Below are 224,888 nucleotides of genomic sequence, written 5' to 3' on the forward strand. Positions count from 1 at the left end.
ATGAGCGGAATGTGTGGGTCGAGTTTCAACAGTGCCGACCCGATACCGAGGAACGCGACGAGTCCGACGACCGGAACGAGCGCCTCGACGAAACTCGGGCGCTGTTCCGGAGAGAGGTCCTCGAACGACCGTGGCGTGTATCTATCAGTTCCCATCGTATCCGGAAAGATAACTTTGGAGCATAAAATATTGACGTATTATGATTCAAGTGTATTGTTATGCATTGTCGTATTCGTGGTTGACAAGAATATGCTCGAAAGTAATTTTATTGGCGGTGTTCGAGACAGAACCACTGACTATCACGTGAAAATGTCAATCAGAGAAACATCCATACTCGTAGGCGACAACAGTTCAGCATGGTCCTCGAAGAGTTCTTCTTGTCTTCCCTCGGCCTCCTGGGCCTCCTGGGTGTAGTCCCACTCATCATCCTCTATCTGTTGCGCCCAGAACCGGCCCGCCGGACGCTTCCCACGTATCAGTTCCTCATAGAGACTGCCGGACGAAACGCGTCGAACCCGCTCTTCGACCGACTCCTCCGCAGTTTTCTCCTCTTCATCCAACTGCTCGCAATCGTCGCTCTCGTCGGGTCGCTCGCGACGCCATACGTCCTCGTCCCGGAGTCTGAGACGGTCAGTGAGACCGTGTTAGTCGTCGATACCAGCGCGAGCATGGGTGTCCGCGACAACGGTGGAACGCGATTTGACAGCGCATTGACTGCTGCACGTGGCGAAGTGACCGACACCACGTCGGTCGTCGCCGCCGGCGCGAGTGCCGACGTCGTCCTCACACGCGGGAGTAGTACAGACGCGCAACTGGCCCTCGAAAGACTCCGCCTGACTGCGACGCCCGGCGACCTCCGTGCGGCAGTGACGACGGCTACAGCCATCGCAGGAGAGAACGCACGCATCGTCGTCCTCAGTGACTTCGCGGACGATTCACCGTGGGCAGACGCAGTTCGTGAAGCCCGCGCGAGAGGGCTCATCGTCGAACTCCAGCAGTTCGCCGGTGGTGGTACTGGTAACGTCGGCATCGTCGACCGCAGTTTCTCCGGAACGAACGTCACTGTCACCGTGAAAAACTACGGCGACACCACAGCGACACGGCGGGTCCAACTGGTCGGGAGCACTCGAGTACTCCAACTTGGCCCAGGAGACGTGGCGACGGCGACGTTGCCAGTGCCTCCAGGTGGGGGGCGCGTCTCGTTGACGACCGAAGACGCATTCCCGACCGACGATACGCTATACGTCGCCGCACCAGAAGACGAATCGATAGACGTACTGGTCTTGACGAACGACGAGAACCGGTTCCTCACGTCGGCGTTGTCGGTCATCCCCGAGGTGTCGCTGACGGTGGACAACCCTCCGACGACCATCCCCGATACGTACGACGTCATCGTCTACAGTAACGTCAATCCAGACCGCCTGCTCGCGAGTAATCTCGATGCCGGAACCGACCTTCTCCAAGACGGCGGTGGCGTGGCGATTCAGGCCCAAGAAGACGGGCCAGAGTACGGGTCGCTCCTCCTCGTCTCCCAAGAGCGAATCGATACCACGCCGACGGTTCGGTCGATAGAAGACCACGACATCACCCGCGGGATAACGTTCCCCCCACCGACCGAGTACGTCGTCGGTGACCTCGAAGACGGAACGTCGCTCGTGACACTGAACGATGGGACGTCGCTCCTCGCCATTTCAGAGCGTGAGCAGGGCCGACTCGTCTACTACGGCTACATCGAAGAGCAGTCGGCGTTCAAATACAACTACCAGTACCCGGTGTTCTGGAAGCGAACCGTCTTCTATCTCGCCGGGCGCTCGACGCTCGCCGAACTGAACCGAGAGACAGGTGACTCACTCTCGGTCGGTCCCAACCAGACTGTCGAGACTCCCACTGGGAGTGTATCCGGTCCGGAAGTTCGTCTCGCCGACACCGGATTCTACGTCGTCGACGGCCAGCGGTACGCCGCGTCACTCCTCAGCGAGTCCGAATCCGACGTCGTCGCCCCACCGTTGTCCGGCGAGAACGTACCGGCAGAGTTCCCCACGCGGGTCGAAGAACGACTCGTGCCCGATTCGTTGACCGAGTGGGCAGTCCTCGTCGCACTCGGTATCACGTTCGTGGAACTCGGCTACCTGCGGCGACGAGGTGACCTCTGATGACACCACTCGTGTGGACGACCGAATTTGGCGACGTCACCGTCGGTCTGGCGCGACCAGTGTTCCTCCTCGTCGCTCCGGCGGCCGCCATCCTCCTGTGGACGATTATCTTCCGTGGTGCGACGGGAACTGCAGGAACCCGGTCGCGGCGGCTCTTGCTCGCGTCGCGGCTGTTCGTCGTCCTCCTGTTGGTCGTCGCCGCTGCGGGGCCGTACACGATAATGACGCGACAGACAGACGGCGACCCACGGGTGACACTCCTCGTCGACGACTCTGACAGCATGGCCGTCTCGTCGTCCGTCGCGTCGAGACTCGCGAGCGACATCGAAGACGAAGGAGTTCCGGTGGTCGTCTCCACCGTCGCCCGAGGCGACGAGTCTGCACTCGGAGAGGCACTCGCGGCGAACTTACGGCCCGACGGGACGGTCGTCATCGTCTCCGATGGGCAGGTGACACGGGGGCGGTCGCTCACCTCTGCGGCCACGTTAGCCCGCGACCTGAACGCGACGGTGAGCGCCGTTCCACCGACGGCGACGGATACCGAACAGTACGTCTCTATCAGCGGCCCGGCGAAGACGAGTGCAGGCGTCGAAAACGCGTTCCTCGCACAGGTCGATGGCGTCTCTCGAGACGGGTCGACGACGGTCGAGATGGTTCTCGAAATCGACGGCGAAGAGGTCTCTCGGGAGACGTTCCAGTCGCCAGGGAGAGTCGAGTTCACCAAGACGTTCGAAGAGACCGGTGTCCACCGAATCACGGCCCGTATCGACACCGACGACGAGTTCGACCGGAACAACGTCTTCCACAAGACGGTCCGCGTCGTCGACCCACCGAAAGTCCTGTACGTCTCACGTGGGACCTACCCGTTCCGGGCGTATCTTTCGGAGTTGTACGACGTCGACACCGCAGACCGCGTTCCAACCGACCTCTCGCGGTATCACGCCGTCGTCCTTCAGGATATGGACGTAGACGACGTTGGAAACGTCGACGCACTCCAGCGGTTCGTCATCGACGGCGGTGGCCTGCTCGTCGTCGGTGGTCGAAACTCGTTCGAAAACGGAGATTACGACGGGTCGAGTCTCGCCTCGATGCTCCCCGTCACGACCGGGGAAGGTGCGTCACAGACGACGAATCTCGTCTTCGCTATCGACGTCTCCGGGAGCGCCGAAAGCGGGATGCGCGTCCAAAAGAGCGTCGCCCTCGACGCCCTCGACCAACTCGGTGACGAAAACCAGGTGGGCATCGTCGGGTTCAACTACCTCGCATACGAGGTCGCGCCACTCCGGGCAGTCGGTCCGAACCGCGAGTCGACCGCCGACCTCATTCGCCGACTCGAATCCGGTGGGGCGACCGACATCGCCGTTGGACTCAGAGGTGCGGCACAGCAACTCGGGGACCGCCAAGGGACGGTCATCCTCATCAGCGACGGGCACGACCGGTTCGAAGACGCGGCCTCTGTTGCGAACCAACTCGGTCGCAATGGTGTTCGCGTCATCACGATTGGGACCGGCCCCAACCCGAACGAAGAGACGCTTCGCGCAATCGCCCGCGCGTCCGGCGGGAACTACCTCCGGGCGGACGAGACCAATCGCCTGCGGATTCTCTTCGGCGGGGCGAACCGCCAGTACGCTGGCGACGGCCTGACCATCGTCAACCAGAACGACTTCGTCACCGCCGGCGTCGAGTTGACCTCCAACCCCGGAAACGTCAACGACGTCGCCATCAGGCGCGGCGCGAACTTCCTCGTCGCGGCAGACGATGGGACGCCTGCGGTCGCCACGTGGCGCTATGGGCTTGGGCGGGTGGCGACGATTACGTCCTACGGCGGCGACGGGTCGCTCGATGGCCTCCTCGTCCGTCCTGACTCGTTGCTACTGACGAAATCGACGAACTACGTCATCGGTGACCCCGAACGAAAAGCGTCGGGGGTGACCGACGTACGCGACACTCGTGTCGGGTCGCCTGTGACCGTCGTCTACCGCGGCGAGAGTCGGCCTGCCGAGACGGACAACCTCTCGTTCTCTGCGGTCGGACCCGGCGTCTACGAAGCGACGGTCGTACCGACAGAACAGGGGTACAGTGACGTTCTCGACACCTCGTTCGCGGTTAACTACCCAACCGAATACGGTGGCTTCGGAACCTCGACAGACCTCGAGGCGGCCGTCTCAGACACCGGTGGGCGTCTGTACGGTCCGAACGATGCCGCCGAAATAGCCACGTCTGCACGCGACAATGCATCTGGTGTGAAGCCAGTTCGAGACGAGTGGGGGATGTATTTCGTCCTCGGTGCCTTCCTCGTCTACTTCGGAGAGGTGGTTCTCCGGCGAGTTCAAGTGTATCGGGGACGAACTCAAAGTGAAGGTGGTTTGATATGAGTTCCCTCGGTCGGTCCCTGAATATCGGTCTCGTCGCCATCGTCGTCCTCCTCACCGCTGGAACCGTCGGTGCGACGATGTTCTACCAGTACTCCGTCGACTCGCTCGACGACCAGAACGAGCAGTTGCGCGAGCAAAACGAGGCGCTGGAGTCCGACCTTTCCCAGACCAGACAGGAACTGTCGTCGGCCAACACCGAACTGTCCGAACTGAACACCACACTCGAACGAACACAGGGTGACGTCTCACAGGTCTCTGCGGACCTCGAAGCGACCGAGGCGAGACTTGAGGCCACCCAGACAGAGCTGGCGGATACTCGGACCAGACTCGTCGAGACGGAGACGCAACTCCGCCAATCTCGGAGTCGCATCGACGCCCTCGTCGCCGACCTCAACGACCGGGCGTTGATACAGGCACGTCTCGAAGAAGAACTGGAAGACCTCGAAGCGATAAACGAGGAACTCGACGACGTGAACTCCGACCTCGAAGTACAGATCAATAACCTCGAAACCGATATCAACACGCTGGAAGACGAAGTCGATGACCTCAGACGCGACGTAAACAGACTCGAATCCGACCTTCGAGCAGCGTGTTCGGCAATCGAAGGCGACAAACCCCCCGCATGTGATGGCATCTAACACCACCTCCCCCAGAAGCGCCGATACCGTCCGTACAGCGACTGAGGACGAGCGTCACGGCGAGATGGCCGCTGCCGTCACCGAGGTTCGGCGCGAAGTCCAGAAAGCAGCACTCGTGCCCAGCGTCGTAGACGGTGCAGTCGTGACGCTTTTGCTGAACGTGGCGTTGCGAATCGTCGACTTGCCGTTCCCCGAAATGATTCCCCTCTCTCGCCTCCCTGGCGTGGATGCCGTCGGAACGTTTCACGTGGCAATTCCGGTTGCACTCGTGGTCGGTATCGTCGTCGCTGTCGTCGAATACTCACTCCGCATGGAGGAGTCGCCAATCGACCAGTTCGAGCGTGTGAACCCGTCTGTGGCCGAAGCGCTTCGAACCGCACGCGACGCAGTCGAGGCCGACCGCACCTCGAAGATGGCGGTCGCGCTCTACGACGACGTTCTCGCGCGATTGAAGTCGACGTCGTCCGTGGAGTTGCTCCCGACACGGCGCGTCTTCGTGACGCTGTTTCTCGCGCTGTTGCTCTCTGTCGCGAGCATACAGGTCGCGATTACAGACCTCCAAATCGACGTTCTCAACGGAAACGGGTCGAACGGGAACGCCGATTTCGACGATTCAGACCAGATGACGGAACTGCAAAACGGGAGCGCAATCCTCGGCGACCCAGAGGACGTTACCGCCGGGTCAGAGGAGTTGAACGCGACACTCTCGGGGGTTTCGGGCGGTGGTGACGAACCGAGTTCGTCCGCCGACGCCTACGACTCCAGTGGGTTCGCCGGCGACCCAGGCGTCGAAAGCCAACGCGCCGGTTACCTCGCCGACGAGACCCTCGAAGAGGCCGAACTGATTCGTGACTACACGCTCAAGATACGTGACCAAGACGATGACTGATAAACACACCTGGAACCCCGGAGACGACGCCGACTCGATGCTATCGACCGACCCCGAATCAGAAGAGTTCGACCTCTCTGACCTGCGTATCGAAGACCTCCAAGAGAGCGTCTCGGCAGTTCGAGACGAGGTCGGAAAACGCATCATCGGACAGGACGACGTGGTCGAACGACTCCTCGTCTGTGTTCTCTGTGACGGAAACGCACTCCTCGAATCGAACCCTGGTCTCGGGAAGACGACACTCGTTCGCACCCTCGCGGCAGCGACCGACCTGCAGTTTTCACGCATTCAGAACACGCCCGACTTGATGCCATCCGACATCACCGGGACCGAGATTATCCGTGAGACGACCGACGGCCGTGAGTTCGTCTTCGAACGCGGGCCAATCTTCGCGAACGTCGTCCTCGCGGACGAAATCAATCGGGCGACGCCGAAGACCCAGTCGGCGCTTCTCGAAGCGATGCAAGAAAAGCAGGTCACTGCCGCCGGGCAAACCTACACGCTTCCGAAACCGTTCTTCGTCCTCGCGACGCAGAACCCAATCGACCAGGGTGGCACGTACCCGCTTCCGGAGGCACAGACCGACCGCTTCCTGATGAAAATCGTCGTGGACTACCCGTCGTTCGAAGACGAACGGACCATCGTCAAGAAGTACGCCGAAGGCGAGAAAGTCCCGGACGTCGAGCGTGTCCTCTCTCACGAACACCTGTTGGCGGCACAGCAACTCGTCCGGCAAGTCCCCATCGCAGACGACATCCGCGACGGCGTCATCGAACTGGTCCGTCGGACGCGCGAAGACGAAGCCATCGAGTTCGGTGCCAGTCCCCGAGCGAGCATGGCGCTCGTCCTCGCAGCGAAGGCGCGCGCGTTCGTCCACGGTCGCACACACGTCTCGTGGGAAGACGTGACCGAGATGGCCGCCCCGGTCATTCGCCACCGCATCATCCTCGACTTCCGGGCGGAACGAGAGGGACTCACACCCGACGACGTCGTCGCACGACTCCTCGAATGATAGACCCCGAGTTTCTCGACGAACTCGACCGGTTCGACACCTCGTTGAAGCGTGCGTCGAACGCTCCGGTCGAAGGCGACCAACAGTCCCAAGACGTGGGTGAGGGACTCACCTTCAGTGACTACCGGCGATACGTCCCCGGCGACGACCCGAGACTCATCGACTGGCGCGTCTTCGCCCGGACGGAAGAACTGTTCATCAAGCGGTTCGAAGCAGAGCGAAACCTGACAGTCCACGTCCTCCTCGACGCGACGGCGTCGATGGACTTCGGCGCAGACGAACAGAACAAATTCGAGTACGGTGCCAAACTCGGACTGGGCTTTTGTCACCTGACCGCCGAAGACCACAACGACTTCAAATTCTCACTCGTCGACGAGGAGACGACTCGAATCGACATCGACACCTCGACACAGGGAGAGGTCCTCCGACTCGTAGACTACCTCAACGAGACGACACCGTCCGGTGACGGTGACTTCAAAGCGGCACTCGAATCGTACGCCGACACGATTCACTCGCGGTCGCTCGTCTTGGTCATCAGCGACTTGCTGTTCGACCCCGACGAGATTGCCGACGGACTCGGTGCGCTCGCTCGCAACGACGTCCTCGTCGCCCAGGTGTTGACACCCGAAGAACTCGGGCCGTCGACGACGGGAGACGCCATCTTCGAAGACCCCGAGTCCGACGCGACTCGACGGACGTACTTCGGAGGGACCGCCGCAAGGCGGTACGACGAGCGACTCCGGAACCACCTCGACGCTATCGACGACCGATGTCGCATCCTCGATGTCGAGCGAGAACTCGTGAACACCGGCGACGACTTCTTCGACTCGTTCGCGACGCTGTGGCTGGGAGCGCGCCTCGGTGGGGAACGTCGCGGCCGGCGGTAACTGTCGAGTGCTGGCACCGAGACGGTGTGACTCGCCGCGGACGGCGTGCTTTTCACGGTTGACTCAGAGTACTCAGTCGTGACGGAGACGCAGGAACGTCGGGTCGTGGGCCTGGTCGCCGGGTCCCACGTCGTCAATCACGCATACCTGGTCGCGCTCGCGCCAGTCATCGGCGCAGTCGCCGCAGAGTTCGACGTGAGCATCGCTGCAGTCGGTCTGGCTATCGGCGTTCAGGGGGCCGTCGTGACGCTCCTGCAACTCCCATTTGGCTACCTCTCGGATACGAGGAGTCGGACGGCCGTCCTCACTATCTCGCTCGTCGTCGGGACGCTCGGAATCGCCGCGACGGCCGTGGCCCCCTCGTACTACTGGCTTCTTGCCTCTCAGGCGCTTCTCGGCGTCGGAATCGCAGGCCACCATCCTGCACACTATCCACTCCTCGCGACGGCGTCTTCGGAGACGAACCGCGGCCGCGCCTACTCACTGCACGCGCTCGGTGGGTCGCTCGGGTTTGCCGTCCCGTACGCCATCGCCGCCGGACTCGGGGTGCTTGGCCTCGACTGGCGTTGGGTCGTCGGTATCGTCGCCGTTCTCGGGGCGGGGTTCGCAGTCGTCGCACTCCCGACCGCTCGTGGATTCCCGTCGGCAATCGCCAAACCAAAAGAATCAGACCGGCCGACGACTCGACCATCGCTCACAGGCATCCGCCGCGGTGCTCTCGAACTCGTCCGCGCGTCCGGGTTGATGGGCCTCGCAGTTCTCTCGTTTCTCACGTCGGCCGCGGCGTGGTGCATCAGAACGTACACCCCACAACTACTCACCAATGGCTACGGTCTCACGCCGGGAACAGCCAACCTCCTCGTTTCGGGCATGCTCGTGACGGGTGCCGGAACCATCCTCCTCGGAGGGTCGCTCACCGACCGAATCGGCCCCGGAGACGTCGCACTCGGTGGATACGCGGCGCTCGCCGGTGTTGCCACGCTTCTTGCCAGTGGGTCGCTCCCGCTCGCACTGCTCGTCTTGGTGCTCCCGTTCAGTGGGACCATCAGCGTCTCTCGACCGGCACGCTCGACGCTCGCAGACCGTCTCTCTGAACGGAGTGACCTCGGAAAGAACTTCGCCGTCGTCACCATCGGTATCTCACTCGGCGGTGCCATCGCCCCACCTGCGTTCGGTGCGCTCATCGACCTCGCGAGCGTTCAGGTGGCGTTCGGTGTCGTCGCCATCCTCGGCGTCGTCTCGCTCGGACTCACGCAGTGGCTTCTCGCGCGAGTCGATGGGTCGGCACGGAACCCGAAGGCGACGGCAGGGGACTGACGGTGAACCGGCGACCGAGCACAGTGAGATTGTCCAGGAATACCCCGCCGACGTTTCCCCGTGTGTTTGTGCACCCCCACACCGTGATAGTCACTGACTGCTATCCCGTGGCTACTTATCTCCTCCACCGACATTCTTGACAAAAATAAAACATAACTAAGCCGCTCTCTCCCGTTCTCTCTAGTGGTGGTCGAGATGGCGACAATAACCGAAAGAGAACAACAGAACCGAGAGGCAGCGATTCGAATCGCAGAGAGACTGTGGAACAAGAGAGAGTACGAACTCGTCGACGAGGAGTACGACCCACTCGTCGAGATGCACACGTTCTCCGACCCAGATATCGTCGGGACGAAAGCAGTAAAAGAGTTCGTCCAACGGTACCACGAAGCGTTCTCTGACTTCCACGTGGAACTGTTCGACGTTCAGGCAGTCGACGACCGCGTCTTCGCACGGTATCGTATGACCGGGACCCACGACGGGCCGCTCGAGAGCCCGCAAGGTGACGTGCCACCAACCCACCGAAAGATGGACATGTGGGGCCTCGTCGAAGCCCGCTACGAAGGAGGGCTCTGTGTGGAAGAGTGGAACGCGACTGACCAGATGACGCTGATGCACCAGCTCGGACTCGCACCCGAGTGAGCGACTCTTTTTCGGTGCTCGCGTCGTGGGTCTCGTGATTCACGTAACCGGTCGACGAGCGGGTGTTCAATTCGTCGGGGACGTTCTTGACTGCAAGAATCGATAACTAAGCCATCGTCCCGCCTACGTCTCAGTGGTGAGAAAGATGGCCGCAACGACTGACCAAGAACGACAGAATAGAGACTCGTGCATCCGAATTGCAGACGAACTGTGGAACAAGCGGAACTACGAAATCGTCGACGAAGAGTACGACCCACTCGTCGAAATCCACGCGAACGCCATCGAAGAGACCGTCGGAACGCAGGCAGTCAAAGACTGGGCGCGAATGCCTCACGACGCGTTCTCCGACTTCCACGTCGAACTGTTCGACGTGACGGCGAAAGACGAGTTCGTCTTCGGGCGATACCACATGACTGGAACCCACGATGGAACGATGCGGGCAACTGTCGGAGACATCCCGGCGACACACCGGAAAATCGATATGTGGGGCCTCGTGGAGATGCGGTTCGACGGTGGCCTCGTCGTCGAAGAGTGGAACACCACGGACGGCGTGGAGATGCTGGCGCAACTCGGCGTTACTCCCGAGTGAGTACGTCTCTTTTTGAAAAATCAGTCGTCGGACGTGGAGGTCAGACTCAGCCAGACCACTCGCCGCCAACGTCGTCGGCAACGGCGTCACGCCACATGCCGAAGCCTTGCCGACAGATTGGACTCTCGTCGATGTGGTCGATGAAGCCAGCACCTTCACTCGCTAACTCGGCGAGGCAAAACGGACACCGGGTCGGGTCGTCCCACGTGTGTGCGATGACCGAGGGGGATACTTCCTGGGACATGTCTATCTATATGCGGCAATACTTGATAAAGATATGTCCCGAGACAGATTGTTTGGATATACAATTTGGTAAACAGCGTATTTGAATGCGTGCGTCCAATACGCGGCCGCTCGCGGTATCGAACCGTAACCCTATACACAGTACGTACCGGGTACTGGAATGGTGACCTATCTGTGAACTATATCTCGTGGGCCGTCGTCGCGCTCGGTGCATACTCCCTCGTCGCACCGTTGATGAAGATCGCGACGACCGGGCAGGGGAAGATTCCGAGTGACGTGGCCGCGCTCATCGCAAACAGTATTCTCGTCGTTGCGACACTCGGGGTCATCCTCGTCTCTGGACAGAGCGTCTCTGACTCTGTCGTCAGTTCGAAACTCCCGTACGTCCTCTTCGCCGGCGTCTGTCTGGCAGTCGGTATCCTCTCGTACTACCGAGCGTTGGCACTCGGCCCCGTCTCTATCGTCGCACCAATCTTCGGGATGTTTCTGGCTATCTCGTCGCTCGTCGGCATCGTCGCACTCGGGGAGCCGGTCACGGTTCGAAAGGTAGCCGGTATCGGGTTTGCAGTGCTCGCCGTCTTCCTCGTCTCTGTCGAATAACTCCCGTCGCGTGCCGCGGCGGATGGCGAATGGATTCCGCGGGCCAACGGCTTTTGTCTCTCGCGGGCCAACACCGACGCATGGTACTACTCGAATCCGACTCTGAACTCGAAACTGGTGACGAAGCCCCCGATTTCGAGCTTCCGGGAACCGACGGCGAAACCTACTCACTGGAGTCGTTCGCGGAGTACGACGCCCTTCTCGTCGTGTTCACGTGTAACCACTGTCCGTACGCGAAGGCGAAGTTCGACGAACTGAACTATCTCGCGGCGTCGTACGACGACCTGGCCGTCGTCGGCATCAACCCGAACGACGCCGAGTCCTATCCCGACGACTCGTTCGACCGGATGAAAGAACTCGTCTCCGATGGGACCATCCAGTACACGGCGTATCTGTACGACGAGTCGCAAGAAGTCGCGGCGGAGTACGGTGCAGTCTGTACGCCGGACCCGTTCCTCTTCGAGAACACTGGCGACGGGTTCGAACTCGTGTTCCACTCTCGCATCGACGACGCGATGAGTCCCGACGACGACGTGTCGGCCTACGAGATGCGCGAGGTAGTCGACGCACTCCTCGCTGGTGAGGAGATTCCACTCGAGGAGTATCCCTCTCAGGGCTGTTCTATCAAGTGGAAAGACGAGTAACGCTGGCGTCCGGGTCGACGCTGCTTACTCGTCGCCAAGAAGTGCTTCTCGGGCGTTCTTCACGGCCGCCTCTTTCTTCGCAGGATAGGCTTCGACCTTCGCCCGAAGCGTGATTCCGCCACCACGACGCGCTTCGCCTTTGAACGCCGCCTGTTTGTCGAGTCGCAAGAAGAACTCGGTGTTATCGGTGACTCGGTCGTCGAGTTCGTCGAGGAGGCCCTCGAAGTCGGGGAGTTCCCGAATCTTCGAGAGGATGTGCCGAACGTCGTCGGCGCGCTCGGCACGCGCCGAGAAGACGACGATGCGGTCGCCGTGGTGGCCGGTACTCTCTATTCGGTCTACCTCGAAGTCGTCGGGGAGGAAGGTCCGAAGCGCCTCCTCGACCCGCTTTTCGTCTTCTGTCTCGTAACAGAACGTTCGAAGGTCGATGTAGTGAAACGGAACGCGTGGCATTGTGAGGGTCTTCTCGGAGGCGGCGGTGTCGTCGAGTTACTCTTCGTCTTCTTCGACAGCTTCGAGCTGGTCTTCGGCGATGCCGACTTCCTGGCCTTCGTCGAAGCTGATGGTGTAGGTCGGTTCACCGAACATGCTCTCGATGACCTGCGTGACCGTTCCGGTCTCGCCGTCGAACTCACTGTGCTGGTCGTGCAGGACGACTTTGTCGTCTTTCTCGAAGCTCATAGCCACAGGTTCCGCGCGGCCGAATAAAAGGGCGATGGTTGGCCGCGACGCCGAAATCACTGACCGATACCTGCGCGTAGAGGCTTGTGAACCAGTACCGTCCCGACGCAGTGTCGAAGCCGATTAGTGGCGGTGCGTCTAACTCCCACTATGCCGAGGCGTCCGCGTGCAAACCGACCGGCCGACGGAATTCGATGACGGTCGATAACTTGTGGTTTCTTGCTGACCAGGCACGACAGCGGGCCGAACAGACGTATCACCGCCTTCAGCGGACGCACACTGACTTCCTCGAACCGGTCCACACCCGACACGTCTCTCGGGAGCGGTTCAGAACGTTGGCGTCGCGCGTGAAATCGACCGGGACGCCGTACGGCGCGCACACCGTCGTCCGCCGCGACGACGACGAAATCCTCCTCGTTCGGCACGAAGGCGTCGACCTGTGGGTCTTGCCCGGCGGCGGTGTCGACGAAGGCGAGACCTTTCGGGATGCCGCCCGCAGAGAACTCGACGAGGAAGCAGGAATCACCGCGACGTACGACGGTCTCGCGATGGCGACCAAGGTCGAACTTCGGTGCGACGGCCACCGGACGTGGGGAGTCATGCCGATTTACCAGGCTCACGCTGACGACGATTCGACTCCCGTCGCCGACGACCCGGACGGTGAAGTGTCCGCAGCGCGGTGGTTCTCTGTCGACGACATCCCCGACGACACTCGTGACCGAGCGGACCTTTTCGCGTGGTTCGACTCCGTCGCAGACGAGTAACTCAGAGTCTGTCTACGTTGCAGACGAGTAACTCAGAGTCTGTCTACGTTGCAGACGAGTAACTCAGAGTCTGTCTACGTTGCAGACGAGTAACTCAGAGTCTGTCTACGTTGCAGACGAGTAACTCAGAGTCTGTCTACGTTGCAGACGAGTAACTCAGAGCCTGTCTACGTTGCAGACGAGTGACTCAGAGCCTGTCTACGTCGTAGACGGGTAGCTCAAAGTACGTCTCCATGCCTACCGGCGGTGCCGTCGTGTACCGACTCAGTCCGCTGGTTCTTCGCCGACGTGTTGGCCCCAAAACCCCGGATACTTCTTCACGGTGAGGTCGCCCAACACGAGCGTCTGACACGCCAATCGGAGCTTCGAATCCGGGTCGTGCGGCGGTAATCGCAGACGCACCCGTTCTTTTCTCGTCCGGTAGGTTACCGGCCCTTCGACCCAGACAGCGCAGGTTCCACACGACCCGCCACCGCGACAGTTGAACCACGTCGAGTGTCCGTTGTGAGGAGACTCACCGGCCGCTCGGAGCACGTCACGGAGGACCGCTCCTCGCTCACAGTATATCTCACGGCCGCGGTAGTGGACGGTTGGCACGCTTCAGAGGACGCACCGCGCCTCTTAAGTCGTATTGTTCTGCGTGGGACGGAAACCTATCCACCGGTCCCCGGTGAGTCTAAGTACGACACATCCCTCCGTCAACGTATGCGACAGACTCGACGCGCGTATCTCGCCTCCACAGTAGGTGCGTTGACGCTCGGAACCGCAGGTTGTCTCGGCGGTTCTGACGGCGGCAGCGACGGTACCGTCGAAGACCTCGGCTGTAATGTCCCCGAACGTGAACCAGTCGATTCCCTCCCGTCCCCGGCGATTGGCCCCGAAGACGCCACTGTCGTCGTCGATGGGTGGGAAGACTTCGCGTGCCCCCACTGTGCGACGTTCAGCCTCGAAGTCCTCCCGAAACTCCAAACCGAGTACGTCGACGAAGGAATCGTCCGCTATCGACACCACGACTTCCCGCTCCCGGTCGACGAGTGGTGGTCCTGGCGGGGGGCGTCTGCCGCACGGCAGGTACAGGACGAAGCAGACGACGAGACGTTCTTCCAGTTCTCGAAGACGCTCTACGAGAACCAGTCTACGTTCCGTCGCGGTGACACAGACGAGAGACTCTCGACACTGCAAAGACTCGCAGACGACGCTGGACTCGACGGCTGTTCCATCGCTGCTGCCGCCTCTCGGGACCGCTTCCGGCCACTCCTCGAAGCAGAACGGACGAACGCGGCGGACGAACGCGGGTTCCGTGGCACGCCGACCATCCTCGTAAACGGCAACCAGGTCAACCCGACGTGGGACGCCCTCGAATCCACCATCGAAAACGTCCGGTGAACCGGATTCGACTCGTAAACCATCTCTCGCGCACGTTCGGCGCACGACACCAGCGCTTCTATAGGTCGAGATTCTCCTATCCATACGTATGAAACCGACGCGGCACTCTCCGGCGGCCTGTGAGGTGGTGAGTAGTGAATAGGCGCGACGCACTCGGTGTTCTCGCAGGCGCAGGCATAACCGGCCTCGCTGGCTGTCTCGGGAGCGATACGTCGGGGTCCAACAGCGACGTCACGACCACTGACACGACCGAGCAGTCTACTGAATCGTCCGATACGGGCGACCTCCCGCTCGTCGTCGAGACGCTCGACGCACAGGGGTCGTCTGCGGGCGAGACGCACATCCCGGTCGAGGGGACGCCGACCGTCCTCGACCTCTTTGCGACGTGGTGCGCCCCCTGTGTCGCGCAGATGGAGTCGCTCCGGACCCTCCACGAGGAGTTCGGTGCCGACGTCGCCTTCGTCTCCGTGACGAACGAGCGACTCGGTGGCGGCCTCACGATGGACGACATCCGTGGCTGGTGGACAGAACACGATGGAAACTGGACCGTCGGCCACGACCCAGAGAGCAGTTTGATGCGTGCAGTCCGGGCGGGCGGGCTCCCCTATCTCGTCGTCTTCGACGCCGATGGAGAAGTGACGTGGACCCATCGCGGACTCGCGAGCGAAGCGAACCTTCGTGAGGCCATCGAGGCCGTTCGCTGATGCTCGGCCTCGACCCTGCCTTCGCCGGAACACTGGCGTTCGCTATCAGCGCAGGCGTCGCCACGTTCTTCGCACCCTGCGCGTACCCACTCCTTCCGGGTTACGTCGGGTACTATCTCTCCCGTGACGAGGCCGACCTCGGAGGGGCAGTCACCCGTGGCAGTGTCGCCTCTCTCGCCGCACTCGTCGTCCTCGCGGCTACCGGTCTCGCCCTCGCACTCGTCGGCGGGCGAATCGCCTCGCAACTCACTCTCCTCGAACCAATCGTCGGCGCTGCACTCGTCGTCTTCGGCCTCCTCATGTTCTCTGGGCGAGCACCGAGTCTGCACGTCGTCCTCCCCGAATATCGGTCTTCGGTGACTGGGTTCGGTATCTTCGGCGCAGTGTACGGCCTCGCTGCTGCAGGGTGCGTCGTTCCAATCTTCCTCGGCGTCGTCGCGCAGTCGTTAGCACTCCCGGCGGCACAGGCCGCTGTCTCACTCGGTGCGTACGCCGCCGCGGCGGCCCTTCCACTCGCGCTCGTGACGGTGCTTGCCGCCCTCGGTGGTGACCGAATCCGGTCGCTGTCAGGCTACGTCGGGTCGGTGCAGAAAGTCGCCGCCGTCGTGATGATTCTCGCCGGATTCTGGCAGATTTGGCTGGCGCTGTCGTTCATTGGGTACGTCTGAACTCGGAAGTCTCGATTTCTCCCGTTACTCGTCCAGAATCGGTACCTCACCGGTCGGCGTCGGCAACGCTCGAATCCGACGCGGTGGGACGAGGAAGTTACCGCGGTGTTTGACGAAGAGATACTCCAGAATCCCGTTGCTCACCCGCTGGCGGATGGTCGGGATGTCGGTCAAGTCGGTGCCGTTCATCGCCTCGCGGACCGCTTCGAACTCCGAGATTCCGCGCTGGAGCGACGGGAAGTGCAGGCTAGCGATGCCGTCGTCGGCCGATTCGAAGTGCCGTCGAAGGAGTTTGACGTTTCCATCTTCGTCGCGGTTGGCACGGGCCGCCTTCTGTGCGTGGCCGACGTGTCCAAACTGCTCGGCGTCGTCTCGGATTCGGTCGACCATCGCGTCGATGCCGCTGTCGTCACCGAGATTCTCACCGATGCCTTCGACCAATCCCTGTTCGGCGTGTCCCGGCGAGAACAACTTCATGATGCGGTGGTACTGGTCTTCTTCTTCGTACCAGTCGGCGAGTCGCTGGCGGATGGTAGCGACGTGTTTCGTGGTCGCGCCGGCGAACGGCCCGTCGTCGATAGTGACGTACTCCTCGGTCGCCTGGTTCTTGGCGAACCCGGCTTTGAACCCCATGAACAGTGGTGATTCTTCTGGAACTGGATTCCCGTCCGGGATACCGTTGATATCCGATTGGTGCTCCGCTGGAAGGCCAGCACCGACGAATCCAGTTCGCCGTGAATCGACCGTGAACACGCCCGAAAGGTCGGAATCGACTTCGACGCCGTTCGCTTCGTCTCTCTCACCGAAGAGTGCCTGTTCGGCTTCGAGCACGACGTCCGCTCGGTCCGACGCGAGGTGGACGAGTGCGTCCTGTCGGTCGAAATCGGGCGTCTCGAACGGTGAGAGTGCTCGCGGTTCGGGCAGGTCGATGGAGTCCGGAAGCGGGTCGTCGAACCGCTGGAAGTAGCGCGGAGAGTACCCAATCGACCAGAGCAGTCCCTCGTGACTTCGCTCGTACGCCCTGTCGAGGACGCGGAACGCGGTTTCGACGGTCGAGCGGTCGGACTCCGTCGGTGGCCCCTCGCGGGTCAACTCGACGTAGAGAAGCACCTGATGGCGAGGCAGTTCGACGTTCCCGTACTCGTCGGTCTGGCAGGCGTCGTTCCACGCGTGCTGACTCGCCGGAAGCGAGTCGAAGTCGTCGGTTCCGGCCGGTACGGGTTCGTCTGGTGCGCTGTCGAGGCAGGCCGAGAGCGCCGCTGCTCCGCCCGTCGCGACGGCGGCTTTCAGAAACTCCCGGCGGGACGGAGACCCGTCGAACATACCTCGAGTTAGGACTTCTGCGGCAAGTCCGTTCTGATGTTCGTGCCGTGAGAGTGGTTCACCTCTCGAACCGAAATCGAACGGCTGGACGCACTGAGCGCACACCAAACGGCATTTTACCTTGTAACTGATAGAGTCGATGATGAAGCGACGAACCTATCTCCGCGCTGTCGGTTCGGGCGCGGCAGTCGGTCTCGCAGGGTGTCTCGGCGGCGGTAATCCAAACGTCTCGCTCTCCAAACCAGACCGCGAAAACGACGTTTCGAGTGAGGACCTCCCGTACCCTGCCTGGGGACAGCAAGTCCCCGACGTGACGCTCACCGACCCGCTCTACGGCACCGAGGTTGCGGTCCGCGATATCGACGAGCCACACTTCCACACGTTCTTCTTTACGAACTGTATGACCGTCTGTCCGGTCCTCATCAGTGCCCTCCGTGAGGTGCAGATTCACTCCATCACCGAAGGCTACGCAGACGACGTGTCGTTCTACCCCATCACGTTCGACCCCGCCCGCGACGACGCGGCGGCCTTCGAGAAGGAAGCAGACCAGATGAACGTCGATATGGACGCCGGCAACTGGCACTTCCTTCGAACCGAAGACGAGGCCGAAGCGAAATCCGTGGTCGAAGACCAGTTCGGCGTCTTCTTCCAGAAGAACGAACCGAACGAGGAGGGGAACTACATGTTCACCCACCTCGGCCTCGTGATGCTCGTCAACGGCGACGGCTACGTCGAGCGAACCTATCGTGGCAACCAACCGGACGAACAGACGCTCATCGACGACTTGACTGCCCTTCGAGAGGCCTAACGCCCCGTTACCGGACGCTCCACACTCGCCGGGTGTTCTCGAGTCTGGCGACCCCACAGAGATAGTGCTATTTCGACCGAGTTTCTACGTCCTGTATATGGATGCGACACGTCGTGAGCGAGTGACGCTCGCCCTCGCCGTCTGGGGCGTCCTCATCTCGCAGGTGTTACTCTACCCAGGCGTCGCTGACCTCGTCTCGGCACTCGGCGGCAGTGGCGACATCGCAGCGGGGATGCTGTTCCTCGTCGCGGAGTTCGCCGCCTTCGTCGCCTTCGCCAGCGTGTGGGGTGCCGCGTCGGACGCACTCGGCAGGCGGACCTCGCTCATCGTCCTCGGCGCACTCGGCGGCGCAGCGAGCTATCTGGTACTCGCCGTGCTTCCGACTCTCACCACGTCGTTTGGTGTCGCGCTCGTGGTCCGACTGTTCGGTGGCGCGATGACCATCGGTGCGTTCTCGCTGTCGATTACGATGCTCGCCGACCTCGCGGGTGGGAACGGCCGAAACATGGGTGCGGCGGGAATCGCCATCGGACTCGGTGCCGCCATCGGGTCTGTCGTTGGTGGCCGACTCTCGACGCTCGACCCACTCGCACCACTCTACGCTGCTGGGGCCGTCCTCGTCGGCGTCGCTATCCTCGTTGCTACAGTCCCAGACAGAGCGCCCGACACGGTTCGCGTGAGTATCTCGACGGTGCTCCGAAAGCTGGTCGCGCGACCGGTGTTCGGAATCCCCTACGCCTTCGGCTTTATCGACCGGATGACTGCCGGCTTCTTCGCGCTCGTCGGCGTCTTCTACTTCCGTGAGACGTTCGGTGTCGATGCTGCCACCGCGGGCGCAGTGCTCGCACTCTTTTTCGTCCCTTTCGCAGTCCTCCAGTACCCGTTCGGGTCGCTCTCTGACAGAATCGGGCGGTTCACCCCCGTCGTCGTCGGGTCGATAAGCTACGGAATCGCTATCGTCGCCGTCGGCCTCGCACCGACGCTCGAACTCGCGGCAGGATTGATGGTCGTCGTCGGCGTGTTCGGTGCGCTGGTTGCCCCGGCGACGATGGCGCTCGTGACCGACCTCGCACCTGCTGGAGAACGGGGTGCCGCACTCGGCGGGTTCAACGTGTTCGGAAGTCTCGGCTTTCTCACTGGATTCATCGTCGGTGGCGTCGTCGCCGACGTGGTTGGCTACCTACCGTCGTTCCTCGTCGTCGGATTCGCAGAGGTTGCAATCGCACTCGTCGCGCTCCGGGCGGTCAAACGTCTCGACTCGTCACGTGAGACTCAGACACCACTGAGTGCAGACTGAAGTTCGGCGTCGACGACCCGCCACATCCCCCGAAGACAGACGATGACCGCGAGGCCGACGCCCGCGAGGACGAACGCGAGAAAGAGGCCGACCGTCACGCCACCGCCACCTCGTGGGTTCGGAACGTCCTGTGCGTACTGTCCGAGGTGTATCGCGAGCGCGACGATACCAGCGACGAAGAAGGCGAACATCACTTCGAGCATCCGCCAGAACGACTCGATACTCAGGCCGCCGCGCCCGGTGACGAGACGGACGATTCGTCGCGACCCCGCCAGCAACGACGTGACGGTCAGAACCGAAATCGAGACCATCGCAATCGGAAGGCCGACATCTACGAGCGACCGCGATTCGACGAGCGGTGAGACGAGTGTCAACGCGACGCCGAGCAACGTCGCCGCCGCGAGGACCAACTCGAATCCGAGGACCGCCCGTTCGGGGTCGTCTCGGGCGACGGTGACGAGTCGGGAGTGCACGGTCGAATCTCTCTATCGGGCGTAAAGTGTGTTCCCCTATTCGTGACCGGAGACGCGGACTGGTTCGTAGGGCTCTTCGAGGTAGTCGATATCGGAGTCCGAGAGTTTGATATCGAGGGCTTCGACGGCGTCTTCGAGGTGTTCGATGCTCGTCGTTCCGACGATTGGTGCGTCGACCCAGTCTTTGTGCAGCACCCACGAGAGTGCGATTTGGGCCATCTTCACGCCCTTCTCGTCGGCCAGTTCTTGCACGCGCTCGTTTACTTCTCGCCCGCCGCCCTCGAAGTAGGGGTGGCCCATGGCGAGTTGGTCGGTCTCGCCACGTTTCGTCGCGTCGAACTCCTCGTGTGGGCGAGTGAGATAGCCACGGGCGAGCGGCGACCACGGGATGACGCCGACGTTCTGTTCGTCACAGAGCGGGAGCATCTCGCGTTCCTCCTCGCGGTAGAGCAGGTTGTAGTGGTTCTGCATGGTCGCAAAGCGGTCGAGACCGAGCGAATCCGCAGTGTGCTGTGCGTCGGCGAACTGGTGGGCCCACATCGACGACCCGCCGACGTATCGGGTCTTCCCCCGTCGAATCGCGTCGTCGAGGGCGCGCATCGTCGTCTCGATGGGTGTGTCGTAATCCCAGCGGTGAATCTGCAGCAAGTCGAGCGTGTCCATCCCGAGACGGCCGAGTGAGTTGTCGAGTTCCTGCTCGATTGCCTTCCGCGAGAGGCCACCCGAGTTCGGGTCGTCGTCGTCCATCTGGAAGTAGACTTTCGAGGCGACGACCATCTCGTCTCGGCGTCCCTCCAGTGCCTTCCCGAGGACGCGTTCGGACTCGCCGTCTGAGTACATGTTCGCCGTGTCGAAGAAGTTGATACCGAGGTCGATGGCGCGGTCCACCAGTTCGAGTCCTGCGTCTTCGTCTAAGACCCACTCGCGCCAGCCTGACGTGCCGAAACTCATGCACCCGAGGCAGATACGCGAGACTTCCATCCCCGTGTCACCAAGTGTCGTATACTCCATGGCGAAGCCCACACTGGGAGGAGGCAAAAAGGTGAACGAACCGGAAGGTTCGGTGTTCTCTGAATCGGTACGTTCCCGTAATCTGGCCGATTCTCCCTGTTAGAGACCTACTATGCCTGTTTATGCTCTCACGAGTTGTATCATAAATTTGAGGCAAAGCCTCGGTGATTCCGATGTTCAGTAGAACCAAACTCGTCGCCATCGTCCTCACAGTCCTCGTAATTGGGTCTGTCGCGGGCGTGGTGACTGCACAACAAGCCCCGCCGACTGGCGGTGCTATCGTCATCGGTGAAGGCGAGACCTACACCGGTGATTTAGAAGCGACCGGTGGCTCGGTCATCATCGCCGGGACGGTCGACGGCGACGTATCCGTTGCAGCAGGTAGCGTCGTCGTGACGGAAACCGGCGAGGTGACTGGAATGCTCGAAGGCGTCGCAGGGAGCGTGACTATCGGCGGGACCGTCGGTGGTGACGTGAACCTCGCCGCAGGTGCCATCCTCGTCCGCGACACCGCCACTATCGGCGGGACGATGGAGGCCGCAGGTGGGGAAGTCAGACTCGACGGAGCCGTCGTCGGTGACGTGAGAGTCGGAGCAGAGACGCTCATCGTCGGCCCCACCGCCCAAGTCGGCGGTGCGATGGAGTACGACGCAGCGTCGACGACTATCGACTCTGCCGCAACCATCGCTGGCGGTGCGACGCAAGTCGACGACCTCAACATCGTCGGCCCGCCCGTCTTTGGCGTCCCAGTTAGCCAGTTCGAAGGCCCGGTAATCCCCGCATGGGTGTTCACGGTCTACTGGCTCCTCGCCAACTTCGTAGTCGGCGCAATCATCGTCCTCGTCGCCCCCAACTTCGCTCGTCGCGTGACGGGTCTCGGGACGAAGAAAGCCGTTCGGAGTGGTGGCGTCGGACTGCTCCTCGTCTTCGCCATCCCAATCGTCTTGCTCGTCTTGCTCCTGACCATCATCGGCATCCCGCTGTCGTTCGCTGGCGGCGTTGGATTCCTCCTGGTGCTCTGGGTAGCGAGCATCTACGGTGCGCTCGTCCTCGGGACGTGGTTACTGTCGCTCGCGGACTACGAAAACCGCTGGGTGGCGCTGTTCGGTGGCCTGTTCATCCTAGCGCTCTTGGACTTCGTCCCACTCGGCGGCGTCATCGACTTCGTCGTCCTCCTCGTGGGGCTCGGCGCGTTCGCGCTGGCCCTGCGCGGTGAATCCGCTGACGAAGGCGACGAGAGCATGGCCGCTCCCGACGAAGGACCGCAAGAAGGCTCTCCGATGGCCTGACAGCGGTCAGACACTCCGTACAAACGCGGACGAACTATTATTACAGTCTACTTTGTCTGTCGAGTCATGGAAGTCGATTACGAGGCTGAATTGGAATCGTTCGAGTGGGATATTCCCGAGGAGTACAACATCCCCGCAGTTATCGAATCGCACGCAGACTCGTTCGGTGACCGCGTCGCGCTGAAGTTCCGCGACGACGAGGGTGGACGGGACGAACGGACCTACGACGACCTCCGACAGGACATGAACCGATTCGCGAACGCGCTCGAATCGATGGGCGTCGACAAGGGTGACCGCGTCATTCATCTTCTCCCGCGACACCCCGACGTCTTCGCCGTCCAACTGGGTGCGCTCAAGCGCGGCGCACTGCTGGTCCCGAGTTCGTCGATGCTCAAGCCGAAAGATATCGAGTTCCGCGCCAACGACTGTGCGGCGACGACGGCCGTCGTCCACCAGTCGCTCGTCGATATGGTCGACGACGTCCGCGACGACACCCCGCTCGAGAACTTCGTCGTCGTCGGTGGTGAGGCCGACGGCTGGACCCAATTTTCCGAACTCGTCGACGGGGAGTCGGGTGAACACGACGGCCCCGAACTGAAGGCCGAAGACCCGATGTCTATCAACTACACCTCCGGGACGACCGGCCAACCCAAACCAGTTCGCCACCGCCACCGCTGGATGCGCTGCTTCGAACTCATCAACGCACCCTACTGGTGGGGCGTCACGGCCGACGACGACCTGTCGGACGAACTCCTCTGGGCGACGACCGGAACCGGATGGGCGAAGTGGTTCTGGAGTCCCGTCGGCGTCGGCCTGACCACGGGTGCGACACAGTTCGTCTACCGCGGCGACTTCGAACCCGACACCTTCCTCGAAATCATGGAAGAAGAAGGCGTCACTCGCCTCTGTGCGGTCCCGACGCAGTACCGGATGTTCGCACAGCGTGACCTCGGCTCGTACGACCTCGCGCTGAAGGAAGTGCTCTCTGCCGGCGAACCGCTCAACCGCGAACCCATCGAAGCGTTCCGCGAAGCGTTCGACGTCATCCCCCGCGACGGCTACGGCCAGACCGAGACGGTGGCGCTCCTCACGAACTACCCCGGAATCGACGTGAAGCCTGGCAGCATGGGCAAGCCAACACCGGGTCTCGGCACCACCATCATCGACGAAGACGAGAACGAAGTCGCCGACGGCGAAATCGGAGAAATCGCCATCCCCGTCGGTTGTCCGGGTATCTTCGACGGCTACTACAACAAGCCGCACCTCGACGAGAAGACGTTCTCCGGCGACTACTACCGCACGGGTGACCTCGCCTCCCGAGACGAAGACGGCTACTTCTTCTTCGAAGGCCGCGCCGACGACATCATCATCTCGTCTGGCTACCGCATCGGCCCGTTCGAAGTCGAAGACGCACTCGTCTCGCACGACGCGGTCGCAGAGGCCGCCGCCGTCGCCAGTCCGCACGACGAACGTGGCAGCATCGTCAAGGCGTTCGTCGTCCTCGTCGACGGCTACGAGGGTTCTGACGAACTCGTCGACGAGTTACAGGACTTCATGAAACAGGAGACGGCACCGTACAAGTACCCGCGCGAAATCGAGTTCGTCGACGAACTGCCGAAGACGTCGTCGGGGAAGATTCGCCGTATCGAACTGCGCTCCCAAGAGAAGTAACTCCTCTCGGCTCTCGTCAGACGGTTTACTTTCTTTACGTGTCGCCCCCTCGTGACCTGCATGTACATCGCGGACCAGACGTGGCCGGAACTCGGTGAGTACGTCGCAGAATCGTCGCTGGCCGTCGTTCCACTCGGTTCGACAGAACAACACGGGCCACACCTTCCGCTCGCCACCGACCACCTCATCGCCGAGTCGTTGGCACGCGCCGCGACCGAGCGAACCGGCCATCTCTGTACCCCGACAGTGAACGTCGGCGTGAGTCCACATCACCGCCAGTTCCACGGGACGATGTGGGTAGACGCCCCGCAGTTCCGCGACTACGTCGAGTCGATGACGCGAAATCTCGCGTACCACGGCATCGACCGCGTCGTGTTCGTCAACGCCCACGGCGGCAACGTCCAGCACCTCCGAGAGGTCGGTCGGCGACTCCGCGACGACGGGACGATGTACGCCATCGAGTGGATGTGGGACGAGTCGATTCCGGACCTCGTCAGAGAACTGTTCGACCACCCAGGTCCACACGGCGGACCGAAGGAGACGGCGATGATAATGCACATCGCACGTGACCTCGTCAGAGACGACCGATTGACGGACGCTCGGGATGGCGGCGTCGTCGACCTCTCCAGCGACCACCTCCGCGAACACGGGGCACGAACGTTCTACGACGCAATCGAGAACTCGGAGAACGGCGTCTTCGGTGACCAGACCGACGCGACTCCCGAAGCGGGCGCGAAACTGTTCGAGGCGGCCACAGACCAACTCGTCCACCTCGTCGAATGGCTCGACGACCGACCGATTTCGAACCTTATGGCCCCTGCACACGTCGACCCGCAACCGGGCGAACGCAGATGACCGTCTGGGTCCTCGGTGACCAACTCAACCCGGAGACGACGCCACTCCAGCACGAGGACCACGTGCTCATGATAGAGGCGCACAACTTCGGTGAGCGACTGCCGTATCACCCGCAGAAACTGGTGCTGGTGTTCTCCGCGATGCGCCACTTCAGAGACGAACTTCGAGAGCGGGGCTACGAGGTGACGTACATCCAAGCCGAGACGTTCGCCGCCGGCCTGGACCGATTCTACGACGCTGTACCCGGTGCAGACCTCGTCGTGATGGACCCGCCGAGTCACGGTGCAGGCGAACGATTTCGACACCTCGTCGAATCCCGTGGCGGGTCGCTCACGCTCGTCGAAAACGACCTGTTTCTCACGACACCTGCCGAGTTCGACGCCTGGGCGGGCGACACGGAGTCCTATCGGCAAGAACACTGGTACCGACACGTCCGCCGGGAGACGGGTATCCTGATGGACGGCGACGACCCGGCCGGCGGTGAGTGGAACTACGACGACCAGAACCGGGAGACACCACCCGGCGATTGGACACCGCCCTCTGCGCCGCGGTTCCTCCCTGACGACGTAACCGAGGAGGTCGTCGAATTCGTCCAAGAACGGTATCCCGATGCGTGGGGCTCTGCCGACGAGTTCGTCTGGCCGGTGACCCGTGACGAGGCCAGACGGGCCCTCGACCACTTCGTCGAGAACCGACTCGCCGACTTCGGTCCGTACCAGGATGCGATGGTCGGCGGCGAGTGGGCGCTCTGTCACTCACTGCTGTCGGCCGCCATCAACCTCGGCTTGCTCACTCCCCACGAGGTCGTCACCGCCGTCGAGACTGCGTACAGAGACGGGAAGGCACCGCTCAACAGCGTCGAAGGCTTCGTCCGGCAAGTCGTCGGCTGGCGCGAGTTCATGCGACACGTGTACCGGCGGTCGATGCCCGAGTTGGCGGAGGCGAACCAACTCGACCAGACAGCATCGCTTCCAGCGGCGTATTGGACCGGCGAAACGGAGATGCGCTGTCTCTCGGAAGCGGTGGGCCACGTCTACGACCACGGCTACGCCCACCACATCGAACGCCTGATGGTGCTTTCGAACTTCGCACTCGTCTACGGCGTCGACCCACAGGCGCTCAACCGATGGTTCCACCTCGGGTTCGTGGACGCGTATCACTGGGTAACGACGCCGAACGTCGTGGGTATGGGGTCGTTCGCCACCGACGTGCTCTCGTCGAAACCCTACGCTTCGTCCGGAAACTACGTGAACAGGATGTCTGACTACTGCGCGTCGTGTCCCTACGCCGTCTCGAAGACGACTGGTGAGAACGCGTGTCCGTTCAACGCGCTCTACTGGGACTTCTTGAAGCGACACGAGGCAGTGCTTCGAGGGACGGGTCGGATGGGGCTCATGTACTCACACGTCGACAGGAAAGACGACGACGAGTGGGAGAAAATCGAGGCGCGTGCGGCCGAACTTCGGCAGATGGGTCGAGACGGCACGCTCTGAACGTCCCGGTGCAGTCGCTCACCGTGTGAAAATGGAAAACTCTGTTTTCGGTCTCGTCTCTCGGGTCGGAACGTCGCAGACTTAGAGTCGTTTTACGTTGACCGCTCGGGGACCTTTGTCGGCCTGTTCGATGTCGAATTCGATCTCCTGACCCTCTTCGAGGTCGGGACCACCGATATCTTCCATGTGGAAGAACACGTCGTCGTCGTGGTCTTCGGTTTCGATGAATCCGTATCCGCCGGAGGACTTGAAGAATGCAACCTTGCCTTTCGCCATTGCGTGTCACAAGTCGTCTGTGGAGGCCATAAGGGTTCCGCCAGTTGACAACATACCCCACAGGGCGAGTGGTGAAAACGCTGTGCGCGCGCTCAGTCGTCGCGTCGCTCTCGACCCAGTGTGTGGAACTCTTCGTTGGGTCGCATATCCGCGAACATCGCCATGCGATTGCTCAGGTTGAAGAAGGCGGTGACGGCACCGATGTCCCACACTGCTTCCTCGGAGAACCCTACGTCTCGGAGGCGCTGGAGGTCGTCGTCTCCAACTTCCACGGGTCGCTCGGTGAGTTTGACCGCCACGTCGAGCATCGTCTTGTGTTTCTCGGAGATATCCGCAGACCGGTAGTTGGCGACGAGTTGGTCGGCCAAGAGCGGGTCTTTGGCGTAGATGCGGAGGAGTGCGCCGTGGGCGACGTTGCAGTAGTAGCAGTGGTTGACGCCCGAGACAGCGACGATTATCATCTCGACTTCGTGGCGCTCCAAGTCGGTGTCTTCGACGAGGGCATCGTGGTAGTCGAAGAAGGCACGCCAGTGCGAGGGTTTGTACGCGAATCCGGCGAAGACGTTGGGCGTAAAGCCCGCGCGTTCGGTCTCCGATTCGATTCGCTCGCGGAGGTCGTCGGGCAGTTCGTCGAGGTCGGGAACCGGGAATCGAGTCATTGCGTCGTCGTCCATGCGTCGGTGGACTCTCGGACGGACCTTAACGATTCCTCAGATTCGAGAACTGATACGCCCGTCCGAGTACGGTCGAATCAGACCAGCACCGAGAGATACGTCGCCGCCGCGACCGCGAAGAGGCCCAGTGCGAACAGGCCGTGGTTGGCGATGGTGTTGTCGGCGGTCCACAGCGAGAGCGTGAACTTCCGTGAGGAGACGGGCCACAGCGGGCGGATCCCGGCGGGCGTGAGAACGTCCCCGAGCAGGTGTGCGACGATGGTGAGCGTCCCAACGGCGAACCCGAACGCACCGACCATCACTGCCGTGGAGTCTGTCTGGCCAGCGTTGCTCGCGAGCAGGTATGCTCCGCCACCGCCGACGCCGCCGACGAGCACCGCGAACAGGAGTGTGTGCGTCGGCCCGCGGTGAGAGAGACCGGGGACGCGCATGTCGTAGTCCGGAAGCATCGCCAACCAGCACATCACCGCTCCAGCGACGAACGTGAGTTCGGGATAGCCCGCTTGCAGGAGGGCGAACCCGAACGGGGCGAACACGAGGAGCGAGACGCCCCAGTGACCGGTTCGATACATTCACTCGTTGTGGTGGCGGTATCGTACATAATGTTTCGCTCCGTCTTTTCGCCTCGTCTCTGTCAGGTAGTCTCTCGCCCCGTCTCTGTCAGATAGCCACTCGCCCCGGCGTCTGTCCGCGCAGACAGAGTGTCACCAAGCCGGAACAATGGTTAACCGCGCTGGCCGCGACGTGCACTCCATGAGCCAGCACTTCTCTGAACTTCTCTCGGGACTGTCGGCAGTGGAGGCGACGCTCCTCGTGTTGCTCATCTCTGTCGGCGGGGCGTTCGTGATGGAGGCCGTCGTCATACGCCTCTTGTTGCAGTACACGAGGCGGACAGAGACTGCCCTCGACAACATCGTCATCCAAGAAATCCGGTGGCCAATCGTCGTCACCGTCTCGCTGGCCGGTATCTATCTGTTCGCTCAGACCCCGTCGGTCGCGACAGCGCTCGTCGTCGACGACGCAGTGCTCGACCGGTTCTTCGGCCTTCCCTCCATCTCCGTCGGTATCGTCGTCTGGGCGTGGGCGCTGAACCGCCTCGTCAACCGTCTCGTCGAGTCGGTCAAGGACAAAGGGAGTCGGTTCGACTTCGCGCCGGTGTTTTCGAACATCTGGACCCTCGTCGTCTCTATCGGGACTATCGGTGCGCTGTTGTACATCTGGGGCATCGAAATCACACCACTGTTCGCCGGCGCGGGTATCGCTGGCATCGCCGTGGGGTTCGCCGCGAAAGACACCGTCGCCAACTTCTTCGGTGGAATCGCACTCTACTTCGACGACACGTACAAGATAGGCGACTACGTCGTCCTCGACTCCGGTGAAGCGGGGACGGTCGTCAAAGTCGGGATTCGCTCGACGACGCTCCTCACCCGCGACGAACTCCTCGTCACCGTTCCGAACTCCGTGCTCAACGCCGCGAAGATAATCAACGAGTCCGCGCCGGACCGCCGTCGCCGGATGAAAGTGCCTATCGGCGTGGCGTACGGAACCGATATCGACCAGTTCGAAGATATTCTCGTCGAGTTGGCTCTCGACGAGCCACTCGTCCTCGACACGCCGCGTCCCCGCGCACGGTTCCGCACATTCGGCGCCGACGCACTCGAATACGAACTCGTCTGCTGGGTCAACAGTCCACTCAAGCGCGGGAAAGCGACACACAAGCTCAACCGAGAGATATACAAACGATTGAACGAGGCGGACATCGGGATTCCCTACCCACAGCGCGACGTTCACGTCCACACGGCCGAACCGGCTTCGGCGACCCGTTCCGTGATGAAGGAACTGTCGAACGGTGGAACGACCCGCACTCGAGAAGACGACGGTTTCGACGAAGACGACGCCGAAGACAGCGACTACGACGAGTTGCTAGACGACGAGTGACTGGCGGGAACGTTAACCCTCGAGAGGCCTACGTTCTGGTATGCTTCAACTCGGACCGCTGGACACGCTCATCCAGACGTTCGGTCCCTTCGTCATCCCGGTGCTTCTCTTCGCCGCCGGTCTCGTGGGGTATCTCGTCTTCGTCGCGCTCGGACAACTTCGGGTGGGTGACGACTGACCACCGCCGCCTCGCCCAGCGGGTATTCCTGCGGGTGTGAGTGCTGGCTAGTCGACTACTCCTCGACGACGACGACGCCGGTCATTCCTCCAACCTCGTGCGGGACGCAGAAGTACGCGTGTTCTCCCGCAGTCTCGAACGTGTGGACGTAGGACTGGCCGGACTGGACGGCACCGTTCAGTTCTGTCCACCCGTCTTCGGCCGCCTCTTGGGACTCGAACCCACCGGATGCCCAGTAGGCCGCGCCTTCGGGGGTTTCGTCGGCGTCGGCGGTTACCGTGTGGGCTTCGCCCTCAGCGTGTTCGAAGACGACCGTATCACCGACGCTCACGGTGAGTTCGGCCGGTTCGAACGAGACGGCTTTCATCTTCACCACGTGGTCGGCGTCTTCTGGGACTCCTTCGACGACGTTCGGGCCGCCCGTGTAAGACGATTCAGCGTCACCGTGACCGTGGTCGTGTGCCGAGTGGTCGACCGGTGCCTCGTCGATAGCACCGGCGACGGCGAACTGCGCACGAGTCGTCGCGGCCGCGTAGGCGTTCGCAGCAGAATCGACGTCTTCGCCCTCGTCGAGCGCCTCGATGTAGGACGACAGCGCCTCCTCGAACCGTTCGTAGGTGTCGTGGTCCGCTTCTTCCACCAGCTCGTGGACTTCAGCGTCCTCGAACGTCTCGAAGACGGTGCTCATGCGGTCTGAAGCGACACCCGACAGGCCGGCGTCCGCGGCGGCCGTCGAGACGACGGCGTACATCGAGTCGACCGTCTTCTGGTTGTAGGTCTTCGCCGCTCCGTAGGCGTCACCGTCCGATTCGGCGGCCGACCCGATTCCTTCGAGCGCACCTTCGAACGACTCGTAGAGGTCGTGGTCGGCGTGTTCGAGGGATTCGTGATACCCACCTGCACCTTCCTCGAAGAATCCATAGGCTGACTCGACGACGGTTCCTGCACGGGCGTTCGCACCAACCTGTGCGAGAGCGGCGGCGTCGAATCCACGGGCACCGAAGAACGCCGCTTCGGCCGCAGAGACCTCAGCAGTCGTACCGACGGCAGTCTCGAACTCGAAGAGGGCGTCCATCGCGCCTTCGGCGTGTGTTGCGGCGGTTTCGGCGTCGTCTGCCTCCGCGGCGTCGGCCAGGCCGGCGAGGTGTTCCTCCTCGAACCGGTGATAGAGGTCTTCGGACTCGTGTTCGATGGCCTCGTGGAGGTTCGCTTCGTTCTCCTCGAACCGTTCGAAGAGGCGTTCGGCGATGGCTTTCGCGCGGTCGGTCTCGCCGACAGCAACGAGTTCTCGGGCGTCGCCGAGTCGGGCGCGGAAGAACGAGGCTTCGAGGATGGCCGCGGATTCGCCGCCTGCGAGCGCAGAGACGCCTGTGAGGAGGTTCTCGTCGACGGTAGCGAGCGCTTCTTCGGACGCCGCGAGGTCACCGGACTGAGCGGCCTCTTTCAACGATTCGAGACCTCCCTCGAAGCCTTCGTAGGCGTCGTGGTCGGCTTCTTCGAGGGCTTCGTGAGCGCGTGCGCCTTCGAAGTGCGCGTAGATGTCGCCGGCGAGCGTCGCGGCGTAGTCGGTCTGCTCCTGTTGGACTAGCCACGCGACGTCGGCAGTGCGAGCGCGGTAAAGAGTGAGTGTGGAAGCGTGTGCGTACTCGTCACCGGGACCACCGAGGCCGGTGAGGACCTCGGCGTCGAACCCGACGGCCTGCATGAGCGCGAAGTGGGCCGCACCTGCGGCGGCCTCCGGGGCCACTTCGAAACTCGCGTCGACCATCGCAGTTGCGGCAGTGCGGGACGACTGTCGAATCGTCTCCGCGTCCGTCGCCTCTGCTGCGCCTTCGATACCCGCTTCGAACGTCTCGTAGAGTTCGTGAGACGCTTCTTCGATGACTTCGTGTTCGGGTGCTTCTTCGAACGATTCGTAGACGCTGTGTGCGAGTTCTGCTGCGGCATCGACTTCTCCAGCGGCGGCGAGCATCTCGACGTCGCGGGCGCGGGCGGCGAACGTGAAGAGACCGAACGCGTCGACGATTGCCGGGTCGGTCCGTCCGCGCTGGGCCGCGAGGAGGTTGTTCGCCGCCTCCATCGCGAGGTCAGTTCCCTCGCCAGACTGTCCGTCGGAGAATGCGTGTGCCGCGCCGCCGAGGTTCTCCTCGAACGATTCGTAGTTCTGTTCGTTCGTCGCTTCCAGTTGCTCGTGGACGCTCCACTCGCCAGACGACTGTTCGAACCGTTCGAAGACGTCTTCTGCGACACGGCCAGCAGTCCCGAGTCGCCCTGCAGCGGCGAGTGCGACAGTGTCGTGCAGTCGCGCACGCATCGCGTTCCACTCTGCTGCGACGGCCGTCGAAGCATCGACGCTCCCCGACGCCGCCTCCGACGTGGAGGCTTCCGCCTCCGCCGATTGACCAGTAGGCGCATTACAACCCGCGAGGCCGGCGGTTGCGATTGCCAGCCCGGTCGTCTTCAAGAGAGTCCGTCGAGAGTACGTCATCAGGTTTTAGGCTCGCCTAAACCAATAAAAGTGCTTCGATTTTTAGGCCGGCCTAAAACGAGTGGGTCAGTTGCGACTCGGATTGTCCCTAGTTTTTGGTCACCCTAAACGTGTTTAACTCCGTCGGTCGTTCGGCTACTGGTCTACTCAGTACCCCGGTTTGCGCATACCTCTCCGCGAAATCGAGGTCGTTAGCAGGAGAGGGGGTAGGGTAAGGTGAGGTGAGGTGAGGTGAGGTGAGGTGAGGTGGAGGAGGGAGAAACCAGGTTCAGTCGAAACAGTCGAGTCGTCTGAAAAAACGAGTGGACGGAACCGAAATCGGGTGGTCGAAACCGAGTGTTGCGAGTCGTCGTTCGGAAGACGGCGTCGTCGATTAGTCCGCCGTGGTCGAATCGTCGCGGAGGCGGTCGAACATCGACGTAAACTCGCCGTCTTCTTCGACGGTGTCTTCCCACTCTTCGAGGCCGCGTTCGACGCGAGTGCCCTCGATGGTGTTGTCGAAGAAGAACGCGAACAGCCCGCCGACGGCCATCCCCGTCGAACCGATGACGAAGATGGTGTCTGCGACGAGTTGCGTGCCGAGAACCTCGCCGACGATGGCGACCTGACTCATTCCCTGACGGAACGCTTCGGCACTGCCGACGTTACCCATGTACGCCGGAATCGCGAGGCCGGCGAACATGGCGACGCCGATGATGAAGATGTTCCGCGAGGAGTCGAGGTCCACGTACTTCAGGTTCGACAGGCCGACGGCGACGATTTGGCCGAACATGGCGATGTAGAGCCCACCGACGATGGGGCCGGGAATCGTCGCGATAAGCTGACCGAAGTAGCCGACGAAGCCCATGACGAGCATCAGTGCGGCACCGACCTGCACGACGTAGCGAGAGGCCACGCCCGTGAGGCCGATTGCGCCGATGTTCTCGGAGTAGGAGGTCGAACCGCTTCCGCCCATGGTGGCCGAGAAGATGTTCATCAGGCCTTCCATGCCGATGCCGTGGTTGATGCGACGCTTCGACGGTGCACCGACGCCCGACAGACGCGCGACGGCGTGGTAGTCACCGAAGGATTCGACCATCGAGGCGGCGACGCCAGCGAGCATGCCGATGATGAACGAGGTGGTGAACTGCGGGATACCGAATGCGACTGTGCCCACGACGGGGAGTGCGACTTCCATCGTGCCCGCGCCGCCCGCGAAGCCCCACTGGAAGGGGTAGATGGGCATGAACGCCGGCGCGCTGGCGACGGACTGCAGGTTCACGAATCCGGGTGCGCCGGCGGCGATGACGCCCGTGACCGAGAGAACCGCCGCGATGACGTACGAGACGATGACGCCGAGGAGCACCGGGAACAGTTTGAACGCCGGGTGAGCGGTGTCGAGGTACTGCGAGAACAGGACGATGAGTGCGAGCGTCAGGCCGAGGAGCCACCAGTTGTTGGTGGCCGACGTGACTTGTGGGACGCTGAACAGCGACAGACCGATGAGTGCAATCGTCGGGGCGATGACGACTGGCGAGATGAACTTCCGGACGCGTCCGAGCAGTCCGAAGTAGCCGACGAGCACTTCGACGGCCGCCGCGACGATGATTGCACCTTGCAGTTGGAGCAGCGCCGTCTGCCACGCGGGCCCGACGGGGTCGGTCGCTTGCACGACGCCGATGACGGCGATTGCCGGTGCGAGCATCGAGAACGGTGCACCCTGAACGATGGGGTAGCGGTTCCCGAACGTCGTCTGCATCAGCGTCGCGATACCGGAGACGACGAAGAACGTCCCGACGAATCGCGGAACGACGTCGCCGGGCATACCCAACACTCCAGCGAGGATGAGAGGAACGGCGATGTTTGCGCCCACCATCGTGAGATAGTGTTGGGCGCCGAGAAGGAGAGCGGTTGGAAGGGGTGGTTTGTCGTCGATACCGTACTGCACGAATGAAGAGGGTGATGAGTCGTCCGTCACGACCATCCCCCCGTATATGGTGGCTCTCTGCCGAGCATGGTTGTTCCAGCATTCCATTGGTAGTATATATGTCCTACTAATTCGCAAGTGTCGGTGGGGTAACGATTTTGTCACACCGGTCTGACTCGTCTCTCGTGAGCAGACTCCCATCGTCACCCCCGGCGAGACGCGACAGGTGGCTCGTCGGATGGGCCCTCGGATACGCAGCAGTCGGGGCGTCCTCGCTCGTCGTTCCGCTCTACGCAATCGAGTTAGGTGCCAACGCGCTGTTCGTCGGTCTCATCGCAGCAACCGCCGCGTTCGCCGGTGCACCCGGTGCGATTATCTGGGGCCGACTCGCCGCGCGAGCGAATCGGCGCCGTCCATTCGTCCTCGTCGCACTTGCCTCGACAGCTGGTTCCCTCCTCGTCGTCGCGAGTGTGAACTCACCGATGGCTGTACTTGCTGCGAACACACTCTTGTGGTTCGTCGTCGCCGCCGCCGCACCGGTGTTGAATCTCATCGTCGTCGAGGGCGTCACACCAGACCAGTGGGACCGACGATTCGGCGTCCTCAACCACTATCAGGGCTACGGATGGCTCGGTGGGCTCGTCGTCGGTGCACTCTGGTCTGCGCTCGCACCTCGCGTCTTCGCACTCGACGCACTCGCCGTGCAACGGTGGTTCCTCGTCGCGTCGGGGGGCGTCGCCGCCCTTGGTGCGATTGTCGTTCGCGTGTGGTATCCCGACCGACCCACCGTCTCCAGTCGGCGGTTCGCACGGCTCTCGGCGGGAATCCGCCGACAAAGCGGGCTCATCGGTCGATCGGTACGGGCGGTCCCCTACGGACCATCTCGAATGTACTGGGCACTGCGAGAACTGGACGTCGCCGACTTGCGAGCACGGGCGACTCCCGTCTTGCTCAACTATCTCGCCGCGGCGACGCTGTTCTTCGTCGGCTTTTCGGTCTTTTTCGGCCCGCTGCCGGCGTACCTCGTCTCTGTGGGACGGACCGCCGACGAGGTGTTCGTCCTCTTCGTCCTGTCGAGTCTCGGGTCCGCACTGAGTTACGCCCGCGTCGGTGCGTTGGCGGCGACGTACGATTCACGACGATTACAGGTCGGAGCGTTGGCGACACGTGGCTTCGCGTTCCCACTCGTCGCCGTCGCTGGGACGTATCTCGCTGGCCAGACGAGTCTCGTCGTTCTCGGTGCGACGTTCCTCGTCATCGGTGTCACGTGGGCGGTCATCGCCGTGACTGCTACCGGGCTGGTCACCCGACTCGCACCGGACCTCATCCGCGGCGAAGCACTCGGTGCGTACACGGCACTGGCGAGTATCGGCGGTGGTGTCGGCTCTGCACTCGGCGGTGTCGTCGCGACCGAACTCGGCTACGTCTCGGCGTTTGGACTCGCCGGAGTAATCGTGGTGGCGGCGCTCGTCGTCGTGTGGTCGTCGGGTGAAAACGTCGTGCGGGGCCGGTTAGCGTCGACCGAGTAGTTACTCGATAGCGTGGACTGGAGAGATCCAGACCACGAGGTCGCCGTCGCGTTTGATGACGCCCTCGATGGAGTCGTCTTTCTCTAACGGCGGGTCTTCGACGTCGTTCATCGAGACACGGACGACCTGATACACTTCGTCGACGAGCCAGCCAGTCGCCGCTTCGTCTTCGAACTTGTTGGGGTCGAAGATGACGATGCGCTTGGAGTCGCCCTCGTCGTCGATGCTGAACAGCGACTTGGGGTTGATGATGGACGTCGTCCGACCGCGTAGGTCCATCACGCCTTCGACGTAGTCGGGAGCGTTCGGCACGCCCGTGAGTTGACCTTTGTCGACGATTTCGCTCACGTACTCGATATCGACGCAGTAGGTCTCCGGACCAAGTTGGAACTCGAGGACTTGGACCTCTTCTACGGAGTCCGCCTCGGCGTCGTCCTCTGCCACCTCGGTTGTGATTGCATCCTGTCGCATGGTAAAATCCGGCGGGGGAACACCACCGCCTGTCTACCTCAGAGTGCAGCGATTCGGTCCATAAAGCTACGTACCCGATTATCACGCCTGATTCCTCCCGCCAAGCGTTTATATACCCAATTTCCGAACCTCGGAGGTAGATGAGCGGTCAACGAAACGGCACGCTAACGACTCCAACGAGCCATCGGCAGGCGGCGCGTTCGACGCCACCGAGGAACCCTTGGCAGGTAGCCGAACGAGCTTCGGCCACGCTGTTGCTAACTCTCTCCCCAAGTCGCCCCTGTGGGTGGGGCCGATGAGTTCGTCCGCCGTCGGGGGACCGACACGTGCTGTCGTCGTCGACGACTCACGGTTCATGCGGATGCTGATTCGAAAACTCCTCGAAGACGCAGACGTGGAAGTCGTCGCCGACGCAAGCAACGGTCGTGAGGCGATTTCGGTGGTCGATGAACACCGTCCCGACGTGGTGACGATGGACATCGAGATGCCCGAGATGAACGGTCTCGACGCGGTCGAACGTATCATGGACGAGTGTCCGACGCCCGTCCTCATGCTCTCGGCACACGCCGAGGAGGACGCAGACGTCACGTTCGACGCACTCGACAGAGGGGCAGTGGACTTCGTAACCAAACCGGGTGGCGAAGTCACCTCCGAGATGCCACGCGTGAAACGCGAACTCGTCGAGAAAGTGCAGTCCGCCGCAGCGGTGGACCTCAGCGCGACACAGCGTCGGTCCCGGCCGCCAAAGGCCGACACTGGCCGGCAAAGGAAGACCGACTCGACGACGTCGGTGTCCTCGTCGTCCTCGTCGTCCTCGACGTCCAAACAACTCCCTCCCGAAGGGTCGACGATTATCGTCGGGGCCTCGACGGGCGGCCCGAACGTCGTCGAGCGCGTTCTCGCGGGGCTTCCTGCGGACGCTGGGCTTCGTGTACTCGTCGTCCAGCACATGCCGAAAGGATTCACGAACCGATTCGCCGCACGTCTCGACGGCAGATGTGAGTACGACGTTCGCGAGGCAGAAGACGGCGAGCGAATCGGCCCTGGGCAGATTCGCGTCGCACCGGGCGGGTCACACCTCCTCGTCACCGCCGACCGCGCCGGCAGACTCCGACTCGAACTCTCCGACGACGACCCGCTACACGGCGTCAAGCCGGCTATCGACCTCACGATGGCGTCGGCCGCCGAAGTGGTCGACGCGCCCCTCGCGGGTGTGTTGTTGACCGGGATGGGTCGTGACGGCGTCGAGGGAATGACGCGAATCGAACGGGCGGGCGGCCACACCGTCGCACAGGACGAAGAGACATCAGCAATCTTCGGGATGCCGAAGCGTGCCATCGAGGCAGGGTGTGTCGATACCATCGCACCCGACGGGCGCATCACCGACGAAACACTCCGCGGTATCACTACCTGACTATGGACGAAGAACTCTACCAAGCGTTCATCACCGAGAGCGAAGAGAGCATCACCCAGTTGAACAACTCGCTGTTGTCCCTGGAGTCGAATCCAGAGGACACAGACGCCATCGACGATATCTTCCGACAGGCACACACCCTGAAGGGGAACTTCGGTGCGATGGGCTTCGACAACGCCGCGACGGTGGCCCACGCCGTCGAAGACCTGCTCGACGAGATTCGACACGAACGGCTCGACGTCACCGCAGAGCGGATGGACCTCGTCTTCGACGGGATGGACCTCATCGTGGACATCCTCCACGACATCGAAGAGAACGGCGAATCGACGACCGACCCGACAGAGACAGTCGAAGAACTCCGCGCCGCCGTCGAACCCGAGAGTGACGCGGGAAACTCGAATCCGGCGGCGTCTGACGACTCCGACCGCGACGATATCGACGTCGCCTCGCTCGCCGCCGAAACCGTCGACGTCGACGCCATCGACGCGACCGTACTCACACACGCCCACGTCGAACTGAACGCCGGGCAGATGAAAGGCGTCGACGCGGGCATCTTCCTCAGTAGCATCCCCGACCACGTCGACGTCGTGGGTGCGAGTCCGACACGCGACGCCATCGAAGCAGGCGAGTTCGAAAATGGATTCGACCTGTTCGTCAGCAACCTCGGTGAGAACGCCGTCACGATGAAACTGAGCGACCTCTGGAAAGTCGAGTCGGTCGAAGCGACCGACGTGACCGACGTACTCACCGGTGGGGCGTCGGCCGACGAATCAGTGGACTCTTCGGAGGGACCCGACACAGACGGCGCGTCTTCGGACGGGCCCGACGCGGAACCAGCCGAGACGACTGCTGACGACCCACCCGCAACCGACGCCGACGGGTTCGAGCAAGCGACTCCGGAACCGAGAGACGCCGACGAAGTAGTCGACTCCGTACTGGCAGCGTCCGATGTCGCTGAACTGGCAGACGCCGTCGATACCGCCGGACTGACAGAGTCCGATACCGCCGGACTGACAGAGTCCGATACCGCCGGACCGACAGAGTCCGATGCCGCCGAACCGACAGAGTCTGATACCGCCGAACCGACAGAGTCCGATACCGCCGGACCGACAGAGTCTGATACCGCCGAACCGACAGACGCCAACGCCACCGACTCGGAGGACGACGAACAGAAGGACGCACGGTCGATTTCGGCCGTCAAGTCTGTTCGCGTGGACGTCGACCAACTCGACGAACTCCACGAACTCGTCGAACAACTCGTGACGAGTCGAATCAAACTCCGGAACGCCATCGACGAAGAACAGAACACCGCACTCGACACGCTCGACGAACTGGACAAAATCTCGAGTAACCTCCAGAACACCGTCATGGACATGCGACTCATCCCGCTGAAGAAGGTGTTCGACAAGTTCCCGCGCCTCGTCCGTGACCTCGCACGCGAACAGGACAAGCGCGTCTCGTTCAAGGTGGAAGGCGCAGACATCGAACTCGACCGGACCATCCTCGACGAGATATCCGACCCGTTGATGCACGTCCTTCGGAACGCCGTCGACCACGGCATCGAAGACCCCGACGTGCGCGAGTCGAACGGCAAATCGCGAACGGGGACTATCAAACTCTCCGCTCGTCGCCAACACGACACGGTCATCGTGACCGTCGAAGACGACGGGGGCGGCATCGACGCCGACGCCGTCCGCGACAAAGTCGTCGCAGAAGGCGTCGAAACTCGCGAAGAGGTGAACAAGATTCCCGACTCGGAGATATTCGACTACATCTTCCACCCCGGCCTCTCGACCAACGACGAGATTACCGACGTGTCGGGTCGCGGTGTCGGGATGGACGTCGTCAAGACCACCGTCGAATCGCTCGACGGGGCCGTTTCGGTCGAGAGCGAACCGGGCCAGGGGAGCAAAGTCAAGATTCGCCTCCCCGTCTCCGTCGCCATCATCAAAGTCCTGTTCGTGCAGGTCGACCACCGGGAGTTCGGCGTCCCCATCAAGTACATCGACGAGATTAGCCGCCGTGACCGCGTTCAGTCGGTCAACGGTGCGGAAGTCATCGTCCACGAAGACACCATCTTCCCACTCATCCGTCTCCGCGAGGCACTCGAAATCGACTCGCCAGAACCCGACGACGGAATGGTCGTCCGTATCCGACCCGACGACAGACAGGTCGCGCTCCACTGCGACGGCGTGACGAAACAGGAAGAGGTCGTCGTGACGCCGCTTCAGGGACCGCTGTCGGGTGTCGGTGGACTCTCCGGAACCGCCGTCATCGGCGATGGAAACGTCATCCCCATCCTCGACGTGTCCACGCTGGAGATGCCCAGCGACGGCAAACAGGCGATTCGAGAGTTCGACCCGAGCACGCTCCCCGAAACCACAGAGGAGGCCGCAGACTGATGGCCTCGTCAGACACTACCGACCCAGCGTTCGCCCACCTGTTGACGTACATCGAAGACTCGCTGGCGTTCCAGACGAGTTCGTACAACGACGCCTACCTCGACCGGCGTATCTCCGCTCGGATGCGACGACGCCGCGTCGACGAATACGAGGCCTACGAGGAGCTGTTACGCGACGACGAAGAAGAACAGCAAGCGCTTCTCGACGCTCTCTCGGTCAACGTGACGAGTTTCTTCCGAAACCCAGACGTCTGGGAGGCGCTCCGAGACGTCCTCCGTGACTTGAGTTCGCGAGGGGGCAGACGCGACCCAATCACGGTGTGGAGCGCCGCGTGTTCCGACGGACGGGAAGCCTACTCACTCGCGATGCTCGCCCACGACGACGACCAAGTGGACGAACGGCGTATCGAAATCGTCGGCACCGACATCAAACGCGAGATTCTCCGCGCTGCCCGTCGCGGCGAGTACCACGCGTCGGAGACGAACGATTTGGCCGAACAACTCGAACCCATCGGTGACTGGGAGCGCTACATCGACCGCGACGGCGACGTCTTCCAGGTCAAAGACAAGCTCACCGACATGGTTCGGTTCAAACGCCGCGACCTGATTCGCGAAGACCCGCCGGGGACGTTCGACTTGGTCGTCTGTCGGAACCTGTTTATCTACATCAACGCCGAGTCGAAGCGAGCGGTGTTCGAGACGCTCGGGTCGGCACTCGAAACTGGAGGCTACCTCACGATTGGGATGACAGAGACGATTCCTCCGGAGTGTCGAGACCAGTTCGACCCGGTAGAGAAACGGCTTCGAATCTACAGCGCGAGCGACGCCGCCGCACAGAGGTGAACGATGAAGCCCGGTGAACACAAACTTGGAGACACCCGTGGGCGATTCCTCCAGGTTGTCAAAAACGGCCGGGAGATACTCGACGTCGATTGGACGAGTGGCCGGATTCTCCTCTCGAACAAGCGACTCATCCTCGCCGGGACGGGCGGAAAGCGAACGATACAACTCCCGGACATCGAGAAACTCGGTGGTCGATTCGACGTCAACCAGCGAATCGCCACCGTCTCCGACTACTTCAGTATCCACATCCCGTCTGGGGTCGTCCTCCTCGCACCAGTCGATTACGACGAGTTCGAGATGGACTTCTTCGGTGCGCTCCTCAACTCCGAGCAGTTCCTCGCTCGCCACCCGGCAGTCGCGGGCGGTGTCGTCCAGAACACCGAGTGGGAGAACTCCCGACTGAAAGTCGAAGAGGAGTCTGTCAGTATGGCGACGGTCGGTGGCAAGTTCGTCGAGATTCGACTCGACGACATCGGCGCCATCAAAACTGGCGAGCGAAAGGTCGTCGACGACGTCCGGAACGTCATCGAAGTCGAACACTCCGACGACGAGGGGACGAGCCTCCAGACGTATATCTCGGGGTCGGAGCGAGCGATTACGTTCCTCTACTCGCTGTTGCGCGAAGGCGAAGAGCTCGCAGAGACCTCCATCGAGTTGAGCGAGACGGACAAACAGGTTCTCACTGCACTCTACTCTGGGGTCGCACCGTTCGACATCCCCGATTTCCTCGGCCTCGACGTCGACGAAGTCGAGGAACTCTTCGAACGCCTCATCGACCACAGAGTCGTCGAGGAGGTCCGCATTCGCCACGAAGTGCAACTCAACGCCCGTGGCCGAAACATCGCCTCCGACGCCATCAACGAGCAGTAATCTTCGGTCTGTCCTGTCGCCACCATCCGCCGTCTCTCGGTGGGTGTTATTACCCGGACGAGCACACGTAGTGCTATGACTGAGAGCAACGTGACCTCCAACGATGACTGAGAGCAACGTCACCCTCTACATCGCGACGAGTGTCGACGGCTACATCGCCGACGACGATGGCGGTGTCGGGTGGCTCGACGAGTTCGAAGAGGACACGGAGAACGACGACATCGTCGAAGCCTACGAGGAGTTCTTCGACTCGGTCGAGTGCCTCGTGATGGGGGCGACGACGTACGAACAGATACTCGGATTCGGCGAGTGGCCGTACGGAGACCTCCCGACGTACGTCTTCACCCACAGAGAACTGCCGCAGGCGACAGACACGGTCGAGTTCGTCGCCGGAGACGTCGATTCCGTGGCGACCGAACTCGAAGAGCAGTACGACCACTGCTGGTTGGTCGGCGGTGCACAACTCGCCCGAGAGTTCCTGCGAACGGGTCACGTCGACGACCTTCGCCTCTCACTCATCCCCGTTCTCCTCGGGAGCGGCATTCCGCTGTTTACTGCGACCGACGAGACACGTCGATTACAGCACCTCGACACGCAGACGTTCCGCTCGGGAATCGTCGAACTCCGCTACTCGGTAGAAAAACACCACCACGACGAGTGAGCAGTTCCAGCGCGTTCAGACGTTGACGTCTTCGATCTCTTCGTTCACGACGAACCGCCCCTGTGGCGTCAGCGACGTCGGAAGCGTGTCGTCGCCGATGAGGTCTTCGTCGTGGAGCGTCTCCAGTGCGTCGTCGAGAACCGCCTGTTCGACGCCGAGGAGTTCGCTGAAGTCCACCTCTGCGGCCATCTCGCCCGCAGAGTAGAGTCCGACCAGCACTTCGAGACCCTGTTCTGTGACGTCTACGTCGCGCACGTTGGACTTTATCCAGTGGTAGACGAGACGGAGGTAGCGGCCGAGGATGTTCATCTTCCGCCGGGATTTGAGCGATATCTCGGTCGTCACCGTCTGTCCCTGTTTGACGTGTTGGACCGAGAGGACGAGTCGTTTCTCGTCTTCGACGGTTCGTTCGAGGACTTCGAAGAAGATGACGCTCGCTAGGTCGATGTGGAACGGGTCGCCGTTCTCGGTGAGCGGGCCGTCGTCGTCGGGGAACGTGACTGCTTCGTAGTCGAGGTGGAGGCCGGTCGGTCTGCGCGGCGTGTCGAGGACGCGACCACCGATTCGGGCGGGGTGTGTGACCATCGCGCGCGAACCGTTGAGGACGGCACGGAACAACAACAGTGTGAACTTCTCGATGGTCTCGCGGTCCCCACCGACGACGGTCGTCCGGCGCTGGTTCCCGATGATGTAGCCGACCATCACCGTGTAGTCGAAGAACTCCTCGACTTCGGGCGGGACCTGACCGACGGCGATGTCGAAGATGGAGGTGATTGGGATGTCGGTCTTGGAACTCGACGTGGCGAGGATGAGTCGTCGCTGACTCATCAACACGCGGCCCTTGACGGGTTCGAACGACGCGTTGCCCCCGGCGACGAAACTCGCGACGAAATCGACGACGATGGACTCACCGTTCGGGGTCCGTTTTTGGGTCCGCTTTTTCGAGTGCTCCCGCTCTTTCTTCTCACGGTTGTCCGCCGGTTCGGACTTCTGTCTTCTGTAGGCTTGCAGAATCTTGCTGTTGGCGACGTCACCACCCTCCGGCGTTCGGGACCGTGCGTTTTCGACCATCTGGTCGTCCGACTCACCTGACTCCGACGTTGGTGGCTGTTCGTTCGTCATATGTTTATCAGTGCTCCTGCGAGCGACGACGTCGCGACGGCCATGAGCGACCCGACCCAGACGAGTGCCACGAAGTGGAGGTAGGCGTTCGCCTTGTGGCCGCCGTCGACCATCCGAATCATCAGCGACGAGAGGAGGGCGTTGAACAGGATGATGAGCGTGAGCATGTACTCGATGAACGGCACGTCGTAGACCCCCGCGTAGATGAGCGTCCCGAACTGGAGGCTATCGAGGTTCATCTGCGTCGAAAAGGACGCGAGAATCTCGACGACTTCGAGGCCGATGAAGAACGCGAACGACGCCGACGCCGTAATCCCGTAGAGGACGCCGATGAGCGTAACCGTCGACTGCTTGCGCTGCCGGCGGAGTTTGATAATCTCGTTCATGTTCCGACTGATGAGTTCACCCAACTGTTTCGGCTTCCCACCCATCGCCCGGCCAGCGTTGTACATCTCACTGAACTTCTGGATGAGGTAGGAGTTCGACTCGGCGGTGAAGAAGAACCACGACCGGTCGGGGTCGAGGCGCATCCGAAGTCGCGTGTGCAGTCGACCAATCTCGCGAGAGAGGTAGCCGAAGTCTTTCTTCCGAAGCGTCTCCAAGACGGCAGTCGTCGTACTCTGTTTTGCCGTCTCGGACGCACCCAGCGCGCGGATGAACCCAGGGTACTCCTCGTCGCGCTCGCCGATTCGCTTTTCGTGCCGTCTGGCGACGATACCGGGAACGGCGAGGGGGGTAAGCGGCGTCGAGATGAGGAGTGGAATCGGAAGGTCGGCCATGATGGGGCGGACGACCTCCCCGATGATGGTCAGGTTGAACGTCCCCATCGCGAGGACGAACACCATGGCGATAGAGAGGCCGACAGCGCCGTAGAGTGTGATGTCTATCTGCCGGTCGGCCTTCGTGCGGTACTCACGCTGGTGGTACCACAGCGGGTCGTACGGAGACATCGTCCGGATGACGAAGTAGAAACCCATCTGGACGAAGACGAACAGCACGATGACCGCGCCGATGGTCATCGTCGCGTCCGTCCCGGTGAGAATCGGGAGGACGATGGCGTTGATGATAGCGAACGTCATCGACAGAATCATCGAGAGGTAGAGGTCTTTCATGACCTCGAGGTTCCCGAGGGCGCTCTCGTAGACGGTGATGTACTTCTGAATCATCGCGTTCTGTTCACCGAGCAGGAAGTCGTCGATACTCTGCCCGGCGTTGATTGCGTACGCGAGGCGGTCGAGAAAGTCCGACAACGGTTTCGACGGTACTTCTCGCGCACGTCGGACACACGCGTCGTCGAGCGACTGGTTCCACGTATCGACCAACTGGACGATACGGTTCATCTCGGTCGCCAACTCCCCGTACTCTTCTTCACGCGCGAGCGTTCGGAAGACGGCGACGCGGTCGATGTTCGTCGTCGAGAGGACCGTCATGTGCGTGATGAGGAGGTGAATCTGGTTTTCGAGGCCGCGTCGCGTCTGCTCGACGAGGAGGCGTGGGTAGAGCACTGCACCCCCGAGGAGCAACGAACCGAGGAGGAAAATCGGAATTCGAACCAGTACCGGGAGGGGAAGTGCAACCGTGCCGGCGACCGTGAGGAGGAAGAACACGATGGCTGGCCCGAGGACCAACAGGAGATACCGCGAGAGCGCCATCGGCATCTTCTCGTACGACTCGATGACGTCGCCGAGGAAGTCTCGGACCTGAACCGCTTGCACCGACGTACTCGTCTCCCCTGCCATCTGCTTACACCCTCGCCATGTCGAACGGCAGTCCCTCGGTGCCGTCGCGGTAGTAGTCCTCGATGAGTTCGTTCACTTCGTGGTAGCCGAGGACGTTCTCTTGAATCGCCCGGCGGATGAGCTCTGCGCGGAACTTGATGTCGTCGTATATCTTCCGGGTGTCGTCGTACCCGAGCAGGGTCGCGACTTTCTGCTCCATGATGAACGAGTTGTTCATCCCCTGGAAGACGATGTCGTCGTTGACGGGGTCCCAGTAGAACACTTCGCGGGTGACGACACCACCCATCTCTTTGGAGTAGCCTTCTATCTCCTGGACACTCGTGACGCGACGGAGGATGTCGTTGCCACGTTTCACGCGGTTTTGGAACAGCGCGATGTCACAGTTCGACATGAACGTCTCGGGGACGTTGATGGGGTCACCGGTGAAACGCTGAATCATAGAAACGATGTCGGACGCGTGGAACGTGAGCATGACCGGGTGGCCCGTCTGGGCCGCCTGGAACGCCATCCGACCTTCCTCACCACGGACCTCTCCGACGATGATGTAGTCGGGGCGAGAACGCAGTGCTGCGGCGACGAGGTCGAACATGTCGACTTCGGAGTCTGACCCGCGGCCCTCACGCGTGAGGAGTTGCTGCCAGGTGTCGTGTGGGGGGAGCACCTCTGCGGTGTCTTCTGCAGTGTAAATCTTCGAGTCCTGCGGGATGAAAGAGAGAATCGCGTTGAGCGTCGTCGTCTTCCCGGACGCCGTCTCACCGACCACGAACACCGTCCGTTCGTTCTCCAGTGCGATCCAGAGGTACGCCGCGAGTTCTGGCGAGAGCGTCCCCCACTTCGTAATCTGGAGGATAGAGAGGGGCACGTCGTCACCCTGGCGAATCGTGAGTGACGACCCCTTCAGCGAGACGTCGTCGGAGTAGATGATGTTGATACGCGACCCGTCGGGGAGCGTCGAGTCGACGATGGGGTGTGCGTCTGAGACGGGGTCACCGATGCGCTCGCCCATGTTGCGAAGCCAGTTGTCGAACTGCTCGTTGTCGTCGAACTCGACGCTCGTCTCGAGCAGTCCGAAGGTCCCGTGGTCGACGTCGACCTGGCGGGGACCGATGACGTGAATGTCCTCGTTCTCCGGGTCGCGCATGATGGGTTCGAGCGGTCCGAGCCCCACGATGTCGCGGATGAGACGGTACTCGATTTTGTCGTAGGTCACCTGCGGAACTTCGATTCCGACGACGTCGAGATGTTTCGCCACGGTCTCGAGCGGTCCGTGTTCTTCGCCCTCGACGCGGACGATTTCTTCGAGGAGCTCTTGGATGCGTTCTTCGTAGTCGGTGCTCTCTTCTGGTGCCGGTTTCGAGACACTGCGTTCGAGCAGTTTGTCTTTGACTCGCGCGAACACCTCGAGTTCGTCGTCGTCCATCTCCGGTTCGATGACGTAGTACTTCGTCGTCTCACCGAAGTTACCGTAGATTTGGCAGAACACGGGGCCACCGAGGTGGTAGAGGATGTTCGGACGACGCGACTCGTAGTCGCCGGGTTCGTCGACGAGCATCGGGAACTCACCGGTAATCTGCCGGAATCGCTTGAGGTGGTCCCGAAGGTGGGGCCACTTCATGGCGAGGCGTTTGAGGTCGTCCGAGAGTCTGGCAGAGCCGTGTTCGGTCGCCATCTATGCCACGCTCCTCGACTCGATGACGAGGCCGATTCCCGACCGGACCGAAAAGCCGACGCGGTCACCGACCTGCTGGCCCATCCCCGCGAACCGCTTTACGAAGATGTTTCGGCGGACGTCGTTCCCGACCTCGACCATCTCGAGTTCGAAGTAGACGTCGGCGATAGAACGGAACGGGCCGATAGAGCCCTCGTCGACCGACGACGGGTCGACGGTGAGGATGATGGTCTTACCTTTCGTCGTCAACTCCCTGAAGAAGGAGATGATTTCGAGTGCGGCCTGTCGCTCTTCGTTCTGCCGGACCAGCGCTTCGAACTGCGGGTCGTTACGGAGGATGGCGTCGAACGTGTCGATGATGATGACGTCTGCGTCCCAGAGCGTCTCGGCGTCCATCAGTCGTCGAAGCAGTTGCTTGCGCTCTTGTTGCCCACCAGAGAGCGCCCCACTGCTGTCGATTTCGGCCTGTAAGAACAGGATTTCCTCGTTCAGCAGGTGCTTGACGACGTCGTACGACAGCGAGTGCATCTGGTCGAGGAAGCCACGGACGCCCAACTCCGTCGAGACGAGTGTCGTGACGGTGTCTTCTTGACAGAAGCCGTAGCTGAACCGCTGCGATAGCACACTCTTTCCAGCACCGTAGTCGCCTTCGATCAGGACGATCGCGCCCTTCGGCATTCCACCACCCAGTTCCTTTTCGAGACGGTCGTGTCCCGATAATCCGAGAGAGTATTGACTGCTCATGATACGTAGAATTCGAACACCTCTTCGTCGCCGTCGACGACCACTTTCAGTCGGTGGTCGTCCGGTGACGTGAGGTCGAGGTTGGTTATCTCCAGTCTGACGACGTTACTCGGGCGCCACTCTGCGCCGTCGACGACGCTCGTGGTCACGTCAGTCTGGTACTGTGCATCGACGATGATGTCGAACCCTCCACTCGTCGCTGGGAGGGTCCTGAGCCCGGTGTTTTTCACGTACACCGTCAGCGTGTCGCTCGTCTCGTTGTAGACACTCGCGTCGGCGTCGCTGATGACTTCGATATCGGTTCGAATCTCCGTGCTCACGTCGCCGCCGCGTTGGTCGACGGAGTTGCTGATTCCGGTAACCGTGTCGATGAGGACACCGGAGACGCCCGCCGCGACGACGATGCTGGCGATGAACAAGATGAGACTCGGAACGGAGATGTCTGCCATCTAGCTCACGACCTCCGTGGCGGCGACGCCGGTTCCAGTGACGACTTTGACACGGTCTGGTTGTGTCTCGTTGCTCACTTCGATGGTGAGGTTCCCACCGGAGTGCCACAGGTTCGTCGCCTGACTGCCTTCGACAGTCGTCGTCTCCGGTGCGGCGTAGACGTTGTCCACGAGCACGGTCGTCTCGTCGACTGCCAACGTCTGCGCACCGGTGTTCGTGACGTTCACGACGAGCGTCGTGTTCCCCGAGTAGTACGTCGCATTGGTGACCGAGATGTCGGTGTTCTTTCGTTCGAGAGCCAGTTCAGAGCTGTCGTCTTGCGCCTCGAACACGTTCTCTGTGGCGTTAGATGTCGCTGTGTAGAGTGTCCCCGTCGCGATGAGGACGCCCAGGAAGATGATGGCTGTCGAACCACTAACACCGAAGCCCATCGAACTCCCCTCCGTAGGCGACGAGCTCTTCGAACAGTCGTCTCTCGGGAGCGTCCTCGGCAAGTCGACAGACGTATGCGAGACTCGTCTGGTGGTCGTCGATGCGAAGTTCGGTGTCGTCTTCGTCGTCTATCGACGCAGCAACCTGCCCAACGTGAGCGTTCAGTTCGTTCTGGACGTGGCGCGATATCCAGCCCTGTTCGCGGTACTGCCGGAGCGCCCGCGAGGCACCGAGTGCGCCACCGACGGCGACGAGATGTTCGACCCATTCGAGGACGAGCACTTCGGAGACGTAGCTGGCGGGCAACTGTGCGAGGTAGGCGTCGGAGTCTTCGACGTCGGTGACGTAGGCGGTCGATTCGTCGGTCGCCTCGGCTGGCTCCTCGATGGTCTGAGTCGATTCGACGGGCTCGACGTCTTCGGCACCGAGTTCGTCTTTCGCCATCTTCGCGGAGGCGTACTCCGCTTCTAACTCGTCGAGCGTCTGTTCGATGTCGTCGGATTCGTCGTCAGACGCGGAGATATCGGATCGCAGTTCGTCGAGTTCTTCCGCCTCGTCTCCTGCGACCACGTCGGGGTCGTCGGTAGCGACGTCCTCGTCCGCAGCGTCGTCGAGGAGTTCGTCGGAGTCGACTCCGTCGAGTGGTTCGTCCACCACATCCTCGTCGGCACTGTCTTCGTCGTCCCAGCCGCCGGACTCCTCGTACTCCTTTTTGAGGTCGTCGAAGCTCGCGCCGCCCGCGCTTCCGGTGTCGGGTTCGTCGGCCGGTTCGTCGGCGGGTTCTTCGGCCGGTTCGCCGAGTCCGTCGTCCAGCCCCTCGGCCGGACTCTCACGCTCCGCCTCTACGAGTTCGTCTTCGGCGGCGAGTTCGGCTTCCTTTTCGCCGGATTCGGCGTCCAGTTCGCCGAAGTCGTCGTCGAAGAACGTCTCTGCGTCGGCGTTGGCGACTTCGGGGTCGAGGTGCTCTTCGTCCTCTGCTTCTGCTTCGAAGAGGCCGAAAGAGCCACCGCCGTCGAGGCCGCCCATCTCGCGGGCGTCGTCGACGAACGGGTTGATACCCCTGGTGACCATCTCGTAGATGTCGAGTAGCTTCCGAATCGTATCTTCGAGTTCTTCGACGGTTCCGCCGATCTGTTTGTTCTCTTCTCGGACGGTGTTCATCCCCGACGAGATGGCGCTCACTTCGTTCTCGAGTTCACCTACGCGGTCCTCGAGCTCTGCGATTTCCTCGTTGTTACCGTCGTCGAATCCGCCGAAGTCGTCGTCGAATCCGTCGTCGAGGTCGTCGCCGAAGTCACCAAACTCGTCGGAGAGATCGTCCACTCCCTCCTCGAATCCAAGTCCATCGTCTGATGACATATGTTGGTTTTCCGTGTCAGCTTCGTCCCCGGCGTCGGCCGTCTCAGTGTCGTTCGTCCACTCCATCATGCTCGGGGTGAGCACCTCCGTACTGCACGGGCGATGGTCACGTCGAGCGACTGCCTGTCACCCGCCTGGTCGTTGGAACGGCCGGGGAGGTCCAACAGACCCGGGCGAGCAGGTAACATTAGTGCATGGTACTCTAGTCGATACAAGAAAGTTCCCGTCCCGTTATCAGACACGATATTCGGCCGTGTGAGAATTTTACATTGTTCGATTCCGCTAACAGGCTGACGGTGGCGTAGCGTCGGTAAGAAGAATTATCCGGCGGGAGAACCGATGAGCGTTCGACAGTCAACACTCGTCGCAATCAAATTATGACAGAACTAGTCAAGACCGGTGTCGAAGGACTCGATTCCATCCTGAACGGCGGTATCGTGAAGGACGCCGCAGTGCTCATCAGCGGCAACCCAGGTACCGGAAAGAGTATCCTCGGGTTGCAGTACCTCTACAACGGCGTCGACCAGTTCGACGAAGGCGGATTGTATCTCACGTTCGAGGAGGCAGAAGACGACATTCGGGAGGCGGCCGAATCCATCGGGTTCGACCGCTGGCACGAGTACGTCGAATCCGGGAAGATCAAAGTCTACGACAAGCGGACACTCCTCCGCGACGGTGACTTCTCTTCGACCCTCGACCGCATCCTCGACGACCTGCAGGATACGAACTACGACCGGTTGGTCCTCGACTCGCTGACGATGTTCCAGCTCTTCTTCGACGACGAGAAGGAACAACGACAGTACCTCCTGAAGTTCATCGACATCCTGAAAGACAGTGGCCTCACGTCCTTGTTGACGACAGAACAGTCCGCGATCTTCCCCGAGACGGACATCGGCCTCGAGAACTTCCTCACAGACGGGAACATCTACCTCATCCAGAGTCCCGCCGGCGCGACGAGCAACCGGTACATCTGGGTCGCCAAGATGCGCAAACAGAGCATCAAGAACTCTATGTTCCCACTGGAGATCGAACAGGGAGGTATCAAAATCTACGAGCAAGCGGCGGGCTTCTCGATGGTCGGTGAGTCGCCGCCGTGGTTCGGCGAAGAGACAGAGTAACGCAGTCTTCGTTTTCGCTTTGCTTCGACGTGGAAGTCGCGTCGTTCTCACACCCCTTTGGACGACTCGACGCAGTATCTTCTGGTGATTCGAGTCGGGCCACGACACTGAACGGCGTCGAGGGAAGTGAGTCGTACAAAAACCGTAGTGCTGCCGCTCTGCACGAGGTGAGATAAGGTGAAAATTGGTAGGTGCCGAGGTTACAGCTCGACGGGTTCGCCTTCCTCTTTACCCGCGAGTTGCTGGGGCATCGTCAGGATGACTTGCGTCGTGCCGCCAGTCCGTGAGGTGATCTCGAGGGTGAGCTTGTCGCCAGTGTCGAGGCCAGCGCTGCTAGTACCATCACCTTCGATGGCAGAGGCGTTTATCTCCACTTCGTACCGGTCGTTCATGCTGTTGAGGACGCCGAACGAGTTGTCGTCGTCGGTGACCTCAGTGAGGTTGAACTCCGTCGCACTCGCGTAATTGCCCGTACTACTGTTATTTGTCAGTGTGGTAACCTTCTCGCTACTGAGGTACTTGATCGACGTCTCGTTCATGTCGACTGCGTCTGACCCAGCGGCGAGACGGACGGTCATCGTGAGATTCGCGATGTTTGAGTCACTACCGACGGTCCCGTGGGTGTTGAGAACCTCCACACGGTTCGTCACTTTGTTCACACTTTCTTGTCCAGCGTCTTCAGCCGTCGCCTGCAGGAATCCTGCGGTGTTCACGAGGACACCCGCCGCAATCGCAGCGACGAGGACCATCGCGATGAAGACGATGAGGGTCCCGATACCGACCTGACCGCGGTCTTCTTCGTTGAATATTTCGAACATTTGTATCACTCCTTAGAGGGCCACAGGGTTGTCGTCCTGCTTACCTGCGAGTTGCTGGGGCATCGTCAGGATGACCTGCGTCGAACCGCCAGAACGGCTCGTGATTTCGAGCTTCACCGATTCGCCGGTCGAGATGCCTTCACCGTTCTCCTCGACCACCGACGCGTTGATGATAATCTCGTAGCGGTCTGCCTGGTTGTTCAGAACGGGGAACGAGGTGTCGCCGCCGTCGTCGAGTTTACGCGCGGTGAACTCGGTGCTGTTGAGGCCATCGTCGTTGTTGGTCAGATCGCCTGCGTACTTGGTAACATTCCCAAGGGTCGAACCGGTTGCATCCGTAGTTGCGTTGTCGTAGACGAGGTTCTCTGCCGTCTCGTCGCTCAGGTACTTGATGGACGTATCTTCTAACGAGACACTACCGGAACCTGCTGCGAGCCGGACGGTGAGGTTGATGCTGTCGACCGCGAGACCGTTCCCGCTTTCGTTGACCATCCCGTGGACACTGACGACGTCGAGTCGGTTCGTGACCTTGTTTACACTTTCCTGTCCTGCGTCCTGTGCTGTGGCTTGCAAGAAGCCTGCCGTGTTCACGAGGACACCCGCCGCGATTGCGGCGACCAAAACCATCGCGATGAAGACGATGAGGGTCCCGATACCGACCTGACCCCGGTCTTCAGTAATGTTATCGAACATGGGTTGTCGTGGGGGCTCTACCCTAGCGAGCAGAGACCTTCGACCGTTGACTTGAGCAGGACGTACATAACGGTACGGACCTCATTATCAAGACTGATATCAGGTTACGGTAGCGGATTACTGGATAATTCTTTGCGTGCCTACACGCGCATGGCATAGTAAACAGTTCAAAAATTATAGGGGTAGCTACGAGAGACGACAAGAGGAGAAAACGGAGTCGAGGAGCGTCAGTCTTGTGCGATCTTTCGCCAGACGTCGTCGAGTTTGTTCTTGACTTCGGGGCGTTCGGTCACGCTCACCGTGTAATCGTCTCGGTCGAACCGAACGACGATCTCGTCCACCTCTCGGCGATAGACGTTCGTCCTGCGGTGTTCGTCAGAGAGAACTCGGTCGTGGAGTTCGAGAAGTCCGGCTGCCGTCAGTTCCTCAATTCGGCGGTAACAGGTTGCGATTGGGATATCCAACATCTCGCTGAACTCCTGTGCCGAGTGTGGTTCATCTGCGGCACGGAGGATATCGGGATTGTATTCGTTTCCCAGTGCTGAGAGTGTCCTGTCAGACTCCATAGATGGAGTTGAATCGGGACGCACGGCTTGTTAATATGTTGGTTGCCGAGTTGGCACATTCTCAATTGTAGTATTGAATACACAATTTCGGTTCCCCGTGCTGACGATGGAATTATATGTGGACACTCCGACCATCCGCCGATGGACGACGACGACGAGCGTCCAAGTAATCGACCGCGAGAACGGGGCGTCATCGACACCGACGACCTCGACATCAGTCACGACGAGCGTGTCGCTCGAATCGACTCCGGGAGATACGTTATCACGACTGGAAACACTCCGCCGCGACCCAAAATCGACGAGCCTGATGACGGTGGCGAGGAGTCGGTCGAGAACCGCACCAGCGACGGAGCGGACGACGCCAACGACGACGACATAGGACCGGACCAACAGGACGATAGACCGGAGGTCGTCCTTCCTCGTGACCCCCGAAAACGGGCACTTATCGCTCGCCGACTCCTTGCCGAACGCGTCGGGGCGATTCAAGCGGACCACGCACTGGTCGCGACGGCACTCGTCGACGGAAGCGTCGAGAAGCACGAATCTGTCTCGAACGACGTGACCGAAGTCTTTCACTCGCTCGTCACGTGGTACGCGGACGCCGTCGGGAGTGGAGAGACGCCCGTCGACGAAGTACTCGGTATCTTGCTTCTGGCCTCGGAAGTTCAGGTCACCTATCCGGGTCGTGCTGTCGCGGCATTGGCTGCTGCCCATGGTCTCGACCGGGACGACTCTATCGGGCAACTGCTAGACGCAGTCGACGAGTCTGGCGCGTCGTTCCCCCCACGCCGGCAGAAGTAGTCCTCACGCAATTGTCAGGAGGGCAGTTCACTCCGGAGAGCCCGTATCAGGCTTGATAATGGGGTGGAAGGGTTTATGGTCTGATTTTCGAAAAATTCGAGGCATGGCAAGCAAGGTACTGGTCGTGGACGACTCTGCGTTCATGCGGAACCTCCTCAAACAACTCTTAGAGGGTGAACACGAAGTCGTCGGCGAAGCCGAAAACGGTGTCGAGGCGGTCGAACTCTACCGAGAACTCGACCCAGACGTCGTCACGATGGACGTCGTCATGCCGATTCGAAACGGCATCGAAGCGACGTCCGAAATCAAGACCGAAGACCCCGGCGCGTCGGTCATCATGTGTACGTCGGTGGGACAAGAAGAGAAGATGCGCGAAGCAGTCGAGGCTGGCGCTGACGGGTACATTACGAAGCCCTTCCAGAAGCCCAACGTTCTCCAGGCTATCGCAGACGTCATTCAGGCAGAGGCATGAATCTCGACGTACGGTCGCTTCGCACGTTCAGTCGACTCGCCCACTCAGGTGCTGAGAAGGCGGCTGGGTCGTTGACGACGCTCGTCGGTATCGACACGTACGTCAACGTCACGAAAGTCGAACTCGGAACGAAAGCAGACGTCGAAAGCGAGTTCTCCGAACGCGACTTGGTGAGCGTCAACATCGGGTTCAACGGTGGGTTAGACGGCCGGACCGTGTTGGCGTTCTCACCCGAATCTGCAGAGCGATTGGTCGAGTCACTGATGCCGGGAATCGACGCGACCGACGCAGATGGTGAGCTCGCAGCGAGTAGCCTCAAAGAAGTCGCGAACATCATGCTCGGCGGGTTCATCGACGGGTGGGCGGATTACCTCGACACCTCCATCGACATCACGACGCCGACCTACGTCGCCGAAGGCGGTGACGGACCGCTCGAGGACGTCGACCCAGATGGCTTCGAACACGAAGACGAAACCGAGCGAATCCTCGTGTTCAGGAATCAGCTCGAAGCGGCAGACGACGCAATCGGATTCGACCTCTATATGATTCCGTCGCCCGAGTCCATCCAGACGATCGTCGAAGCTAGCGGCGACGACGGAGCGCTCCCCGTGGAGTCCTTTGCGGCGTTCTCCGAGATGATTAGTGACGGTGCGGCACAGGCGTCCGACGACATCTCCGCGATGACGGGCATCGAGACAGATGTCGAAGTGAGTCGTCTGAGTTTCGTCCCGATAGAGGGCGTCCCGATGTCACTGACCGACGCCGTCCGTCGAGGTGTCGTCTTGGAGTTTATGGGCACACCGAGCGGGTACATCGCCATTCTCTTCGACGAACCCTCTGCCGAGAACATCGCGAGTTCACTCCTTCCTGGCATGGAAGACGACGAGGCGATGCGGCAGAGTGCAATCCAGGAGATTGGCAACATCGTCACCTCGGGATTCCTCGACGGGTGGGCGAACGCGCTCGAAACGACCATCGAGATATCGCCGCCGAAACACGTCCACGACATCGGGTCCGCTATCGTCGACCCACTCGCGACTGACCTCGCACAGTCTCAAGAGTACGCGTTCCTCATCGACTCGACCATCCGGACAGACGACGACGAGTTCACGTGCGATATCTACGCACTTCCGGACGAAGCGGAGTTGCGGAAGGCACTCGAACAGTTGGCCCCCGCAGCCTAATCCAGTCTCGAAACAACCCACGTCATGCAAGTCTACACCACGGACACACCCACTTCGACGTCAGGTCGAATCAAAGTCGGAATCGCCGAGTTTGCCGTCGATACCGACGGGAACACCCTGACGACGAGTGGATTGGGTTCCTGTATCGGCGTCGCACTCTACGACCCGGTCACGAACGTCTCCGGACTCGCCCACGCGATGCTTCCGGAGGCAAACGAGGGTGGAAAGCCAGCGAAGTTCGCCGACACGGGCATCGAATCGTTGCTTGCAGAGATGCAAGCGAGTGGTGCCGACCCAGATCGGGTCGTCGCGAAGTTAGCCGGCGGCAGCAACATGTTCGACTTCACGTCGACCAACGGAGGGATGAGTATCGGTGAGCGAAACGTCGACTCCGCACGGAAGACGCTCGACCGACTCGAAATCGACGTCGTCGCCGCGGACGTCGGCGGCGACCACGGCCGGTCCTTAGAGCTCGACTCTCGGTCCGGAGACCTCCGTGTACGCAGCGCCAACGCTGGCGACCAAACCCTCTGACGGACCACGTTCTCTATCGAGTTTCGACTGCGGAGCATCGCCTTTTCAACCGGCAGTATCATATTTGATAATAGCTCGGGTAGATTTATGGTATCTCCTTCGAGTGTTCTCATCGAAACGGTACGATATTCGCGTGTGACATCTCGATAGCGTTCTGCGCTACCAACCCAAGTCGGGGGACTAGGGAGAGTCGTGCCGTCCCGAAACGAGGAGACCAATGTATTTGGACCCGGACGATTACGACCCAGACGAAATTCGACGCATCGCTCGCGACACGCCGAAACAGCGACGGAACGGAGACTCCCGTCTCGACGACCGGAGTCCGTTCCGCTTCAACAACCCGCTGTTCGACCGGAGTTCACAACCAGCGTCGGAAGCCCTTCGTTCGAGTCAACTCGAGCACCTGCTCGTCCACCAGTCTCGTGACGAGGACGACGCAGTCGAGAAACCGTATCTTCGCTCGCTGCCCGACAAATACGGCGCCGAACGCGTCGTCTTCGACTGGTTGGAGTTTCTCGTCCTCAAGGGCGGGTTCAAACGGGCGATGGACGCGCTCCAGTATTACAAGACGGTCGGATGGGTCACCGCAGACGTCGAAGAGACGCTTCGAGACTACTTACTCGGCTTCTCTGCAGACGTCGAAGACCCCACAGAGATCGACGTGGACGACCACCTCCTGAGTCTCGTCTACGTCGCCCGACTCTCCTCTATGGTGTGACGCGCGACGACGTATCCTAACATCGGTCTCTCCTCCACTCAACGACGCTCAGACACACATGACTCACCGCATCGACTCGCAGTACGGGTGGTAACGAATGACAGACACTGCCGCCGATTTAGACGCGGCTGACGCTCACAGTGAGCCGACGCCAATCGGCGTCAAACTCGGGAGCAACCGCACCGTCGTCGTCTACCGTGACGAAGATGGCCAGCGAGAGACAGCCCACACACTCACCCGTCTCGCGACGTCAGCCAGCGCGGAGTCCGACGACCACACCAGAACCGGTGAGGTGGCCGTTCAGCAGTACTCGGACAACACGGGCACGCTCCTCCGTTCTGGCGTTCCCAGGGACGCACGCCGTGCTGAACAGACGGAGCGATTCTTCGAGGAACTCTGTGCGGAACACGACCTGCCAGAAGACAGCGCCGTCGTCTACGCGATTCCATCTGTAGACGACGAATGTGGTCTCGCCAACCTCAACACCGTCGTCGAACAGAGTTCCATCGGGGAGACGCTCATCCGTGGCTATCCTGAATCCCTCTGTGGGGCGATTCCTGCGCTCGGGGACAGGCTCGAAGCCATCGACCAGATATTCGTCGCTGTCAACCTCGGCGCGACGAAACTCGAAGCCTGCGCGTACCGACACGGCGACCGACACACGCCGTTTTCGACGTCTGCAGTGACGGGTGTCGACGTCGACGAGGCCATCGTCGATGCCGTAGCGGACGAGACTGACGGGTCGGTGACGCTGGACCGAGACACTGCCCGTGCGTACAAAGAGACGCACGCCGACTTCGACTCGTACGAACCGTTCTCCGAGACGGTCGAACGACGAAGCGGACACGAACACGAGTTTACCGTCGAACACGGTGTGATGGGCCCGCTCGACGCATACCTCGACGACGTCGTCGAAGCACTGACCACTGAGTTCTTCTCGCAGTTAGCGAACAGAGAGATGAAGACGTACCAACTCGCACTCACACGACCGCTCGTCGTCACCGGCGGGATGGCGTGTATCCCTGGATTGGTCGACGAGTTAGCCGCACGACTCGGAGACGAACTCGACCGAGACGTCACAGCAGTCACCTCGAACCGACCCGCCGTGGCGGCCGCCGAAGGGGCGTATCGAATCGCGACGCGTCTCACGGCCACCGACTGAACGGCGGTCGCGGCGTCCTGTTTTTGTTCTGCAGTCTCTCGGTAGTCGTCAGTCACGCAGGAGCAGGCAGTCAATCACGCAGGAGCAATCCGTCAGCTACGCAGGAGCAATCCGTCAGCTACGCAGGAGCAATCCGTCAGCTACGCAGACGCAATCAGCGACTAGTCTGTCTGGGTCTCAGCGGGCGCTTGTCGACCGCTGGACAGCGACTGTTCGTACTCTTTGAGTCTGACGGTCGCGGTCGTCCCTCTGGGTTCGTTTTCGGTGAAGTGGAGTCGCCCGTTCGACCGGTCGATTATCCAGTGGACCAACCAGAGACCGAGCCCACTGATGTGTTGCAGCGGTGTCTCCGTTCCCGATTCGAGGACGGCGAGTTCTGCGTCGGGAATTCCCGGTCCGTTGTCGGAGATACGAACTTCGACGAAGTCGGTCGAAACCGGAGTCTCGTCTATCGTGACGCAGACTTCGGGGAGGATTCGGTCGTTGTGTTCGAGCGCGTTCTCGAGGAGATTCTTGAGCGCCGACTCGACTAAGTCGTCGGCGTAGACCCACTGTTCGTCTGGGAGGTCTCGACTGATAATCGCTCGGGGATAGTTCGACTCGATATCGTCGAGTTGGGCGTCGATTCGCTCGACGAGTTCGACCGGGGAGAGGTCGCTCGACTGGCGGTCGAGCGTCGTATCGATTTGCCGTGTCTGTTCTCCCAGTTCGACGAGCGAGTGAGCTTTTCGTTTGATCGTCGTCGCGTGGTCTTTCGCCTCCGCCGGGATGCGCTCGTCGAGAAGCAAGTCTGCGTGGCCGAGGATGACGTTCATGTCGTTTCGGAGGTCGTGACGGAGCACACGGTTGAGGACCCGAAGCCGCTGTTCGTACCGATAGCGATTGGTCACGTCACGAGAGTTCAACACGAGGCCTTCGATAGCTGGGTCGTCGAGGAGGTTGACACCGACTGTCTCGAACCACCGCCACGACCCATTCGTGTGTCGAACTCGACACTCGGTTCGAACCGGGTCGTCGCCATCGACGACTTCTGATAGCCGGCGTTGGACTCGCTCTCTATCGTCTGGGTGGACGAGGTCCAAGGCCGGTTGTTCGACGAGTTCCTCCTGGGTAAACCCGAGTACGTCTTCCATCGACGGACTCGTGTACTTGCGGACTCCCGCTTCGTCGAGTACCGTGATGATGTCCCTCGAGTTCTCGATGAGTGCACGGAACTCCTCTTCAGTCTGTCGCCGTTCGGTCACGTCGTGGAAGACGAGGAGTTTCGCGCGGTTTTTCGTCTGCTCGGCGATGGGACTGCACCGAATCTCGAAGTACCGCCGAGAGTCACCGTCTTCGAGGATGGTCTCGATACGGTCACGCTCTTCGAGTACCGTTCGGACGCTAGCCGTCTGCCGAACGACGTCCAGGACTGGTTGACCGATACACTCGCCGGGAGGGTATTCGAGGAGGTCTGCGGCCGCCTCGTTCGTCTCGACGACCCGGTCGTAACTGTCTAAGACGACGACTGCGTCCCGCATCTCTGAGAGAATCGCGTCGCGGGCGACGGGTGTAATATCGAACAGTCGGTATCTCACCAGTGCCCACAGGACGACCGTCGAACTGAGTGCAAACGAGACGGGTGTCGGGTCGACGGGAATCACCGGTTGGAAAAACACCGTCATCGCGAACGACACACTCGGAATACCACCCATGATGGTGAGCAGTGCTGCTTGTTGCCTGTGGACCCCACTGCTGTTGAGTGTGGCCTTTGCGAGGACGCTCAACCCCGCGATAGAGATGCCACCCGTGTAGACGATGTGAAGGCTAAATAGCGGAGTTCCGCCGGCCGCGAGACTCTCTGAGATACCGGTTTGGAGCACCGTCGCCGGGACGAAGAGACCGTGATACTGATTCGTCAGTCCGAGTGCAATCGCGACGGCCGGTTCGACAGTGAGCAACGAGAGCGCCTGGCGGGTGACGTGCTGGTCCTCACCGGCGTAGACGAGCGAGAAGACGAGCCAAATACTGGGGAGCGAAACCGCGCCGACCCACGCGAGGCGCGAGTAGAACAGTTCTGTACTAGCAGTCGTCGCGAGCAGAGAAAATCCGTATGCAGTCGCCCAGATGGCCGCAGATAACGAGAGTAACGCGAATGGTAACCGAACGCGGCGAGAGTAGAGTCGGAACCGCCCCAGAACGACGATAGCGACGATACCCGAGAGGATGCCAGCGGTAAACAGCGCGTAAACGTACGGCAACTGGTCGGGGGCGGTCATAGATGGGGCCTGGTGCGCATGTGTAACTCTCCTCCGTCCGATTATCTCCGATGAATGTCACATCGGGTCGATAGTACTCGTGTCTCGACTCTGTCCCTTAAGACGTTCGTTTTGAGTATCTAATTTGATACTGATGTCGGGGACGAGTGGAATCTGTCGGCGGATTCGACTGCAGCGGTTGCCTGTCTCGAAGTCGAAAACTCCGTGTGGGTGTGGAGGTCGAACCACTCCGAGAACACTCGAGAGCGAACCACTCCGAGAACACGTTTCGTTCGGTGGTATCACCGTACCCGAGAACACGTTTCGTTCGGTGGTATCACCGTACACTTGTCACCCGGTACACATCCGCCAGAACGCTTAATTCCGAAGGATACAGACAAACCAGTAGATGCCAGTCGGTCCGGAACACCACGACCTTTCGAGACTCCGCCACGCCGCCGACGCGAGGAGCGACGGGTCGTTCGATTGGGTCGACGAACCAGTGAATCAGTCGTGGCGCGAGACGGTCTACGAGCGACTCGTCGAGACGACGGCGATGCTCACGTCCGACGGAGACGCGTATCTCGAATCGATACCACGGAACCCACGAGCGGAACGGGTCCTCCTCGACTGGTGTGTCCACCTCGTCGAACGTCTCGGTGGTCGCGGTGCCCTCATCATGGTCTCGTACTACCGCGACATCGGGTGGGTTGGCGACGAGGCACGTGACACGATTCACGAGCGTATCGTCTCCTTTTCTGCACCGTCGGAGTTCGAAGACGCGCCGACGGAAGAAGACCACCTCCGAAGTTTCTCCTATCTCGTCCGTCTCGCGTCGATGGACGACGACGACTGAACGGTGGCTGTCGGCTATCGGAAGTAGCCGGCACCACGTCGAAAACAGAGTTACTCGGTTCGTCGAGCGAGTGCGTTACGGGACGCCTGGCGAATCACCAGCGCGTAATCTGCCCTCATCTCGTCGGTCGTCATCGGTAGCGTGTACGTCTCCTGGGGTTGCGTTCGGATTGCCATGGTCTCCCTTACGCCCCATCGAACCATCATGATACCCACTGGTACAGTTCCAACTCGTGGCAGGATTTCACCACGTAAGGTTCTCTCGGCAGACGGGCTATGGCAGGCTGTTTTCGACCAGGGAGACCGAGACTACAGTTGCCTCCGTTCGATACCGGTCGATGGTGTCTCTCACCCACCTGCGCACCGATTTGTCGTCGGTTTGGACGAACCCAACTGGGATTCCACGTTCGTCGACGGCACCGATACCGACGTGGTGCTCGTCGCCGATTCCCATGACGTAGGGGAAGGCTCCATCGAACGAGTAGATGTCCGCACGTCCAGACTCGAGGATTTCGAGGAGGAGCCGCGACTGGGCCGGGTCCGAAAGAAACTCGTCGAGCGCCGCACGCGTGAGTACGACTTCGAGGTCCTGGTTTCGCTCGACGACTGCTCTCCTGTGGTCTTCGAGGGCCGTGTCGTATCCAACGTGTGTGATGAGTCGCAGCGTATCGGCCGATTGTACCATCCTGACCATCCGATGAATCACGACCGTTACCCCATCGGCAGTCGCCGTCGTGATACTGGCTTCCTTCAAACACCGATGGTCGAACTCCATCTCCGCAACCGGGAGAAGGTCGATGATGTCTGTTAGTTGATGGACCACTCCCATCGCGTCCAACATAGACGAAAGCTCTGTGACGAGTATCTCCCCGAGGAGCGTGAGTTCGTACACGTCCGCGTCACGGCGAATCCAGACCCGTTCTTGGAAGTCGCCGAGAATCCGCCCGAGGGTCGACTGTGGAATCCCCAGTTCCGAGTGTAAATCGTGTCGCACACAGGGAGAAACTGCGAGACGTTGCAGTACTGCCACGCGCTGGTTCGACCGAATCAAGAACTCCAAGTCCTCGAGTTCGACACTCATCTCAGCTATGTAATATATTCTCTAGTGACATCAACCCCTTCTGTTAGGCTTCTGAAACTCAGTCGGAGCGGACGGTCACCACGTCACTCCGAGGGCTGACGAAGAAGAATCCGACCGGGCCGACCGCTTAGAGTCCGAGTTGTCGGCCGATGACGAGATGCTGAATCTCGCTCGTGCCTTCGCCAATCTCCATGAGTTTGGCGTCGCGGTAGAACCGCTGGGGTGCGAAGTCCGTCGTGTAGCCGTATCCACCGAGCACCTGTACGGCGTCTTCGGCGACTTCGCGTGCGGCCTCTGAGGCGTCGAGTTTGGCCAGTGCGGACTCCGTGCTGACTCGTTCGCCCTTGTCGTACATCGTCGCCGCCTTGTGCGTGAGGAGACGGGCGCGTTCGGTCTTGCGGTACATCGAGACGAGTTTGTCGCGGATGGCGTCGAACTTCGAAATCGGTTGTCCGAACTGTTCGCGCTGTCCGGCGTACTCTTTCGCGTGGTCGTACGCACCCTGTGCGAGTCCGACCGACAGCGCGGCAATCGAGATTCGGCCGCCGTCGAGCGTCTTCATCGTCTGTTTCCAGCCTTCGCCTTCTTGGCCGAGGAGGCGGTCTTCTGGCACCCACACGTCGTCGAAAGAGAGTTCGCACGTCGGCGAGCAGTTCAGTCCCAGTTTGTCCCACACCGTCGTCACTTCGAACCCGTCGTCGTTCTTCGGGTCGACGATGAACGTCGAGATGCCGTCGTATCCCTCGCCGGGGTCGGTGACCGCTTTGACCAGGACGGAGCCAGCGACGTTCGCGTTCGTGATGAACTGCTTCGTCCCGTTGATGACGTAGCCGTCGCCGTCTTTCTCGGCGATGGTGTCCATGTCGCTGGCGTCACTGCCAGAACCCGGTTCGGTGAGCGCCCACGCACCCATGTGCTCGCCCGACGCGAGGGGCGTCAGCCAGCGTTCTTTCTGTGCGTCGGTGCCGAACAGTTCGAGCGGTTTCGACGCGAGACTGACGTGGGCCGCATACGAGAGGCCGATTCCACCCGAGACGCGACCGAGTTCTTCGACCACCAGCGAGTACATCAACTGGTCGCCGCCGAGGCCGCCGTACTCCTCGGAGATGGGGACACCCATCACGTCCAGTTCGGCCAACTGGTCGAAAATCTCCGCCGGGAAGCGGTGTTCGTCCTCGATGTCCTGCGCGATGGGGGCAATCTCCTCCTCACAGAACTCTCGGACGGAGTCGCGAATCATCCGGTGTTCGGCCGGAACGTCGAAATCCATGAGAGCAACTATCGCCGTCCGAGACATAAACCAATCGAACGACCGTGAAGAATCTCGACTCCCACTCTATGGGAACGTCCACCGACTTCTTTCATCGGACGAAACAGAGTCTCTCGTATGTACTCACACATCCTCTTTCCGACGGACGGGAGCGAGTGTGCAGACGCTGCACTGCGTCACGCCCTCGACCAGGCCGAACGCCACGACGCGACCATCCACGCACTCTACGTCGCTGACGTTCGGGAGGTCGGGCACGCCGCACCTGCAGTCTCGGCCACTCGGGTTCGTGAGGCCCTCTACGACAGTGGGGAGGAGGCACTAAAGCGAGTCGCGGACAAAGCACACGACGCCGGCATAGATATCGAGACGACGGTCGCAGAGGGGACGCCCGAAAGCGAGATTCTCGAGTTCGCAGACCGCGACGATATCGACCTCGTGGTGATGGGGACCCACGGTCGAAGCGGCCTCGACCGGTATCTCATCGGGAGTGTGGCCGAACGAGTCGTCCGAAGTTCACCCGTCCCGGTGTTGACCGTTCGACACGACGGCAACTGAGCCCACGACGTTAAGCCATCCCTCGACATACGGTGGGTCATGGACCTCCGCCGGCTTGTCCGCGGCCGTGTCGAGTGGCCTCGTCTCGAGGCAGTCGTCCGTGAACTCGTGCGGCGATACGACCGTGAGACACTCCACATTCGCTTTCTCGAAGCAGACAACTGGCTCTCTACTCCGATGGTCGTCGACGACCAGTGGTTCGTGAAAGTCATCTCTCGGCAGAACTCACTCGTCCACGCACTCTTTACGACCGGGCGAAATATCGGGGCGTTCTCCAGTGGGACCGAGGGATTCTTCGAACACTTCGGGACGCCACTGCAGATGGCAGAACACGAACTGGAGGCGACGAAACATCTTCGCGAAATCGGACTGAACGCTCCTGCTCCCGTCGAAGCCTTCGAAGTCGAAGGTCTCGGCGTCCTCGTCTTGGAGTACCTCCCGGACTTCCACACACTCGACTCCGCACCGCGTGAGGAAGTTCGCTCACTCGCGCCCGACCTCTTTGCCGCCCTCCACAAGATGCACGACAACCATCTCGCTCACGGCGACTTACGAGCAGAGAACGTCCTCGTCCGCGACGATGGCATCTACTTCATCGACGCGACCAACGTCAACGACGAGGGGATGCACGACGCTCGCTCGTACGACCTCGCGTGTGCGTTGGCGGCACTCGAACCGCTCGCGGGTGCAAAAGAGGCGGTCGCTGCTGCAGTGACGTCGTACGAACCCGACGAACTCTTGGAGGCGGTCGACTTCCTCGACTTCGTCAACATCCGGCCAGACCACGATTTCGACGCTGCTGCGCTCAAAGGCGAGATAGAAAAACACGCGGTGTAACCCTCAGACGGCTTCTTCGGTCGAACACGGCCCCTTCCGGAGTCGAATCTCGAAGATAGAACCGGTCGGGTCGTTCGGGCGGACGTCCACGTTCCCCCCGTAATGTTCGACGAGCGATTGGACGAGATAGAGTCCAAGTCCGGTCCCGCTGCTTTCGAGACCTCGTTCTCCTTTTCCGAAGACTTCGCTACGCTGTATCTCCGGGATTCCTGGGCCGTTGTCTTCGATGTGGACGACCAGGTGGTCTTCGTCTTCGTCCACCTGCACGACGACTTCGGGGTCGTCCGACCGGTTGTGTTGGACGGCGTTGTTCAACACGTTCCTGAAGACGGATTCGAGCATCTCGTTCGCACACACACGGGTGGATGGAATCTCTCCCTCGATGCGGACGTCTGCGTCGGGGTATCCGTGTGCGAGTGCCTCGACTTCGGCTTCGAGAAAGTTCTTGACCGAGATGGCTGACGACCCATCGGGTTCGTCTCCCAGAAGCGCCGTCATGAGTTCACCGACGGTTTGGGTGAGCTCGACGACGTGGTCAGATTTCTCCGTGATGGAGTCTAACATGTCGCGGCAGTCTTCGTCGTCGACTCGTTCTTCCAGGAGTTGACTCATTCCGAGGACGATTTGCATGTCGTTTCGAATGTCGTGGCGGACGATTTGATTGAGCAGTTCTAACTGTTCGTTCCGCTCTTCGAGGCGTTTTTCGTTCTCCTTGAGTGCAGTGATGTCACGGTGGATAGCGACGTACTGCACCACCTCGTCGTCGATGACGATCGGGGCAATCGTCTGGTCGATGTAGAACTCCGTCCCGTCTTTCCGCAGGTCTATCATCCCCTCGTAGTGCCACTTGTCGCCGCCCGCAATCGTCTCCCAGAGCTCCGTGTAGAACTCGTCGCTGTAGTGGCCCGAATTCAGCACTGCCGGTGTCTCACCGATGATGTCCGAACCGTCGTATCCGGTCTGTTCTTCGAACGCCGGGTTGACGTACTCGACGACACCATCGGCGTCGGTGATGTAGATTGCGTGTCCGGCGTGTTCTATCGCTTCCATGTAGGTCCGAAGCGACCGGAACTGCTTTCGGCGAGTCGTGATGTCGCGTGCGAGTGCGAGCATCGCCCGTTCTCCTTCGTACCGAATCGGGACGGCGCTCACTTCGACTGGGACCGTCTCGCCGTCGTCAGTGCAGAACGACGATTCGAACACTGACTGTTCGGTGGGGGCGTTCTCACGGAACCAGTCGTCGGCTTCGACTGCTTCGACGAACGAGTCGAGACGCCGCCCGACGAGTGCCGTCGCCTCGACTCCGAGTCGGTCGAACGTGGTCTGGTTCGCGTCGAGTATCCGTCCGGTATCGACTGCGTAGACCAACACCACGTCGTCCATACTGTTCAGCAGTTTCGACTCACGATGACGAGTCTCACTCGCCGCAATCGAGTTCGCCAGCGTCACACCCACCTCCTCGAGGACGGCGCGTTCACGACCACCGAATGCGTCTGGCCGGTCGGCGTAGATGGAGAGAACACCGTAGAGCGTCCCCTGAACGGCGAGTGGAACCGCGATACTCGACTGGTAGCCTCGCTCGCTCGCTGCGTCCCGCCACGGGCCGAACGAGGTGTCTTCCTGGACGTTTTGCATGACTGCGGATTCGTGTGTGCGTGCGGCCGTCCCCGTCGGCCCCTCGGAGGTGTCACCGCCCGAGACGGTTATCGTGATACTGTCGAGATAGCCGTCGTCGACGCCAGCAGACGCGGTGGGGACGATTTCGTTTTCTTCGACCGTGCCAATCCACGCGAAGACGTACGGGTCAGCAGCGGCGAGAGTCTCACAGACGGCTTGTTCGAGTGTCTCACGGTCGTCTATCGTCGCGATTTGCCTGTTGAGCTCTCGAACCGCGTCGAGAATGTCCGTCGTCGTCGCGAGTTCCCTCGCTTTCACCGTTCGCATGAGCGTCGTGTACCCGAGAAGTGAGGCGATGGCAGCACCACCCGCAACCGAGTTGACGACGATGTAATTCGCGTGGATGAGCGTCCCACCGTGTGTATCCTGGTAGACCAAAAAGAGTGAGGCTATCGCCCCACCGACGAGCGCACCTGCAATTAGCCACGCGTCGAACTTCCACACCATCCGCGTCGAGAGCGACGACCGGTGGACGAACCGGCCAGCAAAGACGAACCCGACACCAATCGACAACAGCGGGAAGACACTCAGCAGTAACCCCATGAGTGGTTCACCACCGTGGGCGTGTTCGATGCTTTGCGAAAATGCGAAGATACCGAAGACGACAGGGACTACAGCAGGCGTTACTCTCGAAAGTCGTTCGTGAAGTGTGTCCATCAGAGCCGTGAAATAACCGTGTTTTATCTCTATTCGAGAAAGAGTATCATACCAGAATTATTAATTTCTTTGGTTGTCGTCTAGATTGAAATGAATTTCAAAAAACAGGTCCTTCGGCGAGTTCCAATTCGTGTCCGAAGTGCAAGGAACGAGAGGGAACGCCGAATATATACGGCGAAAATAATCGACGACGATAATCGGCGAACATAAACGCCGAAAGAGAACGAACCTGACGGCGGTTCGGCTTACTCTCCTTCGACGCCTTCGTAGTCTGCGCCACCCATGTAGAGACGCGAGACTTCTGGGTCGTCGAGGAGACTGTCGGCGTCACCTTCGTAGGCGACGGTTCCTTGGTCTAAGACGTAGCCACGGTCGGAGATGGCGAGGCCCTCGCGGGCGTTCTGTTCGACCATCAACACGGCCGTGCCGAGTTCGTTTACCTTCTGGACGTCTTTGAACACCGACTGAACGATGTTCGGTGCGAGACCTGCCGACGGTTCGTCGATGAGAAGCACCTCGGGGTCCATGACCAGTGCGCGAGCGAACGCGAGCACCTGTCGTTGACCGCCAGAGAGCGTCTTCGCCTTCGCATTCCGCTTTTCGTCGAGGATGGGGAACTGGTCGTACAGTTCGTCGATTCGGTCTTGAAGCCCCTCTTTTCGGGCGACACCGCCCATCTTGAGGTTCTCGTCGATAGTGAGCGACGAGAACACGTTGTCGACCTGTGGGACGTATCCCATGCCGATGCGGACGAGGTCCTCGGGTTCTTCGCCGGCGATGTCGCGTCCGCCGAGTTCGACCGTTCCGGTCCACGGTTTGAGGAGACCGAAGACGGTCTTGAGGACGGTGGACTTGCCGGCACCGTTCGGGCCGATGATGCAGACGATTTCGTCGTCGTCGAGGTGCAACGAGAGGTCACGGAGGACCTGCACCTCGCCGTACCCGCTGTCGACGCCTTCCACGTCGAGTGCTCGGTCGCTCATGGACCGGCACCTCCGAGGTAGGCCTCGATGACGCGTTCGTCGGTTTGAACCTCCTCCGGCGTGCCTTCCATGAGCACCTTCCCCTGGTCGAGGACGATGATGGGGTCGGCTAAGTCCATGATAAACGGCATGTCGTGTTCGATGATGAGGAAGGTCTGGCCCTCCTCGTTGAGTTCGCGGATGAACCGCTTGATGTCGTTCGCCAGCGTCGGGTTGACCCCGGCGACTGGTTCGTCGAGGAGCAAGATGTCTGGATTCGTCGTGAAGGCGCGCGCCAACTCGACGAGTTTCAACTGCCCGCCCGAGAGTTCGGTCGACGGTTGGTCGATGAGGTGTGCAATCTCGAATCGTTCGAGGAGTTCTCTCGCCTGTTTGATGTTCGCCCGTTCTTCTCGCGTGACTTCGTCCGCAGAGAAGAACAGCGAGAAGATGGACTCTCCGGCCTGTGGGCCGGGGCCGACGAGCATCGCCTCGCGGACGCTCATCCCTTCGAGTCGCCGAGGCGTCTGGAAGGTCCGCACGAGGCCCTTGCGGGCGCGTTCGTACGGTTCGAGGTCGGTCACGTCCTCACCGTTGACCATCACTCGGCCGGCGTCGTTCTCGTAGAACCCGGAGACGAGGTTGAACAGCGTGGACTTGCCAGCGCCGTTCGGGCCAATCATCCCCGTGATGGTTCCGCGTTCGACTTCGAAGGAGACGTCGTCGGTGGCGACGAGGCCACCGAACGCCTTCTCCAGGCCGGACGTCTTCAACACGGCGTCGTCTTTGCCGAGGTTCGCACCCTCGTAGACGTCACCGTCCATCAGTCGTCACCTCCCTCTGCTTGTGCGTTGGGACCGCCACTGCCCCCACCGCCGGCAGCCGTGGTCTTGTCCTTCGCGGCCGGCCAGATGAGTTCGTCCTTCGGTGGAAGGAGTCCGTCCTGCCGGAAGCGCATGATGAGGATGATGAGGATGCCGACGAACAGGAGTCGAAGCGGTGCGAGGTCGAGGCCGAGCGTGTTGATTGCCGGCACGTCGTTGAGGAAGCGAGTCCCCTCGCGGATGGCGATGACGACGGCCGCACCGACGACTGCACCTCGGTTCGACCCGGTGCCGCCGAGGATGACGGCGATCCAGATGTAGAACGTCGTCAGGGGGACGAGGTCCGACGGGTCGATGTAGAGGTTCAAGTGCGCGTAGAACGCGCCCGCAATCCCCATGATGACGCTGCCGACGACGAACGCCTGCATCTTGAACTGGTAGGTGTTTTTCCCGAGCGCCTTCGCGAGGTCCTCGTCGGACCGGATGGTCCGCAAGACGCGTCCCCACGGCGACCGGTGGACGCGCCGGAGGAACAGGAAGACGACGATGCCGAGAACGACGACGACGCTCGCCGTCGTCGCGGCGCTGGTCAGTGGTAACCACTCGAGGAGCGACGGAATGCCGCTGATACCGCTCGAACCGGCGGTCCACTGGCGTTCGTTCAGGATGATGACACGGATGACCTCTGCCAGTCCGAGACTGGCGATAGCGAGGTAATCTTCGCGCAGGCGGAGCGTCGGGATACCGATGAGTATCGCGACGAGTGCGCTCACGACGATGGCCGCGAGGAACCCGAATGCTGGGTGCAAGTCGAGTCCGAGCGGCGAGTTGGGCGCTGTTAGAAGCGCGGCACTGTACGCCCCCAGTCCCCAGAACGCGGCGACTGAGAAGTTGATGAGGCCGGCGTAGCCCCACTGGACGTTCAGTCCGAGCGAGAGCAACGCGTACATGCCGACGAGCGACACCTGGAACAACAGGAACCGAATTCCGATGACGCCGGTGAGGACACCGACGACCAGCAGTGCGGTGACGATGCCCAGGATGGTGAAGATGCGTCGCTCTGTCGGGTCGCGTACGACCGTCTCGTTCACCCACGAGGTGACGCTCATCCGCTCTCACCTACGATTCCGCTCGGTCTGATGAGCAAGATTACAACCATGATGACGAACGCGACTGCGGCGGCGTAGCGTGACCCGACCGGCAGGATTCCCCACTGGTTGAACAACGGGACGAGTTCGTGGACCATCCCGATGACGAGTCCACCGAGCATCGCACCGTAGACGGACCCGATGCCGCCGAGGATGACGGCCGCGAACACGATGAGGAGGATGTCGAACCCCATCCGTGGGCGGACGAGTTCCTCGAGGCCGAGGAAGACGCCCCCCGCCGCGGCGAGTGCCCCACCGATGAGCCACATCGCGAGGATGACCTCGCTGGTTCTGATTCCGCTGACCCGTGCGAGGTCGGCGTTGTCTGCGGTCGCACGCATCTTCCGTCCGAGCGTCGTCCGCGTCAGCGTCAGGTGGAGTGCGACCACGAGCACCGTCGCAAGAAAGACGACGACGAGGTTCCGAGGCGTGACGGCGATACCGAACGTCTCACGAACCCACGGAATCGGCCCCTGTCGGGTGACGCCGTATCGGTCGGACTCGGAGCCAAACGACAGGAACACCATGGCACGGTAGACGAGTGCGACCCCGATACTCGTGATGAGGAGTCCGATAGACCCCGAGTCTTTCACCGGTTCGTAGATAATCCGGTCTGTGATGACCGCGATGACCGCCGCCGAGAGCATCCCGAACGCGAGAGCCAGGAAGAACCACAGCGGCAGGCCAAAGACGCCGACGTCTCCGAGCAGTGGCTGCAGGAACGACACCGAAAACAGCGCCGAAAACGCACCCACGGTCATCAGGTCGCCGTGGGCGAAGTTCGCGAAGTCCGCGATGCTGTAGACTAACGACAGGCCGATGGCCGCGAGCACGATGATGCTCGAGAACACCACCCCGTTGACGACGTACTGGAAGGGGCTAATCTGGAGCGGAATCACCGCTTTGCCCCCTGCCCAGTCGTCGGATGGTGCCCGGTCCGTGCGTGCATGATTAGCTGGTGATGTACTCGCCGAAGGAGTACTCGTGGTTCGCGACGCTGTAGACCTGGTAGAACCCCGGCGGGTCACCGTTCTCGTCTAAGTCGACAGGACCACTGACACCCTGATAGTTGATGTCGCTGGGCGAACCGCCGTCTCTGAGGACTGCTGCGGCCTCTTCGAAGGTGAACACTTCCTGGCCCTCCGGACGGGTCACGTCGCGGACGACGCTCGCCAGCGCTTCGCCGGTGAAGTCGTCGGCCGCCTCGATGGCGAGTGCAGCGACGGTCACGGCGTCGTAGGCGTATGCAGACCAGACGGTCGGCGTCTCGTCGTAGGCCGACTCGAACTCAGAGACGAAGTTCTGGTAGTTCTCCTGGTCCTGCGGTGCAGACTCGGTGATACCCTTCATGCCGTCCATCGCGCCTTCGGGCGTGTTCTCGATGATGGAGTCTGCGATGGTCGATTCCGCACCGTAGTAGTCGACTGCCGTGTTGTAGCCCTGGTCGAACCCTTCGTTGACCATCACGGTGTACTCGTTCGCGTAGGTGATGAAAATCCACGCAGAGGCATCCGTCGAGGCCATCTCCGTGAGGATACCACTGTACGACGATTGGCCCTGGTCGTGTGGTTCGTTGTACGAGACGGTGCCGCCGAGAGAGGACTCGAACGTCTCTGCGAACACGTCGGAGAGACCGGTCCCGTAGTCGTTGTTGATCCAGGTCACGGCGACGTTGTCGTGTCCGTCGTCGTAGACGAGGTTTGCGAGTGCCTTCCCCTTGGCCGCACCGGACGGACTCATGCGGTTCAGTTCCGGACGCGTCGTGAGTTCGGGACTCGTACTGTTCTGGCTAATCTGGACCACACCAGCGTCCTTGGTGACGCTGTCGTGGATGGCGATAGAGACACCGGACCCGACAGACCCGATGAGGAGCGGAACATCGTCTTGATTGACGAGTTTCTGCGCACCGTTGACGCCCCCTTGGTTCGTACTCTCGTCGTCCTCGACGGAGATGTCGAGCGTCGCGCCATTGTCACCGATACCGACGGCGTTGACGGCTTCGAGCGCGAGGTCTTTGCCACGGGTGTTGCGCTCGCCGTACGGTGCGAGCGACCCGGTGAGCGAGTCGACCATCCCGATCGTGTACGAGGAAGCCCCGCCGCCACCACCGTTGGACTCGGTGGTCGTCGTCTCTTCTCCGCCGCCACCGCCGCCTCCACCACCGTTAGATTCGGTGGTGGTTGGTTCTTCTCCATCTTCGCCTTCGAGACAGCCTGCGGTCGCTCCGAGGAGCGACAGACCCGACAGCTTCAACAATGTTCTCCGGTCGATGTCTTGTGGTGGCATACCATGGAAGTCTCGCGGATTGTGGTAAATATACCTGTAACCGTCCATGGTCGGGACACCCCCGGTTTTCGGCATCCCCCAGCAACACACAACATATTTTCGAGTCAATAATCTCAGAATTATATGGTAGGGTTCCCATTTAGGGTGGGTGTCTCACAACACCGGACCGATGATACCCCCCATCGCGAACAAGTTCGTGGCGGGCGAGACGGCAGATGGTGCGGTCTCGTACGCTGAATCGTTGAACCGCGACGGTATCTCGGGGATACTGAACCTTCTCGGAGAACATTACAGCGACAGAGGCGGCGCAGACGCCGACGCGGACGCGTACATCTCGTTGGTCCGCGACATCGCTGATGCAGACCTCGACGCCTGCATCTCGGTCAAACCGTCTCAAATCGGACTCGACATCGGTGACAGTGTCTTCCGCGAAAATCTCGACCGCATCGTCGATGCCGCCGACGACGAAGGCGTCTTCGTCTGGGTCGACATGGAAGACCACGAGACGACCGACGTGACGCTCGACGCCGTCTGTGACCTCGGCACGCAGACCGACGGAAACGTCGGTGTCTGCGTCCAAGCCAACCTGAAGCGAACTCCCGACGACCTCGAACGGTTGGCGTCGGTCCCCGGCAAGGTCAGACTCGTCAAAGGCGCGTACAACGAACCCTCGTCCATCTCGTACAAGAAGAAGTCGAAGGTCGACGACGTCTACCGAGACCTGCTGGAGTACATGTTCGCGGAGTTCGACGACGGCATCGCCGTCGGCAGTCACGACCCGAAAATGCTCTCGTACGCCCGTCAACTGCACGACGAGTACGGGACGCCTTACGAGGTGCAGATGCTCATGGGTGTCCGCGAAGACGCACAACGTGAACTCGCCGACGACGACGTCGAAGTCTGGCAGTACGTCCCCTACGGCGACAAATGGTTCCTCTACTTCTACCGTCGCGTCCGCGAACGCAAGGAGAACGCGCTGTTTGCTCTTCGAGCGGTCGTCGGGGTCTGAGTTCGGTTTTTTTGGCTCTGTTGCGTTTCTTTGTAAAGTGATATGGTTTTCGTGCAACAGACAGAGGGTGCGTTCAGCGATTTGGGTTCGTTTGTACCGAACAGATTGTACCAATAGAATTTCTCCTGGCCGGAGTCGCCCCAAGCGGTGAGGCAGTTTTGACATTATAGTGAATCAACTCTTGAGGATTGGGCTGGAGTTCCTATCAACCTCCAGTCGATAGAACCAGGTCCTATCTGTTCCCGGATTACTCCGTCAGTGGTGGTGGATAATCCGACTCTGTGAGCATCTGAACGAGCTCTGTGCCGTCAACGAGTCGCATCTTCCGCCCGAATTCATCTACATACTTCTGGGCGGTCTGAGTGAAATTACTACTGGTCACGACGATTGCTCGGTCAGCGTCGCCCTTCGCAATAGTGCTGGCGAGTTTCTGTAGCGTTGGACGGCCGACACGATTGCTGGTGTCGAACTGCTTGACCTGGAAGGCGATTCGGTCTCCCTGATGGTATGCCCAAATATCGACCCCCTCATCGAGTGTTGATGGCGTCACGCGGGTCTCGTATCCCTTGGACTCGAAGGCCGCGGCAACAACCTGCTCGAACTCTTCCCACGAGAACAGGTAGAGATGGCGTCGCTCCCAAAGATTCTCACCCATACGGTCGACGAGGGACGCCACCGGCCGAACGAGTTCTGGCGAGACGCTCTTCAGGCCAGTATGGATGTTCTCTCGCCACACATCCGGCTGGATGCTCGGATGCTCTGTGTCGACGCGGTCAAGGAACTCAATCACATTAGTCGCACTCTCAATTAACTCGACCAATTCATCGAGCTCATCGTCGAATGTTCCCGTTTCGAGTTCTGCACAAATGTGAGCCACCACCTGACCGAAGGGATAAGAAGGATACCGCCGGTGTGCGTCACAGGCAGTCTCTACGACTTCAAGGGTTGCTGCTAGTTGGTTGATGCGTGTAGCGCTGATATCACGCGCTCCTAAGTATCGGCCAAAGGCTTCGGGTAGTCCGTCCAGAACTGCTGCTTGGTACTCCTTTTGTGCCGTCTCAACCGCGGTCGCAAGCGAAAGGACCTGTTCGGCTGTCTTCAATCCGGACTCAAACTGAGAGAGGGATGGTTCACTGGAGTCGGAGTCGGTGAGTTGGTCAACTACGGCGACTTCCAAACGCAGATGCTCCCCAGCGGTTGCCGGCCACTTCTCACGTATTTCGGCACGCCACGACTGAAGATCGATGCGATGGACACGCTCGTCAATCCACGACTGGATGTCGTTGAATCGAGCGGCCAACGCCTTCGAATCCGCTTCGTACTCACCGGCGGTCACGTCGGAGTAAACAGTGTCAAGTTGGCTTTCGAGCTCTGCAACGCCATCATCGTCACCCTTGACGACAAGGGATTCGTATGCGTCGAGGAAATTGCTGGCAGCACCGACTAGTTCCCGATTATCTTCAGGGTTCGTCGGAACGTCCGGATGTCTCGCCTCAAGTATGGCGCCGAGCAGCTCCATTACTACAGTAGGCTCACCGGTTTCTGCGGCTGCTGAGGCGAGTTGGTGTTCGAATGACCCGAGTTCGCGGTAGTAGGTAGTAATCGCATCAACGAGGTTCGGGTCGAACGGTGGAGTGTACACAACCTCGTCGGGCTCGTCGGCCATCTCTGTGTTGGCCGCAGCGCATCGATAGGGGAGCTCAAACCCGTGTCGTGCCAGCAACTCTTGGTTGAGCTGTCGAATCGCAGTGTTAAGCTCTTTTATCGACTCGGTGACCGCGTTGGCGCGACGGGCACGGTTGCTGGCCCATGCTTGGATGTCATCAACGTAGACGGCCAGCGCTTCTGTATCTTCACACCTACAGGCGACCATGTCGGAGTAAACAGTGTCAAGCTGGCTTTCGAGCTCTGCAATGCCATCATCGTCGCCCTCGACAACAAGGGACTCGTACGCTTCAAGGATGTCGACCGCAGCACCGACTAGTTCCCGATTATCTTCAGGGTTCGTCGGAACGTCCGGATGTCTCGCCTCAAGTATGGCGCCGAGCAGCTCCATTACTACAGTAGGCTCACCGGTTTCTGCGGCTGCTGAGGCGAGTTGGTGTTCGAATGACCCGAGTTCGCGGTAGTAGGTAGTAATCGCATCAACGAGGTTCGGGTCGAACGGTGGAGTGTACACAACCTCGTCGGGCTCGTCGGCCATCTCTGTGTTGGCCGCAGCGCATCGATAGGGGAGCTCAAACCCGTGTCGTGCCAGCAACTCTTGGTTGAGCTGTCGAATCGCAGTGTTAAGCTCTTTTATCGACTCGGTGACCGCGTTGGCGCGACGGGCACGGTTGCTGGCCCATGCTTGGATGTCATCAACGTAGACGGCCAGCGCTTCTGTATCTTCACACCTACAGGCGACCATGTCGGAGTAAACAGTGTCAAGCTGGCTTTCGAGCTCTGCAATGCCATCATCGTCGCCCTCGACAACAAGGGACTCGTACGCTTCAAGGATGTCGACCGCAGCACCGACCACATCACGACTATCTTCAGGACTCGTGGGGGCGTCCGGATGTCTTGATTCGACTATGGCGCCAAGTCGATCCGTAACTGGAGTGGGCCCATCGGTTTCTGTGGCTGTCGCGGTGAGTTGGCGTTCGAACGGTCCGAGTTCGCGGTAGTAGGTGATAGCCGCGTTGACAATGTCTGGGTTAAGCGGTGGCGTGTACACGACTTCAACGGGGTCGTCGACTGTCTGTGGGTCGGCTGCCGCGCGGCGATAGGGGAGCTCGAACCCGTGTCGTGCTAGCAACTCTTGGTTGAGCTGTCGGGTAATGACGTCCAGTTTTTTGAGCCGTCGTGCAGCCTGTCTTTTTTTTGGGCGGGCTTTCCGCATATAGATGTCAATTTCAGATTCCAGCCGCCTTCTAGTGTGACTCGGCAGTTGTTGGTCGGTTATTTCTCTCGCTTCACGATAACACTCAATCGCCTCACCGTATTTACCGGCATTCTGCAAGCGGTTGCCCGTCACGATTCGCTTACGCACGTCTCGAAATATCCGCTCCTCTTCATTTTTCACCCCCGTATGCCAATCTATGGTGTCAAATCCCTCATTGATACGTGTCTCGTCGAAAACCTCGTCAATATCTCTAGCGTTGGAAAGGGGTCGCTCATCAATCAGCATCCGCCCGCGTTGATTTGCACACCTCAATAACTCATCAACAACCTCGTCAACCTGGGCCTGGTTTCTTCGGCGTACACTCTTCAATTGGGTAATCGCCTCAAGATACCTGTCGGCCGCAAGCTTTCGCTTCCCCGATTCAGCCAGCTTATCTCCCTCCTTTACATTTAAAATAGCTGAATTTATCTCTGAGATTACTGAACCAGCTGAGTCATCACCTGAAACCATTGAATTGAGCACTCCCCCTGTGGAGACTACTCAATATCAATGGTCATCATGGAATAAGATTGGGGTCCTGATTCAAATTCGATAACGCAGACAACAGCCGCTGCACGACCGACCGGTGGCCTGTATTAAGCACGCCGGCTGAAACCTATAAGACACAAATATTTCGACAGAATCGGATTCCCGTTTCGAGTCGTCTACTGTGGGTCGAGGAGCTTCGATTCGGCCTTTCGTAAGTGTTCGAGCAGGGTCGTCTTCGAGATGTCGAGCATCGACGCGAGTTCGCGGGTCGAAACCTCGCGCGGCCAGCGGTAGTATCCTTCCTCGCGGGCCAGTTCGAACGCCTGTCGCTGGCTCTCGGTGAGCGTGTCGAGTCGACGTTCACGTTCGGGCTCGGCACTCTCTGCCGAGGTGATTGATTCGACGTGGATATCTGCCCCGCTGTTGTCCATGACGGCTTGAATCCGCTCTCGTATCTCTCCGCGTTCGCCGGGGAACCAGACCTGCCACTCCTCTCGTCCGTCTTCTATCCGTGTCGGGGCACTGTGGACGAACCCCTGCTGGAGCAGATGTGGGTTGATCATATCTCCGGGGTCGTATTCGAGGAAGAACTCTCGGGCCACCGACCCAGGGGTCGCCTGCCGACCCCGAGTGTCGAAACGCTCCTGCAGTTCGAGGACGTCCCCGGTCAACGCCGAGTCGGCGATTACGTCGAGAAGTTCCTGAACTTCCTCGATGGAGTCACCGTATGCAGTGAAGAGACCATTCGTCCGTTCGATACCCGCCGTCGGCGCGTCGTAGATTGCGTGTGCAAGGATGCCGCCGGAGTAGTCACTTGTCGCCTCTATTGCCCAACAGTTCGGATGCCAGAGGTCGAGCGTCAGGCGCGTGCCTTGGCCTGCCATGCGCTCGCTCATGGTGCCGGGTAGTATGTGCGAATGTAAGACGTTGTCTATGGACACGACGAACGTGTCAATAGAATCTGTCCGAGCGAAGGTGTCGATTCTGGCCTCCATATAGTGGGTCCACCCTCCCATGGGAGGTGCCTGGGTTATTAATGGTAGTTCCGCAACTACCACCACATGACGCAGGATGTTTATCAGCACTATATAAACGGAGAATGGACAGACGGCTCCGGGTCGGAGACGTTCGAGAGCGAGAACCCAGCGACCGGCGAGACGCTGGCAACGTTCCGACGCGGCACTCCCGAAGACATCGACGTCGCTGCTGACGCGGCAGACGCAGCGTACGAAGAGTGGCGCGAACTCTCGCACATCGACCGCGCAGAGTACATGTGGGAGATTTACCACGAACTGCGTGACCGCACCGAGGAACTCGCAGAGGTCGTCACCAAAGAGTGTGGGAAGGAGATTTCCGAAGGCCGCGCCGACGTCATCGAGGCGTACCACATGGTCGAGTGGGCCGCTGGCGACGCCCGTCACCCCAAGGGCGACGTGATTTCCTCCGAAATCCCTGCGAAAGACGCCTACATGCGCCGCAAGCCCCGCGGTGTCGTTGGCTGTATCACGCCGTGGAACTTCCCGGTCGCCATCCCGTTTTGGCACATGGCCGTCGCACTCGTCGAGGGCAACACCGTCGTCTGGAAACCCGCCGAACAGACGCCGTGGTGTGGCCAAATCATCGCCGAGATGTTCGAAGACGCCGGTATCCCGGACGGCGTGTTCAACATGGTACAGGGCTTCGGTGACGCCGGTGCCTCCATCGTCGACGACGAACGCGTCGATACGGTCCTCTTTACGGGGTCCGCAGAGGTCGGTCACGAAGTCGCGAGCAAGGTCGCCCAGCAACCCGGCAAACTCTCCGCGTGTGAGATGGGTGGCAAGAACAACATCGTCATCACGGAGAAGGCGGACCTCGACATCGCCGTCCACTCCGCCGTGATGTCGTCGTTCAAGACGACCGGCCAGCGCTGTGTCTCCTCCGAGCGCCTCGTCGTCCACGAAGACGTCTACGACGAGTTCAAAGAGCGTTACGTCGCCCTCGCGAAGGAAGTCTCCGTCGGCGACCCACTCCGCGAAGACACCTTCATGGGCCCCCTCATCGAGGAAGGCCACAAAGAGAAGGTCAAAAGCTACGCCGAACTCGCCAAGAAAGAAGGCGTGAACGTCCTCGTCGACCGGACCGAACTCGACGACGACGAGATTCCAGACGGCCACGAAGACGGTCACTGGGTCGGCCCGTTCGTCTACGAAGCCGATGCGAAAGAAGACCTGCGTTGCACCCACGAGGAAGTCTTCGGTCCTCACGTCGCCCTGCTCAAGTACTCCGGTGACATCGAGGAAGCAGTCGAGATTCAGAACGACACCGACTACGGCCTCGCCGGCGCGGTTATCTCCGAGGACTACCGCCAGATCAACTACTACCGCGACAACGCCGAAGTCGGCCTCGCCTACGGGAACCTCCCGTGTATCGGTGCAGAGGTCCACCTGCCGTTCGGCGGTGTGAAGAAGTCCGGTAACGGCTACCCCTCGGCCCGCGAAATCATCGAGGCTGTCACCGAGCGCACCGCGTGGACGCTCAACAACTCCAAGGAGATTCGCATGGCACAGGGTCTCTCCGCGGACATCAAGACGAAAGACGACGAGTAAGCTCTCTCGTTCAGCCGCTCGACTGAGCGGTCACGACCCACTTTTTTGCCGTCTCGGAACTGCCCATCCTGAGTCGAAACGACGAACTGCCACGCTTGGTCCCAGACGTGCGTGTCGCTCTCGAAGTATATCGTTGCGTCCGGGTACACTGTTCGTCTGAAGCATTGAAGCGCGAGATTTTCGGTATCCTACGTCGAAAATCTCTTGCTTCGTCCAAAGGTGAGACTCCGGCGTTGAAAAACCCGTCGTAACCATCGGTACAGAACTCGTCAGACGACGAGTGTCTCGACTCAGAAGCGTGAAAGTGTGCGAAGGGAGCGGCCCTTCGCGAATCTCGTATCACCAGTTGGCGAAGTGAGACGAGGGGAGTGCCCCCTCCGGGCTTGGGGGCGGGTAACGACGTGGCCACGTCGTTAGGCGCCACAACGGACCCCGATACGTTGCAGCGAGTGCGGCGGATGTGGAGTCGCCGACGTCTGGCGAGAAAAGCGCCTATTGCGTCGGCGATTCACGCTAAGGAGTGGTGGTGTATAAACCCACCGTAACACTGCATACCGTGCGTCGAACCAGTCTAACTGACAGGTTTACGCCGTCGGTTCGAGTTCTCGTCGAAGGGCCGCTTCGAGGTTGTCGAGTTCTCGGTCGAGGTTGCGCTCGAAGAACGTCTCGACGCCTGGGAGTCGACCATCGACGACGAACTCGTTGACGAGTCGGCATCCGTCGCCGGCCGGTTCGATCGTGTGCTCGCCCGTGACGCGCATCACCCGTGACCGGCCGACGAATTTGACGTGTGTCGGCTCGTCCACGGCGACGTCTTCGGTCTCGACTTTGGCAGTCGACCGGATGAGTGGAATCGGCAGTTCGAGATACCACGTCGCCCGGCGGCCGTCTGCAGCGACGTCGAACCGTTCGACGACACTAATCGCTCCCGCTCGCTTTGCTGGGTCGGCGATAAACTCCCAGACATCTTCGACGGGAGCGTCGAACTCGAACGTTCGTTTCACGCGGACGGTCATGAGAGTACGTCACACCTCGGTAGTAAAAACCCGCGGAATCGGTTTAGCTCAGGGTGACACGCCACGTCGTCGAGCGCGCGCGACCCCACTTTTCGATTTCGACGTCTTCTGATTTCTCGGCCAGATGCGGGAGACGAGAGCCAACTTGCTTTGCGGTGAGACCGATAGCTTCCGCGATATTCTTTGCCCGGAAGTACCCCTCTCCGCGGCTAACGCTATCGCGGAGGTATGCGATAATGCGTTGTTCCTCGTCGGTGTACTCGGTCATTCTCGAACCGTCTAGGGAATGTGCGCTCTTAACGGTTACTTGTGTTCTTGACTACTGGAACAGGTGAGCACCGGAGACGGCCAGCGAAGCGGCGATGATTGCCACGGCGAAGCCGAGTGCCTGCGTCAGTTGGTCTGGTCCCGCAACCATCAGGCCGCCGCCGACGACCGTGAGGACGCCGAACAACGCGGTAAAGCCGATGGACTTGTCGGATTGTACGGTCTCAGTTTCCATATCTGAGCATGTTTCGGGTGCGCACTTAGTTTATTCGACAGCGGTTGCCGTGAGAGACTGTCACATCGGGGGTGACCCGAGCACGATACGCCATTGGCGCGTGAACCAGCCCCGAATTGTGTAATGCGCACACGTGTCACTGTCGTCACAGGCCATTCGACATTTGTACTAGTAGCCTGTGCCACAGGACGATGGGACTTACAAGTCTACTGTTCGGCAGTCGACTCCGAACCGCCCTCCTCTTGTTCCTCGTGGGTGCAGGCGCTCTCGGTGGTGCCTTCGCCACGGGCGTTCTCGGCGCACCGAGCGTCGAGGGCGTAGACAACCAGTTTGCCAGCGTCAACGAGACGTCGACAGTCATCGAGTCTGAGGTCGACGTCGAAAACCCGAACCCGATTTCGGCGAATCTCTCGGGTGTCAGCGTCGACTACGCGGTGTACATGAACGGCCTGGGTATGGCAGATGGAGACAAAGACGGTGTCTCTGTCGGAACAGGAGACACCGCAATCCCACTCCAGACGACGCTCGCGAACGACCGCATCCCGGCGTGGTGGGTCTCACACATCCAACACGGTGAGCACACGACACTCACAGTCGATGCGTCGGTCACCTCCGAGACACTCGGGAAGACCTTCGACGCGCCGGAGATAACCCGCAGTATCGACACCGACCTGCTCTCTGCGTTCAACTCCACCGAGACCAGAGAGGTGAACGCAAACGCCACAGTCGTCTCAGACCCCGTCCTCTACGTCAACGAGACGAGCGCAGAGTGGGGTGCGTCGACCCAGAACCGGACGGCACTGGAACTCACCTTCGTCGTCCACAACCCCAAACCGTACCCCGTCGCCGTCTCGGAACTCGGCTACGACATCTCGATGAACGACGTCGACGTCGGCGAAGGGACGACCGACTCCGAATACGTCATCCAGCCCCACTCGACGAAGACCATCGAGGCGACGACGTATATCGAAAACGAGAGACTCGACGAGTGGTGGGTCTCACACCTCGAACGGAACCAGACGACTGACCTCCGCATCGACTTCTACGCAAAACTCGACGCCGGAGGCACGACGTTCACCGTCCCGCTGGACCCACTGACCTACGAGAAGACGTTCGAGACGGACATCTTCGGCACCAAGTCGTCGAGTTCCGACTCGGCCGGGGAGACGACCACCCAGTCGTCTGAGACGACGGAGTCGGACACAACGACGACCGAATCAGAGACGACGACGGAGGCGGGCACGGCAACCACGACGACCACCGCTGAACCAACCACGACCTCCGAACCGACGACCACAGACACGACCACGACGACAGACGACGGTGGCGAGACGACCACAGACACGACCACGACCACCGACGACGGTGGCGAGACGACCACAGACGACGGGTTGTTGTAGTTCAGCGGCCACACATCGTCGGCGATGGTGAATCCTGTCCAAGCCGACAACTCTTTACCTCGTGCCACGATAGCACTGAATATGACACGGAGTACCCACGCTCCTGATCGAGTTCTTCTCCCGTGATGAGAACCCTGTGACCGTCGAAAGCGACGACGAAGCCATCGTCCTCACTATCGGCGGCCAGACCTGTGAACTGTCTCGTGACGCTGCTGCCGACCTGCAGGAAGCGATTGGTTCGGCACTCACTGAAAAACGCGAATTCTTCCGGACGGCCGGCGAGTACCGGCAGGACGGGAGTTACGTCGTCTCCAGGCGCGGTGCAGATTCCACCGGAAACGCGAAAGTGTTCACCAGTTTCGAGGAACTGCGACGCCTGTACCATCGACTCCCGGAGGAGTTTACCGCAGAAGACGTCGGGCGGACCGGCATCACCGGGTCGCGGCGACACATGATAATCCGCCATCTGGGTGAGCACCCGGCGTTCGACTGCCGAATCGCCAGTCGGAACCCACTGACCGGCGAGAAAGAATCCAAGCGCGTCGAAAGCAGAAGCGAGAGAAAGGAAGTAGAGATAGTCGCCGACTGAGTCGCGTTCTCAGTCGAGCGTGACGTGTTCTGACTCTTCGTTGAGCGCCAGGTTCGCCGCGATTTCGGCGTTCCGCATCGCGTACTGTGCCGTCTGCTGGAGACTGACGAGGACCTCGCGAATCTGGAGGAGTTTCTCGTTTTCCATCTCGGGGAGGTCGTTGAGGATGTCGCGCTCGCGGTCACCGATCTCCCGGTAGAGTTCTCGGCACTCGATAGTGAGGTCGTAGTCGCGTTCGACGACGGCACGAACTGCGGTGTTCGTAATCTCGTCCACGTGGTCGGTGAACTCACGGATGCGCCGCATCGTCGATTGGTCCACGTCGATGGTGTGTCCATCGGCGTCCATGACGATGTTGGCGATGTCTTCGGCGTTGTCGGCGGTGAGTTCGAGGTTCTTCGCCACCGCGCGGTAGCCGATGAGGGGGAACCCTGAGTCGAGTCCGACGGCCCGTGCGAGGTTCGGGTTCTGGTACGAGGTGAAGATGAGGCGAAGCAGGAGGACGAAAATCTTGTTCGCCTGCCGTTCGCGGTTGAGTGCTCGCTGTGCGAGGTCGGGGTTGCCGTGTGCGAGCGCCTTGATGGCCTCTCCGCGCATCGTACTGCCCGTGTTCTCCAGTCGTTCGAGGAGGTTGTCGAGGGTGAAGTCCTCGGCGTCGACCGAACAGCGAATCGCGATTCGTTCGGGGGTCTCCTCTATGACACCGAGACCCATGAGTTGTGTCTCGGCCTTGTAGACGGCGTTGATGTGGTCGGAGTCGAGCGCGCCTTCGCTCTTTTCTATGTGAATGACACGCCGCCCGAGCACGTACTGTGCGACGATTGCCCGTTCGAGTGCCTCCGCGTTGAGGTTGTCCGCTCGAATCGTTGCTTTCGAATCTTCGTTGCTCACTGACTCGGGGAGGACGGTCAGTGTTCCTTTTCCACTTGTGCGAATGGACACTTCGTCGCCCTTGTCGACGTTGTGTTCTTTGGCCCACTCCGCTGGGAGCGTCATCGCCAGCGTAGAGGGTCCCAGACGCTGGACTTTCCGGGTCTCCATGGTGGTTCTCACCCTTTCAATGACCTTAAATCCCACTATATGCCAACCTTAGTGAACAATGATGTTCATCTCTCCTTACACAGCATAACATGTACTAGAGTGATTCTCGAAACAAGGCCCCCTGTACGCGACAGAGAGGCCGGTAAATCGCTCACTCGATTCGCATCATTCGCCGTTCGACCCGGCCAACCCGGACTTTCGTCCACCCACGGAGTTCTTCGTCCAGGACGGTGTCGTCGGTATCGACGCGGAGGACCGGGATGGTGTCGAGTTTCGACCGTGAGGCGACGACGGAGACGTCACACCGCCGAATTACGTCGGGGGAGAGTTGCGGGTTTCCACGCCCGAAGATGAATCCTTGTCCGCCGATCGGCGTGACGACGATGACGTTCGTCTCACCGAGCTGTTCGAGAATCTCGGCTTCCGTCGCGTCGCGGACGAGGAGTTCGCCGTCGCGATAGACGTCGACACCGAGTGGTGACCCGTCGATGCCGAGTTCGTCTTTGACCGCGCCGACGGTACTTCCGGGACCGAGGACGTACGTGACGCCCGTCTCGGCACGGATATCGTCTGCGACACCCGCGGCGAGTGCTTCGACGGTTCCGGTGCTGGTCTGTTTCGACGATTGGAGGTCCTCGGCGACGGGGACCTGCGCGACTGCACGGAGTTCTGGATGAATCTCGCCAGCGCGGTAGTCGTCTTCGTCGATGTCCATGACCTCTCGGGGTTCGGTTCGCTCGAACGTGGTCGCAATCACGGCGGCGTCTTCGGGCGAGACGGCGAACACAGACGAGTAGACTTTCACACCGGCAGGGACGCCGAGCATCGGAACCTCGCTCCCGTCGAGTGCCTCGGCGACGTCGGCCGCGGTTCCGTCACCACCGACGAACAACACGAGGTCCACTCCTGCATCGACGAAGGCTTCGACGGCGGTGATGGTGTCTGTGGCGTCGGTCTCCTCGTCACTCGGTCCTCCGAGAACCTCGGGGTCGAACCCGACGCTCCTGGCGAGCGACGCACCCATCGGGTCACCCCACGCGAGGAGTTCCGTCTCGGGCGCGGCGTCGTACAACTGGGCGAGTGCTCGTTCGGCACGGCCCGGTGCCCGAGGCTCTGCCCCGCGCTCTCTGGCCTCTTGGACCTTCCCGTCGGTTCCTTTCAACCCGACGCGACCACCCATTCCCGCCACGGGGTTGACGACGACACCAATTCGCATATCGAAACGAATCCTCGCCCGCGTCAAAAGCACCGCGATGGGGATGTGGCACACGGCACTCTCTCGGCGTGTGGTCTTGGACGGCCCCACGAGTGCCTCGTCTCGACTCGACTGCGCGAGACCACGTATTCAGCGACTCCTGAGTTTCGCCAAAACCTCATTGTTTAAGGACGGGTCGGGGCAATTGTCATCTATGATTCCGTTAGAAGCAGCCGAGCAGGTTCTTCCGATGTCTGAGACGGCCGCGACCGTGCTCATCGTGGGTATCCTGATGACCGTCGGGTGGCTCTGGTACCTCCAGCGCTGACCGGTCTACGCCTCGCTACGCCTCGTACCGCTCGACTCGTTTTTCGAGCCACTCCGCCGCCTCATCGACGGTAGCCTCGTCTGCCGCCGAGAGTTTCACACGGACGTGGTCGCCGGGGTAACTGCCGACGGTCACGTCGAACTTCTCTCGAATCTCCTCGAAGCGTTCGATGAGTGAACTCTCGGGGTCCGACGTGTGGACGTATCTGACGTGTGTCGCCTCCCCGGCGAACTCGTCTGCGATTCGTTCGAACATCGTCTTCATCTCTCGGGGGACGCCCGGCAGGACGTAGACCGACCCGACGACTGCACCGGGAGCGACGCCTTCGTCGTTCGGGAGCATCCGTGCGCCTGCAGGGAGGTCCGTCGTCCCTTCGACCAGGTCGTTCGCCGAGTACCCACCGTTCGTCTCTAACCAGACGGCAGCCTCCTCGTTTCGTTCCATCGAGCGGCCGAACGCCGCGGCGACGGCGTCCATCGTCACGTCGTCGTGTGTCGGTCCGAGTCCACCGGTGACGACGACGCTGTCGAACTCCGCGTGGTACTCGTTGACGACGCGGGCGATGTCGCCGATGCGGTCCGGGACCGTCGTCACTCGTTCGACGGAGACGCCGCGGTCGGTCAGTTGTTTACACAACCACGTCGCGTTCGTGTTCTCTGTGTCGCCTGCGAGAAGTTCGTCTCCCACGGTGACTACGGCGGCTTGCATATTCCAGGATAGGGTCGTGACAGGCAAAAAGGCGTCCGCACCGGAAACCCGCGGGCAACGGGCCTATCGGTTCTTCCCGTCGCCGCCTTCGACGTCGAGGCCGAGCTCTTCGCGCCGTCTCTGAAGCTCCTCGACTTGCCGTCGGTAGTAGAGAATCCCCGCACCACCGACGAGTATCGAGATGGCCGCGATGGCGGCGAAGATTCCGAGGTCGCGCTGGAGGTAGAACTGCACGACGATACTCCCGTCTGAGACGTTGGGCCACGTGATGTGTAGCTGGTCGTCGACGATTTCAGTGTCGTACCCGGACGGGCGGACGGACCCGAATATCGGGAAGTTCACGCGTCGGTCCGGTGGCAGGACGACTTCGTACGACCCTTCGACGAAGACTGGAAGCGAGAACCGCTTCGGCGTCGACGACGAGGTGAACGCGACTTTTCCGTCGCTGTTCGCGTCTGCCGGGAGCGTGACGTTCGTGACTCGTCTGTTCTGGGTGACGCTCCCACCACGGGCTTTCAGTTCCGAGCCGTTAATCACCGTTCCGTTGGCGTACCGATAGCGCAGCGATTCCACCTGCAGAGGTGTCCGACTGCCGAACCCGTCGAATCGGTAGAGTTCGAGAGAAGACTCGTTCACGTCGTAGACGGCACGGAACCGGCCGTTCTCCTGAACGGTGATGTGTGCGTCCGTGTCGGCAGCCCACCGGTACGATTCGGCGGGGTCGGTGTCGAGTCGGTCGTCCGAGACGGAGGACGTGCCACCGAGACACCCTGCGGTGACGAGGAGGAGGGCGAGTCCAACAATACCAACGAGGAGTCGCCTGTTCATCGTCTTACTGGCCGATGACTGCCTTGAGTTCCGAGGGCAGGTACGACCCGATGCTGGCGAGGAGCCCCGGCGGGTCGGTCTGGTCTTTGCAGACGATACTCTGTTCGAGGAGACCGAGTCGTTCGACCGTGACGATGTCGTTTGCGTGGCCGGCGCGGTTCACCGTCGCACGAACTTCGCCGCGAGTGGCGCTGTTGACGTTGACGCGACCGCTCCCACGTGTCCAGTCGTATAGCATGTCGACCGTCTCGTCGGCCAGACGAGATGGCTCGTCGTCGCCGCCGTAGACGAACGAAAGCGGCATGTGCTGGACGAGGCCGAACCGGTCACGAATCTGCACTGCAGACCCGCGACCCAGACCGAGTTCCTCGGTCGGAATGCGGACTTCCTGTCCGGCGTCGAGGACGAACCCGTCGTCGTCCCAGTGTTCGAGCGTTCCGACGTACGTCTCACCGGCAGAGAGGTGCGGGGTAACTTCGCCCCACTCCTCGCGGAGGACGTTGCGCGCGACGTTTTCGTCGTCGCCCGTGACGGTCACAGAGATGAAGTCGTCGTCGCGGATACCGATGTCGTAGTCTACGTCGAGGCTCCCGATGTCGTTCGCGACGAGCGACGTGAGGCTGTCGAGGGCGCGGTCACGCGCTTCGCCGTCGATGTAGCACTTCGTTGCGAGTACAACCATCGATTAGTTCGTACCCGTCACTTCGACGTTCAGTTCGTCTCGGAGTTCGTCGATTCGGTGCTCCATCGCGTTGACGAGGTCGGCGTTGTCCATCGGTTCGAGCGGTGCGCCGGTCTCGGGACACTGGAAGCCCAGTTCCATCGCTTCGGAGAACTCGAAGCGGATACCGGCGGGTTCAGAGAGATAGAACTCGTGGTTTCGTTCGTAGTCGAGACGCTCTTCGAGCGCCTCCAGAAGCCGGTACATCTCTTCTTCGAGGTTCTCCGGGATGTTTTCGTAGTGGAACGTCCAGAGATAGGTGAGCCATCCAGAGTCCTCGTCGCGGACGCGACGATACGACGCGAGGTCGTTCTCGTAGAGGATGAAGAGGGCGCGACGAACGTCGTTGAGCTCTAAGCCGAGCTCTTCTGCGAGTTCTTCGTCGGTGACCTCGCCGTCCGGGGGTGCCGCTGCGACTGGCATCCCCGTCGGCCCAACCAACTCGTGGAGGTACTTCTGGATAACAGGGTCGTTCAGTAACTCCTCAAAAGCCATTGTCGAAAATGGCGTCAGGAACGCCATTAAGTCTTATTACTCTCACGCACATGGAGAACCGCCCGCAGAGGCGTCGATTCCCGCTCCCTACCCGGAAGTTTCCGGAACGACGTTCACTTTTCGTCCTTCCGTGCCGGTCACTCCACGTCCCCGTGCCGGTCACTCCTCGTCCCCGTGCCGGTCACTCCTCGTCCGCTGGAACGACCTTCTTCCCAGTCTCCATCGGTACGACCGTATTCTCGGCGTCTTTCCATTCACGGTCGAGTTCGCGCCCGTCGAACAGTCGGTCTAAGAAGACGGCGAGCCCTGCGACTTCCGAGTGCGGTTGGTTCGTCACGCCGACGTTCCAGTCTGCTTCGTCGTACACTTCGAAGGGGACTTTCTCGCCACCGACGACGACGAGGATGGGTTCGTCGGCGTGCGCCTCGCGGATGTCGGCTTCGACGTCCTGGACGCGCTCGCCGTACATCGTCAGGTGGACGATTTTCCCGTCCCAGTTGCGGATGACGCCGTTGAGCGCCTCGGTGAGTTCGACGGTGAACGGTCCACCGAACCGGCCGGTGATGTCTTCGACGGTCTCCAGCGACTGCCCCGCGTTGTCGGGGAAGATGACCCGGTCCGCACCGAGCGCGCGGGCGGTGAGTCCGACGTGCGTGGTCATCCGGTCGTCTCGTCCCGGTCGGTGTCCGTACCGAAGGACGGCGACTTCGGGTTCGTCTTGCATGCTTCTCCGAAGACCACGGGGGAAAGTGGTGCTTTCGGAACGTCGGCGCCGCTTCGACACCTTCGCTCACGCGTCTCATCACACGCCTGAGGTTTATTACCGATGGCGACCCACCGCAGACTATGAGTAACACCCCGGAGGCTGGCGCCGGCGTCGAGTGGGTCGACCTGTCGGACCGAACTGCACTCGTCACCGGGTCCACCTCGGGTATCGGTCGCGAGACGGCACTCGCACTGGGCCGACTCGGCGCGACTGTCTTCGTCCACGGTCGCGACCGAGACGCTGGCCGACAAGTCGCGTCGGCCATCGACGACGCCGGAGGGGACGCCATCTTCTTCCGCGCCGACCTCTCGGAAGTCGAGACAGTTCACCGCCTCGCTGCCGAGATTCGAGCCCGAACCGACCGTCTCGATATCCTGGTGAACAACGCCGCCGCGAACTTCTCGGAGGGGCGGTTGACAGACGATGGCGTCGAACGGACGTTCGCAATCAACCATCTCGCACCGTTCGTCCTCACACTCGACCTACGGGACCTGTTGCCCGACGATGGTCGCGTCGTCACCGTCTCGTCGGGCGTTCATCCACGCGCAGACGGTTCCTTCGACGTGACGACAGTGGACGACTACGACGGCCTCGACGCCTACGCCCGGTCGAAACTGGCGAACATCCTCTTTACCGTCGAACTCGCACGCCGGTTCGACGGCCCGACGGCGAACTGCTGTCACCCCGGATTGGTACCGGCGAGTCAACTCTGGCGCGACGCGTCCATCCCCATCCGTCTCGCAGTCGGTCTGCTCGAACGCCTTCCGGAACCGCTCACCCGCCGCGTCATCGACACACCGGCGACTGGTGCTGAGACGTCAGTCTACCTCGCCGCATCACCCGACGTCGAGGGCGTCACTGGCCAGTACTTCTCCGACTGTGCGCCCAAAGAACCCGCACCGATAGCGACCGACGACCGACTCGCCAGTGAACTGTGGAAGATGAGCGAGGACCTCACGGGAGTCACGTGGTCGTGACGTCTGCTGGGCCGGCCACCGAGTGACCGTCGTCGAAAGTGAGGGGAAACGGACTTACCGATAGGTAAACTCATCTGAAATATGTCTCTCGAACTCTCCGACAAACGCGTCCTCGTAACCGGGGGTGCAGGTCTCGTCGGCTCTCACATCGCCGCCTATCTCGCGGACGACAACGACGTCGTCGTCGCGGACGACCTGTCGAAAGGGACCCGCGAACGCGTCCCAGACGGCGTCGAGTTCGTCGAAGCCGACATGACGGACGAAGACGACGTGGCCGGCGTCGTGACCGAAGACCTCGACATCGTCTTCCACTTCGCCGCCTACACGGACACGAACTACCACGACCCTCGACAGTTGTTCGAGGAGAACACCGAGATGACGTACAACATCCTCGAACGCATGCAAGAGGTGGGCGTGACGAACATCGCCTTCACGTCGTCTTCGACCATCTACGGCGAGGCCCCACGGCCGACGCCCGAAGATTACGCACCACTCGAACCCATCAGCATCTACGGGTCTGCCAAACTCGCAGACGAGGCGCTCCTCTCGACGTTCGCCCACTCCTACGACTTCACCGTCTACATGTACCGCTTCGCCAACATCGTCGGGCCGAAACAGCGCGGCAACGTCATCCCAGACTTCATCGAGAAACTGCTCGAAGACCCAGAGACGCTCGAAATCCTCGGCAACGGCCGCCAGGAGAAGTCCTACCTGCACGTCGAAGACTGCATCGAGGCGATGTGCCACGTCGTCGAACACGCCGAACGCGACTACAACGTCTACAACCTCGGCACGCGGACGACGACGTCGGTGACGACAATCGCGAACATCGTCGCCGACGTGATGGGACTCGACCCCGACTACGAGTACACCGGCGGTGACCGCGGATGGACCGGCGACGTCCCCAAGATGCGCCTCTCCGTCGAGAAACTCTCCGCACTCGGGTGGGAACCAGACGGGTCGAGCGACGACGCCGTCCGCCGAGCGACGGAAGAACTGTACGAAGAACTGTCCTGAGTCCCGGACGGTACGACCGTCCGGTCGCCCCTCAGTTGTTCCCACTCACCGCTCGGTTGTTCCCACTCACCCCTCAGTTGTTCCCACTCACCCCTGTTCGGGAACCACGACTGTCATCGTGGCGGACGCGTCGGCGTCGGTGGCCGAAAGCGACCCGGTGACCTCGTACTCGCCGGCGGGTGGTGACGACCACTCTGCTTCGTAGGTGACCGACTCGTCGGGCGCGAGCGTCTCCCTCCCGAGCGCCATCGCGAACATCCGCCCGTCGCTCCAGCGCCACACCTCCGACCCCTCGTCGTCGACGGCGACGAACTCCGCGCGTTGGCCGTCCGCGAACGAGAGGTCCTGTTGCTCTCGTCCAGTGTTCTCGACCGTCAGAATCAGCGTCAGCGACACGTCCTCGGCCATCGGAGCGACTGTCAGCGTGGCGACGAGTGGGTCACTCATACGTTCGCCTGTGGGGGCCACGAAAAAGAAACTACAGGTCGCCACCGAGACCTGGGAGAGTCAGTTGTCGCTCGAATCGTAGCCGAGTGCGGCGGCCGTGTCGAGCAGTCCGCTTCCCTGTTCGTTCGACGCGAGTCCGATATCCTCTGCTGTACTCTTGAGTCGCGAGCGAGCGTCGGCGTTCGTGTAGCCGTTGGCCATCAACTGTCCGGCGGCACCGGCGACGTGCGGCGTCGCCATCGACGTGCCCGAGAAGGTGTCGTAGCCGCCGGGAACCGTGGAGTAGATGTCCGTTCCGGGTGCGACGATTTCGACCTCGGGACCAGTCGAAGAGAACCCTGACAGCGAGTCGTCGCTCGCCGAGGAGGACACCGCCATGCACTCGCTGTACGCGGCGGGGTAGCCCACACAGTCCGTACACGGCCCAGAGTTACCCGCCGCAGCGACGAGGAAGACGCCGCGGTCGTCGGCGTACGTGCAGGCGTCCTTCACCGTCTGGGAACCCGAGGAGGCCCCGAGGCTCATGGACGCCACGTCCCAGCCCTGGTCTGCGGTGTACTCGATACCGGCGGCGATGTCGGAGAAACTCCCCGACCCGCGCTTGTCGAGCACTTTCACGGCGTGCAGCGTCGCCTCGGTGGAGACGCCCTTGACGCCCTGACTGTTGTCGTCTGCGTTGGCGATACCCGCGCAGTGGGTGCCGTGGTCGTTGTCGTCGTCCCACGCCTCCGCGTACGGCCCCCGTGACTTGACGAACGCCTTGCCCGCGCCGAGGTTCGCCTGCAAGTCCGGATGGTCCGAGTCGATTCCGGTGTCGAGGATAGCGATGTCGGCGCCCGCCCCGGTGTCGCCGTTCGCGTGGGCGACTTCTGAGTCTGTGCGGTCGATGCCCCAGGTGAGTTGCTGGGCCAGTGCGTGCATCGTTCCGTTGACCTCGACGTAGCGCACGTCGGGGCGCTTGCGCAGGCCTGCGACCGCGTTCTCGTTGACCCGGACCGTCACCGCGTCGAAGTTGAACTCTCGGACGACCTGGTCCGCCTCGGCCACCGCCGCGCGCTTGCCGCTGTCGTCGCTGTAGCCGACGTTGACCTCGACAGTGCCCGGCGTTGCCGACGCCATTCCAGCGAGCCCGGTTGTCGCGACGGCCGCGCCCGCCGCTTTCAGTACGTCACGTCGTGTCTTGGGGTCACGATATACCATGACGAACAAGAAAGTGTGACACGTTGACATAATTCTGTTGGCCAACTATCCAACTCAGCGATGTCTCGGTAGAGTCAGTCACCACGAACTACGGACCCAGCTCCCGAAAGAGCGACCGAGGTCGGTCGGAAGCGCAGTCGAACGGCCGACCACGGGTAGCCGTACCCGGTAACGAGACACCTTTCTACCACCGATTCCTACCACGATTCGTGCAGGTCGTCGGCTACGATACTGGGACGCCCGCGCTCTACGTTTCGACGAGCGACGGCCTCGACTCGGTCGAACTCGCCCCCGGAACCGAACTCGACTATCGCCTCGAATCCCGGCACTGCGCCGGGACCATGCACGACGGGACTCACATCTCGTGTCCAAACACCCGTGCGCCGTACTGCGACGACCACCAGAGCACGTGGGTCTGTGCGAAGTGCACAGGGACGTGCCTCAAAGACGAGATGGACTGCTACGAAGACCACGCCGTCTACCTCGCGGCGTTCGCCCCCGACACGTTCAAAGTCGGTGTCACCCGTCTGTGGCGACTGGAGACACGACTCCGTGAGCAGGGTGCGGACCTCGCGGCACACGTTCGGACCTTCTCGGACGGCCGAATCGCCCGCGAGTACGAAGCAGAACTCGCGACCCGACTCACTGACCGGGTCCGCGTGCCGACGAAAGTTTCGGGGTTCGGCCGCGACGTGGACACCGAGGCGTGGAACCGCCTCCTCTCCGAATTCGACCCCATCGACACGTTCGAGTTCGACTACGGCCTCGGCCTCACGGATAGCCCAGTCGCAGAGACCATCGCGACGGGGACGGTCCGCGGCGTGAAAGGTCGTGTACTCGTCGTCGACCATCTCGGAACCACCTACGCCGTCGACATGCGCTCGCTCGTCGGCTACGAACTGGAGGATGGTGGGACCGACCGGAATCTGCAGTCGAGTCTGGGTGCGTTTTCGTAGCGAAGCACTCAGCGCTCGTCTCTTTCGTTCTTCGCTGTGGGCACGGTGAGGCTATGGTGTGTCCTCTCAGAGACCGTCAGCACTTTCCGGGTGGACGGCTAATCCGCGACTATGGCTGACGAAGAACCCGCAGACGAGACGCAGGCACCCGACGAATCTGAATCCGACGACGGCGAAGAGAAGTCGTTCCGTGAGCGGGTCGAAGAGATTCGCAAGCGACGCGAAGAAGAACGAGAAAACGGCGAGCGACCGTCACCCGAAGAGATGATGGGCGGCGGTCCCGGCGGCATGGGTGGCGGCATGGGCGGCGGCAACCCCTTCGCACAGATGATGAGCGGCATGATGGGCGGCGGTGCCGGCGGCCCCGGCGGCATGGGCGGCGCTCCCGGCGCTCAGCGCGAAGAAGAACAGCGTGGCGGCGACAACGAAGCACTCGTCCGCGAAGTCCGACAACTCCGCGACGAGGTCCGCGACGTGAACCGCGAACTTCGGCGCATCGCCGACGCGCTCGAGAACCGCGACTGAAGCGGTTTCACAGTCGGTCTATTTCTGTCACCCGAGTCGGTCGTAGAGCGCCGCGAGTCTATCGACCGAATGTTCGACGCTCACCTCGTCACGGCGCTCCAGACACTGAGCACTGAGTTCGTCGCGTTCGGCGAGTGCTCGCTGGATACCGTGACGGAACCCATCGATATCACCTGACTCGTAGTGATAGCCCGTCTGGCCATCCACGACCGTATCTTCGAGGGCTCCGTCGTTCACGCCGACGACTGGCGTCCCGCAGGCGTTGGCTTCCAGTGCGACGAGGCCTTGCGTCTCGACCGGACTTGGGAAGCCGAACACGTCGAGCGCGGAGTAGAACGCCGGGAGTTCCTCTCGGTCCAGAAAGCCGAGGAACCGAGCGTCGACGTCGAGGTCTGCGGCGAGTGCTTCTAACTCGTCACGCGCGGGGCCGTCTCCACCGAAGACGAGTGTCGCGTCGAGGTCGGCAGCGGCACGGACGAGTTCGCCGAGGTGTTTTTCGTAGCCGTGTCGTCCCGTGTAGCCGACGAGCGGACCGTCACCGAGTTCGTACCGCGCGCGGAACTCGTCGCCGTCGACCGGAGCGAACTGTTCGATGTCGATGCCGTTCGAGAGGACGACGATTTCGGTGTCGACGCCGACTTCGTTTCGGAGGCGTCGCTTCGCGTCCTCGCTGGGGACGATGACGGCGTCTGCGCGGTCGAAGAACCACCGTTCGTATCGTTCGGCGGTTCGTTCGACGCCGCGTTCGATGACCTCTACCGAACTGAGATACTCTGCGTACTCGCCGGTCGGCGTGTGATAGGTTGCGACGAGCGGGAGTTCGTGCCGACGAGCGAGGCGGAGGCCTGCCAGTCCGAGGCCGAAAGGCGTGTGCGCGTGGACGATGTCGACGTCGTCGACGTCGCTTGGAACTCGAGGTGCACCGACGCGCATTCCGTCGTAGAACGGGAACGGAAGGCTCCTGACTGGGTATTCTCCGACCTCTGGCGAGTAGGCGTCGTCCTTCGGGAAGACGACGTCCATGCGGCCACCGCGGCGTTGCCACCGCTCGCGCCACGTCTGAATCGTGTACGTGACGCCGTTGACGGTCGGCAGATACGTGTCGGTGAAGGCGGCGACCGACTGCATGGCCAGTGCTGTGAGGCGAACCGGATAAACTGTTGTGACTTTCCGCTGGTATGCGAGGCAGTCTCGAAGTTACGCGTCGAGTTCCCCAGCGAGTGCGTCTTCGTACGTCTCGACGAGTCGGTCACCGACGCGGTCCAGACTGTGTTCGGCGGCCGTCTTCCGGGCGTTCTCACCGAGTCGCTGGCGCAGGTCGGGGTCGTTTTCGAGCAGTTCGAGCGCGCGAGCGAACTCCTCGTCCGTCTCGCACTTCAGACAGTCGTAGCCGTGGGTGTAGAACTCCTCGAAGACGGGGATATCGCGGAGGACGACTGCTTTCCCACAGGCCATCGCTTCGAGGACGGCGATGCCCTGGTTCTCGTTCTTCGTGGGGAAGAGGTAGACGTCTCCTGCGCCGTATGCGCCGCGGATGTCGTCTATCCACCCGGTGAAGGTGACGTTCTCCGGAGCGTTTTCGACCCAGTATTTGACCTTCTTCGACGCGTGTGGGCCCGTGTCGTACGGTCCGAACCACGCGAAGTCGTAGTCGGTCGCCTTGGCGACGTTGCAGAACGTGGTGAGGCCCTTCCGTTCGAAGACGTTGCCGACGAGGAACACCGTCATCCCGTCGAGGTCGTACGCCTCTCGATACTCGTCGCGGAACTCTTCGAACCCTTCGAGAGCCTCGGCGTCGACACCGTTCGAAATCGGTCGAATCGGTGCATCGACCGGATACGATTCGAGGATTCGCTTGGTGTAGTTGGACGGACACAGAACCACGTCTGCCTGCGAGTAGAACCACTTGAGATACTTCCCGAGCGCGGGTGCGATAGCGTTGGACCCGCGGAAACTCTCGGCGAAGTCCTCGCGAGTGACGTGTGAGTGGAGGACCAGTGGAATATCGTTCCGCTTGGCGTGTCTGGCGACGGCGACAGAGCCCGGCCCGATGAGGTTGCAGTGGGCCACGTCGTAGTCGCGGAAGACGCAGTCACCTCCGAGGAGTTCGCTCACGCCCGCCGAGACGGACTCCGGCCACGGCGAGGTAATCACGTCCACGTCGGTGGTAGAGAGGGCCGCCCGCTGTTGGTCGGTGGAGGTTCCGATACCGCTCCGTTCGAGTTGCGAGGCGAACTCGAGGTAGTTCAAGACGCGCACGTTCGTGCGTTCTTGTGGGTGGGATTTGACCCTACCGGCTTTCGAGTCGGAGGGCTCTCCAGTCGTCCCAGTCGCGTGGTCTGTTCGGCGTTCCGGTCGCGTGGTTCTCTCCGACAGTTCGGAACGCCTATGCCTCGGCCACTCTCCCCACCTATCATGAGCATCGCGGAGGAGCGTATCGACCGACTCCACCAGTTGGCCCACGACGCGGCCGCCGAGGGTGACCACGAACGTGCCCGCGAGTACGTCCGTCTCGCCCGCCGCGTCGCAGAGCGGAATCGCTGTGGTCTGCCGAAGAAGTTCCGCCGCTTTACCTGTGACAAGTGCGATGCGTATCTCATTCCGGGCACCAACGCCCGCGTTCGGACGCAGGCCGGTGGCCACGTCGTCGTCCGATGTGACTGCGGTGAGACCAAGCGATATCCGTACTGACGGCGGTGTCGGCCGGGAAAACGTGTGAGTCACCGACAACCCGCCGGTAAATCCTTACGGTTGAAGTCCTTTCGCACGTAGTGGAGTCCACGCATGAACACGCAGGACCTACGAAAGGAAGCCCACGACCTCGACGTGACCGTCTGGGTAGGCAAAAGTGGTATCGAGGCAGTTGCCGGCGAGTTGAACGACCAGTTGGCCGAACGTAATCTCGTCAAAGCGAAGTTCCTCCGTGCTTCGCTGGGCGGGACGACCGTCGACGAAGCGGCCGAAGACCTCGCAGAGCGAGTGAACGCCGAACTGATAGAGACACGGGGGAAGACCGCAGTGTTCCACCGATGAACGCACTCGTACTTCCACTTCAGTTGCAGAGTGACGGTGGTGTGATTGGCCGAATCCTCGCACAGCAGAACATCCCATACGCGGGGACGCTCGGAACAGTTCTCGGCTTCATCATCGCGTTCGTCGTCGTCTACATCGTCGGCAAGGCGGTGTTGTCGTCCGTAGTCGGGCGCATCCTCGACAAGCGCGGTGCTGACGAACACGCCCAGAAACCGCTGATGAAGCTCGTGTCGCTCGTCACGGGGTTCGTCGCCGTCGCCGTCGGGTTCGGATTCGCCGGCCTCGGGAGCTTCCTGCAGTCGCTGGCGACCATCGGTGCTGCGGCGACACTCGCGATTGGTTTCGCGATGCAGGACGTCATCGCGAACTTCGTCGCGGGCATCTTCATCTTCACCGACAAACCGTTCCGTATCAACGACTGGATCGAGTGGGACGGCAACTCCGGTGTCGTCGAGGACATTTCCTTCCGCGTGACGCGTGTTCGGACGTTCGACAACGAACTGCTCACCGTGCCGAACTCGCAACTCACCGACGGCGTCATCAAGAACCCCGTCGCGAAGAACAAACTCCGTCTGCAGGTGCCGTTCGGAATCGGCTACGACGACGACATCGAACTGGCGACCGACATCATCATCGAAGAGGCCGAAAAGCACGACGGAATCATGGACGACCCCGCCCCGTCGGTCCGATTGACCGAACTGGGTGACTCGTCTGTCACGCTCAAGTCGCGTATCTGGATTGCAGACCCCAGTCGCGCCGACTTCGTCAAGACGCGTGGCGAGTACGTGACGGCAGTAAAACGTCGGTTCGACGAGGAGGGAATCGACATCCCCTACCCGAACCGGACGCTCAGTGGCGAACTCTCCATCGGCGGGATGGACCGCCTCGTCCAGTCGAACGACTGAGTTCGGCTATCCAGACCTCGTTTTTGTTCTGTCTCGACTCGTGACGAAGAGCACTCGTTGTCGACGTTAGAGTTCGATACGCTCGACGAGTTGGTCTTCGGACCGCGTGTTGACAGCGACGATTTTGACGTGGTCTTCGAGACCCGACCCGTCGAGTTTCGCCTTCAGGAGGTTGTCGACCTGGTAGACGCCCGCCGCGTTCACCATCTCGATTTCGACGAGAACGGCCTTGTCGTCGCCCTCTTTCAGCGACACGTTGCGAATCGCCCGACTGGAGAGCGTGTTGATTCCTCGCCCACCTTTCTCGTAGGGGATACGTGACCGGCCACGTTCCATGTCGAGGGCGTCGGCGACGCGAATGACGCCTGCTTCGAGCGTGAGCGGGTCTTCTTCGCGGTGGTGTGTGAGAATCGCGTGGAGAACCTCGGCTTTCATTCGAACCGTGTCGGCGACGTCGTAGAACTGCGGGAGGAACCGGTCGAGAACGTCCGACGCGAGTGGGATAGAGTAGTAGGCGTGGTCGTCGCGGTGGACGATGTGCCCGATGTCGTGTAACTGCGCCGCGAGTGCGACGATGACTGCTTCGTCTGCTTCGTCGAGTCCTTCGTCTGCCGCGCCGTTGAACTCACAGCCACCGCGCTTGAGCAGGTCGTAGAGACGGAGCGCACGGTTGCGGACGATTTCGATGTGCTTCGGTCCGTGGTCGTTGTAGCCTTTCCGCGTGACCGCGTTGACGTTCTGGGCTTCGAGGAGGGTTCGTATCTCTTCGTCTTCGAGGAGGACAGGGAGTATTTCGTTGAGTTTCTCGTCGGGGAACGAGTGGTCCGCGTCGGGGTCGTAGACTCGGCCACCGTTGAGACTATCTTCAGAATCTGCCATGCGTCAGATGGTGGTTCCAGCGAGAAAAAAGGTCTGGGCAGTGCGGTCTGGTCGCAGACCGACCTCGATTTATGCCGCTTCGGAAGGCTCTTCGAGTGCCTTGGATGCGGCGGCTTCGACTGCGTCGTAGTCGGGTTCGACGCCGGGGTCGTCGCTGACCCACTTGTAGGTGACTTCGCCGTCGGCGTCGACGACGAAGACCGAGCGCTTCGCGACGCTGTAGACGCCGAGGTCAGCGAAGTCCATCTCGACGTCGAACGCGTCGATGAGGTTGCGGTTCGTGTCGCTGATGAGGTCGAAGTTGAGGTCGTTCTTCTCGGCGAACTCAGAGAGCGTAAACGGCGTGTCGATGCTGATGCCGTAGACCGTCGCACCGACGTCGTCGAAGTTAGCCATCTGGTCGCGGAAGGTGCACATCTCCGTGGTGCACACGCCAGTGAAGGCAGCAGGGAAGAACGCGAGGACGACCGGCGCGTCGTCGAGGTTCTCAGAGAGCGTGAACGACTCGATGTCGCCTTCGATGTCCGTCTTCGGTGCGGTGAAGTCTGGAGCGGCGTCTCCAACAGATACCATATACCCTCGATATTGTGGGCGACACTTTACTTCACGGGAATCGGAACGATTGGCCCGCGACGTCACCGTCTCCCGAAAGATATCAGTCTGTTTACTCGAAATCCCTCTCTGCTCCTCTCACGATTCACCGCATCGTCCAGTTCGGGACGTATCGGGGGCTGTACAGCGTGTTCTCGAACATCCACTACGTGCGACAGTCGTCGATTCGTGAATCCATTGAAGGCAAAAAGCCTATAATTGCGACTGGGTAACGCAGAAACAGCGATGTTCGAGACTATCACCCCCCTGTTCCCGGGGCTCCCGGGCGGGCCGGAGCTGCTCATCGTCCTCCTCGTGCTCGTCCTGCTGTTCGGCGCGAATAAGATTCCGAAGCTTGCGCGGTCTACCGGGCAGGCAATGGGCGAGTTCAAGCGTGGACGCAGCGAGATCGAAGAAGAGCTTTCAGAAATGCAAGGCGACGAAGACGACGAGGAATTCGTCACGGAGACGTCCACGTCGGCCAAGGCGGAGAACTAATCGCAGCTCCACTTTCTGTCACTTCTATCGGCCCACCGGGGTCGAACCACGCGATTTTTGACGAGTCCTGAGAGATTTCTCCGCAGGGCGTGTGGCCTAGCGGACAGGGCGAGAGGTTCCTAACCTCTCGATCGCGGGTTCGAATCCCGTCACGCCCGTTCTGTGACGAACGTATGTGAGGAGCGAACGGGCTCCGGGATTCGTAACCCTACGAGGCGAGCGAAGCGAGTCTCGGTTCGGTTCGAGTCCCGTCACGCCCGCTTCTCTCACTTCGTTCGGTCAGCGTTCGCGACGTACTCCCACTCGCTCCGCTCGCGGGAGTCCCGTCACGCCCGCTCAGTCGCTTCGCTCCTTCGCGGACGTGACGAACATCGCGAATCCGTTGGATTCGCTCAATCCCGTCACGCCCGTGCAGTGAGGAGCGGAGCGAGTCCGATAACGCATCGTACGGGATTCGAATCAGGGAGCACCTCGTTGCGACCGAGGTTCGAATCCGTTGGATTCGCTCAATCCAGTCGCGCGCGTCCTGCGACGAACATTCGAACCAGGTTTTGTGCCACTATCTACGACCTCCGCGACAGTCTGAGACGTATCCTGGCCAATCTCCTATGGAGACACTACTGTCGCTTGTTCAGTCGAAAACCAGCGAGCCGTGGCGTACCTGGCCCACAGCGTCATCCCGACGACCGGAATCACGCCGACCGAAAACACGAGTCCATACAGCACTTGCGTTTCGACCGACGCCGTGGCCTGTACGTACCAGGTAATCGACCCGACGAACGCGTTCCCGAGGTAGTGGACAAGCATCGCCGGGAGAAGGCTGTCGGTTCGGAGGACGACGTACCCGTAGAACAACCCGATGAGGAAGGACCAACCGACCTGACCGAGCACCCAAACGACGTCGGAGCCGGTTCCGAGGGGGATGTTGAGAAGGTGAATCAAGCCGAACGCACCCGCAGACACCACGACTGCCTTTCGCTTCGTGAACGTCTGGAGGAGAGTGAACAGGAGGACCCCTCGGAACGTCACTTCTTCTAACGCGGAGGGCAACGAGACCAACAGACTCCACGACTCGGGAGGAACGAGACTCGAAATATCCACGACTCCGAGTACGAACTCGGCCGTGAGCGGTTCGCCCAGTGTCAGTCGGTAGACGAGCACGCCGGCCGCTTGACTCACCACGAGAATCAGGGAACAAGAAAGCCCGAGGAAGAAGAGACGACCCAGTGGTCGGATTCGCGTGAGTCGAATCTCGTCCAGGTATGCCGAGAGCGGTTGGCGGCCACTGGGGAGACGCAGAACGTACGGCGCAAAGAGAAAAATGAACAGGAAGTGGAACGTGGTCGGTTGTAAAACCGACCGCAGCGGAGACTCTGGAACGTTGGCGACAGTAAACACCAGGATGACGAGTACGATTGCGAGCGTCTCGAACGTCAGAACTGCTCCCACCGAAAGCCACGGGTGTTCGTGAAGTCGAAATCCGGTGTGACTCGCGTCGCGTCCTCCGGCGGTTGTCTCGTCTTCACCGACGAACGGGATTCGCATCGAATCGCTCCTGACCGGAGTTCACCCGTTTCGCCAGTGGTAGACGATAGCGCCGACACCGACGGAGTTGACGATGAAGTTCGTGAGGCCGCCGATGAGTGGGAGTGCCGCGAGGACGGTTGCGACGAACGCACCAGCGACGAGGTGGCCCCAGCGAGATGTCTCGACGTTCGCGGCCTCCAAGAGGCGCTCACCCACGTAGATAAAGACGATGGCCCCGCCGACGAGCGAGACGACGAACATCACGAAGCCGATCGGGATGGCGAGGAGGATACCGATGAGCGTGATGACGAGGACGAAGAGTACGACGATGAGCGCGATGAAGATACCCAGCCCCCAGAGGAACGAAGGGATGGGTTCGTCCTCGATGGTGTCGATAATCTTCTCGGTGTAGTCGGGGACGATAGCCAGCAACAGCGCGCCGACGACGAGCGTCCCGACGAACGTGATTCCCGCCGATATCGCTGAGCCAAAGAAACGTGCGAACACGCTCGGGTCTGGGTTCTGCGATATCGGCCCTTGTTGGAGAATAATTTGTACGAGAGGGTCCATGATGTAGACATATTTGGGAGTCAACAAATATATTGGCCCCCATCCAAGCACGCCCTTCGTGGTGATTCGACGTTCGAACTTTCAGTCACCGGCCAAGTCTTCCATTCGCCGGGATAAATGGCCGGTTTATCGATATCTCGATTAGGGTCGAATTTCGACTAGCATATAAACAGGTATAAAAACGCCGTTTAAACCCGCCCTATAATGTAAATAGTCTGGGAAAAAGACTTTTCCAGTAACCCGAATATCCGGATGACAATGGCAAGGCAAGACGCCGACGGATCCGGGCCAAAGGCGATAGAGGGTGACGCGGAGTCACCGGTGGAGGGCGACGTCGCCCCGGACCAGGCGTCAAACGCCCGTAGAGGTGAGTATTCGTGGGCTGACTTCCTCGAAGAGTATGGGGAAGACGGCGACATCGAGGCCCTCTACGGCTTCGACCCGCGAACCCGCACAGACACGCCGGGCAGCTCGCGATGGGGTAAAGACGAAGAACAACCGGTTCCGACTCCCGACCGAACGGACTGGGAGAGCGTCTCGCTCGACCCAGAGGAGTATCTCGACTTCCATCCAGTCGACGTCGCCGAGTTCGTCGGGAAGCGAGGTGCGCACGCCACGGACATCGACGAACAGTTCGAGGCGTTCTGCGACCCCGAGACGACGCCCGTCGTCAAAGACGAGTGGATGTGGGAGCACTACAAACGAGAGTACTACTACGAAGCCGATGGCTCCCGCCCTCGCGACGCATCCGGCGAAATCGAACGATTCGACGCCGAGGAGGCCCTCGGATTCGACCCAGACCACATCGAGAACGTCATCGCCCACGCCGGAGCGCGTGCCGAGGAACTCGACGAAGTCGTCGATACCCGAACCGTCGACGTGCAAGAAGACTTCGACGAAGACGAGTTCTTCTCGCGTGCTGATGGGACGACGACGCTCGCGAACCGCTACGACCTCGAAAAGGCGGTTCCGATGGAGAAGAAGACACACTTCCGCGAGATCGAGCGCTACTGGGTGAACAAACCCTACGCGTTCGTCGTCATCTTCCACTCCGTCAAGGAAAACGAGAAGAAGTACTACGTCGTCGAGCCGCACCTCAACCGCGCCGAGGACGACCTGACGGAGTTTCTCACGAGCAAACTCCGGACGGCAATCAAATACAGCGAAGAGAGCGTCGTCCAAGACGGAGAAGACAACCGCGGGACGGTCATCGAATCACAGACGTACGAACTGTTGTCGCGATACGACCTCTACGACGGTCCGACTCCGGAGAATCTCGACGTCGACGAAGAACCCGACGCTCCGGGGCTGTTGGACCGCCTCGGACTCGGTGGGTTGTTCGATGACAGTAGCGACTCCAAGTCGACACCGGCGACAGACGGCGGTAGTTCTCTCTTCGGTGGCATCAGTTCCCGACTCGGCATCGGGAGTGAGTCGAAGAGACGACAGAACGATTCGCCACTCGGCGGTCTCGACGGAATCGCCGCCCGCCCAGAACCTGCAGTCCTCGCGGACGACGACGCCGACTTAAACGAGTATCAGGTACAGAAGCTACAGTACTACCTCCAACGTGACTTCATCGGCTACGAGCGCATCGACGGAATCAAACACGACATCAACGTGGAGGACATCTCGTGTGACGGCTACAACTCGCCGGTGTTCGTCTATCACTCGGACTACGAGCAGATTATCTCGAACGTCTACCACGGTGAAGACGAACTCGACGACTTCGTCGTGAAACTCGCACAGCGCTCCGGCAAGGGTATCTCGAAGCGGCGACCACAGGTCGACGCGACGCTCCCGGACGGGTCGCGTGCGCAACTCACACTCGGTCGAGAAGTGTCCGACCACGGGACGAACTACACCATCCGTCAGTTCAAGGACGTGCCGTTCACGCCGATCGACCTCATCAACTGGTCGACGTTCTCGTTGGAGGAGATGGCGTTCTTGTGGCTCTGTATCGAGAACGACAAGAGCCTCATCTTCGCCGGTGGGACGGCATCCGGGAAGACGACGTCCCTGAACGCGGTGTCGCTGTTCATCCCGTCGAACACCAAAATCGTCTCTATCGAGGACACGCGTGAGGTCGAACTCCCACAGCGCAACTGGATTGCGTCTGTCACTCGTCCGTCGTTCTCCGACGACGACAAAGGCGACGTCGACGAGTTCGACTTACTCGAAGCGGCACTCCGTCAGCGTCCCGACTACATCGTCATGGGTGAGATTCGTGGGGAAGAAGGGCGGACGCTCTTCCAGGTCATGTCCACCGGCCACACCACGTACACGACGTTCCACGCCGACTCCGTGGGCGAAGTCCTCAAACGCTTCACGACGGCACCCATCAACGTCTCGAAGACGATGTTCACTGCCCTCGACCTCGTCTCGATTCAGACGTCGACTCGGGTCGAGAACAACAAAGTGCGGCGGAACAAGTCGCTCACCGAGATCAACCACTACGACCCCGAGAACGACGAAATCAACGTTCAGGACGTCTACCAGTGGCAGGCCGAGACGGACGAGTTCCTCCAGATGGGTTCGTCGAACACACTCGAAGAGATCAAGTTCGACCGCGGGTGGGACCACGAGACGCTCGAACACGAGATATTCAAACGACAGGTCGTCCTCGCGTACCTCATCGACCGTGGACTCAACACGTACACGCAGGTCGCAGCGACGTTCCAGGCGTTCATCAACGACCAAGACACCATCATCGGGTTGATGGCGACCGACCGACTCGAACGGAGTCTCGAAGACCTCCGCGAGATGGAGTCGGTCCACATCAACATCGACCCCGAGAGCGAGGCGATGGTTCCACGCCCAGACCCACCGGAACACGTCAGAGAACTCGCCAAGGAGATTCTCCGCCGGGCCGAAGAAGAACTGTTCCCCGACTACCGCGACAAGGAGGTCGGCGACGTCGCAGACGCAATCCCACACACGCACCAGGAACCGGACGTCGAAGCGACCCCCGGCGAACGGAGCGAACTCGACGCGCTCGAGGAGTCCACGAGCGACCCCGCTCTCGACGAAGGGACCGAGCGGTCGGAACTCGACGCGGGTGACGAAACCCCCGAACTCGAAGGTGACGACGGCCCGTCCGAACTCGAGGGCGACGAAGAGACGCCAGCGCTCGAAGCGAGTGACGACGCTCCAACTGACGAGCAGGCCCGGCGAGAGGCCGCCGAAGACTTGTGGGAATCACTGCTCGACGCCGACGTCGACGAGCAAAGTTCGTCGGACCGCCAGACACAGTTCGGCGACGTCGACGGTGAACTCGACGAGTTCGGCTTCGACGAAGAGGGCGACCCGACCTTCCCAGACCCGAACGACGACGACATCGACCTCGAAGACTTCTTCGGCGCGTTCGGTATCGACGGGTCGGGTGAACCCGAACCCGAATCCGGGTCCGACGCTGACCCGGCCCAAGAGGACGACGACGGCGACGAAATCGACGACGAGTCGTGGGGTGGGTTCCGGGCCGCTGAGACCGACACACCAGACGAGACGAAGACGGAGTCACAGTCCGTCGAGAGCGACGAGGACGATTAGATGAGCAACATCGACTCCGAAAACACGGCGGGCCTCGACCGGAGCAACGACACGCTCGGCGACGCGTTCTATCCGCTGTTTCAGATACTCTTCGACGAAGACGGTGAGTTCGTCTCGGACGTCGGAGAGAAACTCGAACAGGCACGGATGCCGAACACGGTCGAACTCTACCTCTCTCGCGCGCTCGCGGTGGGCGTCCTCGTCGGTCTCTCGCTGTGGATACTCGGGATGGCTATCGGCTACGGTATCTTCGCACTCGGACTCGTCTCGTCCGAGGCGATAAGTCTCGGCATCCCCGTCTCGAACGAATCGACCGCCGAACTGCTCCGGTCGCTCGTGATGCCGGCCGCCGTCACCGTTTCAGGCATCGTCTTCGGGTCGCTCGGATTCGGACTCGGATTCGGGACGCTCGTCGGGATACCGTACTCGAAGGCGTCGGCCCGAAAGCGCGAGATTAACATGCTCCTCTCGGACGCCATCTCGTTCATGTACGCGCTGTCCGTCGGGGGACTGAACCAACTGGAGATTCTGGAGGCGATGGCCCGCGCCGACGACACGTACGGCGAGGTCTCACGAGAGTTCCAGAGTATCGTCCAAGAGACGGAGTACTTCGGAACCGACTACCGGAACGCCATCCGTCAGCAGGCGCTTCTCACGCCATCCGCCGAACTCTCGCAGTTCCTCACCGACATGCTCTCTATCGTCAACTCCGGTGGTGACATGGAGGGGTTCCTCAAGGACAAGAAGGACAAACACCTCCGGACGGCCAAACAGGAGCAAGAACAGACGCTGGATACGATGGAACTGTTCGGCGAGATGTACATGACGCTCTCGCTGTTCCCACTGCTCCTCATCATCATCCTCGTCATCATGAGCATGCTCGGACAGGCACAGCAGGAACTCCTCTACGCCACCATCTACGGTCTCATCCCGCTGGTCGGCGTCGGATTCCTCGTCCTCATCTCGACGGTCAAACAGGACGAAATTGGCGACGGGTATCTCTCTCCGAGCAACGGAAGCGCCCGTCTCGAGGGGCAACAACGCGAAGGCCTCGTTCACATGGGACTCATCGAGTCGTACGTCGGCGAGTTCTCGATGTTCTCGCGCATCAAAGCCCGAGAAGGGACGTACAAGACGCGAGAACTCCTCAAACAACCCCACGTCTTTTTCAAACGACATCCGCTGTACACGCTTGCACTCTCGGTTCCCGCGTCGATGGTCATCCTGGCCGTCGCAGTCATCGGCGGGTCTGCTCCGACGTCGTGGGACGGGATGGTTTCCCAGCCAATCTGGGGGACTGTCATCTGGTTTTACGTCCCCGTCTACCTCCTCACGATTCCGCTGGCGGTGTTCCACGAGTGGAACGTTCACTCCCGCTCCGCGATAACGGGGAAACTCTCGGACAACCTTCGCAAACTCTCGAGTGCGAACGACACCGGGCAGACCCTCCTCGAATCGTTCGACACCGTCGCCGACACGTCCTCGGGCAAACTCGCAGACGAGTTCGAGGTTATGTACGCGAAGGTCAACTACGGGATGAGCCTCAGAGAAGCGCTCGTAGAGTTCAACAACAAGTACCACATTCCGCGCCTCGCCCGGACGGTCAAACTCATCACGAAAGCACAGGAAGCGTCGAGCCAGATTACGGAAGTTTTGACGACGGCAGCGCAGTCCTCTGAGAACCAAGACGACATCGAACGAGAGCGTATCGCGCGAACCCGAATGCAGGTGGCGATTATCCTCATGACCTACGTGACGCTCCTCGCCGTCATGGCCATCCTGAAGACCCAGTTCCTCGACGTGATGGCCGGCCTCTCGTCGCAGGCGTCGGGAAGCGGTGGAGGTGTCTCCGGTGGGCCGAGTTTCGGCGGCGCTCTCGACCCCGACTTGATGTCGCTTCTGTTCTTCCACGGCGTCACCCTCCAGGCAGTGTTGTCTGGATTCATCAGCGGATACATTCGTAACGCTGACCTCCTCGCGGGGGTCAAGTTCGTCGTCATCCTGCAGACGCTCGCACTCGCAGTGTGGATGGTGGTTGGCTGATGCGACGTCGTGACCGCACGACTGACTCCGGGCGCAGTCGCGCGCAGACCACCATCGACTACGCCGTCGGTGTCGGTATCTTCCTGCTCGCTATCGCGTGGGTAATCGGAACCGTCCCCCAAATCGTCCAACCGTTCGACGACGCACAGGACCAACCGCTCGTGGCCAACCGCGCAGCAGACCGACTCGCGAGTGACGCACTCTCACCACCGGACGAACAGACCGCCCTCGCGACGGAGTGCGTCGACGGCTTTTTCCACAACGACACGCCCCCTGGCGACTGTGAGTACGACAAGGAACCGATCGGAGACGCGATTGGTGTCGGCGGCGACTACGACGTGAACGTCACCCTCCTCCACGACGGGACAGTTGCAACACTCTCAGATGGGTCGGACGCGACACGGGGAGACCCAGTTCCGGCGTCCGGACAGGTCGTCGCCGCTCGCCGCTCGGTCCTCGTCGGTGGCGAACTCCACCAACTTCTGGTGAGGGTTTGGTAACGATGTCCCGTGGACAAGCCCACACGTTAGAGGCGTTCGTCGCCGCGACTGTGCTGTTGGCGAGCGTCACGTTCGCACTGCAGGTGACTGCAGTCACACCGCTGACGGCGAGTACGTCGAGCCAGCACATCGAAAACCAGCAAGCGTCCGTCGCGCAGGGACTTCTCGACGCCGCCGCCGAAAACGGGACCCTCGAACGGACGGTGCTGCTGTCGAACATCAGTTCGTCGCAGGAAGATAACTACGTGGACGGTGGCCCACCGACGGCGTTCGGGCAGATGCTCAACGACACGTTCAACGACCGTGGTATCGCGTTCAACGTGGACATCTACACGGTACAGGCCAACCAGCAAGGGAAGTCACTGAACCGAATTGGCCTCGTCCACATGGGTAAACCGAGTGACCACGCCGCGTCGGCGTCACGCCTGGTGACGCTCATGGACGACGACGTCCTCCACGAACCAGCGGGACAGGTTGCAGTCCCGACGAACACGACCCTCGATTCGGCGTCGTCGTTCTACCTCGAAGAACGACACGACGGAGACCCAGTGTGGACCGTCCTGAAGGTGGAGGTGGTCGTATGGCGGATGTAAACCCCGTCTCGCGTCTCGTCGGCGACGACCGTGGCCAACTCTTCCTCGTCACGGCGCTCGCTATCGCCGTCTTGCTGGTGAGTCTCGCGTTGATTCTCAACACGGCAATCTACACCGAGAACATCGCCACGCGGACGACCGACACCCAACTCGACGACGCGGTCACCGAACAGCGTGCCGTCGTCGCCGCCAGCGAGACGATGCTGGACGCAGAGAACCGCAACGGTGGCAGCGAGAGCGAAATCGGGACTCGGTTCGAGTCCTCACTCGCGAACTGGAGTGAGACCGCGGGCACGTTGGAGGCGGCAAACGGGTTCACTATCGACGTCTCGTACACCGGGACGAACACCACTGGAATTCGAGTCCACCAGGACGACCCGGCGAGAAACTTCACAGACAACTCGCTAGACGACTCGTGGGAAGTCGTCGACAGTGGTCGTGTTCGCGGCATCCGATTCGACGTCTCTCGAGACAACCTCTCGACGACGGAGTCCAACGCGTTCAACGTGGAAGTCGACGACCAAGATGGGGTGGGTGACGAGGCCACCGTCTCGATGTACACCGACGGAACGAACGTCGTAGTCACTGTCGAAAACGATACGGAGTCGCTCTCTTGTTCCGTCGAACCGACAGACGGTGAATCACTCGTCGTCGACATCGGCAGCGAGACCGTCGGGACACGGTACTGTCCCGCACTCGAAATCGTCCACGACGAGGCCGATGGAGAGGTCGATATCTGGTTCGATAACGCCGAGAACGCCACGGGGACGTACGAGTTGTACACGACCAACGACGACGACGACCTCGACGACCTGTTCAGCGATGCCGACTTCGCGTCGGTCGGGAGCGGAGAGTGGCCGGTCAAACAACCGGCACTCTACGACGTCACCGTGCGGTTCGTCTTCCAGTCCAGCGGAACGACGGTCGAAAAAGAGATTCGAATCACACCGGGTGACCTCTGATGTCGGAACGTGCAGTCTCCACGACGCTTGGATTCGTTCTGACGCTCTCGATAACCACTATCCTCATCTCGGGAATCATGGTTGGCGCAGGCGGCTACGTCTCGACCGAACACGAGCGCGTAACCGAGACTGAACTCGAAGTCGTCGGGCAACGACTCGCCGCCAACATCGAGTCGGTCGACCGTGTGGCGTCGTCGTCCGGGGACGAAACGGTGAGGACAGTCAGTACGCGTCTCGAACTCCCGAACCGTGTCGCCGGCACGACCTACCGAATCAGCGTCGACCCCGCCTCGAGCGAACTCGTCCTTCGGTCGGTCGACCCCGAGGTGACCGTTCGAATCGCAGTCGAGACGACCGTGCCACTCGAAAGCGGGTCGGTCGACGCCGGCGTCGTGACCGTCACGTACGACGACGCAGACGGCAAACTGGAGGTGGCCCATGGTTGACCGACGTGCAGTGAGCGATACACTCGGGTTCATCTTCGTGTTCGCGCTCGTTCTCTCGACGGTTGGTGTCGTCACGGCCGTCGGCATGGGCGGACTCCAGGACACTCGTGACGTCGAGCGACTCAACAACGCGGAACGCGCATTCGACATCCTCGACGACAACATGGAAGACATCGCAGTTCGTGGCGCACCCAGCAGAGCGACCGAAATCAAATTGGCTGACTCGGCGCTCTCGTTCGGAACTCCGGTGTCGATGACCGTCGAGTGGGAACAAAGTGGGGTAGTCGACAACGCCACCGTGACCACCCGCCCGCTCGTCTACACGTCAGAGCTTTCCGACGAACGACTCGTCTACGCGTTCGGGGCGGTCTTCCGTGGAACCGACGACGCGATGACCATCGTTCGCCACCCTGCGTTCGTCCTGACGAACGATTCCGTCGTCGTCTCTGCGGTGTCTACCCGTCGCTCGTCGTCGAGTGCGAACGCAGTCGGTGGGTCGGGAACGTATCTCGTCCGTGCCGAGATGACCGATTCGGGACCGAAGTATCGTGGTATCGCGTCTGACACCGGAACCTACGACGTCACGGTCAACGTCACGTCGACGGAATCGAGAACCGAACTCTGGAAGTCGGAACTCGAGTCCTACGACGGCGTCTCCTGTTCGATGGTGAACACCACAGTGGTCTCGTGTGACATTACGGATGTCGACTCCGTTCGAGTCGTCGAAAAACAAGTCGACGTGTCGTTGGTCGACTGACGCAGTCAGCGGAAGCGGACTTCGACGCGGTTCTCTGTGATGTGGAGGAACGTGATGTATCGGCCACCGTCCGCTTGTTCGTAATCGAGATTTCCACTCGAAGCCTGTTCGTTCACGCGCTCACTCCCACCCGGACCGTCCGTCACGGTCAGTTTGAACTTCGGAGAGAGAAGCGACATGTAGTGGTTCGTGACGTGTTTGAGTGACTCGTTGTCTCCCTTCTCGTACCGTGCGACTCTGTCCACGTCGTGTTCGGTGAAGTTGGTCGTCGTGTTCGCGCTGTTTTCTTTGATCTCCGGGCCGAAGTACCACTTGTTGTCGCTCCCCGTCATCGTGATATCCCCGTAGGTCATGTTCGTCGAGTCGTGTGTGAGGTTCAGCGTGATGGTCGCGGGGTCGGTGCTACAGTCCACCTGTGCCATCGAACTCGGGTCTTCCGGGTCGATGTTCGAGTTTTGCCACCCCTGATACGTGCCCGACTGGTTGGAGTAGTAGATACTCATGTCGATGTCGCCGTCGAAACTCCCGTCTGTCTTGCACTGCCCATCGGCGTAGACGTGGAACTCGACGTCCTCTTCTGACCCGTCTTGGTACATCGACCAGTGCATGTTCTGGAAGTTGTTGTCTGCGGTCAGATTGAGCGTGTACGAGGAGACAGTGTGGTTATCTGCCATCCCTCTGACCTCGATTGACCCACCTTCGTTCGGCATCCTGAAGTTGCCGACGACGCCACCGATTGCCTCTAACTCGACACTCACCGACTCGTTCGTGTGGTCGAGCGACATGTTACCTTCCGTCCGTTCCTCGAAGAACTGGGCCCACCCGCGGTAGTGCGGACTGTAAATGGTGACTTCGACAGTCCCGTTCTCGACCGGATTGACGTACTTTTGGGAGCTGTTGTCGTAGTATTCCGATGGTTTCGGATAGATTCGGTTGGCCTGCTGTTTTTCGAGAATATCGACGGTCGGGCTCCGTGCCGTTCCGCCGTCACCTGTCACCTGAATCACCGGGAGGGTGAGCGTCTTATCGCGGTAGTGGAACTCCGGCGGAGACACCATCGATGTGCCGTTGTCCTGTGTTCGCCAGACACCTCCACCCTCGTACGCGATAGTCACGTCTCCGGTTCGGTATTCGACACTCCCGAGTTCTGCGTCGTACAGTTCCTGTGGGGTTCCGTTCCCGTCGAAATCCTTGTGCGTGATAACGATTCGTGTGGAGTCCTCTCTGACGAGGTACTCCCCGCTCTGTGACCCACTGAGTTCGACTGCCTGCGACTGCGAGTCTCCGAGTGCGGTGATTGCCACTTTCGAGTCGAACAGCGTCATCGAGTGCTCAGCACGGGCAGCGTTCGACGCCTGTTTGGTGTCGTCGAGTGCTGCGCCGCCGAGGGTGACGATAGCCGTCGTACCGAGAACGGTGATTCCGAGAAGGAGTACGACTGCGAGTGGAGATGCTTGTCCCGACCGGTCACGAACGACGCGATATAGCCATGGGACACGAGGGCGACCGCTCATTACGTACCCTCTCAACGTCCGGGACCAAAACCTCATTGGCTGTCTGACCGTCAGGAATTCGGACTGGTTGTCGGTTCCACGAGAACGGAGGTGAAGCCGTTGCTCACGCGTTCGAATCGACGAGCGTAGTGTGGGCCTCGGAGGCCCAAGGGAGTTCCGGCCTCTGAGGCCGGGGATATCGCGGCGGTTTGTGGCCGTTGGTGGACAGGGATATCTGACCGATGGTGACGGAGCAAACTCGCGCTGTCGTTGGGTGCCAGACCTGTGTCAGATGGGATGTCCGTCACAGGTCGGTCAGTACCCCACCAATGTCGTGTCCCGTCTACAGGTGCACAGGTGCACAGGTGAAATCACGTCACGGGACGAGACGTGTTCGATGTTCGTCGCAGTCTACGACTGTGTGTTTCCCTCATCGATCACCTCGTACTAATTCTTCTCGTGGTACTCCATAGGTCACCGTGCGTGATATGACGGCATTCTTTACCGGCCGTCCCTCGGCGACGTGAGTTCGATACCGAATTGGCTCGCGGAGAATATACTGGGGTCACTGTTCGCCGGTAGTATCGACAGAAGTTGCTGGACTCGCCGGGAGTCACGTGAGCAAAGCGAACGTGACGTCGGCGAGTCCACGAACAACTGACGGAGCGGAGCGACGGAAGAAGTGAGTGGACTCGCCGGGATTTGAACTTGACTCGCTCCCGCTGGTCGCTCGTGCGGTTCAAATCCATGCGTTTGGCAAGCCAAACGCTCGGCTCGCCATTTTCTCGCTCGTACCTCGCTCAAAAATGGACTCGCCGGGATTTGAACCCGGGGCCTCTCCCATGCCAAGGGAGTGATCTACCCCTGATCTACGAGCCCTCGAACGCATTCTCTCATTCCCCGGTCGAATAAATAAGGGCTTCGAATCGTCGGACTGCTACGGGCTTGTACTGTGGCACCGTCGTCCAAACCCGTTGGTCGAATCACTCCTCGTCAGGTGACCGGTTCGGGTCTGCGAAGACGATGAGCGTCCCACCATCGGTCTCTCTGCGTTCGATGTCGCCTGTCGCAACGAGTCCATCGATGACGCGTCGTGCGTGTGACGGTGACCAGTCGAGTTTCTCTTCGAGTACGTCTTGGAACATCCGGCCGTTGTTCTGGTGTAACAGCGAGATTACGCGCTCGGAATCGGAACGAGGCTCGTCGGTGGGTGTGGCCGCAGCAGGTTCCGTCTTCGATTCGGCCTTGTTGCGTCCTCGGAGGACGCCTGCAGCCACGAACCCGACGGCAAAGACGGCGAGTGCGCCGAGGAGTAACAGCGTCTGGTTGTTCGACTCGTCGCCGCCAGTGTCACCATTGTCGCCCTCACCACCACCGGGAGCCTCCGTCTCGGTTGGTGCTTCAGTTGGCTCGTCTGTCGCAGTTGGTTCTTCGGTCGGTTCTTCGGTTGGTTCGTCGGTCACCTGGGGCGGCTCTGTCACATCTTCGCGTGTCGTTTCGTTTGCTCCATCGCCGGGGCCACCACCGACACCAGTACATCCAGCAGTCACCACCACGAGAGCGAGGACAAGCGCCGCGAGGACCATCCGGCTCGTTCTCTGTCCGTTCGTTCGCACAGGCATAGCGGTAAATATACGTCAACTAACGTGATAAATATTTGCAGAGAACTGAACAAACATCTTGAATATCGCGATATAAATTCAATAATCCGAGATTATTGTGATAGGTTGTATCAGAACACAACTCGGTCGACAGAGCACGGCCACCATCGAAGTCGCGTCGGGTCCACCGACGAACCGATTGTGTTTTTCTACTGTTGCCAGAAACCGGTTTAGTATGTCCAGTGACGACGACGATGTCTTACGAGTTCCAATCGTGTGCGAGGAGTGCGATACCACGTCGCGTATTCCACTCACAGACGTCCCCGACGCGATTCAGAAGCACAACGACCGGTTACACGACGGCGAAGACGTTGCGCAGGTCGACCCCGAAATCGTCCGTCACGTGACCGACCTCGCCGCCGAGGACATCGTGTTGTCTGACGACAGCGAGTAACCCGACCCGCCGTCTTCTGAGTCTGCAATCCGACTCGAACGACTCACCTGACAGACGCTCACCTGTCTCAGAACAGCGGTAAGGAATACACGTCGTCCCAAAGGCAGTAGATTCTGGCTCGAACATCAGTTGGAGTCCAATCTCTGTTAGCGAGTTTCCGTTTCTGTGGAGTCGAGTGCCCCCCCACAATGCGGACACGACTGTTGAGAGTTCTCACCGGTCGGTTTCGTCGGTTCTGTTCCCACTCCATCCGTTACTTCCACTCCGTCCGGGACTTCCTGTTCGTCGACTTCGCGCTCCCGTTCTGCGAAGAATCCTGCTGCAAGGATACTCGACGGAAGTGCGAAGAATGCGATTCCGCCGAAGGTCGTAATCGCACCGAGAATGCGACCGAGTGGCGTTATCGGAACCACGTCGCCGTAGCCGACGGTGGTGAGCGTGACGATACCCCACCAGAGTGCGTCGGGAATCGACGCGAACGCCTCGGGTTGGGCACGACGTTCGGCGAAGTACATCAACGTCGAGGAGATGAGAACCAGCATTCCAGCCCCGCTGAAGGCGATGGCGAGGTCCTCGCGTTGAGCAGCGATGATTCGTTTGAACCGGGTGCGCGAGCGACGAAAGCGTGGGAGGTCGAATATTCGGGCCAACCAGAGTACGCGAATACCGCCTAGCGTCTCGGGTAACCAGATAAACGTGGGCCAGAACACCACGATGACGAGCAAGTCGAGTAACACGAATGGACGACGAACGAACCGAAGTCGTCCCTCTGACCCTCGATACTCCCTCGTGGTGGCCGCCGCCCACAATCTGACGACGAACAGGATGGTGAAGAGACCGACAGAGACGAACGCGAAGGCGTCGAACAGCAGTTCGAACCTACCGTAAACGGCGTCTATGCTCTGCAAGATTACGGCCAGCACGTTTAGCGACGCGAGGACGAGTGCAGCAGATTCGAGACCTTGACCTGTCCCTCCTTCCGCTTTGGTGGAGACGAGTCGCCACACTCGACGTTTTCTCGAACTGCTCATACGAAACATAAGAACAGAGACACGTATAGCATCGCTGGCGATTCGATTTTGTGCGTTTCTCGTTGTGCTTCGAAGTGCTCGTCGGTCCGGTCGCCACAAATCTCGGCGTGGAGCAGCAACCCGAAACCTCAGCGAGGGGATGTCCTATGATATGGAGAGCAACAGAAGTGACATGATGCCCGAAGTGCTTCGAGAGCATCACAATGTCCAGAGTCCCGAAGACAAGCCAGTGTCACAACGTGAGTTCCTTGATGGGAGCTAAGCGAGCCTCAGAATCCGTTCAGTTCGCGGTGTGCTTCAAGGAACATCCGATGAGGCGCCATCCGTTCTTCGTTCGGTAGTCTCATCGAATCACCTTCCAACTGTTTGAACTCGTAGTATCCGTCCCGGTTAGGGGCTTCTTTGACAAGTATTTCACATTCCTCTGAAAGGGCGAGCCACCCGGTGTCGAACGCCCAGTGATGGAGTTTGCAGAGAGCGATACCGTTCCTCACGTCGTCTGCGCCATCTTCACGCTTCGGGTAGATATGGGCAGCTTCGACTTCAGGGTTTCCGACGGGAGTCTCACGACTACTGCCACAGAATGCGCACGTCTGGCTGTAAGCGCCCTTTACGAGTTCTGCGAAGGCTTGGTCTCGTGCTCGTCTCCGACTTTCGGTGAAACCTCCCAAATCTTCAGTTAATTCTGGTTCTGAGTCCAGCGTTCGTTCCAACCCTTTCTTTTCCTGGTGGACTTTGTCCCCTATTGTGATTCGATATGTGCCTGGCTTATCAAGAAATTCTACTTCGTCTTTGTCGCGAAGTTGTTGGAGTTGCTGACGAATTTTGGCCTGGACATTGTTGTTGTTTGGGAACCGAGATTCGAGACGTTGCTCGGAGAAGTCGTAGAATTCGTGCAGGGTAACGATTCGCTCGTCATGCTGTTCTCGATACTGGTTGAGTTCTTGGCGTACAGCGTCAAGCCAACTCATGTGTTTACCTGTTCCTGATGCTCCATCTTGAACACGATGACCTCTCGACCACCTTGTTCCCGAATTTGATAGTCGAGAAGGTCAACGAACCTTTGGTACACCCACCCACAGACACCTGATTGCTTATAAAAGAGATGGATTGGAATATCGGAGTTGGTTGTGTCTATGAGAACGGAGTTCCCGGAAGAAGATTCGCTCTGGTCGCCTCCAACCCTTCTCCAATATACTCGAATCGCCCACGAGTAACTGAATCGTCGTAGGGGCCGTCATCATTTGTGAACAACAGTACGTCCCGGCAGTCCTGCGAATCGCGTCGGGGGTTGATGCCAGAAATCCGACATCCGAATTCGGTGTCAAATGCTTCTTCGATTACCCCCTGTGAGAGACGGTCGCCGACGGAGATTCCTTCGGGAAGTGTTCGCATGAGTGGCACCGAGCCGTTCCACCCTATGAAATCCCGTGCGAATGCCCTATGAGTCCACCGAGTCGGGTGATATCGAGAGAACGTAGAGGACTCGTCGGGACTCGCCGGGACTGAGCAAACCTTCGGTTTGCGAAGGTCGTGAACTGGGTTCACGGGATTTGAACTTGACTCGCTCCCGCTGGTCGCTCGTGCGGTTCAAATCCATGCGTTTGGCAAGCCAAACGCTCGGCTCGCCATTTTCTCGCTCGTACCTCGCTCAAAAATGGACTCGCCGGGACTCCCGCGAGCAAAGCGAGAGGGAGTACGGCGAGTTCACGAACGACTGACGGAGCGAAGCGACGGAAGAAGTGAGTGGACTCGCCGGGATTTGAACCCGGGGCCTCTCCCATGCCAAGGGAGTGATCTACCCCTGATCTACGAGCCCTCATCAACTGGTAGCCGCCACCCGTTTAGAAGCCCTTCGATTCGGTTCGACTGCGAGTCGAAACGGTTTAACCCGGCGCGGAAGGAACAACGCATGGGAATCCAGCACGGCCGCAAATCTGACGTGCCCGCATGTGCGGGCTTGGGATTGCGGTAGTGCCCCAGTAGTCGCTCATGCGACTACGGGGTACTCGTTTCTGCGGTCAGTGCGGTTCCAACCCGCAACAATGGCACGAATGCACACCCGCCGCCGTGGCTCGTCCGGTTCGGACAAGCCCGTGGCAGACGAAGCACCGGAGTGGAGTGACGTCGACGCAGAAGACATCGAAGCACGCGTCGTCGAACTTGCAGAACAGGGCAAAGACCCGAGCCAAATCGGGCTCTCCCTGCGTGACGAAGGCGTCAAGGGCGTCCCGGTCCCGGACGTCAAACTCGCCACCGGAAAGAAAGTCACCACCATCCTCGAGGAGAACGACGCATCTCCCGAACTCCCCGAGGACCTCCGTAACCTGATGGAACGCGCAGTTCGCCTCCGCGAGCACATGGAGGAGAACCAACAGGACAAGTCCAACCGTCGCGCGCTCCAGAACACGGAGTCGAAGATTCGACGACTCGTCTCCTACTACCGTGGAGACAAACTCGACGACGACTTCACGTACAACTACGACGTCGCCGTCGAACTCCTCGAGAAGTAACTAGATGTCTATGAGCCCCGCCGAACAGACACCCGCTGCCGACGCCGCCGCGACGCTTCGCGAGGCGACGTTCGTTCGTCTCCGCGTCCACACGAGCGGTGCTGCCGTCGCTGCCGCGGGCGTCATCGGGCGGGCGCTCGAGACACTCGACGTCCCCTTCCGTATCCGAGCGACCGAAGCTCCCGACACGACCGCGAACGACGACGTCGCGGCCGTCGTGGGGCTCTCGGACGCCGATGCCGACCTCGAACTCGACCCACGTGACGCGGTCACCGTAGTCCGCGAACTCGGTGTCGACCCCGACCCGGTGGTCGCACTGGCCGGCCAGTACGCCGCCGGTGTGTCACCGGAGGACGACACCGACCTCGTAGACGCGGCACGCGACGTGGGTGTCGAGTCCCGTCCCGGAGTGGCCGTTCCGACGGCCGACCTCGCGGACGGACTCGCACACACCACGCTCGTCCACGCATCGTTTTCGGCCGACAAAGAGCGCGCACAAGCGATACTCGCTGAACTGTCGCTCCCGGCCGAACTCGACGCAGGCGCCCACAAACGTGTGGCTTCTCTCGTCGCACTCGACGCGACTGGTGATGGAGCGACACCGCGGGCAGTCAGCGCAGTCGAACGCGTCCTTCACCCGGACGCGACTCCGAACGGACCGTTCGCGACCGTCGGTGGATTCGCCGACGTTCTCGACGCAACCGTTCGGGAGACGCCCGGTGTCGCCGTCGCACTGGCGCTTGGTCACGACGCTCGTGACGCGGCGCTCGACGCGTGGCGCGACCACGCACGAGCGACACACGCGGCACTCCGTGAGGCGACGACCGGTCGCTACGAGCGCCTCTATGTGCTCTCGTGTGACCTCTCGTCACCGGGGCGACTCGCGACAGTCGCTCGCCTCGCCCGCGACTTCCGGTCGCCGGAACCGACCGTTCTCGCGGTTGGAACCGGTGCCGCGGCACTCGTCTCGACCGGTCCCTCCGGACTGGACGAGCAACTCGCCGCGGCAGCGACCGAACTGGGCGACGCGTCCGCGACAGGGTCACCCGAGGAAGCGACGTTGCGATTCGACCCCTCGGTCGAACCGAAATCGGTCGTCACGGCCGTCAGGGAGGTGCGCCGATGAGCATGACTCGGCGTGCAACCCTGCGGACGACACACGACGACCCAGACATCGTCGCAGGTGCACTCGGTCCGGACAACACGGACTCGATGCACATGGCAGTCGAAGGGGACGAACTCGTCACCACAATCGAACGCGACTCGACCGGTGGACTCCAGTCTACGGTCGATGATTACGTCGTCAACGTGACGGTCGCAGAGACCGTCATCGCAGCAACACGAACGCACACAACCACTAACCATGAGTGAACGATCCGTCTCTAAGCAGAAGCGCGGAAAGCGATGGTACAAGATCATCGCACCCGAGAATTTCGACCGTAAGGAACTCGGCGAAACCTTCGCCGACGAACCCGAGAAGGTCTACGGCCGAACCGTCGAATCGACCCTTGGCGAACTCAACGACGACCAGGGCGCAAACAACGTCAAACTCACCTTCAAGGTGAACGACGTCGGCAGCGACGCTGCCTACACCGAGTTCATCCAGCAGGAACTCACCCGAGACTACCTCCGTAGCCTCGTCCGCCGCGGCGCCTCGAAGGTCGAAGCCAACGTCACCGCCGTGACGAAAGACGACTACCGTGTTCAGGTCCAGCCTGTCGCCTTCACCACGAAGAAGGCAGACCGCAGCCAGGAACACGAGATTCGCCGCATCATGATCGACCTCACCCGCGAGGCCATCACCGAGCGAACCTTCGACGACCTGACCGACAGCGTCACCGAAGGCCGACTCTCGTCGGCCATCTACGGCGAGGCGAAGCAGATTTACCCGCTCCGCCGCGTCGAAGTCAAGAAGTTCTCCCTCGAAGCACGCCCCGCCGAAATCGAGGCCGAGGAAGAAGCAGCAGTCAGTGTCGACGAAGAAGACGTCGCAGTCGACGTCGACGAAGAGTAAGTCCGCCCACCTGGCGGTCTGACTTCCAGTTTCGACTTTTTTGACGCGACGTCGGGAGCGTCGTGGCTATCGACAAAAGCGGTCAGTGATTACTCTTCGACGACGACCGTCCCGACCATCCCCGCCTGTTCGTGCGGGATACAGAGATACTCGTACTCGCCCGGAACGTCGAACGTGTACGAGTACGTCTCGTTACTGTTGATGAGGCCGCCGAGTGAGTTCGAGTACGCGTCTCGTGCAGTTTGTTCGTCGTCGTATCCGCCGCTGGCGAAGAAATCTGCGCCCTCGGGGATGAGGCTCTCGTAGGCAGTGACGGTGTGGCCGCGAGAACTCGTGTTCTTCCACACGACAGTGTCACCGACTTCGATGGTGACTGTCGGCGGAGTGAAAGCGACGGCGGTCATTCCCACGTCGAAGTCGCCATCGGAGGCCAACGACGTTGCACACCCCGCGAGGCCGACCGTTACGGCCGTTCCTGCTGCCGCGAGGAATCGACGTCGACTCTGGTGACCGTCTGCAGACCCATCGTCTCGCATAGGCGACTCTCGGGAGGCGATGGATAAATGTCGCATGGTTCGCCCGACGAACCGGACGACACGGACGGAACGTAAGAGGCAAAGGGGAGGTCCGCAATCGCAACGGTATGAGACCCCGATTCGTCGGCCGGTTGGGACTCGCGGATATGGTCACCGCGGGTAATGCGGCGCTCGGGTTCGTCGCTGCGGTGTTGACCGCAATCGACGTCCGCCTCGCCGCCAAGGCGATTCTCCTCGCCGCGATGGCCGACGGACTCGACGGTGTCGTCGCCCGACGCTACGGCGGGACCGAAGCAGGTCCGTATCTCGACTCCCTCGCGGACGTCGCCTCTTTCGGTGTCGCGCCGGCACTCCTCGTCGTCTCCGTCGTCCGCGAGATGTGGGGCTTCGACCAACTCAGAGTCGTCGGCGGCGTCGCCATCGCGGCGCTGTTCGTGGCGGCCGCTGTCGTCCGATTGGCACTCTATACGGCCTACGACAGCGGGAGCGACGAGACAGTTGGTGTGCCGACGACGCTCGCGGCGACCATCCTCTCGGCGGGCGTCCTCGTTGGGTTCGTCGACCCGATGCTGCTCGTCGTGCTCTCGGCAATCATGGGCGCGCTCATGCTCTCGGACGTGACGTACCCCGACTTACACGCCCAAGACGCGCTCGTGATGGGCGTCGTGCAGGGACTCGCCATCGTCCTCTCGGGGAGTCTCGGTGAGGGATTCGCGTTCGGACTGCTGTTCTTGGCGCTCGGCTATCTCTTCTTGGGGCCCAGATTCTACTGGGGGTGATTGGGTTCGACTGGGTTTGGCTGAGTTCGCCTACCGAGGTCGACTGGGTTCGTCCGTGAGAACTGTCGTGTTCACATTCCCATGTCTGCGGCGTCTTCCGGAACGGGGAGGTCTCGTGGGGAGACACCGAGGAGTTCTGCGGCGTGGTCGAGCGCCATATCGAATCCATAGTACCGTTCTAACTCGTCGCCATCGACCGTCGGGCGAACTTTGAGCATCGCGTACCCGGAGATATTTTGCGCCACGGCGGCGGTCCGACCGTCCCGGTCGAATTCGAGGACGCGCTCAGACTCGGTGACGTAGTATCGTGCGGTGATGCCGTTGGCGCTGGCCTCCTGTTCACTCATAGCCGCCGGTAAGGACGGGGGTGTGTCTAAAGTACCGGTTCGCTCGAACGGCGAGAATACGAGTCGCAGGATGGAACGAAAGTGACGTGTGTCTCTCCATCGACCAAGTGGTATGTGGTTTCAGAGTGGCCGTCGGCGTGACCTCTGCGCCATCCTCTACGACGCAGGTGAACTCCGAGGACAGAAACTAAAGACGCAGTTAGAGCGGTACTACGACACCCGACTCGACCCGCAATCGTTCTACGCGACGCTCGACGCACTCGTGGATTCGGGTCACCTCGAACGACGAACAGAAGGAATCTACGACGTGTACGGACTCACCGACGCGGGGGCAAATCGAGTCGAATCGTACTACGCGTGGCTCACCGAGCGCGTGGAACGTCGCGGGAAGAAGACGGCCGAAGCGGACGAGTAACTCGTCCACTGACGACGCTTACTTCTGTATCCAGTCGCCGATGGTGTTGCGGAGAATCTCGCTGGTCCCCTCGTAAATCTCGTTGAGTTTGGCGTCGCGGTAGTAGCGCTCGGCCGGGAAGTCCTTGGTGTAGCCGTAGCCACCGTGAATCTGTATCCCCTCGTTGGCGACTTCGCGAGAGATTTCAGAGGCGTAGAGTTTCGCCTGTGCGGCCTCTTTGATGTACGTCTCGTCGTTCATCTTCAGGTCGGCAGCCTTGTGCATGAGGAGTTTCGCGGCCTGGACCTTGGTATCCATGTCGGCGAGTTTGTGCTTGATAGCTTGGAACTCGCCGATTGGCTGGTCGAACTGCTCGCGCTCGCCGGCGTACTTCACGGCGTCGTCGAGGGCGGCGCGTGCGATACCAACCGACCGTGCCGCGATAGAGATGCGCCCGCCGTTGAGCGTCTTCAGTGCCTGAATGAATCCATCACCCTCCTCGCCGAGGAGTCGGTCTTCGGGGATGCGCATGTCGTCGAACCGGAGTTCGGCGGTCGGACATCCCTTGTCGCCGAGTTTGTGCTCCGTCCCTTCGACGATGAACCCGTCGTCTTCCTCGGGACGGACGACGAACGAGGAGATTCCTTTGTTACCCGCGTCGGGGTCAGTCTTGGCGAATAGGACGACGGTGTCGGCGACAGACCCGTTCGAAATCCAGAGTTTGCCGCCGTCGACGACGTACTCGTCACCGTCTTTCTTCGCCGTCGTCTCCATGGCGGGCACGTCGCTTCCCGCACCGGGTTCTGAGAGGGCAAACGCACCGATGTCGGTGCCTTCGTTGACCGGCGTGAGGTAGGTCTGTTTCTGCTCTTCGCTACCGAACTCGTAGAGCATGTTGCCCGCGAGGCTCGTGTGGGCCGCGACGATGGTGCCGAGACCACCGGACCCCCGCGAAATCTCTTCGATACCGATAGCGTAGGTGTGATAATCGAGGCCTGCGCCGCCGTACTCCTCCGGGAAGGGCATCCCCATCAGACCGAGTTCGCCCATCTCGCGGACGAGGTCTGCGGGGAACTCGTCAGTCTCGTCGATTTCGGCCGCACGAGGCTTGACCTCCTCGTCGACGAACTCCGAGACCATCTCCTTGATTTGCTTCTGCTCTGCAGTGAGCGTGAAGTCCATAGCTAATTCTTTAATCGACTATGCTTATGATTTTCTCCTATGGGTTGTCGATTTTCTCGCGAGGGGGACGGCCGAGAGTGTCGCGCAGCCGTCACGAACGACAGCCACAGAGTTCTCACGGGTAGCGTGCGACGAGTATCCGTTTCTCGGGGCGTTCAGGTGGGGGAGGAAACCGAAGACGAACGAGAGGGAGTCAGGGACGCCCACGGAGGGCAGAACTGACTGAGCGAGCGGAACTGGACTCGCCCCCAAGAGACTTTTTATCCCCCCAACCGTATACCGGAACACTCCGAATGTCTCGACACGCCGATGCCCGGCCACCGGCAACCGACGATGACCTCGACTGGTGTCACGACGCAGTTCAGGGTGTCTCGCGTACCTTTGCCCTCACCGTGGATGTGCTTGAGGAACCGATGTCTTCCTACATCTGTATTGGCTATCTCCTCTGCCGAGTTGCCGACACCATTGAAGACTCGTCGTCGATTTCGCCTGACGAACAGGCACACCTCTTACGACTCTACGATGGTGCGCTCGACCCAGAGGACGACACCGACATCGACGAGTTCGTCACAGCAGTCGAACCGCACCTCCCTCCGGAAGGGGAGCGCTCCGACGACTGGATGGTCGTCGCGAACGCCGAACGCGTCGTCCGCACGTTCGACGCACTCCCAGACGACGTCCGCGAGGCGGTCACCCCGCCCGTGCGAGAACTCGTCTCTGGAATGGCGATGTTCGTCGAACGCCACTCTGACACTGGCGGTCTCCGCATCCAGTCCCGAGAGGAACTCGAAGAGTACTGTTACTACGCCGCAGGAACCGTCGGCAACCTCATCACGAATCTCGTGACGCGCGAGAACATCGACCGTGAGCGCAAATCGCGACTGTACGACACGGCCGAGGAGTTCGGACTGCTCCTCCAACTCGTCAACATCGCGAAAGACGTTCACGACGACTACACCGCAGAGAACAACGTCTACCTTCCCGCAGAGTGGCTGGAAGAAGAAGGAATCTCACAAGAGGAGGTCGTCGTGCCAGAACACCGAAGTAAGACTGCGTCCGTCGTCTACCGCACTGCGACCCACGCCAAATCGTTCGTCGACGACGCCCAGACGTATCTGGAGACGGTCCCACTGCGCGACGGGAACACGCTCGCGGCGTGGGCGATTCCGTTCCTGCTCGCTGTCGGCACGCTCCGGGAACTACTCGCGAACCCAGAACACGCGGTGACCGGCGAGGGGGTCAAGATTTCGCGCAAGGAAGTGTTCGCCGTCGTCGCGGCGATGAACGACACCAGCGCCGACTCGCTCGCCGACATGCGACAGGTCATCTCTCGGCAACCGTTCCACCTGCAGACGACGAACGCCGACTGAACTGCTCTGCGTCTTTCGAGCGCGCACCACCCACACCGGGCGCGAGTATCGACTCCCGACTCGGCCGCCGTTCGAGTCGTCCGGCGTGACCGTCTTCTGACTCGGTTCCACGTCATCGAGTGTCGGGCGTATTTTGGGAGGATTTTTAGTAACCCAACTATAACGGGCCTCTATGAGTACCGAAGAAGCACACGACGACCACGGCCACCACCTGCCGGCGGTCCAGGACTGGCCGCGCGGCTTCGGCGAGGCGAGCTGGTGGCCGTTCGTCACCGCCGTCGGGGGCGCAGGCATCTACGTCGGCGCGGGTCTCTACATCATGGGACAGGACCAAATCGTCGGCGACATGCTCGGTCCCGCCGTGTTCGTCGGCAGTATATTCGTCTTCCTGGCCGGACTGTACGGCTGGTTGTACCACGCCTTCGTGAGTCACTTCTGGTCGCGCGACGCGAACCAGAAGAGCGCGTCGAAACTCCGGTGGGGCATGATTGCCTTCCTCGGGTCCGAACTCGCGACGTTCGGTGCGCTGTTCACGTATTACTTCTACATACGTGCCGGAGCGTGGCCACCGCAGGAGCTACCACCACTGGTCGGGTCGCTCGTGTTGGTAAACACAGCCATCCTGATCGCGTCGAGTTTCACCCTCCACTGGGCACACGTCGCCATCCGTAACGAGAACCGTCGGAACTTCATCCTCGGTCTCGCACTCACGCTGCTCCTCGGTGTTATCTTCATCGGCGGGCAGGTGTACGAGTACTACGAGTTCATCGTGCACAAAGGGTTCGACCTCACGACGGGCGTCTTCGGGTCGGCCTTCTACGGTCTCACGGGCCTCCACGGTCTCCACGTGAGCATGGGTGCGGTGCTTCTCGGCATCGTCTTCGTCCGTGCCCTCCGCGGGCAGTACTCCGCCGAACGTCACGTCTCGGTGAGTACGGCCTCGATGTACTGGCACTTCGTCGACGTCGTGTGGATCTTCCTCGTCGTCGTCCTCTACGTCGGCGCAGAAGTCGGCGCGTAATCGCAGTACCTACCGCGAACGTCCTCTTTTATATAGCTAGTGAGAGAGCGACAGGTTCCGGCACGTCCTGTCAGAGGTTGTCTGCGGACGTCCACTGCCATGGGTTTCTTCCCGCTAGCACCTCGGCCGAACCGTGGACGTGTCGGGCGTTCCTCTCGATTCGAGTGCCATCGGTGTCGCCTCGACGCTTACCCGAACAGTTCGTTGAAGCGGTAGATGTCTTCGTCGATACCGGCGACGATGAGGTCGTCGTCCCGTCTGACACGGAGGTCGGGGCCCGCTTCGGTGATGAGGTCTCCGTCTCGCTCGACGGCGATGATAGTGCAGTTCGTCTTGGCCCGAACGTCTGCACCGGCGAGTGTCTGCCCGACGAGACCCGGTGCCTGCGTCCGGACGATTTCTATCTGCGACTGCGGCGCGATGACCTCCTCGTCTAACACTGTCGACGCGAGCATGCGCCCGGCGACGGTCGAAAGGGCGAGGACGTAGTCCGCACCGGCGCGGTAGAGTTTCGCGATGCTCTCTGTCTCGTTCGCCCGCGCGATGACCTCGGTCTCTTCGGAGACCCGTTCGGAGACGAGCGTCGCGAACACCGCCGTCGTGTCGTCGTCGAGCGCGAGGAGCACACCACGCGCTTCGGTCACCTTCGCTTCAGTCAGTGTCTGTGGGTCGGTGATGTCTCCGACGACGTCTACGCCAGGTTTGTCGACTTTGTCCACGACGAGGTGTGGGACGCCCGAACTCGCGAGTGTCTCTGCGGCCGTCGACCCGACCTCTCCGTATCCGGCGACGATGATTGTTCCACGGCGGAACCGACGGGCAGACGAGAGCGTGAGGGCGCGGAGTTCTTCGAGCCGTTTCTCACGGCCGACGACGAGGAGAATCGTGTGCTCGTCGATGACTTGGTCGGGGCCGGGTGGCGAGACGAACTCCCCACTGAACCACGCACCGATGACGTTGACGCCGGTGATACCACCGATACCACTCTCTTCGATGGTCTTCCCTTCGACCGGACTTCCGCGCTGGACCAGCAGTTCTGCGACTTCGAAATCTTCGCCAATCTCGATAGCGTCACCGAGTGACGAAGAGACAGACGTCGTCGCCTTGCCCGCCAGACTCTCACCGAGCAGACGACGGGGTGAGACGACTTGGTCTGCACCGGCGTAGCGGTGGTACTCTGCGACTCTCGGGTCTTCGATGAGACTGACCACGCGACTGGTCGGCGCGGCCTGCTTCGCGGCCAGGATGATACTCGCGTTGGTCTCGTCGTCGTCGTCGGCGACGATTGCGAGTGCCTCGGAGGCGTTTGCGGCCTCCAGTGCGTCGGCAGATTCAGGGTCTCCGTGGACGACGTCGTGCCCTTGGGCGTAGAGGTCCTCTGCGAGGTCACGGTCAGATTCGAGGATGACGTACTCCATATCCATCGCGTCGAGTTCGTCGACGAGTGCGTCACCGCGGGGAGTGAACGTACAGATGATGACGTGGTCGGTCAGACTGGAACTCGCCGGTGGGGCAGTCCGCAGGGCGTCTTCGACGAGTGGAACGAGGAACAACGGGAGCGTGAGGAACACCGTCGTCACGCCCGTCAGTTGCATCACGATAGAGAGAGCGAGGAGAGGCGGGTAGTCGACCCAGAACCGGGTCTGTTCGCCGTACCCGGTCGTCGTGAACGTCTCGACGACGACGTGAACCGCCTGGATGAAAGAGACGTCTACTCCTGCGAAGAATCCGACCGCCCAGCGATAGATTAGCGCGTACGTGAGCATCAACAGCGCCGCGCCCGCGAGGTAACGGCCGAGACGAGATTTCGCTTTCGACAAGCCGGGGCCGTCACCCGATATAGACATATCGTTCGCTATGACCCCCGGTGTCTAAAAGGGACCTGCCGACAGAGGGCTGATATGGGCAGACGGAGAGACGCCGTGCTCACCCTCCTCGTGGGAGTACCGGTGGGAATCGGCGTGGTTGCGTTCGACCCGCCCCTCACACTCGACGCCGTCCTCGTCGGTGTCTTCGGGACGCTCGCACTCGAAGCGGCACTCCTGTCGCGTCGTACTCGGGTTCGAACACTGTGGGACAGCGGGTCGGTTCGAGCAGTCGCCGTCGTCAGCACACTCGTGGCCGTCGCCGTCGCGGTGGCGGTCGTCGGGACGGCCGTGTTGGTCGTCGTCCTCTCAGGTGTCGTGACCTATCTCTTCGTGCTCGCCGTCGTCGAACTCCGAACCCGACTGAGTCGGTGACGGGAGAACTCAGCGTTCGTTTACAATCGTCATTTGAGGAATATTTATCCACGGCCCGGCCGCCAATGTGTGTATGAATACCACGACCCGAGCGGCAATCGCCGTCGTGTGTACCGCGGTGCTCGTGGCCACGTCGGTTCTCGGCGGGTCGTATCTCGGTCTCGCCGCACCACTGTCGGGAGACATCTACGACACGGTGTCCCCGCCGGGTGCGACGAACGTAGAGAGTCCGTACGGGTCTGCGAGCGTCTGGTACGACGACGCTGGCGTCCCCCACATCGAGGCCGAAAACGAGGAGGCACTGTACTACGCCGTGGGCTACGTGCAGGCCCGTGACCGACTGTTCCAGATGGACCTCCAGCGGCGACTCGTCGGCGGAAAACTCTCGGCGATGGTCGGCAACTCGACGCTCGAATCGGACCGATTCTACCGCAGTCTCGACTTCCAATCGGCCGCCGAGGCGTCGTGGCAGTCCGTGCGCGGAACCGACGTCGGCACGCCCATCGAAGCCTTCACCGCCGGCGTGAACTACTACGCGGACACCACCCCACTGCCGCCCGAATACGCCCTCCTCGACGCGGAGTTCGAAGCGTGGACACCGACTGACACCCTCCTCGTCGGGAAACTCATCTCGTGGCAACTCTCGGGGTCGTTCGCCGACCTGCGCCGGTCGACTACCGTCTCTCGGCTCGGCCCGAACGCGTCTGAACTCTACCCGTCAGAACTCGACCACGACGTCCCGATTATCCGTGAGTCGGCAGCGTCGGACGCCGAGTCGTTCTCCCCAACCGACGTGGTCGAAGAGACGGGAGAGTCGACTGCGAACGCCGATGGCGACTTCGCTGCGCTCGCAGAGTGGACCGACCGGTACGACAAAGACCCGACCTACGGGTCGAACAACTGGGTCGTCTCCGGCGACCACACTGCCTCTGGAAAACCACTACTCGCGAACGACCCGCACCTCTCGTTGACCGTCCCACCCATCTGGTACGAGATGCACCTCTCGACCGACGAGATGGACGTCCGCGGCGTCGGGTTCCCAGGCATCCCGATGGTCGTCATCGGGCGGACTGCCGACGCCGCGTGGGGAGTGACCAACGTCGGCGGCGACTTCACCGACCTCTACACCTACGAGATGCGAGACGGTGGATACGTCTACGACGGTGAGGTTCGGTCGTTCGAAACCGAGACCGAACTCATCGAAGTCGCGGGCGGTGACGACGTCGAACTCACCGTCAGGAAGTCGGTTCACGGCCCGGTCATCGAACGCGGTGGGAAGACAGTCGGCGTCGCGTGGCCCGGTTTCTCCGCGACGAACGAATCGCTCGGCGTCTACCGACTCAACCACGCCGAATCTGTCGGAGAGATACGCGACGCGCTCCGAATCTGGGACGTGCCCGCACAGAACTTCGTCGCCGCCGACAGCGCGGGGAACACGCTCTACTACCCCGCCGGTCGCTATCCACTTCGCGTGACCGATGGCGCGGTCGTCCGCGGCGACACCATCTTCAACGGGTCTGCCGGCGAAGGTGAGTGGCGTGGCTACGAACCGTACGGACAGTCGTCGTGGGATGGGTTCGTCCCGTTCGAGTCGATTCCGCACGTCGACAACCCGGACCTCCTCGCCACGGCGAACCAGCGAACCATCGACGACCCGGCGTTCTACATGGGCACGTCGATGACCTACGCCGACCCCTACCGAGGGCAACGCATCTACGACTTGCTCGACGACGCGGCCCGAGAAGGCGGTGTCACTGCGGAGACGATGAAACAGGTCCAGCGTGACGTTCACTCCGAGGCGGCGACGAGTTTCACTCCGTACGCGACTGCACCCGACGCAGTGTCCCAGATGTCGCCCGACGCGCGTGAACTCGTCTCCGAACTCGACGGATGGGACGGACAGATGCGCGCCGACTCGCGGGCCGCACTCGTCTACCGGGTCTGGGTCGACGAGTTCCGCAACGCGACGTTTAGCGACGAGTTCGAACCGCAGGGATTAGACGAGTCGTACTATCCGCGTCTCTACGTCTTACAGCGACTCGGCCCCGACGCTCGCTGGTACGACGACCGCTCGACTGCGGACGTGACCGAGACACGTGACGACGTCGCCGCGGACGCGATGAACCGGACCGCGGCACGACTCGAACGAGAGGGGTGGAAGACGTACGGTGAGTTCAACAGACTCGACATGAACCACCCGTTCGACCGCGAGTTCCTGAACTATCCAGAACGGCCGATGGACGGGTCACCGTACACCGTGTTCAACTTCCGGTCGTCGGGGGACACACAGGCCGGGAGCAGTTGGCGAATGGTCGTCGACTTCTCTGCAGACGACGACTCTGTCGGGGTCGTCCCCGGCGGCCAGCGCGGCGTCTTCTGGTCCGACGAATACCACAGTCAACTGGACGAGTGGGCCGACGGCGAGTACAAACCACTCACACTCGACCGACCGAGTGGGTCGCCCGACATCGTCTTCGGAGGGGCGCAATGAGCGTCCTCTCTGAGGTTCGAACCGGTCGCCGTGCCGAACTCGCGCTGGTCGTGGCGACGGTAGTTGGCCTCGCCGCAGCGTCGGCTCACTGGGCGGGACTCGTCGTCGGAGGTGTCCTCGTCGGACTCCTCGCGACGTCGGTCAGTCGAGCAGTCGTACAGGGAGTCACCTTCGGCGGAATCGCGCTCTCGGTCCACGTCGGTCGCCTCTGGTTGCGAGGGGCGCTCGACCCGTTCTTCGAGACCGGCATCCTGCTCGTGGTGACAGTCGCCATCGGGTTCGTCCTCCCGACCGTCGCGGCCGTCGGCACTCGCGCGCTCGTGGGCGATGTCTGAAGCGCTGTCCTCGGAAGCGACCGAACGGACTCGAGGGCGACTTCTCGGCGGCGGTGCAGTCACCCTCGCCGCCACGGTGAGTGTGGGATGGGGCCTCACCACGGCGTCTGCGTCGTCGGTGTCGTCCACCGACGCGGTGACGTGGACGAGCGCGACGATACTTGTCGTCGTCGGACTCTGGGCTTACACCTACATCTACGCCGCCGAAAACGTCGCAGACGAGCGTGGCGAAACCGCCGCTGTGGGTGACCACGTCGAGTACGACACACTGGGCCTCCCGACTGGGGTGACGCTGTTCCGAGGCCTCCTCGTCGCAGGCATCGCGGGCGTCGGAGCAGTGGCCGCACTCGGAGTCGTCACCGATTGGTTGGCGTGGGGTGCCGCGATAGGCTACGGGCTCGCCGCGGCACTGGACGCTGTCGATGGATTCCTCGCACGACGATTGGGTCGAACCACGCGACTCGGCCAGCGACTCGACACCGCGGTCGATGCCTTCGGTCTACTCGTCGCACCGCTCGCAGGAGTCGTTCTCGGCCAACTCCCGTGGTGGTATCTCTCGGTCGGTGTCGCACGCTACGTCTTCGTCGCCGGCCTCTGGTGGCGCGAGCGAACCGGGCGGCCGACGTTCGACCTTCCCCCTCGGGAATCTCGACGCGTCCTCGCCGGCCTCCAGATGGCAGTCGTTCCGGTCGCACTCGCCCCGAATGTTGGCGACGCGTGGATACCGCTCGTCGCTGGCGCCGCTGCGAGCGGGTTGCTCGTTGGATTCGGGCGAGATTGGCTCTACGTCTCGGGACGACTCGAAGCAGGAGTCTGGGACAGACCAGACACGCCGACGAGAGACTAACCGAGTTGCGCGAGGATGTCGAGATTGTGGGCGACGTAGGACAGTTCGTCAGTCTCTACCTGTCGGTGCCGAGTCGCAAGCCACTCTCGGAGCGTCTCGTCGTCGACAGCGTCTGACTTCCCGAGCGACTGTTCGAAGAATCCGAGGATGTGGTCGAGGAAGACGCGCTCGTGGTCGTCGTGTTCCGGGTGGACGACCCAGTCAGACCCGCCTGCACCGATGACTCGTGCGCCGAGTTCCGGGAGGACCGAGAGGAGGTCAGACCCCGTTTCCGGCCCCGCGCTCTCGCCGTCTCGCATCGTTTCGTGGTAGGCGGCGACGACATCGTCGTCGGCGTCGTGCGCAGGGCGGAACGCGGTTCGGCCGTCGAAGGTAATCGGTGCGTAGAGATAGCCGCCGTCGACGACTCGAGAGAGGATGGTCGAGACGGCACGTCTGAGCGGGAGCAGGTCGAACACCGCGTGTCCGATCGCGAGGTCGATTGCCCTCGGAAGCGCCGACATGGCGTCGAAGAGGTCGCTCGTCATGTAGGTGAGAGAGACCTGTCGGCCGTGTCGTTCGATTCGAAACCCATCTTTCGTGGGTGAGGCCGCCCATCCAGCGGCCCGTGCCCACTTCGCGAACGCGGCCGCGGCCTCGTCTGCCATGCCCTTCCGCCGGTCAACCATGACGTACTTTATCTCGTCGTGGCCGTCGAAGACACCCCACGAGAGCAGTCGTCGGCACATCGCCCCCGTCCCCGCCCCGACCGAGACGACACGAAGTGGTTCACCGGGTTTCGAATCGGCGCGTCTGCCCAGACGGTCTCCAAGCTCCGCGAGCGTGGGTCGGTGGAGCGCGCGGTCGTCTATCGCCTCCTTCGACCGGAGATAACGCACGAACGGGTCGTCGTGTCTGGTCACGAACGCCCCGTCTCGTCGGATTGGTATAATCGTTCGCCTGGAACAGACTGCGTGACCGAGACGAGACGTCGGAGATGGAAACGACGTCGGTCCGCAATCGGGTGAACCGTCGACCGAGACAGAATCACCTGTTTCACCAGTTTTGCCCATCGTTCCTCGCTGGCGACGGAGACAGAAATCCAGGAATCGCCCGGAAAGTATTTGATTCACTTCCCGAGAATTAACGCCAAATGGATAGCGAGATTATCGACGCGGTGACTGGGTGGGACTCCGCTCCTGCAGAGCGGGGGTACGGTGGCCTCCGGTCACTCGCAGACGACGGCTTCTCCGGTGCCGTCGTAGCCGGCATGACGTGGGGCTTCATGCTCAACGGTCGTCTCCTCGGGGTTTTCGACGGGACGATAGCCGACTTCGACGACGAATCGTTCGAAGCCTATCGCGCGCCAGACCCGTCGTTGCCACTCCTCTATGCGATGCAGGAGACCGGCGGCGACGTGCGCGCGCAGTACTACTCAGAAGATACACCGCTGAACGACGCCAACAGCACACTCTCTGCCGGTGGGTTCACGGGCTACGTGGAACTCTCAGAGAACGTTCTCTCGGGAGACTACTACACCGTCTACCACGGTGGGAAATCGATGAGCGTCGCCTTCGTCGGCAACAGTAGTCGTCTCGTCACGGGCGACGAAGCGTTCGAACTCGCCGACGACGAGATTGGAATCTACAAAGTGTACGACGTGGACATCGACCTCGTCGAGATTCCGGGCGACGACGGTGACGACGCGAGTGCCGAAGACGACACGACCGACGCTGCAGTCGGTGGCGCGGCCGGTGGGGCCGACGCCGAATCCGACGAGCAGGACGAACCCGTCTCCGACACCGAGTCACCGACGATAGAGCGTGCCGAGGCGAACGGTGGAGCCGAATCGGCGAGTTCGACGCCGAGTGCAGACACGTCAAACGCCGACGCAACTGGGGCGTCGGCCACGGAGCAAACGGCGAGTAGTACGACCGACACTGCGACGCAAGTCCCGCAGGCCGAATCGTCTACAGACGACACTCCTGCTTCGACGACCTCAGCCAGTGCGACGACGGCCGACAGTGGCTCGAAAAACGGGTCGTCGTCGGACGCAGATGACGACGACGACGGTGACGACGTCTTCTCCGCCGAAGCAGAGTGGCGAAACGCCCGCTCGATTCCGTCGCTCGACCCGCGAGATTCGGAAGGGGAGTCGGTGAAGGACCGGCCTGGAAAAGGCCGCCGTGGGAAACAGGGACCGAAGCGAGCCAAACGCTCCCGCAGTTCCTCCACTCAGAACCCGTCGAAATCGTCCACCTCGAATGGGTCGTCGAGTTCTCCCTCGACGAGTTCGAAGCCGACGAAGCCGACCTCGGCGGTCTCTGCCGGCAAAGTCCAGTCGCTCCGAGAAGAACTCGCGTCGGTCAAATCCGAACGTGACAGTCTCGTATCCGAGCGAGACACGCTCCAACGCGAACGCGACGAATATCGCCAGCGGGCAGACGAACTCGAGAGTCGAGTCGAAGAACTCGAATCGGAACTCGAAGATATCCGAGCGGAACTGGACGAAAACGGTGTCACGCTGACCGACCGCTCGATGCCCGCAGACGAAGCGCTCCGCGGAACGAATCTGTTCGTCCGCTACGCGAAAAAGAGCGGTGCGACGCTGGAGAAGGCACACGCTGGACAGGCGAAACAGGACGACGTCGTAGAGAACCTCCGTCTCGAACACCACACGACGTTCGACGTCGAGGGACTCGGTGTCGACGGCAAGCCATACGAGGAGTTCCTCCACGACTCGGCCGAGTTCGGATTCGCCAAGTGGGCCGTCACCGACCTCCTCTACGAGATTGGCCAGACGGGCAATCGGTCGAGTCTCGCAGGTGTCTTCGACTCGATTCCGGAGGTCGACCGAATCGAACTCTACGGAACCGTCTCGATACCGATCGACGAGGGTGAAAGCGAGTCTCGACGGTTCGACATCATCTTCCGCGACCAGATGGGCAACCCGCTGTTCGTCGCGAACATGAACGACTCCCGTGACCCAGCGACGTATTCGATGGTCCAACAACTCATCAACGACTCGAAGAACGTGGCCGACGGCAACGAGACCCTCGGGTCGGCGTTCGTCGTCACGAAGAGTTTCTTCGAACCAGAGGCGCTCGAAGCGGCCACCGAAGAGACCGGTGGCGGACTCTTGAGTCGGTCGAAGCGCAAGAGCTTCGTGAAACTCTCACGCAAACAGGGCTATCATCTCTGTCTGGTCGAAGCGCGGAGTGGCGAGTTCCACCTGAACGTCCCCGACCTGTAACTCGGCGGACGGAACGGGTCGGCTTTTCGACGCGTCGCGAGCGAAATACGACGTTCAGCGACAGAAGAGGAAGACTGCTCGGAGAGAGACGTCGCTCGTAACATAGTTGGTCTGGTTCGAATACCGAGTGACCGCGTATTATCGGCCCGGACGCGGCCACACCTGTCGGTGTTCAGCGGCGCGGGTGTCCCCAGCAGGAGCCAGATGTACCAGAGGTGACTCGTCGTGGAAACTTAGACGACCGCGCGTAACGGAATTAACTCTCGATTTCTGCAGCTTCTTCGATCTTCATCGATTCGAGCTTGGTGACAATCTCGTCGAGCTTTCCGTCGAGTTCGTCGACGAACTCGTCGGTTCGCTCGGTCTTGATTGCGCCTTGGCTGGAGGGCTCGATAAGGTTCTCTTCTTCGAGAACGCGAAGCGAGTACCGTACCTTGTGGTGTGGGTAGCCAGTTTCGTTCGACATCTTGACGATGCCGATTGGCTCGTTATCGATAACCATCTTCAGAACCTGGAGATGGCGCTCCAACATATCGACTTCTTTCTCAAGTCGGTCTATCATGCCATTTGTTAACTCTTCTTGGGAGGCTTTAAGCCTTGCCCTCTTCGGTGGCGAATAATAAGATGACACGGCCGTACTACGGCCAGATGCGATACCATTGCGTTCCCACGGACACTAATTAACGGTTGTGTTATCCATCGGCATGGAGATGCGAGTTCGTGACGGAATCGAACTCTGGTTCGTGTGAAGTATACACGAACGTGTATTTGTTCGAGAGCAGTACCGTAATGTGTTTAGTGCGTCGCGGGGAACGGCCGACGTATGACTGTTACCATCGTCGGTTCGCAACTCGGCGACGAGGGCAAAGGTGCGCTCGTCGACCTGTGGGGCGGCGACGCTGACGTCGTCGTCCGATATCAGGGCGGCGACAACGCCGGCCACACCGTCGTCGAAGACGGCGAAGAGTACAAATTATCGCTCGTCCCGAGTGGGGCCGTCCGCGACAAAGTGGGCGTGCTCGGCAACGGCTGTGTCATCAACCCGCGGACGCTCTTCTCCGAAATCGACGCCCTCCGCGAGCGCGGCCTCGAGCCCGACGTGCGTCTGGCGAAGCGCGCGCACGTCATCATGCCGTACCACCGCCGTCTCGACAACATCGAAGAGGAAGCGAAGGCAGACTCCGACGAAGACCTCGTCGTCGGCACGACCGGCCGCGGTATCGGCCCGACCTACGAGGATAAAGCCGGCCGTCGCGGTATTCGCGTCGGTGACCTCCTGGACCCCGAAATACTCCGGAAGCGACTCGAATACGTCGTCCCGCAGAAGAAAGCACTCATCGAGGACGTCTACGGACTCGAAGCCGGTGAGGAGTGCGACATCGACGCGCTCGTCGAGGAGTTCACCGAGTTCGGCCGCCGACTCCGCGAAGACGACATGGCCATCAACTGTGGTGACTTCCTCGCAGAACGGCGCGAAGCGGGCGAGAACGTGATGTTCGAGGGCGCACAGGGGACGCTCATCGACATCGACCACGGGAGCTACCCGTACGTGACCTCCTCCAACCCGACTGCTGGCGGTGCGGCCACCGGGAGCGGTGTCGGACCGACCGTCGTCGGCCAGGGTGAAGTCGTCGGCATCGTCAAAGCGTATCTCTCTCGTGTCGGCGAGGGACCGATGCCGACCGAACTGAAGAACGACGAACGCGACGAAGAACTCGCAGACTTCATCCGCGAGAAGGGTGGCGAGTTCGGAACCGTCACCGGTCGCCCACGCCGTATCGGATGGCTCGACATGCCGATGCTCCGCCACGCCGCCCGCGTCAGCGGATTCACCGGAATCGCCGTCAACCACCTCGACGTGCTCGCCGGCCTCGACGAAATCAAGGTCGGTCACGCCTACGAACTCGAGGGCGACGAGCGACTCACCATGCCCGCGACCACCGAGCGCTGGGACGAGTGTGAACCCATCCTCAAGGAGTTCGACACGTGGCCGGAAGTCGACTGGACCGAAGTCGCAGAAGAGGGCTACGACGCCATCCCAGACGCCGCCCAGGACTACCTCGAGTATCTCTCCGACGAACTCGACGTCCCCGTCTACGCCGTCGGTGTCGGCCCAGACCGCGCACAGACCGTCCACCTCGCGAACCCGTTCGACCAGTAAGCCGAATCTTCGACGAATCAGCCCCGACCGTTCGGCGCTGTTCGTCACCCGGACTCTTTTGCGCCGTCCTCGACTCGTCGCGCCGAAGCGTTGCGACCACCCGGCGTCGAACCCGTACGCTTTTACTTGACGCAATCCACCGTCACGACAATGAAAGAATCCCTGATGGACATCCTCTGTGACCCCCTCGACAAGAGCGAACTCGAGCTGGAAGTCGACGAGCGAGACGGTGACGAAATCATCGAAGGCCGACTCATCGGCACCGTCACCGGTGAGGTCTACCCCATCGAGGACGGTATCCCGAACTTGCTCCCCCCGGACATGCGAGACGACTGACCGGACCTGAACGTTTTTCTATTCTCGTCTCGACGGTGCAACCGTGTCGAACGCGACGCTCACCGTTTCGTTGAACGCCGAGCGCCCTCACGACCTCTCGGTGCGTCCGACGTTTACGACCACCGACACCTTCGCGGTGGAGTTCGTCAACGAAGGACAGGCGGTCCACGTTCACCTCAACATCGACGACGAACTCTCGCGTGTGGTGTCGCTACCGTCAGGAAACCACTTCGTCGACGGTGGGCAGACCAAGTTGGTGACGTTGCCCGTCCGCTCGGCGTCGAAACCGGTGTCTGGGAAACTAAAAATCGTCTCTGGATACGGCTCAGAGACGGCGTACGTCGACGTGACAGTCAACCCCGGAACGGGCGGGAAGCCCCCGGTCGATATCGACGAGACGCTCTCGAAACCCGCCACGCGAGAGCCCGAACCGGGATTGGTGGGGACACTCGGTGACGCACTCCCAGGAGTCGATTCCGGGGCAGTTCCACTGCTGGTTCTCGCCGGTATCGCACTCGTCCTCGCCATCGCCGTCGCGTCGGTGTTCGAAAGCATCGCCATCACGCTCGGCGCGGGCGCCGTCGTCGCCGGCGTCTTCGTCGCGTTGGCGTTGGCGATTCAGTAACTGAAAGCGCAGCGTCTCTTATTCGTCGTCGGTCGGAACGCCGCAGAGGTTTCCGTCGTCGTCGAACAACTTCGCACGCAGGAAGCGCGTCCGATAGCGGTTGGCACCTTCGTAGACGTCCGCCTCGCGGATGTCGTCGATTCGGTCGTCCGCGACTGCTTCGATGATGTCTTCGACCTGCTGTTTCTCCGATGGCGTGAGCTCGAACTCGTAGGTCTTCGTCTCTTCACCCTCGAGGCGCGTCCACTTCCGGGAGGCCGCGATGACGAGCGAACAGGGCTCTCGGCAAGGGAACGCACCGTCTCCGCCATCGACGTCGAGGTCCGTCTCGTCGTTGTACTGCCACTCACGGCGCTTGACACACTGTGAGTCGTCGCAACAGGCCTCGGCGACCCAGTCGACGTGTTCGTGACCGTCTCCGCGATTCCACGTGTCGATGACGCTGTACATCCCGGTCTGGCGGCCGATGGTGTCTTCCCAGTGTTCGACGTCGAGGCTCCCGTTTTGCTCGCGGTACCAGTTCGGAACCGACGCGGGGTAGAACGTCCCGACTGCTTCTACCAAGTCACGAGCGTCGAGTTCGGGGAAGACCCATCCACCGGCGAGGTTGGCACCGGTCTTCAGCGGCCGATACCGACCCTTCTCGTCGTAGGTCGCCAGTTGCCGGGCGGCGAGTGGTTCGTGGTACGGGTCCAACTCCTCGGCGTCGGTGCCGGCGTCGTCGACGTGGCGGAGGTCGTACGACCGTTCGCCGTGGTCGTCGACGCTGACGGTGACGAGCAACTGTCCCCACTCGCGGTGAACCCCGTCTCGAAGCGCCTCGTAGCGTTCGGAGACTGACAGGTCGTCCGCACCTTCGACCCACCGGAGATACGCTCGCCGCTGGGGACTCGACTCGCCGACGACGGTCGTCCAGAAGTACCAGTTGGTCACGTAGTCGTCGTGGTCGGCCAGTGCCTCGGTCAGTTCGTCTTCCGAGAGGCCATCGTGGCGTGTCTCGGGCGTCTCCAGACGGTAGCCATCGTCGTGCTGTGAGACGGTGAGCCCATCTTGGGCGACTTCACCATCCGATTCGACGGCGGCGACGAGAGCGTCGGTGTGGTGACTCATCACTGCTCACCCGCCAGTTCCGTCGTTCGGGTTCGTTCACGGACGACTTCGAGCGCGTCACCGACGTCTGCGCCTGCGTCGGCGGCGCGTTCGAGCACCACGTCGGCCATGAGGCCCTCGGTTCCGACGGCACCCGCGTACCAGATGCGGTGGCCGTCGACGACGGTCGGAATCTCGTACCCGTCGCGGTAGTCGTCGGTGAGGCCCATGTCCTCGGGGATATCTTCCTGGGTGTGGAAGCCGTCGGCGACGAACAGTGGGACGACGACGACGTCGTCAGATTCGAAGTAGTCGGTCACGTCGTCTACTTCCGGTTCTTCGTCCATGTAGAGCGCCTGCACCTCGTCGAATCGGTCCATGTCGCGGATGCGGTCGGCGTGGTACTCGATCGCCTTCGCGGAGTTCTCGTTGCGCTCGGTTCCGTGTCCGACGACGGCGAGACCGAACCCCGAACCGACGTTCGGGTCGCCGGTGACGGTCTCTGCGCGGCGGACGATGACGTCGGTCATCGCTTCGTGGGTTCCGACCGGGCCACAGTAGTGGACCGTCTTGTCGGGCACGTCGGTGGCAGTGAGCGTGACGTGTGACGCCGAGAGGCCGTCGGAGTCCCAGTCGGCCACGTCCCAGCCATCGAGGTGGAGTTCTCGGGGGATGACCTGCTCTGTGAAGTATCCCTCGCTGATGAACAGTGGGACGACGTACACTTCGTCTGCCTCCACAGTCCTGAGTACCTCCCGAATCGACGGCTCTTCTTTCCAGAAGCCCGTTCGGACCTCGTCGAACGCGCCAACCTCGCGGATAGTGTCCGCGTGGTCGTAGGTAGGCGTGCTCGAATCCGGGTTCAGGTGCGACCCGTGCGCCACGATGACCAGCGCTTGCATAGCCGGGGGTTACGACGGGACTGTCTTATGAACTTCGCATCTCGAAAAGGAATCTTCGTGTTCGGCTAACTCGCGTTCGTCACCCGTTCAGCCATCGGTCGCGGCGGCGGTTTTTTGCGCTCGGCCATCGACACACCGGGTATGTCTCTCGCCGCCGACGCACGCGATGCCGTTCGTGAACGACCGTTTCTCCTCGCGTCACTCCGCGCGGGCGTCGTCAACTACGCCGCCGCGGCGGCGTCTCTCGACCTCGGCGACGACGACGCGGTTGCAGCAGCGCTCCGACGGTTCGCGGAGGACCTCCCCGAACTCGAAGCCGTGTCGCACGACGTGATGGTCACGATGCGCAGTGGCGTCGGCCTCGTCGGCGAAGATATCGAGGAGTCGGACGACGACCCGATTCTCTCCGTCGCCGGCGTCGAGCTCTCGGGTGGCGGTCCACTCACTGCGATAATCGCAGAAGGTGAAGTCGGCCCAGCACTGCTCGCGACGGTCATCTCCCGACTCGACGCGGAATCTATCGTCGTCGATGCCGCCGGTGTCGCCGGCGACGCCTTGGCCGTGGTCGTCCCGAGACGACAGGGAGCGGCCGCCTTGCGAGTCGTCGAATCGGCGAGTGAAACGGCCTACGCCTGAATCTGCTGTCGCCACGTCACGACCCGTGGGTCGAGAGATTCGCCGAGAGCGCTCGTTTTCGAATCGGCGGGTTCCGACGGGTTGAAAATCCTGCCCCGAGTAGCCGAGGGCATGACGCTGTCCGTGACCAACACGCTGTCAGGAGAACGCGAAGACTTCGAGCCGCACGGCGACGACGTGTTGCTCTACGTCTGTGGACTCACGGTCTCGGACGACGCCCACCTCGGTCACGCCCGTCTGTGGATGCACTCGGACATCATGCATCGGTGGCTCGAGTACGAGGGCTACGACGTCCATCACGTCGAAAACTTCACCGACGTGAACGAGAAGATAGCCGCCCGAATCGGCGAAGACGACCTCGGCGACGACGAACCAGCCGTCGCAGAACACTTCATGAGCGACGTCATCCGCGACATGCGCGGCCTCAACCTGAAGCGAGCAGAGGTCTACCCACGCGTCACCGAACACATCCCCGAGATTATCGACCTCATCCAGACGCTCGTCGACCGTGGACACGCCTACGAGTCCAACGGCTCGGTCTACTTCGACGTGACGACGTTCGACGACTACGGCAAGCTCTCGAACCAGAAACTCGACGAACTCCAGTCGCAAGCAGACACGGACGAGCGCTCCGAGAAACGCAACGCGGCGGACTTCGCCCTCTGGAAAGCCGGTGCAGTATCTCCCGAAGAAGCGGCCGAACATCGCAAATCCCACCTCGACCCAATCACGGACCCGTGCGGTGAGACGTGGGACTCCCCGTGGGGTGAAGGCCGGCCGGGATGGCACATCGAGTGTTCCGCGATGTCGATGACGCACCTCGGCGAGACCATCGACATCCACGTCGGCGGCCGTGACCTGGTGTTCCCCCACCACGAGAACGAAATCGCCCAGTCCGAAGCCGCGACGGGGCAGACGTTCGCCCGGTACTGGCTCCACGTCGGCCTCCTGCAGACCGAAGGCGACAAGATGAGTTCCAGTCTCGGGAACTTCTTCACCGTGAGCGACGCCCTCTCAGAGTTCGGTGCCGACGTCATCCGGACGTTCTACCTCTCGACGGCCTACGGGTCCGAACAGACCTACTCCGAGGAGACCATCTCGGAGGCCCAAGAGCGCTGGGACCGACTCGAACGCGCCTACGAGGCCGCTGTCGAGGCGTGTGACAGTCCCGACTCGCGCACGAAAGTCGAAGCGACCGACCTCCGAGAGACCATCGAGGCGACCCGCGAGAACGTCCGCGCGGCGATGAACGACGACTTCAACGTCCGCGAGGCGATGGCAGAACTCCTCGGCCTCGCGAGTGCCGTCAACCGACACCTCGCAGACGCAGCCCTGTACGACTATCGCGCGCTCCGAGAGGCAATCGAGACGTTCGAAGACATCGGTGGCGAGGTGTTCGGCCTCTCGTTCGGTGCAGCAGGCGACGGCGGCGACGTCACCATCGCCGAAGACCTCGTCCAACTCGTCTTGGACGTGCGCGAAGCAGAACGCGAGGCAGGCAACTGGGACCGGGCAGACAGCCTTCGGGACGACTTGGCCGCCCTCGGCGTCGAAGTCGAAGACAGTGACGACGGCGCGACGTTCCGGTTCGAGTAATCGGTCGGGCTGTCCGTCTCTATCCGAACGAGAACCGAACGACTGCGAGTGTCTTCGCCGTCTCTTCGAGCGACGTTCGGTACTCCTCTGGTTCGTCTGAGACGCCGAGGCTTCGTGCCACGTAGCCATGGGTGGACGCGTACGTGTCGAGCAGTTCGATTGCCCCCTCGCCCGTCACGACCGCACCGACCGCGGCGCGTCTCGCACCGCGGTACCACAGGCGACACGTCGTCGGGGTACGGAAGTTCTTCCACCAGTTGCTGTCGGCTTTCGGCGTGACGACGACTACGCCGTCCCCATCTCTCGCGTAGGCGACGGGGAACGTATACCGGCGACCACTTTTTGGCCCGACGTACGACAGGAGGACGAACCATCGACTCGCCAGCGGGTGAAATGGCGAGCGCAAAAGCCACCGAAGGAATGGGTTTGCGAACCGCTGTTCGAGCGTTCGCTGGGCGTCGCCGACCCGATGTTGGGGCGGTTTGGAGGACGCGGAAGACACGTCAGACGTACGATGAGATGGGTGATATACTTCGTGTCACCGACAGACTCGGAGACTCACATCGAAAACAGACGTGCTTACATCGTGAACAGATGCGAGTCGTCCGGGACGTCGAACAGGCCCATCCGGACACCTGCGTCGAGCCATCCGTACCCGTACGAAAACGACGCCAGCGCGTTCACCCAGTCGTCGGCCTCCTTGAAGTGGCGGCCATCGTCGAGATAGGACTCTGCCATCTCCAGGCAGTCGGCAGCGGCGTCTCCCAGCGGTGTCTCCTCGGGGACCGCCTGTACTGCTTCGTCCAGTGCGTCGGCCAGCATCGATTCGTAGCGGTTCGTCTTCTCCTGGAGGTCGGCGGGCATAGAGAGACGTGTGACGGCGACTGATACTGGTCTTTCGCTCCACATCGCCGAGTTCAGGTCCGAACCCAATTCCGAATCCAAGTCCGAGTGCGAGCTCGTGAAATCGAGACACCCTGCGTGGTATGCGAATCCGTGGCGGTGTTGTAGTACTCCTCGCAATACAGCGCAACCTTAAGGCACCGCTATATCGAACTACGGGATATGACACAAGACGCGGATTCCTTCGTCGAGCACCGAAAGCTCATCATCGCCGGTTCGGGTATCTCTGGCCTCTCTGCAGCGATTTACGCGGCACGCTCGAACAACGAACCACTCGTCCTCGAAGGGGACGAACCGGGTGGACAGCTCACCCTCACGACGGAAGTCGACAACTATCCTGGCTTCCCCGAGGGTATCTCCGGGCCGGAACTCATCAACAACATGAAACAGCAGGCCGAACGCTTCGGCACCGAGATTCGCCACGGCATCATCGAATCCGTCGACGCCTCAGAGCGACCCTTCACGGTCACGCTGAAGAACGGCGACGTCTACACTACCGACGCCATCATCTCTGCCTCCGGCGCCTCTGCGCGAACGCTCGGCATCCCCGGCGAGGACGACCTCATGGGCTACGGTCTCTCGACGTGTGCCACCTGTGACGGCGCGTTCTTCCGCGACGAGAAGATTATGGTCATCGGTGGCGGTGACGCCGCCGTCGAAGAGGCCAACTTCCTCACCAAGTTCGCCTCGAAGGTCTACCTCGTCCACCGCCGCGAAGAGTTCCGCGCCGAAGACTACTGGGTCGACCGGCTGATGGAGAAGGTCGAAGCCGACGAAATCGAACTCATGCTCAACACGGAAGCGACCGAACTCCACGGCTCGCCCGAAGAAGGCGTCGACCACGTCACACTCGTCCGCCACCCCGAAGGCCACCCGACGGACAAACTCGACGACCCCGAGACGGAGGAGTTCGACTTCGACGTTGGCGCGGTGTTCTACGCCATCGGCCACACGCCGAACGCCGACTACCTCGAAGGAACCGCCGTCCAGCGTGACGACGACGGCTACATCGTCGCCAAAGGCGGGTCCGGCGGCAACCAGACGGCCACCGACGAACCCGGCATCTTCGCCGCGGGCGACGTGGTGGACTACCACTACCAGCAGGCCGCGACGGCCGGCGGCATGGGCGTGAAGGCCGCCCTCGACGCCGACGACTACCTCGAAGAACTCGAACGCGAAGAGACGAAGGCCGCGACGCCCGCAGAGTAAGCGACTCTTCGTCTACCCACGACGCGTCTCTTTTCGGCTTCGTCGAGTGTACTCACGTCCGTGAGAACAGGGTATAAGTGGCAATCCAGATAACAGAATGACATGAGTGCCGACACTGGCCGTCTCGGTGGAAGATTGTCGAGTATCGACCCTGCCGACGCGGTCAGTATCCCAATCGTCGTCGCCCCGTTTGGCTATCTGATTGGGTCGCTCTTCGTCACGCATCTGGTCGGGTCGGAGTCAGCGGCGGTTTGGATGACGACGGTGGCGCTCACCAGCCTCGCGTTTCTCGTCGTTTCGATGCGTTCCTGACGGTTCGGTTGATTTTCGGCTTCGTCGAAGCCCTCAGAGTGTGCCAGAGCGACGTGACTCGCCCCGAGGTTCTCTGTAGCAGAACGTCCCCTCTCACAACCGCCGTTTGTGTCCCACCGTCACGACGGTCTCACGTACGAGATTGTCGAGATAAATACGATAGCCGTGCGTGAAATCCGTCGTTATCGACCGAAAAAACCTCGATTTGTTGATGATTGTTATGCTTCACCGGCTCCTATTAGTATGCCACTATGACCACCGACGAAGAGTCGGAAAACCAATTCCCGCCGGACAGGGCGTTTGCCCTACTCGGCCACGAGACGCGACTCGCCATCCTGTTCGAACTCTGGAAACAACGCCGTCCCGACGAACACGTTCCGCAGCACCCGATGACGTTCTCGGAGTTGCGAAAGGCCGTCGGGATGCGCGACGGCTCGCAGTTCAACTACCACCTCAAGCCACTGGTCAACCGGTTCGTCCGCCACGACGAGGATGGCTACGTCCTCCGGCGTCAGGGCGAGCGCGTGGTCAGCGCGATCCTCGCCGGGGCGTTCACCGACGAAGTTGTGTTCGACGCGGTTCCGAACGACAAGCCGTGCGAAATCTGTGGGGGCCAGACCGTCTTCGAGTGCAACACCGACCAAACCCTCGGTTACTTCGCAATCAGATGCACCGAGTGCGAGGGCGCGTTCGGCGGCACCAGCTTCGATGGGGCACTGAGCCTGACAGAATCGCTCTCGCCGGTCGGCACTCGTAGCCGAGACCCGGAGGAGTTCTACCGGGCACTGGATATCATGGTAAAACATCAATTCATGTCCGCGGTGGAGGGGGTCTGTCCCGACTGTACCGGAACCATGAGCGTGACTCCCCAGGTCTGTCGGGGCCACCACGTGGAACCTGGCCGGCGCTGTGAGTCGTGTGACACCATCTTCGAGGTCCGGTACGTCATAGTGTGTGACGTCTGTAAAACGATGATCGACATTCCGAGCAATCGGTTCCTGCTCACCGAGCCGCGAATGCTCGTGTTCCTCGACGACCACGACTACCACCCCTGGTACGACTGGCTCTTGATAGAACTGGAGTTGGTCCAACGCCAAACGGTTCTCTCCGAGGACCCGTTCGAACTGGAGATGGTCCTCGAAGCCGACGGGGACCGACTGGTCGCGACACTCGACGAGACGGGTGCTGTCACGACTCTCCACACGGGCGCCTCGGTAGACGTGTAGGCTGTCCTCGAGAGTCGCCCGGTTGATGCTATTTTCTGTCTGTCTTCGCCAGACGAAGAGGCCGATGTAACCGACTCGCACCCGCTATTCAGCACGGCCTCGACAAACTCTCACTATTCGAGGATTCGAACAGAGTCCAACTCACGTGAGTCGCCACAGTATCCACGCCAGGACGAGATTCACAGCGGTGATGATGGCGTAGATGGCGAACGGAAACGGAGCGTCGTACACGCCGACGACGCCCGCGAAACCGAGTGCGAGGACGACGAGGGCGACGACAGTGAACACGGCGGCGAGGATGTTTGGGACGCCTCGACTGGTTTGCATACCGTCTTCTCAGGATGTGAGTGAGAAAAAACCGCGGGGAATCGCCTCAGTCTGCTGGTTCGGGCGTCTCGCCGCGCTCTTCGGGCGTGAGGTAACACTGCGGGTCCGGGCCGAACAGGTCACCAGAGCCAGCGAGCGCGCGAAGCCGTGACGACCCGCGGCAGACGTCCTGATACTGGCAGGTCTGACACTTGCCGGTGAGGTGTTCTTCGCGTTCTCGCAGACGGGCGAGAAGCGGGTTCGACTCGTCGTCCCAAATCTCGCCGAACGGCCGGTCACGCACGTTTCCGAGGCTGTAACTCTGCCAGAACTGCGTGAGGTGGACGTCGCCGCGGTAGTCCACGTCGGCGACGCGTTCGCCAGTCGGGTCGCCGCCGTTGACGCGGAGATATCGGTGAATCTCGTCGGCGTGGTCCTGGCCGAGTTCTTCTTCGGCGTACTCGACGACGTACGCGGAGTCTGCGTAGTTGCCGACGAGGAGCGTCTCTATCTCTTCGCCCTCCTCGTGGTACTCGCGGGTCATGTCGAACAGCCGCCGGACGGCGCGGCGTTGTGCCTCGTCGTCTAAGTCTGCGTCGACGATTTCACCGCCGCGTCCACCGTAGTCGAGGTGGTAGAAACAGAAGCGGTCGATGCCCACGTCGTAGAGGAAGTCCACGACGTCTTCCATGTCGGGGGCGTTGTGTTCGGTGATAGTGTATCGGAGGCCGGTCTTGAGCCCAACGGAGAGACTGTTTTCGATGCCTCGGATGGCGGCGTCGAACGCGCCGTCTTTTCCGCGGAACTCGTCGTTGCGTTCTCGCAGGCCGTCTACCGACACGCCGGCGTACGAGAGGCCGGCGTCTTTGAGCGCCTGTGCTTTCTCCTCGGTGATGAGTGTCCCGTTGGTCGAGAGGACGGCGCGAACACCCTGGTCGGTGCAGTAGTCGACGAGTTCGACGATGTCGTTTCGGACGAGCGGTTCGCCACCGGAAAAGAGGAGAACGGGCACGTCGTAGGCGGCCAGGTCGTCGATGAGGCCCTTCGCTTCCTCGGTCGAGAGTTCGCCCTGTGCGGGGTCGAGGTCAGCACCCGCATAACAGTGCTCGCAGTAGAGGTTACAGCGGCGAGTCGTGTTCCAGACGACGACCGGTCGCTTCTGTTTCTCTTCGCGAATCTGTTCGACCGAGACGTCGGGGTCGTCGTATCGGAGTCCGTCGCCTTCGGCGACTTGCCCACACAGCAGTTTACTAATCGATATCATCCTTGGGTTACCTCCGCGTCCGCGGCGGTCGATTCCCCTCGCCCTTTGGTGTCGAGGTCGTTTCCGCCGATTCGACGGACTTCGTCGGCCGGACAGAGCCACAGCGCCGACGACGCGAACCCGAAGAGTGTCGTCGCCTGTTCAGTCGCGATGTCGACCGATGGAGCAGAGACGCTCCCGACGTGGCGCATCGGTTCGGCGTCGTTCTCACGAATAAATACCTCCCACTGGCGGCTACCGTCGATTCGCGGTTTTCGCCGCGGGTCGTCCTGCGTGGGCATATGCGGAGGCCTTTGCGGCAGATAGATAGGGACGTTTCGGCTGTTTTCATCGCGTGGGAATCGAAGGATTAGCCTTGTTCGATGGCCTAGTACTGGTGACCAATGTCCGAATTGTTCTCCCGGCGGTCTTTTCTGCAGACGACCGTGGCCACGACTGGAATCACGCTCCTCGCTGGCTGTAACAGTGCATCGGGTGGTAGTGACGAAGACTCCGGAGGCGACACCGGAGGGGCCGACACGGAGGTGCGTGATTTCGGCGGGTTCTTCGAACGGACCCAAAACTACGACGGAGTCCGCGACCTGACCGGCGAAGACAGCGTCACTGTCGAGGTGGGCGCAGAGGGCAACGGCGGCGGATTCGCCTTCGGCCCGGCAGCGGTGAAAATCTCACCGGGAACGACCGTCGTCTGGGAGTGGACCGGCAACGGCGGGACACACAACGTCCTCCATCGCGGTGGCGAGTTCGAATCCGAACTCACCGCCATCGAAGGAACCACCTTCGAACACACGTTCGAAGAGACTGGCGAGTATCGGTACGTCTGTGTTCCCCACGAGACACTCGGGATGGTCGGTGTCGTCGTCGTCGAATAGTCTCAAAACGAGTACGCGCTACACAACAGTTCGGTACAACCCGAACACTCACCTCTGCGCTACGTTCTCACGCGAGCGTCTTGGTCCCGCTCATCGGGGCTTTGCACATGACGCATCCAGTCTCCTGGAGGGTCTCTAACATCCGTTCGTTGACCCGGTACTGATTTCCACACTCAGGACAGGTCACGTCGAGTTCACGCATCGTGTTGACTCACCAATTAGTTGTATGTTCGCACGCCCCGAGGGAGGGTACCCTCAATTCAGTGGGGCCTAACGTTAGTCTTGAAGGATAGCACCCATCAGCTTCTTCTGGGCCATCGCGAGGTGCTCGGAGAACGTCGAGGTCGTGATGTCGAGTTCCGCCGCGACCTCGCCTTTGTTCGCCCGACGCGGGTGGTCGAAGTAGCCCATCTCGTGTGCTTTCTCCAGTACTTCGCGCTGACGGTCCGTGAGTTGGCCACGCTCGACCAACACGAGGTCACGCGACTCGTCTGACGACGACTGAAGCAGTCTGCTCACGTCGACAGTGTCTGCCGACCCGCGGAGCGACGAGACGACGTCTCGAAGCGTCTCGACGTTCGGTGCGTGGAACGTCAAGAACAGTGCGCCATCACGAGTCTGTACGTCTACCACTGGACAGTCGAACGCCTCGATTCGCTCGCACGGACAACCGATGTTACCTTCGCGTGCAAATCGATAGACTGTCCCGTCACCGTAGTCGAATAGCTGTTCCATCTCCTCGGTTACCCCGGCGTCGCTGTCGAAGACGAACTCCTCCGTGATGGACCCCTCGTCCGTGGTGTCCATGCTTCGAGACAGCGCGTATCCGGAATTGTCGTTCGTGGATACAGACGCGACGGGGCAGTTGTCTACGCCCGTCACCTTCAACTCTGCTCTGATGCCCGCTGCGCTCGTCATAATTCTAGGCAGACGCCCCATCCCCTGATATAAACACCCCCGATACACCGGGCCTTTATATCATGGGGAGCTACGACCTGCTCCGTTCGTGCCGACCTCACTGGCGCATCACCTTGGGGATAAAGAGCCCAACATATGCGGGGTACGGTTCGAGGGGTGGGGGGAACGAATCGACGAATGAGCATGCAGACCGGCCTCACGCGCAAACCGACTGGACAGAACACCGCCGAGAGACCGAGCCTTTCGGAGTCGTACGCGGAGATGGTCCTCGACGCACTGTCCAATCAGACGTGCCGTCGGATACTGACAACCCTCCAGGGGTCGAGTGCCCCCATGACCGCTCAGGAACTCTCCGAAGAGTGCGACGTCCCCCTCTCGACGACCTACCGAAAGCTCGAACATCTCTCGAACGCCCGCCTCGTCGACGAGACGCTTCAGCTACGCAAGAACGGGACCCACACGAGTCAGTACCGGACCGACGTCGACTCCGTCACCGTCTCGTTGGGTGAAGACAGCGGCCTCACCGTCGCCATACCGGGGGGTCGCTGATGGGCACAGAATCTGCGCACACGCCGGACCGCAACACGAATCTCCCCGTTCGCCCGCGTCTCACCTCACGTATCGTGACCGGGCCCGATGGGCAAGAAGAGTGTACGATTCACCCCGAAGACGCCGAGCCAGAGCAACTCCTCTCGGAGTGGGTCACCGCTATCGGAGATTCGTTCGTCGATTTAGACGAGATGCGATAAGAGCGCGGTCGGTTTCGGCCGCCTCGACTGTTCGTCTGCTGTGCTCACCACTTGCTTCGACTCTGTGGGTGTGGGTCACCAAGCGCCATGAGATACTCCTCGAGGAGCGTCGGGAACGCCCGGCCACGGAGGTTACGGAGGCCGAAGTCGGCGGCCCAACTGATGATACCCGTATCCTCTGTCACCACGCCAGCGTTCAGTTCACGCGCCAAGATGAGGAGGTCGAAGTCCTCACGCGAGTCGAGGACGCCCTGTCTGAGTGCGCCTCTGTAATCTTCTCTGAGGTCGGAGATGACCTTGTCCACGTCAGACATCTTCGACGCACCATCGGACTGGAGTCTGGTCTCTTCGGCCTTTCGGACTGCCTTCTCGGAGACTCGAAGGCCGCGGTTGACTCGGTCAGACATCTCGTCGATGAATCGGTAGACGATCTCTGCGGGGATGTACACCTCGTAGCGGTCGGGGTGTTTCTTGATGACCCACGTGTCGAGTTTTCCGAGTAGCTCCTCGGAGACTCCGCGTTCCCGAAGGATGTGCTCCAGTTCGGCCGCGATAGACGGCGGCATGTAACAGGAGATGTTCAAATCTAAGCGCGCCGCGGCGATCGTGTCGAGCAATCGTTCGACTCCCTCTTCGAACGTCTCGTCGTCGTCGCGAATCTCCTCGGAAAGAAAAAGCGAGGTATCGAGCACGAACCGTTGTTTGAGCGGGTACTCGGCCATTGGTCGAGTCTTCGCACCCATAGACTATGACCCTTCCCGTGATTTCGAACGAGTCCCGAACTGAGAGAACGTAGGTCGATAGTCCGCAGAATAGCAGAATGCAGGTCGATAGTCCGCAGAATAGCAGAATACAGGTCGATAGTCCTCAGAATAGCGGTTCGAGTCTGTCGTCCCCTGAATCGACGAGTTCGTCGAGTGACGCCGCGCTGGCCGCTCGCTTGGCGAGCATGTCTCGCTGCGTCTCGATGGCGACTGCCTGCAGTTCCTTCACGCGTGGAACGTTGTAGACACCCGAGAGGAGGACGACTGCGGCGACGAAGTTCGACTCGACAGGGTAGTCACCGCCGCGAATCTCCATCGTCCCTGTCTCCTCTTCGAGCCACTTTCGGCCGCGTTCCATGCCGCGTCGGGAGAGCACGTCCGGTGGGCCCGCGACGACGACGAGTCCGCGTTCGCTCCCAGCGATTTCACACGGGAGTGTGAGTCGGCCGAGGGCCGCACGTCGAACGAGACTCGTGATACGGTTCATCGACTCGCCGTCGTCGTCTGTGGCCGACGGGGTCCCCGCGAGTCGCGAGAAGAGCCCCCGTTTGGGTCTGTCGAGTTCGACGGGGGCGTAGCCAATCGTCGAGATACCTCCGGAGGCGAGAGTGTTGATTATCTCGGAGGCGTCGACCACCGACTCGGCGACGACGCTGGACCCATCTGTCTCACCAGCACTGAACAGGACGCCCAGTCGGCGGGCGAGTTCAGTGTTGATTTCGCTGTATCCTGCTTCGAGAGACTCGCCCGTTCGACGCCACGCCTCGTTGTCGAAGAGGATGAGGTTGTCGACCTCGGCGACGAACGTTTGGAGGGACCGCGCGGCGTTCAGCGTGTAGATGCCGCCTTCGTCTCGTGCGGGGAGGATTCCGAGGCCGTAGACTGGTTCGGTGTAGATGTGCTTGAGTTCGCGAGCGATGACGGGTGCGCCACCGGACCCCGTTCCGCCGCCGAGTCCCGCGACGACGAGAAACGCGTCTATCTCGTGGACCGGCAAGTCGTCGACCGCCGAGAGCACCTCACCCACGTCCTCTGCGGTCACTTCTGCACCGAGGTCGTTGTCCGCACCGACACCGTGACCCTTCACGCGTGACGTTCCGACGAGGATTTGGTGGGATTGTGGGATGTTCCGCAACCCCATCAGGTCCGCGCGGGCCGTATTGACCGCCACCGCGTCTACGATGTAGTCACTTTGCGTCCGCCGGTCGTAGTCGATGAGGGCGTCGACGACCTTTCCACCGGCCTGTCCGACCCCAATGAGTGCGAGTTTCATCTGCAGTTCCTCTCAGAAATCGAACTAATAGACGCACGCACACGTCTTGAATATGTGGCCTGTAGCCAAGTTCAGAGAACCACTAACCTGCCGACTTCGACGAGCACAGTTGAGCGAGTCGGTGTGCCGAAAATCAGTAGCCGACGAGTCACTCACCGGCCGCCTCGCAGGCCAACTCACCGACGACGGAGAGTAACTCACTGGGTTCGACGACGTGACCACGTTCGCGAAGTTGCTCGTAGACTGCCCGCCCAGCATCGCCTGCGTAGTTGCGCTCGGAGAAGGGGCGTTCTTCGACGAGGACGAGGTAGTCTGCGGCCGCCGCCGCTTCGAGGTTTGCGAGGTTCCCCTCTCCGACTTCGACGTCGGCGACGACGGTCACGTCCGCGGCTTTTACACGCGATTCGACTGCAGACTGCGCCGCGTGGTCGACGGGTGCGTACGGCGGAACCGTCACGAGGTCCGCGCCGACTCGTCGCGCCGCTTCGGCGTCGGTGTCACCTTCGTTGAGCGCGCCGGCAGAGAGGGCGTACCCTGCTGCCGAGAGGACGTGCAGAGACCGTGCGGCGGTTCCACCGCCACCCACGACGTGAACTCGACCGGTCGCGTCGGCAGACGCAGACGACGGGAGTGCAGTGACGTACACCGAGCCAGTTACCGGATGTCTCGAGACGACTGCCTCTGCGTCGAACGCCTCTCGGAGGTTCGATTCGGAGAGGACGGTCGCTGGGTCACCCGCCGAGAGGATGCGCCCGTTCGCGAGGAGAATCAGGGCGTCGCAGTAGTGTGCCGCGAGGTTCAAGTCGTGAATCGCGGCCACCGCAGTCGTCCCTTCGCCGACCAGGTCGTCGACGAGTTCGAGCGTTCGAACCTGGTGGTTGATGTCGAGGCTGGCGGTCGGTTCGTCGAGGAGAAGCGTCGGCGTCTGTTGTGCGAGCGCCCGAGCGATGAGGACTCGCTGTCGCTCACCACCACTTATCTCGGTTACTGGCCGCTCTGCGAGGGCAGCGACAGACGTCCGACGCATCGCGGCCTCGACGGCGGCTTCGTCGTCTTCGGACCACCCGTCGAACCGTCCGCGGTGTGGAGTCCGACCCATCCGCACGACTTCGCGGACGGGGAAGTCGAAGGTGACGGCCGTCGTCTGCGGAACCGTCGCGACGAGGCGACTCGCCGCTTTCGAAGACAGCGCGTGAATATCTTCGCCGGCGACGTGGACCCTGCCCGAGTTCGGTGAGAGCGACCCGTTGAGAATCCGAAGCAGTGTCGTCTTCCCTGCGCCGTTCGGGCCGATGAGCCCGACGAACGTTCCGTCGCCGATATCTGCCGAGATTCCGTCGAGAACTGTCTGGCCACCCAGCGAGACCGACACGTCGTCCAACTCGATTGCGGGCTTCGACGCTGTGAATGGGTCGTCTGCTACCGCAGCATGGTCTGCTGAACGGTCTGTTGAGTGGTCTGCAGCGTGTTCTGTTGGGTCGTTACTCACGGCGAACGCACCTCCCGAGTTCGAAGGAGATAGAGGAAGAACGGCGCACCGAGTGCCGCGGTCACGACGCCGACGGGAATCTCTGCCACACCCGACCGGGCGATGGTGTCGGTGAGAACGAGGAACGACGCGCCCGCCAGTGCCGACGTCGGCAAGAGGAGACGGTGGTCCGGCCCGACGACGAGACGGAGCATATGGGGAACGACGAGACCGACGAATCCGATGACACCGGAGACGGCCACTGCCGCCGCCGTGACGATACTCGCCGTGGCGAGGAGAAGTTGCTTCGTGCGCTCTACTTCGATGCCCAGGGCGTGGGCGTCTTCCTCTCCGAGGAGCAGGACGTTCAGGTCGCGAGTGTGTGCGAGTAAGACGGCGAAGGGGAGCGGAAGCACCAGCGTGAGCATCACGACTTCGTCCCACGTCGCCCCCGAGAGATGGCCCATCAACCAGAAGACGACCTGCCGGAGACTCTCACCGCTCTGCAAGAGGAGAAACGAGATGACTGCACCGAGGAACGTCTGGACCGCGACACCCGCCAGAAGGAGCGTCGCGACGGGCGTGCGGCCGTCTTGCGTGCCGAGCATGTAGACGACGAACGCGGTGACGATAGCCGACGCGAAGGCCGCTCCGTGCAGGCCGAACGGAAGCGAAAGCGAGAGTGCAATCGTCGCGACGGCACCGACCGCCGCACCCGACGAGACGCCGATGATAGACGGGTCGGCCATCGGATTCCGGAAGAACCCCTGCATGACGACGCCCGCAGTGGCGAGCGCGAATCCGACGAGGGCCGCGAGGACGATGCGAGGGAGGCGGACGGAGACGACGATGACCTGCGCAGTTCGCGGGACCGACGTCGAGAACGGTGAGACGAAATCGACAGATGGCAAGGGTACGGAGCCGACGATTGGGAGCGCGGTTGCGCCACTCAGAGAGACGCCGACGGGGACCGGAAGCGCGTCGAGGAGGACGAGCGCGACGGTCCGCGGCGGAATCGAGACGTGGCCGATACCGGCGCTGACGACCACGACGAGCGCCAACAGGGCAGTGAGACCGAGTGCCCACGTCGCCGCTCGTGTTCGAACGTTCATCGAACACAAGCGCGCTTTCATTAGGTAAATATTTATTGAACTGTCGACGACGCCACTACTGTGAATCAACGAATTGCCGCTGTACTGCTGGTACTCGTAACCGTGTTCGCCGGCGTTCCGGCCCCGGTTGCGGCAGACCACGATGGACAGTGTTCGTTCCCGATGACGGTCACCGACGCCACGGGAACCGAAGTGACCATGTCCGAGGACCCAGAGCGCGTCGTCACGACCAACCCGAGCGCCGCCCAGACGATGTGGGAGATTGGCGCGAAAGACGAAGTCGTCGGCGTCTCGCAGTTCGCACAGTATCTCGACGGGGCGAGCGAGAAAGCGAACGTCTCCGGGTCGGGGGGCCTCAGCGTCGAGGCAGTCATCGGCCTCGAACCCGACGTCGTCCTCGTTCCGAACACGACGTACACCGTCGAGAAGGACCGCATCGCACAACTCCGTGACGCTGGGCTGACTGTCGTCGTCTTCGAGAGCGGTGACTCACTCGAGGCCGTCGCGGACAAAGTCGAGCGAATCGGTCGCATCACGGGCAACTGCGAGGCGGGGACCGAACGCGCCGACGAGATGCGCACTTCTATCGAGAACATGGAGCGCGCACTGGAAGACGTCGAACGGCCAGTCGGACTCAACGTGTTCTTTGGCTACGCCGCCGGTGGTGAGACGTTCATCTCCGAGATTATGACCACAGGTGGCCTTCGAAACGGAGCTGCTGAGGCTGGTTTCACCGGATTCGGGGAGATAAACGAAGAGCTCGTCGTGGAGATGAACCCCGAGTACCTCGTCGTCCCCTCTCACGCTCCCATCCCGAGTAGCCCCGCGTACAACAGCACGACTGCCATCGAAGAAGGCAACGTCGTCGTCGTGGACGCCAACAACCTCCAGCAACCTGCACCCCGCGCAATCGACGCGAGTGAGACGATTCTGAAGGCCGTCCACCCCGACGCGTACGAGCGATATCAGGAACTCCAGAACCAGTCGGAGACGACGGAGACGACGACCACGACCTCCGAAACGACGACCGCTACCCCCGAAACGACGGCCGGCGAACAGGACGCGACTGCGACCGCTGACGACCCGCAAACGACCGAGAGTAGCGCACCCGGCTTTTCTGCCGTCGCCGCAGTCGTCGCACTTGCTCTCACCGCGTTCGTCGGTCGCCGCCTGTAACTGACGACCGCTTTTCGAATCGTCCGCACGTTTTTATCCGATACCGTCACCACTCCGGCGTGCGAACGCACAGAGACAGCATCACAACAAGGCCCCGAAACTCGCAGACGAGAGCCAAAACGACGCGAGTTGGCCGCCCAGAATCATCCCGACACTGACGGTACCGAGCCAGTAGACGCGCTTGTGCATCGTGCGTCGTGCGCTCTCGATACCGCCTCGAATCAAGATGGCTTCTGCCTCCCCTTCCGGCGACGCCGAGTGGTTTGCGTGTGTTCCGAGGAGGGCGTCGATGGGTGCGCCATCGATACGGACGACCCCTGGCTCTCGGGTCTGTTCGACGTGCCCGAGGACGGTGACGGGTTCGTCGGCGGGGACGTACTGCTCGGTAACCTTTAGCCGTCCGTCCGACACCCCCGGCGACGGAAGCTCTGGGTGCTCCCGGAGGAAAGACGCTGTTCGCTCGTCGATGTCTCCGTCCAACTCGACGGCGGTCGTCGAGTGACGACTAGTGAATACTCGGTGTTGTCCCGGTGTGACTCTCACTGCCCCGTCACCGAGTGTGAACTCGGCACTCCGGACCCCTTCGGCGACGTTTCGCCACACCGTTCGAACGCCGAGTTGTTCACGGCGTTGGACTATCCAGTCGGTGTGGATGGAGGGGTGGCCGGTGAAGGGCGTCCTGAACTCGTCTTCGTTCCCGTCGGTGGGGACTTTCGGAACCCCCGACGTTGCGACGAGCGTGTCCGGGCCGTCCGAACTGACCGCTTCGGGTGCGACGTGCGGAACACGTTGGAGTAGTCGGTGCTCGTCGATCGACCCTGCGGCAATCGTCGCGAGGTAGAACCCGGCCCCAGCGACTGCCGCGCCGGCGACCCACAGTTCGTTGTCACCGAGTTCTGCCCCGGCGAGGACCGGGAGGAACATCCACAGAAGTGCGACAATTCCGATACTCCACCCCTTCGTTCGACTCAATCCCATTCGCCGAGAGATTTGAGACACTGCTGCCGGGTCAAACCATTTCACGCCGACTCCAAGGACGATGAAGAGGGAGACGAACCCAACGTAGCCGAGCACGTTCATCTTGTCTCCAACTCATTCACCACGACAATAATATTATTCCCGACATGATTTCGAAACTCGAGCACCCTCGGCCCGAGAGACCACAACCGTATTACCGTCGGGTGGCAGAGAAACGAGTATGGTCGAGAACGTCATCTACCCTGCCTACCTCGACGCCTCTCTCTCGCGCAGCGAAGGTCGGCGGGTCGCACAGTCGGCCGCAGTCGAAGACCCGACCGTAGACGAGATTGCGAAAGCAGTCCAGCAGGTCGGGTACGACGCGGTCATCGAACGGGACAAACGCTATCCGCGAGAGTTCGAGACGCGTGGTCGTATCCTCGTGGACAACGCAGACGACGCCACGAAGAACGACATCGTACAGGCTGTCGCCGCCTACGTCGGCATCCTCCGAGACTGATGCGGCGAATCGGCACCGTCTCACGGACGGCGCAGGGTCTCGCTATCGTTCGCCTCGACGACGACGACACACCCGACATCGGGACGATGGTCTTAGACGAGTCGCTCTCGACAGTCGGCCGAATCGTCGACGTGTTCGGTCCAGTGGACCGACCATACGTCGCTATCACGGCGAACGACGACAACCCAGCACGACTCGTCGGCACCAAACTCTACGCTCGGTGAGCAAGGCAAGAGCGTAACCGAGGCCAGAGCGCAATCCCCAAAGCCTTCGGGTTGGAACCCAGGAGTATGCCACGCCGCGCCTATCGAGGTGTCGCCCTCGCCGCCCTCATCTTTCTCGTCGTACAGGTGGGTGCGCTCGCACTCGTCCCGACGTTCTTCGAACAGGGCTACCAGACGGTCGAAGACCCCACAGACCCGACGAACAGTCTCCTCTACATCGGCGCCATCATCGGGATGACGGCGTTCATGCTCGTCGCGTTCAAATACGACCTCGACCAACTCATCCGCGGCATCATCGTCTTTACGAGCGGGGTGTTGGCCTGGTACGTCTTCGCCGCAGTGCTCCCCAACGGGCTGCTCGCTCTCGCCCTCTCGGCCGTCGTCGCTCTCGCGCTCCTCGTCTACCCCGAGTGGTACGTCATCGACACTGCGGGCGCACTCATGGGTGCAGGTGCTGCCGGTCTGTTCGGCATCAGTTTCGGCCTCCTCCCGGCGCTCGTCCTCCTGTCGATTCTCGCCGTCTACGACGCGATTAGCGTCTACAAGACCAAACACATGCTCGACCTCGCAGAGGGTGTGATGGACCTCCGAATCCCCGTCGTCCTCGTCATCCCGACGACGTGGTCGTACTCACTCCTCGACGAAGACTTCGCGCGCGACGCGAACGACGTCGGCGAGAACGCTGACGATGGCGAGTCAGAGTCCGCAGACGGAGACGACGCCGACGCAGACCCCGGCGACCGCGACGCGTTCTTCATCGGCCTCGGTGACGCTGTCATGCCGACGGTGATGGTCGCGTCGGCGGCGTTCTTCTCGAGTGCACCGTCGCTCGGCATCGCGGCACTTCCGGCGCTCAACCTCCCCGCACTGCTCGCGATGGTTGGAACGTTCGTCGGCTTTGCCGCGCTCATGTGGGCAGTGATGAAAGGTCGTGCACACGCTGGACTGCCGCTTCTCAATGGCGGCGCAATCAGCGGATATCTCGTCGGGTCGGTCGTCGCGGGCGTCCCACTCGTCTCCGCACTCGGTCTCGCACCGTATCTCTAAGCGTCGCGTTCTCGCCTCGCGTTCCCCCCTCGCGTTCTCTCCTGCAGTTACTCCTCGCTTCCAGCGCCTTCGCGGACGCGAACAGCCATGCCCGTCTCGAAGTCGAGCATCGCGTCGGCAGAGAGCTCCGCGCGGCCGACGCCGAGCAGTTCGCCGTCGGGACCGACGACACACACCTCGTCGCCCGAGCGAACGGCGGGGTCGACGTCGGTCACGAATTTGGCGAATGCGTTCTTCCCGTCGCGGACGAACGGCACCGATTCGTCGCCGACGACGACGGTGTACGCCAACTCGTCGAGTGCGGTGCGAAGTCGTCGGCCACCCTCCACGCCGAGTGTGAATCGGCCGTCGGTGCCGTAGGAGGTGACGCGTTCACCCTCGACGTACACCTGTCGCGGGCGACCACTTCGAGAACGAGAGACCTCGGTAGCAGCGTCTGCAGGGAACAACGCGTCACCCGCGCCGGCCCCGAACTGGTAGTCTGCGACGACTCGGAGGTCCGCCAAGTCGGACCCATCGGCTTCGGTCATACCCGGCAGTTCTCCCCGCCACCTAAAGTGGGTCGCGGTCCCGTCCGAGGGCGTGTGAACTGACAACACGGGCGAATCAATCAAAAAGTCCTAAATAGCGGAACGACCGCCGTCGGAGTATGTCAGTCGATATTCGACTCGCGGGGGTGGGGACAGTTCTCCTCCTCGCGAGTAGCGCCCTCCTCACACAGACGCCCCTCGACGGCCGTCTGTCGACCCTCCTCGCCGTCACTGCCGCACTCGGTGCGTTCGCCACCGTCGTTCGGGCGTCGTCGCCCACGGCGTAGTCGGAGTTCCGACCCGCGTTTTGTTGATTGCAGCTTTCGACCCGCTGTTTTACGTATAGTCGCTTCGACACGTTGGGTGTATGGCAGCTATCAGTTCTCTCAAGACTGCCCTCCAGAGCATCGGGTCGAACCCGGTGTTGTTCCTCGGGGGCCTCCTCGCGGGACTCATCACGCTCCCGCAACTCGGGACGCAGTTGGCAGGGATTCCGTTCGTTCCCACGGTGTTGCAGGTGCTCGCGTTCTTCGTCACCCCGTTCGTCGCCGCCGGTATCTACGGGATGGCCGACGAAGCACTCGAGAGCGCAGAGTCGCGGACGACGCTCTCGACGTTGACCGCCGTGGGGCGTGAGAAGTACGTCCCCTTGCTCTTGGCGAACATCGTCGAACTCGGCATCGTCATCGCGTTCGGTATCGTGTTCGTCATCGTTACGACCGTCGTCGTGCTCAGCATCGGTCTCGGAGCGGTTGCCGGCGGCGGAGGCGGTGACCTCGCTATCGGTGGTGGCGTCGTTATCGCAATCGTCGCGCTCCTCTTGCTGTTTCTGGTGTTCGTCCTGGTCAACTTCTTCATCCAGTTTTTCCCCGTCGCCGTCGTCGTGGGCGAGTCTGGAGCGATCGAATCGTTCGGTGAGAGCTACCGACTCGTCCGGAACAATATCGTCCCCGCACTCGGCTACTCGGTCATCCAACTCGTGGCCGGGTTCCTCGTCTCGATTCCCGTCACTGGATTCATCTTCTTCCGGACGTTCCAGAACCTCCAGGACATTCAGAACCTCCAGAACGCCGGTGGCGTCGCTCCGGGAACGGTCCCGTCTGGACTCGGTTTTTCGACGACAGAAATCGTCGCCATCGCAGCGATATCGCTGGCAGCACAGATGCTGTTGACGACGTTCCAGTACACCTACGCCGTCGCGTTCTTCGAGGCACACGACGGTGGCCACACCAAACAGGTGGGACCGACGGGCCCCGATATCGACGGCGAGTCGGTGATTCCGAAGTTCGAGTGACTACAGGAGGAAGGTCTCTTGTCGCTCCGAGAGGTCGATGAAGGCGTCTGCGGCCTCCACGAGTTCGTCCGCAGTCGATTCTCTGAAAGACATGACTTCGACGCGAACACCCTCGTGTCGAAGGTGTGAACAGAGGCGCTCGAAGTCGCCGTCTCCCGAACAGATGATTATCGTATCGACGTGGTTGGCGAGACTGACCGCGTCCAGCGCCATGCCGAGGTCCCAATCGGCTTTCTTCGACCCGTCGCCGAACGTCTTGATATCTTTAATCTTGGTCTCAAAACCGATGTCGACGAGTGCATCAAAAAACCGTTCTTCGTCGGGCGAATCCGCGCGGATGACGTAGGCGATTGCGCGAGTGAGCGCACGACCTGCGGTCGCTTTCTCTAACAGCGACGAGTAGTCGATATTCCTCGAATAGAGGCTCTGTGCGGTATGATAGAGGTTTTGCGCGTCTGCCAAGATGGCGACGCGTTGGTCGGGATGAATCTCTGTCATTCGTCCATCGGTTGCACCCCCCAGGCTAATAACCGTCCGGGAGCGTTCCCAACTCTGAGATTGGAGCGCTATAGCGCAAACTGAGATTGGAGCGCTACAACTCAAAAATGCATATTTGGAACGCTCAAACGCTCGAAACACCGATTCGTGGTGAGAGGCAGGTCCTGCAGAGTGCGCAAGTTATATTATGCTCCCAGTACCTGCATCCGGTGTGAACGACTTTACGCGACCTGCGACGACCGCCACACGGTCGACAGCGTCGCGTGACGAATTCTTTTCGAAAAAACGCGCGTCATAATCGCTCGTTGCGGGAGTAGCGACCCCGTCTCGGGCGGCCCCCGATTCGACGCGCACCCGGTCTGAACGACCGATTCCCACATTCCACCACAGCCGTCTCAACACCACACCACGACACATGACAACAATTGACCTTCGCGGCGTCTTCCCCGCGATGACCACTCCGTTCCACGAGGACGGAAGTATCGACTTCGAACAACTGCAGTCCGACACCCGCCGCCTCGAAGAGGCAGGCGTCGATGGACTCGTCCCGGTCGGTTCGACCGGCGAATCCGCGACGCTGACCCACGACGAACACGTCGAAGTGGTCGAAGCAGTCGTCGAGGCTGTCGAAGACGTGCCCGTCATCGCCGGGTCCGGGTCGAACTCGACCCGAGAAGCACTCGAACTCTCTCGACGCTCCGCCGACGCCGGCGCCGACGCACTCCTCCTCATCTCGCCGTACTACAACAAGCCCGAACAGTCGGGCCTCGTCGAACATTATCGCACGATTGCCGACGAAGTCGACGTCCCACAAATCGTCTACAACGTCCCCGGCCGCACGGGAAGCAACATCCTGCCGGAGACGGCCGCAACCCTCGCCGAACACCCGAACATCGCCGGCTACAAGGCCGCGAGCGGTGACCTCGGACAGATTTCGCAGGTCGTCGAGTACACACGAGACGAGGAGTTCGCCGTCCTCTCGGGCGACGACGGCCTCACGCTCCCCGTGCTCTCCGTGGGCGGCGTCGGCACCATCTCCGTCGTCGCAAACGTCGAACCGGCACGCACGGGCGCGCTGGTCCACTCGGCACTGCAGGGCGATTACGAACGCGCTCGCGAACTTCACCACGAACTCGGCCCACTCTGCCGGCACCTGTTCTGTGAGACGAACCCCATCCCGGTCAAGGAAGCGATGGAGATTCGGGGCTACGGCCCGGCCGACCTGCGCCCGCCACTGACCCGTCTCACCGAAGAGAACACCGCAGAGATGCGTCGCCTCCTCGACGAACTCGCCGCCGAACCGGCGGTTCCCGACGGAGGGGCCGACGAGTGACGGTCCGAGTCGCCGTCACCGGCGCGACGGGGCGAATGGGCGAGGAAGTCCTCGCCGCCGCGTCCGACCGCGACGACGTGGAAGTCGCGTTCGCAGTGAGTCGCTCCGCAGGCGACGAAGTCGAGGGCGTCGCCGTCGCCGCCGCCGCCGACCTTCCGGACCTGTTGGCCACTCACGAACCCGACGTTCTCGTCGATTTTACCGGTCCTGCGTCCTGCGTCGAGTACGCGGCCGCCTGCGCCGAAGCGGGCGTCGCCTTCGTCTCCGGCACGACCGGACTGAGCGAAGGCGGATTCGACGCGCTCCGCGACGCCGCCGACGAGGTTCCGGTCCTGTACGCGTCGAACTTCTCGCGTGGTATCGCCGCACTCCGCCGCGCCGTTCGCGAGGCCGTTCCGGCACTCGACGGCTACGACATCGAACTCACCGAGACACACCACAACGCCAAGCGCGACGCGCCGAGTGGAACCGCGCTGACGCTATTAGACGACATAGATGAAGCACGCGGCGACTCACCCCGCGTACACGGCCGCGAGGGCGAAGCACCCCGAAGTGCGGGTGAAATCGGTGTCCACGCTCGCCGGGCGGGGGATATTGCCGGTGAGCACGAAGTATTATTGGCTGGAAATCATGAGTCACTCTCACTCACTCACCGCGCGGGGTCGCGTGGGGTCTTCGCCGCCGGCGCACTCGACGCCGCGGCGTGGCTCTCGGGCCGCGACGCCGGGTGGTACGACTTCACCGAGGTACTCGAATGAGCCTGGAATCCGACGTACGAGAACTGTGGCACCGATACGACGACGGCGACGTAGACGCCGCGTCGGCGAGCGTAGACGAACTCGACACACTGGACGCGTTCCTCACCGCCCTCGAAGCGGGCGAGGTGCGCGCGGCCGAGAAGACGGGGTCTGCGGTGACCTCGTGGGAGGCCAACGAGTGGGTCAAGCGAGGCATCCTCCTCAACTTCGGTCTGCGGGAGACGCTCACCCGAGAGTACGGCGACGTTCGCTATCACGACGTGCTGCCACTCCGCGACACCGAGGACCTGGCAGACCGTGGCACCCGAAACACGCCGGATGGCACCGTCATCCGCCGCGGCGCGTACCTCGGCGCTGACTGTATCATGATGAGCCCGTCGTTCGTCAACATCGGTGCGTACGTCGACGACGGAACGCTCGTCGATTCCTGTGACACCGTCGGGTCGTGCGCCCAAATCGGCGCGAACGTGAAGCTCGGTGCGAACACGCTCATCGGTGGCGTCCTCGAACCGGTCGAAGACGCACCGGTCGTCGTCGAAGACGGTGCCGCACTCGGTGCCGGGTGTCGCGTCACCTCTGGATTCGTCGTCGGCGAGAACTCTATCGTCGGCGAGAACACGCTTCTCACGCCGCGCATCCCCGTCTACGACCTCGTCGACGAGGAGATACACTACGGCCACCTGCCGGCGAACCGCCGGGCGTTCACTCGCTTCGTCGAATCCTCTATCGGTGACCACGACCTGTTCGCCGGCGGCGCGTACAAACCCGCCGTCGTCGCACTCGACATCGAAGACGATACTCTCGACGCGACCCGCCGAGAGGAGGCACTCCGCGAATGAGCGACGGAGGTCCGGCCGTCCGGCGACTGTCTGACTGGGACCGCGAGCAACTCCTGTCGCTCGCCGACGAGTTCGGGTCGCCGCTGTACGTGACCGACCTCCAGCGCGTCCGCGAGAACTGTCTCCGCCTCCGTGAGGCGTTCCCCGAGGCACACGTCAGCTACGCCGTCAAGGCACACACGGGTAAGGCAGTCCTCGAAACCGTCCTCGACGCCGGTCTCGACGCCGAGTGCGCCTCCGCCGGCGAAGTCGAACGCGCCCTCGCGGCCGGATTCCCTGGCAACCGCATCCGCTACACGGCGGTCAACCCGCCGGCGGCCGACCTCGACCACGTCGTCTCCCGGTGGGAAGACAATCCCGAGATGACCGTCACCGTCGGCGCCGAGGATACCGTCGGCCGACTCACCGAGCGTGGGTTCGACGGCCGACTCTGTCTCCGGGCGAACCCAGGAGTCGGCGCGGGCCACCACGAGAAGGTCACGACGGGGGGCCACGCGAAGTTCGGCATCCCCATCGACCGCGTCCCGAGCGTTGCCGAGGACGTTCGTGACGACGTCGAACTCGTCGGCGTCCACGCCCACGCGGGCAGCGGAATCTCGGGCGACGACCTCTCGGCACACCGCGAACTCGTCCGTCGGATGGGTGACCTCGCTCGCGCCATCGGCGGCCTCGAATTCGTCGACGTCGGCGGCGGGTTCGGCGTCCCGTACCACGACGACGAACCGCCACTCGACCTCGCGGCAGTCGCCGACGCGACCCGCGACGCCCTCGGCGACACCGACGCCCAACTCGCTGTCGAACCTGGGCGCTACGTGGTCGCCGACGCGGGCGTCCTCCTCTCGGCGGTCAACACCGTCAAGGAGGTTCCCGAGACGACTGTCGTCGGCATCGACGCTGGTATGACGACCTTGCTCCGACCGGCGATGTACGACGCGTATCACGCGATTTCGAACCTCTCTCGCCCGGACGCCGACACCGTTTCGACCACCATCGCAGGACCTGTTTGCGAGACGAGCGACGTCTTCGCAGAAGACCGACCACTCGCCCGACCAGCGCGCGGCGACGTCCTCGCAATCGGCAACGCGGGGGCATACGGCTACGAGATGGCCAGCACCTACAACTCTCGGCCGCGACCCCCCGAAGTCGTCCTCGACGACGATGGCCCCCGCGTGGCCCGTCGCCGCGAGACTTTAGACGACGTCGTCACCCTCGAACGAACCGCATCTGAACACCCTCCCAACTGACCAAGCACACACACAGAATCATGAGCGTACTCAACACCGTCCCATTCGAAAAGTTCCACGGCACCGGAAACGACTTCTTCGTCGTCGATGCCGAAGACCCAGTTCCAGACCGCCCAGCGTTCGCACGAACGCACTGCGACCGACAGGGTGGTATCGCACTCGACGATAGCAACCGACGCGGCGCAGATGGCGTCCTCTTTCTCGCACTCGAATCTCGATACGACCCACCACGCGTCGTCATGACGCTCGTCCAACCGGACGGGTCTGTCGCCGCCATGTGCGGTAACGGCGCTCGCGTCGCGGCGGCGTGGGCGGCGGAGCGAACCGACTCAGACGAGATTATGATAGATACGCCCGCCGGCACTCGGCGAGCGTCACTCGACGACGACTACGTGACCGTCGAGATGGGCGCCCCCTCGTTCGACCCACGGGACGTTCCACTCGAAAGCGACGAAGAACTCGTCGAAGCAGCGGTCGAGGGCCTGACCATCACGGCCGTCAACACGGGCGTTCCACACGCCGTGGCGTTCGTCGACGACGTCGACGACGTCGACCTCGAAGCGGTTGCCCCGTCGATTCGACACGCACCGCTGTTCCCCGAGGGGACGAACGTCACCCTCGCCTCGCCAGACGGCGACGGTGGGTTCCGCCAGCGGACCTTCGAACGCGGCGTCGAAGGCGAGACGCAGTCCTGCGGAACGGGTGCCGTCGCCGTCGTCGCCGCCGCGAAGCGGCTCGGCCACGTCTCCGGTGACGACCCCGTTCGCGTCTCCCCGCCCGGCGGGACGCTCTCGGTCACGGTTCCCGACGAAGGCTCCGCGCTTCTCGGTGGCCCTGCTGTCCACGAAGGCGACGGCGAGGCCGACATCGTCTTCCGCGAACGATGACCGGCGACGGGTTCGACCCCGTCTCGTTCCTCGAACGGGCCGTCCCCGTGGCCTCGAACGAAGACGTCGGTGCGATGCGTGACCTGCTGGTCGAGACCCTCGAAGCCAACGGTGCCGACCCGACCGTCGACGACGCCGGCAACACCGTCGCCTCGAAGGGTGCGTCCGACCCCGAGACGCACCTCGTTTTGAATACGCACATCGACACCGTCTCGCCGCACATCCCGTACTCCCGAGAAGACGGCACCATCCACGGACGTGGGTCGTGTGACGCGAAAGGCCCGCTCGCCGCACTTCTCGCGGCGTTCTTCTCGGCCGACCCGGCGTCGGATTCGCGAGTCACGTTGGCAATCACGCCCGACGAAGAACTGCTCTCGACGGGTGCTGCCGCACTCGACGTCGACGGCGACCTGTACATCGTCGGCGAACCGACGGGACTCGACGTGTGTACCGCGGCAAAAGGCCGGTTCGAAGGGACGGTTACCCTCGGCGGTGTCGCCGCTCACGCCGCAGAGCCCGACTCAGGTTCGAACGCTATCGACGCGCTCGCTCCCGTTCTCGACGCGCTCAGGTCGTTCGACGACGACAGACCAGCCCACCCCGAACTCGGTCCGGCGACGTTGACGCCCACGATGGTCGATGGTGGAGAGAACTCGAATCAAGTCCCGGCGGAGTGTCGGCTCGTCGTGGACCGGCGGAGCGTCCCGCCGGAGACGGCAGACGGTTTCCGCTCGTCGCTTCTAGAGACGCTCGAGTCGGTCGTTCCCGAGGGAATCGACGTGGGGTTCGAACTCACCGAGCGCCCGACACCGTTCCTCGAAGCGTTTGCCACCGACCCAGACCACGACCTCGTGACGACGCTCGCAGACGCGTCACAGCGTGTGGGTGGCCGTGGCGACGTGCGACCGTTTACCGCCGCCACCGAAGCCTCGTACTTCTCACCTGCACCCGTGGTCGTCTTCGGCCCTGGCGTCCTCGCGGACGACGAGGGTGCTGTCGCACACGCAGACCGTGAGTACGTCCACACCGACGACGTCCGAACTGCGGCAGAAGCCCTGGTCCAGACCGTCGACCATCTGGTCTCCTAAATGTCGTTCAATCAAAACGTTCATACTCTGCGGAAGATTCGTTGTAATCGATGCGCCCTCCACATTCGCTCATCGCCCTCCTCCTCGTCCTCGTCGTCGCGTCGACGACTGTCGTCGCCTCGGATGGTCTAACCACCATCGAACATCAGGGTGACGAGATAATTCTCGACGCCGCGCAAAACCAGCAGATTCGCGGAACGACACCGTTCGAACAGGGGACCGTCATCGGCGTCCGCGTGAAGTCGGTCGGTGACACACATCCGTTCTTGGTCTCGAAAGCAGTCAGAGTCGACGAGAATGGGTCGTTCACCGTCGTCTTCGACCTCTCGGGGTTAGCCCCGTTACGCGGTGGTCCAGTCGACGTCGTGGTACGGCACAACCAGAGCACCATCCACGAGTTAGACGGGAGGCTTGTGACAGAGAACATGCCCGAGAACTCGACGCTCACCTACGACCCGTCGAACCCGGAGACGACCGCGACGACGTCACCAGAGACGGTGACCTCCACGACGACCACGACGGCGAGCGGTCCGCTCTCGGGGGTGACCGTCCCCGGTCTCGGTATCACAACCGGCGTCGTCGCCACCCTGGTCGTCGCACTCCTCGCACGTCGGTGACGACCACGAAGCGACGTCGGTATCGAATACGGAGCGACGTCGGTGACGGCCACAGAGCAGAGCGGTCCCGATTGGAGTCTTCACTCCAACCGACTGCCTCCCTGGACTCGCCCAGGAACGCAACGCCCTTTTTCTACCCCACCTATCGTCGGCGTATGTACGAGGCGGTCTACGCACACCCCGACGGCGAGAGTACGGCTAGTCGCGTCGCAATCGCCGCCGAGAGATACGGGTACGACGGCGTCGTCGTCCGTGGGATGGACGCCCGTCCCGACTTCGACCGCCTCCGCGACGAACTCGACGTCGACCTCGTCGACGCGGTCGAAATAGACGCCCCGGACCCAGAACACGCCAGCGGGTCGGTCGGAAACTACCGGCCACAGCGCGAACTCCTCATCCTCCGCGGTGGGACGAACGCGCTCAACCGATTTGCCGTCGAACAACCTCGCGTCGACGTGCTCGCGCGTCCGATGGCTGGAAACGGGAACTTCAACCACGTGCTGGCGAAAGCCGCCAGAGACAACGGCGTCCGCGTCGAGTTCGACCTCTCTCCCGTCCTCCGAACCGAGGGCGGCAGTCGCGTCCAAGCGCTCTCTAACCTCCGAAAACTCCGCGAACTCGTCGAATACTACGACGTTCCGTACGTCGTCTCCGGCGGGCCGCGCTCACACCTCGAACTCCGCGCCCCCCGCGAGTTGGCCGCACTCGGGGACGTCGTCGGGTTCGACCGAGAGCAGATTCTGGACGGACTCCGCGAGTGGGACCGCCTGACCGAACGAAACCGAGGCCGAACGTCCGAGTCGTTCATTGCTCCGGGCGTCAAACGAGGTCGGTATGAAGAAGACGATTGAGGAACACGCCGCCCGGTTTTCAGAGATCGCCTCCGAGTACGACGAGAGTCAGAACAGCGAGGAGTACCGCGCGTGTGTCTCCCTCGTCGTCCACTACGCCGACCCGACCCCCGACGACGTCGTCTTGGACCTCGGGACGGGAACCGGTGCCATCGCGCTCGCACTCGCACCGGACGCCAAGCGCGTCATCGGCCGCGACATCAGCGAGGGCATGCTCGAACAGGCACGGACGAAAGCCGCCGAAGTCGGTATCGAGAACATCGAGTTCGGTGTGGGGAGGTTCCGCGACCCGAACGTCCCAGACGGGGAGCACATCGACGTCGTCGTCTCCAACTTCGCCATGCACCACCTCTCGGACGAGGAGAAACGCGAGGCAATCCGCGTCGTCGCCGACCTCGAACCGAAGCGATTCGTCCTCGGTGACGTGATGTTCTTCGGCGAACCGAACCCCGACGAACCGTTCTACTCACCCGAAGTAGACGACCCGTCGACCGTCGGCGTGCTCGCAGACGCGCTCACTGACGCTGGATTCGTCCTCACCGCAGTCGAGTCGGTCCACGAGCAAGTCGGGGTACTAGTCGCAGAACGCGCACAATCGACCGAGGAATAACCGATGAAACACCTCCCGAAACATCTCCGCCCACGCTGGCGCTATCTCGCCGTCGAACTCGAGACGTGGCCCGACGCGACCATTCGTCGTGGCTCGTTCCAGCGAGAACTGTGGTACGCCGCCCAGAATCTCTACGGTGACGCCGGAAGTGCAGACGCCGACCTGACGGTCCTCGGGTTCGATTTCGAGGATAGCGTCGCCGAGACCATCGTCCGCGCCCGCCGTGGCTCCGTCGAAGAAGCGCGTGCAGCACTCGCCTGTATCGACACGGTCGGCGACCACCCGGTTGGCGTGAGAGTGCGCGGCGTCTCCGGAACGGTACGTGCCTGTTCGGAAAGGTATTTACACCGCCGGGCCGGAATTTCTGAGGAGAGAGACGTCGTGTTCGAGACCGAATCCCGGACTGCCGTCGTCCGCAATTCCCTCTTGGACGTCAGCGGGCCGGACGGGTTCACGGGCGCGACGCAACTCGATTTCGAGTGATACTCTATGCAGGGACAAGCGCAACAACAGGCGTACGACCGCGGGATTACTATCTTCTCGCCGGATGGTCGACTCTATCAGGTCGAATACGCTCGTGAGGCCGTCAAGCGCGGCACCGCGAGTATCGGCGTGCGAACACCCGAGGGTGTCGTCCTCGCGGCGGACAAACGCTCTCGCTCGCCACTGATGGAACCGACGAGCGTCGAGAAGATTCACAAGGCGGACGACCACGTGGGTATCGCGAGCGCCGGCCACGTCGCCGACGCCCGCCAACTCATCGACTTCGCCCGTCGCCAGTCGCAGGTCAACCGCCTCCGCTACGGCGAACCCATCGGTATCGAGACGCTGACCAAGGAAGTCACCGACCACATCCAGCAGTACACGCAGGTCGGCGGTGCCCGTCCGTTCGGTGTGGCCCTCCTCATCGGCGGCGTCGAAAACGGCACCCCGCGCCTCTACGAGACGGACCCCTCGGGGACGCCCTACGAGTGGAAGGCCGTCGCAATCGGTGCCGACCGCGGCGACCACCAAGAACACCTCGAAGAGAACTACCGCGACGACCTGACCCTCGAAGAGGGCATCGCACTGGCGCTCGAAGCCATCGCCTCGACCAACGAGGAAGGCATCGCGCCCGACGGCGTCGACGTGGCGACGGTCTCGGCCGAGTCCGAGCGCTTCGTCGAACTGTCGAACGAGGAGATCGAAGAACACCTCGTCGCCAACGACCTGCTGGCGACCGAGGAAGACGAGTCGGACGACGACGAAGAGTAGACCGCATCCCGCGGTTTCGCGTTTTCTTCTCAGAGACGACAGTCGCAGTACCGACGGCTTCGCGTCGCTACCGAACGGTATCTGTCGGCACTAGAGAGTGCGTCGAACATCGTTACTGCAGGGTTCGTCGTACATCGCGACTACAGCGTGGACCCAGCGTCGCCACTCTCCAGTCACGTCAATCACTCGACGTCGCTCGACAAAATCCTCGAATTCGTCTGCTGTCTCGTCGGTGGTTCAGTATTCCTCGTAGGCGAGGTTCATCAGCCACTGCGAGAAGGCGTTACTGTTCGCGTTGATCTCTTCTTCCCCGATGAACGGCGAGAGCATGTCGCCGGCCATGAGCATCGAAAACTGCAGGTCGCGGGCGGCGGGTTCGAGGTAGTAGGTGGTGTGCCCGTTGTAGACGGCATCTGTCCGCTTGATAAGGTCGAGCGACTCCAGGACCTCGGCAATACGGCTTCCCTTGCGGGAGGAGATATCCAGTTCTTTCCAGAAGTCACTCTGATGGATGCCGCCCGACTCGCGGATGAGTTCGAGTCCCGCGCGCTCGTCGGAAGAAAGGTCGGCTTCGGCTTCGCTCGCGCTCATACAATCTACACGTCGGGCGAGTGGTTTAATGCTGACGTTCGACCGGTTCGAAGGCGGTCTGACACGGCGACCCATCGGCAAACTCGTACGACGAGTTCTCGGGTCCGAGCGTGATGAGCGACGACGAACGCGTCCCGAACCGACCCTCGGGGTCGTGGACGCAGACGCCGAAGTCGTGGTCACCGAGCGCGTCGGCCGCCCGCTTCCGCCACGTCACCATCGACTCACTCGGTTCTGGTTGGAGTGCTTCCCAGAGTCGTCGGGCGTTGTCGGCTTGCTGTTCGCCTCGCTCTGGATGGGTGGCAGGAACGAACCACGAGTCGTGCGTGCCGACGTTGACGACGACGTGGACGCCGGGGTCGAGGTTCTGCACCGACACGCTGCCGTCCCACTCGAAGAAAATCGCCGCGTTCCTGTCCGCGATGACGAGGTTGAACCCGTCGTAGGTGTACTCGTCTACCGAGTGTTCGACGAACCGCGCGGCGTCTTCGGCCGTCTCGTAGCGGAGGGCATCGCGGACGAGGTGCCCCCGAGAGCGCTCGCCGCCGCCTTCGACTTCGACCCAGCGGTTCGTGATGCCGACGAAGACGCCGGCGTCGTTGTAGCCGACCCACGTGCCACCCGCCTCAGAGTCGCGCGGAGCGACGATTGCAGGACCATCGCCGTTCTCCCACCGCTGTGGCGGCTCGGCGGGCCTATCGAGTAGCTCGTCGCGGTTGGCGGCGACGACGACGGGCGCGTCGTCGAACACCTGCCACGCGAGGATGAGTGTACACACGGACGGAGGTAGGACTCACTCGGTCAAAAACCTCCGGAGGAACGCGACGGACTACTCGCAGTCTTCGAACCGACTCGGGTCGCGCGACGCCAGCGCGACGTTCACGGCCGCGACATTTTCGGGGACGTCGTGGACGCGGACGATATCTGCACCACGGTCGGCGGCGATGGCCGTCCCGGCGATGGTCGCCGCGAGGTTGTCTCCGGTCTGCTCGCCGACCAGCGAGAACATCGACTTGTGCGAGTGGCCGACGAGGATGGGACACCCGAGCGCCGACAACTCGTCCACACGGCCGAGCAGTTCGAAGTTCTCTGCCTTCGACTTCCCGAATCCGAGGCCGGGGTCGACGATGACGTTGTGACGCGGGATGCCCGCCTTCTCGGCGAGGAGGATTCGTTCTCCGAGTTCGTCGACGACGTCTTCGACCACGTCGTCGTAGTCGATTTCTTTGTCCGGAATCACCGGCGCGTCGATGCTGTGCATCACGATGACCGGCACGTCGCGTTCGGCGGCGAGGAAGCGCATCTGCGGGTCTTCGAGGCCGGTCACGTCGTTGAGGATATCGGCACCGGCGTCGAGGGCCGCTTCGGCGACGGCGGCTTTTCGAGTATCGACCGAGACGAGTGTGTCGAGGTCTGCGAGTGCCTCGATGACCGGTGTGACGCGACGAATCTCCTCGTCGAGAGGGACCTCTTCTGCACCGGGGCGAGTGCTCTCGCCGCCCACGTCGATGATATCGACACCTGCTTCGACCATCGCCTGTGCCTGTGAGACGGCGGCGTCGACGTCGTAGAACTGGCCGCCGTCGTGGAAACTGTCCGGCGTGACGTTGAGAATCCCCATGACTGCGGTGCCGTCTTCCCAGGGGTAGCCGTGTGACTCTGCGTCGGCGTCGGGTTCGAGACTGCTTCGAATCTCGGTCGCGAGTTCCGGAAGCGCGTTCGGGCGGTCCGCCAGCGACGAGGTCAGTTTATCCAACTGCGCAACCGTCCCCATCATGACGATATCGACGAGTTCGCCGCCGGAGTCGTGGCCAGAGACTGCGCACTCACCACCGATGGCGAGCAGTTCCTCCCGAATCGTCTGTGCTTGCCGTTTCTGCACTCGGGTGCGAATCGTCCGGTGGACGCCGCTTTTCGCACTCTCGGTATCCGACACTGGGACGTTGGCCCGTTCGAGCGTCGCCTGTGCGTCTGCAACCGTTCGGTTCGTCTTCGGAATCAGCGCTCTCGTCCACGTCGTCCGCGCTTCGGCGACGACGTAGAGCGACCCCACGACGAGGACGCAATCGTCGGCGTCGGCACGAGCGTGAGCGTCTGCCAACGCGGACGCGACCGCGCTCCCCGTCCGAACGTCGGGGATTCCCGCGTTCTCGAAGACTGCAGAGAGTATCTCCGGGTCTTCGGCCCGCGAGATGTCTGCGTGACAGGTGACGACCGACGCGACGTCCGGGAGTGCCTCGACCATCTCGTGGTGGTCTTTGTCGTGCATCGCGCCGTAGACGAGGTGTAAGTCGTCGTCGTCGAACTCGTCGAGGACGGTCGCGACCTGCCTGCAGGCGTCGGGGTTGTGCGCGCCGTCGAGGACGACCATCGGGTCGGTCGACATGACCTCGAACCGCCCCGGCCAGTGGGCGTTCCGCAGGCCGCGACGAATCGCCTCGGCAGAGATGTCGGGGAGGACCTGCCGAGCCAACGCGACGGCGATGCCGGCGTTTTGTGCTTGGTACGCGCCCAACAGTGGGATTCGAAGGTCGAGTTTGTCGTCGCCTGTGGCTACGGTGACGGCAGCCTCCTGATGACTGACGCGGCCACCGTATGCAGTCCGAACGTCTGCGTCGGTGTCGGCACTGCCGACGGTCAGTACGTCGCCGACTTCGTCGCGGATGACGTCTAGTGCCTCGCCGGTCGCACCGGTTACGAGGGGGCCATCTTCCGGTGCGACGGCCGCTTTCGTCCGGGCGATTTCTTCGATGGTGTCGCCGAGGACTGCCGTGTGTTCGAGCGAGACGTTCGTGACGGCGCTCGCGACGGGAGAGACGGCGCTCGTCGCGTCGAGTTCGCCGCCCATCCCGACTTCGAGAACTGCGACGTCGATGTCGGCCTCGGCGAAGTACCAGATGCCGAGTGCGGTCATCGTCTCGAAGAACGTCAGCGGTTCGCCCTCGGCAGCGCGTTCGACCAGATACGGTTTCGCTTCGTCTACGAATGCCGACAGCGCAGCTTTCGGAATCTTGCGCCCATCGACGCGGATGCGTTCGCGAACGTCGTCGAAGTGTGGCGACGTGTAGAGACCGACGCGCAGACCCGCTTGGCGGAGCGTCGATTCGAGCATCCGGGCGGTGCTTCCTTTTCCGTTCGACCCTGCAACCTGCACGAACGACACGCCCTCGTGGGGGTCGCCGAGGTGAGAGAGTAACCGCTGAATCGACTCGGTCCCCGGCTTGACCTGAAATCGCCGGAGGTCGAAAAGGAAGTTCACCGCCTCGTGGTACTCCATACGCAGAAAACCCGCACGGTGGGCTTAGGCCTAACGCTCCGGGGCCACCACTCCGGAACGCTACTCGCGGCGTTAGTCGTCGATGTGGACGACGAGAACAGGACGCTTCGCGTTCTCGACGACGCGTTCGGTGACGCTCCCGAGCGAGGTGAGTTTGTCGCGTCCGGTCCGACCGTGAGTTCCCATCACGACGACGTCGATACCGTGTTCGTCGGCGTACTCGAGGATGACCCGGTGGGGGACGCCCTCACGGACGGCCGTCGTCGTCTCGCACTTGCCTTTGCACTCTTCGGCACATTCTTCGACAGCGTCGATGGCGTCGTCTCGGAGTGACTGGATGACCGCGTCCTGTTGGTCACCACCGGCAGCGAGATAGACGCGCTGGTCGACGACCGAGAGGACGTGTATCGTCGAGTCGGGGCCGGCGAGTTCGAGTGCGTGTTCGGTCGCTCGGCCTGTTCCGACACTGCCGTCGGTCGGGATGAGAATGTCTTCGTACATACCCATACCATCTGCACGCCGACACTTGAAGCATCCCGTCGATTTTGGTTCGTGAGAACGCTCCTGTTCCCCCTCAGACGAGACTGGCGAACACTGCGACCCCGAATCCGACGAGAATACCCCCCGCGAGTTGGTTCACCCGGCGGAGTAGGTCTTCTGTGACTCGGTCTCGAAACAGCGACACGCCCGTACTCAGGACGAACCACCACGCCGCCGACCCGAGGACGACACCGCCGACCAGCGTCACCGTGTCGAGATAGTTCCCGGAAAGCCCCACACCCACACCGGCGAAGATACCCACGAACGCGAGGATGGTGACTGGGTTCGTCAGCGTGAGGACGAACGTCGACGCGTAATCAGAGAGCAGGCCACTTTCGGACGCTTCGGCCGCCGTCGTGGCCGGCAGTGCGGTGAAGGTTTTTATCCCAAGATAGAGCAAGAACAGTCCACCACCGACGCGAATCACGGTCTGGAACGAGACGAGAAACGAGGAGATAGCGGTGAGGCCGAGGCCAGCGAGCAAGCCGTACACCCCGTCTGCAGTGGCGGCGCCGAGTCCACTGACGAACCCGGCGCGTCGTCCCCGTGAGAGCGTTCGCTGGATGCACAGTATCCCGATTGGGCCGACCGGTGCGGCGATAGAAAAGCCGAGGACGAGTCCCTGCCAGAAGAACGACAGCGGAGTCTGAGAGAACGGTGGAGTCAGGACGTTACGTCACCTCTGCGTGGAGGCGAGGACCGAGCGGAGGATAACTGTGTGGTTTGGGCGTTAGACACAAAAGACGCGTTTCGGCCCTTAGACGCTTCCTCACCGCGTTCGGTCGTGTCTAAAGTCGCGTGAGACCCGCTTCGCTTGCCTCACTGCCTTCCGTCACTCAGCCACGAGTTCCAGGCTCTCCCTCACTCCGCTCAGTCGTGCCTGAAACACCGTATCCGGGTTACACCCGGCTACGAGTTTCCGTCACTAATCGTGACGGAAACACCGCTGTCCAGTGAACACCATCGCAATCCCGCGCTCGTTGCAGGCGTCGATGACCTTGTCGTCGTTGACCGACCCGCCGGGCTGGATGACCGCCTCGATACCCGCGTCCGCCGCCTTCTCGACACCGTCCGGGAACGGGAAGAACGCGTCAGAAGCCATGACGGCACCTTGGGCGTCCTTGCCTTCGGCGTGTTCTTCGGCCTTCATCGCGGCGAGTTCGACGGCATCGACGCGGGAGACCTGTCCCATCCCGACACCGACCGTCTCGGTTCCTTTGGCGAAGAGAATACCGTTGGACTTCACGTGCTTGAGGACCTTCCACGCGAAGAGCATCGTCTCTAACTGCTCGTCCGTTGGCTCTGTCTCGGTGACGATTTCCAGGTCGTCCAGCGTCGGTGTCCAGAGGTCGCGCTCTTGAACCAGTCGGCCACCGACGAGCGCCTTCTCGGTGTACGTCTCGGTGCGCTCACCGAGTTCGCCCACGTCCAGCACGCGGAGGTTCTTCTTTTCGGTGAGAACGTCGAGTGCGTCGTCGGTGTAGCCGGGCGCGACGACGACTTCCTTGAACGAGTCGATAATCAACTCTGCAGTCTCGGCGTCACACTCGCGGTTGAGGGCGACGATACCGCCGAAGGCGCTCATCGGGTCCGTCGCGAGCGCGTCGGCATAGGCCTCTGCGAGCGTGTCGGCCGTTGCACACCCGGCCGGGTTCGTGTGCTTGATGACCGCGGCCGCGGGTTCGTCGAACTCCTTGATGATGTTGAGCGCGCCGTCTGCGTCGTTGTAGTTGTTGTACGACAGACCCTTCGCACCCTCGTTGAGTTGGGCCGCGCCGACGACGGACGCCTCGTCACAGGTTTCGTCGACGTAGACGGCGGCGTCCTGGTGTGGGTTCTCGCCGTATCGAAGTGTGTCGTAGCGGTCTTCGGAGGTGACGCGACGCTCGGGGAGTCCAGCGTCTTCGTCGCCGTCGATGGTGACGCCGTCGTCGTCGACGGTGACTCGTCCTTCGGCGAACCAGCGGACTGCACGCGGGTAGGCCTTGAACTCGGCGTCGTAGAGGACGCGCGATTTCAGGTCGTCTTCGTCGTCGCCCTCGTAGACTGGGACGGCCTCTTGGGTGACGATTGGGCCGGCGTCGACTTCTTCGTCGACGACGTGGACCGTACACCCCGTCATCTTCACGCCGGCGTCGAGGACCTGCTCGTGGGCGTCCATTCCAGGGAATGCGGGGAGGAGCGACGGGTGGACGTTGAGCGTCGTCGGCGTCGCGTCGAGGAACGTCGAGGTGAGGACGCGCATGTAGCCATCCAGGCAGACGATGTCGAACTCGTACCCCGAGAGGGCGTCGAGGATGCGTTCTTCGTGCGACTCGCGCGACTCGTCGTCGCCACGTTCGACGACTTCTGTCGGGATGTCGTGTTCCGACGCCCAGTCGAGAATCGGGGCGTCAGCGTGATTCGAGACGACGACGCCGAGTTCCGCCCCGCCGGGGGAGCGGTCGGCGATGTTGCGCAGGTTTCGTCCACGGTTGCTCGCGAGACCGGCGATGGTGACCATGTGGAGTGGGCGTACCGCGGGCCTCAAAGTGGTTGCGGTCTTCGCCACCGAGATATACTCGTTCTTGTATACTCTGGCGTGAGTGATGGGCGAGGGGCACACCACATATCCACACACTTGCTTATTTTTGGACTTTCGGACGGACGCGAACCCCCGGCGTTTAACCCATCCCACCGAGACGACTCAGTCATGACCGACGCCGACCGGAACGACCCGCTGTACGCGGTGTCACCGCTCGACGGGCGTTACGCCTCTCGAACCGCACCACTCGCACCACACGTGAGTGAGGCCGCACTCATGCGTGCTCGCGTGCAGGTAGAAGCCGAATACCTCGTCGCACTCGCGGACCTCGATGCGACGCCGCTCGAACTCTCCGACGCCGAGCGTGCCGACCTGCGAGCGCTCTACGAGGAGTTCGATGCCGACGACGCCGCCCTCGTGAAACGCCTCGAAGTCGAAGGCGCAGCAGGCTACACCGCGACGAACCACGACGTGAAAGCCGTCGAGTACTTCATTCGCACCGAGACGGACGACTCCATCCACCCGTGGATTCACTTCGGACTGACCTCCGAAGACGTGAACAACCTCGCACAGCGCCTGATGGTCGTCGGTGCCGTCGAGGACGTACTCGTCCCCGAACTCCGTGCGATGCGTGACGAACTCGTCGCACTCGCACAGGAGTACCGAGACGTGCCGATGCTCGCACGCACCCACGGGCAACCCGCGACGCCGACGACGTTCGGAAAGGAGATGGCCGTCTACGCCTCCCGTCTCGGACGGGCGCTTGCTCGCGTGGAGGCGGCCACCGACGACCTCGCCGGCAAACTCGCCGGGGCGTCTGGCACCTACGCCGCACACGTCGCCGCGTTCCCCGACGTGGACTGGCGCGCCTTCTCCCACGAGTTCGTCTCCTCGCTCGGCCTCGAACACGTGTCGCTCGCGACGCAGGTCAACCCCTGTGACGACCTCGCGGCGCTGTTCGACGCCTTCCGTGGTGCCAACAACGTCATCGTCGATATGGACCGCGACATGTGGCTCTACGTCTCGGACCGCTATCTCGGCCAAGAGACCGTCGAGGGTGAGACCGGGTCCTCGACCATGCCGCACAAGGTCAACCCCATCGACTTCGAGAACTCCGAAGGAAACCTCTCGAAAGCGAACGCCGACCTGACGTTCCTCGCGGACTACGTCACCACCTCGCGCCTCCAGCGTGACCTCTCGGATTCGACGGTCAAGCGCAACATCGGTGCCGCGTTCGCCCACTGTCTCATCGGCTACAAGAAGACCCAGACCGGCCTCGGGAAGGTCGTCCCGAACGAACACGTCATGCGCGGAGAACTGGACGACACGCCGGCCATCATCGGTGAGGCCGTCCAGACGATTCTCCGCCGCGAAGGCGACACGCAGGCCTACGAGCGTGTGAAAGAACTCACTCGTGGCCGCGAAGTGACGCTCGAAGACTTCCACGACCTCTTTTCGGACCTCGACGTGAGCGAATCGACGCGAGACGAACTCCTCGCGTTGACCCCCGCGACGTACGTCGGTCTGGCGGACGAACTCGTCGACGACATCGACTAACTTCGGTCGTCTGGCCGTCAGTCGTTGCCTGACGACATCGACTAACTTCGGTCGCCACTCCAGCAGTCACTGTTTCCGGTATCGAGTCCCAGAACACGTCGGTCACAGTGCTGTTTTCGTGGACTCCTTCACCGACGAGTCACGACGCTCACCGAGAGAGTGATGTCAGGAAAATGCCGGCGTCGGAGGCCACGGGCACGGGAGTGGCCGCCATGCGGCATTGGCACGGGTCGGTGAACGTCGACACGGATGGGCTGGATAGGCTGGTCCGTTCGTGACGGTTCGTCATGGGCTGGTCAGACGACGCATGACGCTCACCGTGGATAAATTATTTACTCAGCATAGAATAAGTCTTTTGGTGGGGTGGTGCATTGGTGGGGATATGAAAGCAATCGTCGTCAAGCGAGGGGGAGACAAACCGGTCGTCATCGACAAACCACGACCGGAGCCTGAGTCGGGGGAGGCACTCGTCAGGACGCTCCGTGTCGGTGTCGATGGAACCGACCACGAGGTCATCGCCGGCGGGCACGGCGGGTTCCCGGAAGGCGAAGACCACCTCGTCCTCGGCCACGAAGCAGTCGGTGTCGTCGTCGACCCCAACGACACCGAGTTAGAGGAAGGCGACGTCGTCGTCCCGACGGTTCGACGCCCCCCAGCGTCGGGGACGAACGAGTACTTCGAGAAGGGGCAACCGGATATGGCCCCGGAAGGGATGTACGCCGAACGTGGCATCGTCGGCGAACACGGCTTCATGTCCGACTTCTTCACGAGTCCAGAGGAGTACCTCGTCCGAATTCCACGCTCGCTGGCAGACCTCGGCTTCCTCATCGAACCGATCTCTATCACCGAGAAAGCCCGCGAACTGGCCTACGCGAGTCGGTCGACGTTCGACTGGAACCCGTCTTCTGCGCTCGTCCTCGGCAACGGCAGTCTCGGTCTCCTGACGCTGGCGATGCTGAAAGCCGACGACAAAGCCTACGACGACCTCTACTGTCTCGGCCGGCGTGACCGGCCCGACCCGACTATCGACATCATCGAGAAACTGGGCGGAACGTACGTCGATTCCAGAGAGACACCGGTCGGCGAGATTCCAGACGTGTACGAGCACATGGACTTCATCTACGAAGCGACGGGCTTTCCGAAACACGCGATACAGTCGGCTCAGGCCCTCGCTCCGAACGGTGTCGCCGCGTTGCTGGGCGTCCCGAGCGATTGGGCGTTCGAAGTCGACGCCGGTGCGTTCCACCGCGAGATGGTCCTCCACAACAAGGCGCTCGTCGGGAGCGTCAACTCCCACGTGAAGCATTTCGAGGCGGCGACGGTGACGTTCACCAAACTCCCCCGGTGGTTCCTCCGTGACCTCGTCACCGGCGTCTACCCACTTTCGGAGTTCGAAGAAGCATTCGACGACGACGACACCACTATAAAAACCGCCATCGAATTCAGTAGCGTATGAAGAACGTCGACGACCTCATCGCCAGTGCGGCGGAGCTCGCGGACCGTGGTCTCTCGAAAGGGGAAATTGCCGACGAACTCAACGTCTCCCGCGAAACCGCCAGTTGGCTGGTCGACCGAAGTGGTGCCGCCACGAAACCCGAACCCGAACAGAAACCCGACGGCCCACACGACATCCACGTAGACTGGAACGCCATCGGAAGCGGCGGCAGACGCCTCACGTACATCGGGCGCGCACTCGCAGACCTCCTGACCGAGACCCACGACAGCGCCGACGTGACCATCGGAATCGAGAAAGCTGGCGTCCCACTTGCCACGAGCGTCTCCCGCGAACTCGAAACCTCGCTCGGTTCGTACTCCCCCGCGAAACACCAGTGGGACGAAGGCGACATCGAAGACCTCGGTGGCGGCTTCTCCCGCAACTTCGCACCCGTCTCTGGGCAACGGTGCTTCATCGTCGACGACACGGTGACGAGCGGAACCACGCTCCGTGAGACGATCGAATCGATTCGTGCCGAAGGTGGCGAACCGCTCGCGTGCGTCGTCATCGTCGACAAACAGGGTGTCGACGAAATCGACGGCGTCCCCGTCTACTCGCTCATCAACGTCGTGCGCGTCGGCGAGAAGTAACGGGACGCGTCCAGCCGGTTCGCGTCGTCTCCCCGAGTCACCCCACGACGCAACTCCTTTGTCTACCGGGGCGTAACGTGAGGCTATGACTTTCCAACCCGAGAGCATGGACCCCGAAGAGGTCAAGTCCCGCGTCGACGACGCGATCGAGAACAACGATATCGTCCTGTTCATGAAGGGCAACCGCCTCATGCCGCAGTGCGGCTACTCCGCGAAGGCCCTCGAACTCATCTCCCAGTACGTCGACGAGTTCGAGACGGTCGACGTGCTCCCTGCGCTTCCACACTACCGGGCGGCGCTCGACGAAAAAAGTGGCTGGGAGACGATTCCGCAGACGTTCGTCGAGGGTGAGTTCGTCGGTGGGAGCGACATCCTCGAAGAGCTCGACAACCGTGGCGAACTCGAAGCGACACTCGCTGGCGAGAACTAACCACCCGACTGCGCGGCGGTTACTCGATTTATTTCTTGGCTAACCGGAAGGGGAGCCCATATAAGTCTCCGACTCGTACATCAACACAGGTATCGCCAACCGCGTGCGACCGCACTGTGGCACTCGTCGATACCGAAGCCAACAATGTCAGGCCGCGTATATCGACTCCATTCGACGTTGGAACTGCCACTCGAAGACGTAATGGACTACTTCGAGAATAACCCTACCCTCCCACCGGAGGTTGAGGACGTGGACATCACGCGCCGCAACAACACCCTCATCATCAAAGCCGTCTCTGCTGACGACAGCCTCAGCAAGTACACCCCGACGGCCCAGCTGAAGGCGAGCGTGACCGAAAACCGCGTCTACGAGGAAGAGCCACCCCGAGCGGGTGCACCGAGCTGGGGAGACGAAGAAGAAGAGGAAATCCCCTCGGAACTCGTCGAGTTCGCCTGTTTCAAAGGTGACCTCGAAACCGTGCTCCAGAACACGGCCCTCCAGTACCCGATGTTCCTCGTGCTGCGTGAGATCGCGATGCTCTCCGAGAAGGGCACGCTGACCGCAATCACCGAAGAGAGCGACGAACTTCAGGCGACGCGCATCGTCGAAGGAGAAGTGCGTGCTGCGTCCGTCGAAGTCGTCGAGAACCCCCAACAGAACGGGTCGTCCGACAGCGGTGTCAACTGGCGCGACAACAAGTTCATCTCCTAAACCCGCCCTTTCCTCCGTCTGGTGCCACAGTTCAGCGGTCGCCCCTGTCGCCACTGTGTTCATTGGTACCACGATTCGACCACTACCTGTTGCAAAAAGCATTTACAGTGCCTAATTATATCTAATTACGAACCATGTCGGAAGCCTTCCCAGAGTACCTCGACGTCGACTACACCGACGGCGAAGGTGAGACGCCGGAAGATTACCCGAGCACCGAAGCGAAAATCGAGAAGGCAATCGAGGTCACCAAGCGCGGCCTCGAGCAGTACGAGAACCCCGCCGTCATGTGGACCGGTGGGAAAGACTCGACGCTCACGCTCTACTTCATCAAGGAAGTCGCAGAGAAGTACGACCTCGAAGTCCCGCCGGCAGTCTTCATCGACCACTACCAGCACTTCGACGAAATCATGGACTTCGTCGAGCACTGGGCCGACGAGTGGGACCTCGACGTCATCTGGGCACGCAACGAGGACGTCGGCAACTACGTCGACGAACACGGCCTCGAACCCGGCGACGACATCCCCGTCTCGGAACTCTCCGAGCACAACCAGCACCACATTCGCAACATCCTCGAGTACGAAGAGGAGACGTTCCCCTTCCTGCTCGACACCTACGTGGGCAACCACCTGCTGAAGACCGTCGCGCTCAACGACACCCTCGAGAAGCACGACATCGACGGCGTCATCTCCGGCGTCCGCTGGGACGAACAGGAGGCCCGCGCCGACGAGACGTTCTTCAGTCCGCGCCACAACCCCGACATCTACCCACCACACGACCGCATCCAACCCATCCTCCAGTTCGAAGAGAGCGCCGTCTGGGACGCCTTCTGGTACTTCGCCGTCCCCGACACCGTCGAGAACTACCCCGAAGACGGCTACGTCCCGACGAGCGACGAGGACCTCCCCGAGGGCGTCTCGCAGGAAGACGTCCCCGTCTCGCCGAAGTACTTCGCTGGCTTCCGCAGTCTCGGCAGCGAAGTCTCGACCGACAAGTCCGCCGACGAACCGGCGTGGCTCCAGGACATGGCGAACACGACCGAGCGCGCAGGCCGCGCCCAGGACAAAGAAGACCTGATGGAGCGCCTGCGTGACCTCGGCTACATGTAGAGCCGACGTTTTTTGACGTTCGGGTTGCGCTTTGCGCAACCACTCACCCAATAACCTCGACTAAAAACTGCCGAGCGATTCGCTTCGCTCATCACTCGGTACAGCGTCTTGGACGAGTACCTCGTATGCTCGTTTTTTCGCAGTTAACAGTCGGTAGGCAGTGCCTACCGTCCTGTTAGTCCGAAAACATAGATAACGTCTCCCGGCGATGTTTGGTGCATGGCCCTATCGTTCCCAGACTATCTCGACCTCGATTACACTGCGGGGCGCGACGAGACTGCCGACGCGTACCCGACGCTCGAGGACAAACTCGAGAAAGCAGCACTCGTCACGCGGACCGCACTCGAACAGTACGAACGACCCGCAATCATGTGGACGGGTGGGAAAGACTCGACTGTCGTCCTCTACGTCGTCCGCGAAGTCGCTGCCGACATGGGTGTCGAGGTGCCGCCGGTGGTCTTCATCGACCACTTCGAGCACTTCGACGAGACCGAAGCGTTCGTCTACGAGTGGACCGACCGCTGGGACCTCGACCTCATCGTCGCACGCAACGAAGATTTCGCCCGCGTCGGTGCCGAACCGGGCGACGAGATTGCTGTCGCCGACCTGAGCGACGAGACCCGTCACGAACTCGCTCGCCTCGGCTACGAAGACGAGAGTATCGTCCTCGACGCCGACACCTTCGAAGGGAACCACCTGCTGAAGACCGTCGCGCTCAACGACGTCATCACCGAATACGGCTTCGACGGTATCTTCTCTGGCGTCCGCTGGGACGAACAGGACGCCCGCGCCGACGAGACGTTCTTCAGCCCACGTCACGAGTCAGAGAAGTACCCACCGCACGACCGCGTGCACTCCATCCTCCAGTTCACCGAGGCGGACGTCTGGGGTGCGTTCTGGAACTACATCGTCCCCGACGCCGTCGACGGCTATCCGGTTGGGTACGTCCCCCAATCCACCGACGACCTTCCGGAGGGAACCCAACCCGCCGACCTCCCCGTCTCGCCGAAGTACTTCGAAGGCTTCCGCTCACTCGGTACCGAGTCCGGGTCCGCGAAGTCTGACGACCGGCCTGCGTGGGTGCAGGACCTCGCCGCGAGCAAGGAACGCGAAGGTCGCGCACAAGACAAAGAAGACCTGATGGGCCGACTCCGCGACCTCGGCTACATGTAGAGCGACGTTTTAGAAGAGCGGCTCTTTTTCGGACTCGGGTCGCACGGAGTGCGACTACTCTCCACCGAGACACGCGCTGGACGCACTGTCGAAATTCTCTGACGACTCGTATCGAGACTCAAAGGACCTGGATGACGATTTCTGCGATCGGGACGAACGCTGAGACAGCGATGGGAATCAGGTCAGAGACGAACGACGGCCACGTCCGGATACGGTCGGCGTTCCGCTGAACGTCTTCGAGGAGCCCAATCTCACCAACGGCGGACGGGTCCAGCGTCGTCCCGACGGTCCACCCGACGAGGAGTTCGTCGCGGCGCTGGTCGATTGCGTCGACCAGGTGGCGCTTTCCGGTGACGATGTGGAGGTGGATTACCCAGACCGGGACGGCGAAGATGAGCAAGCCGACTATCACGAGGACGCTCGTCAACGAGAGGTGGAGCGCGAGTTCGGCCGTCACGGGGCCGCCGCGAGAGGTGAATGGTTCGAAGAGTGAAATTCCGGAATCGAGCCAGTAGTAGACCACCAGAGTAGTCACACCGACAAACCAGCTGACTGCGACGGAGACACCGAGACTGGAAACGGGTTCGAACTGACTCGCGGCGGTGTGGAGATTCGCGATTTTCAAGGTGCGAAGCGCAATCAGCAGTCGAAGGTGGAGGAGAAAGAGGAAGATAGCGACGAACCCGAGAAAGACCAACCACACGTTGAGGTAGATGAGAACGAGTTCCCATCCGACGCGCGGGTCGAGTCCGTTTCCGACCACGATGAACACCGGTTCGAACACGACGAACGCGACGAAAATCAGTTTGAGGTCGACCACACGGTCGAACCGAATCCGGTACATTCGGTCGAGATATCCGTCGACGATGCGCCGAAACTGCGCACGTTCGTCGGCGGCGAAGCAGGCTTCCACACGGTCCCAGATGTGCGAGTAGGCGACGGACCACTGACCGATGATAGTCAGTTCGATAAAGATGCCAACACTCCCCATCACCGCCGATACACCGAGAAAGTTGACGTCCAAGAACGACCACCCGTCGAACGGACGGTTCAAAAACAGATACGACGCCCACTGACCGACCGCAATCGAGAGAACGAGTCCGACCAGGAAGTAGGCGGCGCTCAGGAGCGCTGCACGGCGGACGACTGAGACCAGGTCGCTCGACGGGAAGAGCCGTGACACCCACGTCGACCGGTACGGTGACCCGGAGCTTCGGACGGTGGCGTCTGTCGGCTCCCGCCCAGACAGCCGGTCGTCTTCATCCCGGTTTATCATGGTGAATAATACCACACAACAGGAGATGAAATCTCCGCACCAGTACGTGTACAGGTCGACGATTTCGACACCGTTGCTGTCGACGGTTCGTCGACGGTGAGTCCAGCGTCGACACCGTAGCGCCTAACTCCTTCAACCCGTTATCGCTCCCATGGCATCCCAGTGGGTCAGTCTCTTCTCTGGCGGCAAGGACTCTTCGTGGGCGCTCTACCAGGCACTCGAAGAGGGATTGAACGTCACCCATCTGCTGACCGTCCACCCGAGCGACGACTCGTATATGTACCACGTCCCCGCGACGGACCTCACCGCACTCGCGGCCGAGAGCATCGGTGTCGAACTCGTCGACGTCCACCCCGGTGACCTCGAAGCGACCGACGCGACGGACTCCGGCGAACAGGGCGACGCAGAACTCGAACCCCTCGAAGCGGCACTCTCCGACCTCCAGTCTGAAATCGACCTCGCGGGCGTCACCGCAGGCGCTATCGAGAGCGAGTTCCAGACGAACCGCATTCAGGGGATGTGCGACCGCCTCGGAATCGACCTCTTTGCGCCCTTGTGGCAAGAAGACCCCCGCGAACTCGGTGAGGCGATGATAGACGCCGGGTTCGAAATCACGCTGATTCAGGTCGCCGCCCACGGCCTCGACGAGTCGTGGCTCGGCCGAACCCTCGATTACGACGCACTCGACGAACTCGAGGAACTCAACGAGAAGTACGGCGTCCACATCCTCGGAGAGGGCGGCGAGTTCGAGACGTTCGTCACCGACGGCCCGCACATGGACCGACCCATCGAACTCGAATACGAGACCGAGTGGGACGGAACTCGCGGCAGTCTTCGCATCACGGACGCCTCTCTCGGCTAAGCAGTTCTGACGCCGACGCTACCGGGTCGGGTTGGCGCAAAAAGCCGAACGCGATGTCTTCTGGAGACGATTCGTAACGTCAGTGAGACGTTCGTACCGTCTGGAACCTACTCTTTCGTCAGGTGAGAGTGCGCACCGATGAGCGCGTTCGACAGGTCGAGATTTTCGATGTGGGTCTCTTCGTCAACGATGGAGTTCTTCAGACTGGCGTTCTTGATACTCGCCTCCGGGAAGACCACCGATTCGTCGAGTGAGGAGTCTTCGACCACGGCGCCCGCCATGATGTGGACGTTTTTCCCGAGTTCGGTGTTGGTCACCGTCGCCGACTCGTGGACGACGTTTTCGCCACCGAGATACCACGAGACTGCGTCGAGGTAGCTCTGTGCCGTGCCGATGTCGAACCACGCGCCATCGAAAGAGTAGGCGAACACGTCGCCGTTCTCTTGGAGCCACTGCATGAACCATCCCGGTTCGTCTGGGTTGTTGTCGCCAGCGAGATAGTCGTCGAACTTCGGGAGGGTGCTCGCCGGGAATGCGTAACACGCAATCGAGACGAGCGTACTCTTCGGGTTGTCGGGTTTCTCCTGGAAGTTGACGACGCGGTCACCGTCGAGCTCCACCAGGCCGTAGGATTTCGCTTTCTCGATGTCTTTGACGTCGTACGCCGCCAGACACGGCGACTCCTTCTCGTAGAAGAAGTCGACGAAGTCGGCCACGTCGAAACTGATGAGGTTGTCACCAGCGATGACGACCAAGTCCTCGTCTACCTCTTCGCGCTCGATGAGTTCCGCGAGTGCACCGACGACACCGAACTTCTCGTCTTCCGCTCTGGTCTCTTCGACAGAGAGCGTCGGCTTGGTGTACGGCGACTCGGCGATGTACTCTTCGAACGTCTCTGCGAACCGTTCGTTCGTGCTCACGAACACCTCGGAGACCCGGTCGTCCGCCTCCAAATCTTCGAATATCGTGTCGATTACCGTCTGTTCACCGACCGGTAAGAACATCTTCGGGCGGTGTTTCGTGATGGGCCACAAACGGGTCGCATAACCACCGGCAAGGACGACTGCCTTCATGTACCTCAAATCCCACCACTCAGTGAAAGGTCTTTATGCACACACTCGATTTTGCTGACAACTTCGGTGGCCCAGCGGCGGAACAGATTTTCCCTTCGACTTCGAAGCAGACGCTATGTCAGACCGGGAATCCACCGCGACGACTCGCCAGCGCATTGCCGACGCCCTCCGCGACGACCCGGCAACCGCATCAGCCCTCTCGACGACTCTCGGGGTTCCGGCGTCGTCCGTCTACGGCCACCTCCAGCACGTCGCTCGCTCGGTCCACAGCGACGACGGCGAACAGTTCCTCGTCGCCCCACCTGAGTGTCGAAACTGCGGATTCAACGCCTTCGACGACCCGGTGAACTACCCTTCGCGGTGTCCCGAGTGCCGAAGCGAAGGTATCGAAGAAGCAGTGTTCAAAATCGAGTAGCGAGTCGACCGACCCCGACCGTGTTCGGTTACGCGTCCAGTTCGTCCAAGAGCGTCTGTGCGGCGTCGGCAGACGACCCCGGCCCACGTGCCGTGACGAGGTCGCCATCGACGGTGACGCTCGTGTCGGCGTCGAGTTCGGCGTCCCAGACGCCGCCGGCCGCCTTCACTTCGTCTTCGACCCAGTAGGGTAACTTCCGACCGTCGGGCATCAGGTCGTCGTCGTCGACGATTCCTTCTTCCCACTCGTTGGGGAATCCGGTGACGTTCCGGCCATCGACGAGGAACGACCCGTCGGCCTCACGAGTGAACGCGAGGATGCCGACAGCGTGGCAGACGACGAGTGCCTTGCCTTCGCCGCCGGCGACGGCGGTGAGGAGGGCCTGTCGAGCGTGTCGGTCCTGATTGACGTCCCACTCGGTTCCGTGGCCGCCGGGGAAGACGACGGCGTCGAAGTCGCGGGCGTCTACCTGTGCGAGTTTCTCGGGATTCTGGAGGCGCTCGTCGTTCTCGTGAACGTCCATCACGTGTTCGGCGAGTTCCTCGCCGACGTTCTCCGGGTCGACAGACCGTTCGTCGACGACCGGAACGCCGCCCGTCGGTGTGGCGACGGTGATATCGACACCGGCGTCGGAAAGCGTCGTGAGCGGTTCGATGCACTCCTCGCCCCAGTAGCCCTCTTCGCTAACGATGAACAGTGCAGACGTCATCGAAGCAGTGTACGAACCCCTCCTAAATAGGCCCCATGGAGGCGGAAACCCGATGTGGGTTCTCGGTTGAGGGCGACGGGTTCGCGGTTGGGGGCGACGGGTTCGACGGTTTCGAAACCTGCGGTGCCCACTCGGTGCGGTCAGTCGTGGTTCGCCGGTGGGTCGATTGCAACACTCTCGGTAGCGAGGTGACACGCCGGTTCCGACCCGCTTGCTGTCCGTTCCAGTTCGGGATGCTCGCGTTCACAGACAGTCGTGAACGCTTCGTCCAGTGTACGCCGTGCCTGTTCGAGGTCGCCAGCGACGAGGGCCGAAAGTCCGCTGGAGAGCGTCTCTTCGGCAGCGCGGTCCGAGAGCGCGTCAGGGACGTCGAACTCGCGTCGAAGTTCTCTCTCGACGGCGGCGTCTGGGACGGCCTCCGGAGCGTCTGCGACGTCTTCTGCGACGAGGAACGCCCGAACGTCGTCGACGTCGATTCCCTTGTCGATGCGCAATCGCAGGTCGAGGACGTGGCGCCACTCGCGCTGTTCGAGGTCGAACTGTTCGGGTGGGATGACCTCCGGACAGCGGGTGTGGAACCGACAGCCAGACGGTGGATTCGACGGACTGGGAACGTCGCCAGAGAGTTCGACGCGTTCGTCCCGACGAGCGGGGTCTGGCGTCGGAATCGACGAGATGAGCGCTCGTGTGTAGGGGTGTTGTGGGTCGTCGAACAGCGTCTCTGTCTCGGCTATCTCGACGATTTCGCCCAGATACATCACGGCCACCCGGTCGCACACCTCTCTGACGACACTGAGGTCGTGACTGATGAACACGATTGCGAGGCCGAACTCGGCCTGTAACCCACGCATCAGCGAGATAATCTCCGCCTGGATGGACACGTCTAGCGCCGAGACGGGTTCGTCTGCGACGACGAGGTCCGGGTTGAGGACGAGCGCTCGCGCGAGCGCGATGCGCTGTTTTTGCCCGCCGGAGAACTCGTGTGGATAGCGGTCGAAGTCGGACGCCGACAGGCCGACGCGCTCCAGGAGGTTTTCGACGATTCGGCGGCGACGACGGCGGTCCCGCATGCCGTGGATGGCCAGCGGCTCTGCGACCGATTCTCCGACGCTCATTCGCGGGTCGAAACTCGACGACGGGTCCTGAAACATCATCTGCGCCCGCCGACGGAATCGCTTCAGACCGGCGTCGTCGTAGTCGGTGATGTCGTCGCCGTCGAAGACGACCGCTCCACCTGTCGGGTCTTCTAACCGCAGAAGCGACGCCGCGGCCGTCGACTTCCCACACCCGGACTCACCGACGATTCCGAGTGTCTCTCCCGGAGTGACGTCGAACGAGATGCCATCGACCGCTTTCACCCGGCCGACCTCCTTCTTGAGCACACCCTGTGTAATCGGGTAGTGCTTCTTCAGGTCTCGAACCGACAGCAGTGGGTCAGAGGGCATCAGCAATCACCTCCGGTCGTATCGTGGTCAGAATCGGAGTCGGCCACGGCGTCTCCACCATCTGCCGCTCGGGACTCTGAAACGGACTCTCCTCGAATCACTGTCGAGTCGTACCCCGGTCCGTAGTACACACAGGCAGCGTCGTGGCCCGAACCGACAGGCAGTAGTTCAGGGTGAGTCCCCGTCCGGCAGTCGGCCGTCGCGTGTGGACAACGTGGGTGGAACCGACAGCCAGCAGGCGGTTGTTTCAGGTCGGGGAGCGTCCCACCAATCGGTCTCATCGACTGGCCTTGTCCGGGGAGGCAGTCGAGGAGTGCTTTGGTGTACGGATGAGACGGTCGGTCGAACACGTCGTGGACCGACCCCGTCTCCATCACTCTCCCCGCGTACATGACCACGACGCGGTCGGCGATTTCGGCCACGACGCCCAGGTCGTGGGTGACGAAGACGATGCTCATCCCGAACTCGGCTTGCAGGTCGCGGAGCAGTCTGAGAATCTGCGCTTGAATCGTCACGTCGAGCGCCGTCGTGGGTTCGTCGGCGACGAGGAGGTCCGGGTCGGCGGCCAACGCCATCGCGATGACGACACGCTGTTTCATGCCGCCGGAGAACTCGTGTGGGTAGTCGTCGACTCGGGCGGTCGCCTCCGGGATTCCGACGCGGTCGAGCAGGTCGATTGCGCGGTCACGTGCCGCCTGTTTCGAGACGTCTCGGTGGAGGCGAATCGCTTCGACGATTTGCGCACCGATTGGGTAGACGGGGTTGAGTGCGCTCTGTGGGTTCTGGAAGACGTGTGCGATTCGCCCGCCACGAATCGATTCGAGTCGCTTCTCAGAGGCTTCGGTGAGGTCCTCTCCGTCGAACAGAATCTCCCCGCCGGCAATCTCACCGGGCGGCATCGGGATGAGCCTCGTGACGGACTCACAGGCGACAGTCTTGCCCGACCCCGATTCGCCGACGACACACACTGTCTCGCCGCGTTCGACGTCGAACGACACGCCATCGACTGCCTGAACGACGCCTTCGTCGGTGTCGAACCGGACCCGCAACTCACGAATCGAGAGGAGGGGGTCGGTCATGCGTCTCCCTCCGACCGTGGGTCGAGCGCGTCTCGCAACGCGTCGCCGACGAAGTTGAACGCCAAGACGGTGAAGAACAAGAACACACCGGGGATGGTCGCAATCCACCACGCGCCGTCGAGGTCGCCCCGACCGGACGCGATGACCTGCCCCCACGATGGCGTCGCCGGGTCGGTCAACCCGAGGAACGCGAACGTGGCCTCGAAGAGGATGAACGACGGGATGAGGAGCGTCGCGGCCGTGATGACGGTGTTCGACACGTTCGGCATCAGGTGTCGGCGAATTATCCACCCGTCCGACGCGCCAGCGTTCTCGGCGGCACGGATGTACGACTCTTCTCGGCGCTGGAGCGCTTCAGACCGGACCAGTCTGGCGATACCGCCCCACCCGAGGAAGCCGAATATCGTGATGAGCAAGAAGAGACTCGGTTTGAACAGGTAGGTCACGATGAGGAACAAGAAGAACGTCGGGAACGTCTGCTGGATATCGACGTATCGCATCAACAGTTCGTCCACGAGTCCAGAGAAGTACGCCGCCGAAGTGCCGACGGCCGTTCCGATACTGACGACGATGAGCATCGTCACCAGTCCGACCTGCATGCTCACGCGCATCCCGAAGACGACCAGTTTGGCGATTCCCTTTCCGTCACTCGTCGTCCCGAGTGGGTACTGCCACGTTCCGTGGCACAACCCGTCTGCAGTCTGTCCGACACAGGTCGTGGGAACGGCCGAGTCGACCGATAGGTACACCGGTGGTTGATACGCCGCGAGGATGTTCAACTCGGGTTCGGTCAGCACCAACGGGCCGAGCGTCCCGACGACGAACACGACCACGAGATAGGCGGCGCTCACAACGGCCGCCCGATTTCGCTTGAATCGTCGCCAGTAGTACGCCGTCAACCGTCGGTTCTCGGCCAGTGGCCACGCGACGAAGAACGCGCCGACGAGCAGCGTGAGGACGAACAGCCAGTTCGTCCCCGAGAGAACCGCGTCGTCGGTCACGAACAGGTCGTAGGCGACGGCAGCGGCGTAGGCCACTGTGGCCACGACGAGGGCCTGTGTTCGGCGGGGGAAGCCGAGTCCGCCGAGTTCGTCCCACTCGACGTCTTCGAATCGTTCGGTGGCGCCCGTGTCGGATTGCGTATCGGGTGCCATCAGCGGTCACCGTAGTCGATTCGGGGGTCCAACACCGTGTAGGCGATGTCCTGGACGAGATTCCCGACGATGGCGATAAACACCGGGACGAGCGTCGTCGCCATGACGAGTGCGGTGTCCTGTTGGATGATCGCTTTGTAACTCAACAACCCGAGCCCTGGAATCTGGAAGACCACCTCTGTGATGTACGCCCCAGCGAAGAGCAGGCCGAGGATGTCGGCCACGAGGATGGTCATCAGCGGGACGAGCGCCGGTCTGAAGATGTGCCTGACGAGAACGCGCCAGTCGTCCGCTCCTTTCGCTCGTGCCGTCTTGACGAAGTCGGCGTGGACGTACTCCAGTGCCTCGGCCCGCGAGTATCGCATGTTTCCGGCGATGGCCCCCGTCGAGAGGACGACGACGGGTAAGACGAGCTGTTTGGCGTTCGCCAGCGTCCAGACGCCTCTGCCCGTCTGGTAGTAACTGGGCAACCACCCCAAGTCGACGGCGAACACCAAGATGAGCATGATTCCGAACCAGAAGTTCGGGACGCTGATGCCGAAGAAGGCAGTGAACGTCCCGAGATAGTCCGTCAGTGTGTACTGGTGTGTCGCCGAGTAGAGGCCGATGGCGTAGCCGAAGACGATGGAGATGAACGTGGCCGGGACGGCGTACATCAGCGAGTAGGGGTACGCCGCCGCCAACGCATCCATGACGGACTGGTTGCGCGTGAACGACCACCCCCAGTTGAGCGTCGCCATGTTCACCATGTAGTTCGTATACCGCGTGAGCAACGGTTCGTCACGGCCGGTTATCTCGTCGAACGTCTCACGGGCCTCGTCGACGTCTCCGCCCTCGGTTGCGGCCTCGAAGGCGAAGGCTGTCTGACCATCGCCCGGTGCGACGGCGAGGAGGCCGAAGGTAATCGTCAAGATGAGGTACGTCGCCACGACGGCCCACGCGACGCGGCGAGCGACGTACCAGTGCATACTCATCGCTGCCCTCCAGAGTTACTCGAATCCGTAGTCACTCGACAGGTTGTCGGCCAGCATCTGCTTGGCAATCGCCGCGCCGTAGTTCTCGCCGACGCCGGTCGTTTCGACCTTCGAGTCGTCGAACCACTCGGAGAACTCGGGTTGGTGGGTGTGGGCGACTTCGGCGTACCCGCGGTCGATGTTCTCGACGATGGTCGTCTTGTTCACGCCCATCGAGAGTGCGTATCGGACTTCTCGGGTGCGTAGTTGGTCCCACCCGTTGGCACGCTGGTTGTACGCGAGAATCGAACAGAACGCGTTCGGCGTCTGGATGACTTTCGTCGACTCGAGCTCTTCGAACTTCGAAGCCTTCGACGACGGGATGCCCGTCGCGCTGACCTCGCCCGTCTCGAACGCCGACAGTCGCGTCGACTCCTCGCCGAACACCTGATACTTGTACTCCTCGAAGTACGGCGTTCCGTCGTACCCCTCCACGTCGCGCAGATAGTAGTTCTCGTTGCGCTTCGCCACGAACACCGATTCGCGGTCCCAGCGCTCGAAGGTGTACGGGCCGAGGTTTCCGGAGTAGGTTATCTCCTGGATTGCCTTCGACTGATTGAGTTTGTTGCCGCCGTCTTCCACGTCGCGGTACTGTTCGACGAGGCCTTTCGGCAGACAGTACGCACCCCACATGACCGGTTTCATCACGAACGCGGGGTCGACTTCGGGCAGTTGCACCTCGAAACTCAGCGTCCCCGTCTTCTCGACTGGGATAGGGTCTTCGCCGTGGAACCAATCGGACTGGTTCACGTCTCCTGCCCAGTTTTCGGGGGCTTGGTGGACCTCCTCGATGAAGTACACCCAGTCGTCGGCGGTCATCTGGCCGTAGCCTGCGCCCCACTGGAGGTCGTCACGGAGGGTGAACTCGTAGTTCTGCTTGTCGTCGGTGTCGATAGATTCGACCCACAGTGGGACGACGTTGTTCTCGTTGTCGAGTGAGTACGCACCGTCGAGCGTCAGTCCGAGACGGTTGGCCGAGGACGTGTCGTTGATGCGGATTGGGTTGAGCGTCTTCGCGTCTGTCCCGGCACCGGCACTGTACGCCCCTGTCACCGACGGCGAACCGCCAGAGTCACCACGGAAGTACTGCTGGTAGTTGTATCCGATACTCGGACCGGGGTCGATTCCCTGGATATCGTTCTGGAACCCGTTGAGGTCGACAGAGAACTCGTAGAAGTTGACCGGTTGGTCGTGACTGAGCACTCCGAAGACGTTTGCGAGAATCGCCTGTCGTCTCGCGTCGTCGGTCTCCTTCGAGGCCGTATCCAACATTCCAGCGATGTCTTCGCTCGGCCGGTAGCCGTAGAAGTTGACCGTCGACTGTTGTCGTTTCTCCTCGCTGGTCCAGAACGGCCGAATCGCGGTCGGAGTCCGCGGATACGAGTTGAACCCGATACCGAGCATCAGGTCCCACTGTTCTTGACTCGTCGCCTCGTCGCGTGGCCCGGCGTTGAACGAGGTCCGTTCTTCGCCATCGTCCGGCGTGTACGTGTTCTGGGCGTACTTCGACAGCATCGTGTTGAACGGAACGCCTGTCAACTCGACGCCGACGCCTAGCTTTCCGTACTCCTGTTGGACGAACTGCGCGATGGTCTTCGTCGTCTCACTTCCTGTGCTGTACACCATACTGAGCGAGACCTGTTCACCGTCGGGTCCGACAAGCGTGTCACCGAGGTCTGTCGTCTGCGTCTCGGTCGACTCGGTTCCATCACTGTCGCCACCACCATCTGTAGACGTCGTCGACGTATCGTCGCTTCCTCCCTCGGTACAGCCTGCGATGCCCGCGATGCCACCAGCCCCGAGTGTCCGCAACAGAGACCGTCTGTCTAGTTGGACATTGTTATCGAATGCCATGAAAGGAATGTAATTCAGTAATGCAAATATTCTTCGATTATATAACAGTTGACATTATTCGCGGTGCTCAGACCACCGTCGTCACTGTTCAGGTCGGAAGAAGTGTGGAAAACCGTGGTTTGTCACCACGAGGTGTGAATCGTCGGTCCGACTCGTGTGCCACGTTGCCGACGCGGGCAGAGTGACCGAGTTTAGTCGTCGCCGTGTTCGTCGAGGTTCAGTCGTCGCCGTGTTCGTCGACGATGACGACTTCGCCGTCTTCGACGGTCACGTTGATGAGCGTCTTGACGTGGTGTTCGGAGTCGTCGAGTTCGTTCGGGCCGGCCTTCTTGATGATGGCGACGGTGTCGACGACGTCTGCACCGATGTGGTCGAGGGCGTCGAGGACGGCTTTCATCGTGCCACCGGTCGAGAGCACGTCGTCGAGGACGAGGACGCGGTCGCCCTCGTTGACGTCGTTGATGAACATGTCGCCCTCGGAGTAGCCAGTCTGCTGGTGGAGCGAAACCTCACCGTCGAGGCCGTACTCGCGCTTTCGGATGACGACGAGCGGGATGTCCGTCATGAGCGAGACGGCGGTCGAGATGTGGATGCCCATCGCGGCCGGGGTGACGATCTTGTCGACGTCTTCGAGGTCCGCCTTGCGGATGATCTTGATGACGATTTCGCGGAGGAGTCCCGGTTTCAGCATCGGGACACCGTCGCTAATCGGGTGGACGAAGTACTGGTAATCGCCTTTTTCGATGATTGGGGCGTCGAGAAGGGACTGACGCAACTGGTCCATGTCGCTCGTTCCCTGGGTTAGGCATAAAATGTGGCGGTTCGCGGTGCGTCGGGTACGCGAACACACGATGGACGGTAGCGACCCACACGCAGTTCGGTGGACAGACGAGACACTCACCTCCCCGTCTCGCCAGTCGGCAATCGAACAGTTCTCGGGGACGACCCCCCGAGTTCGGTTACATTCCGCCGAGAAGTTTCGAGGCCGTGCGAACGAGTGGTTCGACTGGCTCGTCGGTATCGACGAAGAGCAGCATGCCACGGCCGCCGCAGTACACCTGCAGGATGCCGTAGTCCTCGCTTTTCTCGAATCGGAACTCGACACTGTTTTTGACCGGGCTCATCCCAGAGAACAACCCACGTTCCATGAACTCCCTTCGTGTCTCTTCTGCGAGCGTACCCAGTTGTGCGACGAGTTCGTCGCGGCTTCCGAACGACTTCCTGACCGCCTCACCGACGTGAAAGAGGTCGAACGCCGTCGCGCCGTAGACGGCGACCAGTGAGACGGCCCCCTCTGCCGTCTCCCGAATCGCTTCCATCGCGACGTCGCTATTCGGACCGGGTCCGTTGACGGATACCATCCGTGCTGGGTCAATTATCATGCTTCCACCCTCTGCCCTGACGCTGCGCGTCTCCCTGCCCGGAGCGCGCGTCTGGAACAGTCATGAATTCGAGATTGTCAGTCGATATTATAAATGTGGAGGCGGAGTTTCTGTGGCTGAAAAATCAGATAGATAAATCTGTTGGCCGATTTAGAGTATCGCTCACTGACGTTTCTCACTCCGTGACGCGACTCGAGATTGGAACGGTCCGACGTCGACGAATGCGTTCAGAAGACGCTGCGAAGCGGGTCAGGTTGGAGTCGGCGTCGTCGTCGACGCGTCGTGACGCCGCTAATCGTCGGTCGAGGGAGTGCGTCCAGGCAAGACCGTGTCGTCGTCCACCGAGAGCTCCACGTGGAATCCTTCGGGGGACAACGAGACGGTCGTCTCGTCGAACGTACATTCGTACTGTCGATAATGAGTCCCGTCGGCCCGGACTTCTGTCGCCGAAGTGACGAGGTCGAACTCCACTAATCTGTCGAGTCGGCGGTACACGGTTGGAAGCGATAGGTCAGCCGTCTCGCCCAGTTCTTTCGCAGACTGCGACTTCCGGCATAAGGCAACGAGAAGGACTCTCGATTCGGTATCTCCGAGAATATCGAGTAGTTCTCCGCTCGATACGCTTCCATCCATTACTGATGAGTCAGTCCGAATGTACGTATAAATTAGTTGCGCCCCCGTGCAGAGCATCCCGCATTTGTGGGCCGTCACGAAACTGTGGAGAGCCGAGCGGGGACGTCGGTGACTGCAACCACCGAAAGTTGACACATTGACACGTCGGGTGAGAGAACCCGTACTACGAGGAGGTTACTCCACGCCGGATTCAGATGACGAGCGACGGACTCGTGTAGCGCGTTCACCGTACCACCACGTCGGTGAACCGTCGAGAACGTGTTTCCTACCACAGAACCGAACACCGTTCTATCACGAGTGACGAGACTCGTCGTTCACAGAACACGAACTCTGTTGGACGAACCTACGGCACACCGTTGTTCCTAGGAAGTCCCACGCGCGAGTCGCGCTCTAGTACGTATACTCGTAGTCCGAGGATATAAATTTCACCCTCAGCATACAATCTTGAAGTCGAGAAGATGTTCGAAGAAGAACCGAACCGTGAGCGTTCGCCCTCTTCACTGCCGTTTTGTTTGACAACACCTAAGTCCGCGCTACCCACAATTTCCGGCGTGCAACCCACACCGGAAGTCGTCCTCGCAGTCGTCTTCCTGCCGTTTCTCGCCGCGGCGTTCACCCCGGCCGTCTATCGGCTGTTGGGCGAACGCACGGCGTACTTCGCGGCTGCCGTCGCGCTGGTCACACTCGGCCTCGTGACGGACCAATACCTCGCGGGGGCGCATGGAACCGTCTCGTTCGACTGGATTCCCTCGCTCGGCATCTCGCTGGCGTTCTACGTAGACGGGTTGGCGTTACTCATCGCCTTCCTCGCCAGCGGCGTCGGCGTGCTTATCCTCACCTATTCAGGAGGCTACATGCACGGCGAGCCGGGTCAGGCGAAATACTACGCGACACTGCTGGCGTTCATGGGTTCGATGCTCGGCGTGGCGCTCGCGGGCGACCTCGTCGCGCTGTTCGTCTTCTGGGAACTGACGAGTCTCTCGTCGTTCATCCTCATCGGTCACTACACCAGTGAGGAGGCGTCGCAGTACGCCGCCCGGAAGTCGATGCTCATCACCGTCTCCGGTGGGCTGTTCATGCTGGTCGGATTCGTCCTCCTCGTGTGGGCGTCCGGCCAGACGACTGCCATCGAGGGGACGACCTACAGTATCCCACTGCTCGTCGAACACGCAGACGCCATCCGTGAGGTTCTGATGGCGTCCGCACTGTTCGTTCCCGTCCTCGCCCTCGTCGGACTCGGGGCGGCGACGAAGTCCGCACAGGTTCCGTTCCACGTGTGGCTTCCGAACGCGATGGAGGCACCGACGCCGGTGTCGGCGTTCCTCCACTCTGCGACGATGGTGAAAGCCGGCGTCTACCTCGTCGGCCGCTTCCGGCCGCTGTTCCTCCCCGAAGAGGCGGCGGTTCTCGGAGACTGGACGCTCATCTTCGCGGTGCTCGGTCTGCTGACCATGACCGTCGCGGCCATCCTCGCAGTGAGCGCGACAGACATCAAAGAGCTACTCGCGTACTCGACTGCCTCGCACCTCGGACTCATCATCGGCGCGTTCGGCTTCGCCAACAGTTACGGTGCCGAGGCCGGCGCGTTCCACATCCTGAACCACGCGAGTTTCAAAGCGGCCCTGTTCCTCGTTGCAGGCATCATCGCCCACGAAGCAGGCACCCGAAAAATCGAGAAACTCGGTGGACTTCGCAAACACTTGCCTGTCACTGGCGCAATCGCTGTCGTCGCGTCACTGTCGATGGCAGGCCTCCCGCCGTTCAACGGGTTCTACTCCAAGGAACTGCTGTTCGAAGCGACCTACTACGCCGCGAAAGACGCGGGCGGCATCGCGTGGCTCTTCCCGGTCGTCGCGGTGTTCGGGAGCGTCTTCACGTTCCTCTACTCCATCAAGTTCGCCTCGCTGTTCTTCGGTGACGAACCCGACGAACTGGGACACGTCCACCGCCCACCGGTCGCGATGCTCGTTCCACCGGCCATCCTCGGTGTCCTCGTGCTGGCTATCTCGGCCGCACCGAACGTCTTCATCGAGGCGCTCATCGGCGACGTGTACGGAAGCGTCGTCCCCGGCGAAGCGCACTCCTTTTCGGTGCACTTCCCGACGGAACTGACGCCGTACGTCCTGATGAGTATCGTCACCATCGCCGTCGGCGCCATCTCCTTCCCGTTCTACGACCGCATCCACGACGCTATCAACGCGGTACTTCGTGGCCCAGTTCGTGCGAACTGGTGGTACGACAACTTCGTCGAAGGCCTGACGGACACCAGCGTCGTCGTCACGCCGAAGATTCAGACCGGTCTTCTCCGGACCTACGCGACGTGGGGGCTCTTTGGCTTCGTCGCCCTCGCACTCGGTGGCTACGCCGCCGCGGGCGTGTCGATGCCGGCTATCGACGGGCTCTCCGTCTCGCTGCCGATCGTGCTCGTCCTCTTGGTGGCGCTGGTCGCCGCCTTCGCCGTCGACATCGCGCCGTCGCACGTGGCCGGTGTGCTGACGCTCTCTATCGTCGGCTTCATGGTCGCTATCTTCTACATCGCGGCAGACGCACCTGACCTCGCGCTGACGCAACTCACCGTCGAGACGCTCGTGTTGGTCATCTTCCTGCTCGTCTTGGACCGCCTGCCGGCGTTCTACGGCGACGCACCCGACCGATTCGTCTCGCTCCGTGACGGCGTCCTCTCTGTGGCCGTCGGTGCGACGGTGTTCCTCACCGTCCTGTTCTCGACGGACGCGTCGCCCAACCCGCTGTTGAAGGAGTTCTTCATCGCCCGTGCTGGCGTCCCCGCGGAACACGGACCGCTGTTCACCGACTTCGGTGGTGGGTCGAACATCGTCAACGTCATCCTCGTCGACTTCCGGGGATTCGATACCATGGGTGAGATATCGGTCGTCGTGATGGCGTCGCTGGCCATCCTGACACTGATTCGGATGCGAGGGCAGGGTGAGAGCCAATGACCAGTCCATCGGGCCGCACGACGGTCATCTCACAGACCGTCGCTCGCATCGTCGTCCCCATCATCCTGGTGACGGCCATCGCGCTGCTCTTCCGCGGACACAACCTGCCCGGCGGCGGGTTCATCGGGGCCGTCCTCGCGGCGGTCGCCTTCGCGCTGGTGTACGTCATCTTCGGCCTCGACTTCATCCAGCGGGAGATTCTCGACATCTCCCCCGACGGGTCGGAGCGACACCGACTCGTCGAGAACTATCGCTGGATGGCGTCACTCGGCCTCGCTATCGCGGTCGGGTCGAGTCTCGTCCCCCTCGTCTTCGACTTCCCGTTCCTGACGCAGGGTGTGCTCTTCTTGGAGCATCTCCCGCTCTACGGCGAACTCGAAGTCGCCAGCGCCTTCGCCTTCGACCTCGGCGTCTTCTTCGCCGTCGTCGGGGGCCTCCTCACTATCGTCGCGGAGGTTGGTAACGAATGACACAAGTCTTCCTCGCAGGCGTCTTGGGCGTCCTCTTCAGCGTCGGGACGTATCTCGTCCTCCGGCGCGACGTCGTTCGCGTCGTCTGGGGTATCACCATCATCAGTCAGTCAGCGAACGTCTACCTCGTCACCATGGGTGGGTTCGACGGACTCGGTCCCATCCTCTCGGGGCACGGCGGCGGCGGTCCACCGCCGACCGACCCAATCGTGCAGGCGCTGGTGCTCACCGCCATCGTCATCGGATTCGGGACGACGGCACTCGCCCTCGTCTTGACCTACCGGGTGTACGAGGAACACGGAACTATCGACATGTACGAACTCGGAGGGAACAGATGAGCACGCTCGTCATCGCACCGCTCCTCGTGGCTCTCGTGACAGCGATTCTGACGCTGCTCGTGCGCCCGAGCGACTTACTCCAGCGAACGGTCAGTCTCCTCGGTGGCGTCGCCTACCTCGGCGCAGTCGCCGTGTTGTTCGAGGCGGTCGTGCTTCCGCTCGGCAGCGAGTCAGACATCCTGGTGTACCAGGTGTCCGACTGGGCCGCGCCGTTCGGAATCACGCTCGTCGCCGACGGCCTGTCGGTGTTCATGCTGGCGCTCGCCGGACTCGTATCGCTCGTCGCACTCGTCTACTCGATTGCGTCTATCAGCGCCTTCGGCCAGCGTCTCAGCTACCATCCGCTGTATCACTTCATGATGGTCGGCGTGACGGGGTCGTTCCTCACGGGCGACATCTTCAACCTCTTCGTCTGGTTCGAGGTGATGCTCATGTCGAGCTACATCCTCGTGCTGTTTTACTCCGGGCGCGAGCACACCCGCGCGGCGCTCAACTACGTCGTGCTCAACCTCATCGGGAGCGCGGTGATGCTCGTGGCTATCGGTGGTCTCTACAGTACTACGGGGACGCTCAACATGGCCGACCTGGCCCGTCGTCTCGCTGACCCGGCGGCGTACAACATCGCACTCCTGCCGGTGCTCGGCCTCTCGGCGGTGTTGTTCTCGGTGTTCGCACTGAAAGCGGGGCTCGCTCCCTTCCAGTTCTGGGTGCCAGCGGCCTACCGCGCTGCGCCGGCCCCGGTGACGGCGATGCTCGCAGGCGTCGTCAAGAAAGTGGGCGTCTACGCGATTATCCGCCTCTACTTCACCATCTTCGCCGCCGCGTCGCTCGACCTCTCGTTCCTCGGCATTAGCGGGGACTCCGTTCTCGGCTTCTTCGGCCCGGTGATGTTCGCGATGGCCGCAGTGAGTATCGTCTTCGGTGGTCTCGGTGCCGTCGGACGCGACGACGTAGACGGCATCCTCGCGTACTCGTCTATCAGTCAGGTCGGCTTCATCGTCCTGCCGCTTGCGGTGGCCGCGACGGCCCCGTCGGAGGCAGTGACGGTTCTCGGTGTGACCGCCGCCATCGTCTACGCGTTCAACCACGGACTCGCGAAGAGTCTGCTCTTCCTCGCGAGCGGGACGATTCAGGACGTGGTCGGCAGTGACCGCCTCTCGGACCTCGGTGGACTCGCCAACCGCGCGCCCGTCCTCGCCGCCGCGTTCTTCCTCGGCGCGCTGACGCTCATCGGCGTCCCGCCGATTTCGGGCTTCTTCGGCAAGTTCCTCGTCTTCCAGGCGGCCGCAGAGGCACTCGCCGCCGGTGCGACTGGGTCGGCACTCGCCCTCGCCGTCGCACTCGCCGGCGCAATCCTCACCATCGCGTACTACACGCGTGCGTGGAACCAGGTGTTCTGGGGGCGCACGACCGAGATGGTCGACGCGACGCTCCCCGCACGCTGGACGCTCGGTTCGGCGACCCCACCGATGGCTGACGGCGGTGACGACGGACTCGAACGACTCGAACTCACCACACAGGTGACTGCTGCCGTCGTGCTGGCGCTCGCCGCAGTCGGATTCGGTATCGGCTTCGAAGCGGTCTTCGAGGCCGCCAACGCGGCGGCCCACGCCGCACTCGACACCAACGCCTACGTCGAGGCCGTCTTACACGGCCCAGGCGTCGGCATGGAAGCGGGTGCGGGTACGGGAGGTGGTCACTGATGAGTCGGCGCTGGCCGCTCACCGGCCTCGCACTCGCCATCCTGTGGCTGTTCGTCCGCGGTGTCGAACTGACACCGATTCGAATCGCAGAAGAGTTCGTCATCGGACTCGGCGTCGGGATGGGAATCGCGTTCTTCTTCCGACGCTTCTACAGCGACGAGACCTCCGTCTCCCGGAGCGCTCGCGTCGCGCCGTTCGCGCTGCTGTACCTCCTGACGTTCCTGTGGGAACTCCTCACGGCTAACGTCGACGTCGCGCGGCGGACGCTCGCACCGTCGATGCCGATAGACCCGGCCGTCGTGGAAGTCCCGCTTCGCGTGCGAACCCCGATGGCCATCACGACCATCGCGAACAGTATCACCCTCACTCCGGGGACGTTGACAATGGATTACGACGACGAAACGAACTCACTGTACGTCCACAGTATCGACGGGAGCGACCCGGCGGCCATCCTCGAACCCATCCGCCGCTGGGAAGATTACGCGCTCGTCATCTTCGACGAAGAACTGAAACCTGGCGACCCGGCACCGCAAGCGCCGGCCGTCGGAACGACAGACCACGCGACCGCCACCACGGGAGGTGAACAGCATGGCTGACCCGGCCTACCTCGGCGCGATGGAGACCGTCCTCTACGGCGCGCTCATCCTCGCCGCGGGCCTGACGCTCCTCGTGAGTTACCGGGTCATCCGCGGGCCGACGGTGCCTGACCGCGTCGTCGCACTCGACACCATCGCGACGAACGTCGTCGCCATCGCCGCGCTGTACGCCATCTGGACCCAACAGGGCTACTTCATCGGCGTGAGTCTCGTCCTCGCCATCATCGGCTTCATCAGCACGATTACCGTGGCTCAGTACGTCACGGAGGGGGACATCATCGAATGACCGCCGAGAGCGCGGCCGCCGTGACGGTCGGTCCCGTCCGTGCGGCCCTCGTCATCCTACTGACGCTCGTCGGGAGTTTCTTCCTCCTCGTCGGGACTATCGGACTGCTCCGGTTCCCCAACGTCTACAACCGGATGCACGCCACGACGAAGGCGACCACTCTCGGTGCGGCGTCTATCGCCCTCGCGGGGACGGTGTACTACCTCCCCGGCGGCGACGGACTGATGTCACTCGTGACGGTGGTGTTCTTGTTCCTCACCGCCCCGACCGGCGCGCACATGATTTCGCAGGCGGCCCAGCGGATGGGCGTGCCGTTCCTCGATGGCGTCTACTGGCCGGGTGAACAGACCGACCTGATGCGAGAACGCGACGGCGAAACCGACGACTGACCGTCGTCGCTCCCGTTTCAGTTTCCGACTCGCGTCACAGTTCTTTTTCCAGTTCGTCTGCGACCCGAGCGCCGAGTCCGACTTTCGACCCGGTGAACTCGCTCGTCCCGTCGCCGCGGACGACGAGTGCCCGTGTCTCGTCGTCACCCATGACCGACGCGTCGTTGGCGACGACGAACGCGAGACCGACGCGGTCCATGATTCGTCGTGCTTCTGTGACCATCGATTCGTCGTCGCCGCTGGTCTCGGCTTTGAACCCGACGATGGTGAGGTCTGGGCGCGACTCGCGGACGGTGTCGATGAGTTTCGGTGCGGGGTGGAGGTCGAGCGTGAGCGCCTCGCCCGACCGAATCTTCTGGTCGGCGGCTTCGACGGTGAAGTCAGAGATTGCCGCCGCCGAGACGAGTGCGTCGGCGTCTTCGACGGCCGCTTCGACGGCCTCGAGCATCTCTGCGGCGGACTCGACGGCGAGGACGTCTGCGTAGTGGACGTCCGGCCCATCGTGGACGAGCGTCACGTCCGCGCCGCGAATCGAGAGCGCGCGAGCGACGGCGCGACCGGTTCGCCCCGACGCGCGGTTCGAGAGCGTCCGAATCGGGTCGATAGATTCGGTGGTCGACCCGGAGGTGACGACGACGGACTTCCCGGCGAGCGTCTGTTCCGTGACGGCTTTCGTGACGCCCGTGACGATTGCGTCTTCGGTTGCAATCTTGGCTTTCCCCTCTTCGATTCGGGGGTCGACGAACTCGACGCCCCACGACTCGACGCGCTCTATGGCCTCCAAGACGCCGGGGTGGTCGTACATCGGTTCGTGCATCGCGGGGGCGACGACGAGCGGAACGCCCGCGCCGAGCGCCGTCGTCGCGCACGTCGTGACGGGAGAGTCGTCGATGGCGGCGGCCATCTTCCCGACCGTGTTCGCCGTCGCGGGCGCGACGAGGAACACGTCTGCCCACCCCTCGCGGCCACAGAGTTCGACGTGTTCGACGCGGCCGGTTATCTCGGTGACCACGTCGTTCTCGGTGGCGAACTCGACTGCCCACGGGTGGACGATACCCGTCGCTGCGTCGGTCATCACCGCGCGGACGGACGCTCCCTGTCGGCGGAGTTCGTGCGCCAACTCGACGACCTTCACGGCCGCGATACTCCCTGTCACCCCGAGTGCGACGTTGACACCTTCCAGCATTCACTCGTCACTGCGCCCGCTATCGGTTAAAAGGATTCGCGTCTGTGAGGGTGGTTCGGCGACGAGTCGCCGAGTCCAGTGGGTGCCTACTGGTCGAGTCGGCCCAGTTCGTCGTCGACGAGACTCGGATGCGTCCGCTGTTGCTCGGGGTGGGGTTCACCGAAGAACTCCTGCATGACCTCCCGAGACTCCGCTTGGCGACGATTCCACTCGTCCGCGTCGATTTCCTCACACGCCGGCGGCACCTCTCTGCCACGGTCGGTGAAGTAGCCCTCGGGTGCGACCCAGTCGTTGTAAAAGGGTGTCTCGGAGTCGTGAATCAGCGTAATCGCCGTCTCGGCGGCGTCGCCAGCGGCGACGACCGTCTGGTGGTAGATTTCGGTGAGTCGGCCGGCGGCGTAGAGCCCCGGCACCGCCGTCCGGCCGAGTTCGTCGACCTCGACGTAGGTTTTCGACCCCGCTCGTCGGAGTTCTGCACCCGTCTCTTCGAGATACGACGCGTCGGACCACGACGCCGCGACGACGCGAGTAGCGTCGATTTCGTCGCGTCCATCCTCGGTCTCGACCGTCGCCCGGAACAGTGGGTCGTCGTCGCTCCCGAGCACGTCGAGTCCGACGACACGGCCACCGAGCGTCTCAGCGCCGGCACGCGTCGCCTGTTCGGCGAGCAGGTCGGTGAACAGTCTGCTGTCGACGCCGGCGGGGAACCCAGGAACGTTCTCTAAGTGTGCGTTCCGCCGAACGATAGATTCCCCCGCGTTCACGACCAGCGTATCGAGGCCGGCACGCGCGAGAAACGTCGCTGCGGTGCGTCCTGCGACGCCACCGCCGACGACGAGTACGTCTCGTGGATTCGTCTCGTCCATACCAGCCCTCTATGTGGAGGCGAATAAAGCGACGCGGTTGTCGTCGGTGGGACCGAGTCGGCTACCGACTGTCGTTCGGCGCAGTTCTGTGTCCGCGGTCGGTGTCAGTCTTGATGCAAAGAGAGTCCAGTATCGTTGAGCCAGCGATTCTCTGCAACTTCGACGCTGACGAGTCCGTCCGAGGAACCAGTCTGGCAGGTTTCGAGGCAGAGTCGCCACCGCGAATCTGAGAGCGCCTCGCCCTCGACGAACTGAACTGACTGCGAGCGAACCCGCCGCAACAGGTCGATTGCGATGGGAAGCGTCGGAATCCGCCCAGTTCGTTCCGCGAGTGCGTACTCACCGAACGTCAGTTCCCAGCATCGACGTTCGTCTCCGCCGCGTTCGACGCCCGGTTCGTCACGCTCGCCTGTCGTCCTGTCCCGGTCGTCGTTCACGTCCTCACGCTCGCCAGTCGGCACCGGGCGGACCGAATAGCCTTCGAGGAAGCCGACGGATTCGAGGAGACGGAGTGTCGCCCCCACTGGGTTCGGCGTTCGGACCGGCGCGAACAGCTCTGCGGTGTGTTCGACGATGGCCGTTTGCTCGGCCACCGATAGCCGGACGTCCATCTCACTCATCAGACTCCACACCATCGTGAGACAGAAGTCGGATTCGTCGCCGACGACTTCGGCCAGGGTGAGATACGTCTCCATGGCTGCGGATTCGACCTCACGGTGGCCCAACGCAGAGAGTGACTCGAACACCGCACCCGCGATGTCGTGGCAGAACAAGGTGTAGCGTGTGTGTTTGTCCTCGGGTGTCGTCGCCAGCGGTGGAATCGGCGTCGGCGACACCTCGTGGACCAACGGGTCGTCGAACGGAATCGACGGGTCGTAGCGTCTGAGCGTCGCCCGATACGTTCCCGCGAGGTCGGCCGCCTCACCGGCGGCGAGGCGGTCTGGAAACGCCAGTCCCGCGACTGCGGACGGGGCGATACCACTGCGGCCACAGACTACCTCGTAGTCGCCATCGGGACACGAGAGAGACTGAATCTCTGCCCGGATATCTCGCAGCGTCCCCCCCACCATTTCGATTGTACGTGCTTACACCGCCGGATTATAGGTTGCGATGACGGTTTCGACCGAGATACTGCGTGCGAAGAGCCCACAAGGCTTAGTTTTCCCCGAGTGAAACGAGGTTCGTGGACGAGATAGCCGTCAGCACCGTCGTCTACCTGCCCCCCGAAGAGATATACGAGTTCCTCGTGGACTTTCCGCGATACGCAAACTACTCGAAGCATCTCCGAGAGGTCCGGAAGCTAGGCGACGGGTCCCCAGGGACCCGATACCGACTGTACTTCACGTGGTGGAAGTTGCACTACACCGCCGAGTCGAACGTGACGGACGTGACGCCACCGACTCGTATCGACTGGAACATCACCAAAGATATCCACGCGGTCGGCCGGTGGCGAATCGAAGCGCTCGACGACCTTCCGGCCGACGCACCCGACGACGCCGAGACTGCGTGTCGTGTCTTCTTCGAAGTCGAGTACGACCCGACAACCGTCTCTGCTGGAGATATCGACCTCCCGCGGTTCGTCTCGCTCAGCTGGGTCATCGAGAAGTTGAAACCGGTGTTGCAGACCGAAGCAGAGCGAATCGTCGAACGAATCGTCGCCGACATCGAAGGCCGCCCTCGACACGTCGACATCACGATTCACACCCAACCCGGCCGATGAATCGGCCACTGCACCGTGTCGGCGGAGAGTCGCGGGAGCGGACACGCCCCGACTACGGGCGGGAAGGCGGTGAGGTATCGTACACCGTGCCGAGACCCGAAGGGAAATGCACATACGCGCCGGCAGTCGAACGGAGAGGTATGACAGGGGCTGGTCCAACGTGCGCGTAATTATCGTCGGTGCCGGACAGGTCGGGTCGTCGATTGCAGCAGACTTGGACGCCACTCACGACGTCGTCGTCGTCGATTGTGACCCCGAACGGGTCGACGAACTGAACTACTCGCTCGACGTGCTGGCCATTCACGGCAACGGGACTGCCGTCGAGACGCTCGAAGAGGCGGGCATCGAACAGGCCGATATGGTCATCGCGTCCACGGACGACGACGAGACGAACATCGTCGTGTGTGCGACGGCCAAGGCCGTCTCGTCTGCCTTTACCATCGCTCGCGTCAAGAACACCGAGTATCTCCGGACGTGGCAACACTCCGAGAAGGCCTTCGGTGTCGACTTCATGGTCTGTACGAACCTGCTGGCCGCAGAGTCTATCGTCCGGGTCGTCGGCCTCCCCGCGGCGCGTGACGTCGACCCGTTCGCCGGCGGGAAGGTGCAGATGGCCGAGTTCGAAATCGACGAAGAAAGTCCCGTTGCAGACCAGACCGTCAGCGAGGCAGACCGGTTCGACTCGCTGACCTTCGCCGCAATTCTCCGAGACGGTGCAGTGACGATACCGCGCGGTGATACCGTCATTCGCCCCGGAGACCGCGTCGTCGTCATCGGCAGTCCGCAGAGCGTCCAGGGGTTCGCAACCACCATCTCACCCGAAGAAGCGCCGGGGACCGCCGAAGAAGTCGTCATCGTCGGCGGCAGCGAAATCGGCTACCACGTCGCCCGCCTCCTCGAAGAACGCGGGTTCAAACCGCGACTGCTCGAACAGGACTCCGAGCGCGCTCGTGAACTCGCCGAGGAACTTCCCAACACCATCGTCATGGAGAGCGACGCCACCGACATCGACTTCCTCGAACGGGAGTACATCGGCGACGCAGACCTGCTCGTCTCGGCGCTCGACTCCGACGAGAAGAACTTGCTCGTCTCACTGCTCGCAGCGCGCCTCGGTGTCGAACGGACTGTCGCCGTCATCGACACCACGCCCTACGTCGAACTGTTCGAAGCAGTCGGCGTCGACGTGGGTGTGAGCCCGCGCGAAGTCGTCGCCGAAGAGATTACGCGATTCACCCGAGAGGGCGGCGCAGAGAACGTCGCACTCATCGAGTCCGACAAAGCAGAGGTGCTCGAGATCGAAGTCGACACCAACAGCGTCCTCTCCGGGAAACCGATTCGCGAGTCGGTCGCTGCACTCCCGAAAGGCGTCGTCATCGGTGCGATTACACGAAACCGCGAGTTCGTCACACCCCGCGGTGACACCGTCATCGAACCCGGTGACCACGTCGTCGTCTTCGCCGACAGTTCTGTCGTCGGTGACGTCGCCCCGAAACTCTAGGCTGAGACACCAGCCACCACGTCACACGGTCTCCCACGCAGTCGCGAACCCGAACAGGCAAGAACCCTGCGTCCGGAACGTTCGTTCACGGATGAAACTGCGCGTCGATTACAAAGCAAGCCTTCGTCTCGTGGGGACAGTCTTGAAGTATCTCGCAGTCCCCCTCTGTTTTCCCCTCGTCGTCGCGCTGTACTACGGTGAGTCGGTGATTCCGTTCGTCGTCACCATGGCGGTCACGGTTCTCGTCGGGATGGGACTCGAACGCCTCGCCGAAGACCCCGACATCGGCGCACGAGAGGGATTCTTGATGGTCGCAGCGACCTGGTTCGCGGTGACACTCGTCGGTGCGATTCCGTTCCTCATCGAAGCCCACGGCGTCCCCTTCGTGATGGCGGCACTCCACCCCGAATCGACTCTCGGGAACCCCGCAAACGCGCTGTTCGAAACGATGAGCGGCTTTACCACCACCGGGGCGACGGTGCTCGGCGATATCTCGTTCGAGTCGCACTCTCGCAGCATCATGATGTGGCGACAGCTCACCCAGTGGCTCGGCGGGATGGGTATCGTCGTCCTCGCGGTGGCGATTCTCCCCGAACTGTCGGTCGGTGGTGCCCAACTGATGGACGCCGAGGCTCCCGGCCCTGGAATCGAGAAACTCACGCCGCGAATCGCCGAGACGGCACGCGCTCTCTGGGGTGCGTACCTCGGACTGACCGTCCTCGAAATCGTCCTCCTGTACGGCCTCCACGTCACGGGCAACGCGCCCAATATGGACGTGTACAACGCCATCGCACACGGGTTGACGACGATGCCGACTGGGGGGTTCTCGCCAGAAGCACGGAGTATCGAGGCGTTCTCTGCGGCCGCCCAGTGGGTCATCGTCCCCTTCATGGTTGCCGCCGGGACCAACTTCGCGCTGTTCTGGCACGTGCTGACGGGCGACCCGAAGCGTCTCGTCCGCGACACGGAGTTCAAGTCCTATCTCGGCATCATCGGCGTCATCTCGGCCATCCTCGCAGGAGTGCTCTTCTTGGGAGACGGCCTGGCGTCCGCCGCACCGGCGGCCGGGACGTTCGACCAAACGTACCTCGAAACGGTCCAGACGGCCATCGTCGGCAACGTCGAACCGTCGCTCCGTCAGTCGATATTCCAGGTGGTGTCTATCGTCACCACCACTGGCTACGCGAGCATGGACTTCAACGCGTGGAGCGCACCGACCCAGTATGGACTGCTCTTTGCGATGTTCATCGGTGGGTCTGCGGGGTCCACCGGTGGGGCAATCAAAATCGTCCGCTGGTACGTCATCCTGAAGTCGCTCCGCCGGGAGTTGTTCACCACCGCCCACCCCGAGGCGATTCGCCCCGTCAGACTCGCCGGACGCGCCGTCGACGAACGCGCTATCCGCGGTATCTACGCTTTCACGCTCTTGTATCTCGTGATGTTCTTCGTCTCCACCGGCCTGCTCCACCTCGACGCTGCCCGTATCGGCTTCGAACTGAGCGTCCTGGAGTCGATGAGCGCCGTCGCCGCGACGCTCGGGAACGTCGGGCCGGGGTTCGGCGTCGTCGGCCCGATGGGGAGCTATCTCGACTTCTCGAACAGTTCGAAACTCTGGATGGTCCTCCTGATGTGGATGGGCCGACTGGAGATTCTCCCCGTCTTCGTCCTCTTCACGCCCGAGTACTGGCGTCGATAACCGTCGGACGGGCCACCGGTCGGACCTCGTTTTAGCTGGTGTCCAACCTGTCGCCGGAGTACAAATGTTGATGGGAGTGGTACGACACTCCAGAGTATGGAACGGAAGCGAGGGAGTCAGCAGTGCGCGTAGTCATCGTTGGCGCAGGAGAAGTCGGTTCGAACATCGCATCGAGCCTCGCAGATGCACACGACGTCGTCGTCGTCGACGTCGACGCCGACCGCGTCGAGGAACTGAACTACTCACTTGACGTGCTGGCGATACAGGGCGACGGAGCGTCCATCGAGACGTTAGAGGAAGCGGGCGTGGGGGACGCAGACCTCCTCATCGCCAGCACCGACCACGACGAGACGAATCTCGCGACCTGCGGGACGTCGAAGGTACTCGGAGAGGCGTTCACCATCGCGCGGGTCAAACAGGTCGGCTTTCTCCGGACGTGGGAGCGAACCTCCAGCGCGTTCGGCGTCGATTTCATGGTCTGTTCGAACCTGCTCACCGCAGAGGACATCGTCCAGATTATCGGCCTCCCTGCCGCCGTCGACGTCGAGTGGTTCGCAAACGGCCTCGTCCAGATGGCCGAGTTCGAACTCGGCCCGGACAGTCCCCTCGTCGGCCAAACCGTCAGCGAGGCCGACCAGTTCGAGTTTCTCACGTTCGCCGCAGTTCTCCGGAACGGCGACGTCGAGTTGGCCCGCGGTGACAGCACACTCGCCGCCGGTGAACGTGTCGTCGTCATCGGACCGCCGGAGCGCGTCCACCAGTTCGCCCTGACCGCCTCGCCCGCAGCAGCGTCCGACGACACGGAGAGCGTCTTCGTCGTCGGTGGTGGCGAAATCGGCTACCAGACTGCCCGGTTGCTCCAAGAGCGGGGCATCAACCCCCGACTCATCGAAGAAGACCCCGAGCGCGCTCGCGAAGTCGCCGAGTCACTGTCGAAGACACTCGTCTTGCAGTTCGACGCCACCGACACCGACGCACTCGAACGGGAGAACTTCGACAGCGCAGACGCCGTCGTCGCCGCACTCGAAAGCGACCAAGAGAACCTGCTCGTCTCGCTGCTCGCCAAGCGGTTGGGAGTCAAACAGACGATTGCCGTGGTCGAGACCGGCGAGTACCGCGACGTGTTCGAGGCGGTCGGCGTCGACGTCGCGGTCAACCCGCGCGTCGTGACCGCCGAAGAGATAACTCGAATCACGCGCGAGGAGACCACCGAGAAACTCACCTTTATCGAAGACGACCGGGCCGAAGTCATCGAAGTCGAAGTCAGCCCAGACAGTGCACTCGCTGGGGTGCCGATTCGTGAGTCGATACCGAAGCTACCGGCCGGTGTCGTCGTCGGTGCAATCGCCAGACAGAGAGACCTCGTGTCGCCTCGGGGTGATACAGTCATCGAGGTCGGAGACCACGTCGTCCTCTTCGTCGATGCGGCCATCGCCGAGGAAATCACCGCCGCAATCTGACGGGGGAATCGGCCGTCGCCGTCGATAGGGGTCTCGACTCGGTACGTCTCTCACGCCCGCCAGTACGACGGCGTGAGGATGATGAGCACCGAGAGAATCTCCAGTCGGCCGATCCACATCAGAAAGACCATGTAGAGTTTCGCCGCGTTCGAAAACGGCAGGAAGTTGTTCATCGGCCCGGCGACACCGACACCGGGGCCGATGTTGCCGAGGGTGGCGATGGCGACGCCGACTGCTTCGATGCCGGAGAGTTCGAGGCCGATTCGGAGGCTATCGAGGTAGATGAGCACCGTCGAGACGGCGAAGATAGCGAGGAACGTCATGGTGAAGACGAACAGGCCACGAATCGTCGATTCGTCGATGACCTCGTCGGCGAGGCGAACCGGTCGCACTGCGTCCGGGTGGACCGAGGTGAATAGCTCTCGAACTGCCGTTTTCTTGATGAGATACCAGCGGATTATCTTGACCGACCCGGCCGCAGACCCTGCCGACCCACCGAGGAACATCGCGAGGAGGAGAACGACCTGCGCCGACTGGTCCCACGTGTTGAAGTCCATGCTGGCGTAGCCAGTCGTCGTCACGATTGCCACCGTCTGGAAGACGGCCTGCCGGAGTGAGTGTTCGACGTTCCCTGGAATCGGGTCGACGTTCGTCGGGACGACGTCGAGTCCGAGACCAGTAAACAGCAGTGCGGTGAGAACCACGCTCACCACGGCCATCATCGTGAGGTACGACCGGAACTCCGCGTTGTCGGTCAGTCGTCTGGGTTCGCCCGCGAGGACGTACCAGAACAGCGCGAAGTTAGTCCCGGCGACGACCATGAAGATAGTAATTGCCCACTGTATCGCCGGTGAGAAGGCTTCGACGCTCCGTGCTTCCGGCGAGAATCCGCCCGTCGGGAGCGTCGTCAGCGCGTGCGCGATGGCGTTGTAGAAGTCCATGTTCGGTGCCACCCCGGCGAGATGGAGACCGTAGTAGACGACGACGGCGGCGACGGTGAAGGCGGCGTAGATTTGCCAGAGCGCACGGGCCGTGTCACGAATCCGAGGCGTCAGTTTCTCTATCGACAGCCCCGGTGCTTCCTGGTCGATGACCTGTGCGCCACCGACCGACAGTTCGGGGAGAATCGCCACCATCAGGACGATGATACCCATCCCGCCGAGCCACTGGGTCACCTGCCGCCACATCAGAATCGACCGCGAGTGCTGGTCGAACGAAATCTCACCGAGCACTGTCGCTCCCGTCGTCGTAAAGCCGCTCATACTCTCGAACAGCGCGTTGACCGGGGTTGCGACGGTTCCCTGTCCGGCGACGAGGTACGGAATCATCCCCACGAGCGGGACGGCAAGCCACGTCAGACTCACCAACAAGAACGCCTCGCGGTGTCCGAGGTCGGGGTCGGTCCGGAGTCGTTCGAGTCCGACGCCGACGACCAACATCACAGCCATCGCGACGAGGAACGGGATGGGGCTCTCACCGTAGTAGAGGGCGACTGCGATGGGCAACAGTGGCGGGAGTGCCATATACTTGAGGACGGAGCCCAGAAAGCCCAGACTCGTCCGGTAATCGACGACCGTTTTGAAGTTCGCGTTCATCCTCGTGTTCACGTCTCACAAAAAGTAGCAAGCATATGATTCCTTAGGTAGTCAGACGGCGACAGTTCGAGGGCAGGCCAGTTGCGCGTGAGGACCGCCACCACCCGGCAGGAATCTGACCCGACCTTTATCAGCGTGGATACTGTTGTCGAATTTATATACGCATGACAACTCGACAACTGGCTGGTGTCGAGAGGGGTACGACGTGAGTCATTCCGGTGGACGCGAACCGTCGGTAAGCCTGAGCCTCTTAGACGCGACGATGGTCGGCATCGGCGCGATGATTGGTGCCGGTATCTTCGTGTTGACAGGGCTGGCCGTCGACATCTCGGGGCCTGCCGCAATCGTCGCGTTCGCACTCAACGGTGGGGTCACGACTTTCACGGCGCTATCGTACGCAGAGTTAGCCTCTGCAATCCCCCGGAATGGGGGCGGTTACGCGTACGTCCGAGAGGTGTTTTCGGCACCCGTCGCGTTCGTCATGGGGTGGACACGGTGGTTCACCTACATGATTGCCGGGTCGCTGTACGCACTCGGATTCGCGTCGAACTTCCTCGAATTCGGCCACATCTACGGGTACACCCTCCCCGGACCGCCGGTGTTGTACGCACTCGGGGCCGTCGTGTCACTCGTCGCACTCAACGCGCTCTCGACGGAGGCGTCGGGGCGGGGTGAGACGGCGATTACGCTCGTCAAAATCGCTATCCTCGCCGTCTTCGTCGCGTTCGGTCTCACGGCGACGCGAGTCGAGGAGTTCGACCCGCTCTTCACCAACGGTCCGCTCGCGGTGTTGCCGGCGATGGGCCTGACGTTCATCGCCTTTCAGGGCTACGACCTCATCGCGACGGTCACCGAGGAAGTCGAGAATCCGAGGGTGAACATTCCTCGTGCGATTTTGCTGTCGGTGCTCGTCACCGTCGTCGTCTACCTCCTCGTCGTCTTCGTCGCCATCGGGACGCTCGGCGCAGAGGACCTCGCGGGTGCGGGTGAGACGGCCATCGCACAGGCCGCAGAAGGATTCATGCCGACGTTCCCGATAATCGGCTCGGGGGCCTCGCTGATCGCCTTCGGGGCGGTGTTCTCGACGATATCCGCGCTCAACGCCGTCGTCATCGGGTCCTCACGGGTCGCGTTCGCGATGGGCCGTGAACGACAGTTGCCCGCCCAACTCGGGCGGTTCCACCACCGATACGGGACGCCACTCGTGGCGATTCTCGCCTCTGCGGTGGTGATGCTCATCGCCGTCGTCGTCGTCCCCATCCGCATCGTCGGGAATCTGGCGAGTCTGTTCTCGCTGCTTGGGTTCATCATCGTCAACTACGCGTTGATTCGACTCCGCCGCCGGCAACCCGACCTCCAGCGACCGTTCGAGGTGCCGCTGTATCCGGTGACGCCGATTCTCGGCATCGCCTGTAACGTGCTCCTCGGGTTGTTCATCGACCCGTTCACGTGGGCGCTGGCACTCGGCTGGTTGCTCTTCGGCGGCGGCGTCTACCTCCTGTTGTCCCGGCGGGACGACATCGGTGCACCCAGTCGACCGGAGATTCAGGAACCAGAGCCAATCCAATCGTCCGAAGGAGACGACGACTGAGACGATGCGAGAATCACTCGAAGACGGACGACACGACCGAACACACCACCGAGACGACTACCACACATCCACACGAACATCCACCCATGTCTGAACCAGTAACACACGACTTACGCGTCATCGTCGCCGGCGGCGGTGAGATGGGCGTCCGAACGGCAGAACTCTTAGACGACCGCGGGCACGACGTCGTCATCGTCGAATCCGACCCCGAACGCTGTGATGAGCTCGCAGACCGCTACATCGCCACCATAATCGAGGGTGACGCCTCTCGACCGGAGACACTCAGACAGGCACAACCGGAGCGAAGCGACGTCGTCGCCGCACTCACCGACGACGAGACCACCAACTTCGCCATCTGTATGGCCGCCCAGCGGATGTCGGACGTTCGGACCGTGATGCGCATCACCGAGACGGCAGACGAACTCTACGAGGAGTTCGTCGATGGCCTCGTCTTCCCGGAGCGACTCGGTGCTCGCGCCGCGACGAACGAAATCGCCAACGGCGGCGTCAGAACTATCGAAGACATCGGCGGGAGTGTCGAAGTCGTCGAAGTCGAAGTCGCCGAAGACGCCCCAGTCGCTGGCAAGCGATTAGACGAGGTTCGACTCCCGCGCGGGAGTCTCATCATCGTCGACTATCGAGGCGACAGACTCGGTGGGCCAGACACTGTCCTCGAAGCGGGCCATCGCTACGTCCTCGCCGTCGAGTCGCCCGTCGCTGACGAAGTGATGAACCTGTTCAGGGGGTAGTCTCTCTGTCGGAGTTTGAGTCGTCAATTCCCTGAAGACTTATTCTGGACCGCGGTCCGAGTTCGAACGATGTCGCCCTCCACTCGCTCACGACGAGAGATTCTTGGCCTCGGCGGAACTGCACTCGCCCTCCTCACCGGGTGTCTCTCCGAACCACCATCGACCAGTGGCGGCTCTGCACTCGCCGGCGTGACCGTCTCGAACGTTCAAATCGTCCCTGAAGTAGTCGCCCTCGCAATCGACTCTATCGGGACGCATGGTGACAGAGACGAGCAGTTCGCTCTCGTTACTATCCTCGTGGATGGAGAACGGGGGCCAGCAGTCGACGAGTTCTCGCTTTCTACCGACGAGGAGACGTTCTCACCGACTCCGCCGGACGACTTGCCGCGGGGCGGTCGTCTGTGGAATCGTGGGTATGCCTACGGGGGTCGGAGAAGCGAAGAAGACAGAAGCGAGTCCGGATACCTCGTCTTTCAGGTGCCAAACCCGCTCGGTTCCGCTGAAGTCGTGTTCCATGGACCCGGTGGCCAGTTCCAACTCGGCGCAAGCGCCCGCGAGACGCTTGCTCGCCCGCCGACTGAGTTCGCCGTCAGCGACGTTACTGCATCCGAAACTGTCGAAAGTCGCGAAGAGATGACCGTGACCGCGACGATAGAAAATGTCGGGTCACACGACGGCACGTTCGTCGGCGCACTCAACCGAGTCGGTCCGCTCATCGCTTACGTACCCGTCGAGCGAGTCGAAATCGACCTCTCGGCGGGTGAGTCGACGACGTGGGAACATTCGTACAATCCGTCGCTCGACGGTGGCACCGAATCGAGAAAGATGCAGTTCAAACTGAACTGGCGTGACGGGCGAATATCGACCGAGACGACGGTCGAACCGTCGTCGTGAGAGCCGAAAATTAGTTCTCGACTGCCGACGCCGCCCGGATAATCGTCTCCTCGTCGAACTTCTTGCCGATGAGTTGCAGGCCGACTGGCAGGCCCTCAGTCTCGCCCGCCGGCACGGAGATGGCGGGGAGGTTGGCGAGGTTCACCGGGACGGTGTTGGCGTCTGCGAGGTACATCTGGAGCGGGTCGTCGAGGCTCTCGCCGAGTTTGAACGGTGGGACGGGCATCGTCGGCGAGGCGAGTACGTCCACGTCCTCGAACGCGGCGTCGAAGTCCTGTTTGACCCACGCGCGGGCGTCCTGTGCCTTCGCGTAGTACTTGTCGTGGTAGCCTGCAGAGAGGGCGTAGGTGCCGAGGAGGATACGGCGCTTGACCTCGGGGCCGAAGCCGTCCTCGCGGGCGCGGGCGAACGCGTCGTTCCAGTTGCCTTCGTAGCCGCCGGATTTGCCGTAGCGGACGCCGTCGAAACGCGCGAGGTTCGAGGACGCTTCGGACATGGCGATGACGTAGTAGGCGGCGACGGCCTTCTCGACCGAGGGCATGCTGACCTCTTTGTACTCCGCGCCCTGTGCTTCGAGTTCGTCGAGCGCGGCCCAGAATGCCTCCTCGACGCCTTCGTCGGCACCCTCGACGAGTTCGGTCGGGACACCGATGGTGAGGCCCTCGACGTCGCCGGTCGCGGCCGCGGCGTAGTCGGAGTCGGCACCCTCGTCGTGAGTCGTGCCGTCTCGCTCGTCGGGGCCGGCGATGACGTCGAGCAGACCTGCTGCCTCTTCGACGGTCGGTGCGATTGGGCCGATTTGTTCGAGTGAGTTCGCGTAGGCGACGAGACCGTAGCGAGAGACGAGACCGTAGGTTGGCTTGATACCGACGACGCCACAGAACGCGGCGGGACAGCGAATCGAGCCACCCGTGTCGGACCCGAGTGCGAGGTCGGCCTCACCGGCGGCGACGGCGGCCGCAGAGCCACCGGACGAGCCGCCGGGGACGCGCGATTCGTCTACGGGGTTCTTCGTCGGGCCGAACGCCGAGGTTTCGGTGGTCGTCCCCATCCCGAACTCGTCCATGTTGGCCTTGCCGACGATGGTCGCACCGGCGTCTTTCAGCAGTTCGACGACCGTCGCGTCGTACGGCGGGACGTACTCTTCGAGCATCGCGGAGCCACAGGTCGTCCGGACGCCCTTCGTCGAGATGTTGTCCTTGACGGCGACGGTCTTCCCGCTGAGTGGGCCGTCTTCGTCGCTCTCGACCGCCTCTTTCGTGATGAATGCGTTCAACGACATCAGGACACCCGTGGACCTTTGAAGTAGCCGTCTTCGGTCTCTTCGGCGTTCGAGAGCGCCTCCTCTTGGGTCAGTCCATCGCGCACCTCGTCGGGGCGCATGACGTTCACCAGTTCGTCTTCACGGTCGACTTCGGGAACCTCGTCGAGGGCGTCGAAATACTCGAGGATGTCCGCGAACTGCGTCGTGAACTCCTCGACTTCGTCCTCGTCGAGGTCGACCCGTGCCAACTCGGCGACGTGTCGAACCTCGTCGGCGTCGACGGGCGTATCGCTCATATATCGGAGGTGACGGAGGCCGGGAGTAAGGGTTTCGGTGTGCGCCCTTTCGGTTCCACCAGCCGTTGCCCACGAACCGAAGCCGGCCGTACTCGAGTACGGACGTGATTCGGCCGGATTCAGTCGTCTTCTCGCCGTCAGATATAAGTAACCGGCCTCGATACGAATAGATGGAGAACGACCGTTCCCAGTTGCTTCTCTCGCACACAATGACAGATAGTGTCCGACGCTTTACGACCGATAACGCGCGCGTGCGCAAGCAGGATAACGAGAAAACTGACGGCAAACAAACGGCCGAACGCGGCCACGAAGAGACAGTCGCATGTCCCGAATGCGGGTCGACGACGCTCGTCTCCGATACGGAACACGGTGAGACGGTCTGTGACGACTGCGGCCTCGTCGTCGAGGAAGACGAGATAGACCACGGACCCGAGTGGCGAGCGTTCAACTCTTCGGAGAAAGACAGCAAGTCCCGCGTCGGTGCACCGACGACGAACATGATGCACGACAAGGGGCTTTCGACCAACATCGGGTGGCAGAACAAAGACGCCTACGGGCGTTCGTTGTCGTCGCGTCAGCGCGAGAAGATGCAGCGTCTGCGTACCTGGAACGAACGATTCCGAACCCGCGACTCCAAAGAGCGGAACCTCAAACAGGCGCTCGGCGAAATCGACCGGATGGCTTCGGCCCTCGGCCTCCCGGACAACGTCCGTGAGACCGCCTCGGTCATCTATCGCCGCGCACTCAACGACGACTTGCTCCCCGGCCGCTCCATCGAGGGTGTCGCCACGTCGTCGCTCTACGCTGCCGCCCGCATGGCGAGCACACCCCGCTCCCTGGACGAGATTACGACCGTCTCACGCGTCGAGAAGGACGAAATCGCCCGGACGTATCGGTACGTCGTCCGCGAACTCAAACTCGAAATCAAACCCGCTGACCCAGAACAGTACGTCCCGCGGTTCGCCAGCGACCTCGGCCTCTCCGACGAGTCTGAGCGACGCGCACGACAACTCTTGAAGACCGCCAAAAAGCAGGGGGTGCACTCCGGCAAGTCGCCGGTCGGCCTCGCCGCCGCCGCCGTCTACGCCGCCTCGCTCCTCACCAACGACAAGGTGACCCAGAACGAAGTTTCGGACGTGGCGAACATCTCCGAAGTCACTATCCGGAACCGCTACCACGAACTGCTCGAAGCAGAAGAGCAGATTCAGATGCCGTAACTCGGAGTCTCTTTTTAGTCGGTGTGACCGGACGGCCGTTTCGCAACATCGATACGCCATCCCTCGAAGCATCGGCCATGGAGACGACGCGACATTTCACGGCGACGGTCTACATCGTCAACGACGGTGCAGTGGCCCTCCATCGCCACGAACGCCTCGGTATCCGAATCCCGCCGGGTGGGCACGTAGATAGAGACGAACTCCCGCACGAGGCCGGCCTCCGCGAAGTCCGAGAAGAGACGGGTCTCGACCCCGAACTCGTGGACGACACCGACGACGTTCCGGCACCAGAAGGTGAGACGCTCCCACACCCACGGCAGCAGATGCTCTACGACATCAACGTCCACGAAGACGGAACGGTCGGCCACCAGCACATCGACCACATCTACTACGCCCGCGTCGACTCCCGTGAAATCGACCCAGCACCGGGTGAAGCCGACCCTGAAGTGTGGGCGTGGTACGACGAAGACGCCCTCCGTGAGAGTGACATCGACCCGGACACGGTGCAGTTCTCACTGGAGGCTATCGACGTCGTTGGCGGCAATTAGAAACTGGACCGGTTCATCTCCCAGAGGACGATTGCCAGTGGTATTCCGATTACGAGGGTCAACGCTAATGATTGATTGAGCGACATCATTCGGTCGGGGGTTCACCCTAAAAATAGCTTTCCCCGGCTACTCCAACAGCGACTCCACGTACTGCTGGACGTGGTTTTCCATCCGACGTTTGTACCCCGCCTGTCTGGCGAGTCGGTCGAGTTCTCGAGAGGCGTAGGTGCCGTACTGAACTGCCTTCTTGTCCGCTTCGGCGACGGATTCGGGGAGTATCTCTGCGACGGCCGTTCTGAGCGCGATTTTTCGCCGGCCATCGGCGACGAGTAACTCTCCCGGCAGTGGGAGCGCCGCCTCGACGACTCGGTCGTCCAAGAGGGGTGCAACGGGTTCGACGCCCGCCGCACGGAGCGTGAGAACGTCGCGTTCGAGTTGGTCGGGGAGCGTGAGCACCATCTCTCGAGCAGCGCCACGAACCGTTTCGGCTTCGACTCGTGGGTCGTCCGGGGCTTTCGCGACTTTGGCGTACCCACCGAACAGTTCGTCGGCCCCTTGGCCGACGGCGAGTCGGTCGTAGCCATCTGCGGCAACCCGTTCGGCGAGGAGGTAGAGTGGGAGGACGATTTGCACGTCCATCGGGTTCGTTCGGCCGAGTGCCGCGACGATTTCGGGGACAGCGCGCTCGATAGCGTCGTGAGTGAGCTCTACGACGCGAAGGTCGCGGTCCATCGTGTCTGCGGCGTCGCGGGCGGCGGCGATATCGTGAGCCCCCTCGAATCCGACGACGTAACACGGTGCGTCGGGCACGCCAGCGGCGACGACAGCGGAGTCGACGCCACCCGAGAACGCGACGGCGAGGCCATCGTCCGAGATGGCGTTCACTGACTCGAAGACGGCGTCTCGAACCGTAGCGAGTGCTTCGTCGGTATCCGTCGCAGCCGGTGGTGACGGAAGCGACCACACCTGTTCGTCGGCAGCAGATTCGTCGCCAGTCACCGTGCGGACGCGACCCGGCGGAAGCGAAATGGGGTCTGTCAGGTCACGGTGGTCGAACGACCACGTCTCAGGGTCGTCTCGTTCGGAAAAGAGTGGTTGTCGTCCGAGAACGTCGCGGACGAGTCTCCCGTCTATCTCACCGGCGAACCCAGCAGTGCCAGGGAGTGGGTCACGCTCTGCGAGGGCGCGTCGAACGAGTTCCGGGTCCGCACCGCGCATCACAGCAGGTCGGTGAGCGCGTGTTTCATGCGGCGTTTCGCTCCCCCGGCGGCCTGCTGGAAGGAGATGCGCCACGGGGTCTTACTGCCGACGACGCTCGTTCGCCCCTCGGTAATCGCGTCGAGGATGGCGTCGACACTTCGAGTGTCGGTGCCGACTTCGGTGACCGCCTGCCCGACCATCTCACTGATGTGAGCGTCGCTCCCGGCGGTCATCGGAAGGTTCCGTTTTTTGGCGAAGCGTTCTGCACGCTGGTTGGCGATTCCGGTGAGAAGTCGCGAGTTGTACACCTCGATAGCGTCTGCGTTGGCGAGTTGGTCCCGAGAGATGTGCGGGGCGACGCCGTGGCGCGACTTCTGGAACGGATGGGGGACGATTGCGACCCCGCCGGCGTCGTGGATGCGGTCGAGCGTCTCGTCGTACGAAAGCCCTGCAGGAATGAGTTCACGGACACCGAGCGCGAGGACGTGTCCCGCCGCGCACGTGACCTCCATACCCGGAATACCGACGAGTCCGTAGTCAGAGGCGATTTCTGCTGCTTCGAGACTTGCGTCGATCTCGTCGTGGTCGGTCACGGCAAGTGCGTCTAAACCAACCGCCACCGCCTGTTCGAGGAGGTATTCGACCGGGTCTCGCCCGTCGTACGAGAGCGCCGAATGCGAGTGCAACTCGACCGATAACACGAGGTAACCTAACAAATGAGGCTAAAAAAGCCCCCCGGTCCGCCCCCGAGGTGTGTGTCTGTGACACACGCCAGCGTCCAGCGAGAGCGAGTGGCTACCCGTCGAGAAGTTCTTCGGACGGGGACATACAACTTGAACTGGACAATATGTAAGAATACAGAAATAATAGGGTGTCAGACAATTACCTAGTACGGTGGTTGAAGCCGTGAGCGGTGGGACCACCAGGAGCAGAACAATGACCGTACGAGACATCGCACGAACGAAAGACGAACTGGTAACGGCGAAACTCGACACGCCGATTCGAGACGTAGCGCGGATGATGGACGAGAAGATGGTCGGGTCCGTCGTCGTCGCCGATGGCGACTCCATAGAGGGCATCGTCACAGACCGTGACATCGCACTCAAATGCGTCGGGTCGGGTGGCGACCTGAAAGAGATGACCGCGAAGGACGTCATGACGGCGAAACCGTTCACCGTGGACGCAGACACGGGCGTCTACGACCTGTTCCGCCAGATGCGTGAACACGGCGTCCGCAGAGCACCGGTTATCGACGGTGGGAAACTCAGTGGTATCATCACGATAGACGACTTACTCGTCCTCCTCGAAGACGAGATGCACGAACTGAGCGAGATTATCCGTGCCGAATCGCCGCCGTACACGCCCGCCTGAGGTTCCGGACGCTCGGTTTGCGACCGACCACACTATTTTTGGGCACGTTTGTGCACATAGAAAGGGTTTACAATGTGCGTTCTGACCATACCAATGAATGACGCTTCCCGACGCGGACCGCGACCTCGTCGTCGCCGAACTCGGTCGAGACCCGACGCCGGCCGAGGAGATACTCTTCGAGAACCTGTGGAGTGAACACTGTGCGTACCGGTCGTCTCGCCCGCTTCTGTCGGCGTTCGACTCGGAAGGTGACCAAGTCGTCATCGGCCCAGGGGACGACGCCGCCGTCGTCTCGCTGGACGAAGACACGTACATCACACTGGGCATCGAGAGCCACAACCACCCGTCGTACGTCGACCCCTACGACGGCGCGGCGACCGGTGTCGGCGGCATCGTCCGCGACACGCTCTCGATGGGTGCGTACCCCATCGCCCTCGCAGACTGCCTCTACTTCGGTGACTTCGACCGCGAACACTCACGCTACCTCCTCGACGGCGTCGTCGAGGGAATCGCAGACTACGGCAACGCAATCGGCGTCCCGACCGTCGCCGGCGCGACCTCGTTCCACGAGAAGTACGAGGGCAACCCCCTCGTCAACGTCGCCTGTGTCGGCCTCCTCTCGGCAGACCGCCTCGTCACGGCCGAAGCACAGAAAGCGGGGAACAAACTCGTCCTCGTCGGCAGTTCGACCGGCCGGGACGGACTCGGCGGCGCATCCTTCGCGAGTGAAGACCTCGCCGAAGACGCCGAAACCGAAGACCGACCGGCCGTCCAAGTCGGCGACCCGTACACGGAGAAACTGCTCATCGAGTGTAACGAGGCCCTCCTCGACGAGGAACTCGTCGAATCGGCGCGTGACCTCGGTGCTGCCGGCCTCGGTGGTGCTTCCTCCGAACTCGTCGCCAAGGGTGGTTTCGGTGCCCAAATCGACCTGAACGCCGTCCACCAGCGCGAACCCAACATGAACGCCTTCGAGATTCTCCTCTCGGAGTCCCAAGAGCGCATGTGCTACGAGGTGACGCCGGAGAACGTCGAGCGCGTCCAAGAGCTCGCCGACCGCTTCGACCTCGGCAGTGAGGTCATCGGCGAAGTCGCAGAGGGCAACTACGTCTGTACGTTCGACGGCGAAACCGTGGTCGACGTGCCGCCGATGTTCCTCGCCGAAGGCGCGCCGATGAACGACCTCGACGCCACCGAACCCGAACCCGTCGAGCGCGACCTCCCCGAATTCGCTCTCTCCGAGGCCCTCGAGGCAGTCTTGTCTGATCCCAACACCGCGTCCAAAGAGTGGGTCTACCGCCAGTACGACCACGAAGTCGGCCTCCGGACCGCCCGCCGTCCCGGCGACGACTCGGCACTCCTCGACATCCCGGAAGCCGAGACGAAACTCGCCTTCACCGCTGGTGCCGACCCCAACTGGACCGACGCGGCCCCGTACGACGGCGCGCGTGCCGTCGCCTTCGAGAACGCGACCAACCTCGCCGCCAAAGGTGCCACCCCACTCGCAGCAGTCGACTGCCTGAACGGCGGTAACCCCGAGAAACCAGACGTCTACGGCGGGTTCAAGGGAATCGTCGACGGCCTCGCCGACATGTGCAGTGCCCTCTCGGTCCCTGTCGTCGGTGGGAACGTCTCACTCTACAACGACTCCGTCTCTGGTCCGATTCCACCGACGCCGACGCTCGCGATGGTCGGAACTGCAGACGGCAACTCCCCCGGCATGTCGCTCACGGGTGATGGAGACTTGTTCCTCGTCGGCTATCCCGGCGACGCGCTCGGCGGTTCGGCCCTGCTGCACCACGAAGGCGGGTCCGACGCCTTCCCGGAACTCCCCGACGACGAAACCGCGGCCGCTGCACTCGAAGCGATTCGCGCCATCGCGACCGACGACTCGACGCATGCCGTCCACGACGTGAGTCACGGCGGTCTCGCGGTCACGCTCGCCGAGATGGTCACAGAAGACGTCGGTGCGGACGTTGCTGTCGAGACCGTGGTCCAACTCTTCGACGAGACGCCGGGCCGCGTCGTCGTCGAAAGCACGGACGTGGACGCGCTCGTCTCTCTCGCCGGCGACGTGCCGATTTACGAACTCGGCACGACCACCGACGACTCTCTGGGCGTGTCCGTCGACGGCGACTACGTTGCTTTCGACGCCGCGAAAATCGCCGACCTGCGCGACG

General features: G+C 61.7%; 232 protein-coding genes and 3 tRNA genes (2 of these 235 cut by a window edge). 128 read left to right on the plus strand and 107 right to left on the minus strand.

The window, feature by feature from the left end:
- On the minus strand, positions 1-155 hold the beginning of the coding sequence (arcD, locus tag GJR99_RS02865) for an arginine/ornithine antiporter ArcD (protein WP_151109166.1). Its footprint begins 1,300 nt before the window's first position; the window shows 155 of its 1,455 coding nt (coding positions 1-155); the start codon lies at positions 153-155; the stop codon falls past the left edge of the window.
- A gap of 201 nt (positions 156-356) precedes the next feature.
- On the opposite strand from arcD, the gene GJR99_RS02870 reads away from it, so the two are divergent.
- The 9 genes from GJR99_RS02870 (at position 357) to GJR99_RS02910 (ending at position 10,499) form a co-directional block, all read left to right on the plus strand.
- Positions 357-2,153, plus strand: a complete 1,797-nt coding sequence (locus GJR99_RS02870) for a vWA domain-containing protein (RefSeq protein WP_151109167.1) — start codon at positions 357-359, stop codon at positions 2,151-2,153.
- On the plus strand, positions 2,153-4,528 hold the full coding sequence (locus GJR99_RS02875; protein WP_151109168.1) for a vWA domain-containing protein: 2,376 nt from the start codon (positions 2,153-2,155) through the stop codon (positions 4,526-4,528). The genes GJR99_RS02870 and GJR99_RS02875 overlap by 1 nt, the downstream gene beginning before the upstream one ends.
- Positions 4,525-5,166, plus strand: coding sequence for a chromosome partitioning protein (locus GJR99_RS02880; protein WP_151109169.1), 642 nt, complete (start codon positions 4,525-4,527; stop codon positions 5,164-5,166). The genes GJR99_RS02875 and GJR99_RS02880 overlap by 4 nt, the downstream gene beginning before the upstream one ends.
- The gene (locus tag GJR99_RS02885; protein ID WP_191967058.1) at positions 5,156-6,055 is read left to right on the plus strand and encodes a DUF7502 family protein; all 900 of its coding nucleotides are present in this window, start codon (positions 5,156-5,158) and stop codon (positions 6,053-6,055) included. The genes GJR99_RS02880 and GJR99_RS02885 overlap by 11 nt, the downstream gene beginning before the upstream one ends.
- Before the next feature lie 37 nt (positions 6,056-6,092).
- Positions 6,093-7,067: an AAA family ATPase gene (locus GJR99_RS02890; RefSeq protein WP_151113822.1), complete on the plus strand. Its 975-nt coding sequence runs from the start codon at positions 6,093-6,095 to the stop codon at positions 7,065-7,067.
- Positions 7,064-7,954, plus strand: a complete 891-nt coding sequence (locus tag GJR99_RS02895; RefSeq protein ID WP_151109170.1) for a DUF58 domain-containing protein — start codon at positions 7,064-7,066, stop codon at positions 7,952-7,954. The genes GJR99_RS02890 and GJR99_RS02895 overlap by 4 nt, the downstream gene beginning before the upstream one ends.
- A 78-nt stretch (positions 7,955-8,032) precedes the next feature.
- The gene (locus GJR99_RS02900) at positions 8,033-9,271 is read left to right on the plus strand and encodes an MFS transporter (protein ID WP_151109171.1); all 1,239 of its coding nucleotides are present in this window, start codon (positions 8,033-8,035) and stop codon (positions 9,269-9,271) included.
- A gap of 195 nt (positions 9,272-9,466) precedes the next feature.
- Entirely contained in the window at positions 9,467-9,910 is a 444-nt protein-coding gene (locus GJR99_RS02905; RefSeq protein ID WP_151109172.1) for an ester cyclase, read from the plus strand.
- 145 nt (positions 9,911-10,055) lie between these two features.
- Positions 10,056-10,499, plus strand: a complete 444-nt coding sequence (locus GJR99_RS02910; RefSeq protein ID WP_151109173.1) for an ester cyclase — start codon at positions 10,056-10,058, stop codon at positions 10,497-10,499.
- A gap of 46 nt (positions 10,500-10,545) precedes the next feature.
- Here GJR99_RS02910 and GJR99_RS02915 read toward each other — a convergent pair whose 3' ends face one another.
- Complete coding sequence (locus GJR99_RS02915) at positions 10,546-10,743, minus strand: DUF7501 family protein (protein WP_151109174.1); 198 nt, start codon at positions 10,741-10,743, stop codon at positions 10,546-10,548.
- A 173-nt stretch (positions 10,744-10,916) separates the two neighbouring features.
- Here GJR99_RS02915 and GJR99_RS02920 point away from each other — a divergent pair, with 173 nt between their 5' ends.
- Both GJR99_RS02920 and GJR99_RS02925 read left to right on the plus strand, forming a co-directional pair.
- On the plus strand, positions 10,917-11,342 hold the full coding sequence (locus GJR99_RS02920) for an EamA family transporter (RefSeq protein ID WP_151109175.1): 426 nt from the start codon (positions 10,917-10,919) through the stop codon (positions 11,340-11,342).
- Positions 11,343-11,422: 80 nt separating this feature from the next.
- Positions 11,423-11,986 (plus strand): thioredoxin family protein, encoded by a 564-nt coding sequence (locus GJR99_RS02925; protein WP_151109176.1) that lies wholly within the window; start codon positions 11,423-11,425, stop codon positions 11,984-11,986.
- 24 nt (positions 11,987-12,010) lie between these two features.
- Here the strand turns inward: GJR99_RS02925 and GJR99_RS02930 are convergent, their stop codons facing one another.
- Together GJR99_RS02930 and GJR99_RS02935 are read right to left on the minus strand one after the other, a co-directional pair.
- The gene (locus GJR99_RS02930; RefSeq protein WP_151109177.1) at positions 12,011-12,439 is read right to left on the minus strand and encodes an RNA-binding protein; all 429 of its coding nucleotides are present in this window, start codon (positions 12,437-12,439) and stop codon (positions 12,011-12,013) included.
- A gap of 36 nt (positions 12,440-12,475) precedes the next feature.
- Positions 12,476-12,667 carry a DUF1918 domain-containing protein gene (locus tag GJR99_RS02935; protein ID WP_151109178.1) on the minus strand — a complete coding sequence of 64 codons (192 nt, stop codon included), beginning with the start codon at positions 12,665-12,667 and terminating at the stop codon, positions 12,476-12,478.
- A gap of 194 nt (positions 12,668-12,861) precedes the next feature.
- Here GJR99_RS02935 and GJR99_RS02940 point away from each other — a divergent pair, with 194 nt between their 5' ends.
- Positions 12,862-13,431, plus strand: a complete 570-nt coding sequence (locus tag GJR99_RS02940; protein ID WP_151109179.1) for an NUDIX hydrolase — start codon at positions 12,862-12,864, stop codon at positions 13,429-13,431.
- Between the two features lie 264 nt (positions 13,432-13,695).
- Here the strand turns inward: GJR99_RS02940 and GJR99_RS02945 are convergent, their stop codons facing one another.
- Positions 13,696-14,028 carry a 2Fe-2S iron-sulfur cluster-binding protein gene (locus tag GJR99_RS02945; RefSeq protein WP_151109180.1) on the minus strand — a complete coding sequence of 111 codons (333 nt, stop codon included), beginning with the start codon at positions 14,026-14,028 and terminating at the stop codon, positions 13,696-13,698.
- A gap of 108 nt (positions 14,029-14,136) precedes the next feature.
- On the opposite strand from GJR99_RS02945, the gene GJR99_RS02950 reads away from it, so the two are divergent.
- From GJR99_RS02950 to GJR99_RS02960, 3 genes are all read left to right on the plus strand, one after another.
- Positions 14,137-14,817, plus strand: coding sequence for a DsbA family protein (locus GJR99_RS02950; protein WP_151109181.1), 681 nt, complete (start codon positions 14,137-14,139; stop codon positions 14,815-14,817).
- 134 nt (positions 14,818-14,951) lie between these two features.
- On the plus strand, positions 14,952-15,521 hold the full coding sequence (locus GJR99_RS02955) for a TlpA family protein disulfide reductase (protein ID WP_151109182.1): 570 nt from the start codon (positions 14,952-14,954) through the stop codon (positions 15,519-15,521).
- On the plus strand, positions 15,521-16,189 hold the full coding sequence (locus tag GJR99_RS02960) for a cytochrome c biogenesis CcdA family protein (protein ID WP_151109183.1): 669 nt from the start codon (positions 15,521-15,523) through the stop codon (positions 16,187-16,189). The genes GJR99_RS02955 and GJR99_RS02960 overlap by 1 nt, the downstream gene beginning before the upstream one ends.
- Before the next feature lie 24 nt (positions 16,190-16,213).
- Here GJR99_RS02960 and GJR99_RS02965 read toward each other — a convergent pair whose 3' ends face one another.
- Entirely contained in the window at positions 16,214-17,512 is a 1,299-nt protein-coding gene (locus tag GJR99_RS02965; RefSeq protein WP_151109184.1) for a DUF7405 family protein, read from the minus strand.
- Positions 17,513-17,654: 142 nt separating this feature from the next.
- On the opposite strand from GJR99_RS02965, the gene GJR99_RS02970 reads away from it, so the two are divergent.
- On the plus strand, positions 17,655-18,320 hold the full coding sequence (locus GJR99_RS02970) for an SCO family protein (RefSeq protein ID WP_151109185.1): 666 nt from the start codon (positions 17,655-17,657) through the stop codon (positions 18,318-18,320).
- A 97-nt stretch (positions 18,321-18,417) separates the two neighbouring features.
- Positions 18,418-19,617 (plus strand): MFS transporter, encoded by a 1,200-nt coding sequence (locus GJR99_RS02975; protein WP_151109186.1) that lies wholly within the window; start codon positions 18,418-18,420, stop codon positions 19,615-19,617.
- Here GJR99_RS02975 and GJR99_RS02980 read toward each other — a convergent pair.
- Positions 19,593-20,090: a hypothetical protein gene (locus GJR99_RS02980; protein WP_151109187.1), complete on the minus strand. Its 498-nt coding sequence runs from the start codon at positions 20,088-20,090 to the stop codon at positions 19,593-19,595. The genes GJR99_RS02975 and GJR99_RS02980 overlap by 25 nt on opposite strands.
- A 36-nt stretch (positions 20,091-20,126) precedes the next feature.
- Entirely contained in the window at positions 20,127-21,101 is a 975-nt protein-coding gene (locus tag GJR99_RS02985; protein WP_151109188.1) for an aldo/keto reductase, read from the minus strand.
- 173 nt (positions 21,102-21,274) lie between these two features.
- On the opposite strand from GJR99_RS02985, the gene GJR99_RS02990 reads away from it, so the two are divergent.
- From GJR99_RS02990 to GJR99_RS03005, 4 genes are all read left to right on the plus strand, one after another.
- The gene (locus GJR99_RS02990) at positions 21,275-22,390 is read left to right on the plus strand and encodes a bactofilin family protein (RefSeq protein ID WP_151109189.1); all 1,116 of its coding nucleotides are present in this window, start codon (positions 21,275-21,277) and stop codon (positions 22,388-22,390) included.
- 66 nt (positions 22,391-22,456) lie between these two features.
- On the plus strand, positions 22,457-24,061 hold the full coding sequence (locus GJR99_RS02995) for an acyl-CoA synthetase (RefSeq protein ID WP_151109190.1): 1,605 nt from the start codon (positions 22,457-22,459) through the stop codon (positions 24,059-24,061).
- 60 nt (positions 24,062-24,121) lie between these two features.
- A complete protein-coding gene (locus tag GJR99_RS03000) occupies positions 24,122-24,916 on the plus strand; it encodes a creatininase family protein (RefSeq protein ID WP_151109191.1) in 795 nt (264 codons plus the stop codon).
- A complete protein-coding gene (locus GJR99_RS03005; protein ID WP_151109192.1) occupies positions 24,913-26,409 on the plus strand; it encodes a cryptochrome/photolyase family protein in 1,497 nt (498 codons plus the stop codon). The genes GJR99_RS03000 and GJR99_RS03005 overlap by 4 nt, the downstream gene beginning before the upstream one ends.
- A gap of 81 nt (positions 26,410-26,490) precedes the next feature.
- On the opposite strand, the gene GJR99_RS03010 is transcribed toward GJR99_RS03005, so the two are convergent.
- The 3 genes from GJR99_RS03010 to GJR99_RS03020 all read right to left on the minus strand — a co-directional run bounded on the left by GJR99_RS03010 (position 26,491) and on the right by GJR99_RS03020 (position 27,931).
- Positions 26,491-26,685: a cold-shock protein gene (locus GJR99_RS03010; RefSeq protein ID WP_151109193.1), complete on the minus strand. Its 195-nt coding sequence runs from the start codon at positions 26,683-26,685 to the stop codon at positions 26,491-26,493.
- A gap of 92 nt (positions 26,686-26,777) precedes the next feature.
- Complete coding sequence (locus GJR99_RS03015; RefSeq protein WP_151109194.1) at positions 26,778-27,359, minus strand: peroxidase-related enzyme; 582 nt, start codon at positions 27,357-27,359, stop codon at positions 26,778-26,780.
- A gap of 77 nt (positions 27,360-27,436) precedes the next feature.
- Positions 27,437-27,931 carry a metal-dependent hydrolase gene (locus GJR99_RS03020; protein WP_151109195.1) on the minus strand — a complete coding sequence of 165 codons (495 nt, stop codon included), beginning with the start codon at positions 27,929-27,931 and terminating at the stop codon, positions 27,437-27,439.
- A gap of 181 nt (positions 27,932-28,112) precedes the next feature.
- On the opposite strand from GJR99_RS03020, the gene GJR99_RS03025 reads away from it, so the two are divergent.
- Complete coding sequence (locus GJR99_RS03025; protein WP_151109196.1) at positions 28,113-29,297, plus strand: mechanosensitive ion channel family protein; 1,185 nt, start codon at positions 28,113-28,115, stop codon at positions 29,295-29,297.
- A gap of 40 nt (positions 29,298-29,337) precedes the next feature.
- Entirely contained in the window at positions 29,338-29,475 is a 138-nt protein-coding gene (locus GJR99_RS17360) for a hypothetical protein (protein WP_191967060.1), read from the plus strand.
- A 55-nt stretch (positions 29,476-29,530) separates the two neighbouring features.
- On the opposite strand, the gene GJR99_RS03030 is transcribed toward GJR99_RS17360, so the two are convergent.
- The gene (locus GJR99_RS03030; protein WP_151109197.1) at positions 29,531-31,963 is read right to left on the minus strand and encodes a DUF5059 domain-containing protein; all 2,433 of its coding nucleotides are present in this window, start codon (positions 31,961-31,963) and stop codon (positions 29,531-29,533) included.
- A gap of 373 nt (positions 31,964-32,336) precedes the next feature.
- Positions 32,337-33,926: a uracil-xanthine permease family protein gene (locus tag GJR99_RS03035; protein WP_151109198.1), complete on the minus strand. Its 1,590-nt coding sequence runs from the start codon at positions 33,924-33,926 to the stop codon at positions 32,337-32,339.
- Positions 33,927-34,054: 128 nt separating this feature from the next.
- On the opposite strand from GJR99_RS03035, the gene GJR99_RS03040 reads away from it, so the two are divergent.
- Positions 34,055-35,398: an MFS transporter gene (locus GJR99_RS03040; protein ID WP_151109199.1), complete on the plus strand. Its 1,344-nt coding sequence runs from the start codon at positions 34,055-34,057 to the stop codon at positions 35,396-35,398.
- Here the strand turns inward: GJR99_RS03040 and GJR99_RS03045 are convergent, their stop codons facing one another.
- Complete coding sequence (locus GJR99_RS03045; RefSeq protein WP_151109200.1) at positions 35,399-35,869, minus strand: chemotaxis protein CheW; 471 nt, start codon at positions 35,867-35,869, stop codon at positions 35,399-35,401.
- Between the two features lie 295 nt (positions 35,870-36,164).
- On the opposite strand from GJR99_RS03045, the gene cheB reads away from it, so the two are divergent.
- The 5 genes from cheB (at position 36,165) to GJR99_RS03070 (ending at position 42,058) form a co-directional block, all read left to right on the plus strand.
- A complete protein-coding gene (gene cheB / locus GJR99_RS03050; protein ID WP_154325929.1) occupies positions 36,165-37,283 on the plus strand; it encodes a chemotaxis-specific protein-glutamate methyltransferase CheB in 1,119 nt (372 codons plus the stop codon).
- Positions 37,284-37,285: 2 nt separating this feature from the next.
- On the plus strand, positions 37,286-39,685 hold the full coding sequence (locus tag GJR99_RS03055) for a chemotaxis protein CheW (protein WP_151109201.1): 2,400 nt from the start codon (positions 37,286-37,288) through the stop codon (positions 39,683-39,685).
- Positions 39,685-40,527 carry a CheR family methyltransferase gene (locus GJR99_RS03060; protein WP_151109202.1) on the plus strand — a complete coding sequence of 281 codons (843 nt, stop codon included), beginning with the start codon at positions 39,685-39,687 and terminating at the stop codon, positions 40,525-40,527. The genes GJR99_RS03055 and GJR99_RS03060 overlap by 1 nt, the downstream gene beginning before the upstream one ends.
- Before the next feature lie 3 nt (positions 40,528-40,530).
- Positions 40,531-41,397, plus strand: coding sequence for a CheF family chemotaxis protein (locus GJR99_RS03065; RefSeq protein WP_151109203.1), 867 nt, complete (start codon positions 40,531-40,533; stop codon positions 41,395-41,397).
- Positions 41,398-41,500: 103 nt separating this feature from the next.
- The gene (locus GJR99_RS03070; protein ID WP_151109204.1) at positions 41,501-42,058 is read left to right on the plus strand and encodes a dihydrofolate reductase family protein; all 558 of its coding nucleotides are present in this window, start codon (positions 41,501-41,503) and stop codon (positions 42,056-42,058) included.
- A gap of 15 nt (positions 42,059-42,073) precedes the next feature.
- Here GJR99_RS03070 and GJR99_RS03075 read toward each other — a convergent pair whose 3' ends face one another.
- Genes GJR99_RS03075 through GJR99_RS03105 form a run of 7 tightly spaced genes read right to left on the minus strand, consistent with a single transcriptional unit; the run spans position 42,074 to position 49,642 of the window.
- The gene (locus tag GJR99_RS03075; protein ID WP_225317650.1) at positions 42,074-43,129 is read right to left on the minus strand and encodes a CheF family chemotaxis protein; all 1,056 of its coding nucleotides are present in this window, start codon (positions 43,127-43,129) and stop codon (positions 42,074-42,076) included.
- A 47-nt stretch (positions 43,130-43,176) separates the two neighbouring features.
- Positions 43,177-44,919 (minus strand): archaellar assembly protein FlaJ, encoded by a 1,743-nt coding sequence (flaJ, locus tag GJR99_RS03080; RefSeq protein ID WP_151109206.1) that lies wholly within the window; start codon positions 44,917-44,919, stop codon positions 43,177-43,179.
- Positions 44,920-44,923: 4 nt separating this feature from the next.
- Complete coding sequence (locus GJR99_RS03085; RefSeq protein WP_151109207.1) at positions 44,924-46,588, minus strand: type II/IV secretion system ATPase subunit; 1,665 nt, start codon at positions 46,586-46,588, stop codon at positions 44,924-44,926.
- Positions 46,589-47,332: an ATPase domain-containing protein gene (locus GJR99_RS03090; RefSeq protein ID WP_151109208.1), complete on the minus strand. Its 744-nt coding sequence runs from the start codon at positions 47,330-47,332 to the stop codon at positions 46,589-46,591.
- Complete coding sequence (locus GJR99_RS03095; protein WP_151109209.1) at positions 47,329-47,781, minus strand: flagellar protein G; 453 nt, start codon at positions 47,779-47,781, stop codon at positions 47,329-47,331. Before GJR99_RS03095 ends, GJR99_RS03090 begins: the two co-directional genes overlap by 4 nt.
- Positions 47,782-48,213, minus strand: coding sequence for a fla cluster protein FlaF (locus GJR99_RS03100; RefSeq protein ID WP_151109210.1), 432 nt, complete (start codon positions 48,211-48,213; stop codon positions 47,782-47,784).
- Positions 48,197-49,642 carry a flagella accessory protein C gene (locus tag GJR99_RS03105; RefSeq protein WP_191967061.1) on the minus strand — a complete coding sequence of 482 codons (1,446 nt, stop codon included), beginning with the start codon at positions 49,640-49,642 and terminating at the stop codon, positions 48,197-48,199. The genes GJR99_RS03100 and GJR99_RS03105 overlap by 17 nt, the downstream gene beginning before the upstream one ends.
- Before the next feature lie 308 nt (positions 49,643-49,950).
- Here GJR99_RS03105 and GJR99_RS03110 point away from each other — a divergent pair, with 308 nt between their 5' ends.
- On the plus strand, positions 49,951-50,691 hold the full coding sequence (locus GJR99_RS03110; protein WP_151109212.1) for an RAD55 family ATPase: 741 nt from the start codon (positions 49,951-49,953) through the stop codon (positions 50,689-50,691).
- Between the two features lie 200 nt (positions 50,692-50,891).
- On the opposite strand, the gene GJR99_RS03115 is transcribed toward GJR99_RS03110, so the two are convergent.
- The 3 genes from GJR99_RS03115 to GJR99_RS03125 all read right to left on the minus strand — a co-directional run bounded on the left by GJR99_RS03115 (position 50,892) and on the right by GJR99_RS03125 (position 52,768).
- Positions 50,892-51,509, minus strand: coding sequence for an archaellin/type IV pilin N-terminal domain-containing protein (locus tag GJR99_RS03115; RefSeq protein ID WP_151109213.1), 618 nt, complete (start codon positions 51,507-51,509; stop codon positions 50,892-50,894).
- A 12-nt stretch (positions 51,510-51,521) separates the two neighbouring features.
- Positions 51,522-52,202, minus strand: a complete 681-nt coding sequence (locus GJR99_RS03120) for an archaellin/type IV pilin N-terminal domain-containing protein (RefSeq protein WP_151109214.1) — start codon at positions 52,200-52,202, stop codon at positions 51,522-51,524.
- A gap of 227 nt (positions 52,203-52,429) precedes the next feature.
- Positions 52,430-52,768 carry an ArsR/SmtB family transcription factor gene (locus GJR99_RS03125; RefSeq protein WP_151109215.1) on the minus strand — a complete coding sequence of 113 codons (339 nt, stop codon included), beginning with the start codon at positions 52,766-52,768 and terminating at the stop codon, positions 52,430-52,432.
- 141 nt (positions 52,769-52,909) lie between these two features.
- Here GJR99_RS03125 and GJR99_RS03130 point away from each other — a divergent pair, with 141 nt between their 5' ends.
- The 6 genes from GJR99_RS03130 (at position 52,910) to GJR99_RS03155 (ending at position 57,639) form a co-directional block, all read left to right on the plus strand.
- Entirely contained in the window at positions 52,910-53,569 is a 660-nt protein-coding gene (locus tag GJR99_RS03130; protein ID WP_151109216.1) for a DUF7500 family protein, read from the plus strand.
- 103 nt (positions 53,570-53,672) lie between these two features.
- Positions 53,673-54,041 carry a chemotaxis protein CheY gene (cheY, locus tag GJR99_RS03135; protein ID WP_151109217.1) on the plus strand — a complete coding sequence of 123 codons (369 nt, stop codon included), beginning with the start codon at positions 53,673-53,675 and terminating at the stop codon, positions 54,039-54,041.
- Complete coding sequence (locus GJR99_RS03140; RefSeq protein ID WP_151109218.1) at positions 54,038-55,225, plus strand: chemotaxis protein CheC; 1,188 nt, start codon at positions 54,038-54,040, stop codon at positions 55,223-55,225. The genes cheY and GJR99_RS03140 overlap by 4 nt, the downstream gene beginning before the upstream one ends.
- Positions 55,226-55,249: 24 nt before the next feature.
- Positions 55,250-55,759, plus strand: a complete 510-nt coding sequence (locus GJR99_RS03145) for a chemotaxis protein CheD (protein WP_151109219.1) — start codon at positions 55,250-55,252, stop codon at positions 55,757-55,759.
- A 217-nt stretch (positions 55,760-55,976) separates the two neighbouring features.
- Positions 55,977-56,477, plus strand: a complete 501-nt coding sequence (locus tag GJR99_RS03150) for a FlaD/FlaE family flagellar protein (RefSeq protein WP_151109220.1) — start codon at positions 55,977-55,979, stop codon at positions 56,475-56,477.
- Between the two features lie 97 nt (positions 56,478-56,574).
- Positions 56,575-57,639 (plus strand): hypothetical protein, encoded by a 1,065-nt coding sequence (locus GJR99_RS03155; protein ID WP_151109221.1) that lies wholly within the window; start codon positions 56,575-56,577, stop codon positions 57,637-57,639.
- Positions 57,640-57,800: 161 nt separating this feature from the next.
- Here the strand turns inward: GJR99_RS03155 and GJR99_RS03160 are convergent, their stop codons facing one another.
- Positions 57,801-59,897 carry a histidine kinase N-terminal 7TM domain-containing protein gene (locus GJR99_RS03160; RefSeq protein WP_151109222.1) on the minus strand — a complete coding sequence of 699 codons (2,097 nt, stop codon included), beginning with the start codon at positions 59,895-59,897 and terminating at the stop codon, positions 57,801-57,803.
- A 388-nt stretch (positions 59,898-60,285) separates the two neighbouring features.
- Here GJR99_RS03160 and GJR99_RS03165 point away from each other — a divergent pair, with 388 nt between their 5' ends.
- Complete coding sequence (locus GJR99_RS03165; RefSeq protein WP_151109223.1) at positions 60,286-60,732, plus strand: FlaD/FlaE family flagellar protein; 447 nt, start codon at positions 60,286-60,288, stop codon at positions 60,730-60,732.
- 50 nt (positions 60,733-60,782) lie between these two features.
- Here GJR99_RS03165 and GJR99_RS17700 read toward each other — a convergent pair whose 3' ends face one another.
- The 3 genes from GJR99_RS17700 to GJR99_RS03175 form a co-directional block, all read right to left on the minus strand.
- Complete coding sequence (locus tag GJR99_RS17700) at positions 60,783-60,908, minus strand: hypothetical protein (protein WP_255518298.1); 126 nt, start codon at positions 60,906-60,908, stop codon at positions 60,783-60,785.
- A 97-nt stretch (positions 60,909-61,005) separates the two neighbouring features.
- A complete protein-coding gene (locus tag GJR99_RS03170) occupies positions 61,006-61,812 on the minus strand; it encodes a helix-turn-helix transcriptional regulator (protein WP_151109224.1) in 807 nt (268 codons plus the stop codon).
- 127 nt (positions 61,813-61,939) lie between these two features.
- Positions 61,940-63,082 (minus strand): acyl-CoA dehydrogenase family protein, encoded by a 1,143-nt coding sequence (locus GJR99_RS03175; RefSeq protein WP_151109225.1) that lies wholly within the window; start codon positions 63,080-63,082, stop codon positions 61,940-61,942.
- Positions 63,083-63,199: 117 nt separating this feature from the next.
- Here GJR99_RS03175 and GJR99_RS03180 point away from each other — a divergent pair, with 117 nt between their 5' ends.
- Both GJR99_RS03180 and GJR99_RS03185 read left to right on the plus strand, forming a co-directional pair.
- Complete coding sequence (locus tag GJR99_RS03180; RefSeq protein ID WP_151109226.1) at positions 63,200-63,637, plus strand: universal stress protein; 438 nt, start codon at positions 63,200-63,202, stop codon at positions 63,635-63,637.
- A 39-nt stretch (positions 63,638-63,676) separates the two neighbouring features.
- Entirely contained in the window at positions 63,677-64,474 is a 798-nt protein-coding gene (locus GJR99_RS03185) for an RIO1 family regulatory kinase/ATPase domain-containing protein (RefSeq protein WP_151109227.1), read from the plus strand.
- Between the two features lie 3 nt (positions 64,475-64,477).
- Here GJR99_RS03185 and GJR99_RS03190 read toward each other — a convergent pair whose 3' ends face one another.
- From GJR99_RS03190 to GJR99_RS03215, 6 genes are all read right to left on the minus strand, one after another.
- A complete protein-coding gene (locus GJR99_RS03190) occupies positions 64,478-66,808 on the minus strand; it encodes a PAS domain S-box protein (RefSeq protein ID WP_151109228.1) in 2,331 nt (776 codons plus the stop codon).
- A 245-nt stretch (positions 66,809-67,053) separates the two neighbouring features.
- Complete coding sequence (locus tag GJR99_RS03195) at positions 67,054-67,791, minus strand: ABC transporter ATP-binding protein (RefSeq protein WP_151109229.1); 738 nt, start codon at positions 67,789-67,791, stop codon at positions 67,054-67,056.
- Entirely contained in the window at positions 67,788-68,594 is an 807-nt protein-coding gene (locus tag GJR99_RS03200) for an ABC transporter ATP-binding protein (protein WP_151109230.1), read from the minus strand. The genes GJR99_RS03195 and GJR99_RS03200 overlap by 4 nt, the downstream gene beginning before the upstream one ends.
- Positions 68,594-69,703 carry a branched-chain amino acid ABC transporter permease gene (locus GJR99_RS03205; RefSeq protein ID WP_151109231.1) on the minus strand — a complete coding sequence of 370 codons (1,110 nt, stop codon included), beginning with the start codon at positions 69,701-69,703 and terminating at the stop codon, positions 68,594-68,596. The genes GJR99_RS03200 and GJR99_RS03205 overlap by 1 nt, the downstream gene beginning before the upstream one ends.
- Positions 69,700-70,641 (minus strand): branched-chain amino acid ABC transporter permease, encoded by a 942-nt coding sequence (locus tag GJR99_RS03210; RefSeq protein ID WP_151109232.1) that lies wholly within the window; start codon positions 70,639-70,641, stop codon positions 69,700-69,702. Before GJR99_RS03210 ends, GJR99_RS03205 begins: the two co-directional genes overlap by 4 nt.
- A 52-nt stretch (positions 70,642-70,693) precedes the next feature.
- Positions 70,694-72,013: an ABC transporter substrate-binding protein gene (locus GJR99_RS03215; RefSeq protein WP_191967143.1), complete on the minus strand. Its 1,320-nt coding sequence runs from the start codon at positions 72,011-72,013 to the stop codon at positions 70,694-70,696.
- A 184-nt stretch (positions 72,014-72,197) separates the two neighbouring features.
- Between GJR99_RS03215 and GJR99_RS03220 the strand changes: the two genes are divergently transcribed.
- Complete coding sequence (locus tag GJR99_RS03220; protein WP_151109234.1) at positions 72,198-73,037, plus strand: proline dehydrogenase family protein; 840 nt, start codon at positions 72,198-72,200, stop codon at positions 73,035-73,037.
- A 247-nt stretch (positions 73,038-73,284) separates the two neighbouring features.
- Here the strand turns inward: GJR99_RS03220 and GJR99_RS03225 are convergent, their stop codons facing one another.
- Complete coding sequence (locus GJR99_RS03225; protein ID WP_151109235.1) at positions 73,285-76,431, minus strand: restriction endonuclease; 3,147 nt, start codon at positions 76,429-76,431, stop codon at positions 73,285-73,287.
- A 194-nt stretch (positions 76,432-76,625) separates the two neighbouring features.
- Entirely contained in the window at positions 76,626-77,345 is a 720-nt protein-coding gene (locus tag GJR99_RS03230; RefSeq protein ID WP_151109236.1) for a helix-turn-helix domain-containing protein, read from the minus strand.
- A gap of 165 nt (positions 77,346-77,510) precedes the next feature.
- On the opposite strand from GJR99_RS03230, the gene GJR99_RS03235 reads away from it, so the two are divergent.
- Positions 77,511-79,037, plus strand: a complete 1,527-nt coding sequence (locus GJR99_RS03235; protein WP_151109237.1) for an aldehyde dehydrogenase family protein — start codon at positions 77,511-77,513, stop codon at positions 79,035-79,037.
- A gap of 584 nt (positions 79,038-79,621) precedes the next feature.
- Here GJR99_RS03235 and GJR99_RS03240 read toward each other — a convergent pair.
- The 3 genes from GJR99_RS03240 to GJR99_RS03250 are packed head-to-tail and all read right to left on the minus strand — an operon-like array spanning position 79,622 to position 80,555.
- Positions 79,622-80,053 (minus strand): SRPBCC family protein, encoded by a 432-nt coding sequence (locus tag GJR99_RS03240; RefSeq protein WP_151109238.1) that lies wholly within the window; start codon positions 80,051-80,053, stop codon positions 79,622-79,624.
- Positions 80,054-80,096: 43 nt separating this feature from the next.
- Positions 80,097-80,321: a DUF7123 family protein gene (locus tag GJR99_RS03245; protein ID WP_058573606.1), complete on the minus strand. Its 225-nt coding sequence runs from the start codon at positions 80,319-80,321 to the stop codon at positions 80,097-80,099.
- Between the two features lie 51 nt (positions 80,322-80,372).
- Entirely contained in the window at positions 80,373-80,555 is a 183-nt protein-coding gene (locus GJR99_RS03250) for a DUF7525 family protein (RefSeq protein ID WP_151109239.1), read from the minus strand.
- A gap of 191 nt (positions 80,556-80,746) precedes the next feature.
- On the opposite strand from GJR99_RS03250, the gene GJR99_RS03255 reads away from it, so the two are divergent.
- Together GJR99_RS03255 and GJR99_RS03260 are read left to right on the plus strand one after the other, a co-directional pair.
- A complete protein-coding gene (locus GJR99_RS03255) occupies positions 80,747-81,955 on the plus strand; it encodes an LEA type 2 family protein (RefSeq protein WP_151109240.1) in 1,209 nt (402 codons plus the stop codon).
- 136 nt (positions 81,956-82,091) lie between these two features.
- The gene (locus GJR99_RS03260; protein ID WP_191967062.1) at positions 82,092-82,544 is read left to right on the plus strand and encodes a DUF7528 family protein; all 453 of its coding nucleotides are present in this window, start codon (positions 82,092-82,094) and stop codon (positions 82,542-82,544) included.
- A 9-nt stretch (positions 82,545-82,553) separates the two neighbouring features.
- Here GJR99_RS03260 and GJR99_RS03265 read toward each other — a convergent pair whose 3' ends face one another.
- The 7 genes from GJR99_RS03265 to GJR99_RS03295 form a co-directional block, all read right to left on the minus strand.
- Positions 82,554-83,585, minus strand: a complete 1,032-nt coding sequence (locus tag GJR99_RS03265; protein WP_151109241.1) for a phosphate signaling complex PhoU family protein — start codon at positions 83,583-83,585, stop codon at positions 82,554-82,556.
- A 151-nt stretch (positions 83,586-83,736) separates the two neighbouring features.
- Entirely contained in the window at positions 83,737-84,801 is a 1,065-nt protein-coding gene (locus tag GJR99_RS03270; RefSeq protein ID WP_151109242.1) for an ATP-NAD kinase family protein, read from the minus strand.
- Positions 84,802-85,123: 322 nt separating this feature from the next.
- Positions 85,124-85,816: a competence/damage-inducible protein A gene (locus GJR99_RS03275; protein WP_151109243.1), complete on the minus strand. Its 693-nt coding sequence runs from the start codon at positions 85,814-85,816 to the stop codon at positions 85,124-85,126.
- Between the two features lie 63 nt (positions 85,817-85,879).
- Positions 85,880-86,644: a DUF5803 family protein gene (locus tag GJR99_RS03280; RefSeq protein ID WP_151109244.1), complete on the minus strand. Its 765-nt coding sequence runs from the start codon at positions 86,642-86,644 to the stop codon at positions 85,880-85,882.
- 4 nt (positions 86,645-86,648) lie between these two features.
- Entirely contained in the window at positions 86,649-87,326 is a 678-nt protein-coding gene (locus tag GJR99_RS03285) for a DUF2110 family protein (protein WP_151109245.1), read from the minus strand.
- Positions 87,327-87,329: 3 nt separating this feature from the next.
- Entirely contained in the window at positions 87,330-87,860 is a 531-nt protein-coding gene (locus tag GJR99_RS03290; RefSeq protein WP_151109246.1) for a transcription factor, read from the minus strand.
- 181 nt (positions 87,861-88,041) lie between these two features.
- Entirely contained in the window at positions 88,042-88,584 is a 543-nt protein-coding gene (locus tag GJR99_RS03295) for a tRNA (cytidine(56)-2'-O)-methyltransferase (RefSeq protein ID WP_151109247.1), read from the minus strand.
- A gap of 122 nt (positions 88,585-88,706) precedes the next feature.
- Between GJR99_RS03295 and GJR99_RS03300 the strand changes: the two genes are divergently transcribed.
- Both GJR99_RS03300 and GJR99_RS03305 read left to right on the plus strand, forming a co-directional pair.
- Entirely contained in the window at positions 88,707-89,603 is an 897-nt protein-coding gene (locus GJR99_RS03300; protein ID WP_151109248.1) for an SDR family NAD(P)-dependent oxidoreductase, read from the plus strand.
- An 81-nt stretch (positions 89,604-89,684) separates the two neighbouring features.
- Complete coding sequence (locus GJR99_RS03305) at positions 89,685-90,620, plus strand: NAD-dependent epimerase/dehydratase family protein (protein WP_151109249.1); 936 nt, start codon at positions 89,685-89,687, stop codon at positions 90,618-90,620.
- Between the two features lie 87 nt (positions 90,621-90,707).
- Here GJR99_RS03305 and GJR99_RS03310 read toward each other — a convergent pair whose 3' ends face one another.
- Together GJR99_RS03310 and GJR99_RS03315 are read right to left on the minus strand one after the other, a co-directional pair.
- Complete coding sequence (locus GJR99_RS03310) at positions 90,708-91,067, minus strand: BsuPI-related putative proteinase inhibitor (protein ID WP_151109250.1); 360 nt, start codon at positions 91,065-91,067, stop codon at positions 90,708-90,710.
- A 60-nt stretch (positions 91,068-91,127) separates the two neighbouring features.
- Positions 91,128-92,267 carry a S8 family peptidase gene (locus tag GJR99_RS03315; protein ID WP_151109251.1) on the minus strand — a complete coding sequence of 380 codons (1,140 nt, stop codon included), beginning with the start codon at positions 92,265-92,267 and terminating at the stop codon, positions 91,128-91,130.
- A gap of 209 nt (positions 92,268-92,476) precedes the next feature.
- On the opposite strand from GJR99_RS03315, the gene GJR99_RS03320 reads away from it, so the two are divergent.
- Together GJR99_RS03320 and GJR99_RS03325 are read left to right on the plus strand one after the other, a co-directional pair.
- Positions 92,477-93,223: a DUF2797 domain-containing protein gene (locus tag GJR99_RS03320; RefSeq protein ID WP_151109252.1), complete on the plus strand. Its 747-nt coding sequence runs from the start codon at positions 92,477-92,479 to the stop codon at positions 93,221-93,223.
- A 111-nt stretch (positions 93,224-93,334) separates the two neighbouring features.
- Positions 93,335-93,748, plus strand: a complete 414-nt coding sequence (locus GJR99_RS03325) for a hypothetical protein (protein WP_151109253.1) — start codon at positions 93,335-93,337, stop codon at positions 93,746-93,748.
- A gap of 27 nt (positions 93,749-93,775) precedes the next feature.
- Here GJR99_RS03325 and GJR99_RS03330 read toward each other — a convergent pair whose 3' ends face one another.
- Positions 93,776-94,876: a glycosyltransferase gene (locus tag GJR99_RS03330; RefSeq protein WP_151109254.1), complete on the minus strand. Its 1,101-nt coding sequence runs from the start codon at positions 94,874-94,876 to the stop codon at positions 93,776-93,778.
- A gap of 69 nt (positions 94,877-94,945) precedes the next feature.
- Entirely contained in the window at positions 94,946-96,007 is a 1,062-nt protein-coding gene (locus GJR99_RS03335) for a glycosyltransferase family 4 protein (RefSeq protein WP_151109255.1), read from the minus strand.
- A gap of 156 nt (positions 96,008-96,163) precedes the next feature.
- Here GJR99_RS03335 and GJR99_RS03340 point away from each other — a divergent pair, with 156 nt between their 5' ends.
- The 3 genes from GJR99_RS03340 to GJR99_RS03350 all read left to right on the plus strand — a co-directional run bounded on the left by GJR99_RS03340 (position 96,164) and on the right by GJR99_RS03350 (position 97,686).
- A complete protein-coding gene (locus tag GJR99_RS03340; RefSeq protein WP_151109256.1) occupies positions 96,164-96,439 on the plus strand; it encodes a ribonuclease P protein component 4 in 276 nt (91 codons plus the stop codon).
- A 93-nt stretch (positions 96,440-96,532) separates the two neighbouring features.
- Positions 96,533-96,781 (plus strand): YhbY family RNA-binding protein, encoded by a 249-nt coding sequence (locus tag GJR99_RS03345; RefSeq protein ID WP_151109257.1) that lies wholly within the window; start codon positions 96,533-96,535, stop codon positions 96,779-96,781.
- Positions 96,778-97,686 (plus strand): mechanosensitive ion channel family protein, encoded by a 909-nt coding sequence (locus tag GJR99_RS03350; protein WP_151109258.1) that lies wholly within the window; start codon positions 96,778-96,780, stop codon positions 97,684-97,686. Before GJR99_RS03345 ends, GJR99_RS03350 begins: the two co-directional genes overlap by 4 nt.
- A gap of 66 nt (positions 97,687-97,752) precedes the next feature.
- Here the strand turns inward: GJR99_RS03350 and GJR99_RS03355 are convergent, their stop codons facing one another.
- Positions 97,753-98,565 (minus strand): HD domain-containing protein, encoded by an 813-nt coding sequence (locus GJR99_RS03355; protein WP_151109260.1) that lies wholly within the window; start codon positions 98,563-98,565, stop codon positions 97,753-97,755.
- A 69-nt stretch (positions 98,566-98,634) separates the two neighbouring features.
- Complete coding sequence (locus GJR99_RS03360; protein WP_151109262.1) at positions 98,635-99,138, minus strand: redoxin domain-containing protein; 504 nt, start codon at positions 99,136-99,138, stop codon at positions 98,635-98,637.
- Between the two features lie 264 nt (positions 99,139-99,402).
- Between GJR99_RS03360 and GJR99_RS03365 the strand changes: the two genes are divergently transcribed.
- Positions 99,403-99,654, plus strand: a complete 252-nt coding sequence (locus tag GJR99_RS03365) for a Sec-independent protein translocase subunit TatA/TatB (protein WP_151109264.1) — start codon at positions 99,403-99,405, stop codon at positions 99,652-99,654.
- A gap of 85 nt (positions 99,655-99,739) precedes the next feature.
- Positions 99,740-99,812 (plus strand) — tRNA-Arg (locus tag GJR99_RS03370).
- A 448-nt stretch (positions 99,813-100,260) separates the two neighbouring features.
- Here GJR99_RS03370 and GJR99_RS03375 read toward each other — a convergent pair.
- Both GJR99_RS03375 and GJR99_RS03380 read right to left on the minus strand, forming a co-directional pair.
- Positions 100,261-101,199 (minus strand): CPBP family intramembrane glutamic endopeptidase, encoded by a 939-nt coding sequence (locus GJR99_RS03375; RefSeq protein ID WP_151109266.1) that lies wholly within the window; start codon positions 101,197-101,199, stop codon positions 100,261-100,263.
- Between the two features lie 21 nt (positions 101,200-101,220).
- A complete protein-coding gene (locus tag GJR99_RS03380; RefSeq protein WP_151109268.1) occupies positions 101,221-101,751 on the minus strand; it encodes a hypothetical protein in 531 nt (176 codons plus the stop codon).
- 258 nt (positions 101,752-102,009) lie between these two features.
- On the opposite strand from GJR99_RS03380, the gene GJR99_RS03385 reads away from it, so the two are divergent.
- Genes GJR99_RS03385 through GJR99_RS03415 form a run of 7 tightly spaced genes read left to right on the plus strand, consistent with a single transcriptional unit; the run spans position 102,010 to position 110,601 of the window.
- Positions 102,010-105,300, plus strand: coding sequence for an ATPase, T2SS/T4P/T4SS family (locus tag GJR99_RS03385; protein ID WP_151109271.1), 3,291 nt, complete (start codon positions 102,010-102,012; stop codon positions 105,298-105,300).
- Positions 105,301-107,343, plus strand: coding sequence for a type II secretion system F family protein (locus GJR99_RS03390; RefSeq protein WP_151109273.1), 2,043 nt, complete (start codon positions 105,301-105,303; stop codon positions 107,341-107,343). It abuts the gene before it with no gap.
- Positions 107,343-107,843, plus strand: a complete 501-nt coding sequence (locus GJR99_RS03395; protein WP_151109275.1) for a DUF7287 family protein — start codon at positions 107,343-107,345, stop codon at positions 107,841-107,843. Before GJR99_RS03390 ends, GJR99_RS03395 begins: the two co-directional genes overlap by 1 nt.
- Positions 107,837-108,436, plus strand: a complete 600-nt coding sequence (locus GJR99_RS03400; RefSeq protein WP_151109277.1) for a DUF7288 family protein — start codon at positions 107,837-107,839, stop codon at positions 108,434-108,436. The genes GJR99_RS03395 and GJR99_RS03400 overlap by 7 nt, the downstream gene beginning before the upstream one ends.
- Entirely contained in the window at positions 108,424-109,398 is a 975-nt protein-coding gene (locus GJR99_RS03405; RefSeq protein ID WP_151109279.1) for a DUF7261 family protein, read from the plus strand. Before GJR99_RS03400 ends, GJR99_RS03405 begins: the two co-directional genes overlap by 13 nt.
- Positions 109,398-109,844, plus strand: coding sequence for a DUF7266 family protein (locus tag GJR99_RS03410; RefSeq protein ID WP_151109281.1), 447 nt, complete (start codon positions 109,398-109,400; stop codon positions 109,842-109,844). Before GJR99_RS03405 ends, GJR99_RS03410 begins: the two co-directional genes overlap by 1 nt.
- On the plus strand, positions 109,837-110,601 hold the full coding sequence (locus tag GJR99_RS03415; RefSeq protein WP_151109283.1) for a DUF7289 family protein: 765 nt from the start codon (positions 109,837-109,839) through the stop codon (positions 110,599-110,601). The genes GJR99_RS03410 and GJR99_RS03415 overlap by 8 nt, the downstream gene beginning before the upstream one ends.
- A 5-nt stretch (positions 110,602-110,606) precedes the next feature.
- On the opposite strand, the gene GJR99_RS03420 is transcribed toward GJR99_RS03415, so the two are convergent.
- The 3 genes from GJR99_RS03420 to GJR99_RS03430 all read right to left on the minus strand — a co-directional run bounded on the left by GJR99_RS03420 (position 110,607) and on the right by GJR99_RS03430 (position 113,716).
- Positions 110,607-112,115: a DUF7289 family protein gene (locus GJR99_RS03420; protein WP_151109285.1), complete on the minus strand. Its 1,509-nt coding sequence runs from the start codon at positions 112,113-112,115 to the stop codon at positions 110,607-110,609.
- Positions 112,116-112,901: 786 nt separating this feature from the next.
- Positions 112,902-112,973: transfer RNA gene (locus GJR99_RS03425), tRNA-Ala, on the minus strand.
- Positions 112,974-113,077: 104 nt separating this feature from the next.
- Positions 113,078-113,716 (minus strand): helix-turn-helix transcriptional regulator, encoded by a 639-nt coding sequence (locus GJR99_RS03430; RefSeq protein ID WP_151109287.1) that lies wholly within the window; start codon positions 113,714-113,716, stop codon positions 113,078-113,080.
- Between the two features lie 214 nt (positions 113,717-113,930).
- Here GJR99_RS03430 and GJR99_RS03435 point away from each other — a divergent pair, with 214 nt between their 5' ends.
- Positions 113,931-114,149 (plus strand): hypothetical protein, encoded by a 219-nt coding sequence (locus GJR99_RS03435; protein ID WP_151109289.1) that lies wholly within the window; start codon positions 113,931-113,933, stop codon positions 114,147-114,149.
- Between the two features lie 146 nt (positions 114,150-114,295).
- Here the strand turns inward: GJR99_RS03435 and GJR99_RS03440 are convergent, their stop codons facing one another.
- The 3 genes from GJR99_RS03440 to GJR99_RS03450 form a co-directional block, all read right to left on the minus strand.
- Positions 114,296-115,180 carry a potassium channel family protein gene (locus GJR99_RS03440; RefSeq protein WP_151109291.1) on the minus strand — a complete coding sequence of 295 codons (885 nt, stop codon included), beginning with the start codon at positions 115,178-115,180 and terminating at the stop codon, positions 114,296-114,298.
- A 269-nt stretch (positions 115,181-115,449) separates the two neighbouring features.
- Positions 115,450-116,151, minus strand: coding sequence for an HNH endonuclease (locus GJR99_RS03445; RefSeq protein ID WP_151109293.1), 702 nt, complete (start codon positions 116,149-116,151; stop codon positions 115,450-115,452).
- A 776-nt stretch (positions 116,152-116,927) separates the two neighbouring features.
- A tRNA-Ala gene (locus GJR99_RS03450) sits at positions 116,928-116,999 on the minus strand.
- Positions 117,000-117,225: 226 nt separating this feature from the next.
- On the opposite strand from GJR99_RS03450, the gene GJR99_RS03455 reads away from it, so the two are divergent.
- From GJR99_RS03455 to GJR99_RS03470, 4 genes are read left to right on the plus strand one after another with little or no spacing between them, the layout of a single operon-like run.
- On the plus strand, positions 117,226-117,693 hold the full coding sequence (locus GJR99_RS03455) for a 30S ribosomal protein S15 (RefSeq protein ID WP_151109297.1): 468 nt from the start codon (positions 117,226-117,228) through the stop codon (positions 117,691-117,693).
- Positions 117,694-117,697: 4 nt separating this feature from the next.
- Positions 117,698-118,819, plus strand: coding sequence for an exonuclease (locus tag GJR99_RS03460; RefSeq protein WP_151109299.1), 1,122 nt, complete (start codon positions 117,698-117,700; stop codon positions 118,817-118,819).
- Between the two features lie 2 nt (positions 118,820-118,821).
- Complete coding sequence (locus GJR99_RS03465) at positions 118,822-119,064, plus strand: KEOPS complex subunit Pcc1 (protein ID WP_151113830.1); 243 nt, start codon at positions 118,822-118,824, stop codon at positions 119,062-119,064.
- On the plus strand, positions 119,057-119,707 hold the full coding sequence (locus tag GJR99_RS03470) for a 30S ribosomal protein S3ae (protein WP_151109301.1): 651 nt from the start codon (positions 119,057-119,059) through the stop codon (positions 119,705-119,707). Before GJR99_RS03465 ends, GJR99_RS03470 begins: the two co-directional genes overlap by 8 nt.
- Before the next feature lie 89 nt (positions 119,708-119,796).
- Here GJR99_RS03470 and GJR99_RS03475 read toward each other — a convergent pair whose 3' ends face one another.
- Positions 119,797-120,243 (minus strand): cupredoxin domain-containing protein, encoded by a 447-nt coding sequence (locus tag GJR99_RS03475; RefSeq protein WP_151109303.1) that lies wholly within the window; start codon positions 120,241-120,243, stop codon positions 119,797-119,799.
- A 107-nt stretch (positions 120,244-120,350) separates the two neighbouring features.
- Here GJR99_RS03475 and GJR99_RS03480 point away from each other — a divergent pair, with 107 nt between their 5' ends.
- Positions 120,351-121,022 (plus strand): protein sorting system archaetidylserine synthase, encoded by a 672-nt coding sequence (locus GJR99_RS03480; RefSeq protein WP_151109305.1) that lies wholly within the window; start codon positions 120,351-120,353, stop codon positions 121,020-121,022.
- A 71-nt stretch (positions 121,023-121,093) separates the two neighbouring features.
- Here the strand turns inward: GJR99_RS03480 and GJR99_RS03485 are convergent, their stop codons facing one another.
- On the minus strand, positions 121,094-121,369 hold the full coding sequence (locus tag GJR99_RS03485) for a DUF7111 family protein (RefSeq protein ID WP_151109307.1): 276 nt from the start codon (positions 121,367-121,369) through the stop codon (positions 121,094-121,096).
- 112 nt (positions 121,370-121,481) lie between these two features.
- Here GJR99_RS03485 and GJR99_RS03490 point away from each other — a divergent pair, with 112 nt between their 5' ends.
- Positions 121,482-121,784 carry a DNA-binding protein gene (locus tag GJR99_RS03490; RefSeq protein ID WP_151109309.1) on the plus strand — a complete coding sequence of 101 codons (303 nt, stop codon included), beginning with the start codon at positions 121,482-121,484 and terminating at the stop codon, positions 121,782-121,784.
- An 18-nt stretch (positions 121,785-121,802) separates the two neighbouring features.
- On the opposite strand, the gene GJR99_RS03495 is transcribed toward GJR99_RS03490, so the two are convergent.
- Positions 121,803-122,945, minus strand: coding sequence for an acyl-CoA dehydrogenase (locus tag GJR99_RS03495; RefSeq protein ID WP_151109311.1), 1,143 nt, complete (start codon positions 122,943-122,945; stop codon positions 121,803-121,805).
- A gap of 293 nt (positions 122,946-123,238) precedes the next feature.
- On the opposite strand from GJR99_RS03495, the gene GJR99_RS03500 reads away from it, so the two are divergent.
- Positions 123,239-124,315, plus strand: coding sequence for a phytoene/squalene synthase family protein (locus GJR99_RS03500; RefSeq protein ID WP_151109313.1), 1,077 nt, complete (start codon positions 123,239-123,241; stop codon positions 124,313-124,315).
- A gap of 172 nt (positions 124,316-124,487) precedes the next feature.
- Positions 124,488-125,336, plus strand: a complete 849-nt coding sequence (locus GJR99_RS03505; protein WP_151109315.1) for a cytochrome c oxidase subunit 3 — start codon at positions 124,488-124,490, stop codon at positions 125,334-125,336.
- Between the two features lie 188 nt (positions 125,337-125,524).
- Here GJR99_RS03505 and GJR99_RS03510 read toward each other — a convergent pair whose 3' ends face one another.
- The gene (locus GJR99_RS03510; RefSeq protein ID WP_151109318.1) at positions 125,525-127,183 is read right to left on the minus strand and encodes a potassium channel family protein; all 1,659 of its coding nucleotides are present in this window, start codon (positions 127,181-127,183) and stop codon (positions 125,525-125,527) included.
- A gap of 54 nt (positions 127,184-127,237) precedes the next feature.
- Between GJR99_RS03510 and GJR99_RS17560 the strand changes: the two genes are divergently transcribed.
- The 4 genes from GJR99_RS17560 to GJR99_RS03530 all read left to right on the plus strand — a co-directional run bounded on the left by GJR99_RS17560 (position 127,238) and on the right by GJR99_RS03530 (position 131,249).
- Positions 127,238-127,576, plus strand: a complete 339-nt coding sequence (locus GJR99_RS17560; protein ID WP_225317591.1) for a hypothetical protein — start codon at positions 127,238-127,240, stop codon at positions 127,574-127,576.
- A 73-nt stretch (positions 127,577-127,649) separates the two neighbouring features.
- Complete coding sequence (locus tag GJR99_RS03520; RefSeq protein ID WP_151109320.1) at positions 127,650-130,067, plus strand: penicillin acylase family protein; 2,418 nt, start codon at positions 127,650-127,652, stop codon at positions 130,065-130,067.
- Positions 130,064-130,402 (plus strand): hypothetical protein, encoded by a 339-nt coding sequence (locus tag GJR99_RS03525; protein ID WP_151109321.1) that lies wholly within the window; start codon positions 130,064-130,066, stop codon positions 130,400-130,402. Before GJR99_RS03520 ends, GJR99_RS03525 begins: the two co-directional genes overlap by 4 nt.
- Positions 130,395-131,249 carry a CDP-alcohol phosphatidyltransferase family protein gene (locus tag GJR99_RS03530; protein ID WP_151109323.1) on the plus strand — a complete coding sequence of 285 codons (855 nt, stop codon included), beginning with the start codon at positions 130,395-130,397 and terminating at the stop codon, positions 131,247-131,249. The genes GJR99_RS03525 and GJR99_RS03530 overlap by 8 nt, the downstream gene beginning before the upstream one ends.
- Here the strand turns inward: GJR99_RS03530 and GJR99_RS03535 are convergent.
- Complete coding sequence (locus tag GJR99_RS03535; RefSeq protein WP_151109325.1) at positions 131,246-132,151, minus strand: SAM-dependent methyltransferase; 906 nt, start codon at positions 132,149-132,151, stop codon at positions 131,246-131,248. The genes GJR99_RS03530 and GJR99_RS03535 overlap by 4 nt on opposite strands.
- Positions 132,152-132,381: 230 nt before the next feature.
- Here GJR99_RS03535 and GJR99_RS03540 point away from each other — a divergent pair, with 230 nt between their 5' ends.
- Positions 132,382-134,481: a DUF7527 domain-containing protein gene (locus GJR99_RS03540; RefSeq protein WP_151109327.1), complete on the plus strand. Its 2,100-nt coding sequence runs from the start codon at positions 132,382-132,384 to the stop codon at positions 134,479-134,481.
- Positions 134,482-134,737: 256 nt separating this feature from the next.
- On the opposite strand, the gene GJR99_RS03545 is transcribed toward GJR99_RS03540, so the two are convergent.
- Positions 134,738-135,043 carry a hypothetical protein gene (locus tag GJR99_RS03545; protein WP_151109329.1) on the minus strand — a complete coding sequence of 102 codons (306 nt, stop codon included), beginning with the start codon at positions 135,041-135,043 and terminating at the stop codon, positions 134,738-134,740.
- Positions 135,044-135,304: 261 nt separating this feature from the next.
- Here GJR99_RS03545 and GJR99_RS03550 point away from each other — a divergent pair, with 261 nt between their 5' ends.
- From GJR99_RS03550 to GJR99_RS03560, 3 genes are all read left to right on the plus strand, one after another.
- On the plus strand, positions 135,305-136,642 hold the full coding sequence (locus GJR99_RS03550; protein WP_151109331.1) for an adenylosuccinate synthase: 1,338 nt from the start codon (positions 135,305-135,307) through the stop codon (positions 136,640-136,642).
- A 150-nt stretch (positions 136,643-136,792) separates the two neighbouring features.
- On the plus strand, positions 136,793-136,978 hold the full coding sequence (locus GJR99_RS03555; RefSeq protein WP_013035425.1) for a methytransferase partner Trm112: 186 nt from the start codon (positions 136,793-136,795) through the stop codon (positions 136,976-136,978).
- A 43-nt stretch (positions 136,979-137,021) separates the two neighbouring features.
- The gene (locus GJR99_RS03560) at positions 137,022-137,603 is read left to right on the plus strand and encodes a DUF7524 family protein (RefSeq protein WP_151109333.1); all 582 of its coding nucleotides are present in this window, start codon (positions 137,022-137,024) and stop codon (positions 137,601-137,603) included.
- 18 nt (positions 137,604-137,621) lie between these two features.
- Here the strand turns inward: GJR99_RS03560 and GJR99_RS03565 are convergent, their stop codons facing one another.
- Both GJR99_RS03565 and GJR99_RS03570 read right to left on the minus strand, forming a co-directional pair.
- Positions 137,622-138,713, minus strand: a complete 1,092-nt coding sequence (locus GJR99_RS03565; RefSeq protein WP_151109335.1) for a DR2241 family protein — start codon at positions 138,711-138,713, stop codon at positions 137,622-137,624.
- A complete protein-coding gene (locus tag GJR99_RS03570) occupies positions 138,713-139,594 on the minus strand; it encodes a CbiX/SirB N-terminal domain-containing protein (protein WP_151109337.1) in 882 nt (293 codons plus the stop codon). Before GJR99_RS03570 ends, GJR99_RS03565 begins: the two co-directional genes overlap by 1 nt.
- Before the next feature lie 141 nt (positions 139,595-139,735).
- On the opposite strand from GJR99_RS03570, the gene GJR99_RS03575 reads away from it, so the two are divergent.
- Positions 139,736-140,230, plus strand: a complete 495-nt coding sequence (locus tag GJR99_RS03575) for a DUF7523 family protein (RefSeq protein WP_151109339.1) — start codon at positions 139,736-139,738, stop codon at positions 140,228-140,230.
- 111 nt (positions 140,231-140,341) lie between these two features.
- Entirely contained in the window at positions 140,342-141,826 is a 1,485-nt protein-coding gene (gene cysS, locus GJR99_RS03580) for a cysteine--tRNA ligase (protein WP_151109341.1), read from the plus strand.
- Between the two features lie 19 nt (positions 141,827-141,845).
- Here cysS and GJR99_RS03585 read toward each other — a convergent pair whose 3' ends face one another.
- Together GJR99_RS03585 and GJR99_RS03590 are read right to left on the minus strand one after the other, a co-directional pair.
- The gene (locus GJR99_RS03585) at positions 141,846-142,328 is read right to left on the minus strand and encodes a nitroreductase/quinone reductase family protein (protein ID WP_151109343.1); all 483 of its coding nucleotides are present in this window, start codon (positions 142,326-142,328) and stop codon (positions 141,846-141,848) included.
- 77 nt (positions 142,329-142,405) lie between these two features.
- On the minus strand, positions 142,406-142,690 hold the full coding sequence (locus GJR99_RS03590) for a DUF357 domain-containing protein (RefSeq protein WP_151109345.1): 285 nt from the start codon (positions 142,688-142,690) through the stop codon (positions 142,406-142,408).
- Positions 142,691-142,891: 201 nt separating this feature from the next.
- Between GJR99_RS03590 and GJR99_RS03595 the strand changes: the two genes are divergently transcribed.
- From GJR99_RS03595 to GJR99_RS03605, 3 genes are all read left to right on the plus strand, one after another.
- On the plus strand, positions 142,892-143,938 hold the full coding sequence (locus GJR99_RS03595) for an NAD(P)/FAD-dependent oxidoreductase (protein ID WP_151109347.1): 1,047 nt from the start codon (positions 142,892-142,894) through the stop codon (positions 143,936-143,938).
- Positions 143,939-144,040: 102 nt separating this feature from the next.
- Positions 144,041-144,250 (plus strand): hypothetical protein, encoded by a 210-nt coding sequence (locus GJR99_RS03600; protein WP_151109349.1) that lies wholly within the window; start codon positions 144,041-144,043, stop codon positions 144,248-144,250.
- Between the two features lie 251 nt (positions 144,251-144,501).
- Positions 144,502-145,476, plus strand: coding sequence for a winged helix-turn-helix domain-containing protein (locus GJR99_RS03605; RefSeq protein ID WP_151109351.1), 975 nt, complete (start codon positions 144,502-144,504; stop codon positions 145,474-145,476).
- Positions 145,477-145,617: 141 nt separating this feature from the next.
- On the opposite strand, the gene GJR99_RS03610 is transcribed toward GJR99_RS03605, so the two are convergent.
- Genes GJR99_RS03610 through GJR99_RS03620 form a run of 3 tightly spaced genes read right to left on the minus strand, consistent with a single transcriptional unit; the run spans position 145,618 to position 147,327 of the window.
- Positions 145,618-145,803 (minus strand): hypothetical protein, encoded by a 186-nt coding sequence (locus tag GJR99_RS03610; protein WP_151109353.1) that lies wholly within the window; start codon positions 145,801-145,803, stop codon positions 145,618-145,620.
- Between the two features lie 46 nt (positions 145,804-145,849).
- Positions 145,850-147,046 (minus strand): TIGR04347 family pseudo-SAM/SPASM protein, encoded by a 1,197-nt coding sequence (locus GJR99_RS03615; RefSeq protein ID WP_151109355.1) that lies wholly within the window; start codon positions 147,044-147,046, stop codon positions 145,850-145,852.
- Positions 147,043-147,327 carry an Htur_1727 family rSAM-partnered candidate RiPP gene (locus GJR99_RS03620; protein ID WP_151109357.1) on the minus strand — a complete coding sequence of 95 codons (285 nt, stop codon included), beginning with the start codon at positions 147,325-147,327 and terminating at the stop codon, positions 147,043-147,045. The genes GJR99_RS03615 and GJR99_RS03620 overlap by 4 nt, the downstream gene beginning before the upstream one ends.
- Before the next feature lie 102 nt (positions 147,328-147,429).
- Between GJR99_RS03620 and GJR99_RS03625 the strand changes: the two genes are divergently transcribed.
- On the plus strand, positions 147,430-147,918 hold the full coding sequence (locus GJR99_RS03625) for a halocyanin domain-containing protein (RefSeq protein WP_151109359.1): 489 nt from the start codon (positions 147,430-147,432) through the stop codon (positions 147,916-147,918).
- Between the two features lie 67 nt (positions 147,919-147,985).
- Here GJR99_RS03625 and GJR99_RS17705 read toward each other — a convergent pair whose 3' ends face one another.
- Together GJR99_RS17705 and GJR99_RS03630 are read right to left on the minus strand one after the other, a co-directional pair.
- Positions 147,986-148,120: a DUF7560 family zinc ribbon protein gene (locus GJR99_RS17705; RefSeq protein ID WP_255518299.1), complete on the minus strand. Its 135-nt coding sequence runs from the start codon at positions 148,118-148,120 to the stop codon at positions 147,986-147,988.
- Positions 148,121-148,194: 74 nt separating this feature from the next.
- A complete protein-coding gene (locus tag GJR99_RS03630; protein ID WP_151109361.1) occupies positions 148,195-148,836 on the minus strand; it encodes a helix-turn-helix domain-containing protein in 642 nt (213 codons plus the stop codon).
- A 183-nt stretch (positions 148,837-149,019) separates the two neighbouring features.
- Here GJR99_RS03630 and GJR99_RS03635 point away from each other — a divergent pair, with 183 nt between their 5' ends.
- Positions 149,020-149,385, plus strand: coding sequence for an ArsR/SmtB family transcription factor (locus tag GJR99_RS03635; RefSeq protein ID WP_151113834.1), 366 nt, complete (start codon positions 149,020-149,022; stop codon positions 149,383-149,385).
- Entirely contained in the window at positions 149,385-149,585 is a 201-nt protein-coding gene (locus GJR99_RS03640; protein WP_151109363.1) for a DUF7511 domain-containing protein, read from the plus strand. The genes GJR99_RS03635 and GJR99_RS03640 overlap by 1 nt, the downstream gene beginning before the upstream one ends.
- A 44-nt stretch (positions 149,586-149,629) precedes the next feature.
- Here GJR99_RS03640 and GJR99_RS03645 read toward each other — a convergent pair whose 3' ends face one another.
- From GJR99_RS03645 to btuC, 4 genes are all read right to left on the minus strand, one after another.
- The gene (locus GJR99_RS03645; RefSeq protein WP_151109365.1) at positions 149,630-150,307 is read right to left on the minus strand and encodes an RNA ligase partner protein; all 678 of its coding nucleotides are present in this window, start codon (positions 150,305-150,307) and stop codon (positions 149,630-149,632) included.
- 145 nt (positions 150,308-150,452) lie between these two features.
- Complete coding sequence (locus tag GJR99_RS03650) at positions 150,453-151,622, minus strand: tubulin/FtsZ family protein (protein WP_151109367.1); 1,170 nt, start codon at positions 151,620-151,622, stop codon at positions 150,453-150,455.
- 148 nt (positions 151,623-151,770) lie between these two features.
- On the minus strand, positions 151,771-153,009 hold the full coding sequence (locus tag GJR99_RS03655; protein WP_225317651.1) for a heme ABC transporter ATP-binding protein: 1,239 nt from the start codon (positions 153,007-153,009) through the stop codon (positions 151,771-151,773).
- A gap of 98 nt (positions 153,010-153,107) precedes the next feature.
- Positions 153,108-154,202 carry a vitamin B12 ABC transporter permease BtuC gene (gene btuC, locus GJR99_RS03660; protein ID WP_151109371.1) on the minus strand — a complete coding sequence of 365 codons (1,095 nt, stop codon included), beginning with the start codon at positions 154,200-154,202 and terminating at the stop codon, positions 153,108-153,110.
- Between the two features lie 60 nt (positions 154,203-154,262).
- On the opposite strand from btuC, the gene GJR99_RS03665 reads away from it, so the two are divergent.
- Positions 154,263-155,378 carry a PGF-CTERM-anchored ABC transporter substrate-binding protein gene (locus GJR99_RS03665; RefSeq protein ID WP_151109373.1) on the plus strand — a complete coding sequence of 372 codons (1,116 nt, stop codon included), beginning with the start codon at positions 154,263-154,265 and terminating at the stop codon, positions 155,376-155,378.
- Between the two features lie 81 nt (positions 155,379-155,459).
- Here GJR99_RS03665 and GJR99_RS03670 read toward each other — a convergent pair whose 3' ends face one another.
- Positions 155,460-156,458 (minus strand): hypothetical protein, encoded by a 999-nt coding sequence (locus tag GJR99_RS03670; protein WP_151109375.1) that lies wholly within the window; start codon positions 156,456-156,458, stop codon positions 155,460-155,462.
- Between the two features lie 118 nt (positions 156,459-156,576).
- Here GJR99_RS03670 and srp19 point away from each other — a divergent pair, with 118 nt between their 5' ends.
- The 3 genes from srp19 to GJR99_RS03685 all read left to right on the plus strand — a co-directional run bounded on the left by srp19 (position 156,577) and on the right by GJR99_RS03685 (position 158,126).
- Entirely contained in the window at positions 156,577-156,855 is a 279-nt protein-coding gene (gene srp19 / locus GJR99_RS03675; RefSeq protein ID WP_151109377.1) for a signal recognition particle subunit SRP19, read from the plus strand.
- Positions 156,855-157,079: an H/ACA ribonucleoprotein complex subunit GAR1 gene (locus GJR99_RS03680; RefSeq protein WP_151109379.1), complete on the plus strand. Its 225-nt coding sequence runs from the start codon at positions 156,855-156,857 to the stop codon at positions 157,077-157,079. Before srp19 ends, GJR99_RS03680 begins: the two co-directional genes overlap by 1 nt.
- A 66-nt stretch (positions 157,080-157,145) precedes the next feature.
- Positions 157,146-158,126, plus strand: coding sequence for a presenilin family intramembrane aspartyl protease PSH (locus tag GJR99_RS03685; protein WP_151109381.1), 981 nt, complete (start codon positions 157,146-157,148; stop codon positions 158,124-158,126).
- Positions 158,127-158,173: 47 nt separating this feature from the next.
- Here GJR99_RS03685 and GJR99_RS03690 read toward each other — a convergent pair whose 3' ends face one another.
- The gene (locus GJR99_RS03690) at positions 158,174-158,656 is read right to left on the minus strand and encodes a PUA domain-containing protein (RefSeq protein ID WP_151109383.1); all 483 of its coding nucleotides are present in this window, start codon (positions 158,654-158,656) and stop codon (positions 158,174-158,176) included.
- A 119-nt stretch (positions 158,657-158,775) separates the two neighbouring features.
- Between GJR99_RS03690 and GJR99_RS17365 the strand changes: the two genes are divergently transcribed.
- Positions 158,776-158,943 carry a hypothetical protein gene (locus GJR99_RS17365; RefSeq protein ID WP_191967063.1) on the plus strand — a complete coding sequence of 56 codons (168 nt, stop codon included), beginning with the start codon at positions 158,776-158,778 and terminating at the stop codon, positions 158,941-158,943.
- 80 nt (positions 158,944-159,023) lie between these two features.
- Positions 159,024-159,950: a DUF7847 domain-containing protein gene (locus GJR99_RS03695; RefSeq protein WP_151109385.1), complete on the plus strand. Its 927-nt coding sequence runs from the start codon at positions 159,024-159,026 to the stop codon at positions 159,948-159,950.
- Here the strand turns inward: GJR99_RS03695 and GJR99_RS03700 are convergent, their stop codons facing one another.
- Complete coding sequence (locus GJR99_RS03700; protein WP_151109387.1) at positions 159,951-160,448, minus strand: LabA-like NYN domain-containing protein; 498 nt, start codon at positions 160,446-160,448, stop codon at positions 159,951-159,953.
- Positions 160,449-160,863: 415 nt separating this feature from the next.
- On the opposite strand from GJR99_RS03700, the gene dapA reads away from it, so the two are divergent.
- The 11 genes from dapA to psmA all read left to right on the plus strand — a co-directional run bounded on the left by dapA (position 160,864) and on the right by psmA (position 169,929).
- Positions 160,864-161,781 carry a 4-hydroxy-tetrahydrodipicolinate synthase gene (dapA, locus tag GJR99_RS03705; RefSeq protein WP_151109389.1) on the plus strand — a complete coding sequence of 306 codons (918 nt, stop codon included), beginning with the start codon at positions 160,864-160,866 and terminating at the stop codon, positions 161,779-161,781.
- Positions 161,778-162,539 carry a 4-hydroxy-tetrahydrodipicolinate reductase gene (dapB, locus tag GJR99_RS03710; protein WP_151109392.1) on the plus strand — a complete coding sequence of 254 codons (762 nt, stop codon included), beginning with the start codon at positions 161,778-161,780 and terminating at the stop codon, positions 162,537-162,539. The genes dapA and dapB overlap by 4 nt, the downstream gene beginning before the upstream one ends.
- Positions 162,536-163,378, plus strand: a complete 843-nt coding sequence (locus GJR99_RS03715) for a 2,3,4,5-tetrahydropyridine-2,6-dicarboxylate N-succinyltransferase (protein ID WP_151109394.1) — start codon at positions 162,536-162,538, stop codon at positions 163,376-163,378. Before dapB ends, GJR99_RS03715 begins: the two co-directional genes overlap by 4 nt.
- Complete coding sequence (gene lysA, locus GJR99_RS03720; protein ID WP_151109396.1) at positions 163,375-164,622, plus strand: diaminopimelate decarboxylase; 1,248 nt, start codon at positions 163,375-163,377, stop codon at positions 164,620-164,622. Before GJR99_RS03715 ends, lysA begins: the two co-directional genes overlap by 4 nt.
- Positions 164,623-164,642: 20 nt before the next feature.
- Positions 164,643-165,509: a diaminopimelate epimerase gene (gene dapF, locus GJR99_RS03725; RefSeq protein ID WP_151109398.1), complete on the plus strand. Its 867-nt coding sequence runs from the start codon at positions 164,643-164,645 to the stop codon at positions 165,507-165,509.
- Positions 165,506-166,597: a M20 family metallopeptidase gene (locus GJR99_RS03730; RefSeq protein WP_151109400.1), complete on the plus strand. Its 1,092-nt coding sequence runs from the start codon at positions 165,506-165,508 to the stop codon at positions 166,595-166,597. Before dapF ends, GJR99_RS03730 begins: the two co-directional genes overlap by 4 nt.
- 50 nt (positions 166,598-166,647) lie before the next feature.
- Positions 166,648-167,214, plus strand: a complete 567-nt coding sequence (locus GJR99_RS03735; protein WP_151109402.1) for a BGTF surface domain-containing protein — start codon at positions 166,648-166,650, stop codon at positions 167,212-167,214.
- A 155-nt stretch (positions 167,215-167,369) separates the two neighbouring features.
- Positions 167,370-168,065 carry an RNase P subunit p30 family protein gene (locus GJR99_RS03740; RefSeq protein ID WP_151109404.1) on the plus strand — a complete coding sequence of 232 codons (696 nt, stop codon included), beginning with the start codon at positions 167,370-167,372 and terminating at the stop codon, positions 168,063-168,065.
- Complete coding sequence (locus GJR99_RS03745) at positions 168,049-168,675, plus strand: class I SAM-dependent methyltransferase (RefSeq protein ID WP_151109405.1); 627 nt, start codon at positions 168,049-168,051, stop codon at positions 168,673-168,675. Before GJR99_RS03740 ends, GJR99_RS03745 begins: the two co-directional genes overlap by 17 nt.
- Positions 168,676-168,678: 3 nt before the next feature.
- A complete protein-coding gene (locus tag GJR99_RS03750) occupies positions 168,679-169,158 on the plus strand; it encodes an Rpp14/Pop5 family protein (RefSeq protein ID WP_151109407.1) in 480 nt (159 codons plus the stop codon).
- A 6-nt stretch (positions 169,159-169,164) separates the two neighbouring features.
- Entirely contained in the window at positions 169,165-169,929 is a 765-nt protein-coding gene (psmA, locus tag GJR99_RS03755; protein ID WP_151109409.1) for an archaeal proteasome endopeptidase complex subunit alpha, read from the plus strand.
- A gap of 237 nt (positions 169,930-170,166) precedes the next feature.
- Here the strand turns inward: psmA and GJR99_RS03760 are convergent, their stop codons facing one another.
- The 6 genes from GJR99_RS03760 to purH form a co-directional block, all read right to left on the minus strand.
- Complete coding sequence (locus GJR99_RS03760; protein WP_151109411.1) at positions 170,167-170,520, minus strand: helix-turn-helix transcriptional regulator; 354 nt, start codon at positions 170,518-170,520, stop codon at positions 170,167-170,169.
- A 25-nt stretch (positions 170,521-170,545) separates the two neighbouring features.
- Positions 170,546-171,298: an NRDE family protein gene (locus tag GJR99_RS03765; protein ID WP_151109413.1), complete on the minus strand. Its 753-nt coding sequence runs from the start codon at positions 171,296-171,298 to the stop codon at positions 170,546-170,548.
- Positions 171,299-171,349: 51 nt separating this feature from the next.
- Positions 171,350-173,797 (minus strand): dihydropteroate synthase, encoded by a 2,448-nt coding sequence (folP, locus tag GJR99_RS03770; protein WP_151109415.1) that lies wholly within the window; start codon positions 173,795-173,797, stop codon positions 171,350-171,352.
- A gap of 72 nt (positions 173,798-173,869) precedes the next feature.
- Entirely contained in the window at positions 173,870-174,298 is a 429-nt protein-coding gene (locus tag GJR99_RS03775; RefSeq protein WP_151109417.1) for a universal stress protein, read from the minus strand.
- Between the two features lie 73 nt (positions 174,299-174,371).
- On the minus strand, positions 174,372-175,004 hold the full coding sequence (locus GJR99_RS03780; RefSeq protein ID WP_323849368.1) for a LysE family translocator: 633 nt from the start codon (positions 175,002-175,004) through the stop codon (positions 174,372-174,374).
- Between the two features lie 258 nt (positions 175,005-175,262).
- A complete protein-coding gene (gene purH / locus GJR99_RS03785) occupies positions 175,263-176,840 on the minus strand; it encodes a bifunctional phosphoribosylaminoimidazolecarboxamide formyltransferase/IMP cyclohydrolase (RefSeq protein WP_151109422.1) in 1,578 nt (525 codons plus the stop codon).
- Between the two features lie 189 nt (positions 176,841-177,029).
- On the opposite strand from purH, the gene purB reads away from it, so the two are divergent.
- The 7 genes from purB (at position 177,030) to GJR99_RS03820 (ending at position 183,923) form a co-directional block, all read left to right on the plus strand.
- Positions 177,030-178,418, plus strand: a complete 1,389-nt coding sequence (gene purB, locus GJR99_RS03790) for an adenylosuccinate lyase (protein ID WP_151109424.1) — start codon at positions 177,030-177,032, stop codon at positions 178,416-178,418.
- A 382-nt stretch (positions 178,419-178,800) separates the two neighbouring features.
- Positions 178,801-179,874: a glucose 1-dehydrogenase gene (locus tag GJR99_RS03795; protein WP_151109426.1), complete on the plus strand. Its 1,074-nt coding sequence runs from the start codon at positions 178,801-178,803 to the stop codon at positions 179,872-179,874.
- Positions 179,871-180,503 (plus strand): transcriptional regulator GfcR, encoded by a 633-nt coding sequence (gene gfcR, locus GJR99_RS03800; protein WP_151109428.1) that lies wholly within the window; start codon positions 179,871-179,873, stop codon positions 180,501-180,503. Before GJR99_RS03795 ends, gfcR begins: the two co-directional genes overlap by 4 nt.
- A gap of 85 nt (positions 180,504-180,588) precedes the next feature.
- Entirely contained in the window at positions 180,589-180,933 is a 345-nt protein-coding gene (locus GJR99_RS03805; protein WP_151109430.1) for a glutaredoxin family protein, read from the plus strand.
- A 144-nt stretch (positions 180,934-181,077) separates the two neighbouring features.
- Positions 181,078-181,644: a DUF7110 family protein gene (locus GJR99_RS03810; RefSeq protein ID WP_151109432.1), complete on the plus strand. Its 567-nt coding sequence runs from the start codon at positions 181,078-181,080 to the stop codon at positions 181,642-181,644.
- Between the two features lie 134 nt (positions 181,645-181,778).
- The gene (locus tag GJR99_RS03815; RefSeq protein WP_151109434.1) at positions 181,779-182,750 is read left to right on the plus strand and encodes a phosphoadenosine phosphosulfate reductase family protein; all 972 of its coding nucleotides are present in this window, start codon (positions 181,779-181,781) and stop codon (positions 182,748-182,750) included.
- A 219-nt stretch (positions 182,751-182,969) separates the two neighbouring features.
- Positions 182,970-183,923: a phosphoadenosine phosphosulfate reductase family protein gene (locus GJR99_RS03820; protein ID WP_151109436.1), complete on the plus strand. Its 954-nt coding sequence runs from the start codon at positions 182,970-182,972 to the stop codon at positions 183,921-183,923.
- Between the two features lie 118 nt (positions 183,924-184,041).
- Here the strand turns inward: GJR99_RS03820 and GJR99_RS03825 are convergent, their stop codons facing one another.
- Complete coding sequence (locus tag GJR99_RS03825) at positions 184,042-185,199, minus strand: hypothetical protein (protein ID WP_151109438.1); 1,158 nt, start codon at positions 185,197-185,199, stop codon at positions 184,042-184,044.
- 151 nt (positions 185,200-185,350) lie between these two features.
- Here GJR99_RS03825 and GJR99_RS03830 point away from each other — a divergent pair, with 151 nt between their 5' ends.
- A complete protein-coding gene (locus GJR99_RS03830) occupies positions 185,351-186,061 on the plus strand; it encodes a diphthine--ammonia ligase (protein WP_151109440.1) in 711 nt (236 codons plus the stop codon).
- A 107-nt stretch (positions 186,062-186,168) separates the two neighbouring features.
- Here GJR99_RS03830 and GJR99_RS03835 read toward each other — a convergent pair whose 3' ends face one another.
- Positions 186,169-187,134 (minus strand): sugar phosphate nucleotidyltransferase, encoded by a 966-nt coding sequence (locus GJR99_RS03835; RefSeq protein WP_151109442.1) that lies wholly within the window; start codon positions 187,132-187,134, stop codon positions 186,169-186,171.
- 115 nt (positions 187,135-187,249) lie between these two features.
- Here GJR99_RS03835 and GJR99_RS03840 point away from each other — a divergent pair, with 115 nt between their 5' ends.
- Entirely contained in the window at positions 187,250-187,549 is a 300-nt protein-coding gene (locus GJR99_RS03840) for a transcriptional regulator (protein ID WP_151109444.1), read from the plus strand.
- 28 nt (positions 187,550-187,577) lie between these two features.
- Here GJR99_RS03840 and GJR99_RS03845 read toward each other — a convergent pair whose 3' ends face one another.
- The 9 genes from GJR99_RS03845 to GJR99_RS03885 form a co-directional block, all read right to left on the minus strand.
- Positions 187,578-188,258 carry a type 1 glutamine amidotransferase domain-containing protein gene (locus GJR99_RS03845; RefSeq protein WP_151109446.1) on the minus strand — a complete coding sequence of 227 codons (681 nt, stop codon included), beginning with the start codon at positions 188,256-188,258 and terminating at the stop codon, positions 187,578-187,580.
- Positions 188,259-188,398: 140 nt separating this feature from the next.
- Entirely contained in the window at positions 188,399-189,703 is a 1,305-nt protein-coding gene (locus tag GJR99_RS03850) for an ABC transporter ATP-binding protein (protein WP_151109448.1), read from the minus strand.
- Positions 189,703-190,782, minus strand: coding sequence for an ABC transporter ATP-binding protein (locus GJR99_RS03855; RefSeq protein ID WP_151109450.1), 1,080 nt, complete (start codon positions 190,780-190,782; stop codon positions 189,703-189,705). Before GJR99_RS03855 ends, GJR99_RS03850 begins: the two co-directional genes overlap by 1 nt.
- Positions 190,779-191,936, minus strand: coding sequence for an ABC transporter permease (locus GJR99_RS03860; protein WP_151109452.1), 1,158 nt, complete (start codon positions 191,934-191,936; stop codon positions 190,779-190,781). Before GJR99_RS03860 ends, GJR99_RS03855 begins: the two co-directional genes overlap by 4 nt.
- Positions 191,936-192,910: an ABC transporter permease gene (locus GJR99_RS03865; protein WP_151109454.1), complete on the minus strand. Its 975-nt coding sequence runs from the start codon at positions 192,908-192,910 to the stop codon at positions 191,936-191,938. The genes GJR99_RS03860 and GJR99_RS03865 overlap by 1 nt, the downstream gene beginning before the upstream one ends.
- A 15-nt stretch (positions 192,911-192,925) precedes the next feature.
- Positions 192,926-194,803, minus strand: a complete 1,878-nt coding sequence (locus tag GJR99_RS03870; protein ID WP_151109456.1) for an ABC transporter substrate-binding protein — start codon at positions 194,801-194,803, stop codon at positions 192,926-192,928.
- A 217-nt stretch (positions 194,804-195,020) separates the two neighbouring features.
- Positions 195,021-195,587 carry a hypoxanthine/guanine phosphoribosyltransferase gene (gene hpt / locus GJR99_RS03875; protein ID WP_151109458.1) on the minus strand — a complete coding sequence of 189 codons (567 nt, stop codon included), beginning with the start codon at positions 195,585-195,587 and terminating at the stop codon, positions 195,021-195,023.
- Positions 195,588-195,762: 175 nt separating this feature from the next.
- Positions 195,763-196,164 (minus strand): hypothetical protein, encoded by a 402-nt coding sequence (locus GJR99_RS03880; protein ID WP_151113836.1) that lies wholly within the window; start codon positions 196,162-196,164, stop codon positions 195,763-195,765.
- 312 nt (positions 196,165-196,476) lie between these two features.
- On the minus strand, positions 196,477-196,818 hold the full coding sequence (locus tag GJR99_RS03885) for a winged helix-turn-helix domain-containing protein (protein WP_151109460.1): 342 nt from the start codon (positions 196,816-196,818) through the stop codon (positions 196,477-196,479).
- Positions 196,819-197,369: 551 nt separating this feature from the next.
- Here GJR99_RS03885 and mbhE point away from each other — a divergent pair.
- From mbhE to mnhG, 7 genes are read left to right on the plus strand one after another with little or no spacing between them, the layout of a single operon-like run.
- Entirely contained in the window at positions 197,370-199,775 is a 2,406-nt protein-coding gene (gene mbhE, locus GJR99_RS03890) for a hydrogen gas-evolving membrane-bound hydrogenase subunit E (protein ID WP_151109462.1), read from the plus strand.
- Complete coding sequence (locus tag GJR99_RS03895) at positions 199,772-200,245, plus strand: MnhB domain-containing protein (RefSeq protein ID WP_151109464.1); 474 nt, start codon at positions 199,772-199,774, stop codon at positions 200,243-200,245. Before mbhE ends, GJR99_RS03895 begins: the two co-directional genes overlap by 4 nt.
- Positions 200,242-200,583: a sodium:proton antiporter gene (locus tag GJR99_RS03900; protein ID WP_151109466.1), complete on the plus strand. Its 342-nt coding sequence runs from the start codon at positions 200,242-200,244 to the stop codon at positions 200,581-200,583. Before GJR99_RS03895 ends, GJR99_RS03900 begins: the two co-directional genes overlap by 4 nt.
- Positions 200,580-202,286, plus strand: coding sequence for a complex I subunit 5 family protein (locus GJR99_RS03905; RefSeq protein ID WP_151109468.1), 1,707 nt, complete (start codon positions 200,580-200,582; stop codon positions 202,284-202,286). Before GJR99_RS03900 ends, GJR99_RS03905 begins: the two co-directional genes overlap by 4 nt.
- Positions 202,286-202,882, plus strand: a complete 597-nt coding sequence (locus GJR99_RS03910; protein WP_151109470.1) for a Na+/H+ antiporter subunit E — start codon at positions 202,286-202,288, stop codon at positions 202,880-202,882. Before GJR99_RS03905 ends, GJR99_RS03910 begins: the two co-directional genes overlap by 1 nt.
- Positions 202,875-203,168 carry a monovalent cation/H+ antiporter complex subunit F gene (locus GJR99_RS03915; protein ID WP_151109472.1) on the plus strand — a complete coding sequence of 98 codons (294 nt, stop codon included), beginning with the start codon at positions 202,875-202,877 and terminating at the stop codon, positions 203,166-203,168. Before GJR99_RS03910 ends, GJR99_RS03915 begins: the two co-directional genes overlap by 8 nt.
- Positions 203,165-203,557: a monovalent cation/H(+) antiporter subunit G gene (gene mnhG, locus GJR99_RS03920; RefSeq protein ID WP_151109474.1), complete on the plus strand. Its 393-nt coding sequence runs from the start codon at positions 203,165-203,167 to the stop codon at positions 203,555-203,557. The genes GJR99_RS03915 and mnhG overlap by 4 nt, the downstream gene beginning before the upstream one ends.
- A gap of 34 nt (positions 203,558-203,591) precedes the next feature.
- On the opposite strand, the gene coaBC is transcribed toward mnhG, so the two are convergent.
- The 3 genes from coaBC to GJR99_RS03935 all read right to left on the minus strand — a co-directional run bounded on the left by coaBC (position 203,592) and on the right by GJR99_RS03935 (position 206,679).
- Positions 203,592-204,743, minus strand: coding sequence for a bifunctional phosphopantothenoylcysteine decarboxylase/phosphopantothenate--cysteine ligase CoaBC (gene coaBC, locus GJR99_RS03925; RefSeq protein ID WP_151109476.1), 1,152 nt, complete (start codon positions 204,741-204,743; stop codon positions 203,592-203,594).
- Positions 204,744-204,829: 86 nt separating this feature from the next.
- Positions 204,830-205,609, minus strand: a complete 780-nt coding sequence (locus tag GJR99_RS03930; RefSeq protein WP_151109478.1) for an FAD-dependent oxidoreductase — start codon at positions 205,607-205,609, stop codon at positions 204,830-204,832.
- Between the two features lie 104 nt (positions 205,610-205,713).
- Entirely contained in the window at positions 205,714-206,679 is a 966-nt protein-coding gene (locus GJR99_RS03935) for a DUF7551 domain-containing protein (RefSeq protein ID WP_151109480.1), read from the minus strand.
- A 113-nt stretch (positions 206,680-206,792) separates the two neighbouring features.
- Between GJR99_RS03935 and GJR99_RS03940 the strand changes: the two genes are divergently transcribed.
- From GJR99_RS03940 to trkA (GJR99_RS03955), 4 genes are all read left to right on the plus strand, one after another.
- Positions 206,793-207,329 carry an SRPBCC family protein gene (locus GJR99_RS03940; protein WP_151109482.1) on the plus strand — a complete coding sequence of 179 codons (537 nt, stop codon included), beginning with the start codon at positions 206,793-206,795 and terminating at the stop codon, positions 207,327-207,329.
- A gap of 160 nt (positions 207,330-207,489) precedes the next feature.
- Positions 207,490-208,827 carry a Trk system potassium transporter TrkA gene (trkA, locus tag GJR99_RS03945; protein ID WP_151109484.1) on the plus strand — a complete coding sequence of 446 codons (1,338 nt, stop codon included), beginning with the start codon at positions 207,490-207,492 and terminating at the stop codon, positions 208,825-208,827.
- Between the two features lie 91 nt (positions 208,828-208,918).
- Entirely contained in the window at positions 208,919-210,523 is a 1,605-nt protein-coding gene (locus tag GJR99_RS03950; protein ID WP_151109486.1) for a TrkH family potassium uptake protein, read from the plus strand.
- Between the two features lie 122 nt (positions 210,524-210,645).
- Positions 210,646-211,983 carry a Trk system potassium transporter TrkA gene (gene trkA, locus GJR99_RS03955; RefSeq protein WP_151109488.1) on the plus strand — a complete coding sequence of 446 codons (1,338 nt, stop codon included), beginning with the start codon at positions 210,646-210,648 and terminating at the stop codon, positions 211,981-211,983.
- Between the two features lie 50 nt (positions 211,984-212,033).
- On the opposite strand, the gene GJR99_RS03960 is transcribed toward trkA (GJR99_RS03955), so the two are convergent.
- The gene (locus tag GJR99_RS03960; protein WP_151109490.1) at positions 212,034-213,578 is read right to left on the minus strand and encodes a TrkH family potassium uptake protein; all 1,545 of its coding nucleotides are present in this window, start codon (positions 213,576-213,578) and stop codon (positions 212,034-212,036) included.
- Positions 213,579-213,783: 205 nt separating this feature from the next.
- On the opposite strand from GJR99_RS03960, the gene GJR99_RS03965 reads away from it, so the two are divergent.
- The 3 genes from GJR99_RS03965 (at position 213,784) to GJR99_RS03975 (ending at position 216,812) form a co-directional block, all read left to right on the plus strand.
- On the plus strand, positions 213,784-215,169 hold the full coding sequence (locus tag GJR99_RS03965; protein WP_151109492.1) for an APC family permease: 1,386 nt from the start codon (positions 213,784-213,786) through the stop codon (positions 215,167-215,169).
- 86 nt (positions 215,170-215,255) lie between these two features.
- Entirely contained in the window at positions 215,256-215,918 is a 663-nt protein-coding gene (locus tag GJR99_RS03970) for a potassium channel family protein (RefSeq protein ID WP_151109494.1), read from the plus strand.
- A 69-nt stretch (positions 215,919-215,987) separates the two neighbouring features.
- On the plus strand, positions 215,988-216,812 hold the full coding sequence (locus GJR99_RS03975) for a hypothetical protein (protein WP_151109496.1): 825 nt from the start codon (positions 215,988-215,990) through the stop codon (positions 216,810-216,812).
- Between the two features lie 10 nt (positions 216,813-216,822).
- Here the strand turns inward: GJR99_RS03975 and gatA are convergent, their stop codons facing one another.
- Both gatA and gatC read right to left on the minus strand, forming a co-directional pair.
- Positions 216,823-218,094 (minus strand): Asp-tRNA(Asn)/Glu-tRNA(Gln) amidotransferase subunit GatA, encoded by a 1,272-nt coding sequence (gatA, locus tag GJR99_RS03980; protein ID WP_151109498.1) that lies wholly within the window; start codon positions 218,092-218,094, stop codon positions 216,823-216,825.
- Positions 218,094-218,372: an Asp-tRNA(Asn)/Glu-tRNA(Gln) amidotransferase subunit GatC gene (gene gatC / locus GJR99_RS03985; protein ID WP_151109500.1), complete on the minus strand. Its 279-nt coding sequence runs from the start codon at positions 218,370-218,372 to the stop codon at positions 218,094-218,096. Before gatC ends, gatA begins: the two co-directional genes overlap by 1 nt.
- Positions 218,373-218,581: 209 nt before the next feature.
- Here gatC and GJR99_RS03990 point away from each other — a divergent pair, with 209 nt between their 5' ends.
- Positions 218,582-219,589 carry a transcription initiation factor IIB gene (locus GJR99_RS03990; RefSeq protein WP_191967064.1) on the plus strand — a complete coding sequence of 336 codons (1,008 nt, stop codon included), beginning with the start codon at positions 218,582-218,584 and terminating at the stop codon, positions 219,587-219,589.
- 77 nt (positions 219,590-219,666) lie between these two features.
- A complete protein-coding gene (locus GJR99_RS03995) occupies positions 219,667-220,137 on the plus strand; it encodes an NUDIX hydrolase (protein ID WP_151109504.1) in 471 nt (156 codons plus the stop codon).
- A 126-nt stretch (positions 220,138-220,263) separates the two neighbouring features.
- Here the strand turns inward: GJR99_RS03995 and GJR99_RS04000 are convergent, their stop codons facing one another.
- Together GJR99_RS04000 and GJR99_RS04005 are read right to left on the minus strand one after the other, a co-directional pair.
- Positions 220,264-221,355, minus strand: a complete 1,092-nt coding sequence (locus tag GJR99_RS04000) for an asparagine synthase-related protein (protein WP_151109506.1) — start codon at positions 221,353-221,355, stop codon at positions 220,264-220,266.
- Positions 221,355-222,038, minus strand: coding sequence for a PHP domain-containing protein (locus tag GJR99_RS04005; RefSeq protein WP_151109508.1), 684 nt, complete (start codon positions 222,036-222,038; stop codon positions 221,355-221,357). Before GJR99_RS04005 ends, GJR99_RS04000 begins: the two co-directional genes overlap by 1 nt.
- 235 nt (positions 222,039-222,273) lie before the next feature.
- On the opposite strand from GJR99_RS04005, the gene GJR99_RS04010 reads away from it, so the two are divergent.
- Together GJR99_RS04010 and purL are read left to right on the plus strand one after the other, a co-directional pair.
- Positions 222,274-222,708 (plus strand): CBS domain-containing protein, encoded by a 435-nt coding sequence (locus tag GJR99_RS04010; RefSeq protein WP_151109510.1) that lies wholly within the window; start codon positions 222,274-222,276, stop codon positions 222,706-222,708.
- A 97-nt stretch (positions 222,709-222,805) separates the two neighbouring features.
- On the plus strand, positions 222,806-224,888 hold the 5' portion of the coding sequence (gene purL / locus GJR99_RS04015; protein ID WP_151109512.1) for a phosphoribosylformylglycinamidine synthase subunit PurL. 23 nt of this gene lie beyond the right edge of the window; the window shows 2,083 of its 2,106 coding nt (coding positions 1-2,083); it begins with the start codon at positions 222,806-222,808; its stop codon lies beyond the right edge, outside the window.

The organism is Haloferax marinum (assembly GCF_009674625.1).
GTDB lineage: Archaea > Halobacteriota > Halobacteria > Halobacteriales > Haloferacaceae > Haloferax > Haloferax marinum.

Bases quoted from the DNA above. Each gene is read 5' to 3' on its own strand.
- GJR99_RS02870 (WP_151109167.1), top strand. From the start codon at position 357: ATGGTCCTCGAAGAGTTCTTCTTGTCTTCCCTCGGCCTCCTGGGCCTC.
- GJR99_RS02875 (WP_151109168.1), top strand. From the start codon at position 2,153: ATGACACCACTCGTGTGGACGACCGAATTTGGCGACGTCACCGTCGGT.
- GJR99_RS02880 (WP_151109169.1), top strand. From the start codon at position 4,525: ATGAGTTCCCTCGGTCGGTCCCTGAATATCGGTCTCGTCGCCATCGTC.
- GJR99_RS02885 (WP_191967058.1), top strand. From the start codon at position 5,156: ATGGCATCTAACACCACCTCCCCCAGAAGCGCCGATACCGTCCGTACA.
- GJR99_RS02890 (WP_151113822.1), top strand. From the start codon at position 6,093: ATGCTATCGACCGACCCCGAATCAGAAGAGTTCGACCTCTCTGACCTG.
- GJR99_RS02895 (WP_151109170.1), top strand. From the start codon at position 7,064: ATGATAGACCCCGAGTTTCTCGACGAACTCGACCGGTTCGACACCTCG.
- GJR99_RS02905 (WP_151109172.1), top strand. From the start codon at position 9,467: ATGGCGACAATAACCGAAAGAGAACAACAGAACCGAGAGGCAGCGATT.
- GJR99_RS02910 (WP_151109173.1), top strand. From the start codon at position 10,056: ATGGCCGCAACGACTGACCAAGAACGACAGAATAGAGACTCGTGCATC.
- GJR99_RS02915 (WP_151109174.1), bottom strand. From the start codon at position 10,743: ATGTCCCAGGAAGTATCCCCCTCGGTCATCGCACACACGTGGGACGAC.
- GJR99_RS02925 (WP_151109176.1), top strand. From the start codon at position 11,423: ATGGTACTACTCGAATCCGACTCTGAACTCGAAACTGGTGACGAAGCC.
- GJR99_RS02930 (WP_151109177.1), bottom strand. From the start codon at position 12,439: ATGCCACGCGTTCCGTTTCACTACATCGACCTTCGAACGTTCTGTTAC.
- GJR99_RS02935 (WP_151109178.1), bottom strand. From the start codon at position 12,667: ATGAGCTTCGAGAAAGACGACAAAGTCGTCCTGCACGACCAGCACAGT.
- GJR99_RS02940 (WP_151109179.1), top strand. From the start codon at position 12,862: ATGACGGTCGATAACTTGTGGTTTCTTGCTGACCAGGCACGACAGCGG.
- GJR99_RS02950 (WP_151109181.1), top strand. From the start codon at position 14,137: ATGCGACAGACTCGACGCGCGTATCTCGCCTCCACAGTAGGTGCGTTG.
- GJR99_RS02960 (WP_151109183.1), top strand. From the start codon at position 15,521: ATGCTCGGCCTCGACCCTGCCTTCGCCGGAACACTGGCGTTCGCTATC.
- GJR99_RS02965 (WP_151109184.1), bottom strand. From the start codon at position 17,512: ATGTTCGACGGGTCTCCGTCCCGCCGGGAGTTTCTGAAAGCCGCCGTC.
- GJR99_RS02970 (WP_151109185.1), top strand. From the start codon at position 17,655: ATGAAGCGACGAACCTATCTCCGCGCTGTCGGTTCGGGCGCGGCAGTC.
- GJR99_RS02975 (WP_151109186.1), top strand. From the start codon at position 18,418: ATGGATGCGACACGTCGTGAGCGAGTGACGCTCGCCCTCGCCGTCTGG.
- GJR99_RS02985 (WP_151109188.1), bottom strand. From the start codon at position 21,101: ATGGAGTATACGACACTTGGTGACACGGGGATGGAAGTCTCGCGTATC.
- GJR99_RS02990 (WP_151109189.1), top strand. From the start codon at position 21,275: ATGTTCAGTAGAACCAAACTCGTCGCCATCGTCCTCACAGTCCTCGTA.
- GJR99_RS02995 (WP_151109190.1), top strand. From the start codon at position 22,457: ATGGAAGTCGATTACGAGGCTGAATTGGAATCGTTCGAGTGGGATATT.
- GJR99_RS03000 (WP_151109191.1), top strand. From the start codon at position 24,122: ATGTACATCGCGGACCAGACGTGGCCGGAACTCGGTGAGTACGTCGCA.
- GJR99_RS03005 (WP_151109192.1), top strand. From the start codon at position 24,913: ATGACCGTCTGGGTCCTCGGTGACCAACTCAACCCGGAGACGACGCCA.
- GJR99_RS03010 (WP_151109193.1), bottom strand. From the start codon at position 26,685: ATGGCGAAAGGCAAGGTTGCATTCTTCAAGTCCTCCGGCGGATACGGA.
- GJR99_RS03015 (WP_151109194.1), bottom strand. From the start codon at position 27,359: ATGGACGACGACGCAATGACTCGATTCCCGGTTCCCGACCTCGACGAA.
- GJR99_RS03020 (WP_151109195.1), bottom strand. From the start codon at position 27,931: ATGTATCGAACCGGTCACTGGGGCGTCTCGCTCCTCGTGTTCGCCCCG.
- GJR99_RS03025 (WP_151109196.1), top strand. From the start codon at position 28,113: ATGAGCCAGCACTTCTCTGAACTTCTCTCGGGACTGTCGGCAGTGGAG.
- GJR99_RS17360 (WP_191967060.1), top strand. From the start codon at position 29,338: ATGCTTCAACTCGGACCGCTGGACACGCTCATCCAGACGTTCGGTCCC.
- GJR99_RS03030 (WP_151109197.1), bottom strand. From the start codon at position 31,963: ATGACGTACTCTCGACGGACTCTCTTGAAGACGACCGGGCTGGCAATC.
- GJR99_RS03035 (WP_151109198.1), bottom strand. From the start codon at position 33,926: ATGGTCGTGACGGACGACTCATCACCCTCTTCATTCGTGCAGTACGGT.
- GJR99_RS03045 (WP_151109200.1), bottom strand. From the start codon at position 35,869: ATGCGACAGGATGCAATCACAACCGAGGTGGCAGAGGACGACGCCGAG.
- cheB (WP_154325929.1), top strand. From the start codon at position 36,165: ATGAGTTCGTCCGCCGTCGGGGGACCGACACGTGCTGTCGTCGTCGAC.
- GJR99_RS03055 (WP_151109201.1), top strand. From the start codon at position 37,286: ATGGACGAAGAACTCTACCAAGCGTTCATCACCGAGAGCGAAGAGAGC.
- GJR99_RS03060 (WP_151109202.1), top strand. From the start codon at position 39,685: ATGGCCTCGTCAGACACTACCGACCCAGCGTTCGCCCACCTGTTGACG.
- GJR99_RS03065 (WP_151109203.1), top strand. From the start codon at position 40,531: ATGAAGCCCGGTGAACACAAACTTGGAGACACCCGTGGGCGATTCCTC.
- GJR99_RS03070 (WP_151109204.1), top strand. From the start codon at position 41,501: ATGACTGAGAGCAACGTCACCCTCTACATCGCGACGAGTGTCGACGGC.
- GJR99_RS03075 (WP_225317650.1), bottom strand. From the start codon at position 43,129: ATGGTCGAAAACGCACGGTCCCGAACGCCGGAGGGTGGTGACGTCGCC.
- flaJ (WP_151109206.1), bottom strand. From the start codon at position 44,919: ATGGCAGGGGAGACGAGTACGTCGGTGCAAGCGGTTCAGGTCCGAGAC.
- GJR99_RS03085 (WP_151109207.1), bottom strand. From the start codon at position 46,588: ATGGCGACCGAACACGGCTCTGCCAGACTCTCGGACGACCTCAAACGC.
- GJR99_RS03090 (WP_151109208.1), bottom strand. From the start codon at position 47,332: ATGAGCAGTCAATACTCTCTCGGATTATCGGGACACGACCGTCTCGAA.
- GJR99_RS03095 (WP_151109209.1), bottom strand. From the start codon at position 47,781: ATGGCAGACATCTCCGTTCCGAGTCTCATCTTGTTCATCGCCAGCATC.
- GJR99_RS03100 (WP_151109210.1), bottom strand. From the start codon at position 48,213: ATGGGCTTCGGTGTTAGTGGTTCGACAGCCATCATCTTCCTGGGCGTC.
- GJR99_RS03105 (WP_191967061.1), bottom strand. From the start codon at position 49,642: ATGATGGAGTGGACGAACGACACTGAGACGGCCGACGCCGGGGACGAA.
- GJR99_RS03110 (WP_151109212.1), top strand. From the start codon at position 49,951: ATGACAGAACTAGTCAAGACCGGTGTCGAAGGACTCGATTCCATCCTG.
- GJR99_RS03115 (WP_151109213.1), bottom strand. From the start codon at position 51,509: ATGTTCGAAATATTCAACGAAGAAGACCGCGGTCAGGTCGGTATCGGG.
- GJR99_RS03120 (WP_151109214.1), bottom strand. From the start codon at position 52,202: ATGTTCGATAACATTACTGAAGACCGGGGTCAGGTCGGTATCGGGACC.
- GJR99_RS03125 (WP_151109215.1), bottom strand. From the start codon at position 52,768: ATGGAGTCTGACAGGACACTCTCAGCACTGGGAAACGAATACAATCCC.
- GJR99_RS03130 (WP_151109216.1), top strand. From the start codon at position 52,910: ATGGACGACGACGACGAGCGTCCAAGTAATCGACCGCGAGAACGGGGC.
- cheY (WP_151109217.1), top strand. From the start codon at position 53,673: ATGGCAAGCAAGGTACTGGTCGTGGACGACTCTGCGTTCATGCGGAAC.
- GJR99_RS03140 (WP_151109218.1), top strand. From the start codon at position 54,038: ATGAATCTCGACGTACGGTCGCTTCGCACGTTCAGTCGACTCGCCCAC.
- GJR99_RS03145 (WP_151109219.1), top strand. From the start codon at position 55,250: ATGCAAGTCTACACCACGGACACACCCACTTCGACGTCAGGTCGAATC.
- GJR99_RS03150 (WP_151109220.1), top strand. From the start codon at position 55,977: ATGTATTTGGACCCGGACGATTACGACCCAGACGAAATTCGACGCATC.
- GJR99_RS03155 (WP_151109221.1), top strand. From the start codon at position 56,575: ATGACAGACACTGCCGCCGATTTAGACGCGGCTGACGCTCACAGTGAG.
- GJR99_RS03160 (WP_151109222.1), bottom strand. From the start codon at position 59,897: ATGACCGCCCCCGACCAGTTGCCGTACGTTTACGCGCTGTTTACCGCT.
- GJR99_RS03165 (WP_151109223.1), top strand. From the start codon at position 60,286: ATGCCAGTCGGTCCGGAACACCACGACCTTTCGAGACTCCGCCACGCC.
- GJR99_RS17700 (WP_255518298.1), bottom strand. From the start codon at position 60,908: ATGGCAATCCGAACGCAACCCCAGGAGACGTACACGCTACCGATGACG.
- GJR99_RS03170 (WP_151109224.1), bottom strand. From the start codon at position 61,812: ATGAGTGTCGAACTCGAGGACTTGGAGTTCTTGATTCGGTCGAACCAG.
- GJR99_RS03175 (WP_151109225.1), bottom strand. From the start codon at position 63,082: ATGGATTTCGACGTTCCGGCCGAACACCGGATGATTCGCGACTCCGTC.
- GJR99_RS03180 (WP_151109226.1), top strand. From the start codon at position 63,200: ATGTACTCACACATCCTCTTTCCGACGGACGGGAGCGAGTGTGCAGAC.
- GJR99_RS03185 (WP_151109227.1), top strand. From the start codon at position 63,677: ATGGACCTCCGCCGGCTTGTCCGCGGCCGTGTCGAGTGGCCTCGTCTC.
- GJR99_RS03190 (WP_151109228.1), bottom strand. From the start codon at position 66,808: ATGGACACACTTCACGAACGACTTTCGAGAGTAACGCCTGCTGTAGTC.
- GJR99_RS03195 (WP_151109229.1), bottom strand. From the start codon at position 67,791: ATGAGCGACCGAGCACTCGACGTGGAAGGCGTCGACAGCGGGTACGGC.
- GJR99_RS03200 (WP_151109230.1), bottom strand. From the start codon at position 68,594: ATGGACGGTGACGTCTACGAGGGTGCGAACCTCGGCAAAGACGACGCC.
- GJR99_RS03205 (WP_151109231.1), bottom strand. From the start codon at position 69,703: ATGAGCGTCACCTCGTGGGTGAACGAGACGGTCGTACGCGACCCGACA.
- GJR99_RS03220 (WP_151109234.1), top strand. From the start codon at position 72,198: ATGATACCCCCCATCGCGAACAAGTTCGTGGCGGGCGAGACGGCAGAT.
- GJR99_RS03225 (WP_151109235.1), bottom strand. From the start codon at position 76,431: ATGGTTTCAGGTGATGACTCAGCTGGTTCAGTAATCTCAGAGATAAAT.
- GJR99_RS03230 (WP_151109236.1), bottom strand. From the start codon at position 77,345: ATGAGCGAGCGCATGGCAGGCCAAGGCACGCGCCTGACGCTCGACCTC.
- GJR99_RS03235 (WP_151109237.1), top strand. From the start codon at position 77,511: ATGACGCAGGATGTTTATCAGCACTATATAAACGGAGAATGGACAGAC.
- GJR99_RS03240 (WP_151109238.1), bottom strand. From the start codon at position 80,053: ATGACCGTCCGCGTGAAACGAACGTTCGAGTTCGACGCTCCCGTCGAA.
- GJR99_RS03245 (WP_058573606.1), bottom strand. From the start codon at position 80,321: ATGACCGAGTACACCGACGAGGAACAACGCATTATCGCATACCTCCGC.
- GJR99_RS03250 (WP_151109239.1), bottom strand. From the start codon at position 80,555: ATGGAAACTGAGACCGTACAATCCGACAAGTCCATCGGCTTTACCGCG.
- GJR99_RS03255 (WP_151109240.1), top strand. From the start codon at position 80,747: ATGGGACTTACAAGTCTACTGTTCGGCAGTCGACTCCGAACCGCCCTC.
- GJR99_RS03265 (WP_151109241.1), bottom strand. From the start codon at position 83,585: ATGGAGACCCGGAAAGTCCAGCGTCTGGGACCCTCTACGCTGGCGATG.
- GJR99_RS03270 (WP_151109242.1), bottom strand. From the start codon at position 84,801: ATGCGAATTGGTGTCGTCGTCAACCCCGTGGCGGGAATGGGTGGTCGC.
- GJR99_RS03275 (WP_151109243.1), bottom strand. From the start codon at position 85,816: ATGCAAGCCGCCGTAGTCACCGTGGGAGACGAACTTCTCGCAGGCGAC.
- GJR99_RS03280 (WP_151109244.1), bottom strand. From the start codon at position 86,644: ATGAACAGGCGACTCCTCGTTGGTATTGTTGGACTCGCCCTCCTCCTC.
- GJR99_RS03285 (WP_151109245.1), bottom strand. From the start codon at position 87,326: ATGGTTGTACTCGCAACGAAGTGCTACATCGACGGCGAAGCGCGTGAC.
- GJR99_RS03290 (WP_151109246.1), bottom strand. From the start codon at position 87,860: ATGGCTTTTGAGGAGTTACTGAACGACCCTGTTATCCAGAAGTACCTC.
- GJR99_RS03295 (WP_151109247.1), bottom strand. From the start codon at position 88,584: ATGCAAGACGAACCCGAAGTCGCCGTCCTTCGGTACGGACACCGACCG.
- GJR99_RS03300 (WP_151109248.1), top strand. From the start codon at position 88,707: ATGAGTAACACCCCGGAGGCTGGCGCCGGCGTCGAGTGGGTCGACCTG.
- GJR99_RS03305 (WP_151109249.1), top strand. From the start codon at position 89,685: ATGTCTCTCGAACTCTCCGACAAACGCGTCCTCGTAACCGGGGGTGCA.
- GJR99_RS03310 (WP_151109250.1), bottom strand. From the start codon at position 91,067: ATGAGTGACCCACTCGTCGCCACGCTGACAGTCGCTCCGATGGCCGAG.
- GJR99_RS03315 (WP_151109251.1), bottom strand. From the start codon at position 92,267: ATGGTATATCGTGACCCCAAGACACGACGTGACGTACTGAAAGCGGCG.
- GJR99_RS03325 (WP_151109253.1), top strand. From the start codon at position 93,335: ATGGCTGACGAAGAACCCGCAGACGAGACGCAGGCACCCGACGAATCT.
- GJR99_RS03330 (WP_151109254.1), bottom strand. From the start codon at position 94,876: ATGCAGTCGGTCGCCGCCTTCACCGACACGTATCTGCCGACCGTCAAC.
- GJR99_RS03340 (WP_151109256.1), top strand. From the start codon at position 96,164: ATGAGCATCGCGGAGGAGCGTATCGACCGACTCCACCAGTTGGCCCAC.
- GJR99_RS03345 (WP_151109257.1), top strand. From the start codon at position 96,533: ATGAACACGCAGGACCTACGAAAGGAAGCCCACGACCTCGACGTGACC.
- GJR99_RS03350 (WP_151109258.1), top strand. From the start codon at position 96,778: ATGAACGCACTCGTACTTCCACTTCAGTTGCAGAGTGACGGTGGTGTG.
- GJR99_RS03355 (WP_151109260.1), bottom strand. From the start codon at position 98,565: ATGGCAGATTCTGAAGATAGTCTCAACGGTGGCCGAGTCTACGACCCC.
- GJR99_RS03360 (WP_151109262.1), bottom strand. From the start codon at position 99,138: ATGGTATCTGTTGGAGACGCCGCTCCAGACTTCACCGCACCGAAGACG.
- GJR99_RS03365 (WP_151109264.1), top strand. From the start codon at position 99,403: ATGTTCGAGACTATCACCCCCCTGTTCCCGGGGCTCCCGGGCGGGCCG.
- GJR99_RS03375 (WP_151109266.1), bottom strand. From the start codon at position 101,199: ATGCGAATCCCGTTCGTCGGTGAAGACGAGACAACCGCCGGAGGACGC.
- GJR99_RS03380 (WP_151109268.1), bottom strand. From the start codon at position 101,751: ATGGACCCTCTCGTACAAATTATTCTCCAACAAGGGCCGATATCGCAG.
- GJR99_RS03385 (WP_151109271.1), top strand. From the start codon at position 102,010: ATGGCAAGGCAAGACGCCGACGGATCCGGGCCAAAGGCGATAGAGGGT.
- GJR99_RS03390 (WP_151109273.1), top strand. From the start codon at position 105,301: ATGAGCAACATCGACTCCGAAAACACGGCGGGCCTCGACCGGAGCAAC.
- GJR99_RS03395 (WP_151109275.1), top strand. From the start codon at position 107,343: ATGCGACGTCGTGACCGCACGACTGACTCCGGGCGCAGTCGCGCGCAG.
- GJR99_RS03405 (WP_151109279.1), top strand. From the start codon at position 108,424: ATGGCGGATGTAAACCCCGTCTCGCGTCTCGTCGGCGACGACCGTGGC.
- GJR99_RS03410 (WP_151109281.1), top strand. From the start codon at position 109,398: ATGTCGGAACGTGCAGTCTCCACGACGCTTGGATTCGTTCTGACGCTC.
- GJR99_RS03415 (WP_151109283.1), top strand. From the start codon at position 109,837: ATGGTTGACCGACGTGCAGTGAGCGATACACTCGGGTTCATCTTCGTG.
- GJR99_RS03420 (WP_151109285.1), bottom strand. From the start codon at position 112,115: ATGAGCGGTCGCCCTCGTGTCCCATGGCTATATCGCGTCGTTCGTGAC.
- GJR99_RS03430 (WP_151109287.1), bottom strand. From the start codon at position 113,716: ATGCCTGTGCGAACGAACGGACAGAGAACGAGCCGGATGGTCCTCGCG.
- GJR99_RS03435 (WP_151109289.1), top strand. From the start codon at position 113,931: ATGTCCAGTGACGACGACGATGTCTTACGAGTTCCAATCGTGTGCGAG.
- GJR99_RS03440 (WP_151109291.1), bottom strand. From the start codon at position 115,180: ATGAGCAGTTCGAGAAAACGTCGAGTGTGGCGACTCGTCTCCACCAAA.
- GJR99_RS03445 (WP_151109293.1), bottom strand. From the start codon at position 116,151: ATGAGTTGGCTTGACGCTGTACGCCAAGAACTCAACCAGTATCGAGAA.
- GJR99_RS03455 (WP_151109297.1), top strand. From the start codon at position 117,226: ATGGCACGAATGCACACCCGCCGCCGTGGCTCGTCCGGTTCGGACAAG.
- GJR99_RS03460 (WP_151109299.1), top strand. From the start codon at position 117,698: ATGTCTATGAGCCCCGCCGAACAGACACCCGCTGCCGACGCCGCCGCG.
- GJR99_RS03465 (WP_151113830.1), top strand. From the start codon at position 118,822: ATGACTCGGCGTGCAACCCTGCGGACGACACACGACGACCCAGACATC.
- GJR99_RS03470 (WP_151109301.1), top strand. From the start codon at position 119,057: ATGAGTGAACGATCCGTCTCTAAGCAGAAGCGCGGAAAGCGATGGTAC.
- GJR99_RS03475 (WP_151109303.1), bottom strand. From the start codon at position 120,243: ATGCGAGACGATGGGTCTGCAGACGGTCACCAGAGTCGACGTCGATTC.
- GJR99_RS03480 (WP_151109305.1), top strand. From the start codon at position 120,351: ATGAGACCCCGATTCGTCGGCCGGTTGGGACTCGCGGATATGGTCACC.
- GJR99_RS03485 (WP_151109307.1), bottom strand. From the start codon at position 121,369: ATGAGTGAACAGGAGGCCAGCGCCAACGGCATCACCGCACGATACTAC.
- GJR99_RS03490 (WP_151109309.1), top strand. From the start codon at position 121,482: ATGTGGTTTCAGAGTGGCCGTCGGCGTGACCTCTGCGCCATCCTCTAC.
- GJR99_RS03495 (WP_151109311.1), bottom strand. From the start codon at position 122,945: ATGGACTTCACGCTCACTGCAGAGCAGAAGCAAATCAAGGAGATGGTC.
- GJR99_RS03500 (WP_151109313.1), top strand. From the start codon at position 123,239: ATGTCTCGACACGCCGATGCCCGGCCACCGGCAACCGACGATGACCTC.
- GJR99_RS03505 (WP_151109315.1), top strand. From the start codon at position 124,488: ATGAGTACCGAAGAAGCACACGACGACCACGGCCACCACCTGCCGGCG.
- GJR99_RS03510 (WP_151109318.1), bottom strand. From the start codon at position 127,183: ATGTCTATATCGGGTGACGGCCCCGGCTTGTCGAAAGCGAAATCTCGT.
- GJR99_RS17560 (WP_225317591.1), top strand. From the start codon at position 127,238: ATGGGCAGACGGAGAGACGCCGTGCTCACCCTCCTCGTGGGAGTACCG.
- GJR99_RS03520 (WP_151109320.1), top strand. From the start codon at position 127,650: ATGAATACCACGACCCGAGCGGCAATCGCCGTCGTGTGTACCGCGGTG.
- GJR99_RS03525 (WP_151109321.1), top strand. From the start codon at position 130,064: ATGAGCGTCCTCTCTGAGGTTCGAACCGGTCGCCGTGCCGAACTCGCG.
- GJR99_RS03530 (WP_151109323.1), top strand. From the start codon at position 130,395: ATGTCTGAAGCGCTGTCCTCGGAAGCGACCGAACGGACTCGAGGGCGA.
- GJR99_RS03540 (WP_151109327.1), top strand. From the start codon at position 132,382: ATGGATAGCGAGATTATCGACGCGGTGACTGGGTGGGACTCCGCTCCT.
- GJR99_RS03545 (WP_151109329.1), bottom strand. From the start codon at position 135,043: ATGATAGACCGACTTGAGAAAGAAGTCGATATGTTGGAGCGCCATCTC.
- GJR99_RS03550 (WP_151109331.1), top strand. From the start codon at position 135,305: ATGACTGTTACCATCGTCGGTTCGCAACTCGGCGACGAGGGCAAAGGT.
- GJR99_RS03555 (WP_013035425.1), top strand. From the start codon at position 136,793: ATGAAAGAATCCCTGATGGACATCCTCTGTGACCCCCTCGACAAGAGC.
- GJR99_RS03565 (WP_151109335.1), bottom strand. From the start codon at position 138,713: ATGAGTCACCACACCGACGCTCTCGTCGCCGCCGTCGAATCGGATGGT.
- GJR99_RS03570 (WP_151109337.1), bottom strand. From the start codon at position 139,594: ATGCAAGCGCTGGTCATCGTGGCGCACGGGTCGCACCTGAACCCGGAT.
- GJR99_RS03575 (WP_151109339.1), top strand. From the start codon at position 139,736: ATGTCTCTCGCCGCCGACGCACGCGATGCCGTTCGTGAACGACCGTTT.
- cysS (WP_151109341.1), top strand. From the start codon at position 140,342: ATGACGCTGTCCGTGACCAACACGCTGTCAGGAGAACGCGAAGACTTC.
- GJR99_RS03590 (WP_151109345.1), bottom strand. From the start codon at position 142,690: ATGCCCGCCGACCTCCAGGAGAAGACGAACCGCTACGAATCGATGCTG.
- GJR99_RS03595 (WP_151109347.1), top strand. From the start codon at position 142,892: ATGACACAAGACGCGGATTCCTTCGTCGAGCACCGAAAGCTCATCATC.
- GJR99_RS03600 (WP_151109349.1), top strand. From the start codon at position 144,041: ATGAGTGCCGACACTGGCCGTCTCGGTGGAAGATTGTCGAGTATCGAC.
- GJR99_RS03605 (WP_151109351.1), top strand. From the start codon at position 144,502: ATGACCACCGACGAAGAGTCGGAAAACCAATTCCCGCCGGACAGGGCG.
- GJR99_RS03610 (WP_151109353.1), bottom strand. From the start codon at position 145,803: ATGCAAACCAGTCGAGGCGTCCCAAACATCCTCGCCGCCGTGTTCACT.
- GJR99_RS03615 (WP_151109355.1), bottom strand. From the start codon at position 147,046: ATGATATCGATTAGTAAACTGCTGTGTGGGCAAGTCGCCGAAGGCGAC.
- GJR99_RS03620 (WP_151109357.1), bottom strand. From the start codon at position 147,327: ATGCCCACGCAGGACGACCCGCGGCGAAAACCGCGAATCGACGGTAGC.
- GJR99_RS03625 (WP_151109359.1), top strand. From the start codon at position 147,430: ATGTCCGAATTGTTCTCCCGGCGGTCTTTTCTGCAGACGACCGTGGCC.
- GJR99_RS17705 (WP_255518299.1), bottom strand. From the start codon at position 148,120: ATGCGTGAACTCGACGTGACCTGTCCTGAGTGTGGAAATCAGTACCGG.
- GJR99_RS03630 (WP_151109361.1), bottom strand. From the start codon at position 148,836: ATGACGAGCGCAGCGGGCATCAGAGCAGAGTTGAAGGTGACGGGCGTA.
- GJR99_RS03635 (WP_151113834.1), top strand. From the start codon at position 149,020: ATGCAGACCGGCCTCACGCGCAAACCGACTGGACAGAACACCGCCGAG.
- GJR99_RS03640 (WP_151109363.1), top strand. From the start codon at position 149,385: ATGGGCACAGAATCTGCGCACACGCCGGACCGCAACACGAATCTCCCC.
- GJR99_RS03645 (WP_151109365.1), bottom strand. From the start codon at position 150,307: ATGGCCGAGTACCCGCTCAAACAACGGTTCGTGCTCGATACCTCGCTT.
- GJR99_RS03650 (WP_151109367.1), bottom strand. From the start codon at position 151,622: ATGAAACTCGCACTCATTGGGGTCGGACAGGCCGGTGGAAAGGTCGTC.
- btuC (WP_151109371.1), bottom strand. From the start codon at position 154,202: ATGAACGTTCGAACACGAGCGGCGACGTGGGCACTCGGTCTCACTGCC.
- GJR99_RS03670 (WP_151109375.1), bottom strand. From the start codon at position 156,458: ATGAACGTGCTCGGCTACGTTGGGTTCGTCTCCCTCTTCATCGTCCTT.
- srp19 (WP_151109377.1), top strand. From the start codon at position 156,577: ATGGTCGAGAACGTCATCTACCCTGCCTACCTCGACGCCTCTCTCTCG.
- GJR99_RS03680 (WP_151109379.1), top strand. From the start codon at position 156,855: ATGCGGCGAATCGGCACCGTCTCACGGACGGCGCAGGGTCTCGCTATC.
- GJR99_RS03685 (WP_151109381.1), top strand. From the start codon at position 157,146: ATGCCACGCCGCGCCTATCGAGGTGTCGCCCTCGCCGCCCTCATCTTT.
- GJR99_RS03690 (WP_151109383.1), bottom strand. From the start codon at position 158,656: ATGACCGAAGCCGATGGGTCCGACTTGGCGGACCTCCGAGTCGTCGCA.
- GJR99_RS17365 (WP_191967063.1), top strand. From the start codon at position 158,776: ATGTCAGTCGATATTCGACTCGCGGGGGTGGGGACAGTTCTCCTCCTC.
- GJR99_RS03695 (WP_151109385.1), top strand. From the start codon at position 159,024: ATGGCAGCTATCAGTTCTCTCAAGACTGCCCTCCAGAGCATCGGGTCG.
- GJR99_RS03700 (WP_151109387.1), bottom strand. From the start codon at position 160,448: ATGACAGAGATTCATCCCGACCAACGCGTCGCCATCTTGGCAGACGCG.
- dapA (WP_151109389.1), top strand. From the start codon at position 160,864: ATGACAACAATTGACCTTCGCGGCGTCTTCCCCGCGATGACCACTCCG.
- GJR99_RS03715 (WP_151109394.1), top strand. From the start codon at position 162,536: ATGAGCCTGGAATCCGACGTACGAGAACTGTGGCACCGATACGACGAC.
- lysA (WP_151109396.1), top strand. From the start codon at position 163,375: ATGAGCGACGGAGGTCCGGCCGTCCGGCGACTGTCTGACTGGGACCGC.
- dapF (WP_151109398.1), top strand. From the start codon at position 164,643: ATGAGCGTACTCAACACCGTCCCATTCGAAAAGTTCCACGGCACCGGA.
- GJR99_RS03730 (WP_151109400.1), top strand. From the start codon at position 165,506: ATGACCGGCGACGGGTTCGACCCCGTCTCGTTCCTCGAACGGGCCGTC.
- GJR99_RS03735 (WP_151109402.1), top strand. From the start codon at position 166,648: ATGCGCCCTCCACATTCGCTCATCGCCCTCCTCCTCGTCCTCGTCGTC.
- GJR99_RS03740 (WP_151109404.1), top strand. From the start codon at position 167,370: ATGTACGAGGCGGTCTACGCACACCCCGACGGCGAGAGTACGGCTAGT.
- GJR99_RS03745 (WP_151109405.1), top strand. From the start codon at position 168,049: ATGAAGAAGACGATTGAGGAACACGCCGCCCGGTTTTCAGAGATCGCC.
- GJR99_RS03750 (WP_151109407.1), top strand. From the start codon at position 168,679: ATGAAACACCTCCCGAAACATCTCCGCCCACGCTGGCGCTATCTCGCC.
- psmA (WP_151109409.1), top strand. From the start codon at position 169,165: ATGCAGGGACAAGCGCAACAACAGGCGTACGACCGCGGGATTACTATC.
- GJR99_RS03760 (WP_151109411.1), bottom strand. From the start codon at position 170,520: ATGAGCGCGAGCGAAGCCGAAGCCGACCTTTCTTCCGACGAGCGCGCG.
- folP (WP_151109415.1), bottom strand. From the start codon at position 173,797: ATGGAGTACCACGAGGCGGTGAACTTCCTTTTCGACCTCCGGCGATTT.
- GJR99_RS03775 (WP_151109417.1), bottom strand. From the start codon at position 174,298: ATGTACGAAGACATTCTCATCCCGACCGACGGCAGTGTCGGAACAGGC.
- purH (WP_151109422.1), bottom strand. From the start codon at position 176,840: ATGGTCACCATCGCCGGTCTCGCGAGCAACCGTGGACGAAACCTGCGC.
- purB (WP_151109424.1), top strand. From the start codon at position 177,030: ATGACCGACGCCGACCGGAACGACCCGCTGTACGCGGTGTCACCGCTC.
- GJR99_RS03795 (WP_151109426.1), top strand. From the start codon at position 178,801: ATGAAAGCAATCGTCGTCAAGCGAGGGGGAGACAAACCGGTCGTCATC.
- gfcR (WP_151109428.1), top strand. From the start codon at position 179,871: ATGAAGAACGTCGACGACCTCATCGCCAGTGCGGCGGAGCTCGCGGAC.
- GJR99_RS03805 (WP_151109430.1), top strand. From the start codon at position 180,589: ATGACTTTCCAACCCGAGAGCATGGACCCCGAAGAGGTCAAGTCCCGC.
- GJR99_RS03810 (WP_151109432.1), top strand. From the start codon at position 181,078: ATGTCAGGCCGCGTATATCGACTCCATTCGACGTTGGAACTGCCACTC.
- GJR99_RS03815 (WP_151109434.1), top strand. From the start codon at position 181,779: ATGTCGGAAGCCTTCCCAGAGTACCTCGACGTCGACTACACCGACGGC.
- GJR99_RS03820 (WP_151109436.1), top strand. From the start codon at position 182,970: ATGGCCCTATCGTTCCCAGACTATCTCGACCTCGATTACACTGCGGGG.
- GJR99_RS03825 (WP_151109438.1), bottom strand. From the start codon at position 185,199: ATGATAAACCGGGATGAAGACGACCGGCTGTCTGGGCGGGAGCCGACA.
- GJR99_RS03830 (WP_151109440.1), top strand. From the start codon at position 185,351: ATGGCATCCCAGTGGGTCAGTCTCTTCTCTGGCGGCAAGGACTCTTCG.
- GJR99_RS03835 (WP_151109442.1), bottom strand. From the start codon at position 187,134: ATGAAGGCAGTCGTCCTTGCCGGTGGTTATGCGACCCGTTTGTGGCCC.
- GJR99_RS03840 (WP_151109444.1), top strand. From the start codon at position 187,250: ATGTCAGACCGGGAATCCACCGCGACGACTCGCCAGCGCATTGCCGAC.
- GJR99_RS03845 (WP_151109446.1), bottom strand. From the start codon at position 188,258: ATGACGTCTGCACTGTTCATCGTTAGCGAAGAGGGCTACTGGGGCGAG.
- GJR99_RS03850 (WP_151109448.1), bottom strand. From the start codon at position 189,703: ATGCCCTCTGACCCACTGCTGTCGGTTCGAGACCTGAAGAAGCACTAC.
- GJR99_RS03855 (WP_151109450.1), bottom strand. From the start codon at position 190,782: ATGACCGACCCCCTCCTCTCGATTCGTGAGTTGCGGGTCCGGTTCGAC.
- GJR99_RS03860 (WP_151109452.1), bottom strand. From the start codon at position 191,936: ATGGCACCCGATACGCAATCCGACACGGGCGCCACCGAACGATTCGAA.
- GJR99_RS03865 (WP_151109454.1), bottom strand. From the start codon at position 192,910: ATGAGTATGCACTGGTACGTCGCTCGCCGCGTCGCGTGGGCCGTCGTG.
- GJR99_RS03870 (WP_151109456.1), bottom strand. From the start codon at position 194,803: ATGGCATTCGATAACAATGTCCAACTAGACAGACGGTCTCTGTTGCGG.
- hpt (WP_151109458.1), bottom strand. From the start codon at position 195,587: ATGGACCAGTTGCGTCAGTCCCTTCTCGACGCCCCAATCATCGAAAAA.
- GJR99_RS03880 (WP_151113836.1), bottom strand. From the start codon at position 196,164: ATGGTATCCGTCAACGGACCCGGTCCGAATAGCGACGTCGCGATGGAA.
- GJR99_RS03885 (WP_151109460.1), bottom strand. From the start codon at position 196,818: ATGGATGGAAGCGTATCGAGCGGAGAACTACTCGATATTCTCGGAGAT.
- GJR99_RS03895 (WP_151109464.1), top strand. From the start codon at position 199,772: ATGACCAGTCCATCGGGCCGCACGACGGTCATCTCACAGACCGTCGCT.
- GJR99_RS03900 (WP_151109466.1), top strand. From the start codon at position 200,242: ATGACACAAGTCTTCCTCGCAGGCGTCTTGGGCGTCCTCTTCAGCGTC.
- GJR99_RS03905 (WP_151109468.1), top strand. From the start codon at position 200,580: ATGAGCACGCTCGTCATCGCACCGCTCCTCGTGGCTCTCGTGACAGCG.
- GJR99_RS03910 (WP_151109470.1), top strand. From the start codon at position 202,286: ATGAGTCGGCGCTGGCCGCTCACCGGCCTCGCACTCGCCATCCTGTGG.
- GJR99_RS03915 (WP_151109472.1), top strand. From the start codon at position 202,875: ATGGCTGACCCGGCCTACCTCGGCGCGATGGAGACCGTCCTCTACGGC.
- mnhG (WP_151109474.1), top strand. From the start codon at position 203,165: ATGACCGCCGAGAGCGCGGCCGCCGTGACGGTCGGTCCCGTCCGTGCG.
- coaBC (WP_151109476.1), bottom strand. From the start codon at position 204,743: ATGCTGGAAGGTGTCAACGTCGCACTCGGGGTGACAGGGAGTATCGCG.
- GJR99_RS03930 (WP_151109478.1), bottom strand. From the start codon at position 205,609: ATGGACGAGACGAATCCACGAGACGTACTCGTCGTCGGCGGTGGCGTC.
- GJR99_RS03935 (WP_151109480.1), bottom strand. From the start codon at position 206,679: ATGGTGGGGGGGACGCTGCGAGATATCCGGGCAGAGATTCAGTCTCTC.
- GJR99_RS03950 (WP_151109486.1), top strand. From the start codon at position 208,919: ATGAAACTGCGCGTCGATTACAAAGCAAGCCTTCGTCTCGTGGGGACA.
- GJR99_RS03960 (WP_151109490.1), bottom strand. From the start codon at position 213,578: ATGAACGCGAACTTCAAAACGGTCGTCGATTACCGGACGAGTCTGGGC.
- GJR99_RS03970 (WP_151109494.1), top strand. From the start codon at position 215,256: ATGTCTGAACCAGTAACACACGACTTACGCGTCATCGTCGCCGGCGGC.
- GJR99_RS03975 (WP_151109496.1), top strand. From the start codon at position 215,988: ATGTCGCCCTCCACTCGCTCACGACGAGAGATTCTTGGCCTCGGCGGA.
- gatA (WP_151109498.1), bottom strand. From the start codon at position 218,094: ATGTCGTTGAACGCATTCATCACGAAAGAGGCGGTCGAGAGCGACGAA.
- gatC (WP_151109500.1), bottom strand. From the start codon at position 218,372: ATGAGCGATACGCCCGTCGACGCCGACGAGGTTCGACACGTCGCCGAG.
- GJR99_RS03990 (WP_191967064.1), top strand. From the start codon at position 218,582: ATGACAGATAGTGTCCGACGCTTTACGACCGATAACGCGCGCGTGCGC.
- GJR99_RS03995 (WP_151109504.1), top strand. From the start codon at position 219,667: ATGGAGACGACGCGACATTTCACGGCGACGGTCTACATCGTCAACGAC.
- GJR99_RS04000 (WP_151109506.1), bottom strand. From the start codon at position 221,355: ATGCGCGGTGCGGACCCGGAACTCGTTCGACGCGCCCTCGCAGAGCGT.
- GJR99_RS04010 (WP_151109510.1), top strand. From the start codon at position 222,274: ATGACCGTACGAGACATCGCACGAACGAAAGACGAACTGGTAACGGCG.